The organism is Rhodococcus xishaensis (genome assembly GCF_004011825.1).
Lineage (GTDB): Bacteria > Actinomycetota > Actinomycetes > Mycobacteriales > Mycobacteriaceae > Prescottella > Prescottella xishaensis.
Genome location: NZ_RKLO01000005.1, coordinates 114,839 through 343,654, shown reverse-complemented (window position 1 = coordinate 343,654; position 228,816 = coordinate 114,839). Strand labels below are relative to the sequence as shown.

Annotated in this window: 229 protein-coding genes, 1 tRNA gene, 1 pseudogene and 1 riboswitch (1 of these 232 running past the window's edge); of the genes and pseudogenes, 136 read left to right on the top strand and 95 right to left on the bottom strand. The window is 66.5% G+C overall.

Annotated elements, in window-relative coordinates; translation table 11 throughout:
• Positions 1-58: 58 nt before the first annotated feature.
• The 5 genes from EGT50_RS17070 to EGT50_RS17350 form a co-directional block, all read right to left on the bottom strand.
• A complete protein-coding gene (locus tag EGT50_RS17070) occupies positions 59-217 on the bottom strand; it encodes a hypothetical protein (RefSeq protein ID WP_164873414.1) in 159 nt (52 codons plus the stop codon).
• Positions 217-564 carry a hypothetical protein gene (locus EGT50_RS13855; protein WP_127955223.1) on the bottom strand — a complete coding sequence of 116 codons (348 nt, stop codon included), beginning with the start codon at positions 562-564 and terminating at the stop codon, positions 217-219. The genes EGT50_RS17070 and EGT50_RS13855 overlap by 1 nt, the downstream gene beginning before the upstream one ends.
• Before the next feature lie 396 nt (positions 565-960).
• Complete coding sequence (locus EGT50_RS13850) at positions 961-2,223, bottom strand: hypothetical protein (RefSeq protein ID WP_127955222.1); 1,263 nt, start codon at positions 2,221-2,223, stop codon at positions 961-963.
• A complete protein-coding gene (locus tag EGT50_RS13845; RefSeq protein WP_127955221.1) occupies positions 2,220-2,720 on the bottom strand; it encodes a hypothetical protein in 501 nt (166 codons plus the stop codon). Before EGT50_RS13845 ends, EGT50_RS13850 begins: the two co-directional genes overlap by 4 nt.
• A 301-nt stretch (positions 2,721-3,021) precedes the next feature.
• A complete protein-coding gene (locus tag EGT50_RS17350; protein ID WP_127955220.1) occupies positions 3,022-3,219 on the bottom strand; it encodes a helix-turn-helix domain-containing protein in 198 nt (65 codons plus the stop codon).
• 300 nt (positions 3,220-3,519) lie between these two features.
• Here EGT50_RS17350 and EGT50_RS13835 point away from each other — a divergent pair, with 300 nt between their 5' ends.
• Positions 3,520-3,969 (top strand): hypothetical protein, encoded by a 450-nt coding sequence (locus tag EGT50_RS13835; RefSeq protein ID WP_127955219.1) that lies wholly within the window; start codon positions 3,520-3,522, stop codon positions 3,967-3,969.
• Between the two features lie 125 nt (positions 3,970-4,094).
• Entirely contained in the window at positions 4,095-5,237 is a 1,143-nt protein-coding gene (locus tag EGT50_RS13830) for a site-specific integrase (RefSeq protein ID WP_235870749.1), read from the top strand.
• 74 nt (positions 5,238-5,311) lie between these two features.
• Here the strand turns inward: EGT50_RS13830 and EGT50_RS13825 are convergent.
• Positions 5,312-5,385: transfer RNA gene (locus EGT50_RS13825), tRNA-Gly, on the bottom strand.
• A gap of 169 nt (positions 5,386-5,554) precedes the next feature.
• Between EGT50_RS13825 and dcd the strand changes: the two genes are divergently transcribed.
• Complete coding sequence (dcd, locus tag EGT50_RS13820) at positions 5,555-6,142, top strand: dCTP deaminase (RefSeq protein WP_127955217.1); 588 nt, start codon at positions 5,555-5,557, stop codon at positions 6,140-6,142.
• A gap of 228 nt (positions 6,143-6,370) precedes the next feature.
• Positions 6,371-7,324 (top strand): hypothetical protein, encoded by a 954-nt coding sequence (locus tag EGT50_RS13815; RefSeq protein WP_127955216.1) that lies wholly within the window; start codon positions 6,371-6,373, stop codon positions 7,322-7,324.
• 42 nt (positions 7,325-7,366) lie between these two features.
• Here EGT50_RS13815 and EGT50_RS13810 read toward each other — a convergent pair whose 3' ends face one another.
• From EGT50_RS13810 to EGT50_RS13800, 4 genes are all read right to left on the bottom strand, one after another.
• Positions 7,367-8,692 carry a YibE/F family protein gene (locus EGT50_RS13810; protein ID WP_127955215.1) on the bottom strand — a complete coding sequence of 442 codons (1,326 nt, stop codon included), beginning with the start codon at positions 8,690-8,692 and terminating at the stop codon, positions 7,367-7,369.
• Between the two features lie 357 nt (positions 8,693-9,049).
• The gene (locus EGT50_RS13805) at positions 9,050-10,312 is read right to left on the bottom strand and encodes a pyridoxal phosphate-dependent aminotransferase (RefSeq protein ID WP_127955214.1); all 1,263 of its coding nucleotides are present in this window, start codon (positions 10,310-10,312) and stop codon (positions 9,050-9,052) included.
• 183 nt (positions 10,313-10,495) lie between these two features.
• On the bottom strand, positions 10,496-10,672 hold the full coding sequence (locus EGT50_RS17065) for a hypothetical protein (RefSeq protein WP_164873413.1): 177 nt from the start codon (positions 10,670-10,672) through the stop codon (positions 10,496-10,498).
• Between the two features lie 132 nt (positions 10,673-10,804).
• Positions 10,805-11,221, bottom strand: a complete 417-nt coding sequence (locus EGT50_RS13800; protein WP_127955213.1) for a TIGR03668 family PPOX class F420-dependent oxidoreductase — start codon at positions 11,219-11,221, stop codon at positions 10,805-10,807.
• A gap of 36 nt (positions 11,222-11,257) precedes the next feature.
• On the opposite strand from EGT50_RS13800, the gene EGT50_RS13795 reads away from it, so the two are divergent.
• Complete coding sequence (locus EGT50_RS13795) at positions 11,258-13,207, top strand: S9 family peptidase (RefSeq protein WP_127955212.1); 1,950 nt, start codon at positions 11,258-11,260, stop codon at positions 13,205-13,207.
• Positions 13,208-13,435: 228 nt separating this feature from the next.
• Here EGT50_RS13795 and EGT50_RS13790 read toward each other — a convergent pair whose 3' ends face one another.
• The 4 genes from EGT50_RS13790 to EGT50_RS13775 all read right to left on the bottom strand — a co-directional run bounded on the left by EGT50_RS13790 (position 13,436) and on the right by EGT50_RS13775 (position 21,270).
• Positions 13,436-16,441, bottom strand: a complete 3,006-nt coding sequence (locus EGT50_RS13790; protein WP_235870748.1) for a (Fe-S)-binding protein — start codon at positions 16,439-16,441, stop codon at positions 13,436-13,438.
• A 364-nt stretch (positions 16,442-16,805) separates the two neighbouring features.
• Positions 16,806-18,128, bottom strand: coding sequence for a S1 family peptidase (locus EGT50_RS13785; RefSeq protein ID WP_127955211.1), 1,323 nt, complete (start codon positions 18,126-18,128; stop codon positions 16,806-16,808).
• 147 nt (positions 18,129-18,275) lie between these two features.
• Positions 18,276-19,673 (bottom strand): S1 family peptidase, encoded by a 1,398-nt coding sequence (locus EGT50_RS13780; protein ID WP_127955210.1) that lies wholly within the window; start codon positions 19,671-19,673, stop codon positions 18,276-18,278.
• Between the two features lie 175 nt (positions 19,674-19,848).
• On the bottom strand, positions 19,849-21,270 hold the full coding sequence (locus EGT50_RS13775; RefSeq protein WP_127955209.1) for a phytoene desaturase family protein: 1,422 nt from the start codon (positions 21,268-21,270) through the stop codon (positions 19,849-19,851).
• Positions 21,271-21,633: 363 nt separating this feature from the next.
• Between EGT50_RS13775 and dnaK the strand changes: the two genes are divergently transcribed.
• From dnaK to EGT50_RS13750, 5 genes are all read left to right on the top strand, one after another.
• The gene (gene dnaK / locus EGT50_RS13770; protein ID WP_127955208.1) at positions 21,634-23,475 is read left to right on the top strand and encodes a molecular chaperone DnaK; all 1,842 of its coding nucleotides are present in this window, start codon (positions 21,634-21,636) and stop codon (positions 23,473-23,475) included.
• On the top strand, positions 23,472-24,065 hold the full coding sequence (gene grpE, locus EGT50_RS13765) for a nucleotide exchange factor GrpE (protein ID WP_127955207.1): 594 nt from the start codon (positions 23,472-23,474) through the stop codon (positions 24,063-24,065). Before dnaK ends, grpE begins: the two co-directional genes overlap by 4 nt.
• 34 nt (positions 24,066-24,099) lie before the next feature.
• Positions 24,100-25,272 carry a molecular chaperone DnaJ gene (dnaJ, locus tag EGT50_RS13760; RefSeq protein ID WP_127955206.1) on the top strand — a complete coding sequence of 391 codons (1,173 nt, stop codon included), beginning with the start codon at positions 24,100-24,102 and terminating at the stop codon, positions 25,270-25,272.
• A gap of 32 nt (positions 25,273-25,304) precedes the next feature.
• Positions 25,305-25,712: a heat shock protein transcriptional repressor HspR gene (locus EGT50_RS13755; RefSeq protein WP_127955205.1), complete on the top strand. Its 408-nt coding sequence runs from the start codon at positions 25,305-25,307 to the stop codon at positions 25,710-25,712.
• Between the two features lie 201 nt (positions 25,713-25,913).
• Positions 25,914-27,491: an AMP-binding protein gene (locus EGT50_RS13750; protein ID WP_127955204.1), complete on the top strand. Its 1,578-nt coding sequence runs from the start codon at positions 25,914-25,916 to the stop codon at positions 27,489-27,491.
• Between the two features lie 88 nt (positions 27,492-27,579).
• Here the strand turns inward: EGT50_RS13750 and EGT50_RS13745 are convergent, their stop codons facing one another.
• Positions 27,580-28,350, bottom strand: coding sequence for an FAD-binding oxidoreductase (locus EGT50_RS13745; protein WP_127955203.1), 771 nt, complete (start codon positions 28,348-28,350; stop codon positions 27,580-27,582).
• 58 nt (positions 28,351-28,408) lie between these two features.
• Complete coding sequence (locus EGT50_RS13740) at positions 28,409-29,572, bottom strand: FAD-binding oxidoreductase (protein ID WP_127955202.1); 1,164 nt, start codon at positions 29,570-29,572, stop codon at positions 28,409-28,411.
• A 243-nt stretch (positions 29,573-29,815) separates the two neighbouring features.
• On the opposite strand from EGT50_RS13740, the gene clpB reads away from it, so the two are divergent.
• The 7 genes from clpB (at position 29,816) to galK (ending at position 37,654) form a co-directional block, all read left to right on the top strand.
• Positions 29,816-32,410, top strand: coding sequence for an ATP-dependent chaperone ClpB (gene clpB, locus EGT50_RS13735; RefSeq protein ID WP_127955201.1), 2,595 nt, complete (start codon positions 29,816-29,818; stop codon positions 32,408-32,410).
• A 55-nt stretch (positions 32,411-32,465) separates the two neighbouring features.
• On the top strand, positions 32,466-32,858 hold the full coding sequence (locus EGT50_RS13730) for an RNA-binding S4 domain-containing protein (protein ID WP_268960691.1): 393 nt from the start codon (positions 32,466-32,468) through the stop codon (positions 32,856-32,858).
• A 156-nt stretch (positions 32,859-33,014) separates the two neighbouring features.
• Entirely contained in the window at positions 33,015-33,872 is an 858-nt protein-coding gene (locus EGT50_RS13725; RefSeq protein WP_127955200.1) for a hypothetical protein, read from the top strand.
• A gap of 54 nt (positions 33,873-33,926) precedes the next feature.
• Positions 33,927-34,631: a type III secretion system chaperone family protein gene (locus tag EGT50_RS13720; protein WP_206615826.1), complete on the top strand. Its 705-nt coding sequence runs from the start codon at positions 33,927-33,929 to the stop codon at positions 34,629-34,631.
• A gap of 118 nt (positions 34,632-34,749) precedes the next feature.
• On the top strand, positions 34,750-35,283 hold the full coding sequence (gene pyrE / locus EGT50_RS13715) for an orotate phosphoribosyltransferase (RefSeq protein WP_127955199.1): 534 nt from the start codon (positions 34,750-34,752) through the stop codon (positions 35,281-35,283).
• 80 nt (positions 35,284-35,363) lie between these two features.
• Positions 35,364-36,479 carry a galactose-1-phosphate uridylyltransferase gene (gene galT / locus EGT50_RS13710; RefSeq protein WP_127955198.1) on the top strand — a complete coding sequence of 372 codons (1,116 nt, stop codon included), beginning with the start codon at positions 35,364-35,366 and terminating at the stop codon, positions 36,477-36,479.
• A gap of 20 nt (positions 36,480-36,499) precedes the next feature.
• Positions 36,500-37,654, top strand: a complete 1,155-nt coding sequence (galK, locus tag EGT50_RS13705) for a galactokinase (RefSeq protein WP_127955197.1) — start codon at positions 36,500-36,502, stop codon at positions 37,652-37,654.
• Between the two features lie 115 nt (positions 37,655-37,769).
• Here galK and EGT50_RS17060 read toward each other — a convergent pair whose 3' ends face one another.
• The gene (locus tag EGT50_RS17060) at positions 37,770-38,231 is read right to left on the bottom strand and encodes a DUF1109 domain-containing protein (protein ID WP_164873412.1); all 462 of its coding nucleotides are present in this window, start codon (positions 38,229-38,231) and stop codon (positions 37,770-37,772) included.
• 327 nt (positions 38,232-38,558) lie between these two features.
• Between EGT50_RS17060 and EGT50_RS13695 the strand changes: the two genes are divergently transcribed.
• Together EGT50_RS13695 and EGT50_RS13690 are read left to right on the top strand one after the other, a co-directional pair.
• The gene (locus tag EGT50_RS13695) at positions 38,559-39,641 is read left to right on the top strand and encodes a hypothetical protein (RefSeq protein ID WP_164873411.1); all 1,083 of its coding nucleotides are present in this window, start codon (positions 38,559-38,561) and stop codon (positions 39,639-39,641) included.
• A 158-nt stretch (positions 39,642-39,799) separates the two neighbouring features.
• Positions 39,800-40,258 carry a DUF3995 domain-containing protein gene (locus EGT50_RS13690; RefSeq protein WP_127955194.1) on the top strand — a complete coding sequence of 153 codons (459 nt, stop codon included), beginning with the start codon at positions 39,800-39,802 and terminating at the stop codon, positions 40,256-40,258.
• Positions 40,259-40,366: 108 nt separating this feature from the next.
• On the opposite strand, the gene EGT50_RS13685 is transcribed toward EGT50_RS13690, so the two are convergent.
• Positions 40,367-40,813, bottom strand: a complete 447-nt coding sequence (locus EGT50_RS13685) for a hypothetical protein (RefSeq protein ID WP_127955193.1) — start codon at positions 40,811-40,813, stop codon at positions 40,367-40,369.
• Positions 40,814-40,923: 110 nt separating this feature from the next.
• On the opposite strand from EGT50_RS13685, the gene EGT50_RS13680 reads away from it, so the two are divergent.
• The 3 genes from EGT50_RS13680 to EGT50_RS13670 all read left to right on the top strand — a co-directional run bounded on the left by EGT50_RS13680 (position 40,924) and on the right by EGT50_RS13670 (position 43,634).
• Positions 40,924-41,718, top strand: a complete 795-nt coding sequence (locus EGT50_RS13680) for an SDR family oxidoreductase (protein ID WP_127955192.1) — start codon at positions 40,924-40,926, stop codon at positions 41,716-41,718.
• A gap of 79 nt (positions 41,719-41,797) precedes the next feature.
• Positions 41,798-42,478 carry a TrmH family RNA methyltransferase gene (locus tag EGT50_RS13675; RefSeq protein ID WP_127955314.1) on the top strand — a complete coding sequence of 227 codons (681 nt, stop codon included), beginning with the start codon at positions 41,798-41,800 and terminating at the stop codon, positions 42,476-42,478.
• A 34-nt stretch (positions 42,479-42,512) separates the two neighbouring features.
• A complete protein-coding gene (locus EGT50_RS13670; RefSeq protein WP_127955191.1) occupies positions 42,513-43,634 on the top strand; it encodes a glycoside hydrolase family 76 protein in 1,122 nt (373 codons plus the stop codon).
• On the opposite strand, the gene EGT50_RS13665 is transcribed toward EGT50_RS13670, so the two are convergent.
• Complete coding sequence (locus EGT50_RS13665) at positions 43,567-44,304, bottom strand: DedA family protein (protein WP_127955313.1); 738 nt, start codon at positions 44,302-44,304, stop codon at positions 43,567-43,569. The two genes, EGT50_RS13670 and EGT50_RS13665, sit on opposite strands and share 68 nt — an antisense overlap.
• A 2-nt stretch (positions 44,305-44,306) precedes the next feature.
• Positions 44,307-45,041 carry a VTT domain-containing protein gene (locus EGT50_RS13660; RefSeq protein ID WP_206615825.1) on the bottom strand — a complete coding sequence of 245 codons (735 nt, stop codon included), beginning with the start codon at positions 45,039-45,041 and terminating at the stop codon, positions 44,307-44,309.
• 187 nt (positions 45,042-45,228) lie between these two features.
• On the opposite strand from EGT50_RS13660, the gene fbaA reads away from it, so the two are divergent.
• Entirely contained in the window at positions 45,229-46,266 is a 1,038-nt protein-coding gene (gene fbaA / locus EGT50_RS13655; protein ID WP_127955190.1) for a class II fructose-bisphosphate aldolase, read from the top strand.
• A gap of 210 nt (positions 46,267-46,476) precedes the next feature.
• Here fbaA and EGT50_RS13650 read toward each other — a convergent pair whose 3' ends face one another.
• Both EGT50_RS13650 and EGT50_RS13645 read right to left on the bottom strand, forming a co-directional pair.
• Positions 46,477-46,998 carry a GNAT family N-acetyltransferase gene (locus EGT50_RS13650; RefSeq protein WP_127955189.1) on the bottom strand — a complete coding sequence of 174 codons (522 nt, stop codon included), beginning with the start codon at positions 46,996-46,998 and terminating at the stop codon, positions 46,477-46,479.
• 237 nt (positions 46,999-47,235) lie between these two features.
• Positions 47,236-47,679, bottom strand: a complete 444-nt coding sequence (locus EGT50_RS13645) for a nuclear transport factor 2 family protein (RefSeq protein WP_127955188.1) — start codon at positions 47,677-47,679, stop codon at positions 47,236-47,238.
• A 110-nt stretch (positions 47,680-47,789) separates the two neighbouring features.
• Between EGT50_RS13645 and EGT50_RS13640 the strand changes: the two genes are divergently transcribed.
• Entirely contained in the window at positions 47,790-48,053 is a 264-nt protein-coding gene (locus EGT50_RS13640) for a TetR/AcrR family transcriptional regulator (RefSeq protein WP_127955187.1), read from the top strand.
• Between the two features lie 796 nt (positions 48,054-48,849).
• A complete protein-coding gene (locus tag EGT50_RS13635; protein WP_127955186.1) occupies positions 48,850-49,449 on the top strand; it encodes a hypothetical protein in 600 nt (199 codons plus the stop codon).
• A 37-nt stretch (positions 49,450-49,486) separates the two neighbouring features.
• Here the strand turns inward: EGT50_RS13635 and EGT50_RS13630 are convergent, their stop codons facing one another.
• Positions 49,487-50,020: an Rv0361 family membrane protein gene (locus EGT50_RS13630; RefSeq protein WP_127955185.1), complete on the bottom strand. Its 534-nt coding sequence runs from the start codon at positions 50,018-50,020 to the stop codon at positions 49,487-49,489.
• Positions 50,021-50,101: 81 nt separating this feature from the next.
• On the opposite strand from EGT50_RS13630, the gene EGT50_RS13625 reads away from it, so the two are divergent.
• The 5 genes from EGT50_RS13625 to EGT50_RS13605 all read left to right on the top strand — a co-directional run bounded on the left by EGT50_RS13625 (position 50,102) and on the right by EGT50_RS13605 (position 54,025).
• Positions 50,102-50,518 carry a DUF3151 domain-containing protein gene (locus tag EGT50_RS13625; RefSeq protein WP_127955184.1) on the top strand — a complete coding sequence of 139 codons (417 nt, stop codon included), beginning with the start codon at positions 50,102-50,104 and terminating at the stop codon, positions 50,516-50,518.
• A gap of 37 nt (positions 50,519-50,555) precedes the next feature.
• Positions 50,556-51,650, top strand: coding sequence for an FUSC family protein (locus tag EGT50_RS13620; protein WP_408014644.1), 1,095 nt, complete (start codon positions 50,556-50,558; stop codon positions 51,648-51,650).
• Positions 51,651-51,711: 61 nt separating this feature from the next.
• Positions 51,712-52,641 (top strand): cation diffusion facilitator family transporter, encoded by a 930-nt coding sequence (locus EGT50_RS13615; RefSeq protein ID WP_127955182.1) that lies wholly within the window; start codon positions 51,712-51,714, stop codon positions 52,639-52,641.
• Positions 52,642-52,722: 81 nt separating this feature from the next.
• Positions 52,723-53,637 carry an aminotransferase class IV gene (locus EGT50_RS13610; protein WP_127955181.1) on the top strand — a complete coding sequence of 305 codons (915 nt, stop codon included), beginning with the start codon at positions 52,723-52,725 and terminating at the stop codon, positions 53,635-53,637.
• A gap of 82 nt (positions 53,638-53,719) precedes the next feature.
• Positions 53,720-54,025 carry a chorismate mutase gene (locus tag EGT50_RS13605; RefSeq protein WP_127955180.1) on the top strand — a complete coding sequence of 102 codons (306 nt, stop codon included), beginning with the start codon at positions 53,720-53,722 and terminating at the stop codon, positions 54,023-54,025.
• Positions 54,026-54,127: 102 nt separating this feature from the next.
• Here EGT50_RS13605 and EGT50_RS13600 read toward each other — a convergent pair whose 3' ends face one another.
• Positions 54,128-54,907, bottom strand: coding sequence for a site-2 protease family protein (locus EGT50_RS13600; protein WP_127955179.1), 780 nt, complete (start codon positions 54,905-54,907; stop codon positions 54,128-54,130).
• A 62-nt stretch (positions 54,908-54,969) separates the two neighbouring features.
• Positions 54,970-55,644, bottom strand: coding sequence for a hypothetical protein (locus EGT50_RS13595; RefSeq protein ID WP_127955178.1), 675 nt, complete (start codon positions 55,642-55,644; stop codon positions 54,970-54,972).
• A gap of 280 nt (positions 55,645-55,924) precedes the next feature.
• On the opposite strand from EGT50_RS13595, the gene EGT50_RS13590 reads away from it, so the two are divergent.
• Complete coding sequence (locus tag EGT50_RS13590) at positions 55,925-57,214, top strand: adenylosuccinate synthase (protein WP_127955177.1); 1,290 nt, start codon at positions 55,925-55,927, stop codon at positions 57,212-57,214.
• An 18-nt stretch (positions 57,215-57,232) separates the two neighbouring features.
• On the opposite strand, the gene EGT50_RS13585 is transcribed toward EGT50_RS13590, so the two are convergent.
• Together EGT50_RS13585 and EGT50_RS13580 are read right to left on the bottom strand one after the other, a co-directional pair.
• Entirely contained in the window at positions 57,233-57,895 is a 663-nt protein-coding gene (locus EGT50_RS13585; protein ID WP_127955176.1) for an MBL fold metallo-hydrolase, read from the bottom strand.
• A complete protein-coding gene (locus tag EGT50_RS13580) occupies positions 57,892-58,980 on the bottom strand; it encodes an S-(hydroxymethyl)mycothiol dehydrogenase (protein WP_127955175.1) in 1,089 nt (362 codons plus the stop codon). The genes EGT50_RS13585 and EGT50_RS13580 overlap by 4 nt, the downstream gene beginning before the upstream one ends.
• Before the next feature lie 467 nt (positions 58,981-59,447).
• Between EGT50_RS13580 and yczR the strand changes: the two genes are divergently transcribed.
• Complete coding sequence (yczR, locus tag EGT50_RS13570; RefSeq protein ID WP_127955174.1) at positions 59,448-60,917, top strand: MocR-like transcription factor YczR; 1,470 nt, start codon at positions 59,448-59,450, stop codon at positions 60,915-60,917.
• A gap of 50 nt (positions 60,918-60,967) precedes the next feature.
• Here yczR and EGT50_RS13565 read toward each other — a convergent pair whose 3' ends face one another.
• Positions 60,968-62,068, bottom strand: a complete 1,101-nt coding sequence (locus EGT50_RS13565) for a CaiB/BaiF CoA transferase family protein (RefSeq protein WP_235870746.1) — start codon at positions 62,066-62,068, stop codon at positions 60,968-60,970.
• Positions 62,069-62,207: 139 nt separating this feature from the next.
• On the opposite strand from EGT50_RS13565, the gene EGT50_RS13560 reads away from it, so the two are divergent.
• From EGT50_RS13560 to purT, 3 genes are all read left to right on the top strand, one after another.
• A complete protein-coding gene (locus EGT50_RS13560) occupies positions 62,208-62,585 on the top strand; it encodes a VOC family protein (RefSeq protein WP_127955172.1) in 378 nt (125 codons plus the stop codon).
• A 4-nt stretch (positions 62,586-62,589) separates the two neighbouring features.
• Positions 62,590-63,330 (top strand): alpha/beta fold hydrolase, encoded by a 741-nt coding sequence (locus EGT50_RS13555; protein ID WP_127955171.1) that lies wholly within the window; start codon positions 62,590-62,592, stop codon positions 63,328-63,330.
• An 83-nt stretch (positions 63,331-63,413) separates the two neighbouring features.
• Positions 63,414-64,616: a formate-dependent phosphoribosylglycinamide formyltransferase gene (gene purT, locus EGT50_RS13550; protein ID WP_127955170.1), complete on the top strand. Its 1,203-nt coding sequence runs from the start codon at positions 63,414-63,416 to the stop codon at positions 64,614-64,616.
• A 4-nt stretch (positions 64,617-64,620) separates the two neighbouring features.
• Here purT and EGT50_RS13545 read toward each other — a convergent pair whose 3' ends face one another.
• Both EGT50_RS13545 and EGT50_RS13540 read right to left on the bottom strand, forming a co-directional pair.
• Entirely contained in the window at positions 64,621-65,364 is a 744-nt protein-coding gene (locus tag EGT50_RS13545) for an amidohydrolase family protein (protein WP_127955169.1), read from the bottom strand.
• Positions 65,365-65,445: 81 nt separating this feature from the next.
• A complete protein-coding gene (locus EGT50_RS13540; RefSeq protein ID WP_127955168.1) occupies positions 65,446-66,834 on the bottom strand; it encodes an FAD-dependent oxidoreductase in 1,389 nt (462 codons plus the stop codon).
• 472 nt (positions 66,835-67,306) lie between these two features.
• Between EGT50_RS13540 and EGT50_RS13535 the strand changes: the two genes are divergently transcribed.
• The 3 genes from EGT50_RS13535 (at position 67,307) to EGT50_RS13525 (ending at position 70,248) form a co-directional block, all read left to right on the top strand.
• Positions 67,307-67,753 (top strand): rhodanese-like domain-containing protein, encoded by a 447-nt coding sequence (locus EGT50_RS13535; RefSeq protein ID WP_127955311.1) that lies wholly within the window; start codon positions 67,307-67,309, stop codon positions 67,751-67,753.
• Positions 67,750-68,985, top strand: coding sequence for an O-succinylhomoserine sulfhydrylase (locus EGT50_RS13530; RefSeq protein WP_127955167.1), 1,236 nt, complete (start codon positions 67,750-67,752; stop codon positions 68,983-68,985). The genes EGT50_RS13535 and EGT50_RS13530 overlap by 4 nt, the downstream gene beginning before the upstream one ends.
• Positions 68,986-69,105: 120 nt before the next feature.
• On the top strand, positions 69,106-70,248 hold the full coding sequence (locus EGT50_RS13525) for a serine hydrolase domain-containing protein (protein ID WP_235870745.1): 1,143 nt from the start codon (positions 69,106-69,108) through the stop codon (positions 70,246-70,248).
• Positions 70,249-70,274: 26 nt separating this feature from the next.
• Here the strand turns inward: EGT50_RS13525 and EGT50_RS13520 are convergent, their stop codons facing one another.
• Positions 70,275-71,033 (bottom strand): HAD-IIA family hydrolase, encoded by a 759-nt coding sequence (locus EGT50_RS13520; protein ID WP_127955310.1) that lies wholly within the window; start codon positions 71,031-71,033, stop codon positions 70,275-70,277.
• A 53-nt stretch (positions 71,034-71,086) separates the two neighbouring features.
• On the bottom strand, positions 71,087-72,085 hold the full coding sequence (locus tag EGT50_RS13515; protein WP_127955165.1) for an alpha/beta hydrolase: 999 nt from the start codon (positions 72,083-72,085) through the stop codon (positions 71,087-71,089).
• A 320-nt stretch (positions 72,086-72,405) separates the two neighbouring features.
• Here EGT50_RS13515 and fgd point away from each other — a divergent pair, with 320 nt between their 5' ends.
• The 4 genes from fgd to ctaD all read left to right on the top strand — a co-directional run bounded on the left by fgd (position 72,406) and on the right by ctaD (position 78,588).
• Positions 72,406-73,419, top strand: coding sequence for a glucose-6-phosphate dehydrogenase (coenzyme-F420) (gene fgd, locus EGT50_RS13510; protein WP_127955164.1), 1,014 nt, complete (start codon positions 72,406-72,408; stop codon positions 73,417-73,419).
• A gap of 50 nt (positions 73,420-73,469) precedes the next feature.
• Positions 73,470-75,566 carry a phosphate acetyltransferase gene (pta, locus tag EGT50_RS13505; protein ID WP_127955163.1) on the top strand — a complete coding sequence of 699 codons (2,097 nt, stop codon included), beginning with the start codon at positions 73,470-73,472 and terminating at the stop codon, positions 75,564-75,566.
• Positions 75,563-76,753 (top strand): acetate kinase, encoded by a 1,191-nt coding sequence (locus EGT50_RS13500; RefSeq protein ID WP_127955162.1) that lies wholly within the window; start codon positions 75,563-75,565, stop codon positions 76,751-76,753. Before pta ends, EGT50_RS13500 begins: the two co-directional genes overlap by 4 nt.
• 86 nt (positions 76,754-76,839) lie before the next feature.
• Positions 76,840-78,588, top strand: a complete 1,749-nt coding sequence (ctaD, locus tag EGT50_RS13495) for an aa3-type cytochrome oxidase subunit I (protein WP_127955161.1) — start codon at positions 76,840-76,842, stop codon at positions 78,586-78,588.
• A gap of 35 nt (positions 78,589-78,623) precedes the next feature.
• Here ctaD and EGT50_RS13490 read toward each other — a convergent pair whose 3' ends face one another.
• Genes EGT50_RS13490 through EGT50_RS13480 form a run of 3 tightly spaced genes read right to left on the bottom strand, consistent with a single transcriptional unit; the run spans position 78,624 to position 83,241 of the window.
• A complete protein-coding gene (locus tag EGT50_RS13490; RefSeq protein ID WP_127955160.1) occupies positions 78,624-80,879 on the bottom strand; it encodes a serine/threonine-protein kinase in 2,256 nt (751 codons plus the stop codon).
• 23 nt (positions 80,880-80,902) lie between these two features.
• On the bottom strand, positions 80,903-81,880 hold the full coding sequence (locus EGT50_RS13485; protein ID WP_127955159.1) for a transporter substrate-binding domain-containing protein: 978 nt from the start codon (positions 81,878-81,880) through the stop codon (positions 80,903-80,905).
• Complete coding sequence (locus EGT50_RS13480) at positions 81,877-83,241, bottom strand: hypothetical protein (RefSeq protein WP_206615823.1); 1,365 nt, start codon at positions 83,239-83,241, stop codon at positions 81,877-81,879. The genes EGT50_RS13485 and EGT50_RS13480 overlap by 4 nt, the downstream gene beginning before the upstream one ends.
• 158 nt (positions 83,242-83,399) lie before the next feature.
• On the opposite strand from EGT50_RS13480, the gene EGT50_RS13475 reads away from it, so the two are divergent.
• Entirely contained in the window at positions 83,400-84,239 is an 840-nt protein-coding gene (locus EGT50_RS13475; protein ID WP_127955158.1) for an NUDIX hydrolase, read from the top strand.
• Between the two features lie 13 nt (positions 84,240-84,252).
• On the opposite strand, the gene EGT50_RS13470 is transcribed toward EGT50_RS13475, so the two are convergent.
• Complete coding sequence (locus EGT50_RS13470) at positions 84,253-84,663, bottom strand: pyridoxamine 5'-phosphate oxidase family protein (RefSeq protein ID WP_127955157.1); 411 nt, start codon at positions 84,661-84,663, stop codon at positions 84,253-84,255.
• Positions 84,664-84,801: 138 nt separating this feature from the next.
• Entirely contained in the window at positions 84,802-85,200 is a 399-nt protein-coding gene (locus EGT50_RS13465) for a phage holin family protein (protein ID WP_127955156.1), read from the bottom strand.
• A 185-nt stretch (positions 85,201-85,385) separates the two neighbouring features.
• Between EGT50_RS13465 and EGT50_RS13460 the strand changes: the two genes are divergently transcribed.
• Positions 85,386-85,781 (top strand): hypothetical protein, encoded by a 396-nt coding sequence (locus EGT50_RS13460; protein WP_127955155.1) that lies wholly within the window; start codon positions 85,386-85,388, stop codon positions 85,779-85,781.
• 8 nt (positions 85,782-85,789) lie between these two features.
• Here the strand turns inward: EGT50_RS13460 and thiE are convergent, their stop codons facing one another.
• Positions 85,790-86,482: a thiamine phosphate synthase gene (gene thiE, locus EGT50_RS13455; RefSeq protein ID WP_127955154.1), complete on the bottom strand. Its 693-nt coding sequence runs from the start codon at positions 86,480-86,482 to the stop codon at positions 85,790-85,792.
• A gap of 26 nt (positions 86,483-86,508) precedes the next feature.
• Positions 86,509-86,619, top strand: a riboswitch (TPP riboswitch).
• Here thiE and thiO point away from each other — a divergent pair.
• The 13 genes from thiO (at position 86,619) to EGT50_RS13390 (ending at position 97,792) form a co-directional block, all read left to right on the top strand.
• Entirely contained in the window at positions 86,619-87,686 is a 1,068-nt protein-coding gene (gene thiO / locus EGT50_RS13450) for a glycine oxidase ThiO (RefSeq protein WP_127955153.1), read from the top strand. It overlaps the preceding riboswitch by 1 nt.
• Before the next feature lie 11 nt (positions 87,687-87,697).
• A complete protein-coding gene (gene thiS, locus EGT50_RS13445) occupies positions 87,698-87,907 on the top strand; it encodes a sulfur carrier protein ThiS (RefSeq protein WP_127955152.1) in 210 nt (69 codons plus the stop codon).
• Positions 87,900-88,658 carry a thiazole synthase gene (gene thiG, locus EGT50_RS13440; RefSeq protein WP_127955151.1) on the top strand — a complete coding sequence of 253 codons (759 nt, stop codon included), beginning with the start codon at positions 87,900-87,902 and terminating at the stop codon, positions 88,656-88,658. The genes thiS and thiG overlap by 8 nt, the downstream gene beginning before the upstream one ends.
• Before the next feature lie 148 nt (positions 88,659-88,806).
• Positions 88,807-89,370 (top strand): pentapeptide repeat-containing protein, encoded by a 564-nt coding sequence (locus EGT50_RS13435; protein WP_235870744.1) that lies wholly within the window; start codon positions 88,807-88,809, stop codon positions 89,368-89,370.
• A gap of 108 nt (positions 89,371-89,478) precedes the next feature.
• Positions 89,479-90,456, top strand: coding sequence for an ABC transporter ATP-binding protein (locus EGT50_RS13430; RefSeq protein WP_127955150.1), 978 nt, complete (start codon positions 89,479-89,481; stop codon positions 90,454-90,456).
• Complete coding sequence (locus tag EGT50_RS13425; protein WP_127955149.1) at positions 90,456-91,208, top strand: ABC transporter permease; 753 nt, start codon at positions 90,456-90,458, stop codon at positions 91,206-91,208. Before EGT50_RS13430 ends, EGT50_RS13425 begins: the two co-directional genes overlap by 1 nt.
• 239 nt (positions 91,209-91,447) lie before the next feature.
• On the top strand, positions 91,448-92,410 hold the full coding sequence (locus EGT50_RS13420) for an ABC transporter ATP-binding protein (protein ID WP_127955148.1): 963 nt from the start codon (positions 91,448-91,450) through the stop codon (positions 92,408-92,410).
• Positions 92,410-93,162: an ABC transporter permease gene (locus tag EGT50_RS13415; RefSeq protein ID WP_127955147.1), complete on the top strand. Its 753-nt coding sequence runs from the start codon at positions 92,410-92,412 to the stop codon at positions 93,160-93,162. The genes EGT50_RS13420 and EGT50_RS13415 overlap by 1 nt, the downstream gene beginning before the upstream one ends.
• An 87-nt stretch (positions 93,163-93,249) precedes the next feature.
• Entirely contained in the window at positions 93,250-94,281 is a 1,032-nt protein-coding gene (locus EGT50_RS13410) for a GlxA family transcriptional regulator (protein WP_127955146.1), read from the top strand.
• A gap of 33 nt (positions 94,282-94,314) precedes the next feature.
• A complete protein-coding gene (locus EGT50_RS13405) occupies positions 94,315-95,133 on the top strand; it encodes a dienelactone hydrolase family protein (protein ID WP_127955145.1) in 819 nt (272 codons plus the stop codon).
• A 32-nt stretch (positions 95,134-95,165) separates the two neighbouring features.
• Positions 95,166-96,623, top strand: coding sequence for a M20/M25/M40 family metallo-hydrolase (locus EGT50_RS13400; protein WP_127955144.1), 1,458 nt, complete (start codon positions 95,166-95,168; stop codon positions 96,621-96,623).
• Positions 96,624-96,688: 65 nt separating this feature from the next.
• On the top strand, positions 96,689-97,558 hold the full coding sequence (locus EGT50_RS13395; RefSeq protein ID WP_127955143.1) for an adenylate/guanylate cyclase domain-containing protein: 870 nt from the start codon (positions 96,689-96,691) through the stop codon (positions 97,556-97,558).
• A gap of 54 nt (positions 97,559-97,612) precedes the next feature.
• Complete coding sequence (locus EGT50_RS13390) at positions 97,613-97,792, top strand: hypothetical protein (RefSeq protein ID WP_127955142.1); 180 nt, start codon at positions 97,613-97,615, stop codon at positions 97,790-97,792.
• A 9-nt stretch (positions 97,793-97,801) separates the two neighbouring features.
• Here EGT50_RS13390 and thiD read toward each other — a convergent pair whose 3' ends face one another.
• Entirely contained in the window at positions 97,802-98,653 is an 852-nt protein-coding gene (thiD, locus tag EGT50_RS13385; protein ID WP_127955141.1) for a bifunctional hydroxymethylpyrimidine kinase/phosphomethylpyrimidine kinase, read from the bottom strand.
• Between the two features lie 288 nt (positions 98,654-98,941).
• Between thiD and EGT50_RS13380 the strand changes: the two genes are divergently transcribed.
• Complete coding sequence (locus EGT50_RS13380; RefSeq protein ID WP_127955140.1) at positions 98,942-99,286, top strand: GNAT family N-acetyltransferase; 345 nt, start codon at positions 98,942-98,944, stop codon at positions 99,284-99,286.
• Here EGT50_RS13380 and EGT50_RS13375 read toward each other — a convergent pair whose 3' ends face one another.
• The 3 genes from EGT50_RS13375 to EGT50_RS13365 are packed head-to-tail and all read right to left on the bottom strand — an operon-like array spanning position 99,287 to position 101,019.
• Positions 99,287-100,087: an exodeoxyribonuclease III gene (locus tag EGT50_RS13375; RefSeq protein WP_127955139.1), complete on the bottom strand. Its 801-nt coding sequence runs from the start codon at positions 100,085-100,087 to the stop codon at positions 99,287-99,289. It lies immediately after the preceding gene.
• Positions 100,088-100,116: 29 nt separating this feature from the next.
• Positions 100,117-100,368 carry a putative acetyltransferase gene (locus tag EGT50_RS13370; RefSeq protein WP_127955138.1) on the bottom strand — a complete coding sequence of 84 codons (252 nt, stop codon included), beginning with the start codon at positions 100,366-100,368 and terminating at the stop codon, positions 100,117-100,119.
• A gap of 45 nt (positions 100,369-100,413) precedes the next feature.
• The gene (locus tag EGT50_RS13365; RefSeq protein WP_127955137.1) at positions 100,414-101,019 is read right to left on the bottom strand and encodes a peptide deformylase; all 606 of its coding nucleotides are present in this window, start codon (positions 101,017-101,019) and stop codon (positions 100,414-100,416) included.
• Between the two features lie 224 nt (positions 101,020-101,243).
• Between EGT50_RS13365 and EGT50_RS13360 the strand changes: the two genes are divergently transcribed.
• The 5 genes from EGT50_RS13360 (at position 101,244) to EGT50_RS13340 (ending at position 105,673) form a co-directional block, all read left to right on the top strand.
• Positions 101,244-101,570, top strand: a complete 327-nt coding sequence (locus EGT50_RS13360) for a DUF3263 domain-containing protein (protein WP_127955136.1) — start codon at positions 101,244-101,246, stop codon at positions 101,568-101,570.
• Between the two features lie 81 nt (positions 101,571-101,651).
• Positions 101,652-102,209, top strand: a complete 558-nt coding sequence (locus EGT50_RS13355) for a LytR C-terminal domain-containing protein (protein ID WP_408014643.1) — start codon at positions 101,652-101,654, stop codon at positions 102,207-102,209.
• A 79-nt stretch (positions 102,210-102,288) separates the two neighbouring features.
• The gene (gene sodC, locus EGT50_RS13350) at positions 102,289-102,990 is read left to right on the top strand and encodes a superoxide dismutase[Cu-Zn] (protein WP_127955135.1); all 702 of its coding nucleotides are present in this window, start codon (positions 102,289-102,291) and stop codon (positions 102,988-102,990) included.
• A gap of 112 nt (positions 102,991-103,102) precedes the next feature.
• Complete coding sequence (locus EGT50_RS13345; protein ID WP_127955134.1) at positions 103,103-104,221, top strand: glutamate--cysteine ligase; 1,119 nt, start codon at positions 103,103-103,105, stop codon at positions 104,219-104,221.
• Positions 104,222-104,254: 33 nt separating this feature from the next.
• Positions 104,255-105,673: a phosphatase PAP2 family protein gene (locus EGT50_RS13340; RefSeq protein WP_408014642.1), complete on the top strand. Its 1,419-nt coding sequence runs from the start codon at positions 104,255-104,257 to the stop codon at positions 105,671-105,673.
• Here the strand turns inward: EGT50_RS13340 and mnhG are convergent.
• From mnhG to EGT50_RS13310, 6 genes are read right to left on the bottom strand one after another with little or no spacing between them, the layout of a single operon-like run.
• On the bottom strand, positions 105,633-105,974 hold the full coding sequence (mnhG, locus tag EGT50_RS13335; protein WP_127955132.1) for a monovalent cation/H(+) antiporter subunit G: 342 nt from the start codon (positions 105,972-105,974) through the stop codon (positions 105,633-105,635). The two genes, EGT50_RS13340 and mnhG, sit on opposite strands and share 41 nt — an antisense overlap.
• A complete protein-coding gene (locus EGT50_RS13330) occupies positions 105,971-106,231 on the bottom strand; it encodes a monovalent cation/H+ antiporter complex subunit F (protein ID WP_127955131.1) in 261 nt (86 codons plus the stop codon). The genes mnhG and EGT50_RS13330 overlap by 4 nt, the downstream gene beginning before the upstream one ends.
• Positions 106,228-106,800, bottom strand: a complete 573-nt coding sequence (locus EGT50_RS13325; RefSeq protein WP_127955130.1) for a Na+/H+ antiporter subunit E — start codon at positions 106,798-106,800, stop codon at positions 106,228-106,230. Before EGT50_RS13325 ends, EGT50_RS13330 begins: the two co-directional genes overlap by 4 nt.
• Positions 106,797-108,398, bottom strand: coding sequence for a Na+/H+ antiporter subunit D (locus EGT50_RS13320; protein ID WP_127955129.1), 1,602 nt, complete (start codon positions 108,396-108,398; stop codon positions 106,797-106,799). The genes EGT50_RS13325 and EGT50_RS13320 overlap by 4 nt, the downstream gene beginning before the upstream one ends.
• A gap of 2 nt (positions 108,399-108,400) precedes the next feature.
• The gene (locus EGT50_RS13315) at positions 108,401-108,967 is read right to left on the bottom strand and encodes a Na(+)/H(+) antiporter subunit C (RefSeq protein ID WP_127955128.1); all 567 of its coding nucleotides are present in this window, start codon (positions 108,965-108,967) and stop codon (positions 108,401-108,403) included.
• Positions 108,964-111,798, bottom strand: a complete 2,835-nt coding sequence (locus EGT50_RS13310) for a Na+/H+ antiporter subunit A (RefSeq protein ID WP_127955127.1) — start codon at positions 111,796-111,798, stop codon at positions 108,964-108,966. Before EGT50_RS13310 ends, EGT50_RS13315 begins: the two co-directional genes overlap by 4 nt.
• Before the next feature lie 198 nt (positions 111,799-111,996).
• On the opposite strand from EGT50_RS13310, the gene EGT50_RS13305 reads away from it, so the two are divergent.
• Positions 111,997-112,419: an NUDIX hydrolase gene (locus EGT50_RS13305; protein WP_127955126.1), complete on the top strand. Its 423-nt coding sequence runs from the start codon at positions 111,997-111,999 to the stop codon at positions 112,417-112,419.
• Positions 112,420-112,450: 31 nt separating this feature from the next.
• Here the strand turns inward: EGT50_RS13305 and EGT50_RS13300 are convergent, their stop codons facing one another.
• The 5 genes from EGT50_RS13300 to EGT50_RS13280 all read right to left on the bottom strand — a co-directional run bounded on the left by EGT50_RS13300 (position 112,451) and on the right by EGT50_RS13280 (position 118,239).
• A complete protein-coding gene (locus EGT50_RS13300) occupies positions 112,451-113,800 on the bottom strand; it encodes a hypothetical protein (protein WP_127955125.1) in 1,350 nt (449 codons plus the stop codon).
• A 21-nt stretch (positions 113,801-113,821) separates the two neighbouring features.
• A complete protein-coding gene (locus EGT50_RS13295) occupies positions 113,822-116,020 on the bottom strand; it encodes an AAA family ATPase (RefSeq protein ID WP_127955124.1) in 2,199 nt (732 codons plus the stop codon).
• A 41-nt stretch (positions 116,021-116,061) separates the two neighbouring features.
• Complete coding sequence (locus EGT50_RS13290; RefSeq protein WP_206615822.1) at positions 116,062-116,904, bottom strand: CDP-alcohol phosphatidyltransferase family protein; 843 nt, start codon at positions 116,902-116,904, stop codon at positions 116,062-116,064.
• A complete protein-coding gene (locus EGT50_RS13285) occupies positions 116,901-117,614 on the bottom strand; it encodes a phosphatidylserine decarboxylase (RefSeq protein ID WP_127955123.1) in 714 nt (237 codons plus the stop codon). The genes EGT50_RS13290 and EGT50_RS13285 overlap by 4 nt, the downstream gene beginning before the upstream one ends.
• 148 nt (positions 117,615-117,762) lie before the next feature.
• Positions 117,763-118,239: an SRPBCC family protein gene (locus EGT50_RS13280; protein WP_127955122.1), complete on the bottom strand. Its 477-nt coding sequence runs from the start codon at positions 118,237-118,239 to the stop codon at positions 117,763-117,765.
• A 151-nt stretch (positions 118,240-118,390) separates the two neighbouring features.
• On the opposite strand from EGT50_RS13280, the gene EGT50_RS13275 reads away from it, so the two are divergent.
• The 3 genes from EGT50_RS13275 to groL all read left to right on the top strand — a co-directional run bounded on the left by EGT50_RS13275 (position 118,391) and on the right by groL (position 121,671).
• Positions 118,391-119,170, top strand: a complete 780-nt coding sequence (locus EGT50_RS13275) for an HAD-IIA family hydrolase (RefSeq protein WP_127955121.1) — start codon at positions 118,391-118,393, stop codon at positions 119,168-119,170.
• Between the two features lie 108 nt (positions 119,171-119,278).
• The gene (locus EGT50_RS13270) at positions 119,279-119,803 is read left to right on the top strand and encodes a DUF6764 family protein (protein WP_127955120.1); all 525 of its coding nucleotides are present in this window, start codon (positions 119,279-119,281) and stop codon (positions 119,801-119,803) included.
• Between the two features lie 242 nt (positions 119,804-120,045).
• The gene (groL, locus tag EGT50_RS13265) at positions 120,046-121,671 is read left to right on the top strand and encodes a chaperonin GroEL (RefSeq protein WP_127955119.1); all 1,626 of its coding nucleotides are present in this window, start codon (positions 120,046-120,048) and stop codon (positions 121,669-121,671) included.
• Positions 121,672-121,789: 118 nt separating this feature from the next.
• Here the strand turns inward: groL and EGT50_RS13260 are convergent, their stop codons facing one another.
• Both EGT50_RS13260 and EGT50_RS13255 read right to left on the bottom strand, forming a co-directional pair.
• Positions 121,790-121,993 carry a PspC domain-containing protein gene (locus EGT50_RS13260; RefSeq protein ID WP_127955118.1) on the bottom strand — a complete coding sequence of 68 codons (204 nt, stop codon included), beginning with the start codon at positions 121,991-121,993 and terminating at the stop codon, positions 121,790-121,792.
• A 79-nt stretch (positions 121,994-122,072) separates the two neighbouring features.
• Positions 122,073-123,023, bottom strand: coding sequence for a TIGR03621 family F420-dependent LLM class oxidoreductase (locus EGT50_RS13255; RefSeq protein WP_127955117.1), 951 nt, complete (start codon positions 123,021-123,023; stop codon positions 122,073-122,075).
• 91 nt (positions 123,024-123,114) lie between these two features.
• On the opposite strand from EGT50_RS13255, the gene EGT50_RS13250 reads away from it, so the two are divergent.
• The gene (locus EGT50_RS13250; protein ID WP_127955306.1) at positions 123,115-123,927 is read left to right on the top strand and encodes an alpha/beta hydrolase family protein; all 813 of its coding nucleotides are present in this window, start codon (positions 123,115-123,117) and stop codon (positions 123,925-123,927) included.
• 325 nt (positions 123,928-124,252) lie between these two features.
• Here the strand turns inward: EGT50_RS13250 and EGT50_RS13245 are convergent, their stop codons facing one another.
• Together EGT50_RS13245 and EGT50_RS13240 are read right to left on the bottom strand one after the other, a co-directional pair.
• Positions 124,253-125,323: an alpha/beta hydrolase gene (locus EGT50_RS13245; protein ID WP_127955116.1), complete on the bottom strand. Its 1,071-nt coding sequence runs from the start codon at positions 125,321-125,323 to the stop codon at positions 124,253-124,255.
• Between the two features lie 66 nt (positions 125,324-125,389).
• Positions 125,390-127,435, bottom strand: a complete 2,046-nt coding sequence (locus EGT50_RS13240) for a prolyl oligopeptidase family serine peptidase (protein ID WP_127955115.1) — start codon at positions 127,433-127,435, stop codon at positions 125,390-125,392.
• Between the two features lie 661 nt (positions 127,436-128,096).
• Here EGT50_RS13240 and EGT50_RS17055 point away from each other — a divergent pair.
• Positions 128,097-128,255: a hypothetical protein gene (locus tag EGT50_RS17055; RefSeq protein WP_164873410.1), complete on the top strand. Its 159-nt coding sequence runs from the start codon at positions 128,097-128,099 to the stop codon at positions 128,253-128,255.
• Between the two features lie 154 nt (positions 128,256-128,409).
• On the top strand, positions 128,410-129,813 hold the full coding sequence (gene lpdA / locus EGT50_RS13235) for a dihydrolipoyl dehydrogenase (protein WP_127955114.1): 1,404 nt from the start codon (positions 128,410-128,412) through the stop codon (positions 129,811-129,813).
• Between the two features lie 148 nt (positions 129,814-129,961).
• Here lpdA and EGT50_RS13230 read toward each other — a convergent pair whose 3' ends face one another.
• The 8 genes from EGT50_RS13230 to ramB form a co-directional block, all read right to left on the bottom strand.
• Positions 129,962-130,534 (bottom strand): carboxymuconolactone decarboxylase family protein, encoded by a 573-nt coding sequence (locus EGT50_RS13230; protein WP_127955113.1) that lies wholly within the window; start codon positions 130,532-130,534, stop codon positions 129,962-129,964.
• A gap of 177 nt (positions 130,535-130,711) precedes the next feature.
• Positions 130,712-134,311, bottom strand: a complete 3,600-nt coding sequence (gene uca, locus EGT50_RS13225) for an urea carboxylase (protein ID WP_127955112.1) — start codon at positions 134,309-134,311, stop codon at positions 130,712-130,714.
• A gap of 38 nt (positions 134,312-134,349) precedes the next feature.
• Positions 134,350-135,042, bottom strand: a complete 693-nt coding sequence (urtE, locus tag EGT50_RS13220) for an urea ABC transporter ATP-binding subunit UrtE (RefSeq protein WP_127955111.1) — start codon at positions 135,040-135,042, stop codon at positions 134,350-134,352.
• Positions 135,043-135,044: 2 nt separating this feature from the next.
• Complete coding sequence (gene urtD / locus EGT50_RS13215; protein WP_127955110.1) at positions 135,045-135,848, bottom strand: urea ABC transporter ATP-binding protein UrtD; 804 nt, start codon at positions 135,846-135,848, stop codon at positions 135,045-135,047.
• On the bottom strand, positions 135,845-136,936 hold the full coding sequence (urtC, locus tag EGT50_RS13210) for an urea ABC transporter permease subunit UrtC (RefSeq protein WP_127955109.1): 1,092 nt from the start codon (positions 136,934-136,936) through the stop codon (positions 135,845-135,847). The genes urtD and urtC overlap by 4 nt, the downstream gene beginning before the upstream one ends.
• A complete protein-coding gene (urtB, locus tag EGT50_RS13205) occupies positions 136,933-137,817 on the bottom strand; it encodes an urea ABC transporter permease subunit UrtB (protein WP_127955108.1) in 885 nt (294 codons plus the stop codon). The genes urtC and urtB overlap by 4 nt, the downstream gene beginning before the upstream one ends.
• A gap of 39 nt (positions 137,818-137,856) precedes the next feature.
• Positions 137,857-139,125 (bottom strand): urea ABC transporter substrate-binding protein, encoded by a 1,269-nt coding sequence (gene urtA, locus EGT50_RS13200; RefSeq protein ID WP_127955107.1) that lies wholly within the window; start codon positions 139,123-139,125, stop codon positions 137,857-137,859.
• Positions 139,126-139,346: 221 nt separating this feature from the next.
• Entirely contained in the window at positions 139,347-140,756 is a 1,410-nt protein-coding gene (ramB, locus tag EGT50_RS13195; RefSeq protein WP_127955106.1) for an acetate metabolism transcriptional regulator RamB, read from the bottom strand.
• 479 nt (positions 140,757-141,235) lie between these two features.
• On the opposite strand from ramB, the gene EGT50_RS13190 reads away from it, so the two are divergent.
• The 6 genes from EGT50_RS13190 to EGT50_RS13165 all read left to right on the top strand — a co-directional run bounded on the left by EGT50_RS13190 (position 141,236) and on the right by EGT50_RS13165 (position 148,627).
• On the top strand, positions 141,236-142,012 hold the full coding sequence (locus tag EGT50_RS13190; RefSeq protein ID WP_127955105.1) for a hypothetical protein: 777 nt from the start codon (positions 141,236-141,238) through the stop codon (positions 142,010-142,012).
• A gap of 437 nt (positions 142,013-142,449) precedes the next feature.
• Positions 142,450-143,739, top strand: coding sequence for an isocitrate lyase (gene aceA, locus EGT50_RS13185; protein WP_127955104.1), 1,290 nt, complete (start codon positions 142,450-142,452; stop codon positions 143,737-143,739).
• 83 nt (positions 143,740-143,822) lie between these two features.
• Positions 143,823-144,719 (top strand): 3-hydroxybutyryl-CoA dehydrogenase, encoded by an 897-nt coding sequence (locus EGT50_RS13180; protein ID WP_127955103.1) that lies wholly within the window; start codon positions 143,823-143,825, stop codon positions 144,717-144,719.
• A gap of 116 nt (positions 144,720-144,835) precedes the next feature.
• Positions 144,836-147,124 carry a 5-methyltetrahydropteroyltriglutamate--homocysteine S-methyltransferase gene (gene metE / locus EGT50_RS13175; RefSeq protein ID WP_127955102.1) on the top strand — a complete coding sequence of 763 codons (2,289 nt, stop codon included), beginning with the start codon at positions 144,836-144,838 and terminating at the stop codon, positions 147,122-147,124.
• A 160-nt stretch (positions 147,125-147,284) separates the two neighbouring features.
• A complete protein-coding gene (locus EGT50_RS13170) occupies positions 147,285-148,325 on the top strand; it encodes an NAD(P)-dependent alcohol dehydrogenase (RefSeq protein WP_127955101.1) in 1,041 nt (346 codons plus the stop codon).
• Between the two features lie 80 nt (positions 148,326-148,405).
• A complete protein-coding gene (locus EGT50_RS13165) occupies positions 148,406-148,627 on the top strand; it encodes a hypothetical protein (protein ID WP_127955100.1) in 222 nt (73 codons plus the stop codon).
• 21 nt (positions 148,628-148,648) lie between these two features.
• On the opposite strand, the gene EGT50_RS13160 is transcribed toward EGT50_RS13165, so the two are convergent.
• The 3 genes from EGT50_RS13160 to EGT50_RS13150 form a co-directional block, all read right to left on the bottom strand.
• A complete protein-coding gene (locus EGT50_RS13160; RefSeq protein ID WP_127955099.1) occupies positions 148,649-149,521 on the bottom strand; it encodes a PPK2 family polyphosphate kinase in 873 nt (290 codons plus the stop codon).
• Between the two features lie 86 nt (positions 149,522-149,607).
• Positions 149,608-149,916, bottom strand: a complete 309-nt coding sequence (locus EGT50_RS13155; RefSeq protein WP_127955098.1) for a DUF4873 domain-containing protein — start codon at positions 149,914-149,916, stop codon at positions 149,608-149,610.
• 55 nt (positions 149,917-149,971) lie between these two features.
• A complete protein-coding gene (locus EGT50_RS13150) occupies positions 149,972-150,715 on the bottom strand; it encodes a TetR/AcrR family transcriptional regulator (protein ID WP_127955097.1) in 744 nt (247 codons plus the stop codon).
• Positions 150,716-150,950: 235 nt separating this feature from the next.
• On the opposite strand from EGT50_RS13150, the gene EGT50_RS13145 reads away from it, so the two are divergent.
• The 6 genes from EGT50_RS13145 to EGT50_RS13120 all read left to right on the top strand — a co-directional run bounded on the left by EGT50_RS13145 (position 150,951) and on the right by EGT50_RS13120 (position 156,351).
• Complete coding sequence (locus EGT50_RS13145) at positions 150,951-152,162, top strand: DUF445 domain-containing protein (protein ID WP_235870743.1); 1,212 nt, start codon at positions 150,951-150,953, stop codon at positions 152,160-152,162.
• Between the two features lie 136 nt (positions 152,163-152,298).
• Positions 152,299-152,775: a helix-turn-helix domain-containing protein gene (locus tag EGT50_RS13140; RefSeq protein ID WP_127955305.1), complete on the top strand. Its 477-nt coding sequence runs from the start codon at positions 152,299-152,301 to the stop codon at positions 152,773-152,775.
• Positions 152,768-153,676 carry a heparin-binding hemagglutinin gene (locus EGT50_RS13135; RefSeq protein ID WP_127955095.1) on the top strand — a complete coding sequence of 303 codons (909 nt, stop codon included), beginning with the start codon at positions 152,768-152,770 and terminating at the stop codon, positions 153,674-153,676. The genes EGT50_RS13140 and EGT50_RS13135 overlap by 8 nt, the downstream gene beginning before the upstream one ends.
• 100 nt (positions 153,677-153,776) lie before the next feature.
• The gene (locus EGT50_RS13130; protein WP_268960688.1) at positions 153,777-154,067 is read left to right on the top strand and encodes a DUF2516 family protein; all 291 of its coding nucleotides are present in this window, start codon (positions 153,777-153,779) and stop codon (positions 154,065-154,067) included.
• A 184-nt stretch (positions 154,068-154,251) separates the two neighbouring features.
• The gene (locus EGT50_RS13125; protein ID WP_127955094.1) at positions 154,252-155,199 is read left to right on the top strand and encodes an AurF N-oxygenase family protein; all 948 of its coding nucleotides are present in this window, start codon (positions 154,252-154,254) and stop codon (positions 155,197-155,199) included.
• A gap of 99 nt (positions 155,200-155,298) precedes the next feature.
• Positions 155,299-156,351, top strand: coding sequence for an alpha/beta fold hydrolase (locus EGT50_RS13120; RefSeq protein ID WP_127955093.1), 1,053 nt, complete (start codon positions 155,299-155,301; stop codon positions 156,349-156,351).
• Positions 156,352-156,388: 37 nt separating this feature from the next.
• Here EGT50_RS13120 and purU read toward each other — a convergent pair whose 3' ends face one another.
• Both purU and EGT50_RS13110 read right to left on the bottom strand, forming a co-directional pair.
• Entirely contained in the window at positions 156,389-157,276 is an 888-nt protein-coding gene (purU, locus tag EGT50_RS13115; protein WP_127955092.1) for a formyltetrahydrofolate deformylase, read from the bottom strand.
• 17 nt (positions 157,277-157,293) lie between these two features.
• A complete protein-coding gene (locus EGT50_RS13110; RefSeq protein WP_127955091.1) occupies positions 157,294-158,193 on the bottom strand; it encodes a class I SAM-dependent methyltransferase in 900 nt (299 codons plus the stop codon).
• 38 nt (positions 158,194-158,231) lie between these two features.
• On the opposite strand from EGT50_RS13110, the gene deoC reads away from it, so the two are divergent.
• Positions 158,232-158,912 carry a deoxyribose-phosphate aldolase gene (gene deoC, locus EGT50_RS13105; protein ID WP_127955090.1) on the top strand — a complete coding sequence of 227 codons (681 nt, stop codon included), beginning with the start codon at positions 158,232-158,234 and terminating at the stop codon, positions 158,910-158,912.
• A 78-nt stretch (positions 158,913-158,990) separates the two neighbouring features.
• Here the strand turns inward: deoC and EGT50_RS13100 are convergent, their stop codons facing one another.
• The gene (locus EGT50_RS13100; protein WP_127955303.1) at positions 158,991-159,734 is read right to left on the bottom strand and encodes an LmeA family phospholipid-binding protein; all 744 of its coding nucleotides are present in this window, start codon (positions 159,732-159,734) and stop codon (positions 158,991-158,993) included.
• Between the two features lie 140 nt (positions 159,735-159,874).
• Here EGT50_RS13100 and EGT50_RS13095 point away from each other — a divergent pair, with 140 nt between their 5' ends.
• Positions 159,875-160,486 carry a type IV toxin-antitoxin system AbiEi family antitoxin domain-containing protein gene (locus EGT50_RS13095; RefSeq protein WP_127955089.1) on the top strand — a complete coding sequence of 204 codons (612 nt, stop codon included), beginning with the start codon at positions 159,875-159,877 and terminating at the stop codon, positions 160,484-160,486.
• 88 nt (positions 160,487-160,574) lie between these two features.
• Here EGT50_RS13095 and EGT50_RS13090 read toward each other — a convergent pair whose 3' ends face one another.
• The gene (locus EGT50_RS13090; RefSeq protein ID WP_127955088.1) at positions 160,575-161,075 is read right to left on the bottom strand and encodes a DUF2505 domain-containing protein; all 501 of its coding nucleotides are present in this window, start codon (positions 161,073-161,075) and stop codon (positions 160,575-160,577) included.
• A gap of 48 nt (positions 161,076-161,123) precedes the next feature.
• Positions 161,124-161,624: a DUF2505 domain-containing protein gene (locus tag EGT50_RS13085; protein WP_127955087.1), complete on the bottom strand. Its 501-nt coding sequence runs from the start codon at positions 161,622-161,624 to the stop codon at positions 161,124-161,126.
• 23 nt (positions 161,625-161,647) lie between these two features.
• Between EGT50_RS13085 and EGT50_RS13080 the strand changes: the two genes are divergently transcribed.
• The 5 genes from EGT50_RS13080 (at position 161,648) to EGT50_RS13060 (ending at position 165,771) form a co-directional block, all read left to right on the top strand.
• Positions 161,648-162,742: a UDP-N-acetylmuramate dehydrogenase gene (locus EGT50_RS13080; protein ID WP_127955086.1), complete on the top strand. Its 1,095-nt coding sequence runs from the start codon at positions 161,648-161,650 to the stop codon at positions 162,740-162,742.
• Positions 162,743-162,851: 109 nt separating this feature from the next.
• Complete coding sequence (locus EGT50_RS13075) at positions 162,852-164,030, top strand: L,D-transpeptidase (protein ID WP_127955085.1); 1,179 nt, start codon at positions 162,852-162,854, stop codon at positions 164,028-164,030.
• Positions 164,031-164,151: 121 nt separating this feature from the next.
• On the top strand, positions 164,152-164,913 hold the full coding sequence (locus tag EGT50_RS13070; RefSeq protein WP_127955084.1) for an ESX secretion-associated protein EspG: 762 nt from the start codon (positions 164,152-164,154) through the stop codon (positions 164,911-164,913).
• A gap of 74 nt (positions 164,914-164,987) precedes the next feature.
• Positions 164,988-165,518, top strand: a complete 531-nt coding sequence (locus EGT50_RS13065; protein WP_127955083.1) for a YbaB/EbfC family nucleoid-associated protein — start codon at positions 164,988-164,990, stop codon at positions 165,516-165,518.
• Positions 165,511-165,771, top strand: a complete 261-nt coding sequence (locus EGT50_RS13060; RefSeq protein ID WP_127955082.1) for a hypothetical protein — start codon at positions 165,511-165,513, stop codon at positions 165,769-165,771. Before EGT50_RS13065 ends, EGT50_RS13060 begins: the two co-directional genes overlap by 8 nt.
• 101 nt (positions 165,772-165,872) lie before the next feature.
• Here EGT50_RS13060 and EGT50_RS13055 read toward each other — a convergent pair whose 3' ends face one another.
• On the bottom strand, positions 165,873-166,622 hold the full coding sequence (locus EGT50_RS13055) for an SDR family NAD(P)-dependent oxidoreductase (RefSeq protein ID WP_127955081.1): 750 nt from the start codon (positions 166,620-166,622) through the stop codon (positions 165,873-165,875).
• Positions 166,623-166,942: 320 nt separating this feature from the next.
• Here EGT50_RS13055 and EGT50_RS13050 point away from each other — a divergent pair, with 320 nt between their 5' ends.
• Positions 166,943-168,250: an ROK family protein gene (locus tag EGT50_RS13050; protein ID WP_127955080.1), complete on the top strand. Its 1,308-nt coding sequence runs from the start codon at positions 166,943-166,945 to the stop codon at positions 168,248-168,250.
• Positions 168,251-168,397: 147 nt separating this feature from the next.
• Entirely contained in the window at positions 168,398-169,744 is a 1,347-nt protein-coding gene (gabT, locus tag EGT50_RS13045) for a 4-aminobutyrate--2-oxoglutarate transaminase (protein WP_127955079.1), read from the top strand.
• Between the two features lie 15 nt (positions 169,745-169,759).
• Here the strand turns inward: gabT and EGT50_RS13040 are convergent.
• Positions 169,760-170,530, bottom strand: a pseudogene (locus tag EGT50_RS13040) (PIG-L family deacetylase); the annotation flags it as partial.
• Positions 170,531-170,636: 106 nt separating this feature from the next.
• Here EGT50_RS13040 and mshA point away from each other — a divergent pair.
• Together mshA and EGT50_RS13030 are read left to right on the top strand one after the other, a co-directional pair.
• Complete coding sequence (mshA, locus tag EGT50_RS13035) at positions 170,637-172,040, top strand: D-inositol-3-phosphate glycosyltransferase (RefSeq protein WP_164873409.1); 1,404 nt, start codon at positions 170,637-170,639, stop codon at positions 172,038-172,040.
• Positions 172,037-172,564, top strand: coding sequence for a type III secretion system chaperone family protein (locus EGT50_RS13030; RefSeq protein WP_127955076.1), 528 nt, complete (start codon positions 172,037-172,039; stop codon positions 172,562-172,564). Before mshA ends, EGT50_RS13030 begins: the two co-directional genes overlap by 4 nt.
• 24 nt (positions 172,565-172,588) lie before the next feature.
• Here EGT50_RS13030 and mdlC read toward each other — a convergent pair whose 3' ends face one another.
• Entirely contained in the window at positions 172,589-174,175 is a 1,587-nt protein-coding gene (gene mdlC, locus EGT50_RS13025; RefSeq protein WP_127955075.1) for a benzoylformate decarboxylase, read from the bottom strand.
• A gap of 225 nt (positions 174,176-174,400) precedes the next feature.
• Here mdlC and EGT50_RS13020 point away from each other — a divergent pair, with 225 nt between their 5' ends.
• The 3 genes from EGT50_RS13020 to EGT50_RS13010 all read left to right on the top strand — a co-directional run bounded on the left by EGT50_RS13020 (position 174,401) and on the right by EGT50_RS13010 (position 177,287).
• Positions 174,401-175,156, top strand: coding sequence for a phosphoglyceromutase (locus tag EGT50_RS13020; RefSeq protein ID WP_206615832.1), 756 nt, complete (start codon positions 174,401-174,403; stop codon positions 175,154-175,156).
• A 204-nt stretch (positions 175,157-175,360) separates the two neighbouring features.
• A complete protein-coding gene (locus EGT50_RS13015) occupies positions 175,361-176,566 on the top strand; it encodes a sensor histidine kinase (RefSeq protein ID WP_127955073.1) in 1,206 nt (401 codons plus the stop codon).
• A gap of 31 nt (positions 176,567-176,597) precedes the next feature.
• A complete protein-coding gene (locus tag EGT50_RS13010) occupies positions 176,598-177,287 on the top strand; it encodes a response regulator transcription factor (protein ID WP_127955072.1) in 690 nt (229 codons plus the stop codon).
• A gap of 30 nt (positions 177,288-177,317) precedes the next feature.
• Here EGT50_RS13010 and EGT50_RS13005 read toward each other — a convergent pair whose 3' ends face one another.
• Positions 177,318-178,250 carry a hypothetical protein gene (locus EGT50_RS13005; protein ID WP_235870742.1) on the bottom strand — a complete coding sequence of 311 codons (933 nt, stop codon included), beginning with the start codon at positions 178,248-178,250 and terminating at the stop codon, positions 177,318-177,320.
• On the opposite strand from EGT50_RS13005, the gene EGT50_RS13000 reads away from it, so the two are divergent.
• Entirely contained in the window at positions 178,188-179,141 is a 954-nt protein-coding gene (locus EGT50_RS13000; protein WP_127955070.1) for a Ppx/GppA phosphatase family protein, read from the top strand. The genes EGT50_RS13005 and EGT50_RS13000 overlap by 63 nt on opposite strands.
• Positions 179,142-179,199: 58 nt before the next feature.
• On the opposite strand, the gene EGT50_RS17275 is transcribed toward EGT50_RS13000, so the two are convergent.
• On the bottom strand, positions 179,200-179,811 hold the full coding sequence (locus EGT50_RS17275; RefSeq protein WP_127955069.1) for a hypothetical protein: 612 nt from the start codon (positions 179,809-179,811) through the stop codon (positions 179,200-179,202).
• 10 nt (positions 179,812-179,821) lie between these two features.
• Between EGT50_RS17275 and EGT50_RS17270 the strand changes: the two genes are divergently transcribed.
• Positions 179,822-180,391 carry a hypothetical protein gene (locus tag EGT50_RS17270; protein ID WP_127955068.1) on the top strand — a complete coding sequence of 190 codons (570 nt, stop codon included), beginning with the start codon at positions 179,822-179,824 and terminating at the stop codon, positions 180,389-180,391.
• A gap of 73 nt (positions 180,392-180,464) precedes the next feature.
• The gene (locus EGT50_RS12985; RefSeq protein WP_127955067.1) at positions 180,465-181,307 is read left to right on the top strand and encodes a sugar phosphate isomerase/epimerase family protein; all 843 of its coding nucleotides are present in this window, start codon (positions 180,465-180,467) and stop codon (positions 181,305-181,307) included.
• 20 nt (positions 181,308-181,327) lie between these two features.
• On the opposite strand, the gene EGT50_RS12980 is transcribed toward EGT50_RS12985, so the two are convergent.
• Positions 181,328-181,744 carry a hypothetical protein gene (locus tag EGT50_RS12980; RefSeq protein ID WP_127955066.1) on the bottom strand — a complete coding sequence of 139 codons (417 nt, stop codon included), beginning with the start codon at positions 181,742-181,744 and terminating at the stop codon, positions 181,328-181,330.
• A 113-nt stretch (positions 181,745-181,857) separates the two neighbouring features.
• On the opposite strand from EGT50_RS12980, the gene EGT50_RS12975 reads away from it, so the two are divergent.
• From EGT50_RS12975 to EGT50_RS12945, 7 genes are all read left to right on the top strand, one after another.
• On the top strand, positions 181,858-182,517 hold the full coding sequence (locus tag EGT50_RS12975) for a MerR family transcriptional regulator (RefSeq protein ID WP_127955065.1): 660 nt from the start codon (positions 181,858-181,860) through the stop codon (positions 182,515-182,517).
• Complete coding sequence (locus EGT50_RS12970) at positions 182,514-183,362, top strand: thioesterase family protein (RefSeq protein ID WP_127955064.1); 849 nt, start codon at positions 182,514-182,516, stop codon at positions 183,360-183,362. Before EGT50_RS12975 ends, EGT50_RS12970 begins: the two co-directional genes overlap by 4 nt.
• A gap of 61 nt (positions 183,363-183,423) precedes the next feature.
• On the top strand, positions 183,424-184,239 hold the full coding sequence (gene proC, locus EGT50_RS12965) for a pyrroline-5-carboxylate reductase (protein WP_127955063.1): 816 nt from the start codon (positions 183,424-183,426) through the stop codon (positions 184,237-184,239).
• Between the two features lie 139 nt (positions 184,240-184,378).
• Positions 184,379-184,639, top strand: a complete 261-nt coding sequence (locus tag EGT50_RS12960; RefSeq protein ID WP_164873408.1) for a helix-turn-helix domain-containing protein — start codon at positions 184,379-184,381, stop codon at positions 184,637-184,639.
• 325 nt (positions 184,640-184,964) lie between these two features.
• Complete coding sequence (locus EGT50_RS12955; RefSeq protein WP_003402602.1) at positions 184,965-185,066, top strand: 30S ribosomal protein bS22; 102 nt, start codon at positions 184,965-184,967, stop codon at positions 185,064-185,066.
• A gap of 212 nt (positions 185,067-185,278) precedes the next feature.
• Entirely contained in the window at positions 185,279-186,349 is a 1,071-nt protein-coding gene (locus EGT50_RS12950; protein WP_206615820.1) for an NAD-dependent epimerase/dehydratase family protein, read from the top strand.
• A gap of 37 nt (positions 186,350-186,386) precedes the next feature.
• A complete protein-coding gene (locus EGT50_RS12945; protein ID WP_235870741.1) occupies positions 186,387-187,436 on the top strand; it encodes a lysophospholipid acyltransferase family protein in 1,050 nt (349 codons plus the stop codon).
• Here EGT50_RS12945 and EGT50_RS12940 read toward each other — a convergent pair.
• On the bottom strand, positions 187,394-188,524 hold the full coding sequence (locus EGT50_RS12940; RefSeq protein WP_127955062.1) for an HAD family hydrolase: 1,131 nt from the start codon (positions 188,522-188,524) through the stop codon (positions 187,394-187,396). The two genes, EGT50_RS12945 and EGT50_RS12940, sit on opposite strands and share 43 nt — an antisense overlap.
• A 180-nt stretch (positions 188,525-188,704) precedes the next feature.
• Here EGT50_RS12940 and EGT50_RS12935 point away from each other — a divergent pair, with 180 nt between their 5' ends.
• From EGT50_RS12935 to ccsB, 19 genes are all read left to right on the top strand, one after another.
• Positions 188,705-188,968, top strand: coding sequence for a glutaredoxin family protein (locus tag EGT50_RS12935; RefSeq protein WP_127955061.1), 264 nt, complete (start codon positions 188,705-188,707; stop codon positions 188,966-188,968).
• A 211-nt stretch (positions 188,969-189,179) separates the two neighbouring features.
• Entirely contained in the window at positions 189,180-189,986 is an 807-nt protein-coding gene (locus EGT50_RS12930) for a redox-sensing transcriptional repressor Rex (protein ID WP_206615819.1), read from the top strand.
• On the top strand, positions 189,983-191,356 hold the full coding sequence (locus EGT50_RS12925) for a glutamyl-tRNA reductase (protein WP_127955059.1): 1,374 nt from the start codon (positions 189,983-189,985) through the stop codon (positions 191,354-191,356). Before EGT50_RS12930 ends, EGT50_RS12925 begins: the two co-directional genes overlap by 4 nt.
• A complete protein-coding gene (gene hemC / locus EGT50_RS12920; protein ID WP_127955058.1) occupies positions 191,353-192,357 on the top strand; it encodes a hydroxymethylbilane synthase in 1,005 nt (334 codons plus the stop codon). Before EGT50_RS12925 ends, hemC begins: the two co-directional genes overlap by 4 nt.
• A 72-nt stretch (positions 192,358-192,429) precedes the next feature.
• Positions 192,430-193,995 (top strand): bifunctional uroporphyrinogen-III C-methyltransferase/uroporphyrinogen-III synthase, encoded by a 1,566-nt coding sequence (locus EGT50_RS12915; RefSeq protein WP_127955057.1) that lies wholly within the window; start codon positions 192,430-192,432, stop codon positions 193,993-193,995.
• Between the two features lie 25 nt (positions 193,996-194,020).
• The gene (gene hemB / locus EGT50_RS12910) at positions 194,021-195,085 is read left to right on the top strand and encodes a porphobilinogen synthase (RefSeq protein WP_268960685.1); all 1,065 of its coding nucleotides are present in this window, start codon (positions 194,021-194,023) and stop codon (positions 195,083-195,085) included.
• Positions 195,082-195,708: a hypothetical protein gene (locus EGT50_RS12905; protein WP_127955056.1), complete on the top strand. Its 627-nt coding sequence runs from the start codon at positions 195,082-195,084 to the stop codon at positions 195,706-195,708. The genes hemB and EGT50_RS12905 overlap by 4 nt, the downstream gene beginning before the upstream one ends.
• A gap of 269 nt (positions 195,709-195,977) precedes the next feature.
• On the top strand, positions 195,978-196,394 hold the full coding sequence (locus EGT50_RS12900; protein ID WP_127955055.1) for a hypothetical protein: 417 nt from the start codon (positions 195,978-195,980) through the stop codon (positions 196,392-196,394).
• On the top strand, positions 196,363-196,857 hold the full coding sequence (locus EGT50_RS12895) for a hypothetical protein (RefSeq protein WP_127955054.1): 495 nt from the start codon (positions 196,363-196,365) through the stop codon (positions 196,855-196,857). The genes EGT50_RS12900 and EGT50_RS12895 overlap by 32 nt, the downstream gene beginning before the upstream one ends.
• A complete protein-coding gene (locus tag EGT50_RS12890; protein ID WP_206615818.1) occupies positions 196,854-197,126 on the top strand; it encodes a hypothetical protein in 273 nt (90 codons plus the stop codon). The genes EGT50_RS12895 and EGT50_RS12890 overlap by 4 nt, the downstream gene beginning before the upstream one ends.
• A 32-nt stretch (positions 197,127-197,158) precedes the next feature.
• A complete protein-coding gene (locus tag EGT50_RS12885) occupies positions 197,159-197,443 on the top strand; it encodes a metal-sensitive transcriptional regulator (RefSeq protein WP_127955053.1) in 285 nt (94 codons plus the stop codon).
• Between the two features lie 31 nt (positions 197,444-197,474).
• Positions 197,475-197,678 (top strand): heavy-metal-associated domain-containing protein, encoded by a 204-nt coding sequence (locus tag EGT50_RS12880; protein WP_127955052.1) that lies wholly within the window; start codon positions 197,475-197,477, stop codon positions 197,676-197,678.
• 115 nt (positions 197,679-197,793) lie between these two features.
• Complete coding sequence (locus EGT50_RS12875) at positions 197,794-198,918, top strand: PQQ-dependent sugar dehydrogenase (protein ID WP_127955299.1); 1,125 nt, start codon at positions 197,794-197,796, stop codon at positions 198,916-198,918.
• 89 nt (positions 198,919-199,007) lie between these two features.
• The gene (gene hemL / locus EGT50_RS12870; protein ID WP_127955051.1) at positions 199,008-200,342 is read left to right on the top strand and encodes a glutamate-1-semialdehyde 2,1-aminomutase; all 1,335 of its coding nucleotides are present in this window, start codon (positions 199,008-199,010) and stop codon (positions 200,340-200,342) included.
• Positions 200,343-200,400: 58 nt separating this feature from the next.
• On the top strand, positions 200,401-201,075 hold the full coding sequence (locus EGT50_RS12865) for a histidine phosphatase family protein (RefSeq protein WP_127955050.1): 675 nt from the start codon (positions 200,401-200,403) through the stop codon (positions 201,073-201,075).
• The gene (locus tag EGT50_RS12860) at positions 201,072-201,686 is read left to right on the top strand and encodes a TlpA disulfide reductase family protein (RefSeq protein WP_127955049.1); all 615 of its coding nucleotides are present in this window, start codon (positions 201,072-201,074) and stop codon (positions 201,684-201,686) included. The genes EGT50_RS12865 and EGT50_RS12860 overlap by 4 nt, the downstream gene beginning before the upstream one ends.
• On the top strand, positions 201,683-202,510 hold the full coding sequence (locus tag EGT50_RS12855; protein WP_127955048.1) for a cytochrome c biogenesis CcdA family protein: 828 nt from the start codon (positions 201,683-201,685) through the stop codon (positions 202,508-202,510). Before EGT50_RS12860 ends, EGT50_RS12855 begins: the two co-directional genes overlap by 4 nt.
• Positions 202,507-204,249: a cytochrome c biogenesis protein ResB gene (gene resB / locus EGT50_RS12850; RefSeq protein ID WP_127955047.1), complete on the top strand. Its 1,743-nt coding sequence runs from the start codon at positions 202,507-202,509 to the stop codon at positions 204,247-204,249. Before EGT50_RS12855 ends, resB begins: the two co-directional genes overlap by 4 nt.
• Positions 204,246-205,214: a c-type cytochrome biogenesis protein CcsB gene (gene ccsB / locus EGT50_RS12845; RefSeq protein ID WP_127955046.1), complete on the top strand. Its 969-nt coding sequence runs from the start codon at positions 204,246-204,248 to the stop codon at positions 205,212-205,214. The genes resB and ccsB overlap by 4 nt, the downstream gene beginning before the upstream one ends.
• Before the next feature lie 133 nt (positions 205,215-205,347).
• Here ccsB and EGT50_RS12840 read toward each other — a convergent pair whose 3' ends face one another.
• Both EGT50_RS12840 and EGT50_RS12835 read right to left on the bottom strand, forming a co-directional pair.
• The gene (locus EGT50_RS12840) at positions 205,348-205,566 is read right to left on the bottom strand and encodes a hypothetical protein (RefSeq protein WP_127955045.1); all 219 of its coding nucleotides are present in this window, start codon (positions 205,564-205,566) and stop codon (positions 205,348-205,350) included.
• A 78-nt stretch (positions 205,567-205,644) separates the two neighbouring features.
• Positions 205,645-205,857, bottom strand: coding sequence for a BldC family transcriptional regulator (locus EGT50_RS12835; RefSeq protein WP_005518137.1), 213 nt, complete (start codon positions 205,855-205,857; stop codon positions 205,645-205,647).
• 375 nt (positions 205,858-206,232) lie between these two features.
• Here EGT50_RS12835 and EGT50_RS12830 point away from each other — a divergent pair, with 375 nt between their 5' ends.
• The 4 genes from EGT50_RS12830 to EGT50_RS12815 all read left to right on the top strand — a co-directional run bounded on the left by EGT50_RS12830 (position 206,233) and on the right by EGT50_RS12815 (position 209,103).
• A complete protein-coding gene (locus tag EGT50_RS12830) occupies positions 206,233-206,586 on the top strand; it encodes a DUF4229 domain-containing protein (RefSeq protein ID WP_127955044.1) in 354 nt (117 codons plus the stop codon).
• Positions 206,583-207,677 carry an L-cysteine desulfhydrase Cds1 gene (gene cds1, locus EGT50_RS12825; RefSeq protein ID WP_127955043.1) on the top strand — a complete coding sequence of 365 codons (1,095 nt, stop codon included), beginning with the start codon at positions 206,583-206,585 and terminating at the stop codon, positions 207,675-207,677. Before EGT50_RS12830 ends, cds1 begins: the two co-directional genes overlap by 4 nt.
• A 146-nt stretch (positions 207,678-207,823) precedes the next feature.
• Complete coding sequence (locus EGT50_RS12820) at positions 207,824-208,714, top strand: hypothetical protein (RefSeq protein ID WP_127955042.1); 891 nt, start codon at positions 207,824-207,826, stop codon at positions 208,712-208,714.
• A complete protein-coding gene (locus tag EGT50_RS12815) occupies positions 208,711-209,103 on the top strand; it encodes a GntR family transcriptional regulator (protein ID WP_127955041.1) in 393 nt (130 codons plus the stop codon). The genes EGT50_RS12820 and EGT50_RS12815 overlap by 4 nt, the downstream gene beginning before the upstream one ends.
• 25 nt (positions 209,104-209,128) lie before the next feature.
• On the opposite strand, the gene EGT50_RS12810 is transcribed toward EGT50_RS12815, so the two are convergent.
• The 4 genes from EGT50_RS12810 to EGT50_RS12795 form a co-directional block, all read right to left on the bottom strand.
• The gene (locus tag EGT50_RS12810) at positions 209,129-211,612 is read right to left on the bottom strand and encodes a beta-glucosidase family protein (RefSeq protein WP_206615817.1); all 2,484 of its coding nucleotides are present in this window, start codon (positions 211,610-211,612) and stop codon (positions 209,129-209,131) included.
• Between the two features lie 41 nt (positions 211,613-211,653).
• Positions 211,654-212,871 carry an MFS transporter gene (locus tag EGT50_RS12805; protein ID WP_164873407.1) on the bottom strand — a complete coding sequence of 406 codons (1,218 nt, stop codon included), beginning with the start codon at positions 212,869-212,871 and terminating at the stop codon, positions 211,654-211,656.
• A 162-nt stretch (positions 212,872-213,033) separates the two neighbouring features.
• A complete protein-coding gene (locus EGT50_RS12800; protein ID WP_127955039.1) occupies positions 213,034-214,347 on the bottom strand; it encodes an MFS transporter in 1,314 nt (437 codons plus the stop codon).
• A gap of 226 nt (positions 214,348-214,573) precedes the next feature.
• Positions 214,574-214,879: a hypothetical protein gene (locus tag EGT50_RS12795; protein ID WP_127955038.1), complete on the bottom strand. Its 306-nt coding sequence runs from the start codon at positions 214,877-214,879 to the stop codon at positions 214,574-214,576.
• A 180-nt stretch (positions 214,880-215,059) separates the two neighbouring features.
• Here EGT50_RS12795 and EGT50_RS12790 point away from each other — a divergent pair, with 180 nt between their 5' ends.
• The gene (locus tag EGT50_RS12790) at positions 215,060-215,410 is read left to right on the top strand and encodes an inorganic pyrophosphatase (protein ID WP_127955037.1); all 351 of its coding nucleotides are present in this window, start codon (positions 215,060-215,062) and stop codon (positions 215,408-215,410) included.
• A 64-nt stretch (positions 215,411-215,474) separates the two neighbouring features.
• Positions 215,475-215,855, top strand: a complete 381-nt coding sequence (locus EGT50_RS12785) for a phage holin family protein (protein ID WP_127955036.1) — start codon at positions 215,475-215,477, stop codon at positions 215,853-215,855.
• 16 nt (positions 215,856-215,871) lie between these two features.
• On the opposite strand, the gene EGT50_RS12780 is transcribed toward EGT50_RS12785, so the two are convergent.
• Positions 215,872-216,741: a 1,4-dihydroxy-2-naphthoate polyprenyltransferase gene (locus tag EGT50_RS12780; protein WP_127955035.1), complete on the bottom strand. Its 870-nt coding sequence runs from the start codon at positions 216,739-216,741 to the stop codon at positions 215,872-215,874.
• A 69-nt stretch (positions 216,742-216,810) separates the two neighbouring features.
• On the opposite strand from EGT50_RS12780, the gene EGT50_RS12775 reads away from it, so the two are divergent.
• Positions 216,811-220,134: a BTAD domain-containing putative transcriptional regulator gene (locus EGT50_RS12775; protein WP_235870740.1), complete on the top strand. Its 3,324-nt coding sequence runs from the start codon at positions 216,811-216,813 to the stop codon at positions 220,132-220,134.
• Positions 220,135-220,138: 4 nt separating this feature from the next.
• On the opposite strand, the gene EGT50_RS12770 is transcribed toward EGT50_RS12775, so the two are convergent.
• From EGT50_RS12770 to EGT50_RS12745, 6 genes are all read right to left on the bottom strand, one after another.
• The gene (locus EGT50_RS12770; protein WP_127955034.1) at positions 220,139-220,969 is read right to left on the bottom strand and encodes an ABC transporter permease; all 831 of its coding nucleotides are present in this window, start codon (positions 220,967-220,969) and stop codon (positions 220,139-220,141) included.
• A complete protein-coding gene (locus tag EGT50_RS12765; RefSeq protein WP_127955033.1) occupies positions 220,966-221,940 on the bottom strand; it encodes an ATP-binding cassette domain-containing protein in 975 nt (324 codons plus the stop codon). Before EGT50_RS12765 ends, EGT50_RS12770 begins: the two co-directional genes overlap by 4 nt.
• A gap of 170 nt (positions 221,941-222,110) precedes the next feature.
• Positions 222,111-223,274, bottom strand: coding sequence for an o-succinylbenzoate--CoA ligase (gene menE, locus EGT50_RS12760; protein WP_127955032.1), 1,164 nt, complete (start codon positions 223,272-223,274; stop codon positions 222,111-222,113).
• A 44-nt stretch (positions 223,275-223,318) separates the two neighbouring features.
• The gene (locus EGT50_RS12755) at positions 223,319-223,699 is read right to left on the bottom strand and encodes a VOC family protein (RefSeq protein WP_127955031.1); all 381 of its coding nucleotides are present in this window, start codon (positions 223,697-223,699) and stop codon (positions 223,319-223,321) included.
• An 88-nt stretch (positions 223,700-223,787) separates the two neighbouring features.
• The gene (locus EGT50_RS12750) at positions 223,788-224,237 is read right to left on the bottom strand and encodes a hypothetical protein (RefSeq protein WP_127955030.1); all 450 of its coding nucleotides are present in this window, start codon (positions 224,235-224,237) and stop codon (positions 223,788-223,790) included.
• A 293-nt stretch (positions 224,238-224,530) separates the two neighbouring features.
• Entirely contained in the window at positions 224,531-225,154 is a 624-nt protein-coding gene (locus EGT50_RS12745; protein WP_127955029.1) for a dienelactone hydrolase family protein, read from the bottom strand.
• A gap of 59 nt (positions 225,155-225,213) precedes the next feature.
• Between EGT50_RS12745 and EGT50_RS17345 the strand changes: the two genes are divergently transcribed.
• Positions 225,214-225,339 carry a hypothetical protein gene (locus tag EGT50_RS17345; RefSeq protein WP_268960684.1) on the top strand — a complete coding sequence of 42 codons (126 nt, stop codon included), beginning with the start codon at positions 225,214-225,216 and terminating at the stop codon, positions 225,337-225,339.
• Between the two features lie 157 nt (positions 225,340-225,496).
• Here EGT50_RS17345 and EGT50_RS12740 read toward each other — a convergent pair whose 3' ends face one another.
• Positions 225,497-226,390 (bottom strand): 1,4-dihydroxy-2-naphthoyl-CoA synthase, encoded by an 894-nt coding sequence (locus EGT50_RS12740; RefSeq protein ID WP_127947844.1) that lies wholly within the window; start codon positions 226,388-226,390, stop codon positions 225,497-225,499.
• A gap of 82 nt (positions 226,391-226,472) precedes the next feature.
• Between EGT50_RS12740 and EGT50_RS12735 the strand changes: the two genes are divergently transcribed.
• The 3 genes from EGT50_RS12735 to EGT50_RS12725 are packed head-to-tail and all read left to right on the top strand — an operon-like array spanning position 226,473 to position 228,656.
• Positions 226,473-227,120, top strand: a complete 648-nt coding sequence (locus tag EGT50_RS12735; protein ID WP_127955028.1) for a PaaI family thioesterase — start codon at positions 226,473-226,475, stop codon at positions 227,118-227,120.
• 2 nt (positions 227,121-227,122) lie between these two features.
• Positions 227,123-228,154, top strand: coding sequence for an o-succinylbenzoate synthase (locus EGT50_RS12730; protein ID WP_127955296.1), 1,032 nt, complete (start codon positions 227,123-227,125; stop codon positions 228,152-228,154).
• Between the two features lie 55 nt (positions 228,155-228,209).
• Positions 228,210-228,656, top strand: coding sequence for a DUF6918 family protein (locus EGT50_RS12725; protein ID WP_127955295.1), 447 nt, complete (start codon positions 228,210-228,212; stop codon positions 228,654-228,656).
• A 128-nt stretch (positions 228,657-228,784) separates the two neighbouring features.
• Here EGT50_RS12725 and EGT50_RS12720 read toward each other — a convergent pair whose 3' ends face one another.
• On the bottom strand, positions 228,785-228,816 hold the 3' end of the coding sequence (locus EGT50_RS12720; protein ID WP_127955027.1) for a siderophore-interacting protein. The gene runs 811 nt beyond the window's last position; 32 of the gene's 843 nt are visible here — the last part of the coding sequence; the start codon falls outside the window, past its right edge; it ends in the stop codon at positions 228,785-228,787.

Sequence of the window (228,816 nt, the reverse complement as noted above, 5' to 3'; positions counted from 1 at the left end):
CGGAATCGGGCTCGCATTTCGTTGCCGCCGACGCAGTCGGTGCAGTGGAAGCGAACCTTCATGCCTCCTCCGCAGCGTCGTGGAGTTGATCGGCGAGGGTGTGGGCTTCGGTGGTGGACAGGGCCAGCCACAGCCCGCACAGGCGGATGAGGACGGGCCGTGTGGCTTGGTGGTCGACGATCACGAGGGGTGTGATGTCGCGTGCTCGCAGCTTCATCACTCGTTCCCGGTGACGTTGCGGTAGGCGTCGTCGAGGATCGGCCGGTAGTAGAGGCCGGGTGAGAGGTTGTCGACCGGTGTGAGGGTGAGGTCGAGGAGGTCTTGCACCGTCGTCCACAGGGCGTTGGCAGCTACGAGCCCGAACCTCTCGTGGCCGATCCTGCTCAACCACTTCATCGACACCTGGTCGAGGACATGACGGGCTTGGCAGTGGCGGGCGATGTCGAAGGCGGGGCCAATCGAATCCGCCTGCATCTGGCCGACGTTCACTGCGGCGAACGGTGCGCCGTTGTCGTCGACGATCGTAGCGTTCTGAGGCTGCGGTTTCAGATTCTCGTTAGTCATGTGGCTTTTTCCTGTGCTCGGGCGACGGGAGCGGGGCAGGTGGTGGTGTGTGGGCAGTGGCGGCAGAGTCTTTCAGCGGCGTGCATCGCCGTTACTCGGTCGGCGTGGGGTTCAGGATGTAGTGCGGTGTCGAACAGTTCGTGATGTCCTCGACAGGCTGCATTCGGCAGGTTCGGCAGGTCCGTCAGGATCTCGGCGAGCAGGGGCAGGACACCGGGTTCACGTCGAGCGGTCACGGGTAGCCCCCGTAGTAGCGGTCTCTCATGGTTGGGTACTCCTGTTTTCCCAGGTTGCGGGTGGCGAGCGGGGGACTGGGGGAAGGCTCAGTCCCCCACCCGTTTACGCAGGTCAGATGTTGTTTTCCGGTGGGGGACTTCTTGGTCCCCCGGTCCCCCACTACGCCACCTTGTCGAGTTCGTAGAACCGGCGTTCTTCGATGGCGATTTCGCGGATCATGCCCGACTCGATGAGGTCCGACAGGACCAGTTCGAGGTGAGGTCGAACGTCGCTCCTGAGAGACTTCGCCAGCTCTCGGATGGGGGTTCGGCCGCGTCGGGTCAGGTAGCGGAGGACGCCTTCTCGTGCGCGCCGGACGTCGCCCTCGTACTTGTGATCCTCGACGATCGCGGCGCGTTCCCCATCGGCTTGTGCGCGTGCCCGATTCGCTTCTCTGACCCGCTCTGCGAGGGTGGCCTCGATACCGGTGCGGGTGCGATCGGATACCCGCATGATGGTTCCGGCGAGGTGCCAGTCCTCGGCATCGATGACAGAGCGGCCGTCCAGGACCATCAATGCCGCGGCAACCTTCAACCGGGTCAGCATCCGGTGTCCGTCGAGGGGGTCGACCTGTTCCCCGCGCAGGGTGGCGAGCCGGTGCGCGTCCATCGCTGCGCGCGCTTCGTCGGGCACCTCGAGATGTGCGGTGCCAGACCCGAATCGTGGCAGCTTGACCGTCCACGGCTGCGGGGTCTGTGGTGCCGCGTCGGGGGCGTCGGGATCATGCACGGGCATGAACACGAAGCGCTGCGGGGTGCCTCCGTCCGCGTCGTGCAGCAGCGGCCCGGCCTTCATGGGCTGCACGCCGATGGTCAGGCTCGCACGGTACGAGTGCGCCGAGAGGATCGAACGGGTTGCCTTCGTGCCGTTGTTGAATCCGAGTTGTTCTCCTATGAACAGCTTGCGGAGCTCCGGCATGAGGGTTGCGCCTTGTCGGGCACCGAGCGCGGCGAGGGTGTCGACCTCGGGGGCATCGAAGAGTGCCCTGGTTCGCGGGTTCGGTTCGTTGTCGTCGGTGCCGGCGGGCCGGTAGGTGCGCGAGATCCCCTCACCGGAGCCGAGGGGGAACTCGTCGATATCGATGGGCCGCCCGTTATGGTCGACGATCCGCACTGAGTCGCGGGCGGTTCCCATTGACACGCCCTTGCCGGCACCGGACGGACCGACAAGGGCGGCGAAGAAATTCAGCGAAACCGCAGCACCGGGTTTTGGTGGCAACATGATGTTCGGTTCGAGCGCCGCGATGAGGCGGGCGAGGACGACGATGAGCACTGACCACGGCCCCGCTCGTCGGGATCGGGAGTACTCGAGGACATGCGCGAGGGCGTCACGGGCCAACCAGAATGCTTCGGGTTGAGGCAGTTTCGTCACGGTGGCGTTCACGCGGCGACCTCCCCTCGTAGCGCGGCGAGGCGTTGCGCGTGCTTGACCGCATCGGTGCCGCCCTTGCGGAGTAACGGCAATAAATCCGTCTCAGGGAACGAATAGGCGGCTTCGGCGAGTGCCTTACCGAGGGTTTCGAAACGTGCCCGGTACGACTGCGCGACGAGCGCCGCGGTGTAGGACTGCGGGGCAAGAGTGTTCGCGTCGACGCCGCAGGTGATCGCATCGAGCAGAAACCGTTTGACCGTTTCGCTGAGCAGACCGCGGCGTGCCAGCTCGTCACCGACTGCGGTTCCGTTGTGGGATCGGCGGGCGTCGAGGAGGGAGAGCACCACCTCGACAACGATTCGCGACGCCGGGTTTTCGAGGTCGTCGAGGTCGAGCAGTCGTGCAGCCTGGCGGGTGTCCTCGGCACGTGCCCACATCAGCGAGCCAGCAGTGAGGACCTCCAGGGATGGTTCGAGACCGATCGGCCGGGTAAGGCTGTCACACACCATGTAGACGTCCTTCTGTAGGGGCCAGGGGGCCAGACGGAACCCGGGCTCGGTACGTCAGTCGCGAGGCGATGTCAGGAAGTCGGAGACCGGCCAGGCGCGGGACTGGATAGCCCGAAGCGCAGTGGTAACCAGTTCTAGGACGGCCGCCGGTCAGACCGCCTCGCCCGTGTCGATGCCGGCATGTTTTCGGTACGCTCATGGTTGAACTTGCTCCTTCAATTGCTGGTTGGGCTGGTTCTGGTTGCCCCTGGTTGCCGTTGCCGCGGCGCCGGGGGCGTTCTCGTTCTCCCACTCGTTCATGTCACTCATCCGCAGCCTCGGACTCGAGCTTTGCCACCAATTCGCAGATGGCGCTCTCGGGGATCAGGCGACTCTTGCCGATCTTCACGCTCCGCAACTGCCCCGAGTTCATCAATCCATAGAGAGTGGAGCGACCAACGCCTAGCCGCTGAGCAGCAGATTCGAGCCGATGGAGAGACGCTCCAGTCGGGTTGGACATAGGGACCGCCCTTCGTCTGTCGAAGAATGGCAAAGATGTTCTTCGCCGTACGCAACCATACGCACAGGGTTTCTCGTGACGCAAGAAGTATGCGAGAATCTTCGTATGACGAAGAGTGATGAGGTTGATCAGCCTGCGTGGGACGTAGAGCTGGTGCGACGTTTTGGCCTGGCCGCAAAGACCGCACGAGGCCAGCGTTCAGCAAAGTGGCTGTCCGACAGGACCGCTGAGCTGGGCCACCGAATCTCACCCACTGTGATCGCCAAGTTGGACTCAGGTCATAGGGGAGGTGTTCTCCAAGTGGCGGAGCTCATCGTGATCGCGGCAGCTCTGGAAGTCCCTCCACTTCTATTGCTCTACCCCAGCGTCATGGGGGGCCAGGCCGATTGGCTACCTGGGAGAACCGCGTCTTCCGGGAGCATCATTCGCTGGTTCGATGGCGAGGCGTTCGAGAGGGATGACGGACACCTGTCCGGCACGGCTGTTGGTCAGCTCGCCAAGACCGAGAGTGAGAACGAGAAGCGTCGTCGCCGAGGCACGGTAGCAATCAACCTGTCACGCGAGCATCTATGGGGACTTGAATACAGAGAAATGCTCGTCTATCGGATAGATCGCGCGCGTGAACGCGGTGACCAGACGACCGTTGACGCGACAGTGGACCGATTGCGTCGTCTTGACGAGGACCTCGCCAAAGGGATTGAGAGAATGACCGAACTAGGCATGGATACTTCTGGCGGATTCGATGGCTAGACAGCACCTAGTCCTCTCTTTGGCATGACGGTCACCGTGAATTCGCGAGGAAAGCCGGTCCAGCAGATCCGGCTTCTGAACGGGGGGATTTGATGAGCGCTAGGCGGCAACGGCTTCTTCCTGGGATGAAGAAGGTGACCTTGAAGTCGGGTGAGGAGCGTTACGAGATCACCCTCGACGCGGGCACCGACCCGGGGACAGGGAAGCGTCGGCAAACGCGGAAGCGCTACAAGACACTCGAAGATGCGAAGAACGCCTACTCGAAGATCAGCAGCGAAGTCGGTGCCGGGACATATGTAGCCCGGTCTACTGTCACAGTCGAGCAGGTGTGCAGTAACTACATCGCGGGTCGCCACAACCTGCGAGCAACGTCGCTGTCCAAACTCGCCTACGATCTCGCCCCGCTACGTGAACGTCACGGCGAGCTTCCAGTCCAGTCGCTCACGAGACGCCACATAGACGATCTCGTGCGTGATCTCTGCGTTGGCGGGACTGTCACCGAGAAGGGCAAGTCTCGTAGGCCTTGGTCACCATCTGCCGTCAACAAGGTCATCACCACGATTCAGCAGGTTCTCGCTGACGCCTTCTCTCAGGGGGTTGTGCCTCGGGTCGTCGCCGCCGGGGTGAAGCGCGTCCCGATGCCGCACAAGGAGATGAGCACATTCACTGCGGCGGAGGTGCGAACGCTACTGGCAGCTGCCGCCGACAATCGTCTGGGCCACGCCTGGCACCTTGCTTTGGCTGGGCTGCGACGCGGGGAGATTGCGGGCCTCCGATGGTCCGACGTGGACCTGGATGCAGGCTTCCTATCGATCTCGAAGAGCCGCGTAATGGCAGGAAATAGAGCGGTGGAGAACGAACCGAAGACGGCGACCTCGAGACGCACCCTGCCGTTGTCTGAGCCTCTGAAGGCTTCATTGAGGATGGCACGTGCGTCGCAGAGGCGTGAACGTCTGGCGGTAGGTCCTGAGTACGGGCTTGGTGAATACGTCGTCGTCAACGAGGTCGGGCAGCCCTACACCCCGGCCGTACTGTCTCGATACTGGCGAGAGATGACAGTCGCAGCGGGCGTGCGTTCGATCCGCCTTCACGATGCACGGCATACGGCTGCGACGACCCTGCACCTTCAGGGTGTGCCTGTCGCGGTGATTGCGGCGTGGATCGGCCACGCGGATGCGAGTTTCACGATGAAGGTCTACGCACACAGTCAGAACGACGCATTGAAGGATGCTGCGTCCGTTCTGGGGTCGGTAGTGACAACGAAGTGACAATCTGGCCCCACTCGAACGTCCGTGTGACAGCAAAAAACCCGCTCCGACAACCGTCGGGGCGGGTTTCTTCGTGGAGCCGATGACGGGAATCGAACCCGCGTTCTCAGCTTGGGAAGCTGATGTTCTACCATTGAACTACATCGGCACGCAGGGCTTTTGTAGCGGTTGCCACCATTTCAGGCACCTCGCCCCGCAAGCGGAAACTGTAGCAGAAGTCGTAGGGCGTGTGCCCGAGAGTCGAAGCTGACAAGCGTCAAGTGGCGATTGCCCAGGTTCATGTCCATCGTCATTGACGGCACCGGTAGCCTCTCCCTGTGCTGCTCTCAGACCGCGATCTTCGTGCCGAGATTTCCTCCGGACGGCTGGGCATCGACCCGTTCGAACCTGAGATGGTGCAGCCGTCCAGCGTGGACGTTCGACTCGACAGCCTGTTCCGGGTCTTCGACAACACCAAGTACACGCACATCGACCCTGCACTGCGGCAGGACGAGTTGACGTCGCTGGTCGAGCCCACGCCCGGTGAGCCGTTCGTGCTCCACCCGGGGGAGTTCGTCCTCGGATCAACCCTCGAGGTGTGCACCCTTCCCGACAACCTCGCTGGTCGGCTGGAAGGGAAGTCGAGTCTCGGCCGCCTAGGGCTGTTGACGCATTCCACAGCCGGATTCATCGACCCCGGGTTCAGTGGTCACATCACGCTCGAACTCTCGAACGTGGCAAACCTGCCGATCACGCTGTGGCCGGGTATGAAGATCGGCCAGCTGTGCCTGCTCAAACTCACCAGCGCTGCGGAAAACCCTTACGGCAGTTCTGCGGTCGGGTCGAAGTATCAGGGCCAACGCGGCCCGACACCCTCGAGGGCGTACCTCAACTTCGCGACGCACCCGGGGAGCCAGGCGTACTGAGGCCTCGCTCGCGAGCCGAGACGCGAAGCCACAGGCGGTTCTGCGGCGCTGGTCTACCGCCCCGCATTGCGGCGGGTCTCTGGGCTGTGGAGGAGCGGCGAGTGTTGGCGGTTCAAGGACGAACAATTGTTCAGGTCTGCGCTTCTGGGCGCGGCTGTATAAACTCGACTGGTTCAGACACGCCCGGCACGAAGCGTCGGCCGGGCGTGCCCTCGATCGAAGGCGATTATGAGTGCGGTTCTAGGGGTATCGGTCGGGACCGGATTCGTGCGGATGGTCCAGCTCCCCGATCCCGGGCGATTGGGGGCGCCGGTGAGGGCCGAGCGCCGGTCGATCGCTGTCGATACCTGGGCTCCAGAGGAACTCGCCGCTGAAGCAGTCGGTATCGTCCTCGCGGATGCAGCGGAGTCGGGATCGACTGTCCGAGTCAGCATCGCCTACAGCGATGAGGCTCAGGCCGCCGCACTGGACGCAGCGCTACGCCGTCAGGGAGTGACGAATTTCCGGTTGGTCCCCGAGCACACCGCGGTCTTCGAACGGTTGATCCAGGACGAGCGTCTGGCGACTCGGCGCACTCTCGCGCTCTACGATCTCGGAAGCTCGGGGCTCACCGTGAGCCTGGTCGATCGGTCCACCGGTTCGGTCGTCGCCTCAGAACGCAGCACACGGTTGCGTGGCAGCGACCTGAACGCCGACGACTTGAACACCGACGATCTGAGGACACTGCCGCTCGAGATATCCGGCCCTCCCGCCATTGCGTTGATCGCGGAGTCTGCCGATCTGGTCGGGGAGCTTGCCGATCAGTCCGGTTCGGTGCCCGACGTTGTCGTCCTTCTAGGCGGCGGAACGCACGCCCCTGAGGTGCGGTCGGTGCTCCAGCAACGCTCCGCCATCCCGATAGTGGTCGCAGAGGCCCCGGAGTTCACGGCGGCAACAGGGGCGGCGCTCCTCGCGGCTCCGGTCGGGAAGCCCACGGCAAAGCCTCGGCGGCCGTCGCGAACTACGAGACCGCGCTCGGTTTCGAGATTGCAGGTGGCCGGAGCCGTAGTGGCAGGTGTGGCACTTGTCGCCATTGCGGTCATCGGATTCGGCCTCGGCTATGGCAGAGCATACTTCGGGCCTGAAGCTGTGGCATCAACTGAGGAACCCGCGCAGCCTGCTGTGGATTCGGCGCCACGGTAGGCGTCGCAGCGGGCACGCATCCGCGGCCCTGCCGGCCTCGAGTCAGAGGGTGTGGCGACCGCGGCGCCGTCGTCGAGAGATCTGGGTGGCGACCCGTGGCCGCGCGAGGAGTACCGCGATCGCGGTCGTGAGGGGAACGGACAGCGCGAGCGCGGTACCGCCCACCGCGGACCGCGCGACCTCGATGGCGACCGCGTCGCCCGTCAGCACATCCCGAACGGAGTCGCCCGAGGCGCTGAAGAGTAGGAGCAGCGGAAGCGCGCCGCCGGCGTAGGCGAGTACCAATGTGTAGACGGTGCTTGCGATGTGATCGCGTCCCACCCGCATCGCGGCTGCGAAGATGGTCCGACGGGAAGCCGACTCGTCCATCGATGCGATCTCGAACGCGGCCGACGCCTGGGTGATCGTGACGTCGTTGAGTACACCGAGCGACCCGATGATGAAGCCGGCCAGCAGGAGCCCGGTGATGCTGACCTGTTGAATGTAAGCCTGGACGTTGACGTTCTGTTCCTCGGACAGGCCGGTCAGGTGCGTCATTCCGATCGCGGCGGTGGACAGTACTGCTGCGACGAGCATCGATGCCAATGTCCCGAGCAACGCGGAACTCGTCCGTAGGTTCACCCCGTGCGCCAGGTACAGGACGACGTACAAGATCGCCGCGCCCGACACGAGGGCCACGGGTATCGCGGGTTTGCCGTCCAACAGCGCGGGCAGGGTGAAGACGAGTAGCACGCCGAAAGCGAACCCGAGTCCTAGCAGTGCGCGTAGCCCGCGCCATCTAGCGACCGCGACGATCGCCACCACGAACACGGCGACGACGAGTGTCAACGGCAGTCCCCGTGAATAGTCGTTGAATGAGTAGGCCGGGGTGCCGGTCGCATCGGTCTGGCGGACAAGACGAATGTGATCGCCTACCCGCAGGTTCGGTTGACCCGGTCCCGGCACGATCTCGAGTAGTGTGCGGGTTCCCTCGTTGGGCCCGGACTCGATGGTGACGAAGCTCCGTTGGCAGTCGATGCCGCCGCTCGTCACAGGGGGCGGTGCGGGGTCGCCCGAGAACGCCCGCCCTGCGGATGAGCTGCCGCACGGCGCCAGGTCTTGCGCGACGATCGTCCCGGCTTCGGTCGTGACGCCGAGGCCGTCGGCCCCCTGGAACGGCAACTGGATCCCGACGTGCTCATTGCTCGGCCACAGGATCGCCGCTGCGCCGACGACCGCGATCGCAACCGCGACGAGAATCGCTACGACGACTCGGGCTGCGGTCGGACCGACCGGTGCCGGTCCCTCGAAATGTCCGTGGCCGTGTCCGTGACTACCGGGCTGGAGGTCTGGACTGTGTTCTCCGCTGGGCGACAGGCGCGTTGTCATCGGCTTCGTCTCTGCACCAGAGCAGGCTAGCGGGAGGTCGCGGTAAGCGACGGTGACGGGGAGCAGGGGGGGCATCCCCGCCACCGGTACCCCGTCGCCCAGGGGGGGAGGGGGCAGGACGAGGCGCTTACGGGCCCTCGCGGAGGGCCAAGAGGTGAGACTACCCTAAGTACGCGCGAATGTGATCAATTGGGAGATTTTTTTCGGTCCCTTGCGTGAGGACGTCGACAACGAGCGGCCTACGCCCTTGCGCAAGTCCGTTCGCTTCGCGAGTACATCCAACCGTGGTCGAAGCGGATCCGCTTGGTGTGGGCCACGGGCTCCGTCCACCACGGGCTCCGTCCACCACGGCCACGCCTACTGCTTGTAGCTGGACAGGAAGTTGCCGAACCGTTCGATCGCGACGGCCAGATCGCGTGCCCACGGCAGCGTCACGATGCGCAGGTGGTCGTGGTCGGGCCAATTGAAGCCGGTGCCCTGGACCATCAGGATCTTCTCCTGCAGCAGCAGGTCCTGTACCAACTTCTCGTCGTCGTAGATCTCGTGGACGTTCGGATCCAGGCGGGGGAACGCGTACAACGCGCCGCGCGGCTTGACGCATGACACGCCGGGGATCATGTTGAGTCGCTCCCACGCGATGTCGCGCTGCTCGAGCAGGCGGCCGCCGGGCAGCACGAGGTCATCGATGCTCTGGTGTCCGCCGAGCGCCACCTGGATGGCGTGCTGACCGGGAACGTTGGGGCACAGCCGGGTGGAGGCGAGCACGTCCAAGCCCTCGAGGAAGCCGGACGCGTGATCCTTCGGTCCTGTGATCGCGACCCACCCCGCGCGGTAGCCGGCGACGCGGTAGGCCTTCGACAGGCCGTTGAATGTGAGGCAGAGCAGATCGGGGGCGAGCGTGGCCAGCGAGACGTGCTTGACGTCGTCGTAGAGGATCTTGTCGTAGATCTCGTCGGCCAGCAGCAGTAGTTGGTGCCTGCGTGCGAGGTCGACGAGCTGCGAAAGGACCTCCGCCGAGTACACCGCACCCGTCGGGTTGTTCGGATTGATGACCAGCAGAGCCTTGGTCTTGTCCGTGATCTTGGACTCGATGTCCGCGATATCGGGGTTCCAGTCGTTCTGCTCGCTACACAGGTAGTGCACCGGCGTGCCGCCCGACAGGCTGGTCATCGCCGTCCACAGCGGGTAGTCCGGCGCCGGGATGAGGACCTCGTCGCCGTCGTTGAGCAGCGCCTGCATCGTCATCGTGATGAGCTCGGAGACGCCGTTGCCCAGGTAGATGTCGTCGACGTCGAGCTCCGGGAATCCGGGCACCAACTCGTATCGGGTGACGATCGCGCGTCGGGCCGACAGGATGCCCTTGGACTCCGAGTATCCCTGCGCATAGGGCAGGGCGGCGATCATGTCTCGCATGATCACGTCGGGTGCCTCGAATCCGAACGGGGCCGGATTACCGATGTTGAGCTTCAGGATGCGATGCCCCTCGGCCTCCAGGCGTGCCGCGTGCGCGTGCACCGGCCCACGGATCTCGTACAGCACGTTCTGCAGTTTGGTGGACTGCTCCAGCGTGCGCTGCGGGCGACGTGGACGAGGGGAATCTGCAATGCTCACGGCCCCCATGATTCCACCCGAGTGCAAGCGGGTATCGAACGGCATGTTTCCGTGGCACCGTTACCACCTCCGGATGGCGTTCTACCGGAGGCCTGGTGTTGCATGCGTCACAGCAAATGTCGCGCCCAGCCCGCCAGCGGCGGAGCCCGCGAGCTCCTGCGAACGGGCCTGGGTTTCGCAGCGGACACCGGATCAGATGCAGATCGGGAGCACCAGCGACCCGAACGGGATGACGAGGCAAAGCGCCGAACCCTGTACGGGGGTCTGGGCCTCGGACAGTGACGAGGCCGAGGCTGCCGGCGCGCCGAACGCGCCCAGGGAGAGGGTGACCGCGAGAGCGGCGAGTGCTGCGGAAATTCTGCGTGTCATGAGAGGAACCTTCGCTTCCGATGACATGCGCAATGCGCACTGTGTCCATCGTCGCCCGATGTGCGTTGTGCCACAAGACCGTCAAACGAACAGGTGTGTTACAGCCGGGGACAAACCCGGCGTTCCACACTTTCAGGACGCCGTCGCCGACCACTGCCGCCACCGCTGAACGCGTACCGCGACCACCGGCCCTGACGGCCGCATCGACCGATACTGCGGATACTTGGCAACCAGGGAGTCGATAGCGGAGCTCGATTCACCGGCGTCGGTCGGCAGTACCTCCGCAGTGCCGTCCACACGCACCCACCACAGCTGCGCCCAGTCGTCGTCGTAGTAATCGACGAGCAGACTTGCGCGTCCCGTCGCGGCGATGTTCGCCAAACGCCTCAGCCGGCGGGTGGTCTTGGGTTTGTCATCCACCGCGGTGTAGACCGTGTCCCGCACGACCGCGAACACCACCGGAACCACGTGCGGAACGCCGTCCGCCGACACCGTCGCCAACCGCGCGACGGGGGCGTCGGTGAACCGCAGGGGCAGATGTGCGGACATGGGTGAACAGTACGTCTCGATCGCTAGTGTGTCCCTATGGCGCATCACGCATCGACCGTGGCTCGCTACGGTTCGTGGATCTCACCGATCACCGCCGCCGACGTCGCCGCCAGCGGGCACCTGGTTGAGGGGGGCTGCTTCGTTGCCGACGCCGTGTGGTGGTCGGAGCAGCGTCCCACCGAGGGTGGTCGGTCCGCGATCCGACGTCTCGGCTCGGACGGTGAGCCGGTCGACATCCTGCCGGCGCCGTGGAACGCGCGGACTCGTGTGCACGAGTACGGCGGCGGCGCGTGGGCGGTGACCGCCGACGGGGTGCTGGTATTTGCCGAATTCAGTGACCAGCGGCTGTACCGGTTCGACCCGTCCGTCGATGCCGCGCCGCTGCCCATTACGCCCGTGTCGCCGACCCCGTCCTCGGATCGCTACGGCGATCTCACGATCGTCGGTGACGAGGTGTGGTGTGTGCGCGAGTACTACCGCGACGGGACGCCGAAGCGCGACATCTGCGCGATCCCACTCGACGGACGCGCGGAGGACGACCCGGCGGCGATGCGTTCGATCGTCGCAGGCTCCGACTTCCTTGCCTACCCGCGACTGTCGCCGGACGGCGAGCGCCTTGCCTGGATCGCCTGGAATCATCCGCAGATGCCCTGGGACGGGACCGAACTGCGCGTGCTGACGCTGGCTTCTGGCAAGGTCGATGTCCTGCTCGGTGGCCCGGAGGAATCGGTGCTGCAGCCCGAATGGGCCGACGTATCCACCCTGAATGTGATCAGCGACCGGAGCGGCTGGTGGAACCTCTACCGCGTCGCGGCGAACGACGATGCCGTGGAGCCGATCTCCCCGACGAACGCCGACTTCGGCGCCCCACTGTGGCAGCTCGGCGCCCGCTGGTACGTGTTGCTGGAAGGTGGTCACCTTCTCACTACCCGCACCGTCGGTACCGACACGCTGGGGCTTATCGTCCCGTCCACGGGCGAGCTTCGTGATGTCCAGCCCGAAGGAATCTCTTCGGTGCAGATCTGCGACGTAGACGGACGCAGGGTCCTGCTGCTCTGCGGCGGTGCGCAGGTCGCGTCCGGGCTGCGCATGCTCGACCTGGACACCGGGGCGCTCACCGACGTTCGGCTCTCGGTCGACGGACTGCCCGACGTCGCATACCTGCCCGAGGCGCGGGCGCTGACCTTCCAGGGCCCGGAACGTGAGGTGCATGCGGTCGTCTACCCGCCCCACAACCCCGACTACGACGCCCCGGATGGCGAACTGCCTCCCTACGTCGCATTCGTGCACGGCGGGCCCACCTCACATGTCGCTCCCGCGCTGCAGCCGGTGTATGCGTACTTCACGAGCCGCGGTATCGGCGTCGTCGACGTGAACTACGGCGGGTCGAGCGGATACGGACGCGAGTACCGAAACCGGCTGCGCGGCCAGTGGGGAGTAGTCGACGTCGAGGACACCGTCGCGGCCGTCCGCGGTCTCGCAGACGCGGGGCTTGCCGACCCGGATCGTCTTGCGATCGAAGGTGGTTCGGCCGGTGGATGGACCGTGTTGTCCGCGTTGACGACGTCAGATGTGTTCGCGTGTGGTGTGTCGTACTACGGCGTCGCCGAACTGGTCGAGTTCGTCAAGGAGACTCACGATTTCGAGTCCCGGTACGTCGACGGACTGATCGGCCCGCTGCCGGGGGCCGCCGACCTCTACACCCGTCGGGCGCCGGTCAACAACGTCGACGGACTGTCGTGTCCGGTGTTGTTGCTGCAGGGTCTTTCGGACCCGATCGTGCCGCCGTCGCAGGCCGAACAATTCCGCGATGCACTCGTACAGAAGCAGATTCCGCACGCCTACCTCTCCTACGCGGGTGAATCCCACGGGTTCCGGAAGGCCGAGACGATCGTCAGCGCCCGCGAGGCGGAACTGTCGTTCTACGGTCAGGTCCTCGGCTTCGAGACGCCCGGCGTCCCGCAGTTGGAGCTGTGGCGGCCGTAGCAGTTGCGTTGGAGCCCGCTCCACGGCTGGTGCCGCAACCTGACTGAACACTCCCTTTGACAGCGTCACACAGGCTTTCGCCGTTGAACGGGTGTGTGATCGCTGGATCAGGGGTGTGACGGCCACGGTTGCGGCATGTGGTCGACTTGCCCGCGCGACGGAGCAGAGAGGCGTGACCACAGACGAAGGCGCCCCCACCGCGGACGGTGAGGGCGCCTTCGTCTGTGCCTACTTCTTGCGACCTGGTGCCTTGGCTCCGGCCTTGAAGCCGAGTCCGCCCGGCTTGGCCTGCGGCGGAGGCGTGCTCGACGCCTCCTGCTTCGGCGCCGCCTCCGCCTGCGGTTCGTCGGCCTTCTCGGGCTCGGACTCGGGCGTCGCTGGGGCCGGCGCCGGTGTGCTCTTGGCGCCGGGTGCCTTCGCCCCGCCCTTCATCTGCAGGCCCTTGCCGCCGGGAGCCTTGGCCCCGCCCTTCATGGCGAGTCCGCCGGGCTTGGCCGTCGGTGCCGCGGGAGCAGCCGGAGTCTCCGCAGCCGGGGCCGCCGCTTCAGGGGAAGGTGCCGGCGTGGCAGCCTTTGCGCCGGGTGCCTTGGCGGCGCCCTTCATCTGCAGGCCCTTGCCGCCCGGTGCCTTCGCGCCGGACTTCATGCCCAGACCACCGGGCTTGGCGGTCGGTGCCGGGGGCGTCTCGGCGGCCGGTTCGGCGGGTGCCGGCGTGGCAGCCTTTGCGCCGGGTGCCTTGGCGGCGCCCTTCATCTGCAGGCCCCTGCCGCCCGGTGCCTTCGCCCCAGGCGCCTTCGCGCCGGGGGCCTTGGCCAGACCCTTCATCTGCAGGCCCTTGCCCTGGGCCGGCGCAGCCGCAGGAGCGGCCTTCGCGGCCGGAGCGGCTTCGGGTTCGGCAGCCGGTGCGGCGGGCGCCGCGGCAGCCTCGGCGGCCGCCGGAGCAGCGGCCGGAACCTTCTCGCGCTGCTCGACCTTGATGTTCGCAGTCAGCTGTTCGGGATCGAGACGCGTGACGGATTCGAGCATCATCTGCGCGACATCGACGACCTCTACACCCTCGCCCTGGCCCTGCTCCTGGCGAGCAGTGACGCCGTCGGTGAGCATGACGCGGCAGAACGGGCAGCCCGTCGCGATCTTCTGCGTCGATGCCCCCTGAGGCGATGCGCCGTTCCCGCTCAGCGTGGTGAGGGCTTCGTCGACGCGATCGACGTTGATGCGCTTGCCGAGTTGCTCCTCCATCCACATCCGGGCACCACCGGCGCCACAGCACATGGAACGCTCGCCGTGGCGTGGCATCTCCGCAAGGTTTGCGCCCGACGCCTCCATCAGTTCACGCGGCGCGTCGTACACCTTGTTGTGACGGCCCAGGTAGCACGGGTCGTGGTAGGTGACATTCTCTTCGAGCTTGGCGACGGGGACGAGCTTCTTCGCCCGCACCAGGCGGTTGAGCAGCTGCGTGTGGTGGACGACCTCGTAGGCACCGCCGACCTGCGGGTACTCGTTGCCGAGCGCGTTGAAGCAGTGCGCGCACGTGACGACGATCTTGCGCTTGTTGTCCGGGGTGCCGTCGAACACCGTGTTCAGCAGCTCGATGTTCTGCATAGCGAGCTGCTGGAACAGGAATTCGTTGCCCGCTCGGCGGGCCGAGTCGCCGGTGCAGGTCTCCTCGGCGCCGAGGACCATGAACTTCACGCCCGCGGTCGCCAGCAGTTCGGCGACGGCCTTGGTGGTCTTCTTCGCGCGGTCCTCGTAGGCGCCGGCGCAGCCGACCCAGAACAGGTACTCGTAGTCCTCGAAGGAATCCGCGTCCTGGCCGTAGACCGGGATCTCGAAGTCCATCTCGTTGATCCAGTTGAGGCGGTCCTTGGCGTTCTGGCCCCAGGGATTGCCCTTGTTCTCGAGGTTCTTGAACAGACCCGCCAGCTCGGACGGGAAGTCCGACTCGATCAGGACCTGGTAGCGGCGCATGTCGATGATGTGGTCGACGTGCTCGATGTCCACCGGGCACTGCTCGACACACGCACCGCACGTGGTGCAGGACCACAAGGTCTCGGGGTCGATGATGCCGCCGAGTTCACCCTCGACCGACTCGCCGACCAGGGGGCGCTCGGCCTCGGCGCGAGCAGCCTCCGGGATTGCGGCGAGCTTGTCCTCGAGGACCTTGCCCTCGGCGTCGACCAGCCCGACTTCGTCGCCGCCCATGTCCTTGCGGCCTCCAGCCAGCAGGTACGGGGCCTTGGCGTAGCCGTGGTCGCGCAGGGACATGATGAACAGCTTGGGCGACAGCGGCTTGCCGGTGTTCCAGGCAGGGCACTGCGATTGGCAGCGACCGCACTCGGTGCAGGTGGTGAAGTCCAGCCAACCCTTCCACGAGAAGTCCTCGATCCGGCCGGCACCGAGGGTGTCGGTATCGGGATCGACGTTCTCCATGTCGAGCGCGCGGCCCTTGGACATCATCGGCTTGGCCGCACCGAGAGCGACGTCACCGTCGTCCTCACGCTGGAAGTAGATGTTGAAGAAAGCAGAGAAGCGGTGCCAGGCGACACCCCAATTGATGTTCCGGCCGACGATGTACAGCCAGATCATGGCCGACATCAGCTTGACGAACGCAAAGACGGAGACAAGTCCCGGGCTACCCGGGATGAACTCGGCGACGCGCATGGTGAAGAAGTCGGTCCACGGATTGGCATGACCGTAGGTGGCAATCTTGCCGGCCTTTACGAGAATCATGCCGAGGCCCTCGATGAGGACAACCGCTTCGACAAAGTATGCCGCGCGGAAGTTGGAACCACCGAACCGTGAGAGCCGCGCGGGCCCGCGTGGGTGGTTTCGCTGGCGAATGATGACCAGGGCGATGATGCCGATGACGGTGCCGATTCCCAGCAATTCATCAACGAAGTGGTAGACGGCGGTTCCGCCGATGAGCGGCCAGCCTCCTTCTGGGTTGAAGGTCTGGATGTAGGCCTCCATCGCAACGATCGATCCCAGCAAGAATCCGATCATCACAAGCCAGTGCGCCCAGCCGACGGTGCGGAACTTGTTCATACGGGTGTGCGCGAGGATCTCCGCAACCATCTGCTTGAACCGCGGGAAGAACGGTCGCCAGCGGTCTGGGGCGGGCTGACCGATCCGGATGGCGCTGACGATCTTCCACACGCCGAGGAAGAATGACCCCCACGCGGGAATGCTCAATAGCACGCCGATTGTGCCCAACGTGATCGTCAGGGCGTTCATGTCGAGGCCTTTCGTTTCGGGGCAGCACGCGTGCCGCCTGGGGTCAGCTCAGCCACAGATCGTAACCGCTTCTAAGTTACTGGCCAGTAACTTAGGGTTTCTACCTGTCAGTAACATAGCGCGTGGCACGGCTTCCTGCATCTTTGCCTCCAGACGCGACGTTCGGAGGGTGGTGAGGATGCTCTAACGCGTCACTCGCGGGTCTGGGTGAACCGCTCGATCCGGGCTGGATTGGGTTAACGGTATGCGGTGCCCTGTGGCTGGTGTCGCGTAGGTAGACCTAACTCGGCTGACGGGCCGGTGATTTGACGCATCCGAAGGGGCCCGCTTCCTCGAGGAGTCGGGCCCCATCTGCTGTGCGGGTTTACGACGTCCGGAGCCTCAGCCCGGGATTCTGGTTCAGGATCGAGTTGATCGGGGTGGCGATCAGTTCCGGGCTGTCGCCCATCAGGGAGGTCTCGAGGTTCGCGAGTGCGCACAAGGGGTAGTCGCCGACGTTCGACGCGCTCGAGATGCCGAGGGCGAGGGTGCCGGTAACGATGGGTCCGCCGCTGTCGCCCTCCAGTGCGCACAGGTTGGTGGCGAAGCCGTCGTAGAGGACGCGCTCGCCGACGTGGACCGATTGGTTGACCGCGGTCACGACACCACAGTTGAACCCGGACGTGCTACCGGTCTTACAGACGGGAGCGCCGACGACAGGGCTAGCGGTGCCTGTGACCTGGAGCGGTGCAGCGTACGGGACCCGTACGCCGTTGTTCGCGAACCGCGGTGCCGAAGCCGCAGTGGGCCGAAGGATCGAGTAGTCGTACCCGTCGAGGCTTGTCCTCTCGAACGTGCCGATCACAGGTCCGGACATGCCCTCCACCCGGGAGGCGCGCTCCGTGCCTGCGGTGGTGCGATCGGGGTCGCAGTGGCCTGCGCTGATATTGACGGGTGCCCCGTTGCCGTCGAGCGCATTGAACCCGAGCGAACACTGCAACCCCACGCCGCCTCCGGTAGCGACGTACGGATCACCTCCGAGGAACGCATCTCCGGCGTACTGCGCGGGCACAGAGGACGAAATCGCAGGCTCCAGCGGCGCGAAGGCGGGAGCGAGCACCACTCGGGCGGCTTCCCTCAGGAACGGGGGCACCAGCTCGAGGAGGTCGCCCGCGCGGTTGTCGGCCCGCAACACAACATCGTTGTTGGCGACGTCGATGGTCGCTCCACCGACAAACTGTGCGATATCCGGGGGCAGGGTGCCGATCCAGGCGGCAAGCCCCGCGCGAGTGGATTCGAGCTGGCCCTGGCTTCGCTCGACATCCGCGCTCGTGAACCCCGCCTGCTCGACGGCAGCTCGTGCGGAGTCGCGGCCGTTCTCGGCTAGGCCGACGACGGGGGCGCCGGACGGGTCGATCCATGCGCCGGCGAAGGCCTCCGGGAACTGGGTGCGCGCGACCTCAGCGAACTCGCCGAGTCGTTGAGCGAGTGCGGACCGCTCCAAGTACTGGGCGGGGGTGAGTTGGAGGTCCCTTTGGAGAGCATCGATCATTTCGGCCGGGAGTTGGGCGTGCTGATCGGAGATCCCGGACTCGGACTCCGCGGGTAATGCCGCGGGTTCGGCCTGCGCGACGGTGGTCGCGGGGCCGAGTAGGAGGAGCGCGGCAGAACCGAACACCGCAGCACGACGTGCGAGCAAGCTTCGCATGACGGGCCCTTCTTCCGTCCGCCCTGGGCGCCCATAGACGCCTAGGTCTACAGAGAGGAGCACCCGGCGTCTACGGGCGCCCCGAGTTGCGTTCGACTATAGGGCCCCCATGCCCACCGATACACGTAACTCGGTGTGGGCGATTCGTCAGTCGCGTGCAGTGCCTGTGCGCACCGTGAGGCCGGAGCCGAACCCGCCCCCGGAGGAATTGTCAGCCGCGTTGAGGATGCTCTGGATCGGAATGCCGAGGCTGGACGTTCCACCGTCGAACGAGAGAACCAAGTTGGCCGCGGTGCAGCTGGGTGCGACGGCGCTGTTGGATCCGCTGGTGATGCCCAGGGCCAGAGTGCCGGTGACGATCGCGCCGCCGCTGTCGCCGGCCAGAGTGCATGCGCTGCCAGCGAATCCGTAGACGGTGTGGGTTTCGTCCTCGTCGAACGTCATGAGCTCGGCCTCGACCCGGTCATAGGTCACGACGCCGCAGGTGAACCCCGATGCCTCTCCGGACTTGCAGATCGGTGCGCCGACGACCGGCACCGCCGTACCCGTGACGGTGAGGGTGCTGCCGCCGGCGCCGCGGATCACAGGACGGTCGAGTCCGGCGCGCACACCGGTGTCGTTGAGGCGGATCAGGGAGTAGTCGAGGGCCTCGGGGCCACCGAGTTGGGAGTGTTCGAAGCTGCCTACCTGGACAACTTCGGCGATGTTCGCGCTGGTCGGCACGTACACCTCGGTGCCGGTGCCCGGTGCGGGATCGCAGTGCCCCGCGCTGATGTTGATCGCATTGCCGTGCCGGTCAGTACTACTGAATCCAAAGGAGCAGACGCCGACCTCGTCGGGAGTCGTGCTCGCTGGGTTCTCAGGAAACGTCACGTACGTGTCGCCTCCCATGGGAACCCGTTCGACGGGGACCGGTCCGGGCGCCTTCAGTTGCACCTTGATGTCCGCGATCAGCGTCGGAAGATCGATGGAGCGGCCGAGCGGGCTGTTCGCGATGTCGACCACGATCTGACTGTTCAGGAAGTCGATCGAGGCGGGCCCGATCTGAGAAGCGATCTGGCCGGGCAGTTGCGAGACCCAGCGGTTGAAATCGGCGAGCGAACGCTCGAGTCCCTCTGCAGAGACCGGCGCCATCTGGGTGCGGTACCCGTCAAGTGTGGCGGTCTTTGCGGCAGCCGTGGTTGTCACCGCCACCACGGGGTAGCCGTCGCCGTCCATCCACGCACCCGAGAACTCCTCGGGGCGTGCAGCACGGAAGTCTGTCGCATACGAGTTGAGTTCCTGCGCGCGGGCGGCCCGGTCCAGGTACTCCTGCGGGCTGATCTTCAGATCCCGGGTGATCGCCTCAACCATGTCGGCGGGCAGTTCCGCTGCCGACAACTGGCTGACCTGTGTGCTCGGGGTTCCGGAAGTGGAGGTTCCGGAAGGTTCGGCCTGCGCCGAAGCGGCAACAGGTACGGCAAGTAGGAGCGCCGAGGACCCAACGGCTGCGACGCGGCGGGCCAACAACTGCACTGCGGCGCGCGGCGCCAGCGAGATTCGCACTTGGTTTCCTTCAGGGTCTTCGGGATCGGCCACCCACAATAGGGCAAGACACACCCGACATGCCCGGGAATTTGTACTCTTGCTTCACAAGTCGAACGACTCCACTTCGCCGTGGCGCGAGTGCCCCCGCTCCGGTTCCCCACGCTGAAGCTGTCCGACGATGCCTTTGCCCGCTCTATCCGGTGCGCTCCAGTCGGCGCAGCGCCGCCCTGGCCGCGTTGTAGCCGCCCATACCGTGCACGCCGCCGCCGGGAGGCGTCGAGGCGGAACAGATGTAGACGCCGGGGATGCCGGTCGTGTAGGGGTCCAGAGCGATCCGCGGCCGGAACAGTATCTGCAGAGGATCGTTGGCGCCGGATGCGATGTCGCCGCCCACGTAGTTGGGGTTGTAAGCGGGCATCTCGACAGCTGAGCGGCTGAAGCTGTCGACGATACGCTCGCGCGTCCGGGGGGCGAACCGCTCGATCTGACGGAGGATCGCCTCGGTCGCGTCGCCGGTGTACCCGTGCGGTACATGGGCGTACGCCCACACCGGATGCACGCTGCCCGCCGAGCGCGACGGGTCGGCCAGGTACTGCTGACCGATCAGAACGAAGGGGCGTTCCGGCATGCGGCCGCGGTGCAGGTCTCGTTCGGTGGTCGCGATCTCGCCGAAGGTTCCGCCCAGATGGACCGTCCCGGCACGGCGGCACGCGTCGTCGCGCCAGGGGATTCCTCCCTCGACCGCGAGGTCGAGCTTGAACGCCGCCGGCCCGTACCGGTATCTGCGGTATGCGCGGGCGACTCGGGGCGGCAACCGGTTTCCGGCCAGTTCGATGACGCCGGCCGGTGACAGGTCCAGCATCGTGACGTCGGTTCGCGGCAGTTCTCCGAGCCATCGGACCCTGCGGCCGGTCTCGATCCGTCCGCCATGTGCGCGCAGGATCGCAGCCAGCGCGTCGGTGATCGAGCGTGAACCCCCGCGGGCGACGGGCCAACCATATCGGTGACCGGCGGCCAGCATCAGCAAGCCCACTGCCGACGTCGTCGGCCTGGTCAGCGGGTAGTAGGCGTGAGCCGCGACGCCGCCGAACAGGGCCCGTGCCTGCTGTGTGCGCCAGCGTCTCGCAGTCATCGCCGCCGGGGTCAGCGCACCGCTGCCGAAGCGTGCCAACGTGATCGGGTGCTGTGGCAGGTGTGCGATCGGTCGCAGGACTTCGTCGGCGAGTTCGTCGAAGCGCTCGGTCAGAGGGGTGAACAATCGTCGCCACGACGGTCCGTCCGGGCCGAGTCGATCGGCGGTCTCTGTGATCGAGCGTGTGAACACGCCCGCTACCGCGTTGTCGAGTGGATGGGCAAGGTCGATCTCGGGGCGGCACCATTCGAGTCCGTACGTGGCGAGGTCGAGCGAGCGGAAGAAGGGTGACGCCGCACCCATCGGATGCACGGCAGAGCAGTCGTCGTGCAGTAGCCCGGGGATGGTCCGCTCGGTGGTCCGGGCGCCGCCGCCGATGGTGTCGTCGGCTTCGTAGACGGTGACCGCGACTTTGTGCAGCGCAAGCGTGACGGCCGCGGCCAGGCCGTTGGGGCCGGCACCGACGACGACGGCGTCAGTCATCGAGCAGTCACCGTATTCCGGTCCGGCGGGTCTGCCGGCGGTCGGTACGAGATCGATGTGTTCGGTGCCCCGCAATCGCCGACGGTGTCCACACGGAAATCGTATCGACCATTGCCCAGGCTGTAATCAAACCCGACGGGGGCCGAACCCGACCGGGGACGAACCCGACTGGGAACAAACCCGCTTCCCGGTCCGTTGAGCCTTTCGAGGACCTGAGTGGGCTGGGCTCAAGTTTCAAATTGACTTCGACGAGAGTCGTATGCAAACTTGAGCCGTATACGCTCATCTGGGGCTCATCGGCTCAGCGTAGAGAAGCAAAACCGCAGTTCACGAAGCTGCAGGGAAGGAAAGTGAGGGATCACTATGGCTCGTGCGGTCGGAATCGACCTCGGGACCACCAACTCGGTCGTGTCTGTACTCGAAGGTGGCGAGCCCGTAGTGGTCGCCAACTCCGAGGGTTCACGGACCACCCCGTCGATCGTCGCCTTCGCCAAGAACGGTGAAGTGCTCGTCGGTCAGCCCGCCAAGAACCAGGCGGTCACCAACGTCGACCGCACCGTCCGCTCGGTCAAGCGCCACATCGGCACCGACTGGACCGTGGAGATCGACGACAAGAAGTACACGCCACAGGAGATCAGCGCCCGCACGCTGATGAAGCTCAAGCGGGACGCCGAGGCGTACCTCGGTGAGGAGATCACCGACGCCGTGATCACTGTCCCGGCTTACTTCGAGGACTCGCAGCGTCAGGCCACCAAGGAGGCCGGCCAGATCGCGGGCCTGAACGTCCTGCGCATCGTCAACGAGCCCACCGCGGCCGCACTCGCGTACGGCCTCGACAAGGGCGAGAAGGAACAGACCATCCTGGTCTTCGACCTCGGCGGCGGCACCTTCGACGTCTCCCTGCTCGAGATCGGCGACGGCGTCGTCGAGGTTCGCGCGACGTCCGGTGACAACCACCTCGGTGGCGATGACTGGGATCAGCGCATCGTCGACTGGCTCGTCGAGAAGTTCAAGGCGCAGAACGGCATCGACCTCACCAAGGACAAGATGGCCCTGCAGCGCCTGCGTGAGGCCGCTGAGAAGGCGAAGATCGAGCTGTCCAGCTCGCAGAGCACCTCCATCAACCTGCCCTACATCACCGTCGACGCGGACAAGAACCCGCTGTTCCTCGACGAGCAGCTCACCCGCAGCGAGTTCCAGAAGATCACGTCGGATCTGCTGGACCGTGCCCGTGCTCCGTTCCAGCAGGTCATCAAGGACGCCAGTATCACGGTCAAGGAGATCGACCACGTCGTGCTCGTCGGCGGTTCGACCCGCATGCCCGCGGTGGCGGACTTGGTCCGTGAGCTCACCGGTGGCCGTGAGCCGAACAAGGGCGTGAACCCTGACGAAGTCGTGGCAGTCGGAGCAGCGTTGCAGGCCGGCGTGCTCAAGGGCGAGGTCAAGGATGTTCTGCTCCTCGACGTCACCCCGCTGTCGCTCGGCATCGAGACCAAGGGTGGCGTGATGACCAAGCTCATCGAGCGCAACACCACCATCCCGACCAAGCGTTCGGAGACCTTCACCACCGCCGACGACAACCAGCCGTCGGTGCAGATCCAGGTGTTCCAGGGTGAGCGCGAGATCGCGTCGCACAACAAGCTGCTGGGCTCCTTCGAACTGACCGGGATCCCGCCGGCCCCGCGCGGCGTGCCCCAGATCGAGGTCACCTTCGACATCGACGCGAACGGCATCGTTCACGTCACCGCGAAGGACAAGGGCACCGGCAAGGAGAACACGATCAAGATCCAGGACGGCTCCGGCCTGTCCAAGGAAGAGATCGACCGGATGGTCAAGGACGCCGAGGCGCACGCCGAGGAGGACAAGGCCCGCCGCGAGGAGGCCGAGGTTCGCAACCAGGCTGATTCGCTGGTGCACCAGACCGAAAAGTTCATCAAGGACAACGAGGACAAGGTGCCCGCCGACGTCAAGGAGAAGGTCGAGTCCGCGATCGGCGAGGTAAGGACGGCCTTGGCCGGCACCGATATCGCTGCCGTGAAGTCGGCGGTCGAGAAGCTGTCGACCGAGTCGCAGGCCCTCGGGCAGGCGATCTACGAGGCGCAGGCCGCCGACGCCGCCGCCTCGGGTGACGGTGCCGGTCCGGCCGACAGCGATGTCGTCGACGCCGAGGTCGTCGACGAGCCGAGCGATCAGGACAAGAAGTGACCGGCGAGCACCCCGAGCGTGACCCGGTAATCACCGACGGCAAGGTGGTCGACCCTTTCGACACCGACGAGCCTGTCTCGTTCGCCCCCGAGGCCGAGGTCGGCGCGGAGCCGGCCGACGCCGGTGCGCTCGAAACGGATGAGCTGGGCAAGGTGACCGCCGAACGCGATCAGTTCGCGACGGAGTTGGGCTATGCCAAGGCGGAGATCGCCAATCTCCACCGCAACTCCCGGACCCGCATCGACCGTGCGGTCGAAGACGAGCGGATCGCGGTGGTGAGCAAGTTCCTCGATGTCGTCGACGACCTCGATCGGGCCCGCTCCCATGGGGATCTCGAGACCGGGCCGATGAAGGCGTTGTCGGACAAGCTGTCCGGCGTCCTCGACGGCCTCGGGCTCGTCGGGTTCGGCGCGGAAGGCGACGCCTTCTCCCCGGAGCTGCATGAGGCCGTGCAGATGGAGGGCGACGGCGACAACCCTGTCCTCGGCACGGTGCTGCGCAAGGGTTACCGTCTCGGTGAGCGGGTTCTGCGGACCGCGATGGTGACCGTGACCAACGGCGAACCCGCATCCGATGCGGTCGCCGAGTAGCTGAACAGGAAATGATGAGAGGAGGAGGCGCCCAGTGAGTCAACGGGAGTGGATCGAGAAGGACTTCTACAAGGACCTGGGTGTCTCTTCGGACGCCTCCGCCGACGAGATCAAGCGGGCGTACCGAAAGCTGGCCCGGGATCTGCATCCCGACGCCAACCAGGGTGACCCCAAGGCGGAGGAGCGTTTCAAGTCGGTGAGTGAGGCGCATGCCGTCCTCTCCGACCCAGCAAAACGCAAGGAGTACGACGAGGCCCGCCGCTTGTTCGCAAGCGGCGGGTTCGGTCCTGGCGCGGGATACACAACCCGCCCAGGCGGATTCAATGGCGGATTCGACCTGGGTGACCTCTTCGGCGGTGGTGCCGGCGGTGCCACCGGCGGCGATGGCGGTTTGGGTGACATCTTCGGCGGCCTGTTCAATCGCGGCGGCCGGACCGCGGGGAGTACGCGTCCGCGCAGGGGCAGCGACGTCGAGACCGAGACGACGCTCGAGTTCCGCGAGGCCGCCCAGGGCGTCACCGTTCCACTGCGTCTGACCAGCCCGTCGCCGTGCACGACATGTCACGGCAGCGGCGCCAAGCCCGGAACCAGCCCGCGGGTTTGCCCGCGCTGCAACGGAACCGGCGTCGTCACCCGTAACCAAGGGGCGTTCGGATTCAGCGAGCCGTGCGACGACTGTCGCGGTACCGGGTCGATCATCGACGACCCCTGCCCCGACTGTCACGGCAACGGAGTTGCCAATCGCACCCGGACGATCACCGTTCGCGTGCCATCCGGTGTCAGTGACGGCACCAGGATTCGGCTGGCGGGTCAGGGCGAAGCCGGGTTACGGGGTGCGCCGTCGGGCGACCTGTACGTCACGGTGCACGTGCGGCCCGACAAGGTCTTCGGACGCAACGGCGACGACCTGACGGTGGTGGTGCCGGTCAGCTACGGTGAGCTGGTGCTCGGAACGACCATATCGGTGCCTACGTTGGACGGTCGTGTGGGAGTGAAGATTCCGGCCGGAACCGCCGATGGACGGGTTCTGCGGGTGCGCGGGCGGGGCGTACCCAAGCGCGACGGAGGCGCGGGCGATCTGCTCGTGACCGTGAAGGTTGCGGTGCCGCAGAAGCTCGACGACCCCGCTACCGAGGCACTCCAGGCGTACCTGAAGGCCGAGAAGACCAGTGGATTCGATCCGCGAGCAGGGTGGGCCGGCGTCTGACAGTCCGCAACAGACCGGGCAGGTGAACGATCATGAGCGACAAGCAACGCAAGCAGTCCGAGGTCCCACCGGACCCCGACGCGCGCGTGTTCGTCATCTCGGTGGCTGCCGAACTGGCTGGTATGCACGCGCAGACGCTCCGCAACTACGACCGGCTCGGACTGGTCACCCCGCACCGCGCGAGTGGTGGCGGGCGTCGGTACTCGCCTCGGGACGTGGCTCTGCTGCGTGAGGTGCAGCGTCTGTCCCAGGACGAGGGTGTGAACCTCGCCGGCATCAAACGCATCATCGAATTGACCAACCAGGTCGAGGCGCTGCAGCACCGTGTCGACGAGCTGGCTGCCGAGATCGCCCAGATCCATGCCAGCTACCGCCGGGATCTGGTGCCCATTCCGCGCAGCAGCGCGCTCGTGGTCTGGAAGCCGCGGGGCGAACGCTGACCCGTTCAGCGCTTCGCCCGGGTGCTCCGGTGTCGCGTAGGACCCGGTTCGACGGGCGGAGCCACCCGAGCCGTCAGGTGTAACAGGTTCCAGTTTGGGAGAAATCCGGCTATCGTGTCGGTGACCCGGACCACACAGGGTGACCGGGGCGTGAGGGTGCTCATCATGCCTGCGGGTCCCGTGTACGCAGAAGGAACACACATGACCGACGCGCTCGACGACGTTCTCCACCGCCCGCGATTCCTGGCGGACCTCCTGATCACGGCACTCGAACGCAACGTCGACCGGCCGGCACTCTACCTCGGCGACGTGGTGCTCACCGGCGGTCAGATGCGGGACCAGATCAGTTGTTTCGCACAGGCGCTCGCGTCGCTCGGGATCGGCAAGGGTTCGACCGTGGCGATGCTGTCGAAGAACCGTCCCGAAGTCCTCATCAGCACCGGTTCGACAATGATCCTCGGCTGCCGCAACACCGCGCTGGCGCCTATGGGATCACTCGACGACCACAGCTACATCCTCGGTGACGCCGAGATCGAGACGCTCATCTTCGACCCGACGGCGTTCGAGGATCGGGCGGCAGAGCTGAAAGAGACGGTTCCGACGCTGAAGAACCTGTTCTCGCTCGGGCCGTCCAAGGTGGGTACGGACCTTCTCGAACTGGCGAAGACGCTGCGCCCCGAGCGTCTGGTGGCGGCCGACGTGGACGGCGACGACCCGTCGAGCATGGTCTACACCGGCGGCACCACCGGCAAGCCGAAGGGCGTCGTGAACACCTTCCGCTCTGGTGTGACGCTGCCGCAGATCCAGATGGCCGAGTGGCAATTCCCCGAGGAGATGCGGTTCCTCGCGTGCACGCCGCTCTCGCACGCGGGCATGGCGTTCTTCGTGCCGACCCTGCTGCGCGGCGGCTCGCTCGTCGTGCTGCCTGCGTTCGAGCCGGGCGCGGTTCTCGAGGCGATCGAGAAGTACCGGATCACCTCGACCATGCTGGTGCCGACCATGATCTACATGCTGCTCGACCACCCGGACCTGAAGACCCGCGACGTGTCGAGCCTGCAGACACTGTTCTACGGTGCGGCCGCGATGTCGCCGGCGCGCCTGAAGGAGGGCATCGAGAAGCTCGGTCCGATCTTCTTCCAGTACTTCGGGCAGAGCGAGTGCGGTATGACGATCACCGTCATGCGCAAGGAGGAGCACGATCCGGGGAACCTCGAGCGGCTCGCGTCGTGCGGTCGCCCGGTGCCGTGGCTCGACGTGCGCCTGCTCGACGACGACCTGAACGAGGTCGCCCAGGGCGAGCTCGGTGAGATCTGCGTCCGCGGCCCGCTCGTGATGAAGGGCTACTGGAAGAAGCCGGCGGAGACCGAGGAGGCGCTGCGTGGCGGCTGGCTGCACACCGGTGACATCGCTCGCGCAGACGAGGACGGCTTCCTCTACATCGTGGACCGCAAGAAGGACATGATTGTTACCGGAGGATTCAACGTGTTCCCACGGGAGGTCGAGGACGTCATCTCGGGTCACCCCGCCGTCGCGTCGGTTGCGGTCGTCGGTGTGCCGGACGAGAAGTGGGGAGAGGCCGTCAAGGCGTGCGTCGTGCTGCGGGACGGACAGACCGCTCCGGCCGACGAACTCGTCGAACGTGTGCGTGCCGCAAAGGGTTCGGTGCACGCGCCCAAGTCGGTCGACTTCGTCGACGCCCTGCCGCTCACACCGCTGGGCAAGCTCGACAAGAAGGCGCTGCGCAAACGGTTCTGGGAGGGCGTGACTCGCTCGGTGTGACCGAGCGGTCGATCCGGAGCGCCCCGGCGCGCACGACGGTGAGGGGAAGCCGCCGTGCGCACCGGGGCGTTCCTATACTCCGCCGGGCCTACCCGATGGGGTCGAACTGGATCGCCCTGGCCGGAGTTCCAGTAGCGGTCAGTCGTTCCCGGGTGGAGTGCACCATCCCGGGCGACCCGCACACGAGCACCTGGTGGTTGACGAAGGCTCCGTGCGCGGCGACGACGTCGCCCAGGGTGCCCTCGAGTAGGTGGTCGTCGGTGAACCCGAAGAGGGCGTCGGGGCCGATCTCGGCGCGGATCCTCTGGTACCACTCGTCGGGCACGCCGCGCCCGGTGACGTCCTCGACGACGGGAATCGTTGTGAGCCAGGGTAATTGCTGGGTGAGCATCCACAGCATGTCCGACGCGTACAAGTCCTGGATCGTGCGTCCACCGACGAACAGGTACACCTGCGGGGGTTTCTCCAGTTGGGTGAGGTCGAGGATGATCGAGCGTAGCGGCGCCAGTCCTGTTCCGCCCGCGACCATCACGATCGTCGGGCCGTTTTCGTCGACTGTGAGTTCGCCCCGCGGCGAGGAGATCTGCCACTGATCCCCGGGTGCGGTGTCGGCGACTATGCTGCCGCTCACCCAGCCTCCGGGGATGGCCCGCACGTGGAACTCGAGTTTGCCGTCGAGGGACGGCGGCAACGCCGGCGAGAGGCGCCGCGGCAGCCGCGGGAACTGCGGGACGGTGACGTCGACATACTGGCCGGAGCGGAACGGGACGGGCTCGCCCACGAGGCGCACCACAGCGAGGTCCTTGCGCAGGCGGTGGTGTTGGACGACGGTCGCGGTCCAGCTCGGCTGCTGCTCCATGGCGATGTTGCCTCCGGGTTGTCGGTACTCGGTGTCGGTCTTCGGTGACGTCCGCCCGTCAGCGCAGCGGGTCGTACGAGATCGATTCGACCGGTGTCCCGGCCCGCTGCAGGGCGTACGCGGTGGTCTTGACCATCGACGGCGAGCCGCAGATCTGCACCTGGCGGTCGGCCCACGACCCGAACTGGCTCACGACGGCACCGATAGGCCCACGCAGCCTCTGGTGCATGCCGTGCGGCGGCTCGGGCACGGGATAGGGGTGCCACCAAGGGTTCTCGTCCTCCTCGGAGACGGGGACGACGGTGAGCCATGGGTTGCTGAGCGACAGGTGCCACAGGGTCTCGATGTCGTACAGGTCGCACGGGTACACGCCGCTCACGAACAGGTGCACTCGTGGATTGATTCCACGGTGCGCCATGTCCATGACCTGGGCACGTAACGGGGCCAGGCCGGTACCGCCGGCGATCATCAGCACGTCCCGTCCGGTGTCGGTGTCCACGTGCAGGCCGCCGAGCGGGGAACTGATTCGCCAGCGGTCGCCGATGGAGGTTTGGTTGACCATCGCCGGGCTCACCCATCCGCCGGAGACCCGACGGACGTGGAACTCGAGTTGGCCGAACGGGTTGGTGGGGATGGCCGGAGACAGGTAGCGCCACATCTGCGGGCGCTGCGGAATCTGGACGCTCACGTACTGGCCGGGGGCGTAGGGGACTGGCGAATCGCATTCGAGGCGGATGACAGCGAGGTCGCGCAGCACCCGTTCGTGGCTGACGACCGTGGCCTCCCAGAGCGCCGGGAAGTCGTCGGAGTCGGCGGCGTCGGACATCGTGGTGGTGATGAGGGCGATGAATTTGCGCCACGCCGAGTCGGCGGCCCTGTTCCACGGTACGTCCGAGTCGACGTCCCGGATCGCGTCGAGCAGCGCGTTCGCCGCGGCCGCATAGTGGTTGCCCTGCACGCCATACTTGCGGTGGTCGCGACCCAATTGAGCGAGGAACGCCAGCAGTCGGTCGGTGTCGTCGAGCCCGCGCACGATGTATTCGAGTGCGGCGACGAACCTGACGCGTTGTCCGTCCATGCCGGCCGGGAACAGGGAACGACACTGCGGCAACCGTGCGAAGAAGCTGGTGTAGAACGTGCGGGCGAAACGGTCGCGACGGTCGGGGGTGGAGACGACGTCGGCGAAGTGTGAGCGGATGAGCCCGATCTCGGCCGTGTGCACGTCGTCCTCCCTCGCGTGTTCCGTGTCCCGACCTCGAAGGCGTGCCGGAACCGGTAACCAGTGTGCACCGTATCGAGTCGAGCTCGATCGGTGCCCTTGCCCACTTTGGGGCAAATCTTCATGGGATCGTCGAAGTTGAGCGGAACAGACTCAACATTTCGTTCGTTGAGGAGAGGGACAGGCCGGTCGACGTATTTGTACCGGCACAATGATCTTGTTCGTTCGTCGCAAGGAAGGTGACCAGTGGACTCGTTCTCTCCCACCACCAGGACTCAGGCCGCGCTGACGTCTGCGCTGCAGTCGGCATCCGCGGCGGGCAACCCCGACATCCGACCGGCGCACCTGCTGGTTGCGCTGCTGGACCAGTCCGACGGCATCGCCGCGCCGCTGCTCAAGGCCGTCGGCGTCGATCCCACCGTGGTGCGCCGTGAGGCGCAGGACTTGGTGGACCGGCTGCCCCGTGCCACAGGCGCGACGACGCAGCCGCAGCTCGGCCGGGAGGCACTCGCGGCGATCACCGCGGCGCAGCATCTCGCGACCGAGCTCGACGACGAGTACGTCTCGACCGAGCACGTCATGGTGGGTCTCGCTGGTGGGCTGGATCGTTCCGCGGGCTCCGCTGCCGCGGCCGACTCCGACGTCGCCAAGCTCCTGGTCGGGCACGGTGCCACCCCGACTGCGCTGCGGGACGCGTTCACCGCGGTCCGCGGCAGCGCGCGTGTCACCAGCCCCGACCCGGAGGGCACGTACCAGGCGCTCGAGAAGTACTCCACCGACCTCACGGCTCAGGCCCGCGACGGCAAGCTCGACCCCGTCATCGGTCGCGACACCGAGATCCGCCGTGTCGTGCAGGTGCTGAGCCGGCGCACGAAGAACAACCCGGTGCTCATCGGCGAGCCCGGCGTGGGCAAGACCGCGATCGTCGAAGGTCTCGCGCAGCGCATCGTCGCCGGGGACGTTCCGGAATCGCTGCGGGGCAAGAGCGTCATCTCGCTCGACCTCGGGGCGATGGTCGCCGGCGCCAAGTATCGCGGCGAGTTCGAGGAACGCCTCAAGGCCGTGCTCGAGGACATCAAGAACTCGGCCGGCCAGGTCATCACGTTCATCGACGAGCTGCACACCATCGTCGGTGCCGGCGCGGCCGGCGAGTCGGCGATGGACGCCGGCAACATGATCAAGCCGATGCTCGCCCGCGGCGAACTGCGGCTGGTCGGCGCGACCACGCTCGACGAGTACCGCCAACACATCGAGAAGGACGCCGCGCTCGAGCGCCGCTTCCAGCAGGTGCTGATCGGCGAGCCGTCCGTCGAGGACACCGTCGGCATCCTCCGCGGCCTCAAGGAGCGATACGAGGTGCACCACGGTGTGCGTATCACCGACTCCGCGCTCGTCGCGGCGGCCACCCTGTCGGACCGCTACATCACGTCGCGTTTCCTGCCCGACAAGGCGATCGACCTGGTCGACGAGGCCGCGTCGCGGCTGCGCATGGAGATCGACTCGCGACCGGTCGAGATCGACGAGGTGGAGCGGACCGTCCGCCGCCTCGAGATCGAGGAGATGGCGCTGGCCAAGGAGGACACCACGACGGACGCGGGGCTGAAGGAGCGGCTCGAGCGACTGCGCGAGGAACTCGCCGACTACCGGGAGAAGCTGCGACAGCTGACCGCCCGGTGGCAGAACGAGAAGAACGCGATCGACGCAGTGCGCGAGGTCAAGGAGAAGCTCGAGGCGCTGCGCGGAGAGGAGGAACGCGCCGAACGCGACGGTGATCTCGGTAAGGCCGCCGAGCTGCGCTACGGCCGCATCCCCGAGCTGGAGAAGCAGCTGGCGGCTGCCGCCGAGGCGTCGCAGGGCGCGTCCGACGGTGCCGTCATGCTCAAGGAGGAGGTCAGCCCAGACGACGTCGCCGACGTGGTCTCCGCGTGGACCGGCATCCCCGCCGGCCGCATGATGGAGGGCGAGACCGCCAAGCTGCTGCGGATGGAGACCGAACTCGGCAAGCGGGTCGTCGGGCAGTCTGAAGCGGTGCAAGCCGTCTCGGACGCCGTGCGCCGCGCCCGCGCCGGAGTCGCCGACCCGAACCGGCCCACCGGCTCGTTCCTGTTCCTCGGACCCACCGGCGTCGGCAAGACCGAACTTGCGAAGGCGCTGGCGGACTTCCTGTTCGACGACGAACGCGCAATGGTGCGGATCGACATGTCCGAGTACAGCGAGAAGCACTCGGTGGCACGGCTCGTCGGTGCCCCTCCGGGCTATGTCGGCTACGAGTCGGGTGGACAGCTCACCGAGGCCGTGCGGCGCCGGCCCTACACCGTGGTGCTGTTCGACGAGGTCGAGAAGGCCCACCCGGATGTCTTCGACATCCTGTTGCAGGTGCTCGACGATGGCCGGCTCACCGACGGCCAGGGCCGCACCGTCGACTTTCGCAACACGATCCTGATCCTCACCTCGAATCTGGGCTCGGGTGGCGATCGGGACCAGGTGATGACGGCGGTGCGGTCGGCGTTCAAGCCGGAGTTCATCAACCGCCTCGACGACGTGGTGATTTTCGATTCGCTGTCGGAGGAGCAACTCGAGTCGATCGTCGACATCCAGCTGGACCAGCTCGCCGAACGGTTGGCTGCCCGTCGGCTCACACTCGAAGTGTCGGATTCGGCGCGGTTCTGGCTCGCGGTCCGCGGCTACGACCCCCAGTACGGAGCGCGTCCGCTGCGTCGCCTCATCCAGCAGGCGATCGGGGACCAGTTGGCCAAGCTGCTTTTGGCGGGCACCGTCCGCGACGGTGACACCGTGCCGGTGACCGTGTCCGGGGACGGGGATCACCTGGTGCTCGGCTAGCGGCGGCCGCCGCGAGGGACGGGCTGGCAGTGTGCCGTCTCGGTAGCCTGGACGGGTGACCAATCAGGCCTCCGAGAGCGTACGTGTCGACAGCTGGATGTGGGCGGTGCGGCTGTTCAAGACGCGCTCACAGGCGGCCGCTGCGTGCCGGTCCGGTCACGTCCGCGTCAACGGTTCCGCCGCGAAAGCGTCGGTGCAGGTCAAGCCCGACGACGAGGTGAGGGTACGGGTCGCCGGACGGGAACGGATCGTGGTGGTGGTCCGTCCCATCGCCAAACGCGTCGGCGCGCAGATTGCGGCGGAGTGCATGCAGGACAACAGCCCGCCTCGGCCGTCTCCTGAACTTCTCGCGTCGATTCCACGCCGGGACCGGGGTGCCGGGCGCCCCACCAAACGCGAGCGTCGTGAAATGGAGAAGTTCCTCGACCGAGGTATGCCACTCGCATGACGGTTTCGGACCGTCCGAGAATCGGGCTTACTCTGAACTGTCGGCCCGACCAGACTGGAGCCGTCGGCACCGCAGACGGAAGACGTACCGCAGACAGTAGAAGCACCGCAGACAGATACTGGTACCGCCGACGAAAGAGGAGAACAGGCCCGCACCATGACCGATCCCGACGATCACCGCACTCCGCAGGAACGCGCGTACGACCCTGCCGAGCAGGTATCGGACGAGACCACCCAGTGGGCCCGGCCCTCCGACGACCCGACCCAGCAGATCGGGTCGATCGAGTCGCCCGAGCAGCCAACCGAGCAGTACTACACCGAAGACCCGTACCAAGCGTATGGTTCCCAGGCGCCCAATCCGACGCGGGAACTCCCGACGTATGACCCGCGGTTCGATCCGCAGGCTGCGGCTCCGAACCCCACCCAGGCGTATCCGACGTACGACGGCGCCGGTGGCTATCCGCCCGGACCGCCGCCCATCGGTGAGGCACCCGCAATCGAGAACACTCCCGAGCACAAGGCCGGACGCAGGGTCGGACTGCGGTCGGCCGCTGCCGCAGGCGGCGTGCTGCTGGTGCTCGGCCTGATCGTCGGAGTGATGCTGAGCGGACGGGGTTCCGACGACGCTCCTAACGCTGCTGCGCCGCAACCGCCCACGTCGGCGGAGATGCTGCCGCCGACGGCGAGCCCCCTGCCGCCGCCAGCGCCCGATGCCCAGTCGCCACGGGAAGGCACAGGAATCCCCGGCCGTGTCGGTGACCTCATCGGCCAGGCCGGCACCGCTATGGGCACGATCACTGCCAACGACGGTGGAACGCTGACCCTCAACGGCCTTGGCGGGTCCCAGATCACCGTGCTCACCACTCCCGACACCACCCTGATCTCCCTGACGGCGCGTACCGTCGCCGACCTGGAACCGGGCGAATCGGTGCTGGTCCAGGGAGACAGGGTCAGGAACGAGACGGTCACCGCAAGAGTGATCATCGGGACGTCGCTTCCCGATTTCGGAAACTGACGCGCGGTACCGGATGCGAGAGTCGTGTTCCGCGAGTGGCTAGGCTGAGCCCCGATGACTGCTATGTGGTTCGGATTGGCAGTGATAGCACTAGCGGGTGCTGTCGCGTTGCTCTACGTCGACCGCAAGCGACGCAACCAGACCGGACGCGTCCGGCAGATCTGGGCGAGCGCCCACGGATACACGTACGAAAGGTTCGACGAGCATCTGCCGTCGCTCTGGCACCGCGCGGCCCTCTCCAAGCAGGAGTACCTGGGCGCGGTCGACGTGGTGTGGGGCACCCGACGCGGCAGTGAGTTCGTGCTTTTCGACCTGGGGGACACCGCGACCATCGTCGCGGTGCACCGTGAGGTGGGCTCCGACGTGGACATCGATCTGCGAATGAAGTCCGCGCCACCTCCGCGCGACTCGGATCTGAACCTGCTCGGGTCGATCGGGACGCGAATCGTGTTCGCGACCGACCTCGAGCTTGCCCGGCGCGTGTGCGACCAGCGCATGGTCGCGTTCACCGAGACGGTGCCACCACAGTTGCAACTGCTGTGGAGCGAGGGGCAGTGGACCCTCGGGTCGCTGCCGATCGGTAGCTCGGGTCGAGACTGGGAAAACGCGACCGAAGCGGTGGCTCGACTGTCGGGCATGCTGCGGGTGCTGCCGCCGGCCGACCCGCCTCAAGCCATGGGGTGGGGCGCGCACGACCCGGGGCGCCCGGTGGTGGCGGAGAACCACGACCGGTCCGACGAGGACGAATCGCCCTGGTAGAGCTTCGACTCCCGGCGGTGGGTGCCGCCTCAGCAGAGCCGCAGGCGCAGGGATCCGGCCTCCTCGCTAGGCTCGACCCGACCAAATGTTGCCCGACTTGGATATGGGAGAGCGGCCGATGACGGATCGCGACGAGCTCGCCGCACTGGTGCGCGAGCTGGCGGTGGTGCACGGGAAGGTCACCTTGTCCTCGGGCAAGGAAGCCGACTACTACGTGGACCTGCGTCGTGCGACGCTGCACCATCGGGCCAGCCCCCTGATCGGCAAGCTGCTGCGCGAGATGGTTGCCGACTGGGATTTCGACTCCGTAGGCGGGCTGACGATGGGTGCCGACCCGGTCGCGATGGCAGTCATGCATGCCGAGGGTCGTCCGGTCGACACGTTCGTTGTCCGCAAGGCCGCCAAGGCGCATGGCATGCAGCGCCAGATCGAAGGCCCGGACGTCGTCGGCAAGCGTGTTCTGGTCGTCGAGGACACCACCACTACCGGGAACTCGCCGCTCACCGCGGTCAAGGCGTTGCGTGATGCCGGTGCCACCGTCGTCGGTGTCGCCACCGTCGTCGACCGTGCGACCGGAGCGGATGCCGTCATCGCCGCCGAGGGACTCGAGTACCGCTCGCTTCTCGGCCTCGTGGACCTCGGCCTGAACTGACCCGACGGCCGTGGTTCGAGCCCCGACTCTCGAATCGGGTGGTGGAGACGAAATCCTGGGACCTCGAATATCGTGGTCCGATGCCGACTCGGAAGACGCGGACGCACCTATCCGACGGACGTGAGCTGTTCTACTTCGACGACACCGAACCGTATGCAAGCGGTTCGGCGACCCGCGAACTGCACGACAGCCGTGAACTGGCTGCGGTAGAGGCGGCGTCGGCCATGCGCTACGACGTCCTGACGGGCGAGTGGGTAACGCTCGCAGCGCACCGAATGGACCGCACCTTCCAGCCCACGACCGACGAGTGCCCACTGTGTCCGACCCGTCCGGGGAGACCGGCCACCGAGATCCCGGCCGGTGACTACGACGTCGCGGTGTTCGAGAATCGATTCCCGTCGTTTGCGCCCTGCGCCGATCCTGCGTCCGAACTCGTTGACGGAGAACAGCTCTGGCCGCAGCGTACTGCGGACGGCCGATGCGAGGTGGTGTGCTTCACCAGTGAGCACGACGGCAGCTTCGCCGAGCTGTCAGCGGCCCGAGTGAGGACGGTGCTCGAGGCCTTGCGGGACCGGACCCGCGAGCTGTCGGCGCTGCCGTCCGTCGCGCAGGTCTACTGCTTCGAGAACCGGGGCGAAGAGATCGGGGTGACGCTCACGCACCCTCACGGTCAGATCTACGCCTACCCGACGCTGCCCCCTCGCACGGCAGCGCTACTACGGCAGGCTGAGCTGCACCGAAGACGCACCGGGCGTTCACTTCTGCGGACCGTCCTCGACGCCGAGCGACGTGTCGGAACCCGGGTGGTGGTCGACGGTGAGCGCTGGACCGCCTACGTGCCTGCGGCGGCCCGCTGGCCGGTCGAACTGCATCTCGCACCGCACCGCGATGTTGCGGACCTCACCGAGCTCGACGACGCCGAGATCGACGAACTGTCGCATCTGTACCTCGACGTGCTCGGTCGACTCGACAGGTTCTTCGACCCGGTCACCCGACTGCCGTACATCGCCGGCTGGCATCAGGCGCCGGTCGGTGCCGGTCGGGAACTGGGCCGGCTTCACCTGCAGGTGTTCTCGCTCATGCGCTCACCGCACCGGATGAAGTACCTCGCCGGTTCCGAGTCTGGTATGGGGGCGTGGATCAGTGACACCACCCCCGAGCGGATCGCCGCTCGGTTCCGGGAGGTTGCGCCGTGACAGCTCGGTGGTTCAATCCGATGTCCGACTCCGAACTCGCGGACACCGCGGTGGACATGTTCCGCCGCGAGTTCGGTGGTGGGCCCGACAGCGTGTGGGCGGCGCCCGGGCGGGTGAACCTGATCGGTGAACACGTCGACTATGCCGGCGGGCTGTGCCTACCGATTGCGTTGCCGCACAGCACTTCGGCCGCCGTCTCACCGCGGTCGGATGGGTTGATCCGGTTGCGCTCGACCGAAGCGGGCCCGTGGGACGGCCGCCTGGCGGACGTCGGACCGGGGCGCCCCGACGGGTGGGCGGCGTACCCCGCTGGGGTGATCTGGGCGCTGCGTGAGAACGGTTTGTTCACAGATGATTTCGGTGGTGTGGATGTCGCCTTCGTGTCGGCGGTACCGATCGGTGCTGGACTGTCGAGCTCGGCGGCACTCGAATGCTCACTAGCCCTTGCGCTCGTATCGGACGCGGACCGGGTAGAGCTGGCGGCCGCATGCGTGCGTGCCGAGAACGAGGTAGCGCGGGCTCCCACCGGGGGCATGGACCAGGCGGCCTCCTTGCTGGCGTCGGAAGGACAAGCGCTGCTGCTGGATTCGGCATCGGACTCGATGTCGCAGGTGCCGTTCGATCCGGAAGGTCTGACGCTGCTGGTGGTCGACACCCGCGCCCCGCATCGCCTGGCGGACGGGGCGTATGCGCAGCGACGGGGCACAGTGGAACGGGCGGCGCGGCGGCTGGGCGTCGGATCCCTGCGTGAACTCGCCGACCAGGGGCGCGGCGGTATAGATGCGGTCCAGTCGCTGCAGGACGACGCCCTGCGCCGACGGGCCCGGCACGTCATCAGCGAGATCGCGCGCGTTCGACTCGCTGTGCAGGCGCTGCATTCCGGCGACTTCGCGGAGCTGGGCAGACTGCTGTATGCATCGCACCTCTCGCTCAGCCGCGACTTCGAAGTCTCCTGTGCAGAACTCGACAACGCTGTCGAGAGCACACTGATCGCCGGAGCCCTGGGAGCCCGGATGACCGGGGGCGGCTTCGGCGGCTCCGCGATCGCCTTGATCCCGCCGGGGAGGGTGGACGAGGCGGTCGAGATCGTGCGCAGCAGGGCCGAGGAGCGGGGCCTGACCGAACCCGAGTTCGCGACGGTCACGGCGTCGCCGCCTGCGCGCCGGTTGATCTGAGGCAAGCGGGGGAACGGGTGTGGCGTGGCCACCGCGACAATCCTGGCACTGCGCTGCCAGTCGCGGCAGCCGTCACCGTCGACGAGGTGCGCGTCGCAGCCGTTCGTTCTCCCATTCACCACTGATAGGAGAACTTGTACCAGTCTTCGGAAATCATCTCGAAAGTCCAGGTTCCGCCGCTCTCGGGAACGACGTTCGGGGAGAATATCCAACCGCTGACAAACGTCCCGACGTATCCGTCCGCGTCATAGAAAAATACGGAACCATTGCCACCACGTATCACGAGGCTGATATCGAGACCGCCGATTGTTAGATCGCTTCTGGAGCGATCAGGGTCTTTCAGAATCTCCTGCGCAACCTTCTCGAATTCAGGTCGCGCTTCATCGAACGAACTGGGAGGAAATGCGAGCGCAATTGCAACTCCAGAAATAACTACAAAGGGGGCAGCTGCAACCCACAAGGACCACTTGCGGTCTCGGCCGACAAAGTAAAGCGTGCGCACCGCCCAAACGAGTCCAGCGATGGAAAGTGCCAGCGACCCTATTGCGAAGTACAAGAGTTTATCTGGACCGGTCATGTTCCCAGGCCATGGCTGCCAGTCGTAATGGACACATAGCAAAATTGCGAGCGCGAGAGTTGTCGAGATGAGTACAACCACACCCGGCGGACGACTGTCGTCGACTCCCCTTTGATCCGTTGCGGAGGGTCCTCTGTTCACGAGACGAATGTATCCAATTCGAGTGTTGGATCGTCTCAGAGCGCCGGCAGTAAAGGGGTGCGTCAGGCGGTGGGGTGGGTCGATCGGCCGGTATGACTTGCCGCCGCGATGGTATGGCGGCGACGTGTCCGTTACCCGGCAAGTACCGTCAGGTCCTCTGACAGCGACATTCGAGAAGGGTTCCGTGTGATGCGCTCCGAAGGCATCGTTTCCGTCGACCACCACCAGTTCGTCGTGGGCGAACGTGACGCCGAGTACCTCGAAGCCGTGGCGCACGGAACCCTTCTCGATGCCGGACCCGGGTTCGTCTCCTTCTACACCGGCATCGCCTACGGTCCCGTCCGCATCACCGTCTCGCTGCTCGATCACGTCCCAGCGGACCCGGATCCGGTGGCCTGGGAGGTGGCCGAGGAGACCACCCTGGTCGCGGCATCGGAGATTGTCGTGTCCGCCACCGATGGCACCGTCGCCGCCCTGTCGCCGGTTCCGGCAGGACGCTACCGGGTGCGCGCGCACGCCCGCGGCCGCGACCGCCACTACGGGCAGGAAGTCGACCATCCGGTCGAGGACTACCTGCTCGAACTGTGGCCCGACACCGGCACTGCCGACACCACCGTGGCCACCCTCCACAAGTCCGACACCGCCTGGTCTCCCCGGACTCAGGTCGACGAGTCGAGCTTGAAGAAGGACCGCGTGTACATCCGCGACGCGTCCGGTGCCGTCGTGACGGTGCCGGCGCAGAGCCCCGAAGCCATCGCCATCCGCGAGAAGCTGGGAGAGTTCGGCGGCAAGCCCCTGACTCCGGCCCTGGAAGCGGTCTTCTCCAGCCGGTATGTCGCCGGCCTCGACCGCGATCTGATCGACCGCATCGAGGCTGCCGCGCCCGAGCGGCAACTCGCTTTCGCACGATGGTGCATCCACCGCGCGTGGGAGCGGGCCGGGATCGCCCACATCGACTGGCTGGCAGCGGTTCTCGACGACATGGACTCGGGCAAACCAGCCAACAAGGACTTCATCTACAGCTTCGACGCCCGTATCCGCCTGGACGAGGACCCACGAATCACCCGAACCATCGTCTCTGGGCTTCCCACGAAGGGGGAGGCAGTCCAGCAGTATCAGGCGCTACGCGCCTATGGACGCAGTATGGCCCCCGATACGAGCCCCCTCGAGGCGGCGATCGAGGCCTTCTGGCATGCCGCGAAGACATACGGCATGGACTACGAGGAACTGACCGCCGCCGCACATCGAGACTTCTTCGGCGGTGACTGACGCTTTCAAACGGATCTGGCCTGCGGTTTCGAGGTTTCTCGGCGGAGCGGCGGCAGCGTTCTCGATCCGAGTCCACCGTCCAGGACTACCGTTTCCCCGACTGCGTGAGGCCGGTGCTGGCTGGTCACCCGCAGTGGTGCCTGGGATACGTTGGCGGCATGACCAAACTCCCGGTTTTCACCGGTCGTTCTCTAGGAACGAAGGCGCGCATTGCAGGCCTCACCGGCTCGTCGGCGTTCGCGGCGGTGGCATTGGTCCACACCGCATGGGGCCTGGGCTCGGCATGGCCGCTGCGCAACCGGGCCGACTTGGCAGACGCTGTGGTGGGGAGCGACACCATGCCTGATGCCCGAGCCTGCTTCGCCGTCGCTGGAATGGCGGCGGCTGCGGCCGCGTTGGTGGCAGGAGCGGGCGGGATGGGCAAGGCCGCAACGGTGGCCCGGTTCGCCTTGGCCACCGGCGTTGCAGCGCGTGGTGTCGCGGGCGGACGGGCAGCCACCAAGGTCCTCGGTCTCGAGGAACCCTCACCGCGCTTCATTCAGTTGGACAACACGGTATATCGGCCGCTTTGCCTGGGCACGGCCGCAGCCGTCCTCACCGCCACAGTCACGACATGACTTGAGAATCAACGAGTTTCGAGTATGCAGCCCTCGACCTGATGCGGCGACAGGGGCCGTGCCGCACGAGCGTCCACGGTTGACCGCTGGATCGCCCTGGAGGCGGGACTAGGGATAGATCAGGATCCGATCGCGGTCGTCGGGGTCGACGATGATCGAGATGGTTTCTCCGACCTCGAACCGCGATCGGTTCTCCGGCGACACCTCGTAGAGCACCCGGCCGGTGTACGACTCCGAGCCCGGCACGGTGAGGTCGAGGTCGAGCTCAGTCAGCACCCCGTTGTCGACGGTGCGCCGAATCCGCTGGGCGTGACGGATCTTCGCCCACCCTTCGATGCCGTGTTTGGCGAGTTTGCGCTCGGCTCGGGTGGGTCGGTCGGCCCACATCATGCCGAGGCCCAAGGCTGAGCCGTAGGCAGCGAGCAGCCCGCCGATTTGGTACGGGATCGTGGCCTCGGGGGTGTGCTCGACCACCCATCCCAGCCAGGTCGCGAGAACGATGAGGTAGCTGACGGTGATGAAGCAGACGGTACGAACGATGCGCGGGTGGTTCATGGCCTTCTCTTCGTGTCGCTACCCAGCCTAGTCGCTCTGCGTCGACACCGGTCCGAGTCGATCTTCCGCTTCGCCCCCGGCCTGGTGGCCTCAGGTCTTAGCCTGACGACATGTTTTCGACACCTCGACCGACTGTGTTCATCACCGGTGCCGCCGCGGGGATCGGGCGCGCCACCGCCGTGACGTTCGCCAGTCACGGGTATTTCGTCGGTGCTTACGACCTCGACGAGACGGGTCTCGCCTCCCTCAGTGAGGAGATTCTCGCGCGGGGCGGTCAGGTGCGCACCGGCGTGCTCGACGTCACCGACCTCGACGGTTGGCGCGAACGGTTGGCGGAATTCACCTCGGGTGGAGGGCGGCTCGACGTCCTCGTCAACAACGCCGGGGTGCTGTCGTCGGGGCGTTTCGAGGACATTCCGGCTGAAGCGCACCGCAGGATGCTCGACGTCAATGTGGGCGGCACGATCAACGGCCTGCTCGCTGCGTTCACATACTTGAAAGAGACACCTGGTGCGCAAGTGGTGAACCTGGCGTCGGCGTCCGCGATCTACGGTCAGCCGGAGTTGGCGACGTACAGCGCCACCAAGTTCGCCGTACGCGGGATCACCGAGGGGCTCGAACTCGAGTGGCGGCCGCATGACATCCGGGTGGTCGACATGTGGCCGCTGTTCGTTCGCACCGGCATGATTCGTGGGATGTCTACGGGCAGTACGCGTTCGCTCGGGGTCCACCTGACCTCACAGGACGTGGCGGACGCGATCGTCGCCGCGACCACGGACCGGCAGCGGAGGCTGCCGAAGGTGCACTATCCGGTGGGCAAGCAGGCCCAGTTCCTGGCCGTGGCCTCGCGTTTCTCGCCGGCCTGGCTTGCGCGGCTGTTGAACAGGCTGCTCAGTCGCGTTTAATCAGATCACCCTAGTTTCCTTTGCCGCTGTCCGATGCCCCCAATCCGAACGAGACGTTGTGAGCACCGACGATCCCAAGATGCACATCCCGGTCGGCGACGACGCCGACACGCCCGGACCCACTGAATGGGGCGAGCACTCCCACGGCGTCGGACCGTGGATCCTGGAGCACGACACGCCCATTCCCGACGACCCGCGGTACGACCAGCAGTTGCTTGCGGAGGGAGACCGCCGCAACGTCGTCGACGCCTACCGCTACTGGACGCGGGAGGCGATCGTCGCCGACATCGACCACAGACGGCATCCGCTGCACGTCGCGATCGAGAACTTCGGTCACGACTCGAACATCGGCACAGTCGTGCGGACCGCGAACGCCTTCGCGGCGGCCGCGGTACACATCGTCGGTCGCCGCCGCTGGAACCGGCGCGGCGCCATGGTCACCGACCGCTATCAGCACCTGGTACACCATGTCGATCTCGACGCTTTGGCGGCGTTCGCGCAGGACAACGGGCTGACAATCGTCGCGGTCGACAACACCCCCGGGTCGGTCCCGATCGAGACCGCGGAATTGCCGCGGGACTGCCTATTGTTGTTCGGGCAGGAGGGTCCAGGGGTCACCGAGCAGGGGCACGAGGTGGCGTCGATGACCGTATCGATCGCTCAGTTCGGGTCCACCCGCAGTATCAACGCAGGTGTGGCCGCGGGAATCGCGATGCACACCTGGATCCGTCAGCACGCGAATCTCGGTCGCGCCTGGTAGCGGAAGAGACGATGCCCAGGCAAGATCGGTAGGCATGCAGCGCGAATGGTCTGCTCGAGCGGACGCCGCCGAGAGCGCGGTCATGACTCGGCACATTCGCCGCGTTTGGGGCATACCGGGTACGGCGTTGGCGGTCGTTGCGTGGCCGGCGGTGCGCCGCGAGCGGGTCTTCCTGCAGTGGCACTACTGGTGGCAAGCGAACCTGATCAACTGCACTATCGACGCTGCCGAACGAAATCCCACCGCTAGGCGTCGCCGCCGCCTCGCGAGACTCATTCGGGGCCACCGCTTCCGGAACATTTCGGGCTGGACCAGCAGCTACTACGACGATATGGCGTGGCTCGGGCTGGCCCTCGAGCGTGCTCAGCGCATGCAACTCATCGACAACCGTAGGGCCCTTGCCGCACTCGAACGGCAACTGTTCAAGGCGTGGTCGCCTGATTCCGGCGGCGGGATCCCGTGGCGCAAGAACTCCAATTTCTTCAACACCCCGGCGAACGGCCCAGCTGGGCTCGTGCTCGCGCGCGCAGGTCGACTATGGCTGGCGCAGGCGATCGCCGACTGGATCGACGACACCCTGCGGGATCCGGCGACCGGCCTGATCTTCGACGGCATTCGAAGCGACGGGACACTCGAACGGAACATCTACTCGTACTGTCAGGGCACAGTCCTCAGCCTCGAGACTGAGCTGGCCGTGCGTATGGGCGCTCCGCGGCACCGGCAGCGGGTACATCGTCTGGTCGAAGCGGTCGACGAGCGGCTCACGAAGGGCGGTGTCATCCGCGGGGGCGGAGGGGGCGACGGCGGACTGTTCAACGGACTCCTCGCCCGCTACCTCGCCCTCGTGGCACTAATGCTGCCCGGCGAGGCCTCGGAGGATGTGCGGGCGCGGCGGCTCGCGGCACAAGTGGTTCTCGGCTCGGCTGAGGCGGCGTGGGAGAACCGTCTCCAGGTCGAGGAACTGCCGCTGTTCGGCAAGGACTGGAGCCTGCCTGCGCAGCTACCCGGCCTGGGGGTGGGGACCGCGACCTTCTCCGGCGGGATGGTGCATCCATCCGACATCGCCGAACGTGATCTGTCGGTGCAGCTCAGCGGGTGGATGCTGATGGAGTCGGCCTACTTGGTGTCCGCGGCGGGATACCCGAAGCGTCGCTGACCTCCGGTCGGGTGCGGACCTCGTCAACGAGGACGTCCTCGATCGGCTTGGACATCTCGCGGCGGTAACCCCAAATGCCTGCCGCGCTGCCGATGACGAGAAGTGTCACCAGGACAGCGACCACGGCGGACAGCAACCATGGCACCTCCACGAGCAGCGAACCGCCGTAGAACCCGGCGAGCAGCAGCACCGGTGCCCAAATGACTGCGCCGATGCTGCTCGCGATCGTGTACCGCCGGTGGTCCATGTTTGCGGCCCCGGCCACCATCGGGCAGAGGGTGCGCACCCACGGGATCCAACGCGCCACGAGCACCGCCCAGAAGCCGTGCCGGTCCAGCAGCACGTTGACCTTGTGCAGGTTCTGCGCGTTGACGTACTTGCCGTTGCGGCGGGCCATCAGGTGGTGGCCGCTGCGTTTGCCGATCACGTACCCCATCTGGTTCCCGACGATCGCGGACCCGATCGCGCACACCGACAGGGCCCACGTGTGGTGAGCGCCGACCCCGTGTGCGGCGAGCACGATCCCTGCGGTGATCAGCATCGAATCGCCGGGGAGGAACAGGCCGATGATCAGGGCGCACTCGAGAAAGACGAAGCTCAGGACGACGATCCAGACGAGAGCGGGACCTGCCGATTCGAACGGCCCGAAGGTTCCCGCGGCAGCGGTCAGAATCAAGTGGCCGGATCGTTCGGAGTCGTAGCCGAAGGCTCGACCGCCAGGGCGCGGCGGGCCGACCTACGGGGACCGAAGTACCGCTTGCCGACCTCGACGATGATGGGGATCACCGAGACGAAGACGATGAGAAGGAAGATGTAGTCGATGTTGGCGGCGATGAACTCGACCTGGCCGAGGAGGTAGCCGAGCAGTGTGACGCCGGCACCCCAGACGATGCCGCCGATCACGTTGTAGCTGATGAAGACCGGGTACTTCATCCTCGACGCCCCGGCGACGAGCGGGGCGTAGGTGCGCACGATCGGCACGAAGCGGGCCAGGACGATGGTGATCGGTCCGTGCTTGTCGAAGAACTCTTGCGAGTGGTCGATGTAGCTCTTCTTGAAGATCCTCGCATCGTCCGACTTGAAGAGGGCCGCGCCGCCCTTCGAGCCGAGGAAGTATCCGACCTGGTCACCGAGAATCGCGGCGATCGGGATCGTCACCATCAGCACCCACAGCGGGGCGAACGGTTCGACCTCAGCGGACTTCGACGCCGCGATGAGGCCGGCGGTGAACAGCAGGGAGTCGCCCGGAAGGAGCGGAAACAGCAGCCCCGACTCGATGAACACGACGACCAGCAGGCCGATGAGCATCCACGTGCCGAAAGAGTTCAGCAGGTTTACCGGATCAAGGAATCCCGGCAGCAAGGCCAGATTAGTGGTCACGGATTCCGAAGCTGCCAGCACATTCACGCGGACCAGAGTACCGGTGGGGTCTGAGAGGCTCTCGAGCCGAGGTATTTCTCACCCGCCGACGGCCTGTCCACCGGGGAGCTGATACCGGGGAGGCGCTCGTGTGTGTTGATTGCCATACTGCATAGACATCCTGCGCGCCGCCGCATCGGCCGCGCCCACGACTCGCCAATGGAGGACAGCCGCCGTGCCAATCGCAACTCCCGAGATCTACGCCGAGATGATCGGACGGGCAAAGGAGCACTCCTTCGCATTCCCCGCCATCAACTGCACCTCGTCGGAGACGATCAACGCCGCGATCAAGGGCTTCGCGGACGCCGGCAGTGACGGCATTATTCAGTTCTCCACCGGTGGTGCCGAGTTCGGTTCGGGCCTGGGCGTCAAGGACATGGTCACCGGTGCGGTCGCGCTCGCCGAGTTCGCGCACGTCGTCGCGGCCAAGTACGACGTGACGATCGCGCTGCACACCGATCACTGCCCCAAGGACAAGCTGGACGGCTTCGTCCGCCCCCTGCTCGCCATCTCGCAGGAGCGTGTGAACAAAGGCCAGAACCCGCTCTTCCAGTCCCACATGTGGGACGGTTCGGCCATCCACATCGACGAGAACCTCGAGATCGCGCAGGACCTGCTCAAGCTGTCGAAGGCCGCGAACATCATCCTCGAGGTGGAGATCGGCGTCGTCGGTGGGGAAGAGGACGGCGTCGAGAACGCCATCAATGAGAAGCTGTACACCTCGATCGAGGACTTCGAGAAGACCATCGACGCCCTGGGCTCCGGCGAGAACGGCAAGTACCTGCTGGCCGCCACGTTCGGAAACGTCCACGGCGTCTACAAGCCGGGCAATGTCAAGCTCAAGCCGTCCGTGCTGGCCGACGGCCAGGCCGCGGCTTCCGCGAAGCTGGGCCTGCCAGCCGGTTCCAAGCCGTTCGACCTGGTCTTCCACGGCGGTTCGGGATCGCTGAAGTCGGAGATCGATGAGTCGCTGAGCTACGGCGTCGTGAAGATGAACGTCGACACCGACACCCAGTACGCGTTCACCCGTCCGATCGCCGGGCACATGTTCACCAACTACGACGGTGTGCTGAAGGTTGATGGTGAGGTCGGCAGCAAGAAGACCTATGACCCGCGGAGCTACCTGAAGAAGGCCGAGGCCTCCATGACCGAGCGCGTAGTCGAGGCCTGCACGGACCTCAAGTCCGCGGGACGTTCGGTCTCCGCCGGCTAACCGAGGTCCGACGAGGGGATTCCAACTGTCCCCGAAAATGGGCAACTCCGAATTGTTCTGTGGAGAAATCTGCAGATGACGTGGAGGGGTGGGAAGTCTGATCTCTCATCCTTTCCGCCTCGTGCACCGATCTGTGGGAGCAGCGCGCAACAGCCCGCCGCTCCCGCAGATCGATCCTGGCCGTCATCGTCCGTCGTACTTCTGCGGGACTCAGTCACTGGTGACGGACTTCTCCATCGCGATGCGAGGCCATCGATCGAGGCCAGCTGCCGCTTCCCTTCGCCGCACATCAGCGAGGCCGGGTGTCAGACGTGCTTGCGAGACGGCGGACCAGCCCATGCTCTTGTAGAAGGGACCGTTGAACGGTACGTCGCGGAAAGTCGTGAGGGTCATTCGGCGATAACCCCGGCACCGGGCCACGTCTTCGGCCGCCAGCATCAGTTTGCGACCGATTCCCTGACCGCCGTGGGTGGGCACTACCGCCACTTGCTCCACATGGAGAGCGTCATCGAGCTCATTGAGTAGTACGAAGCCGACTACGCAGTTGGCAGCCTCAGCCACCAGAACGTGACCTCGTTGATGAGCGCGTAGGAAGCATTCGGGTTCCGGCGCCGGGTCATCGGCGACAGCGTCCATGTCCAATTCGCGGAACAGGCTGCCCGCGGCGACTTCCATCTCAGGAAGGGTCTCGAGGTCTTCGACTTTGGCTGGCCGAACATGAGCAAGGTCCACGACCACCAGTCTGGCGCAGCGGCAGGCGCGGTGCGCCGATTTCGGTCCACCCGCGAAGACGGCCTGATCTTCAGCATATTCGGCGCCCGTGTGGAGTTCTCACCTATCTCGACCGGGTGGGACGTTGACGTCCCTGCCGTCGAGATCGCCGAGGCCTCGGCGTCGGCCGCAGCACCGTTTACCGGCAGTCGAAGATGAATCCGACTCGACCCGATCCAGGTACCGCGGCACACCGGGCTAGGAGGTTGCGGCGAGGTTGGTGCGGATGGCTTCGAACAGCACCATGGTGATGGTGCGCCGAGCGATTTTGAATCCGTTTGTGGTGTGGACGATTTCGTCGTCATACCAGGCGGCAGCGTGGTGGCCGGTGGTGTTGTCTGCGGCCATGACGATGGCGTCGCCGTAGGTTCGTGCTGTGATGGCGTCACCGGCGTTGATGACGATGTTGGTCAGCCGGTGCATGGTCTTGCCGAACGGGGCGTGTCCCTTTCGCATGGCCTGTGCGAAGTCGTCGGCGCTGGTGAAGGTGCCGATGCCTGCGGCGGTGTAGTCGATGTAGGCGTCATCGGTGAAGATGCCGCGGAACAGGCCCCAGTCGCGGGTGTCGATCGCTGTGCCGTATCGGAGGATGAGGTCGCTGATCGCGAACCGAGCTTCGGGGTCGAGCGTGGACGTCGACATGGTAGGTAGCCCTTCCGGTGATGAGAGATTAAGCGTAGGTGGGGTTGCCCACCACATATGGAGAGGATCGATGGAAGACCCAACGAGCCCGAAGCGCCGCATGCGCGCTGATGGGGCGAGCAGCCGGACCCCGGCTGCTGATCGCCGCACAACAGATCGTGGCGCGCGACGGAGCGGCGGCGTCCTTGGAGGAGATTGCCCGCGTCGCCGGCGTCGGCTCGGCCACACTGCGCCGGCACTTCCCGTCCCGATGGACCCTGATTCAGGCGATCTTCCGCGAAGAAGAAGAGAGCCGCAAGAGGTGGGCTCGCGGAGAGCGAAGTATATTGGGACAGGATCTCTTCCACCCGAACGGCGCTTCTGTGGCACGATGACGGCGTGTCTCCGACCAGGTCTGAAGTGTCCGCCTGGGACCGCTGGGCGTGGCCAGTCACGTTCACCGGGGTCATCGTCCTCGGTATGGTCCTTTACTTTACGGTGGAACCGCCACTATGGGTCAGGATTGCCCTCGCAACCGGGATCGCCATCATCTACTCCTTGGTTCCGTGGCTAGTTGCGCGCCGCCGTGAACGCAAGCAGTACAAGGCGCAGGTCCAGTCGGCGAAGAGGGTTCGTGGCGCAGCAGATCACAACCTCCAAAGGGCCTCCATCCACCCGGAATCATGAAAGATCTAGGGCGGAGCCGAAACCCAGTGAACAGGCGGATCAATCAAACCGCCGTCGAAGGACACCGTGAATTGGGCACCTGCGGCGCGGCGTGCGAGGCGACAGCGAGCGGATGCAGCTTGTATAGGGTCGAGTGATCACCAGACAGAGATTTCTGATTCTTAACGGCACCTGTATGGCCCTGGTCATTCTGGGCGTCAGTTTGCCGTTTCTGATGCAGGGGAACGTCAGCGGGATCCTCGGCTGGGCCCTAGCGTTGGTCGGTTCAGTAACTTGGTTCTCCGCAGCCGTTGCCATGTCGCGGAAGCAGCACTCGCCTCACTGGTGGTAGTGACGCGACGCTGTCGCGGCGGGCCTGATCGACCAACCAGGGCAGTTTGTTCCGTTGAGCGTGAGGCTATTCGCGGCAGGTAGAAGCGCGGCCTCTGGAAGCCCCGGATCCGGGCGGACAGGTGGGTAGGGTGAGATGGATTTTCCGTTCATTGGACAACGGTGGGGGCGTCAATGAAGTCACGGAAGAGGATGCTCGGAGTAGTCGCGGCCGCCGGCGTCATGGTGCTTGGATTCGCTCCGGCACACGGTGCCCCGGGTGGGTCGAATCAAGGGGAGCCGGACCCGAGAGCCGCAGCTTTCGAGAAGGCGGTCGAAGACGCGAAGGATCCGAATTCGGGCCGTTTGGACCGGCTTTCGGACGCGGACAGAGGGCTATTGCAGTCGTCGAAGGTCACGTCGGTGCTCATCGACGCTGCCACCGGCGCCGTGCTGAGCGTCGGAGAGGGGATCTTCGTTCCGGAGGGTGCGGCATCCGCAGCAGAGCTGATGGCGCCGGCTCCGGGAGAGTGCGGCGGGTCGCCGCCGCAGCCGTGCTTCAACGGCTCGCCGAACATTCAGTTCGCCGGGCCCGGTGATGATTACGGGTCATGGCCGGACAGTCCCGGCGACGTTTTCTGGTCGTGGCCGAACAGGGTCGGCTACACCGGCGGGCCGTACAACGCGCTCGCCTGCTGGTACTACGGACGGGTCGTGTGTGGAACCGCAGTCGGTCCGAATGGCCAGGCTTACATCAACGAATCGGTGACCGGACTCTTGCACTCACGCTGGTAGGCGGCCAGCACACGATCGCGATGCTTCGTGAACGGAGTCATTCGGGGTCACAGACCTTCCAGACACCGTCTATGCGTTCGAGGTTGAACGTTCGTGGCGACTCGTTGGACGGGTCGCGGTGAGTGTGCGCGGTGACCTGGGCGATCGCCGAATCGTCGGTGATCTGGACGGTGTCGATGCTCGTGACGACGGGGATGCCGCCGTGGGTCACGGCGTCGGCGTGGACGTCGGCGAACTCGGCGGGCGGGATGTCCTGGTAGAAGTCTGCGAGTGTGCCGCACGTCGACTCCTGCAGGGCCGTCAGATCGCCCGAGTCGAGCGCGGCCACGAACGTCTTGACGGCGTCGCCTACCTCGGATTCGGGCCCGCTCTGAGCGATGCGAGCGATCAGGAACCCGGCGACTCCGAGTGCCGCCAGAACGCCGGCGACGGCGATGGTCGACGGGCTGAGCCGGCCGCGCCGAGCGCCGCGCCCTTCGACCGACTTCGCCGCCGGCGTCGCGGGTGCAATGCGTCGGGGTCCGGTCCTGTCCGGTGAGCGCGGGGTCTGGAAGTCGTCGGTGGGGGACACGTGACGCCTCTCGGAGCGGGAGCGTGATCGATCCGTGGGCAGCCTATCGACCAGCGTGCGCGGCCGGGCACAATAGACGCCATGACGTCTTTCGGTGATCTTCTCGGACCGCAGCCCACTCTGCTCCCCGGTGACGAGGAGGCGGAGTCGGCTCTGCTCAATCGTGAGGACCCGGCGAAGGTCGCTGCCGAGCATCCGACCGCTTCGATCGCGTGGGCATCCCTGGCTGAGGCCGCGCTCGAGCAGGGCCAGGTCATCACGGCGTATGCGTACGCGCGCACCGGCTACCACCGTGGGCTCGACCAGTTGCGTCGCAACGGGTGGAAGGGTTTCGGTCCGGTCCCCTACAGCCACGAGCCCAACCGCGGATTCCTGCGCTGCGTCGCGGCCCTGGCCCGGGCCGCCCAGTCGATCGGCGAGAACGACGAGTACGCACGGTGCCTGGATCTGCTCGAGGACTGTGATCCGAGCGCCGCGGAAGCACTTGGTCTCGGCTAGCCGTTTCGTTTCCCGCCGGGCAGCGGCCCGAGACCGGGTGGCGGCCTCGATCGGCCGCCTCAGGGTCTCGGCGGTGCCCGTTCTGCAGTGTGGTCTGGCGGCTGGCATCGCGTGGTTCGTCGCGACGGTAATCGTCGGCCACGCCCAACCGTTCTTCGCGCCCATCGCGGCTGTCGTTTCGCTCGGGTTGTCGCTTGGCGCACGGTTGCGCCGTTCCGTGGAGTTGGTCTGCGGTGTCACGGTCGGCATCGGTGTCGGCGACCTGTTGATCTCGGCGATCGGTTCCGGCGGCTGGCAGATCACGCTCGTTGTCGTCCTGGCCATGGGGACGGCGGTGCTGATCGGGTCGGGTCCCATCTTCTCGATGCAGGCCGGCACGTCGGCGGTTCTGGTCGCGACGTTGCTTCCTCCCGGGGACGCCGCGGGCGTCGCTCGCATGGTCGACGCTCTCATCGGGGGAATCGTCGGCGTGGCTGTGGTCGCGCTCGTGCCGACCCATCCCGTCCGCCGAGCACGACGTGATGCGGCGAGCATCGTCGCGACCGCGGCGGAAGTAATGCGGTTGCTCGCTGACGGCCTGATTGGGAACGACCCGAAACCTATCGAGAAGGCGCTTCGTAAGGCCCGTGCGACGCAGCCCGCGATCGACTCGCTGCGCAGCAATCTCTCCGGTGGTATGGAGATCAGTCGCATCTCGCCGCTGTACTGGGGCAGTCGAGCCCGACTCGCGCGTCTGATCGCTGCGGCCGATCCGCTCGACAACGCGATGCGCAATATCCGGGTGCTGTCGCGGCGGTCGCTTTCGCTGGTCCTCGACGACGAGATCCTGGATCCGCGTTTGGTCGATCAGGTCGAGAAGCTCTCTCACGCGCTGGAGGTGGTGCGGCGGATGATCCTCGCCGAACCAGGGGAGCAGCCGGACCAGGCCGAGGCGGCCCGGATGTTGCGTACCGTCTCGTCGGGAATGAAGCCCGAACTCGTCGAGGATGCGGGGATCTCCGCGACGGTCGTGTTCGCGCAGCTACGTTCCGTCATCGTGGATCTGCTGCAGGTTGCGGGGCTCGGCCGAATCTCCTCGATCGCGACGCTTCCGCCGACAGTGCCCAGGCCTGCTTACCGTCCCGACCTGTGACCCACTTTCAATATATGCGAATATGTGCATATGATGGCTTGGGCCTGAGAGGAGGGTGAGCATGGGAGCAGGTCACGGGCACGGAACTGTCGGTGGCAATGGGGTTGCCGGGACGTCGCGGAAGCGGATCCGCCGCATGGTGGTCGCGCTCGTCATCGTGTTCGCGTTCTTCGTTCTCGAGGTTTCCGTCGGGCTGGCGATCGGATCCCTTGCACTGCTCGCCGACGCCGGCCACATGCTCACCGACGTCATCGGCATTTCGATGGGCCTCGTCGCGCTGCTGCTGGCGAAGCAGGGCTCCAAGGCTGCGGCCCGCACCTTCGGTTGGCACCGTGCCGAGGTCCTGTCCGCGATGGCCAACGCTGTCCTGTTGCTCGGCGTAGCCGCGTACATCATGTTCGAGGCAATCAACCGGATAGGTGATGCTCCCGAGATCCCAGGCATCCCGCTGATCGCCACCGCGGCCGCCGGCCTGGCCGCCAACATCGTGGTGATGCTGATGCTCCGCGGTGACGCCAAAGGTTCGATCGCCGTCCGTGGCGCCTACCTCGAGGTGCTCGCCGACGCCGTCGGCAGCGTCGGTGTCCTGCTCGCGGGCGCTGCAGTACTGCTGTTCAACTGGACGTACGCCGACATAATCGTCGGCGTGCTGATCTCGCTGTGGGTGGTGCCGCGAGCACTCAGGCTCGCCGGGTCGGCGCTGAGGATCCTCACACAGGCCTCACCGGCCCACATCGACGTCGACGCCGTCCGCGCCGACCTGTGCGCACTGCCCGGAGTCTCGGACGTCCACGACCTGCACGTGTGGACGCTGACGACGGGCATGGACGTCGCCACGGCGCACCTGACCACCTGCAGTGAGGACACGGACTCACGCGGGGTGCTGGCCGCGGCCAAGCAGGTTCTCGACTCGCACGGCCTGAGCCACGCCACCGTTCAGGTCGAGACCGGCACCGAAGGGTCTCGCTGCCAGGAGGACCTCACCTGGTGAGCTGGACGACGTGCCCGACCCGCGTGGGGTGATGGTCACAATCTCGCTGTGAGCCCCGGCCTCTTTCTCTACGATCGCACCATGGCCGAGCCGCATCCTCACGTGTACTACCGCGACGGACTCGTACCCGCGAAAGAAGCGACACTCAGCGTAGCGACGTCCGCGGTCCTGTACGGACTGAGCGTGTACACGGTGTTCCCGGTCCACGTCGACGGCGCGACCCGCACCGCGTTCCGTCTGGCGGATCACTACCGACGGCTGGTCGAATCGTGCCGGATCATCGGGATCGACAGCTTCGAGGGCGAGTGGAGTTTCGACCGGTTCGTCTCGGTCGCGGTGGAGTTGGTCTCCGCCAATGCGCCCGCGTCCGACGTCTACGTGCGGGCCACCGTCCACGTCGACGAGTCGATTCCCGGCACCCGGGTCCGCGGCTGCCGCACCATACTGTCGATGTTTGCCTACGACGCGGTCCCGATAGTCCCGCAGGACGGTATGCGGCTCAAGACCAGCACCTGGCGCCGTATTCCGGACTTCGCGATCCCGTCGCGGGCCAAGGTCAACGGTGCCTACGTCAACTCGGTGCTGGCGAAGCAGGACGCGATCGACGCCGGCTACGACGACGCGATCTTCCTCGACGGCGCCGGGCACGTGTGCGAGTTGAGCGCGGCGAACATCTTCCTGGTGCGGGGCCGCACCCTCATCACCCCCGATGTGTCCTGCGACATTCTCGATGGCATCAATCGCCGTACGCTACTGACCCTCGCTGGCGAGGACGGCATTCGGGTCGTCGAGCGAACGGTCGATCTCACCGAGTTGTACATCGCCGACGAGGTGTTCGTGACCGGCACATCGGCGAACGTCGCGCCGGTCGTCGAGGTCGACGGCCGGATCGTCGGCGACGGCACCCAGGGGCCGATCTGTGAGGCGCTGCGCAAGCGGCATGCATCGGCTCTGCGGTCCGACGAACTGCACGGCTGGGTCACCTCGCTGGGCTGATCCCGGTCCTACCCGCGGCCGGCTTGATTCGAGTAGTCAACTACCTACGCCCCTACGCGATCGCGTACCTAGCGTTGATGACATGACCAGCGCACAGGTATCGAACATGTCGACGGGCCTCGCAGCCAACCGCCAAGAGGGCGTCGACATCGAGCAACTCCGCGACGAGATCGACCGCTTGGATGCAGAGATCCTTGCTGCCATCCAGCGGCGTACCGAACTCTCCCGTCAGATCGGTGAGGTGCGCATGCTCGGCGGCGGCCCCCGTCTGGTGCACACCCGGGAAATGAGGGTTCTGTCGCGATTCGATGACCTTGGGCCGGAGGGGCACACGCTTGCGTTGTTGCTGCTAAGGCTCGGGCGGGGGCGTCTAGGTCATGCCATGTGACCGGTCGGCCCCGATTCATCGACACGGCACTTATCGGGGCCGACACGGTCACTCTTCAGTTTCGCAACTCATCACTTCGGCACTCGCCACTTCGGGTCGCGCTCAGCGCCAGAACTGCATGAGGAAGCGGCCGAACGACGCATAGACCTCCGGGATACCCGACAGGCCGAAGATCGAGTAGATCGTGTCGAAGAACACAATGTTGATCTGCGGCACGAACAACAGCGCAATCAGCAACAGGAGCCCGAAGGGCTTGATCTTGCCCAGCGATGCGCGGGTACTCGGCTTCAGGTGCGGTTCCAACGCCGCGTAGCCGTCGAGGCCGGGGACCGGGAGCAGGTTGAGGATTGTCGCCATCACCTGCAAGAACGCGAGGAAGCTCAAGCCGTACCAGAACACCTGGTGTTCGCTGTCGACACCGAACATCCGGACCACTGTGAGCAGGATCACCGCGGCAACGGCGTTGACGGTCGGGCCGGCGAGCGCGACGCGTGTCTGCACGCGTGGCGGCATGGCCCCTGTCTTGACGTACACCGCGCCGCCCGGCAGACCGATGCCACCGAGGGCGAGGAACAGCACGGGCAGCCCGATCGACAGCAGGGGCTGGGTGTACTTGCGCGGGTCCAGTGTCAGGTAACCACGGATGACGACATCGTGATCACCGGCTCGCCAAGCGACGAAGGCGTGCGCGAACTCGTGCAGACACAGCGTGACGACCCACCCTGCGACGACGAGCAGAAAGACCCCGATCCGGCCCGACGATGACACGTCGCCGCCCGCCCGCCAGGCGAATACGCCGCCCACGATGGCGATCGCGACGATACCGAGGAACACGGGGCTCGGCCGGATGACCGACGACCGCAATCGTGAGCCGATATGCATGCTTTCAGTATCCAGACGAAGTGCCGTCGTACCGATGAAGTGCCGCCGAAGGGCGACCACAGTCAGGAGTCGTAGACGAGAAGCCAGTCCTGATCGTGTCGGTAGAACGTCGAGCGTTTGACGGCGCGCTCGGTGCGGATGCCGTCGCGGGTCAGCACGGCCGACGGTGAACCGAGTTGGACGGCACGGCCGGTGAGCCACCTATGGCCGCCGAACCAGCGGCGCTTGTCGATCGCGGCGCGCAAACCCGGAAGTTCGGGAATCGGTACCACCCGCATGCCGGGCACAGTGCCCGAGAACAAGCGCTTGTCGTCGACGTATGCCTCACCGATCAACTCACCGTCGTGTTCGGACCCATGGACGTGCGCTTCCCCGACGAGCGCGATGCCGGCGTCGTCACGGATCAGTGGCAGTCGACGGGCGGTGCCGGAGACGGCGATGGTTGCGGCTTTGGATCCGGTCCGCAAGCCGTACGCGTGTGTGGCGTCGGTGCGCTCCTCGGGGACGTAGGCGAGTTCGATGTGAAGACGCTCGCTGCGCATCAGTCGGGTCAGCGCCGCTGCGAAGGCACCGTCATCTCCGACGATCACCAGGCGTGCGTTGTCCACCGTTTCCAGTTTCGCGAAGGCCTCGTCGAAGTCGTCCTTCTCCGGGAGGGCGGGCGCGTTGAACACGTCGAGCGAGCGAAGCGCCAACGGTAGGGGCGCGTCGCCGCACTTGAGCACTACCGGGGTCATGACACTCCTTGCTGATTTCCGGCGCTCACGTTCGTCGCCACGCCACGACAGCGGCGACGGGACCTGTAAGTCGCACGCAAGGGCATTTCGATGTCTACCCGAATCCGTGTCGACGTCGCAAACGATCGACCGGGTACCGATGCCGGCTCGGGCCGGTTCGGAGGACTAGCGGGCTGGCCGACAGTCGGTCTCGACTAGACTGTGCCTCCGGCCACTGCCTACACCACGGCAGGACCATGTAGTCGGATACGACTGCACGTCGACCGTAGGAGACAGGGAAATGCCGGCAATCGTCCTCATCGGTGCCCAGTGGGGTGACGAGGGTAAGGGCAAAGCTACCGATCTACTGGGCGGCCGCCTGCAGTGGGTCGTTCGGTATCAGGGTGGAAACAACGCCGGACACACCGTGGTCCTGCCGAACGGCGACAAGTTCGCGCTGCACCTGATCCCGTCGGGCATCCTCACCCCCGGCGTCAAGAACGTGATCGGCAACGGCGTCGTCATCGACCCGGGCGTCCTGCTCGACGAGCTGGCCGGCCTGGAGGAGCGGGACGTCGACACGGCCGGCCTGCTGATCTCGGCCGATGCGCACCTGATCATGCCGTACCACGTGGCCATCGACAAGGTCACCGAACGCTTCCTCGGCGCCAAGAAGATCGGCACCACGGGCCGCGGAATCGGTCCCTGCTACCAGGACAAGATCGCTCGAGTCGGCGTTCGTGTGGCGGATGTCCTCGACGAGAAGATCCTCACCCAAAAGGTCGAGGCCGCACTGGAATTCAAGAACCAGGTGCTCGTCAAGATCTATAACCGCAAGGCCCTGGATCCGCAGCAGGTGGTCGACGAAGTCCTCACGCAGGCGGCCGGATTCAAGCGGCGCATCGCCGACACCCGTCTCGAACTCAATCGCGCGCTCGAGCGTGGCGACACCGTGCTCCTCGAGGGATCACAGGGCACGCTGCTCGACGTCGACCACGGCACCTACCCATATGTGACGTCGTCGAACCCGACCTCGGGGGGTGCGTCCGTTGGTTCCGGCATCGGCCCCACGAAGATCGCGACGGTTCTCGGCATCCTCAAGGCCTATACCACTCGGGTCGGTTCGGGACCGTTCCCGACCGAGTTGTTCGATCAGCACGGCGAGTTCCTGGCCAAGCAGGGCGGCGAGGTGGGCACCACCACCGGTCGCTCCCGCCGCACCGGTTGGTTCGATGCCGTCATCGCGCGGTACGCGACCCGCGTCAACGGCATCACCGACTACTTCCTGACCAAGCTCGACGTGCTCTCCAGCCTGGACACCATTCCGATCTGCGTCGCGTACGAGGTGGACGGTGTCCGCGTCGACGAGATGCCCATGACGCAGACCGACATCCACCATGCCAAGCCGATATACGAGGAGATGCCGGGCTGGTGGGAGGACATCTCTGACTGCCGCACCTTCGAGGAGTTGCCGGTCAACGCGCAGAACTACGTGCGACGGCTCGAAGAGCTCTCGGGCGCCTTCGTCTCCTGCATCGGTGTCGGCCCCGGTCGCGACCAGACCATCGTCCGCCGCGACATCCTGGCCTGAACCTCCCGACCGGGAAGGTCAGTGCCCGCGCGCGATCCACTCCTCCAGGTGCGGGGCTTCGGTGCCGAGGGTGGTGCCGTCTCCGTGGCCGGGCTGGACGCGGGTCTCGGGCGGCAGTGAGAACAACCTGTCGCGGATGGACCCGATGATCGTCGGGAAGTCGGAGTACGAGCGCCCGGTCGCGCCGGGACCGCCCGAGAACAGGGTGTCTCCGGTGAACAATTCACCGGCGTCGGGCAGGTACAGGCAGGTCGATCCGGGCGAGTGACCCGGGGTATGGATTGCCCGAATCTCGGTGCCCGCCACAATGATCCGCTCATCGTCCTCGAGTGCCTGATGCCGCACGCCAGGATGGGTCATCTGCCACAGCATGTCGTCGGCGGGGTTCAGCAGGATCGGAGCGTCCAGCCGCTCGGCCAGTTCTGGTGCGACGGTGATGTGGTCGTTGTGGCCGTGCGTGCACACGATCGCGACAACCTTGCGGTTGTCGACGGCGTCGATGATCGGCTGCGCGGAGTGCGCGGCGTCGATGACCACGACCTCGTCGTCGTCGCCGACGAGCCAGACGTTGTTGTCGACATCCCATGTGCCGCCGTCGAGTTCGAATGTTCCGGACGTGACGACCCGGTCGACCCGCAGGCGGTTACGGTCCCCCGTCGCTCCGCCCGCCCGGCCGCTCACAGGATCACCACCGAGCGCAGCACCTCGCCGCGGTGCATGGTCACGAACGCCTGCTCCACGTCGTCGAGCGCGATCCGCTCGGACACGAACTTCTCGAGCGGGAGTCGGCCCTGCATGTGCAGGTCGACGAGCATCGGGAAGTCACGCTCGGGCAGACAGTCGCCGTACCACGACGACTTGAGTGATCCGCCGCGCGAGAAGAAGTCGACGAGTGGCATCTCGATCGTCATGTCCGGGGTGGGGACACCGACGAGGACGACGGTACCGGCCAGATCGCGTGTGTAAAAGGCCTGTTTCCACGTCTCGGGGCGGCCGACCGCGTCCACCACCACGTCGGTGCCGAAGCCGTCGGTGAGTTCCTGGACTTCCTCGACGACGTCGTCGACCTCGGAGGCGTCGATGGTGTGGGTGGCGCCGAGTCCGATGGCCCACTCGAGTTTCCGGGCGTCGCGGTCGATAGCGATGATCTTGTTCGCCCCGGCGAGACGCGAACCCATGATCGCCGCGTCCCCGACGCCGCCGCAGCCGATGACGGCGACCGAGTCACCGCGGGTGACAGCGCCTGTGTTCATCGCGGCACCCATGCCGGCCATGACACCGCAGCCGAGTAGGCCGACGACGGCGGGGTCGGCGGTCGGATCGACCTTGGTGCACTGCCCGGCATGAACGAGGGTCTTGTCAGCGAACGCACCGATGCCCAGCGCCGGGGTCAGTTCGGTCCCGTCTTCGAGGGTCATCTTCTGCTTCGCGTTGTGGGTGTCGAAGCAGTACTGTTGGCGACCGCGCTTGCAGGCGCGGCACTTTCCGCACACAGCGCGCCAGTTGAGGACCACGAAATCGCCGACCTCGACGGTGTCCACGTTCTCACCGACGGCCTCGACGATGCCCGCGGCCTCATGTCCGAGCAGGAAAGGGAACTCGTCGTTGATGCCGCCGTCACGGTAGGTCAGGTCGGTGTGGCACACTCCGCACGCCGAGATCGCGACGACGGCCTCGCCTGGGCCGGGATCGGGGATCGAGATGTTCACGAGTTCGACGGGCGCATCCTTCACGCGGGCGATGACGCCCCTCACCTGCTGCGGCATGATCTCTCCACTCCGTTCGGTCGATGTGGACGCACGGGCGCACGCATGGCGAGGTGCGCACCCGACTACGAGGCTAGTCACCTCGCGCGCCCTGAACCTGCGGGTGGATACCGGTGGAGACGATTCCGAACATCGGCGGGGCGGAATCGGGGCTGCCGGGCGTGCGATGCCATCGATCAGTCCAGTTCTGCAAAACTGGACTGATCCTCCCTTGGGGCGGGTGTAGCTGGCAACGGTGTCCCGTCCGTCCTCGCTCGATCGGGCTCGTCAAGAATCCCAGCCAAAGGTGCTGCAGGGCGGAACTGTTCGAGCCGAAACAGTCGGCTCGGGCAGTCCGGGGAGAGATACCGGTAGACGAAGCCGGCCAATAGGGTCATGCAGATCAGGGCGATGACTGTGCTCATGGCGGCCAGTCTGTGGGGTAACTGGCCTTGAGATAAACATCCAGATCTCGAATACTGGACTGCATGATGATGCATGCGGTTGGTGCCCGGACGGTGTCTCGTGACCTCGGTGCGTGGAGGGACGACGCCGGGCGTCGTCCCGCCTACCGGTCCCTGGCCGACGGCATCCGCCTGCTCGTCCATGACGGCAGGATCCCGCTGGGATCGGCACTCCCGGGAGAACGGGACCTCGCCGGTGAGTTGAAGGTAAGCCGGACGACTGTCACCACCGCGTACTCGGTCTTGCGCGAGGAGGGATACCTGTCGAGTCGTCAGGGCTCGCGGAGCACGGTCACCCTTCCCGTGACGTCGCACGACCACGAGCCGACCGAGGTGCAGCGGCGGACACTGCCCGACGGTGGTGTGGTGGATCTGACCTACGCCGCGATGACCGCCCCGGCTTCGGCGGTTCAGGATGCGTACAGCGCTGCGCTGCAGGATCTTCCGCCGTTTCTCGATACCTTCGGCTTGGAGCCACGCGGTATCACGACCCTGCGCGAGGCGATCGCAGCGCGATACCGCGCGCGGGGTCTCGAGACGACACCGGCGCAGATCATGGTCACGTCCGGTGCCCAGCACGCGTTGCGGCTGCTCCTCGGCGTCCTCGTCGCCCCGGGAGAGCGGGTGCTCGTCGACCATCCGACGTATCCCAATGCGCTCGCGGCCATCCGGCAGGTGGGCGGCCGCCTGGTTCCCGTGCCGGTGCGTCCCGAGGGCGGCGGGTCCCAGGCATGGGATCTCCAGGGAATCCGCAGTGCTGCAAGGCAGACCGCTGCACGTATGGCGTACCTGATCCCGGACTTCCACAATCCGACCGGGTTGTGTCTAGACGACGCGGGTCGCACCGAACTCGCACGGATCGCGCGGGACACGAGCATGACGCTCGTGGTCGACGAGACGATGGTCGACGTGTGGCTGGACGCGCCGCCTCCCGCGCCGGTCGCGGCGCACGCACCGGGCCTCGCGCGGTCGGGCGTTGTGAGTATCGGGTCGCTGTCGAAGTCGCACTGGGGTGGCCTGCGCATTGGGTGGATTCGAGCTGAGCCCGAGTTGATCACCCGGCTCGCCGGTACCCGGGCGGCGTGGGACTTCGGCACCCCAGTGATGGATCAACTCGCCGGCCTGCATCTGTTGATGGCTGGTGACGGCCCGGTGGAGGAACGTCGCGAGTTATTGCGCAGCCAGAGAACCGTCCTGCTCGACGAGCTGTCCGCGCGGCTGCCCGACTGGGTTCCCACTGTAGGAACGGGCGCAATGTCGTTGTGGCTGAGGATGCCGGCGCCGCTGTCCACCGCGCTCGCCGCGACTGCGCCGAGCTACGGGGTCGTACTGGCAGCCGGACCGCGTTTCGGCGTCGAGGGGGCATTCGAGCGATACATCCGGTTCCCATACGCGCGGCCGGCGGAGGAACTGCGACGCGCGGTGGCGGGTGTTGCGGCGGCCTACGAAGCCCTCGGGGTCAGTGTGGAACCGGCCGATTCCATGCTCGTCTGAGACGGCGGCGGGCCGGGCACCGCGTCGTGTCCGGCCGCCGTGGAAGATGCTCAGAGCCAAAGTGTGTCGGCATCGGTGGCCGTCCGTGCCGGTGGTGCGGGCGTGGTCGTCGCCGTGCGCGAGAACCGCGGCGCGGGGGCGTGCTGCGGTACGCCCTCGAGCTCGATGATGCCGTCGCGGGCCGCAATGTGCGGGTCCTGCGGGGCCTCGGAGAACGTCAGGACCGGAGTGGTGCAGGCGTCGGTGCCTTCGAAGATCTTGGTCCACTCGTCGCGGCTCTTGGCGCGGAAGCGCTCGGTGAGGATCTGGCGCAGCTCGGGCCAACGCGCCGCGTCGTGCTGACCGGGCAGAGCGGCAGGATCGAGTCCGAGGCCTTCGAGCAGTGCTGCGTAGAACTGGGGTTCGATCGCGCCGACCGCCATGTACTTGCCGTCGGCGGTCTCGTATGTGTCGTAGTAGGGCGCACCGCCGTCGAGCATGTTGACGCCACGCTCGTCAGACCACATGCCGTTGCGGCGGAAGTTCCAGATGATGTGCGACAGCGCGAGCGTGCCGTCGACCATTGCGGCGTCGACCACCTGGCCCTTGCCCGACGTCTGACGTTCGACCAGGGCAGCCAGGAGACCGAACAACAGGAACATCGAACCGCCACCGAAGTCGCCGACCATGTTCAGAGGCGGCACGGGGCGTTCACCCTTGCGGCCGACCGCGTGCAGCACGCCGGTGAGGGAGATGTAGTTGATGTCGTGGCCCGCGGAGTGTGCGAGCGGCCCATCCTGGCCCCAGCCGGTCATTCGGCCGTAAATCAGGCGCGGGCAGCGCTCGAGGACGACGTCCGGACCCAGACCCATCCGCTCCATGACCCCGGGGCGAAAACCCTCGATGAGGACGTCGGCGCGGCTGAGGAGCCCGAGGATCTTCTCCACGTCGGCGGGGTTCTTCAGGTCGGCTTCGACGATGCGGCGGTTGCGTGCGGTCTGGTCGCCCACCTCGCCCTCGGCCGGGAGGCGTCCTGCCCGCTGGACCCGCACGACGTCAGCGCCCAGGTCGGCGAGCAGCGTCGCGGCGTGCGGACCGGGACCGATCCCGGCGAATTCGACGACACGGATACGCTCGAGCGGGCCCTGTCGTTCCGTACCTGCAACAGTCACGTCATTCCTCCTGGATGGTCGACCTCCGATTCTGTGACCGTAACTGTTCCCGAATGGTCCATGTGGCCGAGCCACCGCTGTATGTCTCTTGCCTACGGTGGTCTTGTCCGCGGCGGTCGTCGAAGGGCAGAGTGGATTCATGGCCTTCCCGGGAGAACTCGTCGCCTTCCTGGCCAGCACAGACCTCGACGTGTCGTCGATGTTCTACGTCGACACCCTGGGTCTGTCCGAGGTCGAGCGGACCCCCTTCGCACTCGTCGTCGACGGTGGCGGAACCGAGCTACGAATCACGCTCGTGCAGTCGAGGGTCGACACCGGCTACACCGTGCTGGGCTGGCGCACGACGGACCTGTCGTCCACCGTGGACAAACTGCGCGGCAAGGGCATCGAGTTCCTCCGCTACCAGGGGATGGATCAGGACGAGCTCGCCGCGTGGACAGCACCAGACGGCACCCGCGTCGCGTGGTTCCGCGACCCGCACGGCAATGTGCTGTCGATCCACCAGCCGCCGAGCTGACCCCGTGGGATACGTCGAAACCGTCGGCGCGCGGCTCCACTACGAGGTCTCCGGAACGGGCGAGGCGCTGGTGCTCCTGCACGGCAACGGCGAGAACCTCGACTACTTCGCCGCACAGGTGCCGGCCTTCGCCGAGCGCTTTCGGGTGGTCGCCCTCGACACCCGAGCCCACGGTGAATCGACGCGTGGAGACGGCCCACTCGACTTCGATCGGCTTGCTGACGACGTGTGCGTGGCCCTCGACGCTCTCGGGATCGACAGCGCGCACGTCCTCGGTTACAGCGACGGCGGCAACACTGCGCTGACGCTGGCGGTGCGCCGACCGGAACGGGTGCGGTCGCTGATTGTCAACGGTGCCAACCTCGATCCGAGCGGCCTGCCGTGGCAGTTCCGGATTCGCACGACCCTCGTCTGGCTCGTCGGCGCGCTGGTGATGCCGTTGTCGTCGATCCTGGCACCGAGGCTGTCGCCGACCCTGACACGGAAGCGGGAGTTGTTGGGGCTCATGGTCCTGCACCCGCACATTACGGCCGACAGCCTGGCCGCAATCGCCGTTCCGACACTCGTGATCGCGGGGGAACGTGACGTGATCCCCCTCCGTCACACCGAACTCATCGCGGATTCGATTCCCGGCGCCGAACTCATGATCGTGCCCGATGCGGGGCACCCGTGTGCCCAGGAGCGGCCCGAGCTCTTCAACGCCTCCGTGCTCGAATTCCTGGACCATGCAAACGGCCGCGGCTAGAGGAGTTGTGTTGCAAAGGAGTACATCGACGCCGGCCGGTGGGCGCCACCACAGGACCACCGAGGACCGAATATAGTCCGACCATGCGAGAAGACGTCTCCACCCGAATCGGCACCCCCCTGAGCCCTAGCGCGACCCGCGTGATGCTGCTCGGCTCCGGTGAACTGGGCAAGGAGGTGATCATCGCACTGCAGCGCCTCGGTGTGGAGGTGGTCGCGGTCGACCGCTACGCCGATGCCCCCGGCCACCAGGTCGCCCACCGGGCGCACACCATCGACATGGGCGATCGCGATCAACTCCAGCGCCTGATCGAGGACGAGCGGCCGCACTTCGTGGTGCCCGAGATCGAGGCCATCGCCACCGAGGCGCTCGCCGAGGTCGAGGAGCGCGGCCTCGCCACCGTCATCCCCACCGCACGGGCCACGCAGCTCACGATGAACCGCGAGGGCATCCGCCGCCTCGCCGCCGAGGACCTGGGCTTGCCGACGTCGCCGTACGCGTTCGCGGACTCTCTCGACGAGGTCCGGGCCGCGGCCGAGCGGATCGGGTTCCCGTGCGTGATCAAGCCGGTGATGTCGTCGTCCGGCAAGGGCCAGTCCGTGGCCCGTAGCGTCGAGGACCTCGAAAAGTCTTGGGACTATGCGCTTTCCGGTGGGCGGGTGAACAAGGGTCGAGTGATCGTCGAGGGCTTCGTCGACTTCGACTACGAGATCACCCAGCTCACCGTTCGCGCGGTCGACGGCACTCACTTCTGCGAACCGATCGGGCACCTGCAGGACTCGGGTGACTACGTCGAGTCGTGGCAGCCGCAGGCCATGAGCCCCGCCGCTCTCGCCGCCGCCAGGGACGTCGCGGAGAAGGTCACCACCGCGCTCGGTGGTCGCGGCATCTTCGGTGTCGAGCTGTTCGTCAAGGGTGACGACGTGTACTTCTCGGAGGTCAGCCCGCGCCCGCACGACACCGGGCTGGTGACGCTGCGCTCGCAGCGGTGCTCGGAGTTCGAACTGCACGCCCGGGCGATCCTCGGCCTGCCCGTCGACACCACCCTCGCGGCGCCCGGCGCATCCGCAGTGATCTATGGCGGCGTCGAAGGCGTCGGCGTGGCGTTCGAGGGGGTCGCCGATGCTCTCGCCGTCCCCGAAACGGACCTGCGGCTCTTCGGCAAGCCCGAGGCGTTCGCGCGTCGGCGGATGGGCGTGGCGGTGTCCACCGGGGCCGATGTCACGACGGCACGCGGGCGGGCCCGCGAGGCCGCCTCACGGGTGCGCGTGGTCGTTCCGGAGTAGGCGCTCAGGGCGGGCAGCGGTACCACTCGCGGGCGTTGCCGCCGAGAACCGCCTCGAGGTCGTCGCCGACGGCGTCGGCGATGATGTCGATGTCGGCGGCCTCGAAGGCGCGGCGCGCGCGGGTGCCGGGCAGGTCGGTGCCGAACATCAGGGCCTTGGGGTTGACGGCGTGGATCCGGCGCAGCACGGAACCGATGTCGTCGATGGAGGCGCGCCCGAAGCCGGTGGCCTTCACCTTGGCGCCGCGGTCGACGAGATTGAGCAGGTAGCTCAGCCCGCGGGTCGACATCCCCAGGTGGTCGATGCTCACGGCGGGAAGCTTGGCGAACACCGGTTCGAGCGACAGCAGCAGCGTGGCGTCCACGTAGAACTCGGCGTGCCAGCCCACCAGTTCGTGGGCGCGCAGGGCCTGCGATGTCAGGACCTGCACGTCGGTGGCGCTGCGTCGCAGGTTGAACCGCACCCCGCGCACCCCGGCACGGTCGAGCGCGACGATGTCCTCGTCGGTGGCGTCGGGATCGAGATGGGTGACGCCCACCCAGCCTTCGCCGAGTTCTTCCAACGCGGCCAGCAGACCCGGGCGGCCGAGGGTGCCCTGATACGACGCGGTCACAACGGCGCCACCGTCCACTCCCAACCCCACCATCCGTCGGTGGTAGTCGTCGATCGTGAACGGATCGGGCAGGTAGCCGTTGTTCTCCACCAGTGGGAACCGGGGGTCGATGATGTGGACGTGTGCGTCAAACACGGTTTCATAATGCCTGCTGAACGGCTGGAGGGCCGCTCCACGCGCCGGTAGCGCGTGAAACGGCCCTCCCAGCTAGGAGCGTCAGGCCTTGTGCGGCTCGCTGGCGCGGAGCATGTCCTCGCGCTCGACAACCTTGATGCGTTCGCGGCCCTCGGGCTCGCCGAGCGACCGCTCGTGGGCGTCGAGGCGGTACCAGCCCTGCCACGTGGTGTAGGGGACGCCCCTGCCCTCGAGGAGTTCTATGACCGCATCCGGGGACGGGTTCGCCGGCTCGGTGAAGTGGGGGGCGTCCTCGAGCAGGCATGCGATGGTCTCGTTCGCGTCGCCCTTGGTGTGGCCGATGAGGCCGACCGGGCCACGCTTGATCCAGCCGGTCACGTAGGTGGCGGGGACGTAGCGGCCCTCGTCGCCGTCGGGAGCGGGACTCGGATCACGCAGCACGCGTCCGGCTTCGTTGGGGACGGTGCCCGCCTGATCGTCGAACGGGATCGATGGGATGTTCTGCGACAGGTAGCCCACGGCCCGGTAGACGGCCTGTACGTCCCAGTCGTTGAACTTGCCGGTGCCACGGACGTTGCCGGTGCCGTCGAGTTCGGTTCGCTCGGTTCTCAATCCGACGACCTTGCCGTCCTCACCGAGGATCTCGTGAGGGGACTCGAAGAAGTGCAGGAACAGCTTGTGTGGACGGTCCCCCTGGTCGCGGATGGCCCAGTCCTGCAGCGTGTTGGCGACCATGTCGACCTGCTTGGAGGCGCGGCGCGCGGCCTCGGAGCCCTCGTCGTAGTCGATGTCCTCCGGGTCGACGATCACCTCGATGTTCGGGGAATGGTCGAGCTCGCGCAGCTCGAGCGGCGTGAACTTCGCCTGCGCCGGCCCGCGGCGGCCGAACACGTGGACCTCGACGGCCTTGTTGCTCTTCAGACCTTCGTAGACGTTCGCGGGGATCTCCGTCGGCAGCAACTCGTCGCCGGTCTTGGCCAGCACCCGCGCGACGTCGAGCGCGACGTTGCCGACACCGAGAACCGCGACCTTCTCGGCCTCGAGCGGCCAAGTGCGGGGCACGTCCGGGTGTCCGTCGTACCAGGACACGAAGTCCGCAGCGCCGTAGGAGCCGTCGAGCCCGATGCCGGGGATGTCGAGGGCGCGGTCTGCGTTGGCGCCGGTGGAGAAGATGACCGCGTCGTAGAAGCTGCGCAGGTCCTCGAGGGTGATGTCGGTGCCGTAGTCGATGTTGCCGAGCAGTCGGACCGCGTCCTTGTCGAGAACCTTGTGGAGCGCGGTGATGATGCCCTTGATCCGCGGATGGTCCGGGGCTACGCCGTACCGGATCAGCCCGAACGGTGCCGGCATCCGCTCGAACAGGTCGATGCTCACCTCGGCGTCGGACTTCATGAGCGCGTCGGCAGCGTAGATGCCGGCCGGGCCGGCGCCGACGATGGCCACGCGCAGTGGACGAGTCTGGTCAGTCATCTGAGGCGAACTACCTTTTCGATTGGGCGAACGTGCTTGTGCTCGAGTGACAGCGTACGTGCGACTCCTGGTGAAGTGAGTCCCACCTAACCCCGGGTGCCGTAGGGCTGTCGTGGGTGGCGGCTACCGTGCCAAACAGCCTCACGGCGTGACCGCACCTGCCTTCATGCTAGAGCCCGGAAGCCGCCAGGACCCATGCGGCCGGTGTGAGCTTCCTCCAGGTACTGTGCTCTGCCTTGAGGGGGCACAACCGGCGTTTGTGGTCTCGATCGCCCTGGACTCGGGCGGTCTCCGACTCCTCGGAGGCGGCGAAAACGCAGGTATGGAAGACCGGCACGATCCCGCCGAGGGCCTCCGGCGCGCGGCGGTGGAACCGATCCTTCCCGCCGTGTCAATAGTCACGATCGTGATGATCGGAATTGCCGTCGATCCGTGCTCTGCGCCCGATGGGGCGCTGTGGAAAGCTGGTGAAGTGAGCTACGCAGGTGACATAACGCCGCAGCAGGCATGGGACATGTTGCGTGCACATCCGGAAGCCGTGCTCGTGGATGTGCGAACCGACGCGGAATGGCGCTACGTCGGGGTCCCCGACACGACGTCGATCGACCGCCGGACCGTGCTCGTCGAATGGGTGAGCTACCCCAGCGGCGCGCCCAACGAGTCCTTCGTCGACCAGCTCGGCGCGGCCGGAATCGTCGGCACACTTGAGAGTGAGACCGCTGGGGACGAGCAGACCCGTCCGGTGATCTTCCTGTGTCGCTCGGGTCAACGTTCCATCGGTGCAGCCGAGGCCGCGACCGCGGCCGGCATCGGTCCCTCCTACAACGTGCTCGACGGCTTCGAGGGCGGGCTGGGCGCGGACGGGCACCGCGGCACCACGGGCTGGCGGGCCGTGGGCCTGCCATGGAGGCAGTCATGAGCAGCATCCCGCAAGGTGGTTCCTTCCGGCGGGTGCTGCCCGATTCGGTGCGCCCGGCTACGGTCGGCGTCCGCGGCGGCACCCTGCGATCGGGATTCGAGGAGACGTCCGAGGCGATCTATCTCAACTCGGGATTCGTGTACGAGTCCGCTGAAGCTGCTGAGCAGGCGTTCGCCGGCGACATCGAGCACTTCGTCTACTCCCGGTACGGGAACCCGACCGTGAAGATGTTCGAGGAACGCCTGCGGCTACTCGACGGTGCCGAGGGCTGCTACGCGACCGCGTCCGGGATGTCCGCGGTGTTCACCTCGCTCGGTGCGCTGCTCGCCGAGGGCGATCGCCTCGTCGCGGCCCGCAGCCTGTTCGGGTCGTGCTTCGTGGTGTGCAACGAGATCCTGCCCCGATGGGGCGTGGAGACCGTGTTCGTCGACGGCGAGGACCTCGACCAGTGGGAACAGGCGCTGTCAGTGCCGACCACGGCCGTGTTCTTCGAAACGCCTTCGAACCCGATGCAAACCCTCGTCGACGTCCGCAAGGTGTCCGAGATGGCACACGCCGCCGGTGCGAAGGTGGTCATCGACAACGTCTTCGCGACACCGCTGCTCCAGCGCAGCCTCGACCTCGGTGCCGACGTGATCGTCTACTCGGGCACCAAGCACATCGACGGCCAGGGCCGCGTCCTCGGTGGCGCGATCCTCGGCCCGCAGGACTACATCGACGGTCCGGTGCAGCAGCTCGTCCGGCACACCGGTCCGGCGCTGAGCCCATTCAACGCGCACACCCTGCTCAAGGGCCTCGAGACGATGCCGCTGCGGGTGCGCCACTCGACGGACAGTGCGCTTCGGATCGCGCAGTTCCTGGAGGCCGAGGCGTCGGTGGGCTGGGTCAAGTACCCGTTCCTCGAGTCGCATCCACAGCACGACCTGGCGAAGTCACAGATGAGCGGTGGTGGCACCGTCGTCACGTTCGAGCTGGAAACCCCGCCGGGAGGCGGAGAGGACGCCGCCAAGAAGCGGGCGTTCGAGGTTCTGAACAAGCTGCGCGTCGTCGACATCTCCAACAACCTCGGGGACTCCAAGACGCTCGTCACCCACCCGGCCACCACGACGCACCGTGCGATGGGACCGGAGGGACGTGCCGCGATCGGCCTGTCCGACGGCGTTGTGCGGATCTCGGTGGGCCTGGAAGATCCAGAGGACCTGCTCGAGGATCTGGCACAGGCGTTGCGCTGACGGCCTCTGCCCGAGCGTGAGCGCGAGGAGTGGATACCGGGCGGATTCGGTCGCGCTCTTGCGGCGGGCGGCCTAACCTGGCACTCGGGGACGCGGGGGCGTGCCCGATTCGAGGTGTTTATGACATCTGTACAGGGTCACTGTGATTCGGCGTTCGAGGGCGTCCGGGAAGTGTTCGAGGAGAGCTTCGCGGACGGGTCGAATCTGGGCGCCGCGGTGGCGGTGTTTCTCAACGGCCTCCCGGTCGTCGACCTGTGGGGCGGTGTGGCGGACCGGCGCACCGGACGGCCGTGGTTGCGCGACACCCCGTGTGTGGTGTTCTCGTGCACGAAGGCGGTGACGACGGCGGCGGCGCTGCTGCTCGCCGAACGCGGCCACGTCGCACTCGACGAGCCCGTCGCGCGGTGGTGGCCGGAGTTCGCGGTGAACGGCAAGGACGAGATTACTGTAGAGCACCTGCTCACCCACCAGGCCGGGCTGCCGGCGTTCGACGGTCCGATTTCGGTGGCGGATGCGGCGGATCCGGTCGCGACGGCCGAGCGTCTTGCCCGCCAGGCACCCGAGTGGGAGCCCGGGACCGCGCACGGCTATCACGCCCTCACGTTCGGTTGGCTGATCGGCGAGTTGGTCCGCCGCCACACGGGGACAACGGTGGGACGGTTCGCGCGCGACGAGTTCAGCTCGGACCTGTGGATCGGGGCTCCATCCGAGACCATTGCGCGCGCGGCCCGGATCAGCGTCCCTCGCCGCGGGGAACCTGAATCGCCGCTCACCGATACCGCGACCCAGACCCGGATCAGCGCAGCCTACTCCGAGCCAGGTTCGCTGCTGTTCCGGGCGACGACCAACCCGATTGCGTCATTCAACCATCCGGCAATGCTGTCCGCTGGCTGGCCGGCGTCGGGCATGGTCGCCACGGCGCGTGGGCTGGCCCGGTTCTACCGGGATCTCATGCAAGGGGTGACTCTGCGTGCCGAGACACTGCGGGACGCGCTGCGTGAACGAGTCCGCGGTCGGGACCGGGTGCTGTTGACCGACAGTGCCTATGGACTCGGGTTCATGCTTCCTGCACAGAGTTTCGAGCTGCCCGAGGCCGCCCGCGCGAGTGTGTTCGGGCACCCGGGAGCGGGCGGCGCCGTCGGACTCGGGGACCCCGACCGCGGCCTCTCGTTCGCGTTCGTGCCAAACCTCAAGCGTGACTACTTCGCGGGTGACCGCCGCGCCTACCGTCTGCTCGAGGCCACGTACGCCGCAATCGGGTGACCCGCAATGGGGTCAAAGACTCTGGTTCAGAACGGGTTCGCGGTGTGTCCCACCAGATCTGCCACCGAGTCGAGCACGCGGGTCGGCCGGTACGGGAACATCTCGACGGTCCCGCGGGTGGAGATACCGGTGAGGACGAGGATGGTCTGCAGGCCCGCCTCGAGGCCGGCCACCACGTCGGTGTCCATCCGGTCGCCGATCATCAGTGTGCTCTCGGAGTGGGCGCCGATCGCCCGCAGCGCCGACCGCATCATCAACGGGTTCGGCTTGCCCACGTAGTACGGGTCACGGCCGGTGGCCCGGGTGATGAGCGCCGCGACCGATCCCGTCGCCGGCAGCGAACCGTCGCGGGACGGGCCGGTGGCGTCCGGGTTGGTCGCTATGAACCGAGCGCCGCGTTCGACCAGACGGATGGCGGTCGTGATCGCCTCGAACGAGTAGGTCCGCGTCTCGCCCAGAACGACGTAGTCGGGGTCGTTGTCGGTGAGGACGTACCCGATCTCGTGCAGTGCCGTGGTGAGCCCGGATTCGCCCACGACGTAGGCACTTCCGCCGGGACGCTGGTTGTCCAGGAAGTTCGCCGTGGCCAGCGCCGACGTCCAGATCGACTTCTCGGGAATGTCGAGTCCGCTGCGCAGCAACCGGGCGCGCAGATCGCGCGGGGTCCGGATGGAGTTGTTCGTCAGGACGATGAAGGGTGTTCCGGACTCCTGCAGCTCCGCCAGGAAGGCGTCCGCACCGGGGATGATGTGTTCCTCATGGACGAGCACCCCGTCCATGTCCATGAGATAGGCCCAGCCGGGGTTCCGTTCTTCGGTACTCACGACCCCAGTATCCGTCAGGCTCCGATCGCCGGCCCGATCACGGGCCACGAGTCCCGCATCTCGGCCTCGAACAGTCCCCACGAGTGACTGCCCTCGTCACGGTAGACGACCGTCGCGGGGATCCCGAGCGAGCGCAGACGCGCATCCATCACCGCGGTGCAGCCCTGCGTGATCGCCTCCACGACACCACCACCGATCGCCTGCGGGATGGTCAGCAGCGGATTGTGGTTGTCGATCTCACCGGGCATCCCGGACGCAGCCGACAAAAACAGGGCCTTGCCTCGCAACTTCTCTGCCTGAACGAAGGGGTCGTGTTGCACCCACAGCGGGCCACCGATCGGACCCCACATGTTGGCGGCGTTACCGCCGCCGCGTAGCTCGACCATCGACCGGACCATCGCCTGCCCGTTGGCGTCGCTGGTCCGTGCACACCCGCTGTACGAGCCGACCGCGCGGTAGACGTCCGGTGCCTGGATCGCGAGGTCGAGCACCGGTCCGGCGCCCATCGACACCCCGCCGATCGCGTTGACGCCGGTGGTCTGGAACTGGCGATCGATCACCGGCGGAAGTTCACGGGTGAGAAACGTCTGCCACTTGTTGCGCCCGAGCACCGGGTCGTCGGCAACCCAGTCGGTGTACATCGAGAACTTGCCGCCAACCGGCAGCACCACGTTGACGTGCTTGTCGGCGAAGAACTCGGTGATCGAGGTGTTGTTGAACCAAGAAATGCCGTCTTCGCCGCCGCCGATCCCGGTGAGGAGGTAGAAAGTCGGCGCGGGCCCGCCCCCGACGGGATGGATGACGTCGCTCGTGATGACACGGTCCATGGACGGCGAGTACACCGAAACGCGCGTCACGCTTTTGCTCACCTCGACGGCTTCTGCGACGTACGCGGCGTTCTCCGGGGCGGTGTGCGCCAGGGGTGCCCCTCCGAGCAGCGTGACCACGAGGGTTCCGACGAGACCGAGAACTTGGAGGATCCGCCTTACGGCCGTTGCTCCGAAACGTCTCATCACGCACCTCCGGCCGAATCGGCGCGAATTGCTTTCCGGCTGAGTGAAGCTCAGACCAGCATATCGGCGCGCCGCAGACGAGGTTGCCGATCCTGGATCGTCGACGCTGTATGTCGCCCTTTGCGTCCACTGCGTTCCGGATGTCGGCATCGCTCGGTATCGGTCGGTATGGGAGGCAACATGATTCGGTCTCTTGGAGGTGTCGTCGGTCGCGATCAAGGGTGCGCCGCCAACGGGTGCCGATGAGGTCGGCCTGTAGCCCACTTCCGTCGAGGGGCATACTCGAAGGCAATCGAATCAGGTAGACGATCGGAGCAGCGGTGGTACAGGGACTGAAGTTGGGATTGAAGGCCTCCGCGGAGCAGTTCGGCCCGCGCGATCTGGTCGAGCTGGGCGTGATGGCCGAGGAACACGGCCTCGACAGCGTCACCGTAAGTGACCACTTCCAGCCCTGGCGCCACAAGGGTGGCCACGCCCCGTTCTCGATCGCGTGGATGACCGCGGTCGGTGAGCGCACGCAGCGCCTCCAGCTCGGAACGTCGGTGATGACCCCGACGTTCCGCTACAACCCGGCGGTCGTCGCGCAGGCTTTCGCGACGATGGGCTGCCTGTACCCGGGGAGGGTGATGCTCGGTGTCGGCACCGGGGAGGCGCTCAACGAGATAGCCACCGGCTTCAAGGGCGACTGGCCCGAGTTCAAGGAGCGTTTTGCCCGGCTGCGCGAATCGGTGCAGCTCATGCGTCAGCTGTGGACCGGTGACCGGGTCGATTTCGAGGGCGAGTACTACAGCACCAAGGGCGCCTCCATCTACGACGTCCCCGAGGGCGGGATCCCCGTTTACATCGCGGCCGGCGGCCCGGTCGTCGCGCGCTACGCAGGGCGTGCGGGCGACGGCTTCATCTGCACGTCCGGCAAGGGGATGGACCTCTACACCGAGAAGTTGATGCCAGCCGTGCGTGAGGGGGCCGAAAAGGTGACTCGGAACTTCGCTGACATCGACCGCATGATCGAGATCAAGATCTCGTACGACACCGATCCCGACGCCGCACTCGACAACACTCGGTTCTGGGCACCGCTGTCACTCACGGCAGAGCAGAAGCACAGCATCGACGACCCGATCGAGATGGAGGCCGCTGCCGACGCGTTGCCGATCGAGCAGATCGCCAAGCGCTGGATCGTGTCGTCGGATCCCGACGAGGCAGTCGAGATGATCAAGCCGTACCTGGACGTGGGCCTCAACCACCTGGTGTTCCATGCGCCCGGCCACGACCAGAAGCGGTTTCTCGACCTCTTCGAGCGCGATCTCGCCCCGCGTCTGCGCGCCCTGGCGTAGCTGGAGCCGCGCGCAGCACATGGGCGTAAGGCGTCACTAGGCTGTCGCTCATGGCTGATTTGGACACCGTGTCGAGCGTGTACATCGCTTCGCCGGAAGGGGATGCCGGCAAGTCCACCGTCGCGCTCGGTGTCCTGCAGATGCTGTGCGCCTGCACGGCTCGGGTCGGAGTGTTCCGTCCGATCGCGCGCAGCACCGACGAGACCGACCACATCCTCGAACTGTTGCTCGAGCACACGACGGCGGACCTGACCTACGAGCAGTGCGTAGGCGCGACGTACGAGCAGGTGCACAGCGATCCGGACGGGGCACTGAGCGAGATCGTGTCGCGATACCACCAGGTGGCAGAGGAATGTGACGCGGTGGTGATCGTCGGGTCCGACTACACCGACGTCCCCAGCCCCAGCGAACTCGGCTACAACGCACGAATCGCCGCCAACCTCGCGGCGCCCCTGTTGCTGACGCTGCGCGGCGCCCGTCGTAGCCCGCACGAGGTGGCGCAACTCGCCAACGTGTGTGTCGCCGAACTGGCCGCGCACCATGCCCATCTGGTCGCGATCGTCGTCAATCGCTGCGATCCGGACCGACTCGAAGAATACGCCGCCGCACCGGAGGCCGCGGGGGTTCCAGTGTGGAGCTTGCCGGAGGACCCGCTGCTCGTCGCGCCCACGGTCGCCGAACTCCTGCAAGCGGTCGACGGCGAACTGTACTCCGGTGACACGGCGCTGCTGCAGCGCGAGGCGCTGGCGGTGGCCGTCGGAGCGATGACTGCCGAGCACATTCTCGAACGGATCGCCGAGGGCTGGATGGTGATCGTCCCGGGAGACCGTTCGGACGCGCTGCTCGCACTCGTGAACGCCCACGATGCGCAAGGCTTTCCGTCCCTGTCGGGGATCGTGATGAGCGGGGGGATCCAACCGCACCCATCGGTGGCACGCCTGATCGCCGGACTGCGCCCGCGTTTGCCGATCCTGGCCACGAAGTTCGGTTCGTTCGAGACCGCGAACATGGCCGCACAGACTCGCGGTCGCATCTCGGTGGGCTCGCTGCGCAAGGTCGACACCGCGCTCGGGCTGATGGAGCGGAGAGTGGATGCCCCGACGCTCATCGAGCGGCTCCGGGTGACGTTGCCGTCGGTGGTGACACCGCAGATGTTCGAGTTCCAACTATTGGATCGGGCTCGGGCGCAACGCAAACGGATTGTCCTGCCCGAAGGGGACGACGACCGCGTGCTGCGCGCGGCCGGGCGACTGCTACGCCGACGCGTCGTGGACCTGACCATCCTCGGCGAGGAGACCAAGGTCCGTGCCCGGGCGGCCGAACTCGGCGTGGACCTGTCGTCGGCGACGGTGCTCGATCCGAAACGCTCGGAGTACCTGTCCGAGTTCGCCGCCGAGTACGCGCGGCTTCGGGCGAGCCGTGGCATGACTATCGAGCGTGCCCGTGAGATCATGGGTGACATCTCGTACTTCGGAACGATGATGGTACACAGGGGCATTGCGGACGGCATGGTGTCCGGTGCCGCGCACACGACGGCCCACACGATCCGGCCGTCGCTCGAGATCATCAGGACGAAGCCGGGCGTGTCGACGGTGTCCAGTGTCTTCCTGATGTGCCTGGCGGATCGAGTACTGGCCTACGGCGACTGTGCGGTGGTGCCCGACCCGACGGCCGAGCAGCTCGCCGACATCGCGATCTCGTCGGCGGAGACCGCGGCCCGTTTCGGAATCGAGCCTCGGGTCGCGATGTTGTCGTACTCGACGGGTGACTCCGGGAGAGGGATCGGGGTCGACAAGGTGCGCACCGCGACCGCACTGGTGCACGAGCGCCGCCCGGACCTGTTGGTGGAGGGCCCGATCCAGTACGACGCCGCTGTCGAGCCGACGGTCGCCCTCGCCAAGCTACCCGGGTCGCAGGTGGCGGGCCGCGCGACGGTGTTCGTGTTCCCGGACCTGAACACCGGCAACAACACCTACAAGGCGGTGCAGCGCAGTGCCGGTGCGATCGCCGTCGGCCCGGTGCTGCAGGGACTGAACAAGCCCGTCAACGACCTGTCCCGCGGGGCACTCGTGCAGGACATCGTCAACACCGTCGCCATCACCGCGATCCAGGCTCAGGAAGTTTCGGATCAGGGGGTGCAGGAATGACCGAACCGGTTGTGTTGGTGCTCAATTCGGGATCGTCGTCGATCAAGTTTCAGATCGTCGAACCGATCGCTGGGCATGCTGTCGGGTCTGGGCTGGTCGAACGTATCGGAGAGTCGTCGGGGCACGTCGTTTACGACCATCCGGGCGGGGTGATCGAGCGGAATCTCGTCATCGCCGACCACACCGCAGCCCTACGGGCGGTGGAGGAGGTCGTCGCGGCTGCCGGCCGATCGCTGGACGAGTGGGGTGTCGTGGCGGTGGGGCACCGTGTCGTGCACGGCGGATCGGTGTTCAGTGAGCCGACGGTCGTCGACGACGAGGTCGTCGAAGAGCTCACACGCCTGTCCCCACTTGCCCCGCTGCACAACCCGTCGAACGTCATCGGGATCGAGGTGGCGCGACGGTTGCTGCCCGACGTCCCGCATGTCGTGGTGTTCGACACGGCCTTCTTCCACACGATGCCCGAGGCCGCCGCCACCTACGCGATCGACGCGGAGGTGGCCCGCGCGAACGAGGTGCGACGCTACGGCTTCCACGGGACGTCGCACGAGTACGTGAGTGAACGGGCGGCCGCCTTCCTCGGCCGGAAGCTCGGCGAGATCGACCAGATCGTCCTTCACCTGGGTAACGGGGCGTCGGCGTCGGCGATCCAGGGTGGGCGCGCCATCGACACGTCCATGGGGATGACGCCACTCGAGGGCCTGGTGATGGGCACGCGCAGTGGCGATCTGGACCCGGGGGTGATCCTGCACCTGCATCGGAACGCCGGGATGGAGGGTGCCGAGCTGGACGACCTGCTCAACCGTCGCTCGGGACTCAAGGGCCTGTGTGGGGAGAACGACTTCCGTTCGCTGCTCGAGATGGTGGCCGAAGGCGATCCCGCCGCGAAGCTGGCGTACGACGTGTACGTGCATCGGCTTCGTCGCTACATCGGCGCCTACCTCGTCGAGCTCGGCGGTGTCGACGTCATCACCTTCACCGGCGGGGTGGGGGAGAACAACCCGGACGTCCGCCGCGATGCCCTTGCCGGGTTGGGGCGTCTGGGTATCGTGGTCGACCATGATCGCAATGAATCCGCCGAGCAGCGCGAGCGCCGAATCAGCGCCGACGAGTCGGCGGTGAAGGTTCTCGTGATACCCACCAACGAGGAGCTCGCCATCGCACGAAAGACGATCGCGTTGGTGTAGTTCCCCGATATTGGGGACGGTCGGCCGACGCCGACGGGACTTTGGACCCTCGCCCGAAAACACTCGGACATCCGACCATTGCGGACATGGTTGCCAACCCCGAGATCGATCTCGCTCCACCACGAACGTTGACGCCGTCACGGCCGGCTGCCGCGGGTCGTGCCCCCAAGGGCTCGTTCATCTACAAGATGATCACGACGACCGATCCCAAGGTCCTCGGGATCATGTACCTGGTCACGTCGTTCGCGTTCTTTCTCATCGGCGGCCTGATGGCGCTGTTGATGCGCTCCGAGCTCGCGGTTCCCGGCCTGCAGTTCCTGTCGAACGAGCAGTTCAACCAGCTGTTCACGATGCACGGCACGATCATGCTGCTGCTGTACGCGACCCCGGTGGTGTTCGGTTTCGCGAACTTCTTGGTGCCCTTGCAGATCGGCGCTCCGGACGTCGCGTTCCCGCGCCTGAACGCGCTCAGCTACTGGATGTACCTGTTCGGTGGACTGATCGCGGCAGCCGGCTTCATCACGCCCGGCGGCGCGGCGGACTTCGGTTGGACCGCCTACGTTCCACTGACGAACATGGCGCACAGCCCGGGCCTCGGCGCGGATCTGTGGATCATCGGTCTCACCCTGGGTGGTGTCGGCACCATTCTCGGCGGTGTCAACTTCATCACCACCATCGTGTGCCTGCGTGCACCCGGCATGACCATGTTCCGGATGCCGATCTTCACGTGGAACATCCTCATCACGTGTTTGTTGATCCTGCTGGTCTTCCCGCTCCTCGCGGCAGCCCTCATCGGGCTGTGGGTAGACCGGCATCTCGGGGCGCATCTGTTCGATCCGTCCACCGGCGGCGTGATGTTGTGGCAGCACCTGTTCTGGTTCTTCGGCCATCCCGAGGTGTATGTCATCGCGCTGCCGTTCTTCGGGATCGTCTCGGAGATCTTCCCGGTCTTCTCGCGCAAGCCGATCTTCGGCTACAGCGGCCTGGTCTACGCCACCATCGGCATCGCGGCGCTGTCGATCGCGGTGTGGGCGCACCACATGTACGCCACCGGCGCGGTCCTGCTGCCCTACTTCTCGTTCATGACCTTCCTGATCGCGGTCCCGACCGGCGTGAAGTTCTTCAACTGGATCGGCACGATGTGGAGGGGCCAGCTGACCTTCGAGTCGCCGATGCTGTTCTCGGTCGGATTCATCGTCACCTTCCTGTTCGGTGGCCTGTCGGGCGTGCTGCTGGCGAGCCCGCCGATCGACTTCCAGGTCACCGACTCGTACTTCGTGGTCGCGCACTTCCACTACGTCCTGTTCGGCACCATCGTGTTCGCCACCTACGCCGGCATCTACTTCTGGTTCCCGAAGATGACCGGTCGCCTGATGGACGAGCGCCTGGCCAAGTGGCACTTCTGGACCACGATGATCGGATTCCACGCCACCTTCCTCGTGCAGCACTGGCTCGGGGCCGAGGGCATGCCGCGCCGCTACGCGGACTACCTGCCCACCGACGGGTTCACCACGCTGAACACGATCTCGACGGTCGGCTCTTTCGTCCTCGGCGCCTCGACGCTGCCGTTCCTGTGGAACGTCTTCAAGAGCTACCGCTACGGCCAGGTTGTGACCGTCGACGACCCGTGGGGCTACGGCAACTCGCTCGAGTGGGCGACCAGTTGCCCGCCGCCGCGGCACAACTTCACCGAGCTGCCCCGGATCCGCTCGGAGCGTCCGGCGTTCGAGCTGCACTACCCGCACATGGTCGAGCGCTTGCGGGCCGAGGCCCACGTCGGACCCGGACACGGCAAGGGCAAGGCCGCCGAGCAGAAGCAGGTAATCAAGGTCTGAGACGCTCAGGACAGGTTCGCTCAGAACAGGCTCGCTCAGAAAAGGCTCCGGGGGCGTACCGCGTTCGCGAGATCCACGAGTGTGTACCGGTGGGTCGCGGTAGGTGCGCCGCGTGCCATCGCCCGTAGTGCCGACTCGGTTCCTGCGCGCAGGCCGCGCTCGGTGAAGGGGACGTCGAGCAGCGGCTCGTGTGCGGTGGTGGGGGTGTGTCCGGCAAGTAACCACTGCAGCGCCGTACCGAGAAGGACGGTCCGCATCTGAGGTCCTCGGATCTCGGTGTGTGGCAACGCTTCCACGCGCCGGGCGCACTCTCGCAGCGTCGCTTCGTCGATGTCGCCGATCGGCCGCACCGACAGGTAGGTCAGGACTGCGGTCATGCGCGCGGTGCCGTAGCTGCGGGAGAAGACCGGAACCTGGTCCAGCTCCCCGACGGCGCCGCGAACGTCGCCGTCGGCCGCGAGGCGCCGAGCGAGGCCGAACGCGGCGCTCACGATGTTGCGGTCCATGGACCACACTGTCCTGTAGTTCTCCAACGCGGGCAGACGCCAGCGGTCGCGCTCTTCTTTGGTGCTACGCGTGAGCAGGAGTTCGGCTGTTGCCGCCAACGCCAGCTTGGGGGAGACCTCACCGGGAAGCGCCGAATTGACCGCGTCGAACGACTCGAAGGCAGTCGCAAGTTCGTTCGCGACCAGTGCGGCGATTCCGCGATACCAATCGATGCGCCAGTCATACGGGTGGGCTGACGCCAGCGGGCGCAGCAACTGCCGGGCCTGACTCACGTCACCGAGGTCGAGATGCGCCCGTATCTCCGCGAGCTGGAGCTCGAGCGATTCCGAAGCCTCGTCATCACCCTCCCGGGCTCGGTCGAGGACGTCGAGCACCAGTCGAGGATCACTCTGGGCAGCAGTGGAAACCAGGGGTGCGCCCGGATCTTCGGGGTCGACCAACGGAACGGCAAGAGCCTGAGCCACCTTGTGTGGGTTCAGTTTCCGCTCGCGCTCGACGCCGTCCGCGAACACATCGGTCTGCTCGACCAAGTCGTCCGCGCCGAACACCGACCGTTGGCGGGTCAACATCGTCGAAAGGACCGGGTGTTCCTCCGTCGATTGTCGGGAGACGATCTCTCGCAGAACCCCGCTGAGTTGCCCGGACATCTCGGTGGCGGATCGGAACCGCCGCTTGGGGTCGGGATCGATGGCCCGCAGCAGCAGTCGCCGAAAGGAGTCGTACTCGGCCAGCAGCGGTGCCTCCTCCGGCGACGGGAGTCCGTCCGCGTAGTGGCCCTCCTCGATCGGCAGATTCAGGGTCAGGGCTGCAAGAGTCCGTCCAACGGTATAGATATCGGAGGCGACCGTGGGTCCGGTCTCGGTGATCTCCGGTGCCTGGAATCCGGGTGTTCCGTACAGATACCCGTAGCTCTCCAGCGGTGCCACCGCTCCCAGGTCGATCAGCTTCAGTTGCTCGTCGGTGACCATGATGTTGTCGGGTTTGAGGTCGTTGTAGGCCAGGCCGACTGAGTGCAGATACTCGAGGGCGGGCAGGATCTCGACGACGTAAGCGATGGCCTGCTCGACGGGCAGTCGATCGGGGCGTTCGTACTCGGCGAGGATGTCGCGCAGCGAGCTTCCGCCCACGTACTCCATCACCAGGTAGCCGGCGGAGGCCTCATCTTCTTCCTTCTGGTACTCGACGAAGTTGTAGATCTTGACGATGCTCGGGTGCTCCACCTCGGCGAGGAACTGGCGTTCGGCGGCGGCTACCGCCCGTGCCTCGGCATCGGCGAGTTGCAGCAATCCCTTGAGAACCACCCAGCGGTTGTCGACGTTGCGGTCGATCGCGAGGTAAATCCAGCCCAAGCCGCCGTGGGCAATGCATCCCTGGACCTCGTACTGGCCGGCGACCACCGTCCCAGGGGTCAGCGACGGGGAGAACTCGAAGCTGGCACCGCAGTGCGGGCAGATGCCGGATGTCGCGCCGGGTGAGTCCTTCGTGGACCGTCCGACCGGCCGGTTGCACTTCCAGCAGAGCCGCTTCCGTTCGGGTACCTGCGGATTGGTGAGGACGACGGACTGCGGGTCGCGTACGGGAACCGGTGGCACCTCGACCAGTCCGCCCCCCAGCAGGCGGCGGCTACGGGCGCGCTGGGTGAGTGCGCGACGTCCGGTGGTAGGCATGACTTCCTGTGCGGCGGTCGCCACCGGCTCGTCGTCAGGGACGGTTGCCTGGGTGGACACGCCGTCGCCGGAATCGTTCGTTCTGCGTTCTTCCGCTTCCTTTTCCTTTCTCGCCATACGTCCTCCGCTCGCTCCGCATCTCAGTCCAGGTACGTCGCAGGGGGTGGTCCGGGTGAAGGGCCCAGTTCGGAGAGCCATCGATCGTAGATTGTCTCCCACGTGCCGTCCCGGCGGATCCTTTCGAGTGTGCCGTTGACGAAGCGCACCAGGTCGTCGTTGCCCTTGCCGATGCCGATGCCGTAGTACTCGGTTCCCAGGCTGGGGCCGATGATCCGTGTGTAGGGGTCCTGAGTTGCCAGTCCGGCCAGCAGGGTGTCGTCGGCGTTGATCGCGTCCACCTGATGCTGCTGCAACATCACCAGGCAGTCGGACCACAGCGGCACCGAGACGACCTCGGCGCCGGGTTGATGCCTCCAGACCTGCTCGGCCGGCGTCGTGCCCTCGCCGACGCAGACTCGATGGCCCGCCAGGTCGGCGACGCTCTGGATGGGAGACCCTGCCGTCACCAGGGTGCGTTGGTGGGCTTCGTAGTAGACCGACGAGAAGTCGATCCTTTCGCGCCGTTCGCAGGTGATCGACATCGTCTTGGCGACGATGTCGACCTGGTTGTCGGAAAGGGCCTGCTCCCGCTGCGCATAAGAGAGGATTCGGAACTCGAGATTGGGACTGCCCAGCAGGTCACGGGCGATCTCACGGGCGATGTCGACGTCGAAGCCGTTGATGGTCCCGGTGCTGGGATCGCGGAAACTCATCAGGTTGCTGCCGGTGTCGAGTCCGACGATCAGCTTCCCGCGTGCGCGGATCGCGTCGAGCGTCGGGCCGGTCGGCGATTCGCCGGACGGGAACGGGCGCAGGCTTGCGGTGGGGTCGCCGCACTCCAGGGGCGGGGGCGCCGGTAGGGACGGCACGACTCTGGCGCCGGCCGGGACAGGTGGCGCTGTGTACGTGTCGGTCGGTGGCTGCACGGACGGCTCCGGCGGAGTAGAACATCCGCCCACGATCACGCCGATAACTCCGGCAGCCAGTGCTGTCGTTGCCAACCTACGACGTCGAGTCATTGGTACTCCCTCAGCCGGGGCCACATGCCCACCGGGATCGCGACGGCCGCCACCACTGTGATCCCCACGGCGCCGGGGCCGAGCGCCGACAGCACTGTCGACGAGCGGGCGACGTTGTCGCGGAATTCGGAACGGGCGCGGTCGCCGCCGGCGGTCAATGCGTCGTCGACGGTATCGAAGTACGTTGCGGTGGAATCGGGTTCGGAGCTCAAGGTCGTCATGGCAGCAGTGGTCCAGTCGCCGACCTCGAGCGCGCCGGCCATCCTCTGGTGGGACTCCGTCCACTCGTCCAAGGCCTGCATGGCCCGGTCGACGTCGTCGGCGCCGATGGGAGAGGAGTAGTCGCGAAGCAAGTTGCGGAGTTCGTCGGTGTTGTCGACGAAGAGTCGGCCGTGTTCGGTGTGTTCTTCCCGCCGGACCAATTGGAGGATCTCCTGCGTGCGGGCTTGCTGGGCGAGGATTTGTGCGGACGAGAGCGTCGAGAGCGGGGTCGAACCGTCTCGGAACGCCCGATGCGCCGACGTCGCCGAAATGAGTCCGGCGGCCAGCATCCATACCAGCAGCGTGGCCATCGCCGCCGTCGTGAACAGCAGGCCGAGGTTGAGTGTGCGCCGGGTTCGTCGGGCCATCACGACCTGGGTGGCGACCAGCGCCGCAAGCAGAACGATGAGCAAGCCGATCGCGGCCCAAGGCGGCCGACCGAATTCCGACTGCGGCGCCAGCATCGCCGCCTCTCGTTCGGTATGCAGGGCCTCTGCGAGTGGGAGGATATCGCCCTGCATCAGCGATGATGCCTCAGCCAGATATGCACCGCCGACCGGGTTCCCGGCGCGGTTGTTGGCGCGCGCCGTCTCCACGAGCCCGGTGTACACGGGCAGTTTCGTCGCGATGTCGGTCAGTAGACGCCGGCTCGTGTCGTCGCTGGACAGTACGTCCGACCCCGCGACCAATTCTGCGGCCGCAGTGCCGATCGCCTGCGAGTACCTGTCGCGTTCCTCTCTCGGCTCGACCCCGCCGGACAGGAACGCGGTAGCGGCCGCGGTGTCCGCGACGGACAGTGAGGCGTACAGGTTCTGCGACGAGCGGACGAGTGGTCCCGTCGTGGCGAGCAACGTGTCGATGTCCTGTTTCCGGTCGTTCGCGGCCGCGGATGCCACCAGTCCTGCGGCAAGGGCGCCGAGCAACAGTGCGATACCGACGGCGAGCAGCCGCGCGGGGGTCGATCGCAGCAACTCGTGGGTGGCCATCTGGCGCACGCGTGCCCGCGCCCGAGCGGCACGGGGATTCGCGCCCTCCCGGATCGTTTCGTCCGGCGCGACCACTTCCTCGCGTTCCGGCGTATTGATTCCTGGCACTGCCACGGCACATCCTCGGTTCGCTGTCCGGTCTGATTCGCCGTTTCCGTACTGCCGAGCATATAAGCAGTACCGCCAGGTTGTTCTGTAGGACGCGGACGTCGCGGGGAATACTGTGGGGACAGGTGAGCGGCTCGGTGGACAGGTCAGGTGAGAGACACCCCATGCACGGTGACGGAGACGGTTGGGCAACGACCCCGGATGGAGTTCGGCACTGGGGTAAGCACGGCGCGGCAGGCCTACTGCTCCGCGCCCCGTTGGAGGACGGCTCAGCCGCGATCCTGCTGCAGCACCGGGCAGCGTGGAGTCACCAGGGTGGCACGTGGGCGTTGCCGGGAGGCGCCCGCGACAGCCACGAGACGACGATCCACGCGGCGGTGCGGGAGGCTCACGAGGAGACCGGAATCGACGTGGGTGCGGTCCGGGTACGCACCGAGCGGGTAACAGCCTGCGTCGCCGGCGGATGGACTTACACGACGGTCGTCGCGGATTCCGAAAAGACGCTGGCGGTGGTCCCGAACGGGGAGAGTACCGAGCTTCGCTGGGTGCCCGAGTCCGAGGTCGCACGGATGCCGCTGCATCCCGGATTCGCGGATGCGTGGCCGAGCTTGCGCGCGACCGAGGTGCGGGTACTGCTCGACACCGCGAACGTACTGGGTTCGCGACCGGACGGGTGGTGGCGTGATCGCGTCGGGGCGACGAGGCACCTGTTGGGCGAGCTGGCGCTCGTGCTTCCACGCACGATCGAACTGCCGGACGGGGGGTTCGGTTGGCTACCGCGCGTCGAGGCGGTGCTGGAAGGGCGGGCGCGCAGCGCCGGGCACGGCGACGAACGCATCCCGGTTCACGCTGCGTTCGGCAGCGGTGACGACGAGTTGGCCCGGCTGGCGGACCGCGACGGGGTTCTCACCATGGTCGTGACGGCCGATCGTGGGTTGCGAGCGCGTCTGCCCGATTCGGTGCTGGCGCTGTCACCGTCGACGGTGTTGAGCTGGCTGGACTGAGCCCCGCGACCATTCAGCCGCGGTCGAGCTCGAAGCGGCGCCCGTGCACCTCTGTGGGGCGGATCTCGACGAAGTTGTACTTCTCGCTAGGAACCCACGACTTCAGGTCGAGTTCCTCGGCGGCGTTTATCTCGTCGAACCGGACGAGGGTGCGTGCGATGCCACGGACGACGATGCTCCAGCCGGTGGTTTCCTCGGCGTGGTCGACCTGGAAGGTGACGTGCGGCTCGAGGGCGAGTTCGGTCAGCTTGTCACCCTCCGCGCTCCGGAAGAAGAGCTTGCCGTCGTGTACGACGTAGTTGACCGGGAAGATGTCGGGTTGATCGCCGACGACGACGATGAGACGGCCCAGCCGTTCGGTCGACAGCAGGTCCATCGCCTCCTGCTCGGTGAGCACGGTTACGGGGGTTGGCTGGTCCGGCATGTCTCCTCCGATCGTCGGCAAGCGTTCAACTCCGACTCTGCCCGCTGCAGCGCAGTCGTGCCAGACGATCACGCCGCGGGCTTCGTGCGGCACCGTTAATCGATTCGGTTGCGCGAGTGATGTTGTGGGACAGACGGATCAGTCCCCGGACTTCTTCGCCTTGCGATCGTCGAATTTGCCCCGTAGCAGGAACATGGGGAGGAGGACGGTGGCGAGAGCGGTCACGAGCCACACGACGATGGTCGCGAGGATCCACGTACGCCAGCCGGAGATCGACAGTCCACCGAAGACCGACGCGATGACGAGCGCCACGAACGTCGAGACGATTCCGATGCCCCCGAGGAAGGCCGGCGCATCCCTTGCCGCGATCTTCGTGATGTAGGGCGAGAGCACACTTTGCGCCACGGCGAACAGGACGACGGCGGTAATGAACCCGGACGCGCTCACCGACACCTCCGGCAGCAACCACACGGCCGCCAGGATGCCGATCGCGGCCGATCCGAGGAAGATCGCTGTCCGAATGAGAAAGCGAATCATTGTGCCCGGCCCTTCGTCGTGGGCCACGCCGGTCGCACGAGGAGACCGGGTGGTCGATTCGGGGCCGAGTGTAGCGAGCAGATCGGCGTGACGAGGGTGGTTCGGCGCCGGACATGTTGCCGTGGGGGCCGGGGTGCGGCGACCCTGGTATGGCGCAAATCGGACAAGCCTGGCACTATGCCGGGATGAAGATTCGACACCTGATCGCCATCGTCCCCGCAGCCGTGCTCGTTCTCGCCGGCTGCAGTGGCAGCAACGAGGACACCGCAGCGCCTGCTCAGGATGAAGAGACCACAGCGGCCATCGCGGAGGTTTGCCGCCAGGTGGCGACTCTCATCGACACGTCGGAGGAGCAGGCCGGGGCGACCGGCGAGCCCTTCGATCGGGCGGCCGCTGGCGACGAGTTCATGGGGCTGCTGATGGAGAACACCTCTCTGTGGACATCCGCGTACAACCTGCAGGCCGAGGCGGCTGGGAAGCCGGAACTCGATCCGGCGCTCGCGAGCTGGGAGGACCTGCCGGAGGAGTTCCGGGACGTTGTCGAGCAGGCAGTGCAGAACGGGGTCGCCGGAACCTGCTGACCCGGATCTCAGCCACGAAGGGTGTCGGACAACTCCCGGGCCGCAGCCTCCGGATCGTCGGCTTCCGTGATCGCACGGACGACGACGATCCGGGTGGCGCCGGCTTCGAGGATCTCCGGTAGGCGCTGCTGATCGATGCCGCCGATCGCGAACCACGGTCGGGTCGGTGCTGCGTCCGCGGTGCTGCGGATCAGTTCGATGCCCGATGCAGTCCGTCCCGGTTTGGTGGGTGTCGCCCAAACCGGGCCGGTGCAGAAATAGTCGACATCTTCCTCGATGGCGGCGAGGCTCGCCTGTGCGCGGTTGCTCGTGGAGCGGCCGATGGCGACGTCGGGCCCGACGATTCGGCGGGCGTAGTGCACCGGCAGGTCGTTCTGGCCGAGGTGCAGGACGTCTGCGCCGGCGGCTAGTGCGAGGTCAGCGCGGTCGTTGACGGCGAGCAGTGCTCCGTGGCGTCGGGCCGCAGCACCGAGCACTGCGAGCGCCGCCAGCTCCTCCTTTACCTCGAGCGGTCCGAACTCCCGCTCGCCGACCGAGCCCTTGTCGCGCAGCTGGATGATGTCGACGCCACCAGCCAATGCAGCTTCGGCGAACTTGGCAAGATCGCCCTTGTCTCGCCGGGCGTCGGTGCAGAGGTACAAGCGAGCATCACCGAGGCGTTCGCGCGGGGTGAGGTGCTTGATGGAGTGGGAAACGTGCACACCTCGAACGGTAGTCTCTACTTCAGACGAATCAACACGGGAGTCCCGAGTATGTGGGGCTGAGAGGGGGCCGCTGGGCCCCGACCGTCATACCTGATCCGGATCATGCCGGCGCAGGGAGTGAGGTGGAGCGAAGTTGACCCGATCGGTTTCCGTCGTCGGAGGCGGTGTGATCGGCCTGTCCATAGCGTGGCGAGCGGCGCAGCATGGCTGGGCGGTTCGACTGTACGACCCGACGCCCGGCTCGGGGGCGTCCTGGGTCGCCGGCGGCATGCTGGCACCGCTGTCGGAGGGCTGGCCCGGTGAGGAGAAGGCGCTCGAGTTCGGTGCAGAGTCTTTGCAGCGGTGGCCGGATTTCGGTGCGGAACTCGAGCGTATCGCGGGCGTGACACTGTTCACCTCAGACGATTCGCTGACCGTTGCGCTCGATGCAGCCGACGCCGCCGATTTGCAGACCATCGCCGACTGGGTCGCCCGCCAGGGACATGAGCTGCGAATGCTGAACCGGGCGCAGATCCGGGAACTCGAGCCGTCGCTCGGACGCGGCATCCGGCTCGGTTTGCAGGCGCCCACCGAGTTGGCGGTCGACAACCGGCTGTTGATGCGGGCGCTGCGGACCGCGGCCGTCGATGCGGAGGTCCTGTTGATCGAGCAAGCGGTGACCGATCTGGACGAGCTGACCACGGACCAGATAGTGCTGGCCGCGGGATCGAACTCCGCCCAGCTGTGGCCCGATCTGCCGGTGCGGCCGGTGAAGGGCGAGATCCTGCGTCTGCGGGCGCGGCCCGGTGTGACGCCGGTGCCACGGCGCACGATCCGCGGAAGCGTCCATGGCCGTCCGTCCTACCTGGTACCGCGCGCAGATGGCATCGTGGTCGGCGCAACGCAGTACGAGTCAGGTCACGACACCCAGGTGACGGTGGCCGGGGTGCGGGATCTGATCGCCGACGCCGAGGTGCTCATGCCGGCCATCGGCGAGTACGAGCTGTACGAGGCGAAAGCCGGTTTGCGCCCTATGAGTCCGGACAACCTGCCTATCATCGGACGGGTTTCCGACCGCGTGCTTCTCGCGACCGGGCACGGCCGCAACGGCATCCTGACGGCCCCCCTGACAGCGGACGCGACGGTCGCGATCCTTGAAGGGGCAGCCTTGGTGGAGGCGGAAAGCGCTACTGCCGAACGATTTTCACTAGCGAAGGTATGAGCGAGGACTGGATGAGCGAGTTGATCGGAGTCACCGTCAACGGTGAGGAACGCGAGTTCGACGGACCGTTGACGGTCACCGGGCTGCTCGAGCAGCTGGACCTCCCGCAGCGTGGAATCGCGGTCGCCGTCGACGGTGTGGTGTTCCCGCGCGGCCGGTGGTCCGAATCCGTCCGCCGTGGTTGGGAGATCGAGATCCTCACGGCGGTGCAGGGTGGCTGACCTGCCCAAGCTGACGATCGCGGACCGTACCTTCGGCTCGCGCCTGATCATGGGCACCGGCGGTGCCGCGAACCTCGCAGTGCTCGGGGAGGCGCTGGTGGCTTCGGGCACCGAGCTGACGACCGTCGCGATCCGGCGCGTCGACGCCGCAGGTGGCACAGGTGTGCTGGACCTGCTGCGTCGGCTCGACATCGCGCCGTTGCCGAACACCGCGGGGTGTCGCGATGCAGCGGAGGCGGTGCTTACAGCTCAGCTCGCGCGCGAGGCTCTCGAGACCGACTGGGTGAAGCTCGAAGTGATCGCCGACGAGCGCACCTTGCTTCCTGACTCGATTGAATTAGTCAGCGCTGCAGAGCAATTGGTGGACAAAGGTTTCACCGTGCTGCCGTACACCACAGACGATCCGGCGCTTGCGAGGCGGCTCGAGGATGTCGGCTGCGCCGCGGTTATGCCCCTGGGCGCGCCGATCGGCACCGGCCTCGGCATCTCGAACCCGCACAACATCGAGATGATCGTCGAGGGCGCGGGCGTACCCGTCATCCTCGACGCCGGCATCGGTACCGCGAGCGACGCGACTCTCGCGATGGAGTTGGGCTGCGACGCGGTGCTGCTCGCGACCGCGGTCACCCGTGCGAATGATCCGGCTCTGATGGCGTCAGCGATGCGCGCAGCGGTGATCGCTGGCCACGAGGCCCGGCACGCCGGGCGCATCCCCAAGCGGTTCTGGGCGCAGGCGTCGTCGCCGATGTGATCGGTTCGTCCTGAGCCCCCATTTCCTGGGCCAACGGAGGCGGATTACGGATCCAGGGGGCCGGAGTGGGCGCTCAGGCTGCACTCCGCGGATTACGGATTGGTCGAAATACCAGGTCTTGCGTCGAATCGCGCTACTCTCGGGAGCAGTGCTGGTTCCAGTGGAGGATGCCATGTCGACGATGAGTGCCAATCTTCTCGAACTACTCCGCTCGGATGTCGTGGCGTGGAACGCCCGACGCGACGAATTACCCGAAGCTCCGGACCTCCACGGTCTGGACTTGTCCGGTGCAGATCTAGCCGGGGCCAACCTGACAGGTGCCAACATGGTCGGCACCGATCTTTCGGGGGCGAACCTGACGGCCGCGGAACTCGGCGGCGCCGATATGACGGGGGCGAACCTGTCCGGGGCGGTCGCCGCCGATGCGGACTTCACAGGGACGCATCTGGCGAACGCCAACCTGTCCGGTGCCGTGTTGACGCTGTCGTTTCTGACGGAGACCGACCTCGACCACGCTGACCTCGCGGGCGCCGACCTGTCCGGCGCGTACATGACGGCGGCGCACCTCGAGGACGCGGACCTGACCGGAGCGCGACTGGCCGGCGCGTACCTCGCGCACGCGGACCTGACCGGCGCGAAGATCACGAGCGCGGACCTCGCGGGTACGGATCTCACCGACGCACACATGCCCGACGGAGCTGTCCGCAGCTGAATGGTTGTGATCTCCGGCACGATTCGAGTCGGAGTCGTCCCCGGGTATGACGCGGCAATGAACCTGGCTTCGGTGCGCTGGTGAGGATGTTTCGGCAAAGTGGTCCTCATGATTGAAGTGAGGGGACTGACGAAGACCTTCGGGTCGACGAAAGCGGTGGAAGATCTGACGTTCACCGTGAAGCCGGGCAGTGTCACGGGCTTTCTGGGCCCGAACGGTGCCGGTAAGTCGACGACTATGCGGATGATCCTCGGTCTCGACCGGCCGACTTCGGGTACCGCATTGATCGAGGGAGTGCCCTACCGCGAACTGGAGCGGCCGCTGCACACCGTCGGCGCGCTCCTCGACGCCAAGTGGGTGCACCCGAACCGTACGGCCAAGGCGCACCTGCAGTGGATGGCGGCGGCGAACTCGTTGCCGAAGTCTCGGGTGGACGAGGTGCTGCGGCTGGTGGGTCTGACCGAGGTCGCCGGGAAGAAGGCCGGTGGTTTCTCGCTGGGCATGTCGCAGCGGTTGGGGCTGGCAGGGGCGTTGCTGGGTGATCCCAAGGTGCTGTTGTTCGATGAGCCGGTCAACGGTCTCGATCCCGAGGGCATCGTGTGGATTCGCAAGTTCATGCAGAGCCTGGCGGCGGAGGGGCGCACGGTGCTGGTGTCGAGTCACCTGCTCTCGGAGATGTCGTTGACCGCCGAGCACCTCATCGTCATCGGTCGGGGCCGGTTGATCGCCGACACCAGTGTCAAGGAGTTCGTCGACCGCGCGTCGGAGTCGTCGGTGCGGGTGCGCAGCCCGCAGCTCGACGCGCTGCGCGGTCTGCTCACCGCGCGGGGCTTCGCGGTGAGCGAGGAGGCCGGGGACGACCACGAGTCGGCGTTGCTGGTGTCGGGGGCGCGCACCGACGATGTCGGTGCGCTCGCGGGCTCGAACGGGATCGTGCTGCACGAGCTGTCGTCGCAGCGGGGTTCGCTCGAGGACGCGTTCATGAAGCTCACCGGTGACGAGGTGCAGTACCACGCTCAGATCGCCGGGGAGCCGGCCGGCGCGGCACAGAACGGTGGCGCACAGAAGACGGGAGGTGCGCTCTGATGAGCGTGTTGAATGCAGAGCGCATCAAGTTGACGTCGACCAAGTCGCCGATCTGGTGCAGCCTCATCGCCGTGGTGGTCAGCGTTGGTCTGGCCGCGGTGTTCGGGATATTTCTCAAGTCGATGATATCGAGCGGTGACCTCTTGATCAGCGAGCTCACCGCGTCGGACACGCAGCTCGGTGCGGTCAACTTCGGAGCGATGCTCGTAATGATCATGGCGGTTCTGGCCGTGACCACCGAGTACCGGTTCGGTGTCATCCGCACGACGTTCCTGGCGCTGCCGAATCGAGCCCAGGTCATCGCGAGCAAGGCGCTGCTGTTGGCGACCATCGCCGCGGTTCTCGGATTGGTCATCGCGCTGCTGTCCTACTACGTGGCGCAGGCGACCTCCGGTGTGACGGTGGATCTGGGAGCGCGCGACAACGCGCGTGAACTGTTCGGCGTCCCGATCTACTTCACGCTCCTCGCGGTGCTCGCGGTCGGAGTTGGCACGCTGGTCCGTCAGTCGGCGGGCGCGATCTCGCTACTGCTGCTATGGCCGCTGGTGATCGAGAGCCTGTTGACTCTCATCCCGAGGGTGGGCAAGTACGTCGGCGAGTTCGGCCCGTTCAACAACATGTCGTACTTTCTCGGAAACGAGGGGCCGATCGACTTCCACTGGGGCCCATGGGGTGCGCTGCTCTACTTCACGGGTTTCGTCGCAATCGTGTTCGGCGCCAGCCTCTTCGTGGTGAACAAGCGCGACGCCTGAGTATCTGCGTTACTCCTCGAGCGCCCCCAGCCGGGCGCTTGCACTATCGCCGGTTCGCCAATCGTGTTGCGTGCGAGACGCGTGTAGCGTCGACGGATCCGTTTGATGCCATCACCGTTTCGATCGGATCGTGGTTGTGATCTCCGGCACGATTCGAGTCGGAGTCATCCCTGGGTATGACGCATGAATAGACCGAAGTCCGATGCATCGATGAGGATGTTTCGGGCAAAGTGGTCCCCATGATTGAAGTGAGGGGACTGACGAAGACCTTCGGGTCGACGAAAGCGGTGGAAGATCTGACGTTCACCGTGAAGCCGGGCAGTGTCACGGGCTTTCTGGGCCCGAACGGTGCCGGTAAGTCGACGACTATGCGGATGATCCTCGGTCTCGACCGGCCGACTTCGGGTACCGCATTGATCGAGGGAGTGCCCTACCGCGAACTGGAGCGGCCGCTGCACACCGTCGGCGCGCTCCTCGACGCCAAGTGGGTGCACCCGAACCGTACGGCCAAGGCGCACCTGCAGTGGATGGCGGCGGCGAACTCGTTGCCGAAGTCTCGGGTGGACGAGGTGCTGCGGCTGGTGGGTCTGACCGAGGTCGCCGGGAAGAAGGCCGGTGGTTTCTCGCTGGGCATGTCGCAGCGGTTGGGGCTGGCAGGGGCGTTGCTGGGTGATCCCAAGGTGCTGTTGTTCGATGAGCCGGTCAACGGTCTCGATCCCGAGGGCATCGTGTGGATTCGCAAGTTCATGCAGAGCCTGGCGGCGGAGGGGCGCACGGTGCTGGTGTCGAGTCACCTGCTCTCGGAGATGTCGTTGACCGCCGAGCACCTCATCGTCATCGGTCGGGGCCGGTTGATCGCCGACACCAGTGTCAAGGAGTTCGTCGACCGCGCGTCGGAGTCGTCGGTGCGGGTGCGCAGCCCGCAGCTCGACGCGCTGCGCGGTCTGCTCACCGCGCGGGGCTTCGCGGTGAGCGAGGAGGCCGGGGACGACCACGAGTCGGCGTTGCTGGTGTCGGGGGCGCGCACCGACGATGTCGGTGCGCTCGCGGGCTCGAACGGGATCGTGCTGCACGAGCTGTCGTCGCAGCGGGGTTCGCTCGAGGACGCGTTCATGAAGCTCACCGGTGACGAGGTGCAGTACCACGCTCAGATCGCCGGGGAGCCGGCCGGCGCGGCACAGAACATGGGAGGTGCGCTCTGATGAGCGTGTTGAATGCAGAGCGCATCAAGTTGACGTCGACCAAGTCGCCGATCTGGTGCAGCCTGATTGCGGTTGTCGTCAGCGTCGGGTTCGCTGCGATCCTGGCCTGGGGCTACAGCGAGCTGGAGTCGTCGGGCGAGGGCTCGATGGGCGAGTTCTCGGTCGCGTCCACCCAGGCGGGTGCGGGCGCGTTCGGTTCCATGCTGGTGATGATCATGGCGGCTCTGGCGGTGACCACCGAGTACCGGTTCAGCGTCATCCGCACGACGTTCCAGGCGGTCCCGCGTCGCACCCACGTGATCGGTGGCAAGGCACTGCTGCTGGCCGCGATCGCGGCCGTCCTCGGGCTGGTCGTCGCCCTGCTGTCGTTGTTCGTGGCACAGGCGATCTCGGGGGAGTCGCTGTCCATCGGTGACGGCAGCAATGCCCGCGAACTGTTCGGGATCCCGATCTACTACGCGCTCCTCGCGGTGCTCGCGGTCGGAGTCGGCACGCTGATCCGTCAGTCGGCGGGCGCGATTTCGCTACTGCTGCTGTGGCCGCTGGTGATCGAGAGCCTGTTGACCCTCATCCCGAAGGTGGGCAAGTACTTCGCCGAGTTCGGTCCCTTCAACAACATGTCGTACTTCCTCGGACAAGACGGCGGGGTCGACTTCTACTGGGGCCCATGGGGTGCGCTGCTCTACTTCGCGGCTTTCGTAGCAATCGTGTTCGGCGCGAGCCTCTTCGTGGTGAACAAGCGCGACGCCTGAGCATCTACGCTGCTCGGCGAGCGCCCGGTCGGGATCCCCGGCCGGGCGCTTGCATTATCGTCGGTCGAGCGAGAGGAGGCCCGAGCTGTGCGGATCGGGGTACTGGCCTACGAGAACTGCCTGGCGGCGGAGATCTTCGTATTCACCGATCTGCTTCGCATCGCCAATCGTGTTGCGCGCGAGACGGGTGCGGCGCCGACGGATCCGTTCCGGGTGTCGGTGATCGCGGCCACGGCCGACCCGGTCCCGGCGGCCGGTGGGTTCCCGATCGGCGTCCGCCGATGGCATCACCGATTCGATCGGATCGTGGTGCCGGGATTCGAACTCGTGCCGTCCGAGGATCCCGTCCCGCAGCTGACCGCCAGACGTCGTGAAACGGCGTTCCTCGAGTCGGCCGCCGATCGGGGAATCCGCATCGCGTCGGTGTGCGTCGGCGCGTTCCTGCTGGGGGAGGCCGGCCTGCTCGACGGGCGCAGATGCACCACGTCGTGGTTGTTCGCGGCGCACCTGGGCCGGCGGTATCCCCGGACGACCGTGTGCCCCGAGGCGATGGCGGTCACAGATGGACCGATTACCACCACCGCGGCGTTCAGTGCGGCACTCGATCTCGCGACCGCGCTCGTGCGGGAGCACCTAGGCGACGAGATCGCCCGCGCCACAGCCCGGATCACCCTCGTTGCCGAGAACCGGACGAGCCAGGCGCCGTACATCGTCGACTCGATGCTGCCGGCCGCGAGAGCGCTCTTCGCCGACGACGTGGGGGCCTGGCTGGTGGAGCACCTCGCGGAGCCCTACGACCTGAAACGGTTGGCGGGTGCCTTCCACGTCAGTACTCGAACGATGCTGCGCCGCTTCGGCGCCGAGACCGGACAGGCGCCTCGCGACTTCCTCCGGAGGGCAAGAGTGCGCGCGGCGCGGAACCTCCTGGAGACCACCGACCTGTCAGTGGGACGCATCGTCGAACGCGTCGGTTACCGGGACACCGGAACGTTCCGGCGCCTGTTCGTGAATCAGGTTGGCGTCGGTCCCGCTGAGTATCGAAGGCAGTTTCGTGGCGAGACGACCATAAAGGGTGGCGATTTCGCCCCTCCACTCCAAGACGGGTGCCCGACAGACTGAACGGACACGAAAGACCAGTCACGGAGGACAATGGTGCCCAATCGAAGCTTGCACGAGGACGACCCGCTCGACGATTTCGACCGGCGCACAGTCGAGTCGGACGGTGTCGCGAAGACGGTCTACGTCGCTGGGCGTGGTCCGGCCGTCATCGTCATGCCGGAGATGCCCGGGATCAGCCCCCACGTCGCACGCTTCGGGCGGTGGGTGCGTGACGCAGGGTTCACCGTCTACCTGCCGTCGCTGTTCGGTCGTGACGGCGCTGTCCCTGGCGTCGAAGAGGGTGTGGCGGTGTTTCGCCGGACCTGCGTGAGCGCAGAGTTCCGGGCGCTCGGCAGGAACGGAAGCAGCCCGGCGGTGGTCTGGCTACGCGCGCTCGCGAGACTCGCGCACGACGAGTGTGGAGGCCCGGGGGTGGGGGCTATCGGTATGTGTTTCACGGGCAATTTCGCGCTGTCGATGATGCTCGAGCCCGCGATGCTTGCGCCGGTGCTCTCGCAGCCGTCGCTGCCGCTGGACGATCCGGACGGAATCGACAGCAATCCCGAGGAACTCGCCTTGGTGCGCAAACGCCTGGACGAGGAGGACCTGACGGTGTTGGCCTACCGGTTCTCCGGTGACAAGTTCTGTCGCGCACAGCGGTTCGCTGCATACGAGCAGGCGCTCGGCGATCGGTTTGCCGGGCGGGTGCTGCCCGACAGTGCCGCGAACACCGAGACATCGCCGTTCTTCGAGCACGTGATCGCGGGTCCGCACAGTGTCGTCACTGCGCATCTGATCGATGAAGCCGGGCAACCCACCCTCGCCGCACGGGACGAGATGCTGGCTTTCCTGGGAGAGCGCCTGACGGGCTGAGGGAAGGACCCTGCACGGGGTACCCTGCCCGTATGCGAATGCGCGTGGCGTTCGTCGCAGGTGTGGCCGGCGCACTGGTGCTCGCGGGATGCGGAAATCCCGACGACATCGGTCCGCCGGTTGACGGGCCGGGCCTCGCGTCGGCGATCGACACGGATGCAGTGATCGCCGACCTCCATCAACTCGAGCGCATCGCGCACGACAACGGAGGCAATCGGGCGGTCGGCACGCACGGCTACCAGGCGAGCGTCGACTATGTCGTCGATCAGCTCGAGCGCGCCGGATTCGATGTTGAGACACCGGAATTCGCTGTCCAAAAGTTCGAGGTGACCAACCAGAGCTTGCAGGTGTCGGGTCGCGACGTACCGGTGGATGCCCTCACGTACTCGCCGGCGACGCCGGCGGGCGGGTTGCATGCATGGCTGGTGCCGGTGCCGGCGGGCCGCACCGAGGGCTGTGAGAGCGTCGACTACGACGGGTTGGACGTGACCGGCGCGGTGGTGCTGGTCGACCGCGGTTCGTGCCCGTTCGTGCAGAAACAGCAGATCGCGGCGGATCGGGGAGCGGCAGCGGTCCTGGTTGCCAACAACGAGGACACCGACCTTGACAATGGCACCCTGGGGGGCACCGACGGCGCCCGGATCCCCACTGGTGGGGTCAGCAAGTCCGAGGGTGCTGCGCTGCGACAGGGCGGCGACGTCGCTCTCGTGCTCGACACGACCATCGAATCGACCAACTCCCGCAGCGTGATCGCGCAGACGAGGTCCGGAGCGTCCGACGACGTCGTCATGGCGGGAGCGCATCTCGACTCGGTGCCTGCTGGTCCCGGGATCAACGATGACGGATCGGGTGTTGCGGCTCTCCTCGAGACCGCCCGGCAGCTCGGAGCCGAGCCCAACGTGACCAACGCCGTGCGGTTCGCCTTCTGGGGAGCCGAAGAGGTGGGGCTCGTCGGCTCCAAGGCGTACGTCGAGGGCCTCGACGATGCGGAGCGCGCTGACATCGCGCTGTATCTCAACTTCGACATGGTGGGCTCGCACAACGCCGGCTACCTCGTGTACGACGGAGACGACTCCGACGAGATGGGTCGGGGCCCAGGGCCCGAGGGCTCGGCCGGAATCGAGCGGACGCTCGAGTCGATCTTCCTCCAGTTGGGTGTCTCGCCCGACGGAACGGATTTCGACGGGCGTTCGGACTACGGCCCGTTCATCGAAGCCGGCATTCCTTCCGGAGGGTTGACCACCGGCGCTGACGCGAGGAAAACGGCTGCTCAGGCGGAAAAGTGGGGCGGCGAACAAGACGCGAAGTTCGATCCGAACTACCACACCGAGCGGGACACATTAGCCAATGTGGATCGGCAGGCACTCGAACTCAACGCGGAGGCGATCGGGTACGCGGTTGGGCACTACGCGCAGTCGATCGACGGCCCCAACGGGGTCCCCGCGGCGGGCGACGCCCGGACGACGGCCCGCGCCGATACGACGAAGTAGACGGCCGAGAGCGGCGTCACCCGGTACTTCTGCGAGATGACCCGGCCAGGATTATTCTTGCCGACGTGAGTGACGACCCGGTTCACGACGGCAATGTCTCGGAATCGCCACGGGCTGATTCCGGCGACGGGAGCGGGTACGCCAAAGTATCGGGAACGGTCGCGAAGTGGGTACGTGACACAGATCGGCGGCCGCGATTCGTCGAAGCGGTCCGTCGCCTACGGCGCGCGCTCCCGGGGGATCCGTCGTTCGGTGACCCACTGTCAACCTCCGGTCCAGGTGGGGCCCGGGCGGCCGCGCGAATGATCGACACCGGTCCTGGCGCGTCCCGCGAGGTGAGCCTGGCGGCGCTGCAGGTGCTGCAGGTGGTGCTCGAGAAGGCATGGGGAACCCAAGCCGACGGCGAGGTCACGATCGTGTTCACCGACCTGGTGGGGTTCTCGAGTTGGTCGCTGCGGGCGGGCGATGGTGCGACGCTGAGCCTGCTGCGCGAGGTCGCCGCGATGGTCGAGCCGCCGATGATCGAGCGCGGGGGCCAGGTGGTCAAGAGGCTCGGGGACGGGCTGATGGTGGTGTTCGACCACCCCGACCGAGCAGTGGAAGCAGTCTTCGAGGCCCGCGCAGCGCTGGCGAACCTGGAGCACGACGGCTATCGGCCATGCATGCGGGTCGGCGTGCATACGGGCGCGCCACAACCGATCGGCGCGGACTGGTTCGGTGTGGACGTCAACGTCGCTGCCCGAATGATGGAGCTGGGCGGGAAGGGCAACGTCGTGATCTCCGGTGACACTCATGATGCGATCGGCGACCAGAGGCTCGAGGAATTGGGTCTGACCGCCAGGCGGTACCGGCGCGGACTGCTGGCGGCCCCGCAGCGTGGGGTACCGGAGGATCTGCCGGTCTACGTCCTGCGACCGGTATCCGCAGAACCCTGACGCCCCAGTCGGACGGCTGTTGCCCGGCCTACGCGCGAGGCGCACACTGTGGGCGTGCCCGATTCCGAACAGCGCACACCCTTCTACGGGGTGTTGATGATCATCGCGGCGCTCGCAGCCGCGATCGTCGTGAGCTATTACGGGCCGGCCTGGCTCCGAGTGACGGTTTATATCGTCGCTGTGCCGGTGGTGGCCGTCGGTTTCGTCTTCACCCTGCGTGACTACTCGCGGTGAAGGTGAGGATCAGCGGCTCTTCTGGTCCAGTCTCCACATTGGGGACACCGGACCGTGCCCGGCACCCAGGTCGTACGCTGCCTCGAGGCAGCGGGTGACCCATTGCTTGCCGAACGCGACCGCGTCGGGCATCGCGTAGCCACTGGCGAGGGCGCAAGTGATGGCTGCGGCCAGCGTGTCGCCACCGCCGTGATCATTGCCGGTGTCGATCCTCGGGTTGGTGAACTCGTGGAAGGCGTCACCGTCGAACAGCAGGTCGGTACTGGCCGTGGACGAGCGCAGGTGCCCGCCCTTGACCAGGGACCACGGCGCTCCGAGTGAGTGCAAAGCCTCGGCGGCGCGGCGGGCGCTGGCGTCGTCGACCACCTCGATGCCGGTGATGAGCCGTACCTCATCGAGATTCGGCGTCACCAGCGATGCGATGGGTATGAGGGTGTGGCGGACGGCGTCGAGGGCGTCCGCGTGCAGCAGCGGATCACCGTGCATCGACGCGCACACCGGGTCCACCACAAGCGGCACCGGGTGGTCGCGGCCGATCCCGACCTCGGTGCACACCTGAGCGACGGCCTCGATGATCGCAGTGGACGCGAGCATGCCGGTCTTGGCGGCGGACACGCCGATGTCCTCGACGACGCAACGCACCTGTGCTGCCACCGTTTCGGGCGGGATCTCGTGGAATCCGCTGACACCCACCGAGTTCTGCACCGTGACCGCGGCTACCGCGACGCACGCATGCACACCGCACATCGTCATGGTCCGCGAATCGGCCTGAATGCCCGCGCCTCCGCCGGAATCGGTACCGGCGATGGTGAGGGCGCGGATCGGGGTCTGGCCGGGCGGCGTCAAGGGCAGATAGTCCACGGAGTCGAGCCTACCCAGAGGTCGGACCTGGTGGCCCTGCTGTGGTCGGGCAGGCAGGACTCCTCGGAACAGGTGCGTAGGTCGTTCGAGCTGGCGAGCGTCGAAAGCGTTGCGTGCGAAATTGTTTCGCGGGCGACAGTGGATGCGGGGGACGGCAGGTCTGCGGCAGAGGGCGAGGCATTGGAGCGTGCATGAATTTCTGTCAAACGGCAGACAGACGACGGGGGCCGTTGTACTAATAGTGGTGTGGGTCACACAGTTTCTACCAAGGTATCCCGAGGAGGTGTCGTGTTCGCCGATTCGCCCCTCATCGACGTGACCGACAATTGCGACCAGAACCGCTTCGAGTTGCGGCTCAATGGCGACCTGGTCGGAATCGTGGGCTACTACGACACCTCGCCCGCCGGGAAGAGCGAAGCGCCCGAGTCTGCTCCGGTGATTTCGTTCATGCACACCGTTGTGGTCGAGGATTTCGGGCACCAGGGACTCGCTGCCGTCATGGTGCGGCACGCGCTCGACCATGCTCGCCGTCATGGTTGGAAGGTCCGGCCGGTTTGTACCTACGTCCAGCGATTCGTCGAGGCCAACCCGGAGTACAGCGATTTGATGGTGCCCCTCGACGTGCCGGCTTGATCAGTCCAGGTCAACCAGAACCGGAGCGTGGTCGCTCGCGCCCTTGCCCTTGCGCTCGTCCCGGTCGATGTGTGCTGCAGTTACTCGAGCCGCGAAGGCTGGCGAGCCGAGTACATAGTCGATGCGCATACCCTGTCGCTTCGGGAACCGCAACTGGGTGTAGTCCCAGTAGGTGTAGACGCCAGGGCCGGGGGTGTGCGGACGCACCACGTCGGTGAATCCCGCGTCGGCGAACGAATTGAACGCATCCCGTTCCGGTTCAGAAGTGTGGGTCTTGCCCTCGAAGAACGCGGGATCCCAAACATCCTCGTCGGTGGGTGCGACGTTCCAGTCGCCTACCAGTGCGATCTGTGCGTCCGGGTTGCCGGCCAGCCATCCCTCCGCGTCTGCGCGTAGCTTGGCCAACCATTCGAGCTTGTAAACGTAGTGCGGGTCGGTCAACTCGCGACCATTCGGCACATACAGACTCCACACACGCACTCCACCGACCGTTGCGGCGATCGCGCGGGCCTCCGGGACAGCCTCGGTCTCGGGGTCCTTGCTGAACCCAGGCTGGTCCATGAACCCCACCTGCACGTCCTCGAGCCCGATGCGGGATGCGATCGCCACGCCGTTCCACTGGCTCAGGCCGACGTGAGCAACCTCGTAGCCTGCCTCGGTGAACCTCTCGTACGGGAACTGCTCGTCCCTGCACTTGGTTTCCTGCATGGCCAACACGTCGGTGCCGGTGCGCGTCAGCCAGTCCAAGATCCGGTCCGTTCGGGCACGGACCGAGTTCACATTCCACGTCGCGAGTCGCACATCCGAGAGGGTAGTCGGCTGCAGGCTGGTCAGCTGCTCTGGCACTCGCCGGACCCGGTCCTGGACCTGCGCATCGGTTTGGGGCCCAATGCCTTGAGCGCCTCCACACGATCCCGGTCCACCTCGGTAACCCGGCCGTCGGCAGAGCGGACCACCACTGTCGGTTCGAGCTGCTCCAACGTGCCGATCACATCGGTGAGCGGATGCGTCGCGCCCGGTGGCAACCGATAGCGCACCACCACCCTGCTACCGAGAGTCGGCTTTCCGGGACTCGGCTCCATCGGCGTTCCCTCCCGATTCCGGTCGTCGTCCGCCAGTCCGCTCGGTCAGTCTGTGCCGTCGACGTCGTCGTGACCGAATGGATCTTCGTCGGTGCCGGGTGTCCAGCTGTTGCCGGGCACACCCCACCCTGCCCTCTTGATCGTCTTCTTGGCGGCGCGCGCATTGCGGCCGATCAGGACGTCCACGTAGAGGAACCCGTCGAGATGGCCAGTCTCGTGCTGCAGCATGCGCGCGAAGAACCCGTGACCCTCGATCTCGACCGGGTTGCCCTCCTCGTCCGTACCGGTCACCCTCGCCCAGTCGGCGCGGCCTGTGGGGAACTGCTCGCCGGGCACCGACAGGCAACCCTCGACATCGTCGTCCGGATCCGGCATGGTCTCGGGGATTTCCGAGGTCTCGAGCACGGGGTTGATCACCACACCGCGGCGGCGGACCTGCTTGTCGGCCTCGTCGGCGTCAGGGCAGTCGTAGACGAACAGGCGTTTCGCGACACCCACCTGGTTCGCCGCCAGACCCACACCGTTCGCGGCGTCCATCGTCTCGTACATGTCCCGGATCAGGTCGGCGAGCTCACTGGGTGACTCGGTCACGGGCTTGGTCGGCTCGTGAAGGACGGGGTCACCGACGATCCGGATCGGAAGAATTGCCATGGTCACCAAGGATAATGGGCGTGATTTCCGCGGCGCGCCTCGCCGGAACTCGGTGCTTGTTGTCATGATCATGGTTCAATTACCGGGAAGAGCAATGGTGTAATTCGTGTCCGGTCATGCGGGTTCCCGGTGCTCGGACACGCGTTCGGCCTGACGCTGTCGGGCCTGCAAGGGAGTACGAGGTCTCGCCAAGGTCGAACTGGATCCAGCAGTCGAGGAGTGAGATGGACGGCGCAGCAGCCCGGAACGAATCTGAACGCACCGACAGCGCGTCGGGAAATGAGGTCGGCGCCGACGGCCTTACCCGTCGCGAACACGACATCCTCTCCTTCGAGCGGCAGTGGTGGAAGTACGCGGGTGCCAAGGAAGAGGCCATCAAGGAGTTGTTCTCCATGTCGGCGACCCGCTACTACCAGGTGCTCAATGCCCTCGTCGACCGGCCCGAGGCGCTGGCAGCGGACCCGATGCTGGTCAAGCGCCTGCGCCGCCTGCGGGCCAGTCGGCAGAAGGCCCGGGCCGCGCGTCAGCTCGGTTTCGACGTCTCCACCTAGCCTGCCGGTCCAGCCGCCGCCAACGCCCGGCCGTCGTCACCTCGTTACCGGACGAGACCGACGCCGATTAAGGTCGGAACAGTGACCACCCAGAACTCCAATTCGTCAGGACCTCCGCTGCGTGCGATCGCGATGGTGCTGATCGCCCTGGCGATCCTGTTCGCGGGTCTGGGTGCGGCCGACCTGGGCTTGGGCGGCTCGAATGCCGACGAATCGGCCACCGAGGTCACGACGACGACCGGCGCAACGACGACCACCGCGGCTCCGGCCGCAACCACCACGCTCGCGGCTCCCGCCGCGCCGGCGACAACCAGTCCGCAGGAGACCAGTGCGGCCGCGGCCGCACCGCCGGGGCCCGTCGACATGTCGCTGCCGGTGCGGGTGTTCAACAACAGCGATGTCACCGGGCTCGCCGCACGGACCGCGAGTGAACTGACGTCCAACGGCTGGAACATCGCCGAGACCGGGAACTTCACAGACGGGGTCATCCAGACCAGCACCGTCTACTACGGCGACGACGCTGCCGAGAAGCAGGCGGCGGAGGCTATCGCCTCCGAACTCGGCTTCCCCGCCGAACCGCGTTTCGGGGGCATTGCCGGCCAACCGCCGGGAGTGATCGTGATCGTCACCGCCGAGTAGACCGATCGGGCCGAACAGTTCGATCGGCCTGTCAATAGTGATCATCTGCAGATTTCAACGACACCGAAGGAGCGGTTCGATGGCCTCGAAATTCACCCGGCGAGATTCCTGGTTTGTCGTGACCCCACTGGTCGCGATCACCGCGCTGGGCTTGACCGCATGCTCGAACAGCGTGGAGCCGAGCGACGTTCCCGGTACCACCCCGCAGGTGTGGACCGGTGCGCCTGCCCCTCTGGGCGAGCAGGCCGCGGGCGGTTCCGAGCACGCCGCCGTGGACACCATCTCCGTAGATCTCGACAATCCCCAGGGCAGCCAGATCGGTACCGCGACCCTTGCCGAGAGCGAGGAGGGCTATGTCCAGGTCACCGTCAATGTTGACGGGCTGACACCCGGATTCCACGGCTTCCACGTCCACTCTGTCGGCAAGTGCGAGCCCAACTCGGTCGCCCCCACCGGCGGCGAGCCCGGTAACTTCCTGTCTGCCGGCGGCCACTTCCAGGTCGGGGGTCGCACCGGGCACCCGGCCAGTGGCGACCTCACCTCGCTTCAGGTGCGTGAGGACGGCGTCGGCTACCTCGTGACCACCACCGACTCGTTCACCCTCGAAGATCTGAGGAACGACGGACAGGGCACCGCGCTGATGATTCACGCGGATCCCGACAACTTCGGCAACATCCCCAGCCGCTACACGCTGCCCAACAACGCCACCTCGCCGGACGAGGAGACACTGTCCACCGGGGACGCCGGTGCGCGCGTCGCCTGCGGGGTCATCGAAGGCTGACAATCACGCCGGTGGGCGTTGAACGGCATGGTCGACCGGGGCTCTCCGCCCCGTAGTTCGGGGAGTTCCGGGCGTCCTGCGCGCTCTCGTACCGTGTGGTTGGATCGGTTCTGTGGGAGTCCCCTTCGCTGGTTCACCCCGTCCGACCCTCGGGGTGGAATGGGAGATTGCGCTGGTTGACAGCACCACCCGCGATCTGTCCAACACCGCCGCGGCGGTCTTCGATGCGGTCGGCGAACTGGTCGACAAGCCCCGGGTCACCAAGGAGTTGCTCCGAAACACAGTCGAGTTCGTCACAGGCATCTGCGACACGGTCGGTGAGGCCATCGACGACCTCTCCGAGACGATGTCGCTGGTGCGGCGCGCGGCGAACCCGCTCGGCGTCGACCTGATGTGTGCCGGCACTCATCCGTTCGCTCGATGGTCCACTCAACTGCTGACCCGCACCCCGCACTACGACGAACTCATCGAACGCACCCAGTGGTGGGGACGGCAGATGCTGATCTGGGGTGTCCACGTTCACGTCGGGATCTCCGCGAGGGAGAAGATGTTCCCGATCCTCAATGCGCTGCTACTGAAATATCCTCACCTGCTGGCGCTTTCGGCTTCATCACCGATGTGGACGGGCGTCGACACCGGGTACGCCAGCAATCGTGCATTGATGTTCCAGCAGCTGCCGACCGCCGGGCTGCCTTTCCAGTTCGAGAACTGGAGCGAATTCGAGGGGTACGTTCACGACCAGTTGACCACCGGCGTCATCGCTGATCTCGCCGGCCTGCACTGGGACATCCGCCCCGCGCCCCGCTGGGGCACGATCGAGGTGCGGGTGTGCGACGGCATCTCCACCCGAACAGAGCTGAGCGCCCTCGTCGCACTCATCCACTGCCTCGTCGTCTACCTCGACGCCCGGCTCGAAGCGGGGGAGACGCTTCCGTCCATGCCACCGTGGCACGTGCAGGAGAACAAGTGGCGGGCGGCCCGATACGGCCTCGACGCCGAAGTGATCCTCGGCGCCGACAACCGCGAACGCCTCGTCACCGACGACCTCTACGATCTGCTGGAGAAGCTCACCCCCACCGCGGTGCGGCTCGGCTGTGCCGACGAACTCGCCCGAGTCGCCGACATCCCACGACGCGGGGCGTCGTATCAACGGCAGCGCAAGGTCGCCGCCGCCACCGGGGGTGACGTCCGGGCCGTCGTCGCCTCCCTCGTGGACGAGCTCGACACGTAACGTCTGCTTTGCCCGCCGTTTACTATATTCGGCGTGTTGGTGGACGGTGGTGTGCGTACGGAGCCGGCTCGGCTCACCGATCGAACTCGAGATGCCCTCTTCATCGGTGCCGGCGCGATAGTCGTCGCCGCCTTGGTTGGCCTGCAGATCTTTGCGTTCGGCCGCGGCTTCCAGGGACCACTGGCCAGCCTCCTCGACGATTTCGTCGGAACCCCGAAGTCGGCGTCCGTGCCGTGGGCCGGGCTCGCGCTCGGGGTGGTGGGACTGACCAACCGGCACCGGATCATCGCGCTGTCGAGCGCCGCCGCGATCGACGTCGTCGTCGCCGCGGTGCGCTACCTCACGGGTGGACCCCTGACTGTCGGCAACGGCGCGGTGATCGTGCTCACGGCAATCGGTGTGTACGCCGCGGTGAAGCCGCAATGCGAACAGCGTCGGAAGATACTCACCGGTGTCGCGTTCGGAGCGCTGTTGATCGTCGCCACCAAGATCGGCGACGTGTGGTTGCACATCACCGTCATCTCACAGCCGATGGTTCTCGACCAGTACGTTCAGTTGGCCGATCGCGCCCTCGGCAACCCGGCGTGGGTGATGGGGGACGTGGTCGATGCCTTGGGCTCCGTCGGGTACTTCGTGCTGCACTGGGTGTACATCGAACTGCCCGTCGCTGCGATCGTCGTCGCGCTCTACCAGCTGGGCAAGAATTGGCCGTCGCACCACCTCGTGCGCACCTTCCTGCTGATAGGGCTCGTCGGGCCGATCTTCTACATCCTCTTCCCCGTGGTCGGGCCGATCTTCGCGTTCGGTGCCGACGGCCATGGTTTCCAGGTCGGCAACTTCTGGCCCGGCGCCGCTCCGTTCGACGTGACGCCGTCGCCGATGCCATTCGACGACACGACCCCGCGCAACTGCATGCCCAGCTTGCACACTGCGTGGGCGCTGGCTCTCTTCCTGCACTCGCGGCAGGGCCCGCGATGGCTGCGCTGGGGTGGCACCTTCTGGCTGTTGTCGACGCTCGCGGCGACTCTCGGATTCGGCTACCACTACGGCGTCGACCTCATTGCCGGTGCCGTCCTGACGCTGACACTCGAGTCGGCGCTACGCGATCCGGAACGTGGCTGGGGTTGGTTCCGGATCCGGCTCGTCGGCGGCGGCGGCTTGCTGTTGGCCGTGCTGCTGCTCAGCTACCGGTTCCTCGCGGTGGAGATCGCTCAGTACCCGATGGTGTCGGTGCCATTGCTTCTCGGTCTTCCGGCCTTGTTCGCCTTCGCCTACTGGAGGACCTTTCACAGCACCGCCCGCTCGTGTCCCGAGCACTGCACGCTCCCGGAGGCCGCCGCCCAGGCGACACGAGCACAAGGCGCGAGGGCCCTGCTGTCCAGTAGAACGGTGTCCAGGAGGGCGCTGGTGTCTAGTAGAACGTGCCAGACGTGTCGTCGCGTCGATCCTTGATCAGCCCGTCCTGTCCCCGCTGCTCGCGGTAGGCGACGCGGCCGACGCTGTAGGCGATCATGGGTGCCGTCAGCAAGGTGAACATCCCGACCAGAACCAACATCCAGATGTCGATGTTGCCGCGCAGTCGGATCACCGCGCCGGCGAGGACCAGCACCAGGCCGACGACCTGGGGCTTGGTGGCCGCGTGCATCCGGGAGAGGGTGTCGGGGAAACGGACGAGTCCGATCGCCGCGGTGAGAGCAAGGAACGAGCCGATCAGGATGCAGGTCGCGGCGACGACGTCGAGGAATGCGTTCATGAGTCGTCACTCACCCGGAATCGGGCCACGCTGACCGAGCCGATGAAGCCGACGAGGGCGAGCGCGACGATGGCGGGCACGATCGTGGTGTCACCGGTGTAGGTGGCCCACACCGACAGCCCGCAGATCGCGGTCCCGATGAGGGTGTCCATCGCGATCAAGCGGTCGAGACTGCCGGGTCCGGCGAGGAGTCGCTGGGTGGTGACCAGCGCCGCCAGCACCAGCATCACTCCGGAAATGATCATCACGGCTGTCATGCCCGGTCCTCTCTGCCCTCTTCGTGGTACTCGTAGTCGCGTAGGTGCCACGGCGCCGGCTGCCAGTCGGAGTCCCGCTCGAACGATGCGATGAACAGTCGCTCGAGTTGACGCACCGTCCGGTAGAACTGGTCCACGGCCTTGGTGGTGCTTACGTCCAGGACGTGGACGTACACCGCGCGCCGAGTCTGATCGACCTCGATGACCATGGTGCCCGGGATCAGGTTGAGTACGTCGACGCACAACGTCAGCACCAGGTCCGACTTGATGCCGAGTTTGCACCGCAGGACGCCGGTCACGGGAGGGGGCCCGGGTCGAACCGCGAGCCATGCGACCTGCGCGCTCGACTGACCGGCATAGAAGATGATCCACCAGACGAGCTGAACCAGTGACAACAGGTGCACACGGCCCTCGACCGGAACCCGCGGTAGCGGTAGCAGCCACATGATCAGCAGACCCACAGCAAGGCCACCGAGAATGTTCGCGGCGCTGAACGTCCCCCACAACAGGACCCACACCAACGTCAGCCACGTGAGGACGCCGAAGCGAAGAACGCGTTCGCGGGTCATGGGCCACCTCCCTCGCCCAGGACGGCCGTGATGTAGACGTCTCGATTCTGCAGGTCGCGGGCGGCCCGGTCGCTGATCCCGATCATCTGGCCCGCGAAGACGGTGAGTGCCAGGCCCACGGCGACCAGACCGATGGTCGGAGCCAGCATGAACACCGGCATCCGGCCCACGTCCTCACGGTCGACGAACGGGATGTCTTCCTCGGACTCGTCGATCAGCGCCGACGGGCTTACGTCCGCGAGATCACCTTCGGGGGCGTCGGCGCGGGCCCGCCAGAACGCCTTGGTCCAGACGCGGGCGACGACGTACAGCGTCAACAGGCTGGTGACGGTGCCGCCCGCGACGAGAGTCCAGGACAGAAAGCTCGGGTGCGCCACGCCGGCCTGCAGGAGCGCGATCTTGCCGATGAAGCCGGAGAACGGCGGGATGCCGCCCAGGTTCAGCGCCGGGATCAGGAACACGATCGCGAGCAGCGGGCTGGCCGCGGCGAGACCGCCGAGACGGCGGAGCGACGACGACCCGGCCTGCCGTTCGATCAGACCCACCACGAGGAACAGTGTCGTCTGCACGATGATGTGGTGCGCCACGTAGTAGACGGCGCCGGACAGACCGGACTGCGTCGAGAGCGCGACACCGAAGATCATGTAGCCGATGTGGCTGACCAGGGTGAACGACAGCAGACGCTTGACATCGCTCTGCGCGATCGCGCCCAGGATACCGATGATCATGGTGAGCAGACCGCACACCATCAGGACGTCGTCGAGCTCGCCCTGCGGGAACAGCAGCGAGTGGGCCCGCATGATTGCGTACACACCGACCTTGGTGAGCAGGCCGGCGAATACGGCGGTGACCGGGGCCGGGGCGGTGGGGTAGGAGTCGGGCAGCCATGCCGACAGCGGGAACACCGCGGCCTTGATGCCGAACGCCACCAGCAGCACACCGAAGATGGCCATGCGGGTGCCGGTGGGGATGTCGTCGAGTCGCTGCGACATCTGCGCCAGGTTGAGGGTGCCGGTCGCCGCGTATGCGAAGCCGATGCCGGCCAGGAAGATCAGCGACGACACCATCGAGACCATGACGTACGACACACCGGCCCGGACGCGGTCGGCGCTCGCGCCGAGGGTCAACAGCACGAAGCTCGCAGCCAGCAGCACCTCGAAGCCGACGAACATGTTGAACAGGTCGCTCGCGAGGAACGCGTTGGACACACCCGCGGTGAGCGCCAGGTAGGTCGGCAGGAAGATTGATACCGGTTGGTTTTCATGTCCATCGCGAATGCCCTGACCGACGGCGTAGACGATGACGGCGAGCAGCACGATCGACGACACCAGGAGCATCAGTGCCGCCAATCGGTCCACCACGAGCGTGATGCCTATCGGGGTGTCCCAGCCGCCCACCTGGACAGAGGTTGCGCCGTACCGGTCCGCGAGATACAGCAGCATTGCCGAGACGGCGGTGACGGAGATCAGCGCGAAGAGCGTGACCGCACGCTGAATGGTGGGTCGGCGGCCGACGAACAACGTGGTGGCCGCGGCCAGCATCGGGATCAGGACCGGCAAGGGCGCGAGAGTCCGGATGAGATCGGGAGACAGGCTCATCGTCATCCTCTCGGTACCCCGGATCCCATGCCGCCGGATTCCTTTTCGTCTTCCTCGCCGTGTAGATCCTGGTAGGACTGGTAGTCCTCGGGATCTTCGAGGAGGTCGACGGGTATCGGATTACCCGCGGAGTCGAAGGCGTCGCCGCTCTTGCTCGGGGCGCCGGTCAGTGGGTCGTCGGAGCGGTCGCGATCGGGGGCCTCGGCGGGGCTGCGCCGCTTGGAAACCTTGGTGTCCTCGGTGTCGTCCTCGACTCGGTCCATGGTGGTGATCCTGAACGCCCGGTATGCGAGGGCGAGCACGAACGCGGCGATACCCATGGTGATGACGATCGCGGTCAGGATCATTGCCTGCGCGAGTGGATCGGCCGCCTCCTCACGGAACGGTTCGCTGCCCACGATCGGGGGGTTGCCCGCGCGGCCACCGGCGGTAAGGATCAGCAGGTTCACGGCGTTGCTGATCAGCAGCAGGCCCAGCAGCATCCGGGTGATGCTGCGTTCGACCAGCAGGTACACGCCCGCGGCGGAGAGCACACCGATGAGGACCAATGAAGCGAGATCGGCACTCACGCGTTCACCTCCTCCCGCGCGTCGAGTCGGGCCCCGAGGCTTCGGAGTACGTCGAGCACGAGGCCTACAACGATCAGGTACACCCCTAGGTCGAAGAAGAGAGCGGTGACGAGCTTGATGTCACCGAGCAGTGGCAGCGTCACCTCGAACACCGCCGAAGACAGCGGTGGGGCGCCGAGGAACAGCGAGGCCACCGCCGTCCCGGCGGCGAGGCCGATGCCGAGGCCGAGAATCTTGCCCGCGTCGATGGGGACGGTCTCGCCGAGTTCGTACCGGCCGCCGGCGAGATATCGCAGTACCAGGGCCAGCCCGGCCGTGAGCCCGCCTGCGAAGCCGCCACCGGGCGCGTTGTGGCCGGAAAAGAAGAAGTAGACGGACAGAACCATCATCGTCGGGAAGATCAGGCGGGTGGTGACCTCGAGCACCAGCGACCGGTGTCGCGGGTCGATCAGATCGCCGCCGCGCAGCCAGGTCGTCTCCGAACTCGACGATGCCGCGTCGAGCACGACGGTGGGGGCGTCGGCCACACGCGGCGCGGTCCCGAAGCGGCGGTGCCGGAACACGAGGCTCGCGACACCGGTGGCCGCGACGAGCAACACCGAGATCTCACCGAAGGTGTCCCACGCACGGATGTCGACGAGTAGCACGTTCACCACGTTGCGGCCGTCGCCGAGTACATACGCCGCCTCCGGCAACTGGTAGTGGATCGGCACCGTGTTGCGGGCGTTCACCGCGTACGCGGCGAGGGTGGTGACCCCGGCGCCGACACCGATCGCAAGGAGCGCGCGGGGAAGTTTGAAACCGACTGACTGACGTTCGTCGATCTCGGCGGGCAGTTTGCGAAGCACCAGCACGAAGATCACCAGGGTCAGCGTCTCGACAAGGAACTGGGTCAGTGCCAGGTCAGGCGCCCCGTGCAGCGCGAACAGCACTCCGCAGCCGTAGCCGGTCAGTCCCACGAGGATCACCGCTGCCAAGCGGTTGCGCATCACCGTCGTGGCCAGTGCGGCGCCGATCATCCCGAGGCCGACGGTGAACTGCAGCGGAGAATCCCACAGCCGGAACTCGGCCCAAGCGTCGGTATACAGCGCCAGCACGATCATGGGCAACAGCACCAACGTCGCCAGGATCGTCGACTGCGTGAGCGGCAGCGAGCCGCGCTGGGTGAAACCGGTGAGGCGCATCGACAGCGCGTCCATCCCCCGCAGCGTGGCGTCGTACGCGCGATCGGCGTTGCCGAGCGGCGGATTCTTGAACTGCAGGCGGGCCACAGCCCAGCGATGGGCTACGAACAGCACCGTACCGAGAAGGACGATCGTGACGGTGAGCAGCAGTGGAGTGGTGACCCCGTGCCACAGAGCCAGGTGGTAGTCGGCGTGCGGACCGGCGGGCAGTGTCGTCGAGTACGGCGTCAGTAGCTTCTCGAGCTGCGGTGACAGCGGGCCGGCGAGCAGACCTGCGACCGCGAGGACCGCGGATGGGGCCAGCAGCAGTGCGCCCGGGGCGTGCATGTCCGCGACCGCGGGGCTCGGCTGCCGTAACCGTTTGCGGCCGAACGCACCCCACACGAACCGGATGCTGTACGCGACGGTGAGGATCGACCCGAGTGTGATGGCGGCGGCGGTTGCGGTCTGTGCCCACGGCTCGAGCACGTTCGCCTCGAGAATGGATTCGAGTGCGGCCTCCTTGCCGACGAACCCGAGGAAGGGCGGCAGCCCGGCCATCGACGCGGCCGCAAGCGTGGCGACGGCGGCCAGCCACGGAGCCTTCGCACCCAGGTGGGCGAGTTTGCGTATGTCGCGGGTGCCGGTGCTGTGGTCGATGATGCCGACCACCATGAACAGTGCGGCCTTGAACAGTCCGTGCGCGATGATCATCGTCATACCGGCGAGGGCCGCGTCGCGGGATCCGAGACCGACGAGCACCATCATGAACCCGAGTTGGCTGACGGTGCCGAACGCGAGCACCAGTTTGAGGTCGAACGAGCGCAGCGCACGCCAGCCGGCGAGCAGCATCGACGCAAGGCCCAGTGTGATGATCGTGATCCGCCACGGTGCTGAGTCCGCGAACCCGGGCGCCAGTCGCGCGACGAGATAGATGCCAGCCTTGACCATCGCAGCCGCGTGCAGGTAGCCGCTGACTGGGGTGGGCGCGGCCATCGCACCAGGCAGCCAGAAGTGCAACGGCACAATTGCGGACTTCGACAGTGCACCGGTCAGGACCAGTACCAGCGCGACGCTCGCGAGCCAGCCGCTCGGCGGGTTCGCAACAACGTCGGAGAGGTTGTAGCTGCCCACCAACTGCCCGAGCATGAGGATGCCGACCAGCATTGCGAGGCCGCCTGCGGTGGTCACCAGCAGTGCCTGCGTGGCGGCGCGGCGGCTGGTTGCTCGTTCGGCGTAGTGACCCACCAGCAGGAATGACAGGACGGTCGTCAGTTCCCAGAACGTGTAGAGGATGAGCATGTTGTCGCTGGTCACGAGGCCGAACATGGCGCCCGCGAACGCGATCATCTCGGCGGCGAAGATGCCGAGTCGGGGTTCGTCGTCGGTGAAATAGCGGGCGCAGTAGATCAGTATCAGCGTTCCGACACCGAGGACCAGGACGGACATGATCGCGGCCAGCGAGTCGAACCGCATGTCGATGTCCATCGACAGGCCGGGTGCCCACTGGATATGCAGGTCGCGTTCCTGACCCCAGTTCGCGATAACCCAGCCGAGGCTTCCCAGAGGTACCAGAGCGAGCGGGAAGAATGCATTACGCCCCATCGATCGCACGACGAGCGGAGCCAGAACAGCCGCTACTGCGTGAGCGATCAATACGACAAGCAATTCTCACTCCGTCGGGTCGTCGGGCGGCGGGGTGACGAATCGGCCTGAGCCGATAGTCGAGTAGACCGTTCGCTTAGCTAGCAGAGTGGGCTACGAGGCCATACTACTGAGCGGACCGAGACAAGCCTTTCAACAACGAAACCGGACACGCCTCGGCTGGGTCGGCGAGGAGCGTGCAACGCGAGTACGTTTCGACGGGTGTTTGACGAGAAGCTCACCCCGATCCGTACCGCTGCGCTCGCCCACATCCGCGATCGCCGCATGCTGCAGGCCCGGTCGGCCGGCAAGACCGCGTTCTACATGGCGGGGGGAAAGATCGATCCCGGCGAGACCCCGGAACAGGCTCTGCACCGGGAGATTCGCGAGGAACTCGACACCGACATCGCACCCGGAACCCTCTACGAGTTGGGGGTTTTCGAAGCCCCGGCCTTCGGACACCGCCACGGCGTCCGGCTACACATGACCTGCTTCCTCGCCGAGCTCGTCGATGAACCTCGGGCCACCAGTGAGATCGCCGAGATCCGTTACTTCACCGAAGCCGAGTACACCGCGATGCCCGAGACTGCGCCCGGTTCGCGGCTCGTCTTCGCGCGATTGAAAGAGTTGGATCTGGTCGACTGACGCGCGGAGATTCGTCCCCGCGCGCGAAGCGTCAGTCCGTGCGCGGGACGGGACGGGCCCGCAGTCCGCGAATCGCGAGCGCGCAGAACACGACAACGAGCAGCAGCGCGACGGCTGCACCGCGGTCGAAGGTGATGTGGGGCGCCGACTGATCGACCAGGGCCGTGAGGAACGAGTCGGATTCGGCGTACAGCCGCAGCGGCTCGGTGTCCCTGCTCGTCAACGGCGCGTACGCGGTGAACGTCTCGAACGTGGTCGTGGTACCGACGACGGTTGTGAACACCAGCGACAGCAGCGGCACCACCAGTCCGAGGGCGGCTAGGGCTCCGGTGTCGGGCAGCGTCGCGCCGAGAGCCAGCCCGATTCCCACGCCGAGGACCGCGAGTTGGGCGAGGAACCACGCCTGGCTGTCGGTGGACGTGGGATCGATCGCGGTGATCAGGGGGATCAGGGCGAGCGTGGCAAGACCGGCCAGGGGCGCCGGTCGCCACCGCCCGACCGACACGCCGACCGCCACCGCGGCTACCCCGACCGTGACCGGCACCCAGGGGGTCAGCCGAAGATGGCCCCCTGCGAGCACTGTCGTGACGAAAGGCGCGGCGGCCGCGACCGCTGTCGCCGCGAGCAGGAACTGTGAGTCGAGGCGCCGGGCCCAGTATTCGGTGAGCGCGACGACGAGCACGAGACACAGGCCGACGACGACCCAAAGCCGGAACCGGGATCCGCTCTGGCCGTCGATCCACTCGCCGAGCAGTCGATGCGCGAGCGTCAGCGTCACGACGGCCGCAATCACCTCCCGCACGACCGTGCCGTCGGTGCGTGCGGGTTCTTCGGTATCGATCACCACGCACACTGCGGCGAGGGCCAGGGCGGGCACGAGCACCCACCAGAACGGCTCACCGAGCATCGACGTGCTCGGCGACCAGGCGGTGTGCGCGGTGTGGGCGACGACGAACGTCGACATGACGGCGCCGGTCAGGAGGAGCCGGGGTAGCGCACGCGACCACCCGGCCGCCACCGCCGCACCCAGCAGGACACCCCCGGCCACGCACTTGGTGTAGTACAGCAGAGTCAGCTGGTCGAGATTGCTCACGCCGGGCACCATCAGGCGGGCCGCGATCAGCACGGCCGTCGCCACGACCGCCACGATCCACGCCGGGCGCACCGATGCCGCGCGCTGCATCGCGGCGTACGCGATTACGGCGAGCACACACCCGACCGCGATACCCGTGGGCAGGGTGCGGTTCCAAGCCTCCAGCTGGCGTGCGGTCGCGCTGAACATCGAGCCCGACTGGGGTGGGCTGATGAGCACGAACGTGCCCAGGATCCCGGCGAACAGAACGGCCACGCCTGAAAGGGACGAGCGGACGTTCGAGGTCATCGCCCCGACGCTACCTGCCACTCAGCGGCTTTCGGCATAGGCCTTCAGGTGTGCCACCTGCTCCGGGTCCAGGGATGCCCGCACCTTCTCGCGCGCCGCAGCGACGTCGTCCGCAGTGACATCGGCGGCGTCGACGCTGCGTCGCATCGCCGCGAGCGCCGCCTCTCGTAGCAGTGCCGCGCAGTCCGCGGCCGAGTAGCCGTCGAGGTCCTGTGCGAGAGCGTCGATGTCCACGTCTGCGGCGAGCGGCACCGACCGGCCCGATGTCCGCAGGATCTCCGTGCGCGCATCCGCGTTCGGCGGTGGTACGAACACCAGGCGCTCGAGTCGTCCGGGTCGCAGCAGGGCGGGATCGACCAGGTCGGGCCGATTGGTGGCGCCGAGCACGACGACATCGCGAAGGGGTTCGACGCCGTCGAGTTCGGTGAGCAGTGCGGCGACGACCCGGTCGGAGACGCCCGAGTCGGAACTCTGTCCGCGGCGCGGCGCGAGCGCGTCGATCTCGTCGAGGAAGATGAGCGACGGAGCCGAGTCTCGGGCTCGCTGAAACAGTTCACGCACGGCCTTCTCCGACGCGCCCACCCACTTGTCCATCAGCTCCGCGCCCTTGACGGCGTGGACGCTCAGCTGTCCAGAACTGGCCAGGGCCCGAACGAGATAGGTCTTGCCGCAGCCCGGTGGGCCGTACAGCAGGACACCGCGCGGGGGGTCGACGCCCAGGCGTGCGAACGAATCCGGATGCTGTAGGGGCCACAGGACCGCTTCCGTGAGCGCCTGCTTCGTCTCGACCATGTCGCCGACGTCGTCCAGGGTGACGGTGCCGATCGCGAGTTCCTCCGTACCGGAGCGGGACAGCGGCCGGATCACCTCGAGGGCGCCGAGGAGGTCATGCTGCGTCAGGTGTGGCTCTTGCTTTGTGTTGTTCGCGCGTGACGCGGCCCGCAGCGCGGCCTCTCGGCACAGGGCCGCGAGGTCGGCGACTACGAATCCAGGCGTGCGTGAGGAAATCTCGGCGAGATCGAGATCGCTGGTGGGAACCTTGCGGAGGAGCAGTTCGAGCAATTGCCGGCGGCCGGTGCTGTCGGGCAGCGGCAGCGAGAGTTCGCGGTCGCACAGATCCTGTGAGCGCAAGCGGTCGTCCAGCGACTCGGGGTGCGCGGTGGTTGCGACGAGCGCCACCGACTCGGTGTCCACCGCGCGGCGCAGTTGGTCGAGGATGAGCGTCGAGACTGGTTCGCGCACCGCGGGCAGCAGTGCGTCGATGTCGGTGACGAGCAGCACGCCGCCGGAGCGCACCGCGTCGACGGCCGCGGTGACACGCTCGAGCCGCGACTGTGCTTCGGACGCGCCGGCACCCGGCCCGTCGAGTTCGACAACTCGACGATTCGCCAAGACCGATCGCGCCAGCATCGACTTGCCGACACCAGCAGGTCCGGTGACGAGAACACCGAGATGCGGTGAGGCGCCGAGCTTGTGAAGCAGTTCGGGTTCGTCCAGGGCGAGGGTGAGCCACTCGGAGAGCTTCGCGGCCTGGAATTGGGCGCCGACGAGGTCCTCGACCGGGACGACGTCGGACGTTCGGGGTTCGGTCACTACCGGCGCGAGCGCCGACGAAGCTGAAGCCGCGACCGCTGACGGGGCCGGGCGGGAGTCGGTCACCCCCGATCCCCAGCTCACAGCCGAGTTCGGTTGCACACTCACCGGACCGCTCGACGGGTCGACGCCGGTGACGGTCAGCAACTCCGACGTCCAAGTGACTCCGAAGGTCCGAGAGAGCGCCTGGGTCGCCGACGCGGTGCTGGTGCCCGGCCCGAGGTCTCGGGGCAACAACGACACCGCGTCACCGACGGTGAGCACTTTGCCGAGCAGCGCTTGCCGCAGTGTGGTGTCCGAGATGGACTGCCGCGCCATGGCCGAACCGCTGACGGTGACCGCGCGTGCGCCGTACACGGTGACGGGTGTGACGACGACCGTCGAGTCCTCGCGCAACCCGGCGTTCGACAGGGTGACGTCGTCGAGCAGGGCCGTGCCGGTGGGGGTACCGGTGGGTGCGAGTCCGGCGACCGCGGCGGTTCGGCGGGCGCCGATCAGTGCGATCGCGTCCCACTCCCGCAGGCCGAGCGCGGCGAGCACCTCGGGGTGCAGGCGCACGACGCCACGGCGGGCGTCCGCGGCAGAGGTGTTGAGCCGGACCGTGAGTGTCAGTTCGGGCGAGGTCACACCCGTAAGCCTAGTGTGGCACCGGATTCGCTCCGTCGAACCTACCTCGGTCGGCGCAGGCCCAGCCTCGCTGCCGAGGAGCTGCGGTTGCCGTTCGGGGAGCGGCGTATCGCGCGGCGCTCGGCGGGCTTGATGTCCCAGGTCTCAGGACGTGCGGCGACCCAGCGCTGCGAGCGGACCGCGAACGGGATGTGTGCGAGGTACACGAACACCAGCACCAGCAGCAGTACGTACGGATAGGTGACCAACGCTGCGGCAGCGAGGGCGACCAGTGCGAGCAACCCGGCGGCCATGCGCGGCGGCACTGACACCGTCTTCATCGCGAGTGTGGGGATGCGGCTGACGATCAGCGTCGCGGACAGGAGCGTCCACACTGTGACCACGCCCGTCGACGACCACCAGCCGTCGCCCCACTGGCTGTAGGCGGCGATCGGGGCGAGCGCTACGAGCCCGCCGGCAGGGGCGGGCACGCCCACGAAGAAGTCCTTCGCGTAGCCGGGCACCGTGTCGTCGTCGAGCAGCGTGTTGAATCGCGCGAGCCGGAGCACGATGCTCACCGCGTACAGGAGCGCGACGATCCAACCGAAACTGTTGCTGTCGAGAAGGGTCACATACAGAACCAGCGCGGGAGCCACGCCGAACGAGATGGCATCGGAGAGGGAATCGAGTTCGGCGCCCATCTTGCTGGTCGCGTCGAGCATGCGGGCGAGTCGGCCGTCGAGCGAGTCGAGGACGGCGGCGGCGCCGACCATGGCAAGTGCAGTGCCGAGCTCACCGTCGAGCGCGAACTTGACGGCGGACAGTCCGCCGCACAGCGCGAGGACCGTGATGATGCTGGGTAGCAACCGGACTGCGTGCTGCCGACTCGGGCGGGGTGGTCTCACGGCAGCTGTGCGAGGACTGTTTCGGCACCCACGGTGCGTTGGCCCCGCTCGACGAGCAGTGCGGTGCCGACGGGGAAATACGTATCGACGCGTGAGCCGAAGCGGATGAGGCCGTACGTGTCGCCGATGGCGACCGCGTCACCTTCCTGGGCGTTGCAAACGATCCGGCGGGCGATCAGTCCGGCGATCTGCACGGCGGCGACATGGCGGCCGTCGGCGGTCTCGATGAGCATGCTGGTGCGCTCGTTGACCTCGCTGGCGTCCGCGAGGTCGGCGGACAGGAACTGTCCGGGTTGGTGGACGACCCTCTTCACGACACCGGCGACGGGGACACGTTGGACGTGGACGTCGAGCACGGACAGGAAGATGCTGACCCGCGGCAGCGGCTGGTCGCCCAGCCCGAGTTCGGCGGGCGGCACAGCGGTGTCGACGAGCGCGACCTCACCATCCGCAGGAGCGACGACGACGCCGGGGCGCCTCGGCGGCACGCGGCGGGGATGACGGAAGAACGTCGCACACGCGGCCGCGGAGGCGAGCCCTGCCCGACGTACCCACTTTCGATTTCGGCCGAGTGCCGCGACTGCGAGCGGGGCCAGCACGAAGGGCAGGCCTGCGGGGTGAAGCGGGGGGACAGCACCCTTGACGAGGCCGATCACGTGGCCGACGCCAGTGGGCTGGGGGCTGCCAGGGGGTGTCGGTCGACGTGCCACGGGCTCCTCTTACCGGTCGGGTTGAGCGACGATTTTCGCCGTTCCAGCTAACACAGGTTACGCGACTACCGAGAACCGGTGGGTGGCCACGTGCTAGCGGGATCCTGTGCCGGCGGGATCCGCTAGTGGGATCCGCTAGTGGGATCCGCTAGTGGGATCCGAGGGCTCCGGCGCTCGCGGTTTCGGCCTCGTTCTTGATCCGGGCGAGAGTGGCGTTCATGCCCACGATCAATTCGGCCTCGAACGAGTCGTTGCCACCGAAGATGGTCTTGACGAGCGTCTGTGACAGTTTGCTCGTGCCGTTCGGGGTTTCGCGGCGTTGGACAACCCGGGTACCGGTGGAGGTCGGTTCGAGGGTGAAGGACCAGATGGTGAAGTTCTCCTTGATGCGGAATGCGATGGCTTCGTTCGGCTCGAAGCGGATGACCTTGGACCTGGTCGTCCAGACCAGCAGGCCCTTGCGATTGATGTTGAAGGTCGTGGCGCCTTCGCGGACCTCACCGGACATGAGCATCTTGCGGCACTGCGGGCTCCACTCGCCCATTCGCTTGAGATCGGAGACGATCTCCCACACCGCCTCTGGGGAGGCGGCGATCTCGATGCTGGCTTCGAGGGTGTTGGTCACTGTTCTCTCCGGATTCGATTGGGTGGTACGGGGTGGCACGCGTACCCGGTGATCGTAGGGGCCGACTCGTCTTTCGTGTGCAGCAGGTCACTTTTCCGACAGTTCGTGCGGGCGGCGACACGGACGGGTCTTGCTCGTTACCCTCAGATTCATGACCCGGGTCGAAGGTGTCCTGTTCGACATCGACGGGGTGCTGGTCACCTCGTGGCAACCGGTGCCGGGCGCGGTGGAGGCGCTCGACGAGATCCGAAAACGCGGGGGTGTGCGGGCGTTCCTGACCAACACGACCTCCCGGACGTGCGACGAGATCGCGTCAGTGCTGTCGTCCGCCGGTTTCGACGTCCGGTCCGAGGAGATCGTGACGGCGGCCCGGCTCACTACCGAGTACCTGCGGTCGACGTATCCGGGGGCGCGGGTGATGCTGCTCAATCACGGCGACATCAGCGCCGACATGCCGGACATCGAGTTGGACGATGTAAATCCCGAGGTCGTCGTCATAGGGGGCGCGGGCCCGGAGTTCACACACGCCGCGCTCAGTCGGGTGCTCGACCTGATGATGGCGGGGGTGCCCGCGGTTGCGATGCACCGTGCGCTCATGTGGTCGGAGTCCGACGGCTTGCGACTGGACACCGGGGCGTACCTGCCGGGGATCGAGGACGCATCGGGGTCGCGGATCGTGTCGGTGGGCAAGCCTTCACTCACCGGATTCTTGACGGCGGCCGAGTTGATGGGAGTCGATCCGGCGGCGACGGTGATGGTCGGCGACGATTTCCGCGGCGACGTCCTGCCGGCGCAGCGCGTGGGCATGACAGGGGTGTTGGTGCGGACCGGCAAGTTCCGGCAGCCGATCCTCGATCTGGCGCTGGACCGTCCGGACCACCTCGTCGATTCGGTGGCCGATCTACCGCAGTTGCTGACCGAGATCGGGTAACGCGCCGATTCTGTTCGGCATGCTATCGAAATCCTGGGTTCAACGGGTACGAGCCTGTAGTGTCGCGGACACTCCCATCCTGTTCGTCCCGTTTGTCAAGGAGTCCGAATGTCGACCCTTTCCCGTGTACGCGCAATCTCGAACCTCGGCCGGACGATGACACGGACGGCGGTGGTTGCGACCGCGGGAATCGGTGTGGCAGTGGGTGTTTCGCTGGCGGGCGCGGGCACCGCGACTGCAGCGCCGGTGATGTGCGTGTCGCCGACCGTGCCCAACGACATCCAGGTCTCCGGGTTCGCGAGCTGCGGTGCGGAGGCCATCGAGCAGGGCGTCGCCCGCTCGGCAGCGATGGAAAGTGGTACGGCCGTGTCGGTCGCGGAGGGCTTCGGGTCCTCGAACAGTGTCGCGACGGGCTTCGGTACGGCGCTGAGCGCGGCACGGGGCAGCGGTCAGTCGCTGGCCCTCGCGATCGGCGGCGGCATTGCACACTCATGGGCCGATGACGGCATCGCGACCTTCGCGGTGGCCGGTTGGGGCTCCGGGGCGACCGCTGAGCTGGGTGGTGTCGACTGCGTCGGTCCGCTGTCGTTCGCATGGAATCTGAAGACCGGTCAGACCTGCCTGGGCGACTAGCGGTCCGGGGGCGTCAACCACCGACGGAGACCTTCTCGCAACGTTGCACTCGCCCCCCTCGAGTGCTAAAAATGCACTTGGCACTCGCGACTAGTGAGTGCCAGGTCGGGACGGTGAGACCGGGAACCCAGACACCCCCGGTCGTCCGTCGCGGGCACCGAGCCTGGCCGGAAGCGTAAATGGGGCGATCCGACGAGTGATCGCCTCCGTGTGTCACCCCCAATCCGGAGGATCACTTCGCAATGGCCAAGATCATCGCGTTCGACGAAGAGGCACGTCGCGGCCTCGAGCGTGGCCTGAACAGCCTCGCTGACGCCGTCAAGGTGACGCTGGGACCCAAGGGTCGCAACGTCGTACTGGAGAAGAAGTGGGGCGCCCCCACGATCACCAACGACGGTGTTTCCATCGCCAAGGAGATCGAGCTCGAGGACCCCTACGAGAAGATCGGCGCCGAGCTGGTCAAGGAGGTCGCCAAGAAGACCGACGACGTCGCTGGTGACGGCACCACGACGGCGACGGTCCTGGCTCAGGCGCTCGTCCGTGAGGGTCTGCGTAACGTCGCTGCCGGCGCCAACCCGCTGGGTCTCAAGCGCGGCATCGAGAAGGCTGTCGAGGCCGTCACCGCCAAGCTGCTCGACACCGCCAAGGAGGTCGAGACCAAGGAGCAGATCGCCGCGACCGCCGGTATCTCGGCCGGCGACTCGTCCATCGGTGAGCTCATCGCCGAGGCCATGGACAAGGTTGGCAAGGAAGGCGTCATCACCGTCGAGGAGTCCAACTCCTTCGGCCTGCAGCTCGAACTCACCGAGGGTATGCGCTTCGACAAGGGCTACATCTCGCTGTACTTCGCCACCGACCCCGAGCGTCAGGAGGCGGTGCTCGAGGATCCGTACATCCTGCTGGTCAGCTCCAAGATCTCCACGGTCAAGGACCTGCTGCCGCTGCTCGAGAAGGTCATCCAGGCCGGCAAGCCATTGCTGATCGTCGCCGAGGACGTCGAGGGCGAGGCCCTGTCGACCCTGGTCGTCAACAAGATTCGTGGCACCTTCAAGTCCGTGGCTGTCAAGGCCCCGGGCTTCGGTGACCGTCGCAAGGCGCAGCTCGCCGACATCGCCATCCTCACCGGTGGCGAGGTCATCAGCGAGGAGGTCGGCCTGTCGCTCGAGACCGCCGGCATCGAGCTGCTCGGCCGCGCTCGCAAGGTTGTCGTCACCAAGGACGAGACCACCATTGTCGAGGGTGCCGGCGACGCCGACGCCATCGCCGGTCGCGTCAACCAGATCCGCGCCGAGATCGAGGCGTCGGATTCTGACTACGACCGTGAGAAGCTGCAGGAGCGCCTGGCCAAGCTGGCCGGTGGCGTCGCGGTCATCAAGGCCGGCGCTGCGACCGAGGTCGAGCTCAAGGAGCGCAAGCACCGCATCGAGGACGCCGTCCGCAACGCAAAGGCTGCCGTCGAGGAGGGCATCGTCGCCGGTGGTGGCGTGGCTCTGCTGCAGTCCTCCCCGGTCCTGGACGAGCTGAAGCTCGAGGGCGACGAGGCCACCGGTGCCAACATCGTCAAGGTTGCCCTCGAGGCTCCGCTCAAGCAGATCGCGTTGAATGCCGGCCTCGAGCCCGGCGTCGTTGCGGAGAAGGTCCGCCACCTGTCCGCCGGCAGCGGCCTGAACGCCGCGACCGGTGAGTACGAGGACCTGCTCTCCGCGGGCATCAACGACCCGGTCAAGGTCACCCGCTCGGCGCTGCAGAACGCTGCGTCCATTGCGGCGCTGTTCCTGACCACCGAGGCTGTCGTCGCCGACAAGCCGGAGAAGGCCGCGGCACCGATGGCCGACCCGACCGGCGGCATGGGCGGCATGGACTTCTGATCCCCTTCGGGAGTTCCGCCTGATCTCAGGTAGACCGACCCAGATAGGCGCGGAAGCCCGGGACACCTCACGGTGTCCCGGGCTTCCTGCCATTGTCGTATCAGGCCGGTCTTTCGCGTCAGGCCTCGGGCAGGAGCATCCACGCCGCGAGATAGATCAGTGCGACGGTGCCGACGGAGACGAACGCGCCGACGACCGCTGCCAGGCGGACGATGTTGACGTCGATGTCCAAGTGCTCGGCGACCGCACCGCACACTCCCGAGAGCACGCGCTGGTCGCGAGAGCGGACGAACGGTCGGGGAAGTTCGCTGTCGTACGGCATGGCAACGAGTCTGGCTGGCCGCGCCATCGGACACCATCGGGGTTTCCCCGGATCTGCACCCTGATCCTTGCTGCCGGGGTCACTTCTGGAGCGCCCGAACCCTGGAGATGACCGGCGCGAACGCGGCGGCGTGCGGTTCGTGCACGGTGTAATGGGTGAAGCCGTAGCGCTCGCGGTTCGTGAGGATCTGCCGGGCCATCTCGTCGTAAGTGCCGAGTAGCACGAACGGGGTGTCGAGGACGTCCTCGGGGGATATGAGCCCGCCGAAGCCTGCCGCCAGTTCGGCGGCGGCAGCGGTGCGGTCGTCGGTCTCGACCACCGCCTGCACGAGGGCCTGCCACTCCAGTTGTGCCGCGCGCCCACCGGCCTGTTCGCGGGTGAACCGGATCCGCTCGTCGGTTTCGGCGGCGGTCGCAAGTCGCATCGTGCCCGGCGGCTGTCCAGGCAACTGGACGGCGCCGGCGACCCCGACGATGTCGGCGACCCGGGCAGCCAGCCGCAGGACGCGTTCGCCGGTACCGCCGATGAGGAGTGGGGGTCCGGTACCGGCGAACCCGACGCGCTGGATGGGCCGTAGCACCGGCATGCCGTAGTTCTCCCGCAGCGCCGCCTGCTGCGGATAGCCATCGGCGGCGAACTGGTTCCGGAGCGCGTCGACGGTCGCGGCGAGGCGTCCCACACGGGTTCCGAACGGTTGCCAGGGGATGCCGGCCTCGTCGAACTCCCACTTCATGTGGCCGGCGCCGAGGCCGATCTCCAGTCGGCCGCCGGCAAGGATGTCGGTGGTCGAGATCTCTCGGGCGAGCAGGGCCGGATTCCAGAACCCGACATCGAGTACGAGCGTCCCCACCCGTAATTTCTCGGTGGCGGCCGCGGCCGCGACGAGGAGTGGGAACGGCGACGCGGTGCCCAGATGGTCGGCGGCGAACACCGCGTCGTATCCGCTCTGCTCGGCGCGGCGGCACGTCCGCGCGAACGCTTCCGAAGTCGTGATGCCGAAGATGTTGTGTGAAAACCTGAACTCGGTCATACCGTCAGGGTGCCCCGGTTGGTGCTGTCGGGCGGGACGATGGCGGTTCGCGGCATAGGCTGGGGACGTGGTCGAGACCGTGCCAATCCAGATGCCCGACGGGACGACGACGCCAGTTCGGCTGTTTCCCGGACCGGAGAGTGCGCCCGTGGTTGTCATCGTGCCGGGACTGGGGATTCCCGCAGCCTTCTACGACAGGTTCGCGAAGTCGCTTGTGGAGCACGGCTTCTGCGCTGCTACATGTGAGTTGCGAGGGCAGGGGGACAGTCGCCCGCGTCCGAGTGCGTCGAGCACGTTCGGCTACCAGGAGTTGGTGTCGGTTGACCTGCCGGCGATGTTCGAAGTGGTGCGCGAGCGCTTCGACGAGAGCACCCCCTACCTGCTCGGGCACAGCATCGGCGGGCAGCTGGGCGTGATGTACGCGGCGCGGATCCGGGGACGGCTCGGCGGCTTGATTCTCGTGGCATCCGGTTCGCCGTATTACCGCGGGTTCCCCGGAGCCCGATCGCCCGGCATGCTGCTGGGCTCGACAGCGATCTCGGTCACAGCGAGCGCCGCCGCCTTCTGGCCGGGGGATCGTCTGGACGTCGGCGGTTTCGGCCCCCAGTCCCGGGTGACGATCTCAGACTGGTCGCGGTTCGCGCGCAGTGGGCGGATCGAGCCGGCGGGAGCCGACATCGACTATGAAGACCGAATCGCAAGGCTGAAGCTCCCGGTGCTGTCGATCTCGATCGAGGGCGACGACCTGGCACCGCGAAGCTCGTCGACGAACCTGTTGAGCAAGCTGTCCGGTTCCGACGTGACGACTTGGCACCAACCGGAACAACTCGGGCACAGCGGTTGGATTCGGACCCCGGACAGCACGGTCGAGCGGATCGCCACGTGGATCCGCGACCGCCAGTGAGAGAGCCCACCCAGGCCGGATCCCAAACCTTGGTCGGATCGCGACTTTAGTGTTCCCTAACCGTTACGTTGGCTTTAAGATCTACGCGGCGCTTTCGCGTCGAAGCGCGACACCACACCGCAACTACAGGGAGTTTCCATGAGTTCCGACATCACCTCGTTCCTCGAGACCGTTACAGATTTCATGAACGCGCTGACTGACCTCAACAACAGCAGTGTGGAGGCCACTGGTTCCCTCGGATCCTCCTAAGCTCCGAACCGGTGGGTCGCAAAGGGCGGTGATGGTCACCCATCACCGCCCTTTGCGGTGTTCGAGTTCGGTGGGCTCAGACGCTCGGCTCGATCTCGAGGGATGCCGCGAGGGTCGGCCACGACTTGGGCAGCTCATCGCGCCAGTATGCCCAGGTGTGGACACCTACCGGGTTGTAGACGAATGTCGCCGGGATGTCGAGCGCGCGCAGCCGATCGTCCAGCTGGTGGGTGCAGTAGTTGGTGACGGCCTCGATCGGTCCGCCCTGGGTGACCAGCGCGATCAGATCCGGGTTGTCGAGCGTCTCGTTCGGGCCGGGCAGTCCGCTGGCCGTGGAGACGTATAGCGTTGTGTCGCGCAGCTTCTCGGCCCCGATGAGCACGTCGTGCTCGGCCCACTTCGGGTCCGTGAACGGACCCCACATGTTCTCGACGTCGCCGCCGTAGCTCGCCACCACCATGCCGATCTGTGTCCGGCCCAGGTCGCTGGTGGTCTCGTAGCAACCGCTGTAGGCCGCCACACCGCGGTACAGTCCGGGCGAGCGCATCGCCAGCGTCATCGCCGACTGTGCGCCCATCGACAGTCCGGCGATCGACTGAATGCCGTTGCCGGAGAACCGCTCATCGATCAGCGGGGGTAGTTCCTCGGTCAGGAACGTTTCCCACTCGTAGGTGCCCAGGGCGGGGTCGGGTTGTTCCCAGTCGGTGAAGTAGCTGGCCCGACCTCCAGTGGTCAAGACGACGTTGACCGGCTTGTCCTCGAAGAACTCCACCGCGTTGCCTTGCTCGGTCCAGTTGTTCGTTCCGGGCTCGGCCGAGCGACCGTCGAGCATGTACATCGTGGGCCGGGGCACGGAGGTGTCGCGAGGCAGGAGAACCTGCACCTGCTGCTCCGACTGCATCGCCGGTGAGTACACGAACACCCGCAGCCACCGATCGGTGATGTTCTCGACCCGGGTGATGTAGGCGTCGTCGGACCTCGGGAAGGCGGGATCCGCTTGCGCTGCAACGTTTTGGGTCGACTCCGGACCTTCGCCGGCCGTGGCGATGGGTGCGAGGCCCAGCACTGCGCCCACCGCGGTGGCGGTGACGAGTGCTCCGGCGCCAAGTCGGCGCAGTGGCGGGCAGGTGGTCGCGTCAGGTGTCATGTGGCAGCTCGCTTCCGGATCGTCTGATTCGGGCGAATCGTAGCCCAGCAGCGCGAGCCCCGGACGTCATCGGGCCAACTGGTCCCACAGAAATGTGTAGGTGAGGGCCGACTTGAAGGCCGCCTGCGCATTGTCGGCCGCGCCACCGTGGCCACCCTCGATGTTCTCGTAGTAGTAGACGGTATGGCCTTCGTCCTCGAGGCGGGCCGTCATCTTGCGGGCATGCCCGGGGTGGACGCGGTCGTCGCGGGTGGAGGTGGCGATGAGGATCGGCGGATACAACGCCGTCGCGCGGGTGTTCTGGTACGGCGAGTACTCGGAGATGAACGCCCAGTCGTCCGGATCGTCGGGGTCACCGTATTCGGCCATCCAGGACGCCCCTGCAAGCAGCAGGTGGTAGCGCTTCATGTCGAGCAGCGGCACCTGGCAGACGATGGCGCCGAACAGTTCGGGGTACTTGGTGAGCATGATGCCCATCAGCAGGCCGCCATTGCTGCCGCCGAGCGCGCCGAGTTGTTCGGGGGTGGTGATGCCGCGAGCGACGAGATCACGCGCCACGGCGGCGAAGTCCTCGTGGACCTTGTGCCGACCTTCGCGCAGGGCCTGGGTGTGCCACTGCGGGCCGTACTCGCCTCCGCCCCGGATGTTCGCGACCACGTACGTACCGCCACGTTGCAGCCATGCGCTGCCGTTGATTCCGCTGTAGCCGGGGGTCATCGACTTCTCGAATCCGCCGTAGCCGTACAGCAGTGTCGGTCCCGCCGGCGCGTCCTCGCGGCGCACTACGAAGTAGGGGACGCGTGTGCCGTCTACGGATTCGGCGAAGTACTGGGCGGCAGTGAGGCCGGTGGTGTCGAAGAACGCCGGCGCCGACTCGAGGGCCTCGAGCGCTCCCCCCGCAGTTCCCGAGAACAGGGTGGCCGGGGTGAGGTAGCCGCTGGAGTTGAGGAAGAAGTCGTCACTCTCGCGGGGGTCGGTATCGATGACCTCGGACGACGTCAGGTCCGGTAGGCCCTCGAGCTGGGTTGTTTCCCAACCATTCTCACTAGGCGTGAGGACCTGGACGTGGGACTGGACGTCCGAGAGGGTGACCACCAGCAGATGATCGCGCGTCCACGCGTATTGCTCGAGCGATGTGTGCGCGTCCGGGCGGAACAGTGTGGTGAGTGCACGCGATCCGGCGAGGTAGTCGTCGTACTTCGCGGCCAGCAGTGCGCCCGCCGGATAAGTGGTGTCGCCGGCGGTCCAGGGTGAGCGGGGGCGAATCAACAGCCACTCCCGGTGGACGGAGATCCGTGCGTCTTCGGGGGTGTCGATTCGGACCAGGGTGTCGTCGCCCAGGAGTTGGAAGCGGTGCGAGCTGTGGAAGTCGATGGCGCGTTCGACGAAACTGCGCTCGAATCCTGGTGTGCTGTCGTGCCACCCTGAGACTGCAACGTCGGTCTGCTCGCCCTCGAACACGGTGACGGCCTCGGCTAGCGGTGTACCACGGCTCCAGCGCTTCACGAGGCGCGGGTAGCCGGAATCGGTGAGCGTCCTCTCACCGAAATCCGTTCCGATGTAGACGCTTTCGGAATCGATCCAGCCGATGTCGGTCTTGGCTTCCGCGACGTGGAAACGGTCTTCCGTGTCGACGAAGGTGCGGGTGGTGAGATCGAACTCGCGCACGACCACAGCGTCCGCACCCCCGCGGGAGAGGCTGAGAAGTGCGAGGTTCTGGTCGGGCCGCAGCACCTGCGCACCGGACCACACCCAGTTCTCGCCCTCACGTTCGGCGAGTTCGTCGACGTCGACGAGAATCTCCCATTCCGTTGTGTCGCTGCGATATTCGTCCATCGTAGTGCGGCGCCACAGACCGCGAGCGTGCTCGGCATCGCGCCAGAAGTTATAGAGGTATGGCCCACGTCGACGTGCGTAGGCGATGCGGGCATCGGTGTCGAGGATCGAGCGGACGTTGGATTCGAGATACTCGAACGCGTTGGTGCCGGCGAATTCTGCGATCGTCTTGTCGTTGTGCTCGCGTACCCAGGTCAGGGCTTCGTCGCCGGTGACGTCTTCGAGCCATAGGTTCGCATCGACGGCCGGCGTGGAGGTGGAGGGCGAGTGCGTCATGGGTCCATTGTGGGCGGTGCTGAGGGTGGCGATGGTGACGACCGTGGTGGGTGGCGACGGCGCTTCATGATCAACGTGTGCCACCCGTGTTAAAGAGGGGGTCAACCGGGTACGGCCCGAGGGTGAGGACGAGGGTGAATCTTTAGAGATCTTGAAGATGAGCAAAGACGATGTAACGAATTTGCAGACAAAGCGATCCAGATGGGTTATCTTTTCATCACGGTCGAATAAACCCGATCGTCTTCCTGCTCCGAGCACCAAGCGGTGACACTCCGCAAGGCGCACAAACCGGACGGGATGTCAAGGGAGTACAAACTCCGGGGGTTGCAGTAGTACTCCCCGTACGGACTCCCAGCCCGGGCTGAAGCAAGATCATCACAAACATCACGGAATCTCTCGCGAAAGGCATGAGGAATGAACCTCGATGACATCATCTCGTTGATCACCGTCGTGATCGGCAACGTCGTGAACTTCGGTTCCGTCACCGAGCTCAGCTAGCTCGTCACATCTGTCACACAACCACCACAAAAGTAAGGAAAAGAAATGAACGTTGATGACATCCTCGCCGCCATCGTCGCCGTGATCGGCAACGTCGTGAACCTCGGTTCCGTCTCGGATCTCAGCTGAGCGCCTGGACACAAGCGGTAGAAAGGCGATTGCCATGAACCTGGACGAAATCGACCTCGGCTCACTGTCCGGGGCGGCAGCAGGGTCCGCGGGGGGTTTCCTGGAGATCCTCTTCGGCCTTGGCCTCGGCGCAGGCAGCGTCTTCGGCGGTAGCACCATCGGAGACCTCGGGAGCACTATCTCGTTCAGCTGAGCATTCGCACCTACGACCCCAGCCGCCGCGGCGACTGGGGTCGTAGGTCGTTTCTGGTTGTCCGACTTGCTGTGTCGCCGTGTCGCATCGACCCTACTTTCGAGTAGCGACCATCCTGGGACACTGAAATGTGACCCGACTAGGCTAGGGCCTCGTGACCTCACACTATGACGTCGTTGTCCTCGGAGCCGGTCCCGGTGGGTACGTCGCTGCGATCCGCGCGGCACAGTTGGGACTCAAGACCGCCATCATCGAAGAGAAGTACTGGGGCGGTGTCTGCCTGAACGTGGGCTGCATCCCCTCGAAGGCGCTTCTCCGCAATGCCGAACTCGCGCATATCTTCCACAAGGAGGCCAAGGCGTTCGGCATGTCGGGGGACGTGTCGTTCGACTTCGGTGCAGCGTTCGACCGTAGTCGAAAGGTTGCGGACGGCCGCGTCAAAGGCGTGCACTTCCTGATGAAGAAGAACAAGATCACCGAGTACGACGGCAGGGGCACATTCGTCGATGCCAAGTCGATCTCGGTGGCGCTCACCTCCGGTGGGACCGACACGGTGACCTTCGACAACGTCATCATCGCGACGGGTTCGGTGACGAAGCTGTTGCCGGGGACCTCGCTCAGTCGGAACGTCGTCACCTATGAAGAGCAGATCCTCACCCGCGACCTGCCGACATCGATGGTGATCGTCGGCGCGGGTGCTATAGGAATGGAGTTCGGCTACGTCTTCGCCAACTACGGCGTCGACGTGACCATCGTCGAGTTCCTCGATCGCGCCCTCCCGAACGAGGACGAGGACGTCTCCAAGGAGATCACCAAGCAGTACAAGAAGCTCGGCGTCAAGATCAAGACTGGTGCGGCAGTCGAATCGATCGTGGACAACGGCACCGACGTCATCGTTTCGATCAAGGACAACAAGTCCGGCGCGGTCGAGACGGTCACCGTCGACAAGGTTCTGCAGTCCGTTGGATTCGCGCCACGCGTCGAGGGCTACGGTCTCGAGAACACCGGCGTCCAGCTCACCGAGGGTGGCGCCATCGCGATCGACGCGCGCATGCGCACCAACGTCGCCGGCATCTACTCCATCGGTGACGTCACCGCCAAGCTGCAGCTCGCACACGTTGCCGAGGCTCAGGGCGTCGTCGCCGCCGAGACCATCGGCGGCGCCGAGACGATGGAACTCGGCGACTACCGGATGATGCCACGCGCCACGTTCTGCCAGCCACAGGTCGCGAGCTTCGGTCTCACCGAGACGGAAGCCAGGGCCGAGGGTTACGACGTCAAGGTAGCGACATTCCCGTTCACCGCGAACGGTAAGGCACACGGTCTGAACGACCCGAACGGCTTCGTGAAGCTGATCGCCGACAACAAGTACGGCGAGCTACTAGGGGGTCACCTCATCGGCCCCGACGTCTCGGAGTTGCTGCCGGAGCTGACGCTGGCCCAGAAGTGGGACCTCACCGTCAACGAGCTCGCGCGCAACGTCCACACGCACCCGACGCTGAGCGAGGCGCTGCAGGAGGCCATCCACGGTCTCGCCGGCCACATGATCAACTTCTGACGGTTCGCCACCGGAAGAACTTCGCCACCGTAAGACCTCGGTCGGTGAGAAGCCCGCGCGGAATGATGCGGGCTTCTCACCTTTCCGTAGGCCCTGCAGCGTTGAGACGCGGGTCCACACAGTCCGCCGGGACAACCAGCTGCCGGGATCAGAAGTCGGGCTGGATCCGCAGTGTCCCGATCGTGGTAGCCAGGCCGTCGTACTGGGTGACCAGCAGGCAGAATTCGACCAGTCGCCGATCGTCGAGGTGCTCGGCGAGTGCCGACCACGTCGGCTCGTCGATGTCGTCGGTGAGGACCAACTGATCGGTTGCCGCCAGCATTGCACGGTACCGGGGACTCCAGCCGGGGTGGCCGGGGCCTTCCAGCACCCGGTCGAGGATCCGCGGCGTCACCCCGGCGCGGCGGCCGAGACGTATGTGATGCTCCATCTCGTACCGGCATTCGCGCAGGTGAGCGACGCGCAAGACGACGAGTTCGATCTCGAACCGGTTCAGTTTGGTGCCCGGAAGGAGCATCAGCACGCCGGAGTAGTGCAGCCAGCCACGGAACAGCCCTCCGGTGCGGCCGAGCGTGCTGAACAGCTTGGCGTCCCGGGTACGCGAACCCAGCGACAGCACCCGCCAGCTGACCCAGTTGAGCGGCCCGAGTTCCCGGAACCGCCCCGGTGCGATGCGCGGCGCCGTGCCGTCGCCGGTCTTCTTCTCGTCGTGTGTGGTCACTCGTCCTCCCCTGGTCGGCCGCCACGGTCGCAGTGATTCGTTCGGCCTCTACTCGAGCAGGGCCTCTACGCGAGCATACGGAGCGGGACCACGTCGCCCGGTCAGATCCGCGTGCCCAGTTGGATCCGTGTATGCGGTCGCAGCGCCGGTGCCAGGGAAGGTTGCCGTAAAGACGGCTCAGCCGATGACGGCCAGCGGGGTCCCGGGCGCGACCTTCGCGCCCGGTTCCGCGAGGACCTGTAACACCGTTCCCGACTCGGGACACGGCACCGGCATCTCGAGCTTCATCGCCTCCAGGATCACAGCGGGCTGGCCGGACGAGACCTGCTGTCCGGGTTCGAGTTCCACCCGCCACACGTTCCCGACCATGGGTGCCTCGATGACGGTCGCGCCCGGTGGGACGTCCACCGCTGCCGCCGTAGGCTCGGTGGCAGTCTCGTTCTCGGTGCGATCGAACTCGCCTGACGCATGCCACGCTTGCTTCTCGGCCTCGAACGCGGTGGTCTGCCGTTGCTCGAAGGCCGCGATCGAGTCGGCGTTCTCGGCCAGGAATCGCAAGTGATCTTCGAGTGCGAACGTTCCCTCGCTGATGTCGGCCTGGAACCGGCCGGCGCGGGACTCGGCACGCGCCTCTTCGAGTTGATCGGGGGTCACCGGCTCCCACACGATCCGGTCGAAGAATCGGAACAGCCACGGTTTGCCAGGCTCGAACGGCGGTCGCTGCCGGTACCCGGACCAGATCGGTACCGTGCGCCCGACCAGCTGGTAGCCCCCGGGTGACTCCATGCCGTACACGCACAGGTACTTTCCGCCGATGCCCACCGCGTCCGCCGGGGTCCAGGTGCGTGCCGGGTTGTACTTCGTCGTGACCAGCCGGTGCCGCGGATCCAGCGGAACCGCCAGTGGCGCACCCAGATACACATCGCCCAGTCCCAGGACAAGGTACTCGGCGTCGAAAACGGTGTCGCGGACGTCGTCGATACTGTCGAGTCCGTTGATGCGACGGATGAACTCGAGGTTCGACGGCAGCCACGGCGCGCTGTCGCGGACACCGCTGCGGTAGCGGTCGAGGGCGTCGCCGATGGACGGGTCGTCGAACGACATCGGAAGTCGTACGGTTCGGCTGGGGACGACCAGGTCGTGCGTTGCGGGCAGATCCTGCTCGAGTTCCTGCAGGAGCCCGAGCAGTTGCCGTTGCGCCAGGATGTCCGGGTCGAAGTGCAGGTGCAGTGAGCGCACGCCGGGCGTGAGATCCACCAGCCCGGGGACGCGTAGTGCCGTGAGGGCCTCCGACAGTGCGTGCACCCGCATCCGCAGACCCAGGTCGAGTGCCATCGGTCCGTACTCGACGAGGATGTTGTCGTCGCCGCCACGCAGGTATGCCACCGATGGACGGTCGTCACCGGCCGCCGAGCGGCCGAGCACACCACCGTCACCGCGCGAGACCTGCACCGCCGGAACGTCCTTGGCACGGTCGATATCGCTGCGACGCAGCGTCTCGGCGGCCTCGTCGGGCACGGGGACGAACCGGACGGCGTCGCCAGGACGGATCTGTCCCATCTTCCAGCGGTGCCCGCTCACCACCGTGAGCGGGCAGGCGAACCCGCCCAGACTCGGTCCGTCCGGACCGAGCAAGATCGGGGTGTCGCCCGAGACGTTCAGGGCGCCCACGCTGTACGGGTTGTCGTGGAGGTTCGACGGGTGCAGTCCGGCTTCGCCGCCGTCGGGACGCGACCACGTCGGCTTTGGTCCGTCGAGCCGGATCCCGGTGCGGTTGGCGTGACTGGCCGTGGTCCACGTGGTCTCGTAGAACTGGGTCATGTCCGAGTCGGTAAAGTAGGACGGCGCCGGCTGTGGACCCTCCGTTACCGCGAGGTGCCACGTGTGCGTGATCTCCGGGCGCAGTTCGACGGGTACGGTCGCCGGATCGGTCAGTGCATGGGTATCCGGCAGCGTTCCGAGGACGTCGCCGGTCGCGACTGCCTTGCCGGTGACACCGCCGAAGCCGCCCAGCGTGAACGTCGAAGCGCTGCCTTGGAACAGCGGCACGTCCAGACCACCGCGGACCGCGAGATACGTGCGCAGACCAGCGTCGGCGGGTGACCCGATATCCAGGATCGACCCGGCACCCACCTCGGTCGGTTCCCACATCGGGACCTCCCGTCCGTCGACGGTCACGGGGACATCGGCGCCCGTCACGCAGACGATCGCGGGTTCGGAGAACGCGAGGCGTGGACCCTGCAGCGTGCACTCGAGTCCGGGCGCCTCTGCGGAATTGCCGACCGCGGTATTGGCCAGGCGCAGCGACAGGTCGTCCATCGGTCCCGACGGTGGAATACCGACCTCCCACAGGCCGATCCGGCCGGGAAGGTCCTGCACCGTCGTCATCGTCCCCGCCCGCAGGACGTCGATCCGTCGTCCGGTCGCCGGGACGTCGGCAAGTGACGAAGTCGTGTACTCGGCGACAGGTTGAGCACAAAGGTGCCGCAACTGAGGAAGATTGGTCTGCACACCGTAGAGGCGGGTCTCGTCCAGCGCCGATCCCAGGTTCGCCAGCGCGTCCTCTCGGGTGGTGCCACGGGTGACGATCTTCGCGAGCATGGGGTCGTAGTCGGCGCTCACCTCGGTGCCGGTCTCCACCCACGTTTCGATACGTGCGTTCGGTGGGAACTCGACAGCGGTAAGGGTGCCGGCGCTGGGCCGGTAGTCATGGCCGGGATCTTCCGCGTACACACGCGCTTCGACGGCGTGCCCGGTCATCGCCGGGCCGGAGGCGGGCATCCCGTCGAGCATCGACGAGTCGCCGGCGGCCAGGCGCAGCATCCACTCCACCAGGTCGACGCCGGTGACCTCCTCCGTGACCGGATGTTCCACCTGAAGTCGGGTGTTCATCTCGAGGAACGACGCTTCACCGCGATCGACGTCGTACACGAATTCGACAGTGCCCGCTGACCTGTAGTGCACCGACGATGCGAGATCTCTTGAAGAACCAAGGATTTGATCGACGACGGCGTCGGGTAGACCGTAGGCGGGTGCCTCCTCGACCACCTTCTGGTTGCGGCGTTGCAGAGAGCAGTCGCGAGTTCCCAGGCTGATGACGCGTCCGGTACCGTCGCCGAACACCTGCACCTCGATGTGACGGGCACGGGCGACGAACCGTTCGAGAAATACCCCCGATGAGGAGAAGTTCGCCGCGGCCAGCCGCTGCACGGTCTCGTACGCGGCCCGCAGGTCTTCGGGCGTGAAGCACGCCTGCATCCCGATACCGCCGCCGCCACCTACTGCCTTGAGCATGACCGGGTAGCCGATGCGTTCGGCCTCCGCCACCGCCTCCTCGACCGACTCGAGCAGTCCACTGCCCGGTACCAGCGGGACCCCCACGGCGCGTGCGGCCTCGCGAGCGGTGTGCTTGTTACCGAACACCCGCAACTGCTCCGCCGTCGGACCGACGAACGCGATACCCGCCCGTTCGGCATCCGTGGCGAATTCTGTGTTTTCGGAAAGGAATCCGTACCCGGGGTGTATTGCCGCCGCGCCGGTGGAGAGTGCGGCCTCGATCACCAGGTCGCTGCGCAGATACGACTCCGCGGCCGGGGCGGGGCCGAGGCGGACCGCTGTGTCGGCCATCTCGACATGCATGGCCGACGCATCGGCGTCGGAGTACACCGCCACCGTCTTCAGTCCGAGTGCGCGGGCCGATCGCATAATGCGGCAGGCGATCTCGCCGCGGTTGGCGACGAGGAGGGTATCGAAACCAGTGTCGAGTGCAGGGGACACGAGGGGCTCCTTCGGTGGGGGCAGTGCTGGACGTCCGGTCAGATGGCCAGGGCGGCACGCACGACGGACTCGGCGCCGGCGCCGCCCGAGCCGGAGGAGGTAATCCGGCCGGACTCGAGGACGTAGTAGCGCTCGGCGGAGTCGAGCGCAAATCCGATGTGCTGCTCGACCAGCAGGACACCGAGATTGCCGCGGCGGGTCAGGCCGACGATCGCGGCCTCGATCTCGGCGACGACCGACGGTTGGATACCTTCGGTCGGTTCGTCGAGGACGAGCACACGCGGCTCTGTGATCAGAGCCCGTGCGATAGCGAGCTGCTGGCGCTGGCCGCCGGACAGCAGACCGGCGCGACGGTCGAGCAAAGACTCGAGCGCCGGGAAGAGCGCGAGCTGCTCGTCGATCAGTGCCTTGCCGCGTTTGCGGCCGTCGGCGACAACCTGCATGTTCTCGAGGCACGTGAGCTGGCCGAACGACTGTTGCCCCTGTGGGACGTACGCGAGACCACGAGATACGCGGGCACTGGGACGCAGCCGGGTGATGTCCTCGCCGTCGAGGAGGACCTTCCCCGTCGTGGTCTTGGCGAGGCCGACAGCGGCGCGCAGCAGTGTGGTCTTGCCGGCGCCGTTGTGTCCCATGACCGCAGCGACACCGTCGGCGGGGACGGTAACCGAGGCGCCGTGGACGACCTCGGTGCGCCCGTACCCGGTGTGGATGTCGACGAGTTCCAGCATGTTCAGTGCTCCTCGGATGCGTCGACGGCAGCGGCGGTACCCAGATACACCTGCTGGACCATCGGATCGGCCTGGATCTGTTCGACGCTGCCGTCGGCGATGACCTTGCCGCGCGCGAGCACCGTCACCGAGGTCGCGAAGGCCCGCATGAAGTCCATGTCGTGCTCGACCACCACGACGGTGCGCTCGGCACCGATGCGGCGCAGCAGGTTCCCGGTCTGTTCGCGTTCGTCGTGGCTCATACCGGCCACCGGTTCGTCGAGTAGCAGCACGTCGGCGTCCTGCACCAGCAGCATGCCGATCTCGAGCCACTGCTTCTGACCGTGGGCGAGGATGCCGGCGGGCCGGTCCCGCAGATTCGACAGCCCGATCGTCTCGAGCGCTTCCTCGATGTGCGGCAGGACGGTCTTTCGGCGGCGCAGCATCGTCAGCGCGGAGCGTCCGGCGCCCGCCGCGATGTCGAGGTTCTGCAGCACGGTCAACTCTTCGAACACCGACGCCGTCTGGAAGGTACGGCCCACGCCTGTCCGGGCGATCTTGTGGACCTTCTGCCCGAGCAGTTCCACACCCGACTTCGTCACCGACCCGGTCGCCGGCACAAGCCCGGTGACGGCGTCGACCAGCGTGGTCTTGCCGGCGCCGTTGGGGCCGATGAGGAATCGAAGATCGCCCTGGAACAGTGTGAGGTCCACGCCGTCGACGGCGGTGAAGCCGTCGAACGTGACCCGCAGGTTGCGGACCTCGAGGTACTGGCTCGACATGCCGGCGTTGCCGCCGAAACTCGGTTGGGTGCGGGTTGGGTTCATCGCGCCAACTCCTTTTCGCGGATTGGTTCCGGTTCGGGATCAGGCGGGGTGGCGACGGCACGGGGACGCAGCAGTTTGCCGAGACCGGCGATTCCCAACGGGAAGAAGCCGATGACGACGATGAACAGCAGACCCTGTGCGTACGTCCACGCCGACGGGAAGTTCTCCGAGAGCGTCGTCTGCGCCCACGCGACGCCGATCGCGCCGAGCACGGGGCCGAGCAGCGTCGTGCGACCGCCGATCGCGACGCCGACGAGGAATGCGATCGAGGGGACGATGCCGACGTCGGCAGGGGAGATGATCCCTACGATCGGCACGAACAGCGCGCCTGCGATGCCGGCGAAGAACGCGGCGACCGCGTAGGCGACGACCTTCACGTTGGCGGGGTCGTAGCCGAGGAACCGAACCCGCTCCTCCTGGTCCCGTACTGCGACGAGCAGTTCACCGTACCGGGAGTTCATCAACTGCCGGGTGGCCGCAACCACCAGGAGCAGCACCCCTGCCGCTATGAAGAACAGCATCTGCTTGTTCGCCGGATCGGACAGGTCGAACCCGAAGAACGTGCGGAACCGGTTGAGCCCGTTGGATCCACCGATCGACTGCTGCCCGATGAGCAGGATCGCGAACGCCGCGGCCAGCGCCTGCGACAGGATCGCAAAGTATGCGCCCTTGACCCGCCGCTTGAACACGCCGAGGCCCAGCACGAACGCGACGAGCGGGGGTACGACCAGAATCGCGACGATGGTCGTCACCGGGTCCGCGAATGGAGTCCAGTAGCCCGGTAGCTCCCGGACGCCGGCGATCTGCATGAAGTCCGGCACGGTGTCCCCGCGCAACTGAGCATCGGCCACCTTGAGGTGCATCGCCATGAGATAGGCGCCGAGTCCGAAGAATACGCCCTGGCCCAGGGTGAGCATTCCGCCACGGCCCCAGGCGAGTCCGATGCCGACCGCGACGATCGCGAAGCACAAGAACTTGGCCAGCAGGTTGAGTCGGAAGTCCGACAGCACCGCCGGAGCGACCCCGAACAGCACGACCGCGGCGACGGCGAAGCCCAGCCACGCTCGGTAACGACTGATTATGGTCATACGAGGCTCCTAGTCTTGGCCACGAACAGCCCCTGCGGGCGCACCTGCAGGAAGATGACGATGAGCACGAACACGATCACCTTCGCGATCGACGCGGTGGTCGAGTACTCGATGAACGAATTGAGGATGCCGAGCGAGAAGGCCGCGACCACGGCACCGGAGAGCCGACCCAGGCCACCGATGACGACTACCAGGAACGCGTCGATCAGATAGGACTGTCCGATCGTCGGGCTCGTGGACCCGATGAGCGTCAGCGCCACGCCCGCCACGCCGGCCAGGCCGGAACCGATGAAGAATGTCGTCACATCGGTTCGGCGGGAGGAGATTCCGCTGGTCTCCGCCAGGTCGCGGTTCTGCACCACGGCTCGGATGCGGCGACCCATCGACGTCCTCGCGAGCGCGAAGGACAGTGTCGCAACGGCGACGATCGCGAGAACCAGGATGAAGACACGAGTCTTCGGTACGACGGCGCCGAGGATCTCGACGCCGCCGGTCAACCAGGATGGAGTGTCGACGTTGACGGCGGGGGCACCGAAGATGTCGCGGGCCAGCTGCTGTAGCACCAGTCCGACACCGAACGTCACCAGCAGGGTGTCGAGCGGCCGGTGGTACATCCGGCGGATCAGCGTGACCTCGAGCAAGGCGCCCATCAGGCCACCTACCACGAAGCCGACCAGTAGCGAGATCACCAGTGAAGCACCGGCGCTCGACACCACCTGCTGCACCACATAGGCGGTGTACGAGCCGACCATGATGAACTCGCCATGAGCCATGTTGATCACGCCCATCTGCCCGAACGTCAGCGACAGACCAAGCGCCGCCAACAACAGGATCGACCCGATACTCAGGCCGGTGAACAGCTGCCCGATAACGACATCCATCGGTGCCCGCCCTTCTTCGTCGTCGTTTGGGAGCGAGCTCTAGCTACCGGAGCCCGAAAGGCCGGCCGCCCAGTCGTAGCTCTCGAGGTAGGGGTCCGGCTGAATCGGGCCGTCGGACTCCCACACCGTGTAGATCAGGCCGTCTTCGCGGATCTCGCCGATTCGTGCGGTCTTGGCGATGTGGTGGTTGGCGCCGTCGATGGTGACCAGACCCTCCGGCGCCTGGAAGCTGACGCCGTCTGCCGCAGCCTGGATATCGGCCACCGCGAAGGAATCAGCCTTCTCCACAGTGTTCTTCCACAAGTACACCGACGTGTAGGCCGCTTCCATCGGGTCCGACGTCGGCTTGTCCGCGCCGTACTTGGCCTTGTAGGCGTCGACGAACGTCTTGTTCTCGGGGCTGTCGACGCTCTGGTAGTAGTTCCACGCAGTGAGCTGGCCGGCGATGTTCTGGGCGCCGATTCCGCCCACTTCTTCTTCGGCGATCGACACCGAGATCACCGGCATGTCGGCGGCTGTCAGTCCGACATTCGAGTACTCGCGGAAGAACGCGACGTTGGAGTCGCCGTTGAGCGTATTGAACACCGCGTCGGCGTCGGCGGTGCGGACCTTGTTGACGATCGTAGAGAAGTCCGTGGAGCCGAGGGGGGTGTAGTCCTCTCCCTTGATCTCGATTCCGTTGGCCTCCGCGTACGCCTTGATGATGCGGTTCGCGGTCTGCGGGAAGACGTAGTCGCTGCCCACCAGATACAGCGACTTGACGCCCTTCTCCTTCAGGTAATCCAGGGCCGGCACGATCTGCTGGTTCGTCGTCGCGCCCGTGTAGAAGATGTTGGGCGAATCCTCGAGACCCTCGTACTGCACCGGGTAGTAGAGCAGGGCGCCCGAGTCCTCGAACACCGGGAGCATCGCCTTGCGGCTCGATGACGTCCAGCCACCGAAGACCGCTGCGACACAGTCGCTACTGATGAGCTTTTCGGCCTTCTCCGCGAACACCGTCGGCTCGGATGCGCCATCCTCGGCGACGATCTCGATCTGCTTGCCGAGAACGCCGCCCGCGTTGTTGATCTCCTCGACCGCGAGTGCGATCGAGTCGCGGACGGTGACCTCGCTGATCGCCATCGTGCCGGAGAGCGAGTTGAGGGAGCCGACCTTGATGGTGTCGCCGGATGTGTCGACACAGGAGCTTGCGGGGGTGCCGGCGGACGCTGACGTGTCCGACACCTTGCTGCCGCAGGCGGTGAGGACCAGGCCGAGCGCCGCTAGGGCGGCCGGCGCGGTGAGAGCACGCTTCGAGAAGGAGGGCATGGACGGGCCTTTCCGTCGAGTGGAGTGACGCTGAGCTGCGGAGAAGTACGTATACGACGCTGTATCCGTGATGGGAGACAGTAGGCGGAAGTTGTTGCGCTGGAATGTCTGTGGATCACGAGTTCGTGTCGGATATTTCGCACATGTGAACAGGAGCTCACGCCGTCTCGACGGAGGAGGTCAGACGAAGGGGCCGGACGATAGGGAGGGGTGTCGGCGGATCAGCGGATCATGTACGGCGACACCGAGCTGCGGTGCTCGTTGATGTCGAGTTCCTTGCCGAGAGGCGGGAACGCGCGCTGCGGGCAGTTCATCCGCTCGCACACGCGGCAGCCCGCGCCGATCGGGGTCGCTGCGCCACCACCGAGATCGAGTCCGTCGGCATAGACGACGCGCGGCGCGTGCCGCAATTCGCAGCCGAGGCCGATCGCGAACGTCTTGCCCGGCTGGCCGTAGCGCTGCGCGCGGCGCTCAACGGTACGGGCGACCCACAGGTAGTTGCGCCCGTCCGGCATCTGCGCTATCTGCGTCATGAGCTTTCCCGGGTAGGCGAACGTCTCGTAAACGTTCCACAACGGACACGTGCCACCGCTGGACGAGAAGTGGAAACCGGTGGCGGACTGCCGTTTCGACATGTTCCCCGCGCGATCGACCCGCACGAACGACCACGGCACCCCGCGTTGCCGGGGGCGCTGCAACGTCGACAGGCGGTGGCAGATGGTCTCGTAGCTGATCGAGTAGAACGCCGACAGCCGCTCGATGTCGTAACGGAAGTCCTCCGCCTTCTCGTGGAACTGTCCGTACGGCAGCACCGTCGCGGCCGCGAAGTAGTTGGCCAGGCCCAGCATTGCTAGGGATCGGGCCTCGTCGGAAGTGAAGTTGCCCTCGTCGACCAGCTGCCGCAGCAGGTGGTCGCACTCGAGGTACGCGAGTTCCGTAGCGAACTTGAAGACCTGCTGCCCACCCGACAGCGCGGGCGAGATCTCGAGCACGCGAGTCTCGGGGTCGTAGCGGTGCAGTACGTTCTCGCCCAGGTCGATGCGGCGCACGATCTGCACATCGTGCAGATTCTCCAGCCGTCGCATGATGCCCTCGGCGATGTCACCGCGGTGGAAGCGCAGCCGCGCGGTGAGTTCCTCGGCGGCGGTGTCGAGATCGTGGATGTAGTTCTGCCGCTGGTAGAAGTAGTCGCGCACTTCCTCGTGCGGCATCGTTATCGAGCCGCTGCCGCTGCCGTCGTTGAACCGGTCCTCGGTCGCAGCTGCCAACTGCGCGGTGGTGTTGCGGTAGCGACGGTGCATGTTGACCATGGCCTTCGCCAGGCTCGGATGCGACGACACCATGTCCGCGATCTCCTGCGCGTCGGCGTCGATACCCATGTCTTCGTCGAGTGCCACCTCGCGCAGTTCGGCGATCAGCCGAGTGTCGTCCTGGTTGGAGAAGAACGTCGTGTCGACCCCGAACACTTCACTGATCCGCAGCAGCACCGGGACCGTGAGCGGGCGCACGTCGTGCTCGATCTGATTGAGGTAGCTGGCGGAGATCTCCAGGGTCTTCGCCAGGGCGGCTTGGCTGAGTCCGCGTTCGGTGCGGAGCTGTCGAAGACGTGCGCCGACGAAGGTCCTGGACATGACGCAAGGGTACGAGCGTGCTGCTAACTGTGCAAAGAATTGGATTAGCAGCGTGTTTGGGGCGGGGCGCGCCCTCGCGTGTGGGACGAGTGAGACGGGATGGGGCGACTGAGGCGAAGGTGACGTTTTTCCAACAAGTCTTGACATCTCGATAACGGTGGCAAAAGGTGGGCAACAGACGATGCTCGATTTTGTAAAGAGTTGATTGCAAGCCAGTTTGGGGTGTGGGGCGGGGGCTCGCGCGCCCCGAGCGAACAGAGGTCGACTCCCGCCGGCGGGTGGGGTCCCCGGCTCGCGCTTGCCCTCCAGCGAGGGCGCGAGCCGGTCCATGTCCAAGTGGTCGTCATGGCGGCCGTCGTGCTTCCGCGCGTGAGCGTCGAGGCTCGCCGGCCTGTCACACGACCGGGTTGTCAGAGGTCACGATGTTCTTCAGGTCGATCAGGTCGAAGCGCCGCGCAGTCGGCGGAGTCCAGTCGCCGATGCCCGTCTCCTCGGCCCGGGCCGAGGGGCGCGTGCTCGCGGGCGCAAAGGTAGCGGCCGCGGGCATCGAAGATGCCGACGACACCAGGGATCCGGACGCGATCTCCGTAACCGCACGTTGGCTCATCCTCACGGCCGATGTCAGCCGGGACTTCGCCCGTGCGCTGCTACCCGACCCGTTCGAGGTCCCGGATCGACCGGAGCTAGCGGCGTGGATCGTCGAGCCGCTGTCCGACGACTCCGTGGGTATACCGGTCGGCCGGCTGCTGGCCGGAATGTCGTGCAGCTGCTTGCTTCCGGGTGAGCAGGACGAGAGCGCCTTCACGGCGGACTTCCTGACGGGCATGCCCATCGGCGACGAGGATCGGGCTCCCTTCGCTCTACCCGCGCTGCCGCAGACGACCATGAGTCTTGTCAACGACGTCGGGGGCATGGGGTTCTCGGTCTCATCGGTCGACGGCGAGGGCAAAGGGATGACCGGTCGGGTAGAGCTCTCGGAGTGTGGGTCCACGCAGACGCAACTGGCGCCGGACTGGCTCGTCTGTCAGTCGTGGCGCGCCGACCAAGGCGCGGGCACCGGCGACGCCGATCGGCGGCCTGGACTCATCCATACCCAGTGGGAGCTGACACGTTTGTCGCCGATCGTCGCCGGCCCGGCGGTCGTCGAGAGTGCGGAGTTCGGTTCGCGCAACTACGACCTGGCGGGCTCGGCGGCCGCATTCGATGCGCGATACGGGTTCGCTCGCGTGACGATCGTCGGTCGACAGCAGCCGTAGCGCCTGCCGATCCCCCGCAGAACTCTGCGCGCCGGAATTGTCGATCGTTCCGCTCAACGGACAGGTGTCCGATTCGTGTGATTGCTCCCACACGCAGGCGCTGCCTCGGCGGAGACTCACTCGCGGACGGCGCCGAACGGGCGTCCGTTTTCGCGCTCCATGGTCGTGTCCGGGTTTGGTGCTAAGGCCGAGGTAGAGGCCTACTTGCAGGTAACTTTCGCTGCTACCGATCGGTAACCCAAGCATCTGCTTGGCCTTCGGAGGATTAGCAAGATTCACAGATCGAGATGGAAACCTAGCGAAGATTGGCATTAGCAACAGGTAGACGCGGGTTTTCGTCTGTGTCATTGTCGGCATGTACATCCGATCGACCTGGCAACGATGTGAAGCAGTACACACGTACCGGTCAGAGCAGCAAAGAAGAAGTGGAGCTTTCGATGTCGACCACCGGCACCCCGAGGACCGCAGCGCAGATCCAGCAGGATTGGGACACCAACCCCCGCTGGAAGGGCGTCACCCGCAACTACACCGCCGATCAGGTCGTCAAGTTGCAGGGCACCGTGGTCGAAGAGGCCACCCTCGCTCGTCGTGGCTCCGAGATCCTCTGGGATCTCGTCAACAACGAGGACTACATCAACTCGCTCGGCGCGCTCACCGGCAACCAGGCCGTCCAGCAGGTCCGCGCGGGCCTGAAGGCCATCTACCTCTCGGGCTGGCAGGTCGCTGGTGACGCGAACCTCTCCGGCCACACCTACCCGGACCAGTCGCTGTACCCGGCGAACTCGGTTCCGCAGGTCGTCCGCCGCATCAACAACGCGCTGCTCCGCGCCGACGAGATCGCCAAGGTCGAGGGCGACACCAGCGTCGACAACTGGCTCGCCCCGATCGTGGCCGACGGTGAGGCCGGCTTCGGTGGCGCGCTCAACGTCTACGAGCTGCAGAAGGCCATGATCGCGGCCGGTGTCGCCGGTTCGCACTGGGAGGACCAGCTGGCGTCGGAGAAGAAGTGCGGCCACCTCGGTGGCAAGGTGCTCATCCCCACCCAGCAGCACATCCGCACGCTGACCTCGGCGCGACTCGCCGCCGACGTCGCGGACGTTCCGACGGTCGTCATCGCGCGTACCGACGCCGAGGCCGCGACCCTCATCACCTCCGACGTGGACGAGCGTGACCGCGAGTTCCTCGACGGCACCCGCACCGCCGAGGGCTTCTTCGGTGTCAAGAACGGCATCGAGCCCTGCATCGCCCGCGCCAAGGCCTACGCGCCGTACTCCGACCTGATCTGGATGGAGACCGGTGTCCCGGACCTCGAGGTCGCCAAGCAGTTCGCCGAGGCCGTCCGCAGCGAGTTCCCCGACCAGCTGTTGGCGTACAACTGCTCGCCGTCCTTCAACTGGAAGGCGCACCTCGACGACTCGACCATCGCGAAGTTCCAGAAGGAGCTCGGCGCGATGGGCTTCAAGTTCCAGTTCATCACGCTGGCCGGCTTCCACTCGCTCAACTACGGCATGTTCGACCTGGCCCACGGCTACGCCCGCGAGGGCATGACGGCCTTCGTCGATCTGCAGGAGCGGGAGTTCAAGGCTGCTGCCGAGCGTGGCTTCACCGCCATCAAGCACCAGCGTGAGGTCGGCGCCGGCTACTTCGACTCCATCGCCACCACCGTCGACCCCAACACCTCGACGGCTGCCCTCAAGGGCTCCACCGAAGAGGGCCAGTTCCACTAGTCCGCCAGACCCCGGGGGCGGGGCGGGTGCAGTGCACCGGACCCGCCCCGGGGACCGACCTCCACTTCCGAAAAGGAGCTCACGTGACCAGCGAGAAGATTCAGCGCGTCGGCGTGATCGGCGCCGGCATGATGGGTTCGGGAATCGCCGAGGTGTGCGCTCGTGCACACGTCGATGTGCTGGTGTTCGAGCAGACCCGCGAGCTAGCGGCGGCCGGACGCTCGCGCATCCTGCGCTCGCTCGACCGTGGAGTGAGCAGCGGCAAGATCACCGAACGAGAGCGGGAGCAGGCGGCATGGCGGCTGCGCTTCACCTCCGACCTCGGTGACTTCGCCGACCGGCAGCTCGTAGTGGAGGCTGTCGTCGAGGACGAGAAGATCAAGAGTGAGATCTTCACCGAACTCGACCAGGTTGTGACGGATCCGGACGCAGTGCTCGCATCGAACACGTCCTCGATCCCGATCATGAAGTTGGGCATTGCGACCAAGGCGCCCGAGCGCGTGATCGGCATGCACTTCTTCAACCCGGTTCCCGTCCTTCCGCTCGTCGAGCTGGTCACCACTCTCAAGACCAGCCCGGCGGTGTCCGAGCGGGCAGAGACGTTCGCAAGCGAGCTGCTCGGCAAGCAGGTCGTGCGTTCGGCGGACCGTTCCGGTTTCGTCGTCAACGCGCTTCTGGTGCCGTACCTGCTCTCCGCGATCCGCATGGTGGAATCCGGTTTCGCCACGAAGGAAGACATCGACAAGGCGATGGTGCTCGGATGTGCCCATCCGATGGGTCCGCTCGCGCTGACCGATCTGGTGGGACTTGACACCGTCAAGTCGATCGCCGACTCGATGTACGAGGAGTTCAAGGAACCGCTGTACTCGGCACCGCCCCTGCTGCTGCGGATGGTCGAGGCAGGGCTCGTCGGCAAGAAGTCGGGTGCCGGCTTCTACGAATACGCCGACAACGGCCGTGTAACCAAGAAGGCTAGCTAGACAGCACTTCAAGGCAACACCAAGCCCGCTCCTCGGCGCCCGTGCGCCTTCTCCGCACTTTCGGCAGCGGACAAGGCGTGCGGGCTCGAGGCGCTTGAAGGGAAAGGTCGATCCGAATGGCCGCCGCAAACACTGAGGGGTACGGATCCAGCGTCCTCGGATACCCGCGCATCGGGCCTCATCGTGAACTCAAGCGGGCCCTCGAGGCCTATTGGCACGAGAAGGGGACCAAGGCCGAACTCGTCTCCGTCGCGCAGGAATTGCAAGAGCAGACCTGGAGCGAGCTGGCAGCCACCGGGTTGACGCAGGTCCCTGGCAACACGTTCTCGTACTACGACCACGTTCTCGACAACGCCTTGCTGTTCGGAGCCGTCCCGGAGCGGTTCGCCACGCTCGAGAGCGAACTCGACCCGCTCGACTTCTACTTCACGCTGGCTCGCGGCCGACCCGACTTCCCGCCGCTCGAGCTCGTGCGGTTCTTCGGCACCAACTACTACTACCGGCAGCCCGAGCTGTCCGAGAACAGCACGTTCGCGCTGCGTTCGGAGTCCGTTCTCGACGAATTCGAGCGGGCCAAGTCGCGTGGTATCGAACTGCGTCCGGTGGTTCTGGGCCCGGTCTCCCTGCTCCTGCTGTCGAAGATCGCCCCGGGCTCCACCCAGGAGGGTTTCGCGACGCTCGACCTGCTCGACCAGCTGCTTCCGGAATACGAAAAGCTGTTCGCACAGCTGGCCAAGGCCGGTGCGACCTGCGTGCAGCTCGACGAACCGTGCTTCACAGAGGACCGCACCCCGGAGGAGTTGGCGGCGCTGAGCCGCGCGTACGAGAAGCTGGCGCACGCGCCGCTGCGTCCGCGCATGCTCGTCACCGGCCCCTACGGGCATCTCGGTGCGGCGCTGCCGATCCTGGCGGCAACCCCCATCGAGGCACTGGGCCTGGACCTCGTCAACGGACGCATCTCGGCGGAGGAACTCGCGAAGGTCCCGGGCATCAGGCGTAAGCGGATCTATGCCGGCATCGTCGACGGCCGCAACGTGTGGCGGGTCGACCGATTCAACACCTTGACCTACCTCAACGAGATCAAGGACGTCACCCCGGACCTGGTTGTGTCGACCTCCTGTTCGCTGCTGCACGTCCCGTACGACGTGCTCGTCGAGTACGACATGCCCGGCGACGTCGCGGACCGGCTGGCATTCGCGAAGCAGAAGGTGGGTGAGGTCGTCTCGCTCGCGAAGGCACTCACCGAGGGCCCGTCCGACCGTTGGCGCAAGAAACCGACGTCGGTGCACTTCAAGCAGAAACACGACGTCCGTGCTCGGGTCAATGCGATCAAGCCGGGGGACCGAGTTCGTGCTCCCTACGAACAGCGTCGAGTCGCGCAGCAGGCGCGACTGAACCTTCCCTTGGTGCCGGCGACCACGCTCGGGTCGTTCCCACAGACCACCGCGATCCGGCAGGCGCGCTACGACCTGGGCGAGGGCAGGCTCGGCTGGGACGCGTACTACAAGCGCATCCAGGACGAGATCGCGAAGACGATTGCGCTGCAAGAGGACATCGGCCTCGACGTGCTGGTACACGGTGAGCACGAGCGCAACGACATGATCCAGTACTTCGCCGAGTTGCTCGAGGGCTACGCGTTCACGCACCAAGGCTGGGTGCAGGCGTACGGTTCCCGGTGCACGCGGCCGCCGGTTCTGTACGGCGACATCCGACGGCCGAAACCGATGACCGTCGAATGGACCTCATACGCACAGTCGCTGACCGACAAGCCCGTCAAGGGGATGCTCACCGGTCCGGTCACGATGCTGGCGCGCTCCTTCGTGCGTCAGGACCAGCCTCTGCACGAGACCGCGGACCAGCTTGCGCTCGCGATCCGGGACGAAGTCGCAGATCTCGAGGCCGCGGGCATCGCGATCATCCAGGTCGACGAGCCCGCCATCCGGGAGCTGTTGCCGCTGAGGGAAACCGGGCACAAGGAGTACCTGGACTGGGCGGTCGACGCGTTCCGGCTCGCGACGGGCGGCGCCAAGCCCGAGACGCAGATCCACACGCATTTGACGTACTCGGGCAGGCGTTCGGTGGTCGATGCGATCGAGCGACTCGACGCCGACGTCACCGCGATCGTCGCGACTCGATCCATCAGCTGGGTGCTCGACGCGATCAAGGAGAAGGCGCTCACGCACGGCGTCGGACCCGGTGTCTACGAGAGCCGTTCGGCCAGGATCCCGGACATCGACGAACTCGACGAGCTGCTCACCGAGGCCGCCGAATCGGTCGACCTCGACCGGCTGTGGGCGAACCCGGACGGTGGGCTCAAGACCCGACACTACTGGCAGCTCGAGCCGTCACTCCGCAACCTGGTCGCCGCGGCTCGGCGATTGCGGAGGCGTGCCGCGCAGGGGTAGGCATGCCTATCAGTCGGCGTGCCGGTGCCGGACCGTCTGCGGGTCCGGCCCCGGCGCGCTGTGTTTCCGTTCGTCGTGGCGCCGCCCGCGGTGGGGACGTCGTGCCGGGTCATGCCACGTCCGTTGCACGGGCCTACCGGTAGCCGGTAGTCATGTATGCATGATCGACGTCTCCGCATACGCAGCGAACTCCGCAGGCGGCCCCCTCGAGAAGACCACCATCGAACGCCGCGCCGTAGGCCCGCACGATGTGCTCATCGAGATCAAATACGCCGGCATCTGCCACTCCGACATCCACACAGCCCGCAACGAGTGGGGCCACACTGTCTACCCGGTCGTCCCTGGCCACGAGATCACCGGCGTGGTCGCCGAGATCGGCTCCGAGGTCACCGGGCACGCGGTGGGAGACCGAGTGGGTGTCGGATGCTTTGTCGACTCGTGCCGCAAGTGCGCCAGCTGCGAGGCCGGTGAGGAGCAGTACTGCCCGAACGGTTATGTCGGCACCTACAACAACGTCGGACGTGACGGAAAGCGCACGGCCGGTGGATATTCGACGCACATCGTCGTTGACGAGTACTTCGTGCTGTCAATCCCTGACGGGCTCGAACTCGACGCCGCCGCACCGCTGCTGTGCGCGGGCATCACGCTGTACTCACCGCTCGCGCACTGGGGCGCCGGCCCCGGTCAGAAGATCGCAATCGCCGGCATGGGCGGTCTCGGGCACATCGGGGTGAAGATCGCCCACGCGATGGGTGCCGAGGTGACCGTGTTGAGTCAGACACTGAGCAAGAAGGACGACGGCCTACGGTTCGGCGCCGACCAGTACTACGCGACTTCGGACAAGGAAACCTTCAGGGCACTGCGTGGGCGGTTCGATCTGATCCTCAACACCGTCTCGGCCCCGATCGACATGGATCGTTACCTGTCGATGCTCGCCATGAACGGGACCCTCGTCGAACTGGGGTTGCCTGAGAATCCGATCACCGTGAGCGGGTTCTCACTGATCAGGAACCGTCGAAGCCTCGCCGGTTCGTTCGTCGGCGGCATCCCCCAGACTCAGGAGATGCTGAACTTCTGTGCCCGCCACGGAATCGGGGCGGAGATCGAACTGATCCCCGCGGACAAGATCAACGAAGCGTACGAGCGCGTCATCGGAAGCGATGTGCGTTACCGCTTCGTGATCGACGCCGCCACTTTCTGATATCGGTCCGGTATTTCTGTTCTGTCCCTGTCCTTCTCGGGTCGGCGTAGCGTTATCACCGACCGGAGGAGTGAGGAGTTATGACGGTCAATGACTTCGCCGGATGGGCTGGGTATGGATTGGCCCTGCTGGGCATTGCCACCCTGGGACTGTTCGTCGTCGCCGTCGCTGGTGGATTCGCAGGCTGGGCGTTGATCGCCGGGCTGGTGTCGGTCGCGTCGTTCACGCTCGGCGCCGGAATCTTCGGCGGTGTGACCCACCACGACCACAAGGTGCACCACAGCACACCGCACATGCTCTGACCCTCGAACGACTGACGCCGGTCAAGAACGCGCCAGGCGTTGCTTCTCGACTTCGATGTCGTACTCGGCCGACGGCCAGTCCAACTCGAGGCGCGAGAGGGCGTCGATCATCAGTTCCGTCACTGCAAGTCGGCTGTACCACTTGCGATCGCAGGGCACCACATACCAGGGGGCGTGGTCGGTGGACGTCCTGTCCAGCATCGCCTGGTACGCCTCCTGGTACTGGGGCCACAGCGCCCGCTCGGTGACATCGTCCGGGTTGTACTTCCAGTGTTTGTCCCGGCGCGCGAGGCGTTCGGCCAACCGTCGCTTCTGCTCGCCTAGCGAGACGAACATCGCGACCTTCACCAGGGTCGTCCCGTTGTAGACCAGTTCGCGCTCGAATTGGTTGATCTCCTGGTAGCGGCCACCCCACACCTCCGGGGGCACCAGGTTGTGCACTCGCACCACCAGCACGTCCTCGTAGTGGGAGCGATCGAACACGCCGAGTTGGCCGCCCCGGGGCAGCGCCTTGTTGATGCGCCACAGGTAGTGGTGACGTTTCTCTTCCGGCGTCGGCACACCGAACGCGGTGTGATCGACGCCCTGCGGGTCGACCTGCCCAATCACATGCCGCACCATGCCGCCCTTGCCTGCGGTGTCCATCCCCTGCAGGATCAGCAGCACCGAACGCTTGTCGCCCGAGCGCCCGTTGGCGTAGAGCATCTCTTGCAGCGCTGAGAGGACCGCACCACGCTCCTCGAGCATGTATTCACCGTCGGTCTTGTTGCCGGCGAAGCCGGGCGTGGCCTTCGTGTCGATCTCCGACACCTTCGTATGCGGTGCGGCGCGAAGCGCTTCGACGGCGGGCGTGGTCCACAGCGGGTGCTGTTGGGTGCGGTCGCGCGTCGCCATGCACCGACTCTGCCACAGGTCGGTGTCGTCCGATCGCTCTCGAACGAGATTGACGCCCACCACCGTCCGCTGGGCCGCAGGTCGCACTAGAGCGGTCCGTCGACGTCCTTCATAGCTGGGAAAGGCGGACGGGTGACGCCGTCGACCATGTGGTTTCCCCAAAGATCCACACCGCTGACGCGTGCCACACCGGATGCCGCCGGTGTGGTGATGACCAAATCTGAGCCTGATTCCACCTCGTTTGGGCTGCCCAGGGCGTGCTTCAACCCCCGAACCCGGCCGCGCCAGACGTATCGGCCGCTGATCGGTTCGAAGTTTCCGGACAGTTCGACGCCGACAATCACCGGGTGCTGGTGCGCGACGGTGACGTGGGCGGGACCTCGATAACCAGCCACTCCGCCACACTACTTGTTACCGGCGGTTACACGAGATGGATCCACTCGAGATGGGTCACGTGTCGGCGGTCTTTCCGAACAGCGGATGCGGCTCCGACTTGAACCGTGCCGGCGAACCGTTGGATGCCGCGATACCGGAGAGTCCGCCCCACGTCATCATCACGAGGTAGTCGATGAGGTCGTCGGTCGACATCGACTGATTGGAGATCCACCAGTGTGTCGCGAGCTGCACGGCGCCCACGACGCTGTATGCCCACGGCACCGAGCCGCCCGAGTCCATCTCCATGCCGCGCAACCGTTCGCCGAGGACGGTGGAGAGCAGTTCGGCGATCATCCGCTCAGAGTCGGCGACGACGTGCCGGTTGGGCCCCGAGCTGTTCGTCATCACGTACAGGTACACCTCGGGGTCAGCGGCGACTGTATGGACGTAGGCCGAGATCGCGACGCGCGTGAGGTCGTACTCGTCGAGATCCTCGCCGATCGCTTCGTACATGCGCGGCGCCAGGATCGTCTCGACGTAGCGCATCATGGTCGCACTGGTCAGGTCGTTCTTGTCGGCAAAGTACCGATACAGGACAGTCTTCGAGACCCCGATCTCCGACGCGATGTCATCCATCCCGATGTCGCGGCCACGTGCGCGGATGGCGGCGATCGTGCCATCGACGAGTTCCTCACGGCGCGCGATCTTGTGCTCGCGCCAACGCCGCTTGCGGCCGTCGGGCTTCTCGAGCTTGGCGATCGTCTCTTCGGGTGTCTGCTGCAGATCTGCGGTTTGCTTCGGCACTGGGTTTCGCCACATTCGTTCGGGGTTGATCCAGAAGATCAGCTTAGTGGGCCACTCGGATGGGAGTGGGGTCTATCTCCGCACCGTGGTCACAGAGTTCGGCACAATGTCGGATGTGCACCGAGTGCAGTCTGAACCGTCACGCGCGAAGCCCGCGCGCTCGCCCAAACCCCAGTCGAAGAGGTCCGACCTACCGGGGCCGTTCGCCGGTGCCTTCGACGACGTACAAAAGGGTCGCGAACTGAGGAAGATGAAGGCGGTTGCAACCGGGTTCCTGGTGTTCGCGACCGTCGTCTACCTCTTCTGCCGGTGGCAGGAGAGCCGCGGCGCGGGAGAGTGGGTCGGGTACGTGCGGGCTGCGTCGGAGGCCGGGATGGTCGGTGCGCTGGCCGACTGGTTTGCGGTGACCGCGCTGTTCCGGCATCCGCTGGGTCTGAAGATTCCGCATACCGCGATCATCAAACGGAAGAAGGATCAGCTCGGCGAGAGCCTCAGCAACTTCGTGGGCGAGAACTTTCTCGCGCCCGAGGTGGTGTCCGTCAAGGTCGAGAACGCGCAGATCCCGCTGCGGTTAGGGAAGTGGCTGGCCGAACCCGCGAACGCGCAGCGGGTGGCCGCGGAGACGTCGACGCTGTTGCGGGGCGTGGTCGAGGTGGTGCAGGACGACGACATCACCGCAATCATCGACAACACGATCGTCCGGCGGATCGCCGAGCCGGCCTGGGGGCCGCCGATCGGCAAGGTCCTCGCCGAACTGCTGCGCGAGAACCGGCAGTTGCCACTGCTGGATCTACTTGCAGAGCGTGCTCACCAGTGGGCGCTGAACAGTCAGGACACGATCGACCGAATCATCAGCCGCGACTCGCCGTCATGGTCGCCGAAGTTCGTCGACGCGATGCTGGGCGAGAAGATCTACCGAGAACTGGTCGAGTTCACGTGGAAGGTTCGCTCAAACCCCGAGCACGAGGTAAGGCTCGCCGCCAACCGGTTCCTTGTCGAATTCGCGGACGACCTCCAGAACGATCCTTCGACCATCGCGAAGGCCGAGGCGATCAAGGCCGAGATCATGGGTCGCGAGGAGATCACCGGGCTCGCCGCCGCGACCTGGCGGGTGACCAAGCGCCTCATTGTTGAATCAGTCGACGATCCCCGCAGTACGTTGCGCCGCAAGATCGCCGAGAACGTCTCGAATCTCGGAGTACGGCTGCGCGACGACGCAGGACTGCGCGAGAAGGTCGACGGCTGGCTGCTGTCAGGCACCCGGTACATCGCCGAGAACTACACGGACGAGATCACCGCGGTCATCACGGAGACCGTGCAGAAGTGGGACGCCGAGGAGGCGAGCCGCAAGATCGAACTCCAAGTCGGCCGGGACCTGCAGTTCATCCGAATCAACGGCACCGTCGTCGGCGCGCTTGCGGGCCTGTCGATCTACACGATCTCGCACCTGCTCTTCGCCTGACCTGCCCGCGGTGTGGCGCCCACCACGTGCTAACAGACATGCTTGCAATAGTTAGCACCCTGCTCTAGCGTGAGTTACGCATACAGAACAGGGAGTACTGGTGGTCGACGAGTCCGATGACGAGAACGGTTCCGACATGAACGGTTCCGACATGAGCGGTGCGGCACGAGTTGTCAGCAGCGCCGCTCAGGACATCGGCAGCTTCATCCGTTCGCAGCGGGAAGCCGCGCAGGTGTCTCTGCGTCAGCTCGCCCAACTCGCCGGCGTCAGCAATCCTTACCTGAGTCAGATCGAACGCGGCCTGCGCAAACCGTCTGCCGACGTCCTCGCGCAGATCGCCAAGGGGCTGCGGGTCTCGTCCGAGGTTCTGTACATGCAGGCCGGGATTCTCGAGAAGCGCCCGCAAAGCCCGGTCCGGGACGCACTGCTGACCGACGTCGCCATCACCGAACGCCAGAAGCAGGTGCTGCTCGAGATTTACGAGTCGTTCTGTCGAGAGAACGACTCCAAACAGTCCGAAATCGCCGGTCAGGCCCAGGAAGGTGTGGCTGCCTCGGACGAAGAAGAGCATGAGATCGCAGATCCACTCGACAGGAGATCCGAGAATGACTGATCCAAGGTTCATCGATAACGTCAGGACACCGTTCTACGCCGCCGTCGGCACCGGCGATCTGGTCGTCCAGGCCGTCGCCGATGTCGTGACACAGGTCCGGGCACGCGCCGAGAACCCCAATATCGACGTGTCCGATCGCATCGAGGAGGCCCGTGAGCGCTGGGCCAACCTGCCCACCGAGGTGTCCGAGGGTGTCGAACAGCTTCGCGAGCGTCTCGCTGCGCTGCCTTCCGAGCTGCCCGAAGAACTCGCCGAACTACGGGAGCGCTTCAGCAGCGAGGAACTCCGCAAGGTTGCCGAGGCATATCTCAAGGTCGCGTCCGACCTGTACGTAGCACTCGCGGAGCGTGGTGAGGAAGCCGTCGAGCGTATCCGCAAGCAGCCGGGCGTCGAGGAGCAGATCGAGCGTGCCGAGGCCGCGTTCGACGATGCCGTCGAGCTGACCGAGGAGGCGCTCGGTACCGTCGCGCGTCAGACGCGTGCCGTCGGTGAGCAGGCCGCGAAGTTCGCCGGTCGCGCCGCCGGTCGTATCGGCGAAGTCGCCGACGAGACCGCCCTCGTGCTCTCGGAGGCGACCGACACCGTCACCAACCGTCTGACGGAGACCAGCGGCTCCGTCGCCAGCCGGGTCGAGGCGGCGGGTGAGCGCGCCAAATCCACGTCGGAGGCCGCCGCCGAGCGAGTCGAAGCAGCCGCTCCCAAGGCTGCTCCGGCTCCGAAGCCGGCCACCAAGAAGGCGGCACCGGCAGCGACGAAGGCCGCCTCGGCCAAGACCGCCACGGCCGGATCGGCCAAGACGGCCACGGCTTCGGCGGCCAAGAAGACGCCTGCCACCAAGAAGGCCCCCGCCGCCAAGAAGGCACCGGCGAAGAAGGCACCGGCGAAGAAGGCCACCCGCTGATCGGGACCGATCGCCCGCACCACCGATCGGTCGCAGGCCCCCGCGCAGCCCGTTTGCGCGGGGGCCTGCGCTTGTCCGCGCCGGTTCGTACGATGGAGAGGTGTTCAATCCTCAAGGCATTACCGGTCTGATCATGTTCGCGCTGCAGATGGTTGCACTCGCTGCGGCGGTGTTCGCGGTCTTTCACGCAGCTCGTCAGCGCAAGGACGCGTTCACGGCGGTGGACAAGCTGACCAAGCCGATCTGGCTCGGCGTCCTCGTCGCGTCGCTGGTCGTGATCTTCCTTTTCGGGCTCAACCTACTCGGCCTCATTGCCATCATCGCTGTGTGCGTATATCTGGTCGATGTCCGTCCCCGGGTTGACGACATTCAGCGCGGACCGCGCTGGTAGCTGTCCAGCGGCACGATGAGCGCATGTGGTGACGAACGGTTACAGATAATCCTTGACACCGCTGATCAGGGCGGTGTTATCGTCGAAACACGCCTGGAAACAGGCTTGACCTGCCTTTTTCTCGGCAGGTGACCTGCAAGAAGCGAGCTTTGTATGTGAGCAACCGGCTGGGCAGGAGTTGACGATGTTCAGAAACGATCCGACGGGACGCCGCGGAGCGTCCACAGAGTCTGCAGCGTCCCGCCACCTGCGAGTCGGGGACCGGCAAGACACCGCGACCCGCCTCCTCGCATCGGCGGCCCGCAAGTCCTACGACCCACTTGTCGAGATCGACTGGGAGGCCCCGATTCCCGAGGGGTTGTACGGCATGACCCCCGAGTGGTGCAGCCTGTACGGCACCGAGTTGTGGGACCGGATGACCGAGGACCAGCGAGTCACGCTCACCCAGCACGAGGCCGCGAGCATCGCCGGCGCCGGCATCTGGTTCGAGATGATCCTCATGCAGATGCTGCTGCGCGACATCTACTCGCACGATCCATCCACACCGCACGTGCAGTTCGCACTCACCGAGATCGCCGACGAGTGCCGGCACTCGACGATGTTCGCGCGCTCCGCGCAGCGGTTGGGGATTCCGTCCTACCGGCCCAAGAACTGGATCCTGCAGTACGCACGCATCTTCAAGGCCACTGCGTCGGGTTCGCTCGCATACGGCGGCACGCTGTTCGTCGAGGAGATCCTCGACATGATGCAACGCGACTTCATGAAGGACGAGCGCGTCCAACCGATGATCCGTACTGTCAGCAAGATTCACGTCGTCGAGGAAGCCCGGCACATCAAGTTCGCGCGCGAGGAGACGGTGCGGCGCGTGCGGGACCTGTCCCGCCGAAAGCTCGCCTACCAGCGCCTCGTTCTCGGTGTCAGCGCGTACCTCGTCGTCACGTGCCTGGTGAACGAGCAGGTCTACGCCGCCGCGGGTCTCGACGTCGAGGAGGCCAAGCGGGCTGTGCGGAACAATGAGCATTACCATCGGATGATCCGTGAAGGCTCGCGCAAGACGATCGAATTCCTCGACGAGTGCGGCCTGATCGGTGGGCCGTCGAAGGTGTTGCTGCGCCGCGCGCACATCATCTGAGCCGCGGCGGCCGGCAGGGCGTACTTGGTCGCGGATTCGTTGTCGCTGGAGGCCATACGGGTTCTCCAAGCGTTTCGGCTGGGGAACAGGGGAGGCTGCGTGAGCGAACAGAGGTCTCGCAAGGGGCTGTGGGTGTTGATCGGCATCGCCGGTGGGGCTGGTGTGATCGCCCGTGCGGCTGGTGTCGCCCTGGCAGGCCGGAAGCGTGTGCCCGGGGCCCCGGCATCCGGAGTACCAGCGTCAAAGCCGAACCAGGACGACGTGTTCGCAACTCCACGGCTCGAACCAGAGATCGTGGATGTCGTCTCCGCCGACGGCGCCGAACTGCATGTTCGCGTTTACGGTTCTCCCGACGCGGATCCGATCGTGCTCAGCCACGGGTGGTCGTGCTCGACCGAGTTCTGGAACCCGCAGGTCAATGCGTTCGCCGAGAAGTATCGCGTCATCACCTACGACCTGCGCGGACATGGGCGCAGTGGAATGGGTTCCGCCCCGCTGGCCCCCGAACTCCTCGCCGACGACCTCGCCGCAGTTCTCGCCGCCACGCTGCGGGACGGGCGGAAGGCGACCGTCGTCGGGCACAGCATGGGCGGCATGAGCGTTGTTGCTTGGGCGCGCAAGTATCCGGAGCAGGTGCAGCGGTATGCCAGCTCGGTGCTACTGGCCAGCACAGGCACCGACAGCCTCGTCGCGGAGACCACAGTGATACCACTGCCGCAGCGCTTCCCGCGGGTCCCGGTGCCGGTGGGTCGCGCCATCCTCGGGTCGGCGCTGCCGATGCCCGAGTCCCCAGTGACCACCCGCGCGATCAAGTACGTCGCGATGGCGCCCGGCTCCACGCCTGCCGAGGTCGAATTCTGCGCGCGCATCCTCACGCAGTGCCCCCCTCGAGCCCGTGGCGGCTGGGGTGCGGCGCTGAGCACCCTCGACATCACGGACGGCCTGAAGAACCTTCAGGTGCCGACGACGGTGCTGGTGGGCGCCGCCGACCGGCTCACCCCGCCCTCCCACGCGCGACGGCTCGCCCAGACGCTCGACGACGCCGAGAACCTCGAGCGGCTCATCGTGCTTCCTGGCATCGGGCACATGAGCTCGGTCGAGGCCGTGACCGACTTCAACGCCGAGGTCAAGCGACTGCGCGGCCTGAAATGACGGCCTGAACCGACGGGGCAGCCTGCCCGGACAGTCGTCAGCTGAAGACGACGGTCTTGGCGCCGTGGACCTGGACGCGATCCTCCAGATGCCATCGCAGGCCGCGGGCCAGCACGAGCTTCTCGATGTCACGCCCCTGTCGGACCATGTCCGCGACCTGGTCGTTGTGATCGACGCGGATGACGTCCTGCTCGATGATCGGACCGGCATCGAGTTCGGCGGTCACGTAGTGGCACGTCGCGCCGATCAGCTTCACGCCGCGGGTGAACGCCTGGTGGTAGGGGCGGGCACCGACGAACGACGGTAGGAAGCTGTGGTGGATGTTGATCGCACGGCCGGCCCAGTGATCGCACAACTCGGGGGGCAGCACCTGCATGAAGCGGGCCAGTACCACGGCGTCCGGGTCGTGGGCGTCGACGAGCTTGCGGACCTGCTCGAATGCGGGACCTCGCTCGGCAGGGTCCTTCGGGAACGACACGTAGTGAAAGTCGACGCCGTGCCGCTTGGCGACGCGCTCGAGGTCCTGGTGGTTGCCGATGACCGCGGCAACGTCACACGGCAGTTCGCCGGCCGAGACGCGGCCGAGGATGTCGTGTAGGCAGTGACCTTCCTTGCTGACGAGCAGCACGATGCGCTTGCGTTCCCCGGTGTCGGTCAGTGTCCATTCGGTCTCGGGCCCCAACTCCTCGGCGACGGCCGCGAACCTCTCACGCATCTCCTCGAGGCTCAAACTGATCGACGATGCGCGCACCGCCTGCCGGGTGAAGAACCATCCGGTGTCCGCGTCCGCGTGATACGCGGCCTCGACGATCCAACCGCCGATCTCGGCGAGGAATCCCGAGATACGGGCAACGATGCCGGTCCGGTCGGGGCAACCCAGAGACAGAACGTAACGACGGTCATCGGTCGAGGTAGCGGAACTCATGGCCTCAGTTTGGCAGGTCACCCGAACCCGACAACTTTGGCCGTGCCGACGAGCGTGGACGCGTCGATGGTGTGCAGTCCGCGGTCGGTGATCAGCGTCATGAAGTCGGTGCGGACCTGCTCGACGACGTCCGGAGCCAGGCCTGCGAGGGTCGCACGCAAGCCGCTGCCCAGCACGAAGCCCCAACAGAACTCCTCCGTCGCCGGGATCAGGTTCGACAACTCGCGCACCTCGACGGCCTCGGTGCCTGCCGCCGTGAGCCACGTGCGCAGCTTGTCCTGGGTGTCGAGTCGCTGGGCGGGCTCCATTTCGGTGGTGCGGTCGGGCAGCGGTTGCGGCAGGTGCGGGCCGAGGGCGTCGAGGAATGTGGTGGCGTAGTCGCGCAGTGCCGTCTCGTGCCATGCAGTGACCCCGACGGTGCCGCCGGGGCGCACCAACCGGAGCAGACGCGCGAACGCCTCGTCCATCTCCGGTAGGAAGAACACCGCATACGAACTGAGCAGTGCGTCGTAGCCGGCCTCGGGCACCGTGCTGGGTGCCTCCCACGTGGTCGCGTCGGCGCTGACGAACTCGATGTTGAGCAGCGCTCGCTCCGAAGCCTTGACCCGCCCGCGTTCGAGCATCTCGTCGGAGAGGTCGATCGCATGCACCTGACCGGTCGGGCCGACAGCAGCCGCGGCGGGTAGCGCCGACGCACCGGTACCGCTACCGACGTCGAGCACAGTGTCCCCGGAACGTAGCCCTGCCTGGAACACCAAGCATTGTCCCGCCGGTCCCCACACGTCGGGAGTCACGCGGTCGAAGTCTTCGGCCGCCGCGTCGAACGTTGCGGCGATCTCCTCGGCGTGCACGGTGCCGTCTTCGCGCGGCCGCGCGGTGTCGTCATCGTGCGCGTGCACGGTGTCGTCGGAGCTCATGCACCATGATGCTAGCGAGCTGTGCCAAGCTACGAGGCATGTCCGACACCGCGCTGGGACGCTCCGAGGTCGCTGCAATGATCGACCACACGCTCCTCGATCCGGCTGCGTCCGACGCCGACGTGGCCGTGCTGGTCGACGAGGCTCGAAAACTGGGTGTGTACGCGGTCTGCGTATCGCCGTCGATGCTGCCTCTGCGCGCCACTGGGGACGCACCGGGGCCAGTTCTCGCGACTGTTGCCGGATTCCCTTCCGGCAAGCATCATTCGCTCATCAAGGGCGCGGAAGCTCGACTCGCGGTCGACCAGGGTGCCGCCGAGGTCGACATGGTGATCGACATCGGCGCCGCTGCCGCCGGCGAGTACAACGCGGTGCACGCCGACATCCTCACCGTCCGCGAGGCGATCGGGCACACACCGGTGCTCAAGGTGATCATCGAATCGGCGGTGCTGTCCGACGACGCGATCGTCGAGACGTGCCGCGCCGCCGAGCGGGCCGGAGCCGACTTCGTGAAGACGTCGACCGGCTTCCACCCGGCGGGCGGGGCGAGTGTCGACGCGGTGCGGCTCATGGCGCAGACCGTCGGTGGGCGGCTCGGCGTCAAGGCCAGCGGCGGCATCCGGACCGCAGACGACGCGCTCGCGATGATCGACGCCGGCGCCACCCGACTGGGATTGTCCAGAACCCGCACGGTGCTCGACGGGCTCCGCGTTACATGACAGCTCCCAAGTGCGCGGTGGGCTCCGCAGCACTCGCCGGGATCGTGGCCACGCCCTGACCCAACCGGGTCGGCGCGCTCAGAGAATGCCGCACTCGGGCTGCGGTGCGTTCGGGTCCTGCGGCGGCATCACATACTGACCGCCCTCGAGGTGCAGATCGACCGCGTCGTCGGTGACGGCCAGTGTTGTCGGCTCCATCCCGAGTGGGTACTGCTGCAGGCTGTCGGTCAGTGTCTGGACGATCCCGTCGACGAGCGCGGTCGGCAACCCGAAGCCGAGGATCGCGGCACCGACCGTCTCGACCTGCACCTGCCCGTCCTGCACCGTCGGGCGCACTGTCAGATCGGCGATGCCCGCGGGACCGACCATGAACATCAGGGTGCCGGTGCTGGGGTCGGCGGTCACGGAGTCGACGAGGCTGCCCAGCGGCTGCGACTGCACGGTCGCGAGGATGCCCTCGGTGCTCCACGTGACGTCGGCGGTCGAGCTGCCGATGGTGCCGCTGCTGTCCGGGGAGTCGGTGACCTGAATGTCGTTGGCGCGGGCATGGACCTCCATGCCCTGCGCCGGACCGAACGACGGACCGGTGCTGTCGATCGTCACGTAGGGAATGCTCCCGCCCATCTGTAGCAGTACCGGCTTCCAGCTGAGACCGACGCTCACGTCGGAGCCGAGCTCGCTCCGGAACTGCGACTCCATGCAACTGGTCGCGCGGTTACGGAAGAACAGTTCGACGCCGACCAGTGAGACGACGAGCGCCGCGACCACGATCAGCGAGATCACGAGTGCCTTGCGGCGCTTGGGCCGGGGGGCGCTGGGCATCTGAGGCGCATTCACTGGTGCCGACATGTCAGCGATTCTGCCGGAAGACTCTGAGTCGATTCTGTGAATGTGGACTCGGTACGGACACCTCGGTCCGAAAAACTGTGATCTAGGACACGATGTCGCAGTAGGGTGTCTTCATGGCGGGCTGGAAAGATCCGCGGCGCGAACCCACTCCCGAGGCGGGGGAGGACCTGCGTCGTCTTGCGCTGAGGCAAGCGGGGTATTTCACGACCAGGCAGGCGCTCCGTCTTGGCTGCTCTGCCGAGGATATCAACGGCCGCCTGGCCGAGGGGTCCTGGTTGCGGATCGAACGGGATCTGTTCCGTCTCGCCTCATTCCCGCGCAGCGATCTCGAGGAATACGCCAAGTGGTGTGCTTGGTTCGAGGGCGCTGCGGTGGTCTCTCACCAGAGTGCGGCCGAACTGCACGGCCTCGGTCACCTGCATCCCAGCTTCGTCCACCTGACGACGGCGCGGGCGGCTCCGGCGCCGACGCGCCGGCTCGCGCTACACCGCAGGGAACTGCGGCCAGAGGACTGCGAACAAACCGGAGCGTTCCCCATCACGACGCCGCTGTGCACCGCACTGGACCTCGCGGCGGGTGGGATCGCGCAGGATCTGTTCGACGAGGTCGTCAGCGACGGAGTCGCGATCGGGCGCATCGACCCCGAGGAACTGCGTGCCGAATGTGATGGTCGGCCGCAGCAGGTCGCGGAGCGCATCGAGCATGCGCTGGGGGTGTGCGACTAGTCGCCGCTTCCGCAGCCTGTTGATCCCCAGCCTGTCGGTCCCCGCGGGTTCGCGGGTGATGACCTTGGGTCAGCCCCGCCCACGCCTGCTACTGCTGCGCGAGCCAGGCAGCGGTGACGTCGGCTTCGGTCTGGAACACGTCGACCAGACTTGTCAGCATCAGTTGCTCGAGTTTGCCGCCGACGATCGGGATGAACACCTTCGCCTCCGACGACGTGCGGAGCGTGCACCCGGTGTCGGTGCTGAACAATTCCATGGTTCCGGTGAGGCTGCCCGGCCCGGCCGGGATCGAGGCCTCGTAGGTGCCGGTCACCGGCTCCCCGAATCGGGTGTAAGTCTCCCGGCGGGTGATGATCAGGTCCTTCTTCAGCACGGTTTGTGCAATCTCGGGTAGATCCTTGCGCGGCAACACATGATGCAGCACCAGATCGATCCCGTCGTCGGTCACCTCGAGGGATCCGATGTGGTTGTCCGAGTACTTGCGCATCTCTTCCATCCGCGCTTCCCAGTAGTCCCGGTTACCCAGCGCGGCGTACACCTTCTCGGCAGGGTGCTCGAACCTGGCGGAGTAGTCCATGCGACGAGCCATGACCGGCAGGCTACCGTTCGACAGCAGTTGCGTCGGCGAAAGTACTGACTAGCTCGACGCCGTCCAGCGGGCGGTGAAGTCCTTCTCGGCGTCGAGTAGTTCAATCACCTGTCCGGCGATGACGGACTCGATCTTGCTGCCGAAGACTGGCAGCTTGACCTCCACTTCACCCTCCATGACCAGCAGCGATCCGTTGCCGTCAGTGGTGAGGGACATGGTGCCGCGTAGCTGCCCGGGGGTGCCGTCGACCTTGGCCGAGAAGGTGCCCTCGGCGCGTGCACCCTGTAGCGCCTGCCACGATTCGGTACGGCTGATAATCAGGTCACCCGGGCGGATCTTGGTCACCATCGACGGCAGGTGCTCGGCGGGGACGGACTGCGTCATCGCGACGTCGATCGTGCCCTCGCCCACCGCAACCTTGTCGAGTTTCGCGCCGGGCCCGCCGACCTCCTGCAACCAGGCCCGCCAATAGTGCTCGTCGATGAAGGCGGCATGCAGGGTCGCGACCGTGTGAGGGAAGTGCGCGGAGTGCTCGATGCGACGGGCCATGAACGGCACGCTACCGTTTCCACGTGTTGGATCCACTTATCCGGGGACGCCTCGAGCAGGCCGGCGCGCAGTTGTCCGAGCGTGTGCCGCTGTCGAGGCTGACGACCCTGCGACTCGGTGGCCCCGCTGCAGTGCTGGCCGAATGCCCGTCCACCGACGTTCTCGTCGCCGTCGTGCGTCTGCTCGACGACGCGCGCGTTCCGACGCTGATCCTGGGCGGTGGATCCAACCTGCTGATCTCCGACGACGGGTTCGACGGCGTGGTGGTCGGCGTCGCTGACGCGGGTGTCGAACTCGGTGAGGACACGGTGCTCGCGCAGGCCGGCGCGGTGTGGGACGACGTCGTCGCCAAGACTGTCGCGGCCGGGTTCGGCGGGCTCGAGTGCCTGTCCGGCATCCCCGGCTCGACCGGCGCAACGCCCGTGCAGAACGTCGGAGCGTACGGCGTCGAAGTGGGGTCTTTGCTGCGCAGGGTGCAGCTGCTCGACCGCACCACCGGTGAGGTGCGCTGGGTCGACCCGTCCGAGCTGGGCCTCAGCTACCGCACCAGTGTCCTCAAGCACCGCAGCGACGCTTTGGTGCTCGCTGTCGAGATGACGGTCCGCCCCGACGGGGCGAGCGCGCCACTCACGTACCGCGAGCTCGCCGTCGCCTTGGGTGTGCGGGAAGGTGAGCAGCGTCCCACCGCGGAGGTCCGCGACACCGTCCTCGCGCTACGCCGCAGCAAGGGCATGGTGCTCGACGGGAACGACCACGACACCTGGAGCGCCGGGTCGTTCTTCACCAACCCGGTGATCCCTGACGCGAGCCTGCCCCCGGTGCTCGACGCCATCAAGGCGAAAGTCGGTGAGGACACGAAGGTCCCGCAATTCCCGGGCAACCCCGGTACCAAGCTGTCGGCTGGCTGGCTCATCGAGCGTGCCGGGTTCGGCAGGGGCTACCCGGGCGTCGAGTCACCGGTACGTTTGTCCACCAAGCACACGCTCGCGCTGACCAACCGGGGGCAAGCGAGCACCAGCGACCTCGTCGCGTTGGCCCGCACCATCCGCGACGGCGTCGAGGCAGCATTCGGGGTGCGTCTCGAGCCGGAGCCGGTCACGGTTGGTTGCTCGATCTGAGCGTGCCTCTTGCGGAGGCGTTGGGCTGCAGGGACCTGGATCTGCGGAGATCTGGATCGATCGTCGAGCGGGCGAAAGCCACTGACGCACCGAGCGTACCGTTGGATCCGTGCGTCATCAGGGTTCTGGGAAGCATCGGGTAGGTCTGCTGGCGGTGCTGGCCGCGCTGGTGGGACTGTCCCTCCTGGCGGGCTGCGCGACCGGAGGGGTCGCGATCGACCCTGCGGCCGCAAAGCCCGTCGCGCAGGTTGTCGAGACACCCGCCGCCGATACCCAGAACGTGAACCCGGTCGATCCGATCTCGGTCCGGGTACACCAGGGGGTGCTCGAGAGCATCGCCCTCACCAACGCGTCGGGCAAGGTCGTGCAGGGAGCGCTCGCTCCCGACCGGACGTCGTACACGATCACCGAGCCGCTGGGCTACGGCGGGACGTACACCTGGTCGGGGACAGCGGTCGGCAGCGACGGCAAGAGCGTCCCGGTCGCCGGGAGCTTCACGACGCTCGATCCAGATACCACGACGGCGGCGCGCACCAACATCGCCGACGGGCAGGTCGTGGGCATCGCTGCCCCGATCATGCTGCAGTTCGACGGTCCGATCGCTGACAAGGCTGCCGTCGAGAAGGCGCTGCACATCACCACCGACCCGCCGACCACCGGGTCGTGGGCGTGGCTCGCGGACGATCACGGTGCCCGAGTGCACTGGCGTCCGCAGAACTACTGGGTTCCCGGCACCACCGTCGATCTGGACGCCAAGCTCTACGGCGTCGACTTCGGCGACGGCGCCTACGGGGCGAGTGACCTGTCGCTGGACTTCACGATCGGGCGCAGCCAGATCGTCAAGGCCGACGCGCCGAGCCATCGCATGCAGGTGGTCCGCGACGGTGCGACGGTCATGGACATCCCGGTCAGCTACGGGGAGGGCAACGAGGACCGCAACGTCACCCGCAGCGGCGTCCACGTCGTCTCCGAGAAGCACGAAGACTTCGTGATGTCGAACCCTCCGTACTACGAGAACGTACGTGAGCGGTGGGCGGTCCGGATCTCGAACAACGGCGAGTTCATTCACGCCAACCCCGCGACCATCGGGGTCCAGGGGGCGTCGAACGTGACGAACGGGTGCATCAACCTCTCGCTCTCGGACGCCGAGGAATACTTCGGCATGGCTATGTACGGCGACCCTGTGGAGGTCACCGGTACCAGGATCGACCTGTCCGCCGCGGACGGAGACATCTACGACTGGGCCGTGGACTGGCCGACGTGGCTGTCGATGTCGGCGCTCGCGTGATCGGGACCGTGAGCCTGAGCGCCCATTCTTCGTCGACTCCTGCGGGATCCCGCTCCTACGGAGAGGGACTGGGCGGTCAGGCCGGTGGAACCGTCCAACGGCCCGATGCGTCTACCCCTTCATGGAGTATTCGAAGGTCTGGGAGTTCACCGGGCTCGAGTTCGAGGTCTTGTGGCGACAACTCGGACGCGACCGCCTGCCGTATCCGCTGCGCTACCGGCCGACGGCGGACACTCAGGACGAGCTGGATCATCTACGGCGAGCCGCAGCGGAATCGTGGCTACCCCGGGTCACGGAGACTCTGTACCGGCACCTGACGGTGCTCGCCGAACCCGACATCCGGATCGAGGTGTCCGGTTTCGTCGGCCGAGAGGACACCGTCGCTGTCCGCATGCACGGAGCAATCCGCGGCGGCACGGGAACACTCGCGATCCAGATGCCCGGGCCCGACGTCGACAGTGGCGGTGACGTTCTGCTGCACGGCGTGGCGCCGGCGCAGCTCCCAGAGGCGATCGCCTCGGCCCTCCCCGCGATGCCCGCTGGGTCCCGCGCCCCGGTCACGTTCCGGCGGACCGATCTGAAACCCGGCGGCGGCCCGCTGCTCGTTTCGGCAGGAGCGACTGGCCTACGGGAAGAGGCGCTCGCACTGCTGCGGCGTCCACGTACCGGAATCGGGGAGATCACCGCGTTCGCGGGTATCTCGTACGACAGCCGACCCACCACCGACGGCGTGGGGTTGCACTGGCTCGACTTCGGCGGCGACGGGCGTTATGCACTCCGGGACGCGACCGACATCGTGGTCTCGCCCGCATCGGTGCCCCAGCTCGCGGCGGAGATCTCCAAACTCCTCGGCACGATCAGGGCGCGCGAGACGGCCTACTGACACCCGCCCGGTGTAGGAACCGATCGGGAACCTCCCGCGTCCAACCCAGCAAAGGGGAGAAACGGGAGGGATCGATGGTCGACAACAGGCTTCGAGACGAAGTACGGCAGGGCCTCAGAAACAGCAATTCAGCACTGCGAGCCCAGGTCGACGAAATGCTCGGCGCGCTCCAGACACAGACCGAGGCGCTGGCGTCGGCGAAGGAGGCTGTCTCGCGCACCACGGCCGAAGCTGAGTCACCGGACGGTCTGGCCCGGGTGACCGTCGATGCCGCAGGGGCGGTGCTGTCGGTGTGGATCGATCCGGCGGCGTTCGCGCGGACAACGCCGGACCGGCTCGCGGCGTCGGTGGATGCCGCTGCTCGCGCGGCCACGACTGACGTTCGTGCGCGGGTCAGGGACCTGATGGCCCCGGTCACCGCGTGGGGGGCCGACAAGGTGGACTTGCCCGACCTCACCCCGGGTGCACCGAGCGTTCGGAATCTCGTACCGACCGTCGCGACGGAGTTCGACCCGGCCGCCTCGCGACAGACCGTGCCCGACTCTGATCGTGACGACGTACACGACTGGCGGGCACCGATCATGAGGGAGGCACACGGTGGGTGACGAGATGTGGGTGGATCCGCAGCAACTCGCGGGTGCCGCATCGGGGTTCGACCTACTCGCAGAACGCGTTGGCAACACGCTGAGCACACTCGAGTCAGCCCTCGACGACGCGGTGGGGAGAAGGATCGGCGAGTTCGGGATGGTGGCGGGTGTGCTCAGTGCACGCGTGGGCGAGAGCATCAAGTCTGAGCTGTCAGTCCCGCCGGATCCTGACAAGAGGTCCGGTAGTGCGGGACTGTTGAACATGACCTGACGACAGTGGACCAATGAGCAGTGCAGCAGGCGGTCGCCGTCACCGAGGACATCGTCCGCCGTCCTCGTTGCGGGACCGCCGGTGTGCTGCATGAGGCGAGGTCAGTCCGTGGTGCGGTGGAAACGCTCCGAGTTGGCCTGGTCGCGCGGCTTGACGATGATCTGGTCGAGGTTGACGTGCGACGGCCGGGAAGCGACGAACCCGATGATCTCTGCGACGTCCTGCGCGACCAGAGGCGTCATACCCTCGTAGACCCGCTTGGCTCGCTCCTCGTCACCCTTGAACCGAACCAACGAGAACTCGGTCTCTACCGCGCCCGGCGCGATCTCGGTGAGCCGGACCGGCTTGCCGAGCAGTTCCCCCCGCAACGTGCGGTGCAGCAACCCCTCCGCGTGCTTGGCCGAGGTATATCCCGCGCCGTTGTCGTAGACGGAGAATGCCGCAAGCGAGGTAACCGTGACGATCAAGCCGTCGCCGGACTCGATGAGCCTCGGGAGCAGGGCCTTCGTCATCCGCAGCGTACCGAGCACATTCGTCTCCCACATCCAGCGCCAGTCGTCGAGGTCCGCCTCGCTGACGGGCGCGAGCCCCATGGCTCCGCCGGCATTGTTGACGAGGACGTCGACGCGTGGGAGGACCGTGCAAAAGGCGTCCACCGAATCCTCGTCGGTCACATCGAGTTCGAGCGCTGTTCCGCCGATCTCTGCGGCGGTGGTCTCGAGGCGATCGATGCGACGGGCGCCGAGCACGACGTGAAACCCCTGCTTGGCGAGGGTGCGGGCGGTGGCTTCCCCGATTCCGGAGCTGGCTCCGGTGACGACGGCGACGCGGGTGTCCGGTGACAAGATCATGGCCCGATCGTAGTGCCGAACGACGGTGTGACCGGGGACGGGCGCGGCGGGTGGGATTGCGGATGCTAGCTTGATCGTCATGTCGTCCGGCGCCACGTCCGCTCCGCGGGTCACCTACGTGACCGCTGCGTTGGGCTCCCGGCTGCCGCGTCCGCGGGAACTCTGTTGTCCTTGCCGCACCGTGTGCTGCTGATTCTGCGCCGCTCACCCTTCCTTTCTCGGTGATCACCCGATGCCTACATTGGCGTCGGCATCCCATCGGCAGCACGGCCCTCGACCGCGTCGACAGCCGTCCCAGCCAGGGCGGGTAAGGACATCCCATGCTCATCGCAGCACCACACGCACCCCAGGCGGGGTCCGCGACCGCGCGGACCGGCTCCCCTCGACCTCTCAGCACTGCCGATACCCGTCCCGCGAGCCGCCGATCGCGCATCGTGTCACCCACCCTGGGCGTCACCGAGGGCCCGGCCGCTGCGGTGTTCCGGGCCGCCGCCTTCGGTGGACCGATCTACCGCGACGACGGTGCCCGGGCGTCGGGCGCGAGTGCGGCGACCGTCAACCGTCACGTGAGCGCGATGCTGTCCGCAGGGCTGCTGCGCGAGCGTCCCGACCTCGCCGTCTCCGGAGCCGCCGGACGTCCCCGAATCCCGTTCGAGATCAACCATGAGCCGTACCTGACCGTCGGCATCCACATCGGCGCGATTGTCACGAGCGTCATCGTCTCGGACCTACGGGGGCGGATCCTCGGTGGCGTGGACCTTCCGACACCGCGGGGAGGCTCGGAGTCGGCTCTCGCGACGATCACCGCAAGCGCGCGCCGTTTCGTGACGCGCTGGCACCGCCGCCGGCCTCTCTGGGTGGGCGTCGCGCTCGGTGGCCGTGTCGATCCTGCAACCGGCGTGGTGGACCACGCGCGTCTCGGGTGGACGGGCGCCCGGGTCGGTGCCGTGATCGGTTCAGGCTTCGGGTTGCCGGTATCGGTTGCTGCGCAGGTGGAGGCGATGGCGGCCTCCGAGTTGCTGCTTACTCCGCAGCGGACCGTGAACACTGAGGAGCGGGGGAACGAACTGTACTTCTACGCCCGTGAAACCGTTGGTGTCGCAGTCACATTCGATGGAAGAGTCCATACGCCGGCGGCCGGCCCTGGTTCCATCGCGCATCTTTCGACCGGTTCGGACGTGCCTTGCGAATGTGGTGCCACCGGCTGTCTCGAAGTGACCGTCGGTGATCGCGGTGTGCTGCGAGCGGCGCAGCGCGCAGGGGTGTTGCCGACGACCGCGACGCTGCCGCCGATCGTGGCACTGTATCGGGAGGCGCGGTCGGGATCGACCGCCGCGCAGCAGATCCTCACCGAGCGCGCGCAGACTCTGGGGCGTGCCGTCGCGGTGGTACGCGACCTGTTCAACCCGGACCGGGTCACGCTCGGGGGGCAGGCGTTCACCGACTACCCCGAGGCTGTACCCCACGTGGCACAGGCGCTCTCGCGCGCCGGGCGGGTCGGGGGCGCCGACGCCCACATCACGAGGTTCGGAAAGCGGGTACAGGAGCACGCGGCCTGTGCGGTCTCGCTCAGCTCGCTGTACTCGAATCCGCTGGCGGCCATGCGGAAGGCGAGCGTGCGGGTGTGAACCGCGCTCTGCGACTCGTCGAGATCGTGAACGAGAGCCGCTCGCACCTGCCATTCTGGGAGATGTAGCGCCATGTGAGTAGGGCACATTGGTAGCGCCACCACCGGTGGACGCCCGCGTCACAACATTTTTCGGAGGAAATCTCCCATGCGTACCATTTCCTACCGTCTTCCCCAGGAACGGGCACTCGTCACCGAACTGCCGGGCCCCAAGTCCATCGAGTTGGCCGCGCGCCGCCGCGCGGCGGTCGCAGCCGGTGTCGGTTCCAGTGTCCCCGTCTACGCGGCCGACGCGGACGGTGGTGTGGTCGTCGACGTCGACGGCAACTCGCTGATCGACCTGGGCGCGGGGATCGCCGTCACCAGCGTGGGTGCATCGGATCCGAGGGTGGCGGCCGCGGTGCGGGAGCAGGTCGGCCGGTTCACCCATACGTGCTTCATGGTCACGCCGTACGAGAGCTATGTGCAGGTCGCGGAGGAGCTTGCCGCCCTCACCCCCGGCGACCACGACAAGCGCACCGCTTTGTTCAACTCCGGCGCGGAGGCCGTCGAGAACGCGATCAAGGTGGCGCGCCTGGCCACTGGGCGGGACGCCGTCGTCGCCTTCGACCACGCCTATCACGGCCGCACCAACCTGACGATGGCGCTGACAGCGAAGTCGGTGCCGTACAAGAAGAACTTCGGGCCGTTCGCGCCCGAGATCTACCGGATGCCGATGTCGTACCCGTTCCGCGACGAGGCCGGTCTCACCGGCGAGCAGGCCGCCCGGCGTGCGATCAGCCGGATCGAGAATCAGATCGGCGCGGAGTCGGTGGCAGCGGTCATCGTCGAACCGATTCAGGGTGAGGGTGGATTCATCGTTCCCGCAACAGGATTCCTCCCGACGTTGGTCGCATGGGCGCGCAGCAACGGCGTGGTTTTCATCGCTGACGAAGTCCAGACCGGCTTCGCTCGCACGGGTTCCTGGTTCGCGTGCGAGGACGAACGGATCGTCCCGGACATCATCGCGATGGCCAAGGGCATCGCAGGTGGCCTGCCGCTATCGGCCATCACCGGCCGCGCCGATCTGCTCGACAAGGTGCACGTCGGTGGCTTGGGCGGTACCTACGGTGGCAACCCAGTCGTGTGTGCTGCTGCCCTCGCCGCATTCGCGACGATGCGCGAGTTCGAACTGCCGGCCCGTGCCCGCCGGATAGGTGAGATCGCGACGCGTCGGCTGCGAGCCCTCGCTGAGGAGGTTCCCGCCGTGGGTGACGTCCGCGGTCGTGGAGCGATGATCGCGATCGAACTGGTTGTGCCGGGCACTACCGAGCCGGACGCCTACCTCACCAGGGCCGTCGCGGCGAACGCCCTCGAGCAGGGTGTCATCGTGTTGACCTGCGGCACCTACGGCAATGTGATCCGTCTGTTGCCGCCCTTAGTGATCGGCGACGACCTGCTCGAAGACGCCCTGACCGTGCTCGACGGCGCGATCCGCGCTGCCGCCTCGGTCTGAGGCGCTCACACCCTCCAGCGGGAGGGCGGTCTCCCTCGCTCCCGCCGGTGTGCCGTGGCGACGGAACCACTCCCGGCCGAACGCGGCCTGCAGCTGTTCCTCGGGCATGTGCAGAAACGGTCCGAAGTCGCCTATCTGTGTCTCGTACGCGAACATCGCCGCCCGCTTCGCGGCGAGCACCGTGCTCACGTCGATGACCGTCGTGATCTCCGAGTCGGGCAGGCCGAATGTGTCGAGATCCGGCGGTTGCGCATCCTCGGTCCACTCGGGGTTGGACTGTGTCAGCCCACGAATGTGGTCGCGATTGATCGTGGCCTCGTACACGTGCGGCACGTTCGCCAATTCGGCCGCGCGCACCCCCACGCGGTGCACCTGAATGTGGTCAGGATGTCCGTAGCCCCCGTTGGGGTCGTAGATCGTCAGGACATCCGCGGACTCCTCGGCGAGGATCTCGGCGAGCCGGGCAGCCGCAGTGTCGACGTCGATGTTGCAGAATGCGTCCGGATTCGCGTTGCCCGCCGTCCCAGCCATGCCGGAATCGGCGTAGTGCAGCATCACCACCCGGTGCGCGCCCAAGGCGCTCGTCGACGCCTCGAGTTCGCGGCGGCGACGCTGCGCGAGGGTCTCACCGTCAGTGAGCAGCCCGTCCGGAACCTGGCCGAGTGCGCCGTCGGTCGCGGTGACCACGACGACGCGGTGGCCGGCATCGGCAGCCTGCCGCATCACTCCGCCGGTCAGGAATACCTCGTCGTCGGGATGTGCATGGAAGCAAACCAGAACGCTCATGAGTTGAATGTTCACATACGGGCCCGACAGTGTCGTACGGGGAAGGTCGTACGGGGAAGGTCCTCGTACCGGACAGGGCGGCGCACCGGGAAGGGTGCGGGGTTCCATGGCGTGGTTGCAGGTGCAATTACCCGACGGCAGCGCGACAGGGCACTATGGACGCGTGACACCCAAGCACAGCGCGGAACCCCGACGGGTCGCCGTCCTCTCCGTACACACCTCGCCGCTAGCCCAGCCAGGCACCGGTGACGCGGGCGGAATGAACGTGTACGTGTTGCAGACCGCGATCCAACTTGCTCGTCGCGGTGTCGAGGTGGACATCTTCACCCGCGCGACGTCGTCGGACGATCCGTTGGTGCAGGAGGCCGCGCCCGGTGTCCGCGTCCGCAATGTCGAGGCCGGTCCGTACGAGGGCCTCGACAAGCACGCGCTGCCGACGCAGCTGTGCGCGTTCGCGGCGGGGGTGTTGCGTGAGGAGGTGCGGCACGAGCCTGGCTACTACGACCTCGTGCACTCGCACTACTGGCTGTCGGGCCAGGTCGGCTGGCTTGCACGGGACCGGTGGGGCGTACCTCTGGTCCACACCGCACACACCCTCGCGGCGGTGAAGAACGCCTCCCTCGCCGACGGCGACACCCCGGAGCCGGCGGCCCGCCGGATCGGTGAGCAGCAGGTGGTCGCGGAGGCCGACCGTCTGACGGCCAACACCGCCGAGGAGGCCGCCCAGCTCACTTCGATCTACGGGGCGTGCGCGGACAACGTCGACGTCGTCGCCCCGGGCGCCGATCTCGAGTGCTATCGGCCCGGAGACCGCCGCGCGGCGCGGGTCGCTCTCGGACTGGACCCGTCCGAGACGATCGTGACGTTCGTCGGACGGATCCAGCCGCTCAAGGCGCCCGACGTCTTGCTGCGGGCCGCGGCCGAGGTGATGGCCCGCGAGGCGGACCTACCGTTGCGGGTGCTGGTCGTCGGCGGACCGTCCGGCACGGGCCTCGAGAGGCCCGATTCGCTGATCGAGCTCGCCGCGTCACTGGGAATCTCGGCGCGGGTGACCTTCCTGCCCCCGCAGCCGCCCGAGAAGCTGGCAGCTGTCTACTGTGCATCGGACCTGGTTGCGGTACCGAGCTATTCGGAATCGTTCGGCCTGGTCGCGATCGAGGCTCAGGCGTGCGGAACCCCCGTCGTCGCGGCCGACGTCGGGGGACTCGGTACAGCCGTGCAGGACGGACGGACCGGGCTGCTCGTGCAGGGGCACCGTATCGACGATTGGGCATCGGCGCTGCAGTCCCTCGTGACGACGCCCGACCGCCTCGACGAACTGGCGGCCAGGGCGCCGCGGCACGCGGAGAATTTCTCCTGGCAACACACCGCCGACGGGTTGCTCGCCAGCTATCAGGCCGCGACCGCGAAGTACCAGCGGATGTCGGAGGGCGGCGAGTTCTCCCCGCGGTCACGGGGGCTGTGGAGGCTGCGCCGCAAGAGTGTCCAACAGGGTGGGGTGCGGATATGAGTGAACTGGATCGAGACCCGGGTGTCGTCGCAGAGGTCATCGGCGGCGCGCTGAAGGAGCGCGAGCTCGACTACACCCGCCGGGGTGAGAACCAGTTCATCGTGAAGTTGCCCGGCGAGCACAAGCTCGGGACGACGGCGCTGCTCACCGTCGGCAACCACGGCGTCCGCGTCGAGGCGTTCGTGTGCCGCAAGCCGGACGAGAACTTCGAGGGGGTCTACAAACATCTCCTGCGCCGCAACCGCCGGCTGTACGGCGTCCACTACACGCTCGACAAGATCGGTGACATCTACCTGACCGGGCGGATCCCGTCGCACGCCGTGACCGGTGACGAGCTCGATCGTGTGCTCGGCCAGGTGCTCGAGGCCGCCGACGGAGACTTCAACGTGCTGCTCGAACTCGGCTTCGCGTCGTCGATCAAGCGGGAATGGGAGTGGCGCGTATCCCGGGGCGAGTCCCTGGCGAACCTGCAGCCGTTCAAGCACCTGGTCGAGGCGCCCGACGAGGTGTCCGAGGAGCGATAGGGCAGCCGCGGAGGCGGTCGCGGTTCAGGGTTCGCTGAAAGCGGTCTCGACCTCGATCACGACTGGGCTGTCGCCGGCCAGTGCCTTCTCGAAAGCCGCGACGAACGCGGTGGGTGTACGAACCGACGTCGCCGTGACCCCGTAGCCCGACGCGATGGCCGCGAAGTCGATCCCGGGGACGTCCAACCCGGGAGTTTCCCCGGCTTCGAGAACCCGCGCGAACCACCGCAGGACGCCATACGTGCCGTTCTTCAGGATCACGATGATGGTCGGTATGTGGTAGTGAGCGGCGGTCCACAGGGCCGTGATCCCGTAGTTGGCGGATCCGTCCCCGATCAGGCCCACCACGCGACGGTCGGGGAGGGCGAGCTGGGCGCCGACCGCGGCGGGAAGTCCCCACCCGAGACCACCGGACGCGGGGAAGAAGTAACTGTTCGGCAAGGACAGGTCCATCTGAGACCAGAAGGCCCCGATCGTCGATGTCGACTCCTTCACGTAAACCACGTCGTCGGGAGCGTTCTCGCGCAGCAACGCGAACAGATGTTCCGGATGAATGGCCTCCGATGACGTTCGGTGCGGTGCGATGTCGGGAAGCGACGGGAGCGCCGGCCGGCGTCCAGGTGTCACGGCATCGGCGAGACGGGTCACAGCGTCGCGTACACCGGTGACCCATGCGTCGCCCATCGGTGCCCGGGCGGCCTCGCTCGGATCGCTGGTCAAGTGGATCAACCGGGTGCCCTCAGGCAGGTAATCGCCGGGTACGAACTGGTGGTAGCGGAAGACCGCGGCTCCAACGACGAGAATCAGGTCGTGCCCGGCGAGCGCGTCGGTCACCTCCTGAACGGCGGCGGGCAGTACGCCCCTGAAGCTGCGGTGGCGGGTGGGGAACGGGCACCTCGACGGCAATGGTGCGACCCACACCGGCGCGTTCAGGGCGTCCGCGAGGCGCACGGCCTCGTCGTTCGCGTGCTCGGCGTCCACCTCGGAGCCGAGGACCAGGACGGGGTGCCGGGCACGGTCGAGAGCCTCGGCGATGGTCTCGAGTTGATCGGCGCTCAGGGAGTTGGCGGGCGCCGTGGTGCGCTCGACCAGGTGCCGGGTCTCGGCGGGTGCTTCCTGGCCCCAGTCGTCGTACGGCACCGACACGTACACCGGCCCCTTGGCTGGCAGGTTCGCGATGTGGATGGCCTGGCTGATGGTCCGGGGTACGTCCTGCGCGCACGCCGGTTCGCTCGACCACTTCACGAGTGGTTTCGGGAGCATCGGTGCGTCGACGTTGGCGAGCATCACCTCCTGGCCGATCGTCGAGCGAACTTGCTGGCCCGCCGTGATGATCAATGGGCTGTGCGCGTACACCGTGTTGGTGAGCGGACCCATCGCATTGCCGGTGCCCGCAGCCGCGTGCAGGTTGACGAATGCCGAGCCGCCCCTCGCTTGCGCGAAGCCGTCCGCCATGGCCAGCACAGCGCCCTCGTGCAAGCCGAGGACGTAGCGGAAGTCGTCGGGCATTCCAGCGAGGAAGGGCAGTTCGTTGGATCCGGGATTGCCGAAGATAGTCGTCAGGCCGTGCGCCCGCAGCACGTCGTAGGTCGCCTGGCTCACGTCAGCCATCGAGAGTTCTCCGTTCGACGGGGACGTCACTCCAATCGCGGGATGACTCCAACCACGTTAGGAAGGCGGATGCAAGAGTTTCAATGACTACTCTCGATCGCCGCGAAAATGACGCCAATCGTCGTCGCGTCGAGTCGCGTGGCCGAGCTGTTCCCGTCCCACGTATCCCCGCCGACGGGGGCGCCCAAAGGCTCGGGCGACCACACGATTACGTGCCATGCCAGGATTGACGGCATGAGTACCGGAACACTCGTGCTGCTCCGCCACGGCGAGAGCGAATGGAACGCGCTGAACCTGTTCACCGGCTGGGTGGACGTGCACCTCACCGACAAGGGCATGGCCGAGGGCAAGCGTGCCGGTGAACTGCTCGCCGAACACCACCTGCTCCCAGACGTTCTGTACACGTCGCTGCTGCGTCGCGCGATCAGCACCGCGAACCTCGCGCTCGACGCCTGCGACCGCCACTGGATCCCCGTCGTGCGCGACTGGCGCCTCAACGAACGCCACTACGGCGCTCTGCAGGGCAAGAACAAGGCCCAGACCAAGGCGGAGTTCGGCGAGGAGCAGTTCATGCTGTGGCGCCGCAGCTACGACACCCCACCCCCGCCCATCGAGGCCGGCAGCGAGTACAGCCAGGACGCGGATCCGCGTTATGCGGACCTGCCGGCGGTTCCGCTCACCGAGTGCCTGCTCGACGTGGTCAAGCGCCTCATCCCGTACTGGGAAGAGACCATCGCCGCCGACCTCGCGGCCGGCAAGACTGTCCTGATCACCGCGCACGGCAACTCGTTGCGGGCGCTGGTCAAGCACCTCGAGGGCATCTCCGACGAGGACATCGCCGGCCTGAACATTCCGACGGGCATCCCGCTGCGATACGACCTGGACGAGAACCTGAGGCCGCTGAACCCGGGTGGCACCTACCTCGACCCCGTAGCCGCCGCGGCCGGAGCCGCCGCCGTCGCGAGCCAGGGTGCCAAGTAGTTCTTCCAAGTAGTTCTGACGAAGATCTGGCTGGGGCCGGCACGTAACGACGTTCGTGCCGGCTCCTTCGCCTTGCGCTGAGCGAATGCCCGTTCGGAAACTAACGGTGAACGAGCAGAAAACGCCAGCTCTCAGTCCTGTGACAGGCGAGTAATCTGTCACACCCGGCCTCGAGATCAGGTTTGCCGAACGTACGATTCAGGTGTGACTGTCGTTCAGGCCGTGATGCTGGCCGCCCTGATCGCCGTCGTCGGTGTTGTCGTTGGCGCAACGGCCGTCCTCCGACTCACCGCTCGTCACGCCCAGCGCCGTCAGTCCCAGACGGGACTGACGCTGTCGCAGGTCCTCGACCTGATCGTTCGCACCTCCGACAGTGGCATCGCGGTCGTCGACAAATTCAACGATGTCGTCCTGTCCAATCCGCGCGCCGAGGTACTCGGCCTGGTCCGCAACCGGACGATCGACGACCGGGCGTGGGTCGCGGCGAGCGAGGTGTTCGAGACCGGTGAACCGGTCGAGGTCGATCTCACGGGGCGCACATCGCTGCGCGGCCACGACAAGCTCGCGGTTCGCGGTGTCGCCCGCCTGCTGAGCGAGGTGGACCCGCAATTCGTCGTCGTAACCGCCGACGACGACTCCGAGCAGGTCCGGATGGAAGCAACCCGCCGCGACTTCGTTGCCAATGTCAGCCACGAACTCAAGACCCCGGTCGGCGCGATGGGTCTGCTCGCGGAGGCACTGCTCGAGTCCGCGGACGATCCGGAGTCGGTGCGTTACTTCGGTCAGCGGGTGCTCAGCGAATCGTCCAGGCTCGGGAACATGGTCAGCGAACTGATCGCGCTGTCGCGGCTGCAGGGCGCCGAGAAGCTGCCCGACCTCGAGGTGGTAGACGTCGACGACGTCGTCGACGAGGCGCTGCGCCGGTCGACGGTGGCCGCCGAGGCCGCCGAGATCACTGTTCACACCGACGCCCTCAGCGGTCTCGAGGTGATGGGCGACCGCACCCTGCTCGTGACCGCGCTGTCCAACCTCGTCGAGAACGCAATCGCATACTCGCCGAAGGGGACCTCGGTGTCGGTCAGTCGGACGGTCCGCGACGGCAACGTTGCGATTGCGGTCACGGACCGCGGAATCGGGATCGCCAAGGAAGACCAGGAGCGCGTCTTCGAGCGCTTCTTCCGGGTGGACAAGGCCCGGTCGCGCGAGACCGGCGGCACCGGGCTGGGGTTGGCGATCGTCAAGCACGTCGCCGCCAACCACAACGGTTCCATCGACCTGTGGAGCCGTCCCGGCACCGGATCCACTTTCACGTTGCAGATCCCCGGACACTTCCCGACCGCATCCGCTGACGAGACTGCTGTTGCCGAATCCCGCAAACCCGCAATGATCGACAAGAGGGCCGCATCCTGAGGCGATGCGGCATGAGCCTGGAGGGGAACCGTTGACGAGTGTGCTGATCGTGGAGGATGAGGAATCGCTGGCCGATCCGCTCGCCTTTCTGCTCCGAAAGGAGGGATTCGAGGCCACCGTCGTCGGTGACGGACCGTCCGCGCTGGCCGAGTTCGAGCGGTCCGGTGCCGACATCGTCCTGCTCGACGTCATGCTGCCCGGGATGAGCGGAACCGACGTGTGCAAGCAGTTGCGTGCCAGGTCGTCGGTGCCGGTGATCATGGTCACCGCCCGCGACAGCGAGATCGACAAGGTGGTGGGACTCGAACTGGGCGCCGACGACTATGTCACCAAGCCGTACTCGGCCCGTGAACTCATCGCCCGGATCCGGGCCGTGCTGCGCCGCGGTACCGACGCCGAAGCCGACAACGGCGCCACGGAAGGCGTCCTCGAAGCGGGCCCGGTGCGGATGGACGTCGAACGGCACCTCGTGCGCGTGGGTGGCGAGCCGGTGTCGTTGCCACTCAAGGAGTTCGATCTACTCGAGTATCTGCTGCGCAACTCCGGCCGGGTCCTCACCCGTGGGCAGCTCATCGACCGGGTGTGGGGTGCCGACTACGTGGGCGACACCAAGACGCTCGACGTCCACGTCAAGCGGTTGCGCGCCAAGATCGAGGCCGACCCCGGCAAGCCGAGGCATTTGGTGACCGTCCGCGGGCTCGGGTACAAGCTCGAGGAGTGACCGATGTGAAGGTCGGTCACGGCGCGGGTGTCAGCCCTGCGAGTGCTGTGCCGTCGCGGCCATCTCGCCTGCGGCTGTGGTCGCAGGATGCACCGCGATCAGGCCCAGGCCCTGACGGCGCCGGCACAGCGACGCCAGTTCGTCGTACGCGGCCTTCCCGAGCAGTTCGGTGAGCTCCGGCGCGTACGACTGCCACACCGGCTCCTGTCCCACGTGTGCATCCGGTGACCCGGAGCAGTACCAGGCAAGGTCCTCGCCGCCCTCGCCCCAGCCGCGGCGGTCGTACTCGGTGATGGTCGTCTCGAGGATCTGTTTGCCGTCTGGGCGGTCCACCCACTCCTGGGTGCGGCGGATGGGCAGCTGCCAGCACACGTCGGGTTTGACCTCGAGCGGCTCGATGCCCTTGCGAAGCGCCATCTTGTGCAGTGCGCAGCCGATGCCGCCCTCGAAGCCTGGACGGTTCAGGAAAATGCACGCGCCCTTGTGCCTGCGGGTCCGCAGCGCGGGCTCGTCCTCGAGGTCGTCCTCCTCGACATACCCCTTCTTCCCCAGGCCCTTCTTCCTGAACTGCCAGTCCTCGGGTGTGAGCATCTTCACGGCGGCGTCCAGCTTCTCCCTGTCCTCCTCGTCGGAGAGGAATGCGCCATGCGAGCAGCAGCCGTCGTCGGGCCGTCCGGCGACCGTGCCCTGGCACGCAGGGGTGCCGAATACGCAGGTCCAGCGCGAAAGCAGCCAGGTCATGTCGGCTTTGATGGAATGTTCGGGGTTCTCCGGGTCGACGAATTCGACCCACTCGCGAGGGAAATCGAGATCGACTTCCGGCGCGGGCAAGATCTTGTGGGAGCCGCCGGTGCTGCCTGCTGTCACAGTGCCCGACCGTAGACCCAGTACCGTAGCCGTGTGCGCCTTGGGGTACTTGACGTCGGAAGCAACACCATCCACCTGCTCGTGGTTGACGCTCATCGTGGTGGGCACCCTACACCCATGAGCTCGACGAAGGCTGCGTTGCGGCTCGCGGAGAACACCGACGCCAAGGGTGACATCACCCGGAACGGTGCGGACCGCCTGGTCGCCACAGTTCAGGATTTCGCCGGCATCGCGCAATCGTCCGGGTGCGGGGAGCTGATGGCGTTCGCGACGTCCGCGGTACGCGACGCCAACAACTCCGAAGCAGTCTTGTCGCGTGTGCGTGCCGAGACCGGGGTGAGCCTGGAGGTGCTGTCCGGCGTCGACGAGGCGCGGCTGACCTTCCTCGCGGTGCGCCGCTGGTATGGCTGGAGTGCCGGGCGCATCCTCAACCTCGACATCGGTGGCGGCTCGCTGGAGCTGACGTGCGGCGGAGACGAGGACCCCGACGTCGCGTTTTCGCTGCAGCTCGGCGCCGGACGCCTCACGCGCGACTGGCTGCAGGAAGATCCGCCGGGCAAGCGTCGCGTCGCAGTGCTCCGGGACTGGCTCGACGCTGAACTGGTGGAGCCGGCGAAGCGCCTGCGCGCGGCCGGGAGTGCAGACTTGAGTGTCGGCACCTCGAAGACGTTCCGATCGCTCGCGCGTCTGACCGGTGCCGCGCCGTCCGGCGCAGGTCCGCGCGTCAAGCGGGCCCTGACGGCGAGCGGTCTGCGGCAGCTGATCGCGTTCATCTCGAGGATGACTGCGTCGGACCGTGCAGAATTGGAAGGTGTGAGTTCCGACCGCTCGCAGCAGATCGTGGCCGGTGCTCTCGTTGCGGAGGCCAGCATGCGCGCGCTGGGGATCGACACGCTCGAGATTTGTCCGTGGGCATTGCGTGAAGGTCTGATTCTTCGCAAGCTCGATACAGACATGGGTGGAGAACTGGTGGTGAGCGCACGATGACTGAGCCTGAAAGTGACAGCCAAGCGATCTCGGTTGCGGAGCTGTTGGCTCGCAACGGTCAGAGAGTTAGCTCCGGTGGCGGTGGACGACGCCGTCGCGGTGCCAAGGGCGGCATCTCGGTCGCCGAACTGACGGGCGACCTGCCGGTCATCGACCAAGAGCGTGGGCCGGCCCCTTCCACCCGGTCCGACGCACAGGTCGACGTGGACAAGACCGCATTGTTCGCAGTTTCCCAAGGCGCGGAGACCGTCGAGGACAAGAAAGCCGCCGCGGGGGAGAAGGGGGCAGCCGAGAAGTCCGGACCGGCCGCCGCCCCGAACGGCGCTGTCCCGAACGGCGGCGCCCCGCCCGCGACGACTTCGTACGCGAAGCCCTCCGGGCTCTCCGATCTTTCTGTGCCCTCGCGTTCGGGGCCGTCGAGTCCTGCCGGGCCCTCGCGTTCGGGGCCGTCGAGTCCTGCCGGGCCCTCGCGTTCGGGGCCGTCGAGTCCTGCCGGGCCCTCGCGTTCTGGGCCGTCGAGTCCTGCCGGGCCTTCGCGTTCGGGGCCGTCGAGTCCTGCCGGGCCTTCGCGTTCGGGGCCGTCGAGTCCTGCCGGGCCTTCACGTTCGGGGCCGTCGAGTCCTGCCGGGCCCTCGCGTTCGGGGCCGTCGAGTCCTGCCGGGCCCTCCAAGCAATGGAACGTGTCGGAGCCTTCCGAGGACGCGAGCGCGACGACGATCATCCCGCAGGTGCCGTCGGGCGAAGGTACCGGCGAATCCGAATCGAAGTTCGAGCCCGAGTCGAAGTTCGAGCCCGAATCGAAGTTCGAGCGTGAACCGAAGCTTCTGTCCGGGTGGTCGTCCACGGACGATCCGCTGGGACAGGGCCGCGACGCGGCGGTCGCCGAACCCGATCACGCCCTGACGGACGATGCGAGCGACGCGGACGACGTCGACTATGTGGCCGACGCGGAGGATGCGGAGCTCTCCGACGTCGAACCCGAGGCGAACCGGGTCAAGCAGTGGGCGGTGCTGGTGGGCCAGGGGGCCGTGGCGGTCGTGGCCGGCGCACTGATGTTCAAGGGCTTCGAGAAGCTGTGGGACACGTTGCCGATGGTCGCGCTCGTCCTGTCTGTCCTCGTGATCGTTGGACTGGTCGCGATGGTTCGGATCCTGCGTCGCACTGACGACGTCACCAGCCTCGTGATCGCACTCGTCGCCGGTGTCTTCGTCACCCTGGGTCCACTGGCCTTCCTGCTCAGTACGAGCTGATCGGACGACGACATGACGACATAGGGGGGACGACATAGGGGACGACATCGGGAAGGTCGCGGGGAGGGCACGCATGTCGGATCGGAAGATCCTCGTGGGACTGTCCACCGCCTCGGTCTACCCGGAGAACACGGAGGCGGCCTTTCGGTATGCGGCCGAGGTCGGCTACGACGGCGTCGAGTTGATGGTGTGGGCCGAGTCGGTCAGCCAAGACATCTCGGCGGTCAAACGACTGATCCGCAAGTACGCGGTGCCCGTGCAGGCCGTGCACGTCCCCTGCCTGCTGATCTCACAACGCGTGTGGGGCGCGGACCCAGTCGCGAAGCTTGATCGTTCGGTCGCGGCCGCCGAAGCGCTGGGGGCGTCCAACGTCGTGGTGCATCCGCCGTTCCGTTGGCAGCGTCGGTATGCCGACGGGTTCTCCGACCAGGTGGCCGGACTCGAAGAGAAGACTGGCGCCGTCGTCGCGGTCGAGAACATGTTCCCGATGCGCGCGGACAGCTTCTTCGGGGGGCGGGAGAGGACGGCCGAACGGCTCCGTAAGCGGGGTGGCCCGGGTGCGGCGCTGTCCGCGTTCAGTCCCTCTTACGACCCCACCGAATTCGGGTATCGGCACTACACACTGGATCTGTCGCACACTGCGACCGCCGGCATGGATGCGATGGATCTGGTCCGCCGGATGGGCACTGGTATGTCGCACCTGCACCTTGCCGACGGTCGCGGAGCGTCGGTCGACGAACACCTCATCCCCGGCCACGGGACGCAGCCGTGCGTCGAGGTGTGTGGGCACCTGGTCGAGAACGGATTCAGCGGGCAGGTCGTCGTCGAGATCAACACTCAGAACGCGCGGACCCGGCCCGAACGGGCTTCGATGCTGGGCCAAGCACTGAGCTTCGCGAGAGACAACCTGCGCTGACCCGCTTACAGCGTTGACCTCTAGAGGGCGGCTACGCCCGCATTGATCACGGTTATCCCCGAGATCACCAGCCCCACCACGAGGCAGGCTGCGCCGATCCAGATCGACGCGAACATCGGCCCGGGCTTCGCGGGATTCTGGCCCAGGACCGACAGGAAGAAGCCGGCGGGAATGAAGATCGCGGCGACGAGCACCGCGATCGCCCCCGCCGCCGCCCACCCGGGGCTCGCGTCGACGACCGCGGTGAGAGTTGCGAGCAGGACGCCGAGCGTGACCAGCACACCGGCGTGTGCGTGGCCCGCGCGGAAGAAGGATTTCTGCAGGTCGTTGGCACCCTGGTGGCCGGTCAGAATGCGGAGCAGGAACACTCCGCCGGACGCGATGGTGACGACCGTGAGCACTGTGATGCCGACGACAATGGTGAGGACGGGATTCATGCGGCGCTCCTTGCGTGAGGTATTCTGGCCCAAGATTGGATAGTTCTACTATCCAGTTTGAATTCCATGATCAGCACACGTTGTGGTCGGGTGTCAAGCAGAGGAGGGTCGACATGCGGGTGTCCGAACTGGTTGCGGTCAGCGGTGTGCCCCTCGCGACCGTGAAGTACTACCTGCGCGAGGGCTTGCTGATGCCCGGCGAGGCCAGCAGTGCGACTCAGGCCGAGTACGGCGAGCAGCACGTGCGACGCCTCTCGCTCATCAAGGCACTTGCCGGCGTCGGGTTGCCACTGGCGAAGATCCGCATCATCGTCGGGCTCGTCGATCACCCTGCCGACACCGTCTTCGAAACAATTGGTGGTGCGCTGGCCGCGTTGCCACCGTATTCCGCCGACGCGGACGCGGAGGCCGACGACTACCCGCGCGCCCGTGCGGTGCTCGAGCGTCTCGGCCAGGTGTACCGGCCGGCGTATCCCGTTGTCGCACAACTGGAAAAGGCGCTGGCTGCGGCTGAGGACGTCGGCATACCGATGACCGACGAGCGGCTCGATGTGTACGCGCGGCACATTCGTTCCATCGCCGAGGTCGACCTCCAGCTCATGCCCACGGATTCGGTCGCGTCCGCGATCGAGTATGCGGTGCTCGGCACAGCGATCTACGAACCGGTTCTGACCGCACTGCGCCGCCTGGCACACCAGGACGTCGGCGCCACAATGTTCGCCCGGCGCACCTTCGATGGCTTCGCCACCTCAGATAGACAGGAAAACCCATGACCCTTCACCCGTTTCGGGACCTCACGACCGTCACCCCGCGAGGCGCCGGCCGGTACACCGCCCACATCGACCCGATCTGGACCATCGGGCCCAAGGTCCACGGCGGCTGCCTGATGGCCGTCTGTGCCGCGGCGGCCCGGAGTGAACTCTTCGAAACGGCACCGCCGGAGATGCCCTTGGACCCGGCGGTGGTGCCTCTCGCCGTCAGCGCCAGCTACCTGAACGCACCGGACCCGGGTGAGGTCGACGCGGTCGTGACCGTCCGCAAGCGGGGACGTCAGGTCTCACTCGTCGACGTCGAACTGTCCCAGAGCGGTCGTCCCGCCGTGCACGCCGCGGTCACGATGGGTGTGCCCGACGCCGAGGAGCCGCACTACACCGAGGAGCAGACGCTCGCGCAGTTGCCGGTCGAGCCGCCCGCAGAGGCGCACGCACTGGTCGCGGACCACCCCATGGCGCAAGTCGTGCACGTCTCCCAGGGCTGCGATCTGAGTGTCGACACCTCGTCGGCACACTTCCTCAGTGGCAAGCAGGGTGAGCCGCAGGTGCGGATGTGGGCGCGACCGTGGTCGGCCGACGAGGAGGACCCGGTCACCGCCGCATTGTTCGCGATCATGACCGGCGACGTCAGCGCGCCGGTGACGATGAACCGAGGCATGTTCGGCTGGGCACCCACCGTTCAGCTGACGACCTATCTGCGTCGGCAACCGGCGCCCGGATGGCTGCGGGTGAGGGCGTCCTCGACGGTGCTCGGCGGCACGTGGTTCGAGGAGGACCACACCGTCCTCGACTCGACCGGAGCGGTCGTCGTCCAGAGTCGTCAGCTCGCAATGATCCCGCGCTGACGTTCTGTCACCTCGGGGACCGGGGAAGTTCCCGATTGTTCGTCGTGGCAGGCTGGACCCCATGACGAGAATTGCGGTGATCGGTGGCGGCAAGATCGGCGAGGCCCTGGTCTCTGGGCTGTTGCACGGGGGTCATTCTGTCCGAGACCTGGTTGTTGCTGAGCAGTACGAGCCTCGCGCGAAGGAGTTGGCAGCGGAGTACTCGATCCGTGTCACCACGATCGCGGATGCGGCCGAGGGGGCGGACGTCATCGTCGTTGCCGTCAAGCCTGCGGACGTCGACTCCGTTCTGACGGAACTCGGAAAGGTCGATCTCGACAGCGATCGGGAACAGCTCCTGGTCTCGCTCGCGGCCGGCATACCGACGGCGCGGTACGAGGCGAGGCTGCCCGCCGGCTTCCCGGTTGTCCGGGCAATGCCCAACACCCCGATGCTCGTCGGGCAGGGCGCTGGCGTCATCACGCCCGGACGTCACGTCAAGCGCGGGCACCTGGACCTGGTGCGTTCGGTCCTCGGGACCGTCGGCACCGTCACCACGGTGCCCGAATCCATGATCGACGCCGCGACGGCGGTGTCCGGATCCGGCCCCGCGTACTTCTTCCTCGTGGTCGAGGCGATGATCGACGCTGGGGTCGCACTCGGTCTGACCCGCGCGACGGCGAACGAGCTGGTGGTGCAGACAATGGTCGGCACCGCGGCGATGCTCACCGAGTCCGGCGAGAGCGCTACCGAGCTCCGGGCCGCCGTCACGTCACCCGGCGGCACCACCGCTGCAGCAATGCGCCAGCTCGAGCGCGGCGGTCTGCGGACTGCGTTCTACGATGCCCTGACTGCGGCGCGCGACCGGTCGGCCGAGCTCGGACTGGCACCCGAGTAGATCGCAATTATTGATCGTGTTTGTAACACCCGTCGCACCAACCCCTCTGGTCCCGCTAAGCTCTCGTGTCAGCACGTGCGTGTCTGTTCCGCCGGAGGGGAAGCCGGCGGCGCGACACGTGCCGGAAGTAGGTGGACAAATGGGATCCCCGGATAACCCAGCGAAGCCGGCTAGGCAAGAGAAGTCCGGCAAGCAAGAAAGTCTCGGCGGTGCAGGTCTGGCCGGGACACAGTTCCTCACGGTCGCGGAGGTCGCGGCCCTCATGAGGGTTTCGAAGATGACCGTGTACCGCCTCGTGCACAGCGGTGAACTGCCGGCTGTTCGCGTCGGGCGCTCGTTCCGCGTCCATGCCAAGGCGGTGCACGACTACCTGGAGACTTCGTTCTTCGATGCCGGCTGACCCGCCGCGTGTCGAAGCTGAGCCTCGGTTTTCGTCGCGCGGACCCGTCCCGGTACGATCATGAGTCGTCGTACCAGCCAGCCGGTGTCGTCAGGCGCTGGCGTCGTGAGAACGGCCAGTGGCACGCGGCCTGAACGGCCAGTGGCAACACGGCCCGAAAGGCCTAGTGGCAACTCGGCCCGAGAGGCCTAGTGGCACGCGGCCCGAACGGCCAGTGGCAACACGGCCGAGTGGCAATCGAAGGCCTGGAAGCGCCAGAGGAAGACACAGGCGTACGTGACCGGCGTGCGCTGAACGCGAGAGAAGACTGTGAGGGACGCCCACCATGGGTTCAGTGATCAAGAAGCGCCGTAAGCGTATGTCGAAGAAGAAGCACCGCAAGCTGCTGCGTCGCACGCGGGTTCAACGTCGGAAGCTCGGCAAGTAAGCCCCCAGGTTCTTGTACTCGGATGCCCGTCACCGTTTCGGTGGCGGGCATCTGTGCGTTCGGGGTCGTGTGTTCGGCAGGCGCATGTTCGCCGAAGTTCACTCGGATGTGTGGACGGGAGGTTGCCAGGGTGTAAAGGTGTTGTGCCGAACCCTTGCCCACGTGCCCGGATTCGCTAGGCTCGCCGGAGGGGTGAAGGGACGGGGGCAGATGTGAATTCTGACGATCGCGGCGCGCAGCCACCGAAGGTGGTGCTGGTGACGGGTGCCAGCCGGTTCCCGGGTGGGTTCCTGGTGTCACGACTCGTTCAGCATCCCGGGATAGAGCGGGTGGTCGCGGTCGACGCCGTTTCACCGAGCAAGGACATGATAAGGCGGATGGGACGTGCCGAGTTCGTTCGCGCCGACATTCGAAACCCGCTCATCGGAAAGATAATTCGCGGCGCCGAGGTCGATACTGTAGTCCACGCGGCGGTGCTGGCCCAGGCGCCCAAGTCCGGCAGCCGGGCGGCGATGAAGGATATGAACGTCATCGGCGCGATGCAACTGTTCGCGGCGTGCCAGAAGGCGCCGAGTGTCCGCAAGGTTGTGTTGCGATCCGCGTCCGCGGTGTACGGCGGGAGTCCCAAGGACCCGGCCAAATTCACCGAGGAGATGAGTGCCCGGAGGCCGCTGCAGGGGGGTTGGGCACGTGACTGTATCGAGATGGAGGGCTACGCGCGCCGCCTCGGCAGGCGTCGTCCCGACATCGGGGTGTCGATCCTTCGCCTGGCCCCGCTCATGGGTCCACGGTTGCACGGCTGGGTGGCGCGGTACCTGTCGTCGCCGATCGTCCCGAGCATCCTCGGCCGCGATGCCCGCATGCAGTTGCTGCACGAGGAGGACGCCCTTTCCGCTCTCGAACGGGCAACCGTCACCGGGCCGGCCGGGACGTTCAATGTGGCCGGTGACGGCGCAGTAATGATGTCCCAGGCGATCCGCCGGGCCGGACGGGCCGAGGTACCGATACCGTTTTCCCTGTTCCGGAGCGCGGGTCGGGCCCTGATGGGGTCGCAGATGCGTTCGTTCACCCACGAACAGCTCGACTACTTCCACTTCGGGTGCGGCCTCGACACGACGCGAATGCGCGCCGACCTCCGCTTCGAGCCGCGCTGGACGACGATGCAGGCGCTCGACGATTTCGTCCGGGGTGCACGGCTCAGCCGTGTGATCAAACCCCACTGGGTAGACCGGGCCGAATCTACGGTGCTTGCCGTAGCGGGTGCCGAGTCGCAGATCAGGTGAACACCGATATGGGCAGAAACAAAGGCAGGGGGTTCTAGTGAACGACGTGGCGAAAGTGATTCCGTTGCACGGGCCAGGCCGCCCACCGGTTCATGGTCGCGCGACGAATCGACATTCGTCAGCCCCTGCGGACCGTCGACGGTTCCGCGAACACGAGGTGCCTGGCACTCCGGAAGCTGCCGAGGAATCCGCCGAACAGCCTGCCGCGGACCAGCACGGCGGATCACCGATCGACGACCTGCGCTCGCTTGTCATCGAGCAGGTCACCGGCGCCGCGGGGTTCCTACGCCGCCGCATAACGGGCGACTACGAGGTCGACGAGTTCGGCTTCGATCAGGACTTCGCGGACAATGTGTTCCTCCCCGCTCTGCGACCACTGTTCGAGAAGTGGTTCCGCGTCGAGACCCGCGGCGTCGAGAACATCCCGATGCACGGCGGCGCGCTGGTGGTGGCCAACCACGCCGGGGTGATCCCGATCGACGCACTCATGACGTCCGTGGCGGTACACGATCACCATCCGGAGCATCGAGCGTTGCGGATGCTGGCGGCGGATCTGGCGTTCGAGATGCCCGTCATCGGAAACATCGCTCGCAAGGCCGGGCACACGCTCGCGTGCCATCCGGACGCCGAGCGGCTACTGCGCAGCGGGGAGATCGCGGCGGTGTTCCCGGAGGGGTACAAGGGCATCGGTAAGCCGTTCTCGGAGCGCTACAAGTTGCAGAGGTTCGGCCGAGGCGGCTTCGTCTGCGCTGCGATGCGCGCCGGGGTACCGATCATTCCCTGCTCGATCGTCGGATCCGAGGAGATCTACCCCAAGATCGGCGACATCACGCCCCTGGCCAGGCTGCTCGACATGCCGTACTTCCCGGTCACACCGATGTTTCCGCATCTCGGATTGCTAGGCCTGGTGCCGCTGCCCTCCAAGTGGTACATCGAGTTCGGCACCCCGATCGTCACGGACACCTACGACGCCGCCGAGGCCGATGATCCGATGGTGCTGTTCGAGGTCACCGACCACGTCCGCGAGACGATCCAGCAGACGCTCTACCGCTTGCTCGCGGAGCGCCGGAACGTCTTCATGGGCTGAACCCGGCTCGATCCGGAGGTCTTCTCGGCACGCTGGGCGCGCTCGCGGCGACGGCTGAGGATCGCGCCCACCGCGCCGCCGACCGCACCCAGAAGCAGCGCCGTCGGCACACCGACCTTCGCAGCCTTGCGGCCGGTTCGGAAGTCACGCACCTCCCACCCGCGGTTCTTTGCGAGTTCCCGTAGGTCCGCGTCGGGGTTGACCGCGACCGCGGTACCGACCAGCGACAGCATCGGCACGTCGTTGTAGCTGTCCGAGTACGCCGTGCATCGCTTGAGGTTCAGTCCCTCCCGGATCGCGAGGGTGCGCACGGCGTGCGCCTTGCCGAGCCCGTGCAGGATGTCGCCGACCAGTCGGCCTGTGAACAAGCCGTCCTCGCTCTCGGCAACGGTCCCCAGCGCGCCGGTGAGGCCGAGGCGTTTGGCAATCACCTGCGCCAACTCGACGGGTGTGGCCGTCACGAGCCATACCTGTTGGCCGGCGTCGAGGTGCATCTGCGCCAGTGCCCGGGTCCCCTCCCAGATCTTGTCGGAGATGACCTCGTCGTAGATCTCCTCGCCGAGGCGGGCAAGTTCCGCCGTCGACCGCCCGGCGACGAACGACAGTGCCTTCTCTCGGCCCTCGGCGACGTCGTCGCTGTTCTCTTTTCCGGTGACCCGGAACTTGACCTGCTTCCAGGCGAAGTCGACCAAGTCCGAGGTCTTGAGGTACTTGCGGGCGGCGAGACCCCGTGCGAAATGGATGATCGATGCGCCCTGCACCATCGTGTTGTCGACGTCGAAGAACGCGGCGGCGGTGAGATCCCGGGGGACGACCGGCTCGGCGGGCGGTTCCACTGTTTCGGGCGCAGGAGCCGTTTCCGGGGCCTCTTCCCGGGCCTCGGTCTCGGCGGCCGCGAGGGTAGCCGCCTCGGCCTCGGCTTCCTGGAGAGCGAGCGCTGCGTCGGCACTGGCCTCACCGGCTAGGTTGGCACGCAGCTCGGCCTCGCTCGGACCCAGAAGGTTCCGGATCCGGCGACGTCCGGGGCGCAGAATCCCGGACAGACCCACGCCGAATCCCGCGCCGTTCGGCAGTGATCGCCCAGGCACTCGAACCTCCCGTGTCGCAGACACCTCTGGCTCACCCTAGCCCGACTGTTCGGATGTATCCCGTCGTGACAGGGCACGAGCGACAGCCTGTGATGTTCGTCTCGAAACGGTACGGTCCGCAACTCTCGCGGCCCGGTGTCGTCGAATCGGTACTGGGCGCCCTCGAGGAACACTGGAGCCATGGATCAGTCTCGAAACCGGATCACCCTTCTCACACGGGCAGGCTGCGGGGCGTGCGTTCCCGCGCGTGAGGTGCTGGACCAGGTCTGCCAGGAGTTCGATCTGGAACTGACCTGCATCGACGTCGACGAGGCCGCAGCGGACAACCCCGATCTGCGGGCCGAGTACGGGGACCGGTTGCCCGTCGTCCTACTCGACGGCAAGGAGCACAGCTACTGGGAAGTCGACGAGGACCGGTTGCGCGTGGATCTAGCCGCGGGCTGAAGTCGAGCCCCGTGCAGCGCGGGTTCGCGACGAAGTGGGAAGGGTCACCCCGGACCGCCGGATTCGGCCACTTTGCAGGTGAGAGCACATTCGAGGGCCGTCGATCGACTTTGTGCATGGCTTCACAAGCAGTTACCGTGGTGTGAACAAATTCCCGGACCTTCGACGCGAAGGCCGGGGTACACGGCCGACCGGACGAGGAGCCATCGACGTGACCGAACAGCACCAGACGCAGGGGGCAGGAACCCGTGGCGTCGCCGGGGCTGCTCAGTCCACTGCTCAGCGCAGGAACGCCTCTCCAGCTTCGCAACGTGACATCCCCCAGGCTACGGTGACGCGTCTCGCGACATACCTGCGGGTCCTCGGAGTCCTCGCCGACGAGGGTGTACTCATCGTCTCGAGCGAGGAGCTGGCCACCGCATCCGGCGTCGGATCGGCCAAGCTCCGCAAGGATCTGTCTCACCTGGGCCCCAACGGTGTTCGCGGTGTCGGATACGACGTCACTCGGCTACGGGCGCGCATCGAGTCCGCACTCGGTCTCGATCGTGGGCACCGGGTGGTGCTCGTTGGCGTCGGCAATCTCGGCCGAGCACTTGCCGGGTACGGCGGCTTCGGCCGCCGCGGCTTCTCGATGGTCGCCCTGTTCGACGCGGACCCCGCCCGCATCGGCACCACGGTCGGCGGCCTGACGGTTCGCGACGTCACCGAACTCACCGACGCGTGTCGTGATCTCGAGGCCACCATCGGTGTCATCGCTACCACCGACTCGGCCGCGCAGGACGTCTGCGACCAGCTCGTCGACGCGGGTCTGCGCTGCATTCTCAGCTTCTCCCCGCTCGCCTTGGAAATCCCCGATCACGTAGAGATGCGTCGAGTCGATCTCGCAATGGAGATGCAGGTGCTCTCGTTCAACATGGCCCGGAACAACACTCCGGACGAGCAACGAAATCCCCAGGCTGCCGCTGCACCCACGGCGGTCGCCGCTGCGACCGGAAATGGATCGGTGATACGGCCGTGAGTGTGCTTCTCGTCGGGATCTCGCACCGTAGTGCCCCCGTATCCGTTCTCGAGCGGATCGCGGTTACCGACACCGACCGCCCGAAGCTGACGGACAAGATGCTCGCTTCGGCACACATCGTCGAGGCGATGATCGTCTCGACGTGCAACCGCATCGAGATCTACGCCGTGGTGGACGCATTCCACGGTGCGTTGACCGAGATCAGCAGCCTCCTGGCCGCGCACTCCGGACTCGACCTCTCCGAGCTGCACAAGCACGCCTACGTCCATTACGGCGAGGCAGCAGCCGAGCACCTGTTCGCGGTCGCCAGCGGTCTGGACTCGATGGTCGTCGGCGAGCAGCAGATCCTCGGACAGATCCGAGCCGCGTACGCCGCCGCCGACGCCCAGCAGGCTGCCGGGCGGGCGCTGCACGAGCTGGCGCAGCAGGCTCTGCGGGTCGGCAAGCGTGTGCACGCCGAGACCGGGATCGACTCCGCCGGCGCCTCTGTCGTGTCCGTCGCGCTCGACCGTGCCGCGGGCATCCTCGGTGACGGCGGGCTGACCGGCCGCACGGCCGTGGTCCTCGGTGCCGGTGCGATGGGCAGCCTGTCGGTCGCGCACCTCACCCGTGCCGGCATCGGCCGAATTCTCGTCGCCAACCGCACCCGCGAGCGTGCCGAGCACCTCGCGGCCACAGCGATCGGCAATGGAGTCGACGCGGCCGCGGTCGGCGTCGACGAGCTGTCGTCGGCGATGGCTCAGTCAGACGTCCTCGTGACCTGCACCGGCGCGGTCGGCACGGTGGTCACGCTCGCCGACACTCACCTGGCCCTCGCCCAGCCGGGACGGGACCCGAACCGGCCACTGGTGATCTGCGATCTGGGCCTGCCCCGCGACGTCGAGCCTGCCGTGGTCGGATTACCCGAGGTGGTCGTGCTCGACATGGCTGCGTTGCAACGTGATCCGGCCGCCGGCGCCGCTGCCGCCGACGCCGACGCGGCACGCGAGATCGTCGCGTCCGAACTCGCTCAGTACCTCGCCTCACAGCGACAAGCCGAGGTCACCCCGACGGTCACGGCGCTCCGACAGCGTGCGGCCGAGGTCGTCGAAGCCGAACTGCTGCGACTGGAGACGCGCCTGCCCGCTTTGGACGACCCTCAACGCGACGAGGTGGCGCGGACCGTCCGCCGGGTGGTCGACAAACTGCTGCACGCGCCCACAGTGCGAGTCAAGCAACTGGCCTCCGCGCCCGGCGGTGACTCGTACGCGGCCGCGTTGCGTGAGCTGTTCGAGCTGCGGCCGGGTGCGGCCGAGGCCGTCGCCGCTCCTATCGACCTCGACGAATTCACTACCGGCCCCGGTGCAGCAGGAAAGGATGGGCAGGCATGAGCACGGACGCGGCGTCGTCGACGACGACCGGCCATGTCACGGGTCCGAAGTTCCGCACCCTGCGGATCGGTACCCGCGGCAGCCTGCTCGCGATGACGCAGGCCGGTGCCGTCAGGGACGCACTGATCACGGCTGGTCACCCAGCTGAGCTGGTGATCATCAAGACCAAGGGTGACGTCACGGCCGGTCCGGTGCAGCGCATCGGCGTCGGGGTGTTCGTCGCCGAACTCCGTGAGGCACTGCTGGCCGGTGAGGTCGACGTCGCGGTGCACTCGTACAAAGACCTACCCACGGCGCAACCTGACGAGCTGGTTATCCCCGCGGTCCCGCCGCGCGAGGACCCGCGTGACGCACTGGTGGCCCGGGACGGGCTCGTGCTCGGTGAGCTGCCCCCGGGTTCGAAGGTCGGGACCTCGGCGCCGCGCCGTCGCGCGCAGCTGCGCGCTCTCGGCTTGGGCCTCGAGATCCTGCCGCTGCGCGGCAACATCGACACCCGCCTCGGCAAGGTCGCGTCCGGTGAGCTCGATGCAATAGTGATCGCCCGCGCCGGCCTGTCCCGCATCGGCCGTGCCGCCGAGATCACCGAGACGCTCGAACCGGTTCAGATGCTGCCGGCCCCGTCGCAAGGCGCTCTCGCCGTCGAGTGCCGCGCCGACGACCCGGACCTGATTGCGATTCTGTCCGAACTCGACGACTCGGCCACGCGAGCCGAGGTCACCGCCGAACGCGCACTGCTCGCCGAACTCGAGGCGGGCTGCACCGCGCCGGTGGGCGCCATTGCCGAAATTGTCGAATCGATCGACGGCGAGGGCCGCGTGTTCGAGGAATTGTCGGTGCGAGGTTGCGCCGCATCGATAGACGGTTCCGATGTGCTTCGAGCATCTAAGGTGGGGTCGCCCGAGAGTGCGGACGAGTTGGGTCGCGCGCTTGCACACGAGTTGCTCGAACTTGGCGCACGAGATCTGATGACGATTGCAGAGGACGGTGATGCCGATGATTGATCTGCTTGACCGTCAAGAGCCCGATTTTGCATTTTCTTCCCATCGACATGAGACCGCACTGGAGAACTACCGATGAGCCGAGTCCGTAAGAACAGCCCCGGGCGGATCCTGTTTGTGGGATCGGGACCGGGTGATCCGGCATTGCTCACCGTCCGTGCGCGGGACGTGCTCGAGTCGGCGGCCCTGGCATTCACCGATCCCGATGTCGACAAGGGCATCACCGCACTAGTCGGTACCGCTCTCGGCCGTGACCCCGAGACCGACGAGCCGATCGCCGAGGTCCGGCCCGCGCTCGGCGAGCCGGCCGAGGTCGCCAAGACCCTTGTCGCCGAGGCCCGTGGCGGCCGCGACGTGGTCCGTCTCGTCGCGGGCGACCCACTGACCACCGATTCGGTGATCGCCGAGGTCTCGGCCGTTGCCCGAACCCAGATTGTGTTCGAGGTGCTTCCCGGGCTGCCGTCCGCGTCCGCGGTGCCGAGCTATGCCGGCATGGCGCTGGGCTCGACGCACACCGAGGCCGATGTACGCGGCGAGGTCGACTGGGCGGCGTTGGCCGGCGCCCCAGGTCCCCTGGTGCTGCACGCGAGCTCCGCGCATCTCGCCGAGACCGCGAGCGCGCTCGTCGAACACGGGCTCGCCCCCCAGACCCCGGCCGCGATCACCGTCCGCGGCACCACCCGTCAGCAGCGCACGGTCGAGGCCACCCTCGCGACGCTCAACGAGGTCGGTTCCGAACTGGTCGGCCCGCTGATCGTCACGGTCGGTAAGATCGTCTCGCAGCGCAACAAGATGTCGTGGTGGGAGTCGCGTGCCCTGTACGGCTGGACCGTCCTGGTGCCGCGCACCAAGGAGCAGGCCGCCGACATGAGCAACAGGCTGGTCACGCACGGCGCTATCCCCATCGAGGTCCCGACCATCGCGGTCGAGCCGCCGCGCAGCCCGGCCCAGATGGAGCGTGCCGTCAAGGGACTGGTCGACGGCCGCTACCAGTGGGTCGTGTTCACCTCCACCAACGCCGTGCGTGCGGTGTGGGAGAAGTTCGAGGCGTTCGGCCTGGACGCCCGCGCGTTCTCAGGCGTGAAGATCGCCTGCGTGGGCGAGGCCACCGCAGAGAAGGTGCGCTCGTTCGGTATTACTCCGGAGATGCTGCCGTCCGGTGAGCAGTCCAGCGAGGGTCTGCTGGCCGACTTCCCGCCGTACGACGAGGTGTTCGATCCGGTCAACCGCGTGCTGCTGCCGCGTGCCGACATCGCTACCGAGACCCTCGCCGAGGGCCTCCGCGAGCGCGGCTGGGAGATCGACGACGTCACCGCGTATCGCACAGTGCGGGCGGCGCCGCCACCGGCCGAGACCCGCGAGATGATCAAGACCGGTGGCTTCGACGCGGTGTGCTTCACCTCGTCGTCGACGGTACGCAACCTCGTCGGCATCGCCGGGAAACCACACGCCCGCACCATCGTCGCGTGCATCGGACCGAAGACGGCAGAGACCGCGATCGAGTTCGGTCTGCGCGTCGATGTCCGGCCGGAGACGGCGCAGATGGGTCCCCTCGTCGAGGCGCTCGCAGAGCATGCAGCGCGGTTGCGCGCCGAGGGTGCGTTGCCGCCCCCGCGTAAGAAGTCCCGCGCCCGCCGCTGACCGAAGTCAGGAGGAGAGCCGCCCCGTGTTTCCCACACATCGCGACAACCTCTTTTCAGCCCGCCATGACGGCTTTCCCGCAAGCCGCGACGGGTCTCCGGCACGCAGCGGCGACTTTCCCGCCCGCCGCCCGCGGCGGCTGCGTGGCACCGTCGCGTTGCGCCGGTTGGTTGCCGAGACGTCACTCGAACCGCGCCATCTGGTGCTTCCGATGTTCGTCGCCGACGGCATCGACGATCCGCGGCCGATCTCGTCCATGCCGGGTGTCGTCCAGCACACGCTCGACTCGCTCCGGTCCGCCGCGACCGACGCGGTCGAGGCGGGTGTGGGTGGACTGATGCTGTTCGGTGTGCCCCGGGAGGAGGACAAGGACGAGGCCGGCTCCGGCGCGACCGACCCGGACGGCATCCTCAACCGCGGTCTGGGTGCGCTGAAGACCGAACTGGGCGACGCGACGGTCCTCATGGCGGACACCTGCCTCGACGAGTTCACTTCGCACGGACACTGCGGCGTGCTCTCCGACGATGGCCGCGTCGACAACGACGCCACGCTGGCCCGGTACGTCGAGATGGCGATCGCTCAGGCAGAAGCCGGTGCCCACCTTCTCGGCCCCAGCGGGATGATGGATGGCCAGGTCGCTGCGATCCGCAAGGGTCTGGACGCGGCCGGCCACACCGACGTCGGGCAGCTGGCGTACTCGGCCAAGTACGCGTCGGTGTTCTACGGCCCGTTCCGCGAGGCTGTCAGCTCGTCCCTCGAAGGTGACCGCCGCACATACCAGCAGGACTCGGCGAACCGGCGCGAATCGTTGCTCGAGGTGGATCTAGACCTCGCCGAAGGGGCCGATCTGGTGCTGGTGAAGCCTGCCATGTCGTATCTCGACGTGCTCCGTGAGGTCGCCGACCGTTCGCCGGTTCCGGTGGCCGCGTACCAGATTTCCGGCGAGTACGCGATGATCACCGCGGCCGCACAGAACGGTTGGATAGACCGCGACGCCGCCGTCCTCGAGTCGCTGCTGAGCATCCGCCGCGCCGGGGCCGACATCGTGCTGACCTACTGGGCCGCCGAGGCCGCGGGGTGGCTGTCATGACCGAGCAGTGGCCGGGGCAGAACCAGCAGCAACCGGGGCAGCCCGACCCGTGGCCGGGTACTCCGCGCCACCCGGCGGGACCGCACCAGCCGGCGGGGCAGGATCCAATGCCGCCCACGGGACAGCACAAGCCGGTGCCCGCCGATATCGTCACGGCCTTCCAGCTGTGGTTGGTCGTCGCAGCTCTCGGCGTGGTCCAACTGGTTGCGGCGCTGCTGTTCATCTACAACGACCGGGCCTCGTTCATCGACCAATTGGTGGACGACGTCGCCTCCCAGTCGGGCCAGGATTTGACGCGTGCGCAGGCCGAGCAGCTGATGGCGATCGGGCTCGTCGGCACCGGCATCCTCCTCACAGTCGTGCTGGGCGGATTGACTGTGCTGTTCGCGTTCAAGATGCGCCGTGGCAGGAATTGGGCCCGCATGCTGTTGACGATGGCCGGTGCGTTCGTTCTGTTCTCGGCGCTGCAAACGATTGTCGGTGCGGGGCCGGCCAGCGGGACCGCGGCGCTCGTCATGGGCGGTGCAGGGATCTTGCAGGCTGTGATGGCGGTAGGTGCGATCGTGCTGATGTACCGCCAAGGCTCCAACGAGTACTTCGGGAAACTTCCACCGTCGCGCTGACTGCTGTGGAGGAGGCGCGGATCGCGACGCGGAGATTCGGACCCACCTCTCCCTGTAGTGTGAAGCACGTCACATTGACCCGGTGTTCGGATTCGTTCAGGGAGTAGTGATGCGTGTCGAGCACGGACCAGGAAGACGACGGGAACTGCTGTGGATCGCCCTGTTCGCGCTGTTCGGACTGGTGACACTCGTTCTCCTGGTCGTATCGGGCGCCCTTGTCCGCTGAGCCCTGCCTCGTCGGCGAGCAGTCGATGCACCAGGATGAGGTCGTGAGTGAGTCGACCCCGCGCCTGGTCTCCGTCGCCTACTGGATCTGGGTGGTCTGCGCCGCCGCTATGGTGTTTCTCGGTCTGCTGGCGATAACGACATCCGCCGACGCAATCGAAGAACGGCTCGGATCCGGCGCAGACTCGTTCGTGGGGCTACTGCGCGGAATCGGGATCGCGTCGCTGGTGTTCGGACTCGTCATAGGATTTCTCGCGGCGCCCGTGCGGGCCGGCAATTCGCGCCTGCGCAATATCGTGGTGCTGCTGTCGGCGGTGTTCGCGGTGGCGGCGATTGCACTGTCGGCGGTCGGGGTGATTGCGCCGTTGCTGCTCGTGGTTCCGTTGCTGCTGGTCGTGGCATGCGTTTTGGTGTTTCGGGAGGGTGCGCGTGAGTGGTTCAAACGCCGACAGTCCGACTGAGCCGCTGTTCATCGAGCCCGGCGCCCGTTGGCGGACCGTCGCCTATGGCCCCGTGTTCTGCATCGTGGCCCTCGTGATCGAGTTGCTGACCGGGCCGGTGGTGCACTGGTTCGCATTGACGCTGTTCGCCGTCATCCTCACCGGCATCGTCTACGCGCAGGTGGTCGCCGCGCGTCGGCACGTGAGTGTTGTGTTGGGCGCGGCCTCGTTGCGGCAGGGTACCGAGGAGTTGCTCCTTGCCGAGATCGACGCCGTGCTGCCGAAGGCCGACCCCTACGCCGACGAGCCGCAGCGCTGGGAGTTCGCACGCAGTCTCGGGGAACTGTCGAGTGTGCCTCGGCGGCGCAAGGGGATCGGCCTGAGGCTGCGTGACGGCTCGCTGGTACAGGCTTGGGCTCGCGACGACGACGGCCTGCGGGTGGCGCTCACCGACGCGCTCGCTCGGGTGCGGGGTACATCGTGAAGCGGCCGCTCGCGACGGTCAGAGGGATCGCGGCCCCAGTGGTCCTGGTCGCCGAGGCGTTCGGTGCTGCAGTGGCACTCGTGCTCGCAGTCGTGTGCTGGACGCGAGGCGTCACTACTGTCGAGTTCGAACCCATAGCGCCCGGGACGCCGTCGTTCACGTCAGTGCGGTACTCGGGCGCATGGATTTCGGCGGCGCTCGCATCGGTTCTCGTCGCAGGTCTACTCCTGCTTGCCGTTCTGCGTCGTTACGCGCGGCGATCCCCATAGGGCAAGTACCCGTAGGGGGTATCATAGGACGCATGAACAACGGATACAGCTCGCAGCAGGAGGACCTGCTCAAGCGTCTGCGGCGCATTGAGGGACAGGTGCAGGGCATCTCGCGCATGGTCGCGGACGATCGTTACTGCATCGACGTGCTCACCCAGGTGTCGGCGGCCACGTCGGCGCTGCAGTCGGTGTCGTTGAAGCTGCTCGAGGCACACCTCGCGGGATGCGTCGTCGAGGCCGCGAAGAAGGGCGGCCCGGAAGCCGACGCGAAGGTCAAAGAGGCTTCCGATGCGGTCGCCCGTCTGGTCAAATCCTGACCGCTTGGCGATCGTGGATGAGGAGGCCCCGATGGAGCACACCTACATCGTCAAGGGCATGACCTGCCAGCACTGCGCCTCCGCGGTCACAGAGGAGATCAGCGAGCTGTCCGGGGTGACCGCCGTCGACGTCGACGTGGCGTCCGGACGTGTCGTCGTGACTAGCGATGTGCCGATGGACACCATCGCCGTCGCCGCCGCGGTCGCGGAGGCGGGATACGAGTTGGTCCAGTAACCACCGTGTGGTTCATCGCGTCCGCGATGGCGCTGTCGTAGGCTGTGCACGAATCGGCAGTCGACAGGGAGGCCTATTCGTGCGTGCACCGGTTCGACGGGCAGGTATCGGTGCGATGGCGGTCATCGGAATCGTCGTCGCGCCAACGGCCTGCGCCGAACCGACGCCGTCGTTTCCGGCGCTCGACGTCACCACGGTCATGAACGATCTCGAGAATCCGTGGGACGTGGTGGCAGCCCCGGACGGCGCGATCCTTACCGGCGAACGTGCAGGCCGGTTCGTGGTCAAGCGGGCCGATGGCAGCGTCGGCGAGGTAACCGCGGACCTGTCGGATCTGTACGCCCAGGGTGAGACCGGTTTCATGGGCATAGCGCTGGCCACCGACTTCGCGACCAGTCGGACGATCTACACGTGCCAAGGGCATCGAAGCGACGGTGGCGAATCCGTCGACACCGGCAGCGGCACCGACATCCGCGTCGTGTCGTGGACGGTGGATCCGGGATGGACCGCCCTCACTCGCACCGGCGACGTCCTGACGGGAATGCCGACGGCTGCCGATGGACGTCACGGCGGCTGCCGTATCCTCGCCCATCCGGACGGCACTCTGTACGTGGGCACGGGTGATGCGACGTCACCGACCGCGCCGCAAGATCGGAACTCCCTGGGCGGCAAGGTGCTGCACATCAACACCGACGGAACCCCGGCGGCGGGGAACCCCGACCCCGAAAGCCCGCTGTTCACGCTCGGGCATCGCAACGTACAAGGCCTGGCGTTGCAGCCGGGCACCGGGCGGCTCTACAGCATCGAACAGGGCACCCATCGCGACGACGAGGTGAACCTCCTGCAGGCCGGCAACAACTACGGCTGGCGGCCGGATCGCGAGCCGGGCATATACGACGAGAGCGTGCCCATGACCGACCCGGACCGGGTACCGGGTGCCGTCGCGGCCGTGTGGAGTTCCGGAACGCCGACGATCGCGACGCCCGGCGGCACTTTCGTCTCCGGCGCGAGCTGGGGTGAGTGGGACGGCGCGCTCGCCGTCACCAGTCAGAAGGAGCAGGAGCTGCTGTTCCTGAAGTTGTCGGACGACGGCGAGAATGTCGTCGCGACGCATTCAGCGCTCACCGACGAATACGGTCGCTTGCGCTCGGCCACTCGCATGCCCGACGGCAGCCTGCTGATCACCACCGACAACGGTTCGGACGACAAGGTGCTCCACGTCGCGCCGTCGGGTGCGTAGTCGCGGCGAGGCGCTCGCGAACTGTGTGATTCCGGCCACCTCCTACAGCCTGTCGTTGTCGAATTCGAAAGAACTGGGACACTGGAGGCGTGAGTGCTGCCTCCAGCGGGTCCGGTGCGGGACCCGACTTTCGTGATGCCCGTTCTTCTGAGCTCTTCGGCAGGGCGTCCAAGGTCATTCCCGGCGGTGTCAACTCCCCGGTACGTGCGTTCGGTTCCGTCGGCGGCGCTCCCCGTTTCATCGCAGAGGCATCCGGCTGCACGCTCACCGACGTCGATGGCAACGAGTACGTCGACCTGGTGTGCTCGTGGGGCCCGATGATCCTCGGCCACGCGCACCCGGCCATCGTCGAAGCCGTGCAGAAGGCCGCGACGACGGGGATGTCGTTCGGCGCGCCCACCGAGGGTGAGATCGCGCTCGCCGAGGAGATCGTCAGCCGCGTCGCACCGGTCGAGCAGGTTCGCCTGGTCAACTCCGGCACCGAGGCCACCATGAGTGCGGTGCGTCTGGCCCGCGGCTTCACCGGCCGCTCCAAGGTCGTCAAGTTCTCCGGCTGCTACCACGGGCACGTCGACGCGTTGCTCGCGGACGCCGGTTCGGGGCTGGCCACCTTCGGTCTGCCGACGTCGCCCGGGGTGACCGGAGCGCAGGCCGAGGACACCATCGTCCTGCCCTACAACGACATCGAGGCCGTACGAGCCGCATTCGCCGCGAACCCCGGCGAGATCGCTTGCGTCATCACCGAGGCCGCCGCCGGCAACATGGGTGCGGTCGCTCCGCTGCCGGGTTTCAACGAGGGCCTGCGCGCGATCACCGCTGAGCACGGTGCGCTGCTGATCATGGACGAGGTCATGACTGGGTTCCGTGTCAGCCGTTCCGGGTGGTTCGGCCGCGACGGCGTCGCCGGTGACCTCTACACGTTCGGCAAAGTCATGAGTGGTGGGCTGCCTGCCGCCGCATTCGGTGGCCGGGCCGACGTCATGAGCAGACTGGCCCCGTCCGGCCCCGTCTACCAGGCCGGCACACTGTCCGGAAACCCGGTTGCCGTAGCCGCCGGCCTGGCGAGTCTGCGCGCCGCCGACGACGCCGTCTACGCCGCGCTCGAGCGCAACGCGCGGACGCTCGGCGCACTGCTCGGCGACGCGCTCGCCGCCGAGGGCGTCCCACATCGCGTCCAGTTCGCCGGAAACCTGGTGAGCGTGTTCTTCTCCGCGGACCCGGTTACGAACTACGCCGAGGCCAAGGCCGCAGACACAGGGCGGTTCCCCGACTTCTTCCATGCCCTGCTCTCGCGCGGTGTTTACGCTCCGCCGAGTGCATTCGAGGCATGGTTCGTCTCGTCGGCCCTCGACGACGACGCCTTTTCGAAGATCGCCGACGCCGCCCCGCATGCGGCCAAGGCCGCCGCCGCAGCACAGAACTGAGCCGCAGCGCAGACTGACAACCGCAACTGGCTGACAACCGAAACGCAGGGACCACAACGTGACCGACGCCGACAACGCGAGCGCTGCCGACCACAGGCACTCCGACACCCGCACCATCGTCCACGTGCTCCGGCACGGAGAGGTGCACAACCCGAGCGGAATCCTCTACGGACGTCTCCCGAACTTTCGGCTGTCCACGAACGGTGAAGCGCAGGCCCGTACCGTCGCCTTGGCGCTCGCCGACCACGACATCACTCACGTTGTCGCGTCGCCGCTGCAGCGAGCGCAGGAGACCGCCGCGCCGATCGCGGAGAAGCACGGGCTGCCGATCGGGACCGACGCCAACCTCATCGAGGCCGCCAACGACTTCGAGGGCCTCAAGGTGTCCGTCGGCGACGGTGCGCTGCGCCGCCCACGGCACTGGTGGAAGCTGCGTGATCCGTTCACCCCGTCGTGGGGGGAGCCCTACCTGCAGATCGCGCACCGCATGCTCGCCGCCGTCAACGCCGCTCGTGTTGCCGCGGCGGGTCACGAGGCCGTGTGCGTCAGCCACCAGCTGCCCGTGTGGACATTGCGCCGCTTCCTGCAGGGCGAGCGGCTCTGGCACGACCCACGCAACCGGCAGTGCGGGCTCGCGTCGTTGACGTCTCTGGTCTACGAGGGCGACACACTCGTCGACATCATCTACTCCGAGCCGGCCGGTGCGTCCGACCCGAGGGTGACCGGCGCATGAGGTTCCTTTCTCTACGTTTGGCCGCGGCGGCCTGCTCGGCCGCCCTCGCCGCGGTTATCGCCGGCTGCGCCACTGGCAGTGACGCAGTCGCGCAGGGCGGCACCTTCGTGTTCGTCTCGCCGGGTGGCAAGACCGAGTTGTTCTACGATCCGCCCTCCGATCGCGGCAAGGCGGGCAACGTCTCGGGTCCGGACCTGATGACCGAAGGCAAGACCACATCGTTGTCCGACTACGAGGGACAGGTCGTGGTGCTCAACGTATGGGGCCAGTGGTGCGCCCCGTGCCGTGCTGAGGCCGACGATCTCGAGACGGTGTACCAGAACACCAAGGATCTCGGCGTCCAGTTCCTCGGCATCAACGTCAAGGATCCGACGAAGAGCAAGGCTCAGGACTTCCACGTCAACTACAACGTGCCCTATCCCTCGATCTACGACCCCGAGTTCCGCACGCTGATGATGCTCGGGAAGAACTACCCGACCAGCGTCGTGCCGACCACGATCGTGCTGGACCGTGAGCATCGCGTTGCGGCCGTCTACTTGAAGGAACTGCTGGCCGAGGACCTGCAGCCGGTCGTGGAACGGATCGCGCAGGAACCGCAGGATCAGGCATGACCCAGGACACGGTATTTCTGGCCGGCATCGGTGAGGCGTTCCAGCAGACCGCTTCGACCGGACCGTTGCTGCTCGCGCTGGGCGCGTGTGTGCTCGCCGGTCTGGTCTCCTTCGCCTCACCGTGCGTCGTGCCACTCGTTCCTGGCTACGTGTCGTACCTGGCCGGGGTGGTCGGGGCGGAGGCGCCGGCCGTGACTACGGCGGAGGCGCACACCCGGACCAAGACTCTGCGCGACGGCCGACTGCGCGTCGCCGGGGCCGCCGGTCTGTTCGTCCTCGGATTCACCGTCGTCTTCGTGCTGGCGACTGCGACCGTCTTCGGTGCCATCGAGGCACTCGCGCTCAACCGGGAGGTCCTCCAGCGGGTCGGTGGCGTCGTCACGATCGTGATGGGCCTGGCGTTCGTGGGGCTGATCCCGGTCCTGCAGAAGGACACCCGGTTCGCGCCGCGACAGGTCTCGGGGTTGGCGGGTGCCCCGTTGCTCGGAGGGGTGTTCGCACTCGGTTGGACGCCTTGCCTGGGTCCGACGCTCGCCGGGGTCCTGTCGGTGGCGGCCGGTACCGAGGGCGCGACGGCAGCACGCGGCGTCGCCCTGATCGTCGCCTACTGCATCGGGCTCGGGCTCCCCTTCGTGCTGGTGGCGCTGGGCTCGGCGCGCGCACTGGCCGGTGTCGGCTGGCTGCGCCGCAACAGCCGGGCGATCCAGGTCTTCGGCGGGATCTTGTTGATCATGGTCGGCATCGCGTTGGTCACCGGGGCGTGGGACCTGTTCGTGAGCTGGGTCCGTGACGCATTCATCACGGACGTGGTCCTGCCGATATGACCGCTCGAGACACGCTGAGCGCGGACGCGTCGTCCTCGGACGGGATCGACGAGTCGTCGCCGCGTCCGCCACGGCAGTCGCTGCTCGGCCGTGCCGTCGCCGTGGTTCGCAATACCTGGCGCGGTCTGACGTCGATGCGCACCGCCCTGGTGCTGCTGTTCCTGCTGGCGTTCGCGGCCATTCCGGGCGCCCTGCTTCCGCAGCGCAGCCTCAACGAGGGAAAGGTTAACGAGTACATCGCGGCCCGACCGACCCTCGGGCCGATCATGGACCGGCTCGAACTGTTCGACGTCTTCGGCAGCTTCTGGTTCACCGCGGTCTACGTCCTGCTGTTCGTCTCTCTGGTCGGCTGCATCGTCCCGCGCTGCGTCGAGTACGCGAAGGCGTTGCGTGCGAAGCCCGTTGCTGCGCCACGCAACCTCAGTCGGCTCCCGCATCACCATGTCGAGACCGTCGACGAGACCCCAGAGGCCGTCGCGGGCCGCGTCCGGAGCCACCTGCGCGGGTGGCGCGTCGAGCAGCGCTCCGGCGGGGAGCGCGCGAAGCGCCCGGGCGAGATCACGCTCTCCGCCGAGAAGGGCTTCTTGCGCGAAGCCGGCAATTTGGTGTTCCACCTGTCGTTGGTGGCGCTGCTCATCTCGATCGCAGCCGGCAAGCTGTTCCACTACGAGGGCAATGTGATCATCGTGGCGAACAGTGGGCCGGGTATCTGCACGACGTCCCCCGCAGTCTTCGACTCGTTCCGGGCGGGCAACGAACGGGACGGCACCGGCATGACCCCGCTGTGCCTCAAGGTCAACGACTTCACGGCCGACTACCTCGACAACGGCCAGGCCGAGATGTTCACTTCGAACATCTCGTACCAGACCGGTGAGGACCTGACTTCGAACACATGGCGCGACGCCCAGCTCAAGGTGAACCATCCGCTGCGGGTCGCAGGTGACCGTGTCTACCTGCAGGGTCATGGCTACGCGCCGACGTTCACCGTGACCTTCCCGAACGGCGAGACGCGTTCCGAGACCCTGCAGTGGGCGCCGGAGGACGCGACGACGTTCCTGTCGAGCGGTGCGATGCGTTTCGACCCGCCCGGCGGCTTGTACCCGAACGAGGACGAGCGGCGTAAGAACCAGATCGCGATCGAGGGCCTGTTCGCCCCGACCGCGGTGTTCGATGGGACGCTGCTGTCGTCGGGCTTCCCTGAGTTGATCGATCCGGCCGTCGCGATCGACATCTACAAGGGTGACACCGGTCTCGACACCGGCTTTCCGCAGAGCATTTTTTCGCTCAACGAGGAGCTGATCAACCAGGGCCGCCTCGTCAAGCAGGAGCGTGTGAACCTGTTCCCCGGGGAGAGCGCGACACTCGCGGACGGCACGGAGGTGCGTTTCGACGGTGCCGTCGACTTCGTCAACCTGCAGGTCTCGCACGATCCCGCGCAGCAGTGGGTTCTGGTGTCCTCGCTCGTGATGATGGCGGGCCTGCTGGTCTCGCTGGTCGTCAAGCGGCGTCGGGTGTGGGTGCGGATCTATCCGGAGCCTGGACCCGGGAAGGACCCCGGCCCGGCGTCGGCTACATTGACCGCGAATGAACGACGAACCGTAGTAGAACTCGGTGGCCTGGCTCGAACGGATCAGGCCGGCTGGGGCGACGAGTTCGACCGACTGCGCATCCGCCTGCTCGGTCACCCCTCGGCACAACGGACAACACGGGCGCACGACGGGCAGGAGATGAATTCATGACGATCAACGAGACACTCGCGCGCTACAGCGACTGGTCGTTCGAGTCGGCGTTCGCGATCTACGTCCTCGCCACGGTCCTGCTGATCGCCCGGTACGCGTCGATGCGGGCGCGTGAGGTCCAGGAACGCGAACTCGTCAGAGCCGGGAGTGCACCGGTCGCCCCGACCGGTCAACAGCCCGGCCGGGTGGCGTCGACGCCCGGCAAGACGTGGTCGGAGAAGTTCGGCGGCATGGGGTACTCGCTGCTGATCGTGGGCGTGGTGCTGCACATCGCGTCGATGGTGTTGCGAGGACTCGCGACCGACCGCTTCCCGCTGGGCAACATGTACGAGTTCGTGACGATGGCCTGTGCGGCCGCAGTAGTCGCCGGCATCGTCGCCATGCGCAGAAACACCGACCTGTTCGTCTTCCTTCTGGTGCCGGTCTTGGTTCTGATGTTCCTCGCGGCGACCGTGCTCTATTCCGACGCTGCCCCCGTGGTTCCGGCGCTCCAGTCGTTCTGGCTCCCGATCCACGTGACCATCATCAGCGTCGGCAGCGGCATCTTCCTGGTCTCCGGCGTCGCGAGCCTGCTGTTCCTGTACCGGATCCGATTCCCGCAGGGGGAGGAGGGTACCGGGCCCTTCAGCAAGCTGGCCCAACGTCTGCCTGACGCACTGACCCTCGACCGCCTTGCCTACAAGACGACCATCGTGGCCTTCCCGCTGTTCGGTGCCGGCATCATCCTCGGCGCGATTTGGGCCGAGGCCGCCTGGGGCCGGTTCTGGGGTTGGGACCCCAAGGAGACCGTCTCCTTCATCACGTGGGTCATCTACGCGGCGTACCTGCACGCCCGGGCGACATCGGGCTGGCGCGACACCAAGGCGGCCTGGATCAACGTCGCCGGTTTCGTGGCGATGCTGTTCAACCTGTTCATCATCAACATGGTCGTCTCGGGCCTGCACTCCTACGCCGGCCTCAACTGAACGTCACCGCCCGAACGGAGGCGGAAACGCGCAACGGTCGCCGTGCATCTGCACGGCGACCGTTGCACATTCGGTTGTCGTCCGGGCGCGTCGGCCCTACCCGGCGCGGACCGTCACCCCTGGGGAGCGTGGATCAGCTCTCCGGGTCGGTCGGGGTGTCGGTTCCCGACTGGCGGCGATGGTTGTCACGATCCATGCGCCACAAGAACTCGGGATCGTCGTCCGGGCCGACGACTCGGCCGGTCCTGGTCGCCCCGCCGCCCCGAACCATGGTCGTGGCGGTCGGGCCGAACGCCTTCCACAACAGGACAGCGAGCGTTACCAGGCCGATAAAGGCCAACAGGTAGATCACGGTGCACCTCCTGATTACGAGGGTAGCCGTGTCCGGGTCGCCCCGGCATCTACCTGTCCCCGTCGGCGTTTACGCCACTCAGGAGTGGTGTGCCTCGGTGGTGAGGGACGAGAGCAGCGCCATCACCTCGGCCTCACGGAACCTCCGGTGTCCTCCGGGGGTGCGCAGAGATCCGAGCCGGCCGGCGTGCGCCCAACGCGTGACGGTCTTGGGGTCGACATGGAACAGTGCGGCGACCTGGCCTGGAGTCAGCAAGGCTTCCTTGGCGCCGTTGTAGGTGGGTGCGCTCATCGATCCTCCAAGGTTCGGGGCCTACCGCAGGGGTCGGCCGTGGGGATACGGGACCGGTTCGTTTGTCAACCGGCTTCGACATAGTGGCACTCAACCCCCCGGGTACTCGAACGATCTAAAGTTGGTAAAGCGGAGGTAATAGACAAAACGGACTAGTCGGACTCGTGTATTACGGGGTGTGCACGGGAATCGGAAATCCCAGTATGGACGGGGTTGCCAGCACCTAGTGTGAAATCCGTCTGTGTGTTCGCCGATGGCACTTCAGCACGAAATATCGTTTCGTCGATTGAAGCACCTTTTCCCGGTGTCGTCGCTCCGGCCTTCCCTCCTCGCGGCGCTGCTGTGGGGGCCACCGGCTGTCGGTACCCTGATCGTGTGAGTGAAGCAGCGCAGACTCCTCCTGAACAGGATCGAAATGCCGACAGCCCGGCCGGCGGAACCGTAACGACCGGCACCCTTGTCCGCGACGTCCTCGCGTACTCGGCGGCGCGACTCGGTCTCGTGGTCGTCCTCGCCGCCGTCATCCTGTTCGGTGGCGAACTGTTCGGCGTGGAGGTGCCGCTCATCGTGGCCGCGTTGTTCGCGGTCCTCATCGCGCTGCCGCTCTCACTGGTTCTCTTCTCGAGGCTTCGCAAGAGGGTCAACCGCGATATCGCCGCAGTTGATGCGCAGCGCCGCGCCGACAAGGCCGACCTGCAGGCGAAGCTCCGGGGAGAAGACCGGCGGTGACGGTCGTCCTCGACCGGCGGGGCCCGCGTACGTGGGTCGACAATGCAGTCCGTCTGATCGAGGCCGACGCGCAGCGCAGCGCGGACACGCACCTGCTGCGCTATCCGCTACCGCCCCAGTGGAGCGTCCAGCTGTATCTCAAGGACGAGTCCACCCACATCACCGGAAGCCTCAAGCATCGGCTAGCCCGATCGCTGTTCCTGTATGCGATCTGCAACGGCTGGGTCGGCGAGAACACCACCGTCATCGAAGCGTCCTCGGGATCGACTGCGGTCAGCGAGGCGTACTTCGCACAGCTCCTCGGCCTCGACTTCGTTGCGGTGATGCCTGCGAGTACGAGTCCGGCCAAGATCGCGCTCATCGAAGCGCAGGGCGGTCGCTGCCACTTCGTGAAGGACCCGTCACTCATCTACGCCGAGTCGCAGCGGTTGGCGACCGAGACTGGTGGCCACTACATGGATCAGTTCACTCATGCCGAGCGGGCCACCGACTGGCGCGGGAACAACAACATCGCGGAGTCGATCTTCACGCAGCTTCAGCAGGAGGAGAACCCGATTCCCGAGTGGATCGTCGTCGGTGCCGGCACCGGCGGCACTGGGGCGACGATCGGCCGGTACCTGCGGTACCGCAAGTTCGACACCGGGCTGTGCGTCGTGGACCCGGAGAACTCCGTCTTCTTCGATGCGTGGCGGTGTGACGACTGCGCCCTCACCTCCACGTCGGAGCGGGGTTCTCGGATCGAGGGGATTGGCCGCCCACGGGTCGAGCCGTCGTTCATCGGCCAGGTTGTGGACCGGATGGTCAAGGTGCCCGACGCAGGTTCGATCGCGGCCATGCGGCACGCCAGCGAGGTGCTCGGCCGCAAGGTGGGTGGGTCGACCGGGACCAACCTCTGGGGCGCTTTCGGGCTGGTGGCCGAGATGCTCGAGCAGAGGCGTAGCGGCAGCGTCGTCACGCTCCTGTGCGACGGCGGAGAGCGCTACTCCGAGACGTACTTCGACGACGACTGGGTCGCGTCCGAAGGGATCGACCTCGCCGGGCCGACAGCGGTCCTCGACGGGTTCGCCCGCACCGGGCACTGGGCCGACTAGACCTCCGACCGCCGTCCGCCAGTGTCACCCCCGGGCTGGCTCTGCATGTTCTCGGTGGGCACCTCCCGGGGTCCACGCTCTTGGACCCCTGCTCCTCGAAGTACTACTGTATCAACTATCTAATACAGTAGTACTTGGAGGAGTTCATGGACCTGCCCCCGCTGTTCGTCTTGTTCCCGCTGTTCGTCTTGTTCGCCCTTGTTGCGGCACTCGTGCTGGTTCAGGCGGGGTTCAGTGACGCAGTGGCCGCACGGCGCTCAGACATGCCGGCCTCTGCGAAGAACGCGCGTCGCCGCAGTGCGCTGTTGCTCGTGGCTGGCGTCATTCTTGCGCTCCCCGTCGGATTCGCTCTGCTGTGGTGGGACAACTTCGGGCGTGGCGCTGTGACGCTTGTGCCTGGGGTGATCACGTGTCTGGTCATCGGGCTCGCCCTGAGCGCCTTGAGCATCGATCAAGTCGACCGCGATTCGTCCGAACGGGAGGCGAGTCTGGTACCTCGATCGCTGAGATCTGTTGTCCCACCACGCTTTGCCGTTGCCACGGCGGCTGGGGTGCTACTTGCCATCGGAGGGCTGATCGCGACGACGCTCACGGCATCGGCAGACTCCTTCAGTAACGAGATGCGCGCGTTCTCGATCTCGTACGGGGATATCGGCCGAACGTTCTCTCCCTACCCCGGATCCTTCTACTCCGCGCCTCTGATGATTGCGATCGTTCTGGTTCTGGTCCTCGCTCTGGCATGCGTAAAGGGCGCCCAGCGATGGGGTGCAGTCGATACTGGGCTCTATGACATGGCGCTTCGGAGCCGAATCGCGACTCGCGGAGTTGCATGTGCTGCAGCAATTTCGGCGTTCGGGATCTTCGTCGTAGGGATCTCGCTGGACAGAGCAGCAGGCGCGGTCTCGAGTGTTGGTGACTCGAGTTGGGGCTGGAAGGCGGCCGGAATCCTTGGGATGGGAATGATGATCTACAGCGGCGTTCTCGGTCTGTGGGCCATCGTCCGATTTGTTGCGCCTCTGCCGTCGATGTCGCGATGAACAGTTCGCGAGTCGTCGTGCGTTCTGACGATCTGCTGCCCCCCTACGAGCAGATACGTCGACAGATCGCCGCTCTCATCACATCCGGCCAGATCTCACCCGGGGACAAACTTCCATCGTTGAGGCAACTCGCGAAAGACCTCGACGTTGCGATCGGCACTGTCGCGCGCGCGTATCGCGACTTGGAGCAAGAAGGGTGGGTGGAGTCACGACGCGGCAAAGGGACTCAGGTCGCCAGAACGCGACCACGGTCTGCCTCACCACCATCACCCGATCTGCTCGAGCGGTTGGCCAGGGACTACCTCACCGCTGTCGTAGCCGCGGGATTCGACGCCGAGGAAGCGTTGTCGGCACTGTCGGCCATCCAGGCCGAGGATGGTCCTACCTGAGAAATTCGCCCGGCCGTGAAAGGACTCAGGCGTCGGCAGGCACGGCTTCGAGTCGGGCTCGGACATCGCCGAGACCGCGAGCGAGGATGAGCTGCCCACGGCCCGACAGCGGCGCCCACCGTGACGCGGACGTGTCCCACCGGCGTAGCGCCCGCGGATCGGCGGACACCTCGACGTCGGCGGAGGATCCGGCGGCGACTGTCACGTCCTGCCAGCCGACCAGACGCACGGGCTGGTCGCGTTCGACGGGAGCGAAGTACAACTGGACCACCTCGCGGCTCGTTCGGCCCCCGACGTTCGCCACGTTCACGCGCACACTCGAGCCACCGGTCAGGTGGGCGTCCCGGTACTCCCACGAGGAGTAGCCCAGGCCGTGGCCGAACCAGAAGCTCGGCGCCGGGGCTCGACCCGCGTGATGGCCGCGATATCCGATGTAGGGCCCCTCCGCGTACTCGAGGTCGCCGCCCTCAGGTGTCACCGACCAGGCCGCGCTCTGCCCGTCCTCTGCCGGGAACGTGGTGACCAGTCGCCCCGATGGCTCGACGGCGCCGTAAAGGGTTGCCGCAACCGCATGTCCGGCTTCCTGCCCGGGCAGCCCGACCCAGAGGATCGCGTCGACTTCGTCGCGCCAGGGCATGATCACCGGTGTCGCCGCGTTGACCACTACGACGGTCTTGCGCGCAGCCGACGCGACGGCCGAGACCAGGGCGTCCTGATCGCCGGGCAGGTGCAGCGTCGACTTGTCGAACGCCTCGGTTTCCTGTTCTTCGGTGGTGCCGACCACGACCACCGCGACGTCGGCCTCGGCCGCGGCCGACGTCGCCTCGGCAATGGCATCCTCGCTGTTGCGTTGTGCGGGAGCCACTGTCACGGCGAACCTACCGGGGGTCATGGGCCGTCGGATGACGCCGCTGATCGCGGTACCCGAGCTGACCACCGTGGTGTCGCGCCGGAACGGTGGCTGCTGAAGTGCTCCACCGAGAATGTCCTGCATCGACGGACCTCGCCGATCGGTCCCACCGTCGCCGTCGGAGTGGGGCTGGTCCAGGGCGTAGTCGAATGTGTCGTCACCGGCGTGGATCGTCCAGTCGCCGACACCGATCGCACCCACATCGACGGGCCCGTCCAGGGTGGTCACCGCGTGGAACTCGATCGCCGCGACCTCTGCGTCGAGGTCGTCGTCCCAGCCGATGGTCGTGACCGCCGATCCGGTGCGCCGTTCCTCGATCTCGGACCCGTCCGTGGATCGCAACACGAAACGAACTCCGGGTTCACCGGTTTCGGGGTCGAGCAGGACACCTCGCCGCACGGTAGCCGGCCGGGTGCGGACGGCGACGCCGTCGACGACGGTGAGCGATGTGCCCGGCAGCGCAGTCATGCCCTCGGCAATGCTGACCTGATGGGGCGGGCTGACCTCCGACGAACCTCCTCCCATACACACGGTGTCGACTGCATGCCTGCCGATGAGGGCGACGGACTGGTCCGGCTCCAGCGGTAGGATGCTGCCGCGATTGGTCAAGACCGTCATCCCGGTGGCGGCGAGTTGGACGAGTTGGTCCCGGCGCCCGATCGACGTCGGCGCAGGCACTTCCATGTCGTACAGACGCTGCTCACCGAGCGCGCCGACCCGCGCGGCCAGCAGCAGCAGGCGACGCACGTGGTCATCGATTACCGACATCGGAACCTCGCCGGCTTCCACGGCAGCGATCAGGGCCTCACCCCACGGACCGCCGGGGCCGGGCATGACCAGATCCAGGCCCCCGTTGGCGGCGGCCACGGCCGTCCGGGTCGCGAGCCAGTCGGACATGATCAGGCCGCTGTAATTCCACTCGCCCTTGACGATCTCGGTGTTGACGTGCACGTTCTCAGTGGAAGCAACACCGTTGACGTCGTTGTACGCATCCATGACCGACCAGGGGTCGGCGTCGGCGATCGCGACCTCGAACGGCGTCAGGTACAACTCCCGAAGCGTGGCCTCGTCGACGACGCTGTTCATCGTGTGGCGTTCGGTCTCGGACTCGTTGGCGACCAAGTGTTTGAGGCACGCGCCGATGCCCGCGTCTTGCAGTCCGCGCACGTAGGCTGCCGCGAGGAGTCCGGTCAACAACGGGTCCTCCGAGTACGCCTCGAAGAGACGGCCCCCGAGGGGGGAACGGTGAAGGTTGATCGTCGGACCGAGAGCCACGTGAATTCGTTGGGCCAGTGCCTCTTCGGCAAGAAGCTGGCCGACGTCGTAGAGCAGGCGAGTGTCCCAGCTCGAGGCGAGCAGCGTGGCGTTGGGAAGCAGTGTCACCTCACGTACTCCGCTGGAATCGAGCCCTCGAATGCCGGTCGGCCCGTCGGACAGGCGTATCTCGCCCAGGCCGATCGATTCCTCGGCGGCGGTGGTGAACGTCGACGCCCCGGTGAGGAGCCGGACCTTCGATCCAAGATCGAGCGAGGCGATCAGGTCCGCGTAATTCGTTGTCCCTGAATGGACCTCGGCTGGTTTGGCACTGTGACTGTTCACGGTCTTCTTCCTTCGCAGACCCTGCTGATGCGGTGGGACGTTCACCGCACCGATTTGATGGGAATGATTGCCAGTGCTCCGAGGAACACCATCACTGTGGCGACGCCGAGCAACACCGTGTAGTTTTGCCCGCCGCCCCCGACTTCGAGCAGTACCGCGCCGATCAGCGGCGCAAGTGATTGCGGGATGGCGTTCGCCATGTTGAACACGCCGAGATCCTTCGCGACGTTGTTCGGGTCGGGCAGAACGGCCAACACGAGAGCGAAGTCGGAGGCGAAGTAGATCCCGTAGGCGACACCCAGGACTGCTTCGACTATGTAGAAGCCCGCGACGGTATCGACGCCGATCAAGAACATTGTGCCGATGGCAAAGATCATGGTCGATATGAATACCGGCGCCTTGCGGCGATTCAGTCGATCGGCGATATAGCCGGCGATCTGGCTGGTCGCCAGCAAGGCAATCGTGTAGATCAGCACTCCGGTGGCGACAGCGCTGGTTGCGGAGCTCAGGTCGAGACCCACGCGATCTTGCATCCAGAACAGCCGGAAAGTGACGAATAGGTACATGCCCAGGAAGAGCAGCAAGCGCGAGAGCAAGACTAGGACGAAGTCCGGGTGCTTGCGCGGGTTCACCCAGAACAGTTTCAAGAATCCGAAAGCGCTCTGTCGCGGAGGTTTGACGGTGAGTGGCTTGTCGGGAAGCACGATCGCGTAGGCGGTCATGCCGACCACGCCGATCGTTGCCGGCACCATGAACAATGCCAGCAGGTTCGATTCGAAGAAGCTGGCGATATAGGTAGAGGCGAGGATTCCGAGGTTCTGAGTGACGTTGACGAACCCGGAAATACTTGCGTGCCGGTGGGGTGGGATCTGGTCGGCGATGGTTGCGAGATAGGCAGCGAAGGCGGCGTTGGCCAATATCTGTGCTACGAACCAGCCGATCACCAGCATGACGACGCTGTTGGCGAGCGCGATAGCGAGTAGGGCCACGGCCAGCCCTACACTTCCCAGGATGATCCACGGTCGGCGGCGGCCCAACGGTCCGGTGGTGCGGTCCGAGATATGCCCGAAGACGGGATTGGCGATCATTGCGGCGATCGCTCCGACACCGAGTACCAATCCGGTGGCCTGGGGCGCATCGTCTTCGCCGACCAGAGAGATCAGCTTGATCCCCATGCTCACCAGCACCGGCCCCAGCAGCGCCACGAACAGCGCGAACTGCGCGAACCCGAATGCGACCAGAAACGGGATCCGGGGCATCTCAGTTGGGGGAGCGAGCACCGAGCCTTCAGCTGGAGGAGGGTTCGGAGCATTTTCTGCGCTTCCGCGCTCGACGTCGCCAGGACCTGTCGGCGTACCCGCTGACATCAGAACTCCTCTCCGCGTTGGCAAGTCAGCGCGGCCCGAGTTTGGATCAGGGCTTTACCTCACCTTCTTCACCGGTAGGATGGCGACGGCTCCGAGCAGTGCTACTACAGCGCTGACGATGTAGAGGAGCGTGTAGTTCTGGCCCCCCGATCCGATGGCGAGTAGCCCTGCACCGAACAACGGCGCGAGTGATTGGGGGGCGGCGTTGGCGATGTTGAAGATCCCGAGGTCCTTCGCGATGTTCTCGGGATCGGGAAGCACCTCGATGACCAGGGCGAGGTCGGCCCCGAAGTAGATCCCGTACGCGATCCCGAGGATTGCTTCGACCACGTAGAAGCCGGTGACCGTGGTGACACCGGCAAGCATTCCGAAGCCGAGCGCGGACATTGCGACCGAGATGAATACCAGGGGTTTGCGCCGTTTGATCCGATCGGAGACCACCCCGGCAATCTGCCCGGTGATCATCAGGATCACCGTGTATATGAGTACCCCGGTGGCCACGACCGAGGCGGCGGTATCGGTATCGAGACCGATGCGGTCTTGCATCCAGAACAGCCGGAAAGAGGTGAACAGGAAGAGACCGATGAAGAACAGGAAGCGCGAGAGGAACGCCCAGGCGAAGTCCGGGTGCTTGCGCGGGTCAACCCAGATCAACGAAAGCCATTCGCGCGCACCCCGTGACGGAGGCCTCTCGAGCAGCGGCTTGTCCGGAAGTACGAGTGAGTACACGACCATGCCGACCACGCCGATGGCGGCTGGGACCATGAAGATCGCAACGATGTTCGACGACAGGAAACTCACGGCGTAGACGGCGACGAGAATCCCTGCCTGCTGCATGACGTTCACCAACGCCGAGATGCTTGCGTGCCGGTGGACGGGAATCTGATCGGCGATGGTGGCCAAGTAGGCCGCCAAGGCCGCGTTCGCGACGAGTTGCGCTACGAACCAGCTGACGACCAGAACCGGAACGCTGTCGCTGACCGCCATGACGAGCAGACACAGAGCGAGTCCGATGCTGCCGCCGATCATCCATGGCCGTCGGCGTCCCCAAGGTCCGGTGGTGCGGTCGGACAGGTAACCGAATATGGGGCCGGCGACCAGTGCCGCGATCGCGCCGACGCCGAGAACCAACCCCGCTGCCTGTGGTGCGTTGTCGGACCCGACCACTGCGGTCAGTTTGATCGCGATGCTCACTGTCGGCGGCCCGAGCAGTGCAACGAAAAGAGCGAACTGCGCGAATGCGAACGCGGCGAGAACCCGTGGCTTGGGCATCTCGGTCGGCGGACTCAGGGGTTGGTGTTCGGCCAACCCGACGCTTGGGCCGCGGTTCTCACCTTCCCCCGGAGTGCCATCTGCAGTCGTGGCCATGAGAACTCCTCCAGCCGAAGTCGGCGGGATGGCTGATTACGCGATGAGTTACTGTGGCCGTGATTCGCGCCACAGTTCAATGTCCACTGTGAAACCTAGATCCGTTAGTGTGGTATGGCAAGAGTTTCTTTTGCGATCCGATCCTCGCCTGCAACACCCCTACACGGGACACTCTCGCTGCGCGATCGCTGGCGCCCGGCAACCGCGCTGACTAGGCCAAAGACCGCTACCCGTCAGACTTGGAAACGAGCTGGGACACGAGCGCGGTGCTCCCGGCGACAACCCCGACCGAGGGCCAGGCACCGATCTTCTTCGCGAGGGGGTGCGAGCCGCCGAACGCCGCGACGTAGGTGCCGAGGAGTGCTGCGGCCCGCCCCGGTCCCGAGCTCTTGGCCCAGTTGTACGTGCAGACGCCTCCGACTGCCGCGAGCACCGCGCCACCGAGCTGGCGGTTGCCGGTCTGGCGGGCGACGGCATACCCGCCGACGAGTCCCGCGGCGGCGAGGGCGGAGGTGGCAGTCTTGCTCAGCATGAGGGGTTCTCCCGTTCCGGTCGATTGGTCGTTTCGATTCGAGGTTAGGCCGTTGCGGTCACGAGGTTCTTGGCGGTGTGGTGCGTCGGGGTGAGGTGCATTGGCGGACCTCTTTGACATACCTGCCTACTGCCCGCAGTTCTGGGCCGCCGGCCTCGCTCGTCGTGGCAGGCTTGAACCATGACGAACCTCGCGGCGTACTTCGCGGCCCTCGACGAATTGGTCCGTAAGACTCCGCTGCGAATCGACCGTCCGAGGGGGAGTGCACACACGCGGTTCCCGGAAGTCGTCTACCCCGTCGACCACGGCTACCTCGAGGAGACGGCGGGTCGGGACCGGGAGGGCGTGGACGTGTTCCGTGGGTCGGCAGACGGCACGGGCATCGTCGCGGTTGCGCTCACCGCGGATCTGACGAGGCGCGACGTCGAAGTGAAGGTCTTGCTCGATTGCTCCGACGACGAGATCGATCGCATCGAACACTTCTTGCATGAGCGGCTTCGGTTGAACGCGGCCATCGTCCGACGGGAGTGACTTTTCGGCGAGTCACCGCCCACCGCAACTCTCGTGCCGGACTCGTTCGTGCCAGCATGAATCCATGACATTCGTGATTCGTCTGGTGATCAACGCGTTCGCCATCTGGCTCGCCTCGCAGTGGGTGAGTGGTATCGAGATAGCCCGCTCAGGGGAGGGGACCGGCGCGGACGTCTTGATCGTCCTCGGCATCGCTCTGGTATTCACCGCGGTCAACGCATTCGTGAAGCCGATCGTGAAGCTACTCTCGCTGCCCCTGCTCATCCTCACGCTCGGCCTGTTCACCCTGGTCATCAATGCGTTGATGCTGCTGCTGACGTCGTGGATCAGTTCGCAGACCGATTGGGGCCTCAGTGTCGACGGCTTCTGGACCGCAGTGTGGGGAGCGCTGATCATCTCGCTGGTCAATGTCGTGCTCAGTGCCCTCGTCCCGGACAAGCGCTGACGCCGAGGACGGTCTGTCAGGTCAGGCCGAGCGCCAGCCCGGTTGCCGTGGCCCACAACAACATCGACTGGCCGGTGATCGCCAGTGCCGGGATCAGCGCCGGGCCACGGCTGCCGCCGCGCACCGGGGCGTTGGCTCGCACCGCGAGCGGCAGCGCAACGAACCCGACGAGCGCCCAGGGCGTGCGCACGACCAGCGCGGCGGTGACGACGAACGGGACGATCAGCAGGACCAGGTGCAGGATGCGGGTACGTGCGTCGCCGAGTTTGACTGCGAGCGTGATCTTCCCGGACTCGGTGTCGGAAGGGATGTCGCGCAGGTTGTTGGCAACGAGCACGGCGCTCGAGTACGAGCCGACCGCGACAGCGGCCAGCAGGCCGACCCAGTCGACCCGGCCGGCCTGGACGAACTGGGTACCGAGGACCGCGACGAGGCCGAAGAACACGAACACCGCGATCTCGCCGAAACCGCTGTATCCGTATGGTTTCTTGCCGCCGGTGTAGTACCAGGCGCCGAGGATGCACAGCGCGCCGACCAGAACCAGCCACCACGCCGACAACAGCGCCAGGACGAGCCCGGCCACCGCAGCCACCGCGAAGCACAGCATCGCTGCGGTCTTCACCGCGGCTGGCGAAGCGAGCTTGGAGCCGACGAGACGCAGCGGGCCCACTCGCTCGTCGTCGGTGCCACGGATACCGTCCGAGTAGTCATTGGCGAAGTTCACCCCGACGATCAACGAGAGCGACACGATCAGCGCGAGAAGCGCCTTCCACCACACCGCGGCGTCGAGCGAGGCGGCCGCGCCGGTGCCCGCGAGGACTGGTGCGATTGCGTTCGGGAGGGTGCGCGGTCGGGCGCCTTCGATCCACTGGGACACAGAAGCCATGCCTCGATCCTGTCACCTTCAGAGTTTCAAAGTGGCCGCGCGTCGGCTCGTCCAATACGCTCGCCGTTTGTGCAGCCTGTTACGAGAATCCCCGGCATTCCTGCACCTGCGCGACTGTCCGTCGAGGTGGAGGTGGCCGTGCTGGGCGCTGTCGCCACCCGCAGGGACGGCGCCCTGGTCCCACTGGCCGGAGCCCGGGCTCGAAGTCTGCTGGTCGCGCTCGCGCGGCGGCCCGGAAGAAGTCGTGGCGTTGCGGCTCTCGTCGAGGACGTGTGGGGCGACGCGCCACCCAAGTCGCCGGCGAATGCCCTGCACACCCAGATCTCGAGGCTCCGAGCGGTGCTGCCGGACGGCGCTGTCGAGGCCGGGCCTGCAGGCTACCGGCTCACCCTTGCAGCCGAACAGGTCGATCTCACACAGGCGGACCTACTTGCCCGCGCGGCGGGCGAGAAACATGCCGAAGGCGATCATCTCGGTGCCATAGAGACCGTGCGTCTGGCCAACTCGCTGTGGCGCGGCGAGCCGGGGGCGGACCTGTCCGACGGCGACCTTGCGCGGGACCTGGCGAGGGAGGCCGTGTCATACCGCGACGCGCTCGCCGCGACGGAACTCAACGCACTGATCGCCTTGGGTGAGTTCGAGCGAGCGCTCCCGAAGGCCCGCGCCATCACGGATGCTGCGCCCTTGGACGAGGGTGCGCACGCCGTGCTGATGGAGTGCCTGCACGGTGCGGGGCGATCCAACGAGGCGCTGGAGGTGTTCGCGGGTCTGCGGGACCGGCTGGCTGCTCGACTCGGGGCCGACCCGTCGGCGCGGCTCGTCGACCTCAACGCGGCCATCCTGCGCGACGGCGCCGAGCCTGTGATCCGGGCCGTCCGGGATGACCTGAGTCCAACACGCGGATCTGAACCCGCAACATTGCCGAAAGTGATCGGATTGCGCGCCGCGCCGAACCCACTGCTCGGCCGAACGGAAGATCTAGCCGCACTCGAGCGCCTGCTCGAGCGTTCGCGCGTTGTCACGGTGCTGGGGCCGGGTGGTACCGGCAAGACCCGGGTGGCCCATGCGCTCGGTACCCGTGTGGCCGGACGGATGCCGGTCGCACTCGTCGAACTCGCGTCGGTACGCAGCGGAGAGGACCTGGTCGCCGCCATCAGCGGCACCCTGGGCCTCAGCGAGAGCGACCTCAGGCCAGGCACGCTGACGCGCACGCACATCCATGACGTCCGGCAGCGACTGCGCGACGCGCTGTCCACTGGGCCGTCCCTGTTGGTGCTCGACAACTGCGAGCACCTTGTCGACGATGTCGCCGAGGTCGTGTCCGACCTGATCGGGGCGAGTGACCAACTCACTGTGCTCGCCACCAGTCGCTCCCCGATGTCGATCACCGCCGAGGCCGTGTATCCGTTGCCGCCGCTGGCGATCGGCGACGCCGAGTCCCCGGCGGCGGAGCTGTTCCAGACACGTGCGCTCGCGGTCCGGCCTTCGGCGCGGCTCGATCCGTCGGAGGTAACGCAGCTGTGCCGGACGCTGGACGGGCTGCCGCTCGCAATCGAGTTGGCCGCCGCGCGGGTTCGCACGATGAGCGTCGAAGAGATCAACGCCCGCCTCGTGGACCGCTTCGCGCTGCTGCGTTCGGGTGACCGCACGTCTCCTGCACGGCACCGTAACCTGCACGCCGTCATCGAGTGGAGTTGGAACCTGCTGGAGGAGTCGGAACGGGCCGCTCTGCGCCGACTGTGCCGCTTCCCCTCCGGGTTCACCCTCGACGCCGCCACAGCGGTCGCGCAGTGGGACGGCGTCGAGGACGCAGCCGATGCGCTCGAAGGGCTGGCGAATCATTCGATGCTGTCGGTCGTCGAACCGGCCCCGGGGACAGAGTCGTTCGGGCTGCGCTACCACATGCTCGAGACCGTTCGTGAGTTCGGTGAAGAGCAGTTGCTCGCGGATTCGAACGCGTCGGAGGCAGACGAGGTTCGGCGCAGGACGGCGAATTGGGCCGAACAGCTCTCCCGGAAGGCCGTGCGTGATTTCCTTGCCGGCAAACAGATCTCGGTCGCCCACTGCGTCCGAGCCGAGCACGACAACCTACGAGCCGTTCTCCGGCATGCGCTGGCCGAGAGGCAGGCCCGGACCGCGTTGACGGTGTTCCCGGTGCTCGCGGGCGTGTGGGCGGCCTGCGGTGCCCACTCCGAGGTGTCTGCTTGGGCGCCGAGACTACTGGACCTCGACGGATCGGCTCTCTCGCCCGATGAGGTCCCTGGCGACCACCTCGCCATCAGCTACGTGTTGGCCGTCGTGCAAGTGACCGCGGACGGGAACGTCCGCACGGTGGCGATCGCACGGACCCGGTTGCGACGCCTCCTCGCCGCGCGGTCCGACATCTCCGAGCGACTGCGGATCGCAGCGGCGCTGGTACTCACCCCGGCGACGGGCCGGGGGTTGGCGCGGTTGCTCGCGACCGCCGTCCGCTCGGAGGATCCGGACGCCCGCATCCTCGCGCTGATAGCGAGGTCCAGCCTCCGGCAGAACACCGGCGACCTGTACGGCTCCGAGTCGGACGCGAAGCGTGCATTCGCGCTCACGGAGGAACCCGATTCGTGGGATCACGCGCTGCTGAGTCAACACCTGGGCAGCGTCTGCGCTCAGTCCGGGCGTTACGCCGAGGCCATCGCTTACTACCGGCGCTCCGCCGACGGGCTCTGGAAGCTGCATCTCTACGACGAGAACCTGCAAGTGCGGGGGTTCATGGTGGCAGCCATGGTCGGCGACGGGCAGATCGCTCAGGCGCGTTCGGAACTCGAGCAGCTCCGCCCGGCGCATCACGGCGGGCTCGCGCGGGCCGACGACCCGCACAATCAGGCGTCGCTCGCGATGGGCACCGCGGAGGTGGATCTCGCGGCCGGGCTCGTGGACCAGGGTCTGGCCGAGTACCGGCGCGCCGCCGCGTGTGCCGGCGATCTCGAAGTATCGGCGGGGGTCGATCTCTACGAGATCATGTTGGCGACAGCGGCAATCGATGCGCACGCCCTCGCCGGACGGATCGAGCCGATCGCAGATCTGGCGGACCGACTGCCGTCCGTTGCCGTTGCCCGCCTCGGACCGGGAGGCTATCCCGATCTCACACTGGCGGGTGCGGTGGCATGTGCCGTCGGCGCGGTCGACATCGTCGCCGGCCGTGACCCTGACCGGGGACTGCGCCTGCTCACACTTGCCACGAGAGCGGCTGCCCGGCAGGACTGTCCGTCGATGCGGCTGAACCGGCACCTGACCCGGGCGAGGACAGTCCTCGGTGACGCACGCGTCGCGGCGGCGCTGGCGTCCGTGGAGGGGACGCCCCGCGCCGCCGCCCACCGCGAGATCTTCGACATACTCGCCGCACCGAACTCGTGAAGTGTCAGGCCTTCCGCATGAAGGTCCGCACGGTCAGTGGCGCCATGATCCCGACGATCACGGCCGCGCCCACCAGGGCCCACACGGTGTTGATGCCGAAGTGCCCGTCATTCGCGAGTTCGCGGACCGCAGTGACCAACAGCGACACGGGATTGATATTGACGAAGGCCTGAACCCATCCCGGCATCGTGTCGGCAGGAACGAACGCGTTGGACATGAACGTCAGCGGGAACAGGATCAACATGGATATTCCCTGCACGGCGGCGGCGCTGCTCATGAGCACCCCCATCAGGGCGAAGATCCAGCTGATCGCGAACGCGCACAACATGATCAGTAGTGCCGCCGACACCACACCGACGAACCCGCCGTCCGGACGGTAGCCCATGGCGAGACCGACGACGATGGTGATGGTCGTCGCGATCAGATACCGGACGACGTCGGCGAGTAGGGCTCCCGACAGCGGTGCGATTCGGGCGATCGGCAGTGACTTGAACCGGTCGAACACCCCCTTGTCCATGTCGTCGCGCAACTGCGTGCCGGTCACGATCGAAGTCGTGATCACTGTCTGCACCAAAATGCCGGGGATGATGATCGGCAGGTACGACTGCACGTCTCCCGAGATCGCACCGCCGAAGATGTACGTGAACATCGCGGTGAAGACGATCGGAACGAGCACCACATCGACCAGTTGCTGGGGATTGTGCTTGATCTTGAGGATGCCGCGGTAGGCCATCGTGAAGGTGTGGGCGACCGAGTCCCGCACGCTGACCCGGTCGACGGCCTCGATGGTTCGCGTTCCAGTCGTTCCGGCGGGCGAGGTGAGTGTGGTGGTCATGCGACGCTCCGTTCGGACTCGGCGGTGTCGTGCCCGGTGATGGTGAGGAAGACCTCGTCGAGGCTCGGCCTGGAAACGGTGATCTCGTCGACGGCGATCGACCGATCCCGCAGTTGCAGAAGAAGATCCGCGGCGATCGACGGGTCCGACAGCGGTGCCGTGATACGGCCCGATTCGGGGGTGGCAGTAGCTTCGACGCCCAGCGCGCTGGAGATGACGGTTCGGGCCTGCTCGATCTGGTCACGGTCCGCGAGGGTCAGTTGCAGCGCCGATACCCCCACCGAAGCCTTCAACTCGTCGGCGGTGCCGTCCGCGATCACCCGGCCGCGGTCGATGACCGCGATCCGGTCGGCGAGCTGATCGGCCTCGTCGAGGTACTGCGTCGTGAGCAGCACGGTCGAGCCTTCCGCGACGAGCTGTCGGATGGTGTCCCACATCTGTGCACGTGTGCGCGGATCGAGTCCGGTGGTCGGCTCGTCGAGGAACAGCAGCGGGGGCCGGGCGATGAGGCTGGCCGCTAGGTCGAGACGCCGGCGCATACCGCCGGAGAATTCTTTCAGGGGCTTGGAGGCCGCCTCGGTCAGTGCGAACTCCTCGAGCAGTTCGGCGGCTCTGCGCGTGGCGTCTCTGCGACTCAGCCCCAGCAGGCGCGAGAAGATCACGAGATTCTCCGTGGCCGTGAGATCTTCGTCGACTGACGCGTACTGCCCGGTGACGCCGACAAGGGACCGGACGGCTGCCGACTCTCGGACGACGTCTCGACCGAAGATTCGAGCCTTTCCGCCGTCGGGACGCAGCAACGTAGCGAGCATGCGCACGGTCGTGGTCTTGCCGGCGCCATTGGGGCCGAGCACGCCATACACCGATCCGGTCGGCACGGTGAGGCTTACGCCGTCCACCGCGCGCTGCCCACCGAAGGTCTTGACGAGCCCTACGGCTTCGATTGCCGGGGGTGAGGTGTTGATGTTCATGACCTCACGATGAGGGTGGCCGCTTGCACCGGACTGGCATCAGCCTTGCGCCGAACTTGCATGGGCTCTCACCGAGGTGCGCCGGATCCGCGATTGGAGAGGTCACGCGGGCGGTGAGGTCATCGGGCGGTGAGGTCACGCGGGCGGTGAGGTCGTACGGCAAAAGGGGGTCAGGGGCGACTCCAGGCCTCGCGCAGGGCAATGCGGTCGACCTTCCCCGGGCCGCGTAGGGGTATCGCATCGACCACCCGGATCTCGCGGGGAGCCGCGGTGACGTCGAGCACGGAGCCCACGTGCAGGCGCAGGTCCTCGACAGTCGGCACGAGCCCCGGCGCAGCGACGAGCACGGCGACCACTCGCTCACCCAGCCGATCGTCCGGGACTCCGAGTACCGCGCACTCGCGTACGGCCGGGTGCTCGGCCAGCACGGCCTCGACCACTTCGGGGACGACAGTGAGCCCTCCCGTGGAGATCGCTTCGTCGAGGCGGCCGTGGATGGTGAGACGCCCGCCGGCGAGGCTGCCGGCGTCGTCGGTACGGAACCAGCCGGGTTCGGCGAACGCCGAATGCTCGGGCAGCCCGCGATAGCCAGAGGCGACTATCTCGCCACCGAGCAGCACTCGTGAGTCGTCGTCGATTCGGACCGTAGCGACGTCGAGAGGGATGCCGTCGTAGACGCACCCGCCGCATGTCTCGCTCATGCCATACGTCCGGACCACCCGAATCCCGGTGTCGAGGGCGCGGCGCAGCAGCGGCGGCGGGGTCGCCGCGCCGCCGAGTAGAACGGCGTCAAGGGCCGCCAACGCCGCTGTTGCATCCGGATGCTCGAGCACCTTGACGAGTTGGGTGGGGACAAGCGACGTGTACCGACGCGGACCGCTCATCGCCTCGACCGCGGCAGGAAGGTCGCCCGGATCGAATCCGGCGGTGACGTCGACGACGACGGGTGTCTTCCCGGCAAGCAGGCTGCGCAGCAACACTTGCATGCCGGCGATGTGATGAGCCGGCAGCGCCAGGAGCCACGACCCCGGACCGCCCAGGCGTCGGTGCGTGGCCTCACCGCTCGCCCGCAACGCACGCGGTGAGAGCAGCGCCCCTTTGGGGACCCCGGTCGTACCTGACGTCGCCATCACGAGCGCGATGTCATCGGCTACGTCGTCGATCGGTTCACCCGGGCGCAGGGCGCGCGTGAGCCGGTTCGTCTCCTTCGCGTCGCCATCGGGAACCGGCAGCAGCGGGGGGCTCGAGCCGTCCAGCGCTCGCGTGAGTTCCGGCAGGACCGACACCACCGAGCTGCCGGGCGGGATCGGGAGGACGTGCAGGAGCTTGCTCACCCTCCGATGGTTTCACGCGGATGGTTTCACGCGGGCCGCCCCTCTCACCGCAAGTCGCGTCGGAGCGGGTGATCCTCGGGAATCTGGACCAGCACGATCGGAATGTCGTCGGGGTCGGCGATCCACATCTCGTGCAGGCCCCACGGCTCCTCGCGGGCTTCGCGGACGATCGGGACCTGGGCGCGGATCAACTCATCCTGTGCGTCCGACAGGTTCCGGACCTGCAGCCACAGCGCGCCCGGAAACCGGAACTCGAGGTCCGTACCACCGTGCGCGGTCACCTCGATCAGGCCCTGTCCGGCGAAAAACACCGTGCCACCGGGATACTCGCGTGCAATGGCGAGACCGAGGACGTCGCGGTAGAACGACAAGGTGACCTCGTAGTCCCGCGGTCGCAGAAGCGTTCTGCTGCTTAGTATTTCCACGGTGGTTCCTCCCGACTCGATGCCTCTGCTCGTGTCGTCTCCACTGCCGTCCCTTGCCGGTGTCGCTGCCCGGGGTCCGGGCCCAGTGTCACTGCCCGGGGGCCGGGCGCGCCTCGTGCCCGGCGCGGCCCTTCGTGCGCCGGGCCTCCTTCATCTCTGCCTCGTACACGTGCCGGCGTCCAGCGAGCAGTGCCTCTCGGACCACCTTCTCGTGCTCGCGAAGCTCGGCCCAGTAGCCGTCGTCGAACTCCTCGACGATCTGAAACGTCCACCGTCCCTCGAGCACGTTGCGGCCCACCATCGCCGTCTCGAGCAGCTCAGCGGGCTCCGGGTGTCCGGACTCGGCGAGCATCTGCGACGCCGACCCCAGCTGCCGGTCGGCGCGGCCCATCAACTGGTGGAACGCGTACAGGTGGCCGCGAGCTTGTTCGACGGTCTCGAGCGCCTCGGACAGCTTCCCCACCGCCTCGACGGTGGCATCCGCTACCCCTTGCGGGCGGCGGTGCTCCGGTGCGGGCTGCTCGCGGTCGGAGGTCATGGGTCCAGTGTGCATGCCTGGGGCGTTGCTCGAGCTGGGAGCGCCTCGACTGTCCGGAATATGCCATGTGTCGCACCGCGCTGATACGTACTGACCCGGTGAAGAACTGTGGCAACCGTGCTCGTCCAAGGCCGGCGATCCGGTCGGCTTGGGTGCGGATCACCACGCCGGAACCCCAGTCGTGGTGGACGACCCGGGAATCGACGGGGAGCGGTCACCGTTCGAATTATGCTGGTGTGCAGCGGTTCTCGTCGAGCTACCGGGAATTCGTCACGGCATCCGGAACGAATCCCTCACGGGTTGTGCGCATGTGCGACGAACCAGCTCCGAGCGTGATCGGCGACGGCGTCGAGGGTGCCAGGCTCTTCGAAGAGGTGAGTCGCGCCCGGCACGATCACGAGTTCGTGCTCGCACTCGAGCAGTTCGGCGGCCTGCCGGTTCAGATCGATCACCGTCGTGTCGAGGGAACCGACCAGTAGCAGCGTCGGCGCGCGCACCGCCGACAGACGCGACCCCGCCAGGTCGGGGCGTCCGCCGCGGGAGACTATCGCGGTGACGTCGGCGTCGGGTTCGGCCGCGGCGTGCAGGGCCGCGCCTGCGCCAGTGCTCGCGCCGAAGTATGCGATCGACCGCGCCCGGTCTCCCAACTGCATGGTTACCTCGCACAGCCGCGCCGACAGCAGCGGGATGTCGAACACGAGCCGGCGGTCCCCCTCCTCGTCCGGGGCGAGCAAGTCGAACAGCAGCGTTCCGAGACCGACGTCCTGCAGGAGCCCAGCGACGTGGCGGTTCCGGGGACTGAACCGGCCACTGCCACTGCCGTGTGCGAACACCACGACCGGCATATCGCCGACCGGGTCGGTCAGCGAACCGGACAGCCGGACACCGTCGACCCTGAACGTCGTTTCCGCGCTCATACCCCTATTGCACACCCGATCCGGCCCCGAGCCCAGCCCGTCATTTCGCACGGTGAGTGGTGGAGTTAGCCGTCAGTGGCTCCGGTGCGCTCAGCGACTTCCGCAGCACGCGCAGCGAGGGCATCGGCTACGGCGCTGAACTCGGCAAGCGCGGCAGTTGCTGGCGATCGACGGACGCGCCGTGACAGAGCGGACATGTCGGTGCGGGATGTCACACTTCGCCCATGGAGGGGATGTCAGACGGGTGCTTGCACTCGCAGATCCCGAAGAAGTGGGAACCCGCCTAGCTGATTCTCGAATCTCGGTGTAGGAATCTCCGCCCCACGTGGAGCGGAGAGGAGGTCAAAAGTACCAGGGGAACGGCGTCCAGTCCGGGTCACGCTTTTCGAGGAACGAGTCACGACCCTCGACGGCCTCGTCGGTCATGTATGCCATGCGGGTGGCCTCGCCGGCGAAGAGCTGCTGGCCGACCAGTCCGTCGTCGGTCAGGTTGAAGGCGTACTTGAGCATGCGTTGCGCCTGCGGGGATTTGCCATTGATCTTCTTGCCCCACTCGATCGCGACATTCTCGAGTTGGTCGTGGTCTACGACCTTGTTCACCGCGCCCATGTGGTGCATTTCCTCGGCGGTGTAGGTGTCGCCGAGGAAGAAGATCTCGCGGGCGAACTTCTGACCGACCATCTTCGCGAGGTACGCGCTGCCGAAGCCGCCGTCGAAGCTGCCCACGTCGGCGTCGGTCTGCTTGAAGCGGGCGTGCTCGCGTGAAGCCAGCGTCAGGTCGCACGTGACGTGCAGGCTGTGTCCACCCCCTGCAGCCCAGCCGTTGACCAGCGCAATGACGACTTTCGGCATGAATCGGATCAGACGCTGTACCTCGAGGATGTGCAGGCGGCCGGCGCGGGCCTTGTCGACCGTGTCGGCGGTCTCGCCGGACGCGTACTGGTAGCCGCTGCGGCCGCGGATGCGCTGGTCGCCGCCCGAGCAGAACGCCCAGCCGCCGTCTTTGGGGCTGGGGCCGTTCCCGGTGAGCAGCACGCAGCCGACGTCGGAGGTCATGCGGGCGTGGTCGAGCGTCCGGTACAGCTCGTCGACCGTGTGCGGACGGAAGGCGTTGCGCACTTCGGGGCGATCGAACGCGATGCGGACGATCCCCTCCGTGACATGACGGTGGTATGTGATGTCGGTGAGGTTCTCGAAACCGGGTACGGGGCGCCAGAGCTGCGGGTCGAAGGTCACGAAGCGAGGATAGGCGTTGGCGGGAGAGTGGCGTAGGTCACCTCGGGCGTAGCCGACCCGGGCCCGGCGTTACGGTGCAGCTATGAGCGAGCAACTGCAGACCGACACCAACGCCGGGGACGACGTCTACGAACATCACGGCGGCTTCCCCATGTTCACGCCGGTCAAGGCCGGGCCGAACTACGCAGACTTCGTCGAATCGCTGCGCCGCCTGCAGGACCTCGCCGTCTCGACCCACATCCCCGACGACGTCGTCGACGAGGCCATCGCCCGCATCGACGCGCTGAGCGACATGCTCGAGCCGCACCGCGTCCCGGAGGGCAAGTCCCCGGCCGGCTTCAACACACACCTGCCCGGACGTGGCAGCCTGCTACTCCTGCCGTGGCAGTACGAGAAGCGCGGCGCCGACGGTGTCCGCCTGCGCGGCAAGTTCCGGATGTTTCACCGCGGCGGCAACCGGGCCGCGCACGGCGGCACCATCGCGCTGCTTTTCGACGACCTGTTCGGCATGGTTGTCCACGCGTCCGGGCATCCCATTGCCCGCACCGGGTACCTGCACGTCAACTATCGCAATGTCACGCCCATCGAGACCGACCTGGTGGTCGAGGGCCGCGTCGACCGGGTCGACGGCCGCAAGCTCATGTGCACCGCCGAACTCGAGGACCTCGACGGGAACATCCTCGCCGACTGCGAGGCTCTCATGATTCAGTTGTTGCCCGGACAGCCGTGACGGTGCCGGTCGGGGGCCCGTCCCTCGCCGACCTCCTGGCGGGGGCGCAGGTGGTGAGCCTGCCGATGCGGGTTCGTTTCCGTGGCATCACCACTCGTGAGGCCGTGCTCCTCGAGGGCCCGGCCGGCTGGGGGGAGTTCGCGCCCTTCCCCGAGTACGACGACGCCGAGGCCGCCGCGTGGCTGCGCGCCGCGATCGAGGCCGCGTGGCTCGGTCCGCCGACGCCGCTGCGCGAGCGGGTGCCGATCAATGCGACCGTTCCCGCGATCGGCCCACAGCAGGTCCCCGAGATCCTCGCCCGCTTCCCCGGCACCCGCACCGCGAAGGTGAAGGTTGCCGAGAAGGGGCAGACCCTGGCCGAGGACCTCGCCAGGGTCGCCGCCGTTCGTGCGTTGGTGGACAACGTCCGCGTCGACGCGAACGGTGGCTGGAGCGTCGACGAAGCGGTCACCGCACTCGACGCGCTCACCTCCGATGGCCCGCTCGAGTACGCCGAACAGCCCTGTGCGACGGTGCCCGAACTCGTCGAGGTCCGACGGCGGCTACAGGAGGTCACGAACCGGCTCGGCCGGCAGCGAGTCCCGATCGCCGCCGACGAGAGCATCCGCCGCGCCGAGGATCCCCTGAGGGTGGTGCGCGCCGGCGGCGCCGACGTTGCGGTCGTCAAGGTGCCGCCACTCGGCGGGATGCGCCGCCTGCTCTCGCTCTCTGACGACCTCGCCGGGCACGGTGTGCCGGTCGTCGTGTCCAGTGCGCTCGACACCGCGGTCGGTATGGGCGCGGGACTGGCTGCGGCCGCGGCGCTTCCGGGATTGCCGTACGCGTGCGGACTGGGCACCGGGGGTCTGTTCGTCGCCGACGTCGCCGAGCCTCGCCAGGTGTCCGACGGCAGCCTCGCCGCGCATCCCGTCGTCCCGGACCCGGCGCGTCTCGCCGAACTGGGCGCGCCACCCGAGCGGGCGCGGTGGTGGCTCGCTCGGCTGCGGCGCTGCCACGAACTGCTGGCCGTGAGCGGTGACGCATGGGACGAATGAGTCGTATAGTGTCGTGCCCGGCCAGGAATGGACAAATCGATATGGAGGCATGAAAGTGGTTGCAGCGCTGAACGACACCTTGCTGGACGACGCACGGATTCCCGCGGTTCGCGCGGACGTCGAGGCGCTCGTCGATGCGGAGGTCTCGGACAAGACGGGCGCGTCCGGGCTGGCGCTGAAGGGCGGGTACTCGGCTGTCAAGAAGCTCGGCCCGTCGATCGTGCCCGACGCCATCGAGGGACTGCTGCCGGAGTTCGTCGTGCGGCTCGAGCCGTTCTGGCAGGAATTCGGTACCAGCGGTGAAGCGAGCTTCTCGGAGTTCCTGACCGCACGCGGCGACGCCGTCTCGGACGCACTGCTGGGCGTCACCGACGATCGCATCGAGGCCAGCGACCGCGGTGCGATCAAGAAGGTCTACTCGACGCTGCGTCCGTCGGCGAAGAAGCACGTCACCGAGGCCCTGCCGCGCCTGGGTGACCTTGTGCAGAAGCACGCCGCGTAGCGGAAGCGCGACCAAGTCAGCGGGCCCGTCCGGTGTATCCGGGCGGGCCCGCAGTTGTTCGGGCTCCGACTGTTCCGGCCCGTTCCTGTTTCGGTCCGGCCGCGGATGCGGCTCGGCCCGAGCGGAATTCAATAAGAGGCGTGACCGTGACGCCAGTATC

Coding starts and splice junctions, on each gene's coding strand:
- EGT50_RS17070 (WP_164873414.1), bottom strand. CDS start 217: ATGAAGCTGCGAGCACGCGACATCACACCCCTCGTGATCGTCGACCAC.
- EGT50_RS13855 (WP_127955223.1), bottom strand. CDS start 564: ATGACTAACGAGAATCTGAAACCGCAGCCTCAGAACGCTACGATCGTC.
- EGT50_RS13845 (WP_127955221.1), bottom strand. CDS start 2,720: ATGGTGTGTGACAGCCTTACCCGGCCGATCGGTCTCGAACCATCCCTG.
- EGT50_RS17350 (WP_127955220.1), bottom strand. CDS start 3,219: ATGTCCAACCCGACTGGAGCGTCTCTCCATCGGCTCGAATCTGCTGCT.
- EGT50_RS13830 (WP_235870749.1), top strand. CDS start 4,095: ATGAAGAAGGTGACCTTGAAGTCGGGTGAGGAGCGTTACGAGATCACC.
- EGT50_RS13815 (WP_127955216.1), top strand. CDS start 6,371: ATGAGTGCGGTTCTAGGGGTATCGGTCGGGACCGGATTCGTGCGGATG.
- EGT50_RS13810 (WP_127955215.1), bottom strand. CDS start 8,692: ATGACAACGCGCCTGTCGCCCAGCGGAGAACACAGTCCAGACCTCCAG.
- EGT50_RS13805 (WP_127955214.1), bottom strand. CDS start 10,312: ATGGGGGCCGTGAGCATTGCAGATTCCCCTCGTCCACGTCGCCCGCAG.
- EGT50_RS17065 (WP_164873413.1), bottom strand. CDS start 10,672: ATGACACGCAGAATTTCCGCAGCACTCGCCGCTCTCGCGGTCACCCTC.
- EGT50_RS13800 (WP_127955213.1), bottom strand. CDS start 11,221: ATGTCCGCACATCTGCCCCTGCGGTTCACCGACGCCCCCGTCGCGCGG.
- EGT50_RS13795 (WP_127955212.1), top strand. CDS start 11,258: ATGGCGCATCACGCATCGACCGTGGCTCGCTACGGTTCGTGGATCTCA.
- EGT50_RS13790 (WP_235870748.1), bottom strand. CDS start 16,441: ATGAACGCCCTGACGATCACGTTGGGCACAATCGGCGTGCTATTGAGC.
- EGT50_RS13785 (WP_127955211.1), bottom strand. CDS start 18,128: ATGCGAAGCTTGCTCGCACGTCGTGCTGCGGTGTTCGGTTCTGCCGCG.
- EGT50_RS13775 (WP_127955209.1), bottom strand. CDS start 21,270: ATGACTGACGCCGTCGTCGTCGGTGCCGGCCCCAACGGCCTGGCCGCG.
- dnaK (WP_127955208.1), top strand. CDS start 21,634: ATGGCTCGTGCGGTCGGAATCGACCTCGGGACCACCAACTCGGTCGTG.
- EGT50_RS13755 (WP_127955205.1), top strand. CDS start 25,305: ATGAGCGACAAGCAACGCAAGCAGTCCGAGGTCCCACCGGACCCCGAC.
- EGT50_RS13750 (WP_127955204.1), top strand. CDS start 25,914: ATGACCGACGCGCTCGACGACGTTCTCCACCGCCCGCGATTCCTGGCG.
- EGT50_RS13745 (WP_127955203.1), bottom strand. CDS start 28,350: ATGGAGCAGCAGCCGAGCTGGACCGCGACCGTCGTCCAACACCACCGC.
- EGT50_RS13725 (WP_127955200.1), top strand. CDS start 33,015: ATGACCGATCCCGACGATCACCGCACTCCGCAGGAACGCGCGTACGAC.
- EGT50_RS13720 (WP_206615826.1), top strand. CDS start 33,927: ATGACTGCTATGTGGTTCGGATTGGCAGTGATAGCACTAGCGGGTGCT.
- pyrE (WP_127955199.1), top strand. CDS start 34,750: ATGACGGATCGCGACGAGCTCGCCGCACTGGTGCGCGAGCTGGCGGTG.
- galT (WP_127955198.1), top strand. CDS start 35,364: ATGCCGACTCGGAAGACGCGGACGCACCTATCCGACGGACGTGAGCTG.
- galK (WP_127955197.1), top strand. CDS start 36,500: ATGTCCGACTCCGAACTCGCGGACACCGCGGTGGACATGTTCCGCCGC.
- EGT50_RS17060 (WP_164873412.1), bottom strand. CDS start 38,231: ATGACCGGTCCAGATAAACTCTTGTACTTCGCAATAGGGTCGCTGGCA.
- EGT50_RS13690 (WP_127955194.1), top strand. CDS start 39,800: ATGACCAAACTCCCGGTTTTCACCGGTCGTTCTCTAGGAACGAAGGCG.
- EGT50_RS13685 (WP_127955193.1), bottom strand. CDS start 40,813: ATGAACCACCCGCGCATCGTTCGTACCGTCTGCTTCATCACCGTCAGC.
- EGT50_RS13680 (WP_127955192.1), top strand. CDS start 40,924: ATGTTTTCGACACCTCGACCGACTGTGTTCATCACCGGTGCCGCCGCG.
- EGT50_RS13675 (WP_127955314.1), top strand. CDS start 41,798: ATGCACATCCCGGTCGGCGACGACGCCGACACGCCCGGACCCACTGAA.
- EGT50_RS13670 (WP_127955191.1), top strand. CDS start 42,513: ATGCAGCGCGAATGGTCTGCTCGAGCGGACGCCGCCGAGAGCGCGGTC.
- EGT50_RS13645 (WP_127955188.1), bottom strand. CDS start 47,679: ATGTCGACGTCCACGCTCGACCCCGAAGCTCGGTTCGCGATCAGCGAC.
- EGT50_RS13640 (WP_127955187.1), top strand. CDS start 47,790: ATGGGGCGAGCAGCCGGACCCCGGCTGCTGATCGCCGCACAACAGATC.
- EGT50_RS13635 (WP_127955186.1), top strand. CDS start 48,850: ATGAAGTCACGGAAGAGGATGCTCGGAGTAGTCGCGGCCGCCGGCGTC.
- EGT50_RS13625 (WP_127955184.1), top strand. CDS start 50,102: ATGACGTCTTTCGGTGATCTTCTCGGACCGCAGCCCACTCTGCTCCCC.
- EGT50_RS13615 (WP_127955182.1), top strand. CDS start 51,712: ATGGGAGCAGGTCACGGGCACGGAACTGTCGGTGGCAATGGGGTTGCC.
- EGT50_RS13610 (WP_127955181.1), top strand. CDS start 52,723: ATGGCCGAGCCGCATCCTCACGTGTACTACCGCGACGGACTCGTACCC.
- EGT50_RS13605 (WP_127955180.1), top strand. CDS start 53,720: ATGACCAGCGCACAGGTATCGAACATGTCGACGGGCCTCGCAGCCAAC.
- EGT50_RS13600 (WP_127955179.1), bottom strand. CDS start 54,907: ATGCATATCGGCTCACGATTGCGGTCGTCGGTCATCCGGCCGAGCCCC.
- EGT50_RS13595 (WP_127955178.1), bottom strand. CDS start 55,644: ATGACCCCGGTAGTGCTCAAGTGCGGCGACGCGCCCCTACCGTTGGCG.
- EGT50_RS13590 (WP_127955177.1), top strand. CDS start 55,925: ATGCCGGCAATCGTCCTCATCGGTGCCCAGTGGGGTGACGAGGGTAAG.
- EGT50_RS13580 (WP_127955175.1), bottom strand. CDS start 58,980: ATGCCGCAGCAGGTGAGGGGCGTCATCGCCCGCGTGAAGGATGCGCCC.
- yczR (WP_127955174.1), top strand. CDS start 59,448: ATGATGATGCATGCGGTTGGTGCCCGGACGGTGTCTCGTGACCTCGGT.
- EGT50_RS13560 (WP_127955172.1), top strand. CDS start 62,208: ATGGCCTTCCCGGGAGAACTCGTCGCCTTCCTGGCCAGCACAGACCTC.
- purT (WP_127955170.1), top strand. CDS start 63,414: ATGCGAGAAGACGTCTCCACCCGAATCGGCACCCCCCTGAGCCCTAGC.
- EGT50_RS13540 (WP_127955168.1), bottom strand. CDS start 66,834: ATGACTGACCAGACTCGTCCACTGCGCGTGGCCATCGTCGGCGCCGGC.
- EGT50_RS13530 (WP_127955167.1), top strand. CDS start 67,750: ATGAGCAGCATCCCGCAAGGTGGTTCCTTCCGGCGGGTGCTGCCCGAT.
- EGT50_RS13525 (WP_235870745.1), top strand. CDS start 69,106: ATGACATCTGTACAGGGTCACTGTGATTCGGCGTTCGAGGGCGTCCGG.
- EGT50_RS13520 (WP_127955310.1), bottom strand. CDS start 71,033: ATGGACATGGACGGGGTGCTCGTCCATGAGGAACACATCATCCCCGGT.
- EGT50_RS13515 (WP_127955165.1), bottom strand. CDS start 72,085: ATGAGACGTTTCGGAGCAACGGCCGTAAGGCGGATCCTCCAAGTTCTC.
- pta (WP_127955163.1), top strand. CDS start 73,470: ATGGCTGATTTGGACACCGTGTCGAGCGTGTACATCGCTTCGCCGGAA.
- EGT50_RS13500 (WP_127955162.1), top strand. CDS start 75,563: ATGACCGAACCGGTTGTGTTGGTGCTCAATTCGGGATCGTCGTCGATC.
- ctaD (WP_127955161.1), top strand. CDS start 76,840: ATGGTTGCCAACCCCGAGATCGATCTCGCTCCACCACGAACGTTGACG.
- EGT50_RS13490 (WP_127955160.1), bottom strand. CDS start 80,879: ATGGCGAGAAAGGAAAAGGAAGCGGAAGAACGCAGAACGAACGATTCC.
- EGT50_RS13485 (WP_127955159.1), bottom strand. CDS start 81,880: ATGACTCGACGTCGTAGGTTGGCAACGACAGCACTGGCTGCCGGAGTT.
- EGT50_RS13475 (WP_127955158.1), top strand. CDS start 83,400: ATGCACGGTGACGGAGACGGTTGGGCAACGACCCCGGATGGAGTTCGG.
- EGT50_RS13470 (WP_127955157.1), bottom strand. CDS start 84,663: ATGCCGGACCAGCCAACCCCCGTAACCGTGCTCACCGAGCAGGAGGCG.
- EGT50_RS13465 (WP_127955156.1), bottom strand. CDS start 85,200: ATGATTCGCTTTCTCATTCGGACAGCGATCTTCCTCGGATCGGCCGCG.
- EGT50_RS13460 (WP_127955155.1), top strand. CDS start 85,386: ATGAAGATTCGACACCTGATCGCCATCGTCCCCGCAGCCGTGCTCGTT.
- thiS (WP_127955152.1), top strand. CDS start 87,698: ATGAGCGAGTTGATCGGAGTCACCGTCAACGGTGAGGAACGCGAGTTC.
- EGT50_RS13430 (WP_127955150.1), top strand. CDS start 89,479: ATGATTGAAGTGAGGGGACTGACGAAGACCTTCGGGTCGACGAAAGCG.
- EGT50_RS13425 (WP_127955149.1), top strand. CDS start 90,456: ATGAGCGTGTTGAATGCAGAGCGCATCAAGTTGACGTCGACCAAGTCG.
- EGT50_RS13420 (WP_127955148.1), top strand. CDS start 91,448: ATGATTGAAGTGAGGGGACTGACGAAGACCTTCGGGTCGACGAAAGCG.
- EGT50_RS13415 (WP_127955147.1), top strand. CDS start 92,410: ATGAGCGTGTTGAATGCAGAGCGCATCAAGTTGACGTCGACCAAGTCG.
- EGT50_RS13400 (WP_127955144.1), top strand. CDS start 95,166: ATGCGAATGCGCGTGGCGTTCGTCGCAGGTGTGGCCGGCGCACTGGTG.
- EGT50_RS13370 (WP_127955138.1), bottom strand. CDS start 100,368: ATGGAGCCGAGTCCCGGAAAGCCGACTCTCGGTAGCAGGGTGGTGGTG.
- EGT50_RS13365 (WP_127955137.1), bottom strand. CDS start 101,019: ATGGCAATTCTTCCGATCCGGATCGTCGGTGACCCCGTCCTTCACGAG.
- EGT50_RS13360 (WP_127955136.1), top strand. CDS start 101,244: ATGGACGGCGCAGCAGCCCGGAACGAATCTGAACGCACCGACAGCGCG.
- sodC (WP_127955135.1), top strand. CDS start 102,289: ATGGCCTCGAAATTCACCCGGCGAGATTCCTGGTTTGTCGTGACCCCA.
- mnhG (WP_127955132.1), bottom strand. CDS start 105,974: ATGAACGCATTCCTCGACGTCGTCGCCGCGACCTGCATCCTGATCGGC.
- EGT50_RS13330 (WP_127955131.1), bottom strand. CDS start 106,231: ATGACAGCCGTGATGATCATTTCCGGAGTGATGCTGGTGCTGGCGGCG.
- EGT50_RS13325 (WP_127955130.1), bottom strand. CDS start 106,800: ATGACCCGCGAACGCGTTCTTCGCTTCGGCGTCCTCACGTGGCTGACG.
- EGT50_RS13320 (WP_127955129.1), bottom strand. CDS start 108,398: ATGAGCCTGTCTCCCGATCTCATCCGGACTCTCGCGCCCTTGCCGGTC.
- EGT50_RS13300 (WP_127955125.1), bottom strand. CDS start 113,800: ATGACCTCGAACGTCCGCTCGTCCCTTTCAGGCGTGGCCGTTCTGTTC.
- EGT50_RS13275 (WP_127955121.1), top strand. CDS start 118,391: ATGACCCGGGTCGAAGGTGTCCTGTTCGACATCGACGGGGTGCTGGTC.
- EGT50_RS13270 (WP_127955120.1), top strand. CDS start 119,279: ATGTCGACCCTTTCCCGTGTACGCGCAATCTCGAACCTCGGCCGGACG.
- groL (WP_127955119.1), top strand. CDS start 120,046: ATGGCCAAGATCATCGCGTTCGACGAAGAGGCACGTCGCGGCCTCGAG.
- EGT50_RS13260 (WP_127955118.1), bottom strand. CDS start 121,993: ATGCCGTACGACAGCGAACTTCCCCGACCGTTCGTCCGCTCTCGCGAC.
- EGT50_RS13255 (WP_127955117.1), bottom strand. CDS start 123,023: ATGACCGAGTTCAGGTTTTCACACAACATCTTCGGCATCACGACTTCG.
- EGT50_RS13250 (WP_127955306.1), top strand. CDS start 123,115: ATGCCCGACGGGACGACGACGCCAGTTCGGCTGTTTCCCGGACCGGAG.
- EGT50_RS13245 (WP_127955116.1), bottom strand. CDS start 125,323: ATGACACCTGACGCGACCACCTGCCCGCCACTGCGCCGACTTGGCGCC.
- EGT50_RS13240 (WP_127955115.1), bottom strand. CDS start 127,435: ATGACGCACTCGCCCTCCACCTCCACGCCGGCCGTCGATGCGAACCTA.
- EGT50_RS17055 (WP_164873410.1), top strand. CDS start 128,097: ATGAACCTGGACGAAATCGACCTCGGCTCACTGTCCGGGGCGGCAGCA.
- urtE (WP_127955111.1), bottom strand. CDS start 135,042: ATGCTGGAACTCGTCGACATCCACACCGGGTACGGGCGCACCGAGGTC.
- urtD (WP_127955110.1), bottom strand. CDS start 135,848: ATGAACCCAACCCGCACCCAACCGAGTTTCGGCGGCAACGCCGGCATG.
- urtC (WP_127955109.1), bottom strand. CDS start 136,936: ATGACCATAATCAGTCGTTACCGAGCGTGGCTGGGCTTCGCCGTCGCC.
- urtB (WP_127955108.1), bottom strand. CDS start 137,817: ATGGATGTCGTTATCGGGCAGCTGTTCACCGGCCTGAGTATCGGGTCG.
- urtA (WP_127955107.1), bottom strand. CDS start 139,125: ATGCCCTCCTTCTCGAAGCGTGCTCTCACCGCGCCGGCCGCCCTAGCG.
- ramB (WP_127955106.1), bottom strand. CDS start 140,756: ATGTCCAGGACCTTCGTCGGCGCACGTCTTCGACAGCTCCGCACCGAA.
- EGT50_RS13190 (WP_127955105.1), top strand. CDS start 141,236: ATGCCCGTCTCCTCGGCCCGGGCCGAGGGGCGCGTGCTCGCGGGCGCA.
- aceA (WP_127955104.1), top strand. CDS start 142,450: ATGTCGACCACCGGCACCCCGAGGACCGCAGCGCAGATCCAGCAGGAT.
- metE (WP_127955102.1), top strand. CDS start 144,836: ATGGCCGCCGCAAACACTGAGGGGTACGGATCCAGCGTCCTCGGATAC.
- EGT50_RS13170 (WP_127955101.1), top strand. CDS start 147,285: ATGATCGACGTCTCCGCATACGCAGCGAACTCCGCAGGCGGCCCCCTC.
- EGT50_RS13165 (WP_127955100.1), top strand. CDS start 148,406: ATGACGGTCAATGACTTCGCCGGATGGGCTGGGTATGGATTGGCCCTG.
- EGT50_RS13160 (WP_127955099.1), bottom strand. CDS start 149,521: ATGGCGACGCGCGACCGCACCCAACAGCACCCGCTGTGGACCACGCCC.
- EGT50_RS13150 (WP_127955097.1), bottom strand. CDS start 150,715: ATGTGGCGAAACCCAGTGCCGAAGCAAACCGCAGATCTGCAGCAGACA.
- EGT50_RS13145 (WP_235870743.1), top strand. CDS start 150,951: ATGAAGGCGGTTGCAACCGGGTTCCTGGTGTTCGCGACCGTCGTCTAC.
- EGT50_RS13140 (WP_127955305.1), top strand. CDS start 152,299: ATGAACGGTTCCGACATGAGCGGTGCGGCACGAGTTGTCAGCAGCGCC.
- EGT50_RS13135 (WP_127955095.1), top strand. CDS start 152,768: ATGACTGATCCAAGGTTCATCGATAACGTCAGGACACCGTTCTACGCC.
- EGT50_RS13125 (WP_127955094.1), top strand. CDS start 154,252: ATGTTCAGAAACGATCCGACGGGACGCCGCGGAGCGTCCACAGAGTCT.
- purU (WP_127955092.1), bottom strand. CDS start 157,276: ATGAGTTCCGCTACCTCGACCGATGACCGTCGTTACGTTCTGTCTCTG.
- EGT50_RS13110 (WP_127955091.1), bottom strand. CDS start 158,193: ATGAGCTCCGACGACACCGTGCACGCGCACGATGACGACACCGCGCGG.
- deoC (WP_127955090.1), top strand. CDS start 158,232: ATGTCCGACACCGCGCTGGGACGCTCCGAGGTCGCTGCAATGATCGAC.
- EGT50_RS13100 (WP_127955303.1), bottom strand. CDS start 159,734: ATGCCCAGCGCCCCCCGGCCCAAGCGCCGCAAGGCACTCGTGATCTCG.
- EGT50_RS13095 (WP_127955089.1), top strand. CDS start 159,875: ATGGCGGGCTGGAAAGATCCGCGGCGCGAACCCACTCCCGAGGCGGGG.
- EGT50_RS13090 (WP_127955088.1), bottom strand. CDS start 161,075: ATGGCTCGTCGCATGGACTACTCCGCCAGGTTCGAGCACCCTGCCGAG.
- EGT50_RS13085 (WP_127955087.1), bottom strand. CDS start 161,624: ATGGCCCGTCGCATCGAGCACTCCGCGCACTTCCCTCACACGGTCGCG.
- EGT50_RS13070 (WP_127955084.1), top strand. CDS start 164,152: ATGGAGTATTCGAAGGTCTGGGAGTTCACCGGGCTCGAGTTCGAGGTC.
- EGT50_RS13065 (WP_127955083.1), top strand. CDS start 164,988: ATGGTCGACAACAGGCTTCGAGACGAAGTACGGCAGGGCCTCAGAAAC.
- EGT50_RS13055 (WP_127955081.1), bottom strand. CDS start 166,622: ATGATCTTGTCACCGGACACCCGCGTCGCCGTCGTCACCGGAGCCAGC.
- EGT50_RS13050 (WP_127955080.1), top strand. CDS start 166,943: ATGCTCATCGCAGCACCACACGCACCCCAGGCGGGGTCCGCGACCGCG.
- gabT (WP_127955079.1), top strand. CDS start 168,398: ATGCGTACCATTTCCTACCGTCTTCCCCAGGAACGGGCACTCGTCACC.
- mshA (WP_164873409.1), top strand. CDS start 170,637: ATGGCGTGGTTGCAGGTGCAATTACCCGACGGCAGCGCGACAGGGCAC.
- EGT50_RS13030 (WP_127955076.1), top strand. CDS start 172,037: ATGAGTGAACTGGATCGAGACCCGGGTGTCGTCGCAGAGGTCATCGGC.
- mdlC (WP_127955075.1), bottom strand. CDS start 174,175: ATGGCTGACGTGAGCCAGGCGACCTACGACGTGCTGCGGGCGCACGGC.
- EGT50_RS13005 (WP_235870742.1), bottom strand. CDS start 178,250: ATGAGCGTCAACCACGAGCAGGTGGATGGTGTTGCTTCCGACGTCAAG.
- EGT50_RS12985 (WP_127955067.1), top strand. CDS start 180,465: ATGTCGGATCGGAAGATCCTCGTGGGACTGTCCACCGCCTCGGTCTAC.
- EGT50_RS12980 (WP_127955066.1), bottom strand. CDS start 181,744: ATGAATCCCGTCCTCACCATTGTCGTCGGCATCACAGTGCTCACGGTC.
- EGT50_RS12975 (WP_127955065.1), top strand. CDS start 181,858: ATGCGGGTGTCCGAACTGGTTGCGGTCAGCGGTGTGCCCCTCGCGACC.
- EGT50_RS12970 (WP_127955064.1), top strand. CDS start 182,514: ATGACCCTTCACCCGTTTCGGGACCTCACGACCGTCACCCCGCGAGGC.
- proC (WP_127955063.1), top strand. CDS start 183,424: ATGACGAGAATTGCGGTGATCGGTGGCGGCAAGATCGGCGAGGCCCTG.
- EGT50_RS12960 (WP_164873408.1), top strand. CDS start 184,379: ATGGGATCCCCGGATAACCCAGCGAAGCCGGCTAGGCAAGAGAAGTCC.
- EGT50_RS12955 (WP_003402602.1), top strand. CDS start 184,965: ATGGGTTCAGTGATCAAGAAGCGCCGTAAGCGTATGTCGAAGAAGAAG.
- EGT50_RS12935 (WP_127955061.1), top strand. CDS start 188,705: ATGGATCAGTCTCGAAACCGGATCACCCTTCTCACACGGGCAGGCTGC.
- hemC (WP_127955058.1), top strand. CDS start 191,353: ATGAGCACGGACGCGGCGTCGTCGACGACGACCGGCCATGTCACGGGT.
- EGT50_RS12915 (WP_127955057.1), top strand. CDS start 192,430: ATGAGCCGAGTCCGTAAGAACAGCCCCGGGCGGATCCTGTTTGTGGGA.
- EGT50_RS12905 (WP_127955056.1), top strand. CDS start 195,082: ATGACCGAGCAGTGGCCGGGGCAGAACCAGCAGCAACCGGGGCAGCCC.
- EGT50_RS12885 (WP_127955053.1), top strand. CDS start 197,159: ATGAACAACGGATACAGCTCGCAGCAGGAGGACCTGCTCAAGCGTCTG.
- EGT50_RS12880 (WP_127955052.1), top strand. CDS start 197,475: ATGGAGCACACCTACATCGTCAAGGGCATGACCTGCCAGCACTGCGCC.
- EGT50_RS12875 (WP_127955299.1), top strand. CDS start 197,794: ATGGCGGTCATCGGAATCGTCGTCGCGCCAACGGCCTGCGCCGAACCG.
- EGT50_RS12860 (WP_127955049.1), top strand. CDS start 201,072: ATGAGGTTCCTTTCTCTACGTTTGGCCGCGGCGGCCTGCTCGGCCGCC.
- EGT50_RS12855 (WP_127955048.1), top strand. CDS start 201,683: ATGACCCAGGACACGGTATTTCTGGCCGGCATCGGTGAGGCGTTCCAG.
- resB (WP_127955047.1), top strand. CDS start 202,507: ATGACCGCTCGAGACACGCTGAGCGCGGACGCGTCGTCCTCGGACGGG.
- ccsB (WP_127955046.1), top strand. CDS start 204,246: ATGACGATCAACGAGACACTCGCGCGCTACAGCGACTGGTCGTTCGAG.
- EGT50_RS12835 (WP_005518137.1), bottom strand. CDS start 205,857: ATGAGCGCACCCACCTACAACGGCGCCAAGGAAGCCTTGCTGACTCCA.
- EGT50_RS12820 (WP_127955042.1), top strand. CDS start 207,824: ATGGACCTGCCCCCGCTGTTCGTCTTGTTCCCGCTGTTCGTCTTGTTC.
- EGT50_RS12815 (WP_127955041.1), top strand. CDS start 208,711: ATGAACAGTTCGCGAGTCGTCGTGCGTTCTGACGATCTGCTGCCCCCC.
- EGT50_RS12805 (WP_164873407.1), bottom strand. CDS start 212,871: ATGCCCCGGATCCCGTTTCTGGTCGCATTCGGGTTCGCGCAGTTCGCG.
- EGT50_RS12800 (WP_127955039.1), bottom strand. CDS start 214,347: ATGGCCACGACTGCAGATGGCACTCCGGGGGAAGGTGAGAACCGCGGC.
- EGT50_RS12795 (WP_127955038.1), bottom strand. CDS start 214,879: ATGCTGAGCAAGACTGCCACCTCCGCCCTCGCCGCCGCGGGACTCGTC.
- EGT50_RS12790 (WP_127955037.1), top strand. CDS start 215,060: ATGACGAACCTCGCGGCGTACTTCGCGGCCCTCGACGAATTGGTCCGT.
- EGT50_RS12785 (WP_127955036.1), top strand. CDS start 215,475: ATGACATTCGTGATTCGTCTGGTGATCAACGCGTTCGCCATCTGGCTC.
- EGT50_RS12780 (WP_127955035.1), bottom strand. CDS start 216,741: ATGGCTTCTGTGTCCCAGTGGATCGAAGGCGCCCGACCGCGCACCCTC.
- EGT50_RS12770 (WP_127955034.1), bottom strand. CDS start 220,969: ATGACCACCACACTCACCTCGCCCGCCGGAACGACTGGAACGCGAACC.
- EGT50_RS12765 (WP_127955033.1), bottom strand. CDS start 221,940: ATGAACATCAACACCTCACCCCCGGCAATCGAAGCCGTAGGGCTCGTC.
- EGT50_RS12750 (WP_127955030.1), bottom strand. CDS start 224,237: ATGACCTCCGACCGCGAGCAGCCCGCACCGGAGCACCGCCGCCCGCAA.
- EGT50_RS12745 (WP_127955029.1), bottom strand. CDS start 225,154: ATGAGCGCGGAAACGACGTTCAGGGTCGACGGTGTCCGGCTGTCCGGT.
- EGT50_RS12735 (WP_127955028.1), top strand. CDS start 226,473: ATGAGCGAGCAACTGCAGACCGACACCAACGCCGGGGACGACGTCTAC.